Annotated in this window: 221 protein-coding genes, 1 tRNA gene, 3 pseudogenes and 1 riboswitch (2 of these 226 running past the window's edge); of the genes and pseudogenes, 119 read left to right on the top strand and 106 right to left on the bottom strand. The window is 63.0% G+C overall.

Annotation, left to right across the window (positions count from 1 at the left end; all coding sequences use genetic code 11):
• The 15 genes from QNA11_RS12370 to QNA11_RS12300 all read left to right on the top strand — a co-directional run.
• On the top strand, positions 1 to 1,956 hold the 3' portion of the coding sequence (locus QNA11_RS12370; RefSeq protein WP_283483272.1) for a chemotaxis protein CheA. It extends 222 nt beyond the left edge of the window; only the last 1,956 of its 2,178 coding nucleotides appear in the window; its start codon lies beyond the left edge, outside the window; it ends in the stop codon at positions 1,954 to 1,956.
• Positions 1,957 to 2,004: 48 nt separating this feature from the next.
• The gene (locus tag QNA11_RS12365) at positions 2,005 to 2,886 is read left to right on the top strand and encodes a CheR family methyltransferase (RefSeq protein ID WP_283483271.1); all 882 of its coding nucleotides are present in this window, start codon (positions 2,005 to 2,007) and stop codon (positions 2,884 to 2,886) included.
• Entirely contained in the window at positions 2,883 to 3,932 is a 1,050-nt protein-coding gene (locus QNA11_RS12360; protein ID WP_281930325.1) for a protein-glutamate methylesterase/protein-glutamine glutaminase, read from the top strand. Before QNA11_RS12365 ends, QNA11_RS12360 begins: the two co-directional genes overlap by 4 nt.
• A complete protein-coding gene (locus QNA11_RS12355; protein WP_202074070.1) occupies positions 3,923 to 4,309 on the top strand; it encodes a response regulator in 387 nt (128 codons plus the stop codon). The genes QNA11_RS12360 and QNA11_RS12355 overlap by 10 nt, the downstream gene beginning before the upstream one ends.
• A complete protein-coding gene (locus QNA11_RS12350; protein ID WP_283483270.1) occupies positions 4,309 to 4,854 on the top strand; it encodes a chemotaxis protein CheD in 546 nt (181 codons plus the stop codon). Before QNA11_RS12355 ends, QNA11_RS12350 begins: the two co-directional genes overlap by 1 nt.
• 76 nt (positions 4,855 to 4,930) lie before the next feature.
• Positions 4,931 to 5,290: a DUF8776 family protein gene (locus QNA11_RS12345; protein WP_283483269.1), complete on the top strand. Its 360-nt coding sequence runs from the start codon at positions 4,931 to 4,933 to the stop codon at positions 5,288 to 5,290.
• A gap of 20 nt (positions 5,291 to 5,310) precedes the next feature.
• Complete coding sequence (locus QNA11_RS12340) at positions 5,311 to 5,769, top strand: hypothetical protein (protein ID WP_202074064.1); 459 nt, start codon at positions 5,311 to 5,313, stop codon at positions 5,767 to 5,769.
• Between the two features lie 275 nt (positions 5,770 to 6,044).
• Positions 6,045 to 6,392 carry a hypothetical protein gene (locus QNA11_RS12335; protein ID WP_202074063.1) on the top strand — a complete coding sequence of 116 codons (348 nt, stop codon included), beginning with the start codon at positions 6,045 to 6,047 and terminating at the stop codon, positions 6,390 to 6,392.
• A 73-nt stretch (positions 6,393 to 6,465) separates the two neighbouring features.
• Positions 6,466 to 6,891, top strand: a complete 426-nt coding sequence (locus QNA11_RS12330; RefSeq protein ID WP_283483268.1) for a hypothetical protein — start codon at positions 6,466 to 6,468, stop codon at positions 6,889 to 6,891.
• Between the two features lie 327 nt (positions 6,892 to 7,218).
• Positions 7,219 to 7,533, top strand: a complete 315-nt coding sequence (locus QNA11_RS12325; protein WP_283483267.1) for a hypothetical protein — start codon at positions 7,219 to 7,221, stop codon at positions 7,531 to 7,533.
• A gap of 85 nt (positions 7,534 to 7,618) precedes the next feature.
• Positions 7,619 to 8,488, top strand: coding sequence for a flagellar motor stator protein MotA (gene motA / locus QNA11_RS12320; protein WP_202074060.1), 870 nt, complete (start codon positions 7,619 to 7,621; stop codon positions 8,486 to 8,488).
• Positions 8,488 to 9,420: a FliM/FliN family flagellar motor switch protein gene (locus tag QNA11_RS12315; protein ID WP_283483266.1), complete on the top strand. Its 933-nt coding sequence runs from the start codon at positions 8,488 to 8,490 to the stop codon at positions 9,418 to 9,420. The genes motA and QNA11_RS12315 overlap by 1 nt, the downstream gene beginning before the upstream one ends.
• A 154-nt stretch (positions 9,421 to 9,574) precedes the next feature.
• Positions 9,575 to 9,853: a flagellar motor switch protein FliN gene (fliN, locus tag QNA11_RS12310; RefSeq protein WP_246744982.1), complete on the top strand. Its 279-nt coding sequence runs from the start codon at positions 9,575 to 9,577 to the stop codon at positions 9,851 to 9,853.
• An 18-nt stretch (positions 9,854 to 9,871) separates the two neighbouring features.
• Positions 9,872 to 10,882 (top strand): flagellar motor switch protein FliG, encoded by a 1,011-nt coding sequence (locus tag QNA11_RS12305; protein WP_202074057.1) that lies wholly within the window; start codon positions 9,872 to 9,874, stop codon positions 10,880 to 10,882.
• Between the two features lie 17 nt (positions 10,883 to 10,899).
• A complete protein-coding gene (locus tag QNA11_RS12300; RefSeq protein ID WP_283483265.1) occupies positions 10,900 to 11,997 on the top strand; it encodes an EscU/YscU/HrcU family type III secretion system export apparatus switch protein in 1,098 nt (365 codons plus the stop codon).
• Positions 11,998 to 12,102: 105 nt separating this feature from the next.
• Here QNA11_RS12300 and QNA11_RS12295 read toward each other — a convergent pair whose 3' ends face one another.
• Together QNA11_RS12295 and QNA11_RS12290 are read right to left on the bottom strand one after the other, a co-directional pair.
• On the bottom strand, positions 12,103 to 12,411 hold the full coding sequence (locus QNA11_RS12295) for a hypothetical protein (protein ID WP_202074055.1): 309 nt from the start codon (positions 12,409 to 12,411) through the stop codon (positions 12,103 to 12,105).
• A 387-nt stretch (positions 12,412 to 12,798) separates the two neighbouring features.
• A tRNA-Thr gene (locus QNA11_RS12290) sits at positions 12,799 to 12,873 on the bottom strand.
• A gap of 397 nt (positions 12,874 to 13,270) precedes the next feature.
• On the opposite strand from QNA11_RS12290, the pseudogene QNA11_RS20750 reads away from it, so the two are divergent.
• Positions 13,271 to 13,406, top strand: a pseudogene (locus QNA11_RS20750) (transposase); the annotation flags it as partial.
• Positions 13,407 to 13,700: 294 nt separating this feature from the next.
• On the opposite strand, the gene QNA11_RS12280 reads toward QNA11_RS20750, so the two are convergent.
• The 3 genes from QNA11_RS12280 to QNA11_RS12270 all read right to left on the bottom strand — a co-directional run bounded on the left by QNA11_RS12280 (position 13,701) and on the right by QNA11_RS12270 (position 17,132).
• The gene (locus tag QNA11_RS12280) at positions 13,701 to 14,537 is read right to left on the bottom strand and encodes a transglutaminase family protein (RefSeq protein WP_283483263.1); all 837 of its coding nucleotides are present in this window, start codon (positions 14,535 to 14,537) and stop codon (positions 13,701 to 13,703) included.
• A 94-nt stretch (positions 14,538 to 14,631) separates the two neighbouring features.
• Complete coding sequence (locus QNA11_RS12275; protein WP_202074136.1) at positions 14,632 to 15,579, bottom strand: alpha-E domain-containing protein; 948 nt, start codon at positions 15,577 to 15,579, stop codon at positions 14,632 to 14,634.
• 137 nt (positions 15,580 to 15,716) lie between these two features.
• On the bottom strand, positions 15,717 to 17,132 hold the full coding sequence (locus QNA11_RS12270; RefSeq protein WP_210340721.1) for a circularly permuted type 2 ATP-grasp protein: 1,416 nt from the start codon (positions 17,130 to 17,132) through the stop codon (positions 15,717 to 15,719).
• Between the two features lie 245 nt (positions 17,133 to 17,377).
• Here QNA11_RS12270 and QNA11_RS12265 point away from each other — a divergent pair, with 245 nt between their 5' ends.
• Entirely contained in the window at positions 17,378 to 19,507 is a 2,130-nt protein-coding gene (locus tag QNA11_RS12265; protein WP_283483262.1) for a carbohydrate porin, read from the top strand.
• A gap of 43 nt (positions 19,508 to 19,550) precedes the next feature.
• Here QNA11_RS12265 and QNA11_RS12260 read toward each other — a convergent pair whose 3' ends face one another.
• From QNA11_RS12260 to QNA11_RS12250, 3 genes are read right to left on the bottom strand one after another with little or no spacing between them, the layout of a single operon-like run.
• Positions 19,551 to 19,838, bottom strand: coding sequence for a hypothetical protein (locus QNA11_RS12260; RefSeq protein WP_283483261.1), 288 nt, complete (start codon positions 19,836 to 19,838; stop codon positions 19,551 to 19,553).
• Positions 19,835 to 20,311: a glutathione peroxidase gene (locus QNA11_RS12255; protein ID WP_283483260.1), complete on the bottom strand. Its 477-nt coding sequence runs from the start codon at positions 20,309 to 20,311 to the stop codon at positions 19,835 to 19,837. The genes QNA11_RS12260 and QNA11_RS12255 overlap by 4 nt, the downstream gene beginning before the upstream one ends.
• A gap of 42 nt (positions 20,312 to 20,353) precedes the next feature.
• Entirely contained in the window at positions 20,354 to 21,850 is a 1,497-nt protein-coding gene (locus QNA11_RS12250) for a sigma-54-dependent transcriptional regulator (RefSeq protein ID WP_283483259.1), read from the bottom strand.
• A 175-nt stretch (positions 21,851 to 22,025) separates the two neighbouring features.
• On the opposite strand from QNA11_RS12250, the gene QNA11_RS12245 reads away from it, so the two are divergent.
• Positions 22,026 to 22,598, top strand: coding sequence for a CC0125/CC1285 family lipoprotein (locus tag QNA11_RS12245; protein WP_283483258.1), 573 nt, complete (start codon positions 22,026 to 22,028; stop codon positions 22,596 to 22,598).
• A 247-nt stretch (positions 22,599 to 22,845) separates the two neighbouring features.
• The gene (locus tag QNA11_RS12240; protein WP_283483257.1) at positions 22,846 to 24,015 is read left to right on the top strand and encodes an alpha/beta fold hydrolase; all 1,170 of its coding nucleotides are present in this window, start codon (positions 22,846 to 22,848) and stop codon (positions 24,013 to 24,015) included.
• Between the two features lie 110 nt (positions 24,016 to 24,125).
• Here the strand turns inward: QNA11_RS12240 and QNA11_RS12235 are convergent, their stop codons facing one another.
• The 4 genes from QNA11_RS12235 to QNA11_RS12220 all read right to left on the bottom strand — a co-directional run bounded on the left by QNA11_RS12235 (position 24,126) and on the right by QNA11_RS12220 (position 27,564).
• Complete coding sequence (locus QNA11_RS12235; RefSeq protein WP_502867565.1) at positions 24,126 to 25,451, bottom strand: L,D-transpeptidase family protein; 1,326 nt, start codon at positions 25,449 to 25,451, stop codon at positions 24,126 to 24,128.
• A 147-nt stretch (positions 25,452 to 25,598) separates the two neighbouring features.
• Entirely contained in the window at positions 25,599 to 26,150 is a 552-nt protein-coding gene (locus QNA11_RS12230; RefSeq protein WP_283483256.1) for a LemA family protein, read from the bottom strand.
• Between the two features lie 123 nt (positions 26,151 to 26,273).
• Positions 26,274 to 27,011 carry an arginyltransferase gene (locus tag QNA11_RS12225; RefSeq protein ID WP_202074038.1) on the bottom strand — a complete coding sequence of 246 codons (738 nt, stop codon included), beginning with the start codon at positions 27,009 to 27,011 and terminating at the stop codon, positions 26,274 to 26,276.
• Positions 27,012 to 27,078: 67 nt separating this feature from the next.
• Positions 27,079 to 27,564 carry an RDD family protein gene (locus QNA11_RS12220; protein ID WP_283483255.1) on the bottom strand — a complete coding sequence of 162 codons (486 nt, stop codon included), beginning with the start codon at positions 27,562 to 27,564 and terminating at the stop codon, positions 27,079 to 27,081.
• A 202-nt stretch (positions 27,565 to 27,766) separates the two neighbouring features.
• Between QNA11_RS12220 and QNA11_RS12215 the strand changes: the two genes are divergently transcribed.
• From QNA11_RS12215 to QNA11_RS12205, 3 genes are all read left to right on the top strand, one after another.
• Positions 27,767 to 28,021: a DUF2312 domain-containing protein gene (locus QNA11_RS12215; protein WP_202074036.1), complete on the top strand. Its 255-nt coding sequence runs from the start codon at positions 27,767 to 27,769 to the stop codon at positions 28,019 to 28,021.
• A gap of 126 nt (positions 28,022 to 28,147) precedes the next feature.
• Complete coding sequence (locus tag QNA11_RS12210) at positions 28,148 to 29,815, top strand: outer membrane beta-barrel protein (protein ID WP_283483254.1); 1,668 nt, start codon at positions 28,148 to 28,150, stop codon at positions 29,813 to 29,815.
• 37 nt (positions 29,816 to 29,852) lie between these two features.
• Positions 29,853 to 31,298 (top strand): lipopolysaccharide biosynthesis protein, encoded by a 1,446-nt coding sequence (locus tag QNA11_RS12205; RefSeq protein WP_283483253.1) that lies wholly within the window; start codon positions 29,853 to 29,855, stop codon positions 31,296 to 31,298.
• Here QNA11_RS12205 and QNA11_RS12200 read toward each other — a convergent pair.
• The 5 genes from QNA11_RS12200 to QNA11_RS12180 all read right to left on the bottom strand — a co-directional run bounded on the left by QNA11_RS12200 (position 31,293) and on the right by QNA11_RS12180 (position 36,403).
• On the bottom strand, positions 31,293 to 32,162 hold the full coding sequence (locus QNA11_RS12200; RefSeq protein WP_283483252.1) for a glycosyltransferase family 2 protein: 870 nt from the start codon (positions 32,160 to 32,162) through the stop codon (positions 31,293 to 31,295). The two genes, QNA11_RS12205 and QNA11_RS12200, sit on opposite strands and share 6 nt — an antisense overlap.
• A 5-nt stretch (positions 32,163 to 32,167) precedes the next feature.
• Complete coding sequence (locus tag QNA11_RS12195; RefSeq protein ID WP_283483251.1) at positions 32,168 to 33,400, bottom strand: glycosyltransferase family 4 protein; 1,233 nt, start codon at positions 33,398 to 33,400, stop codon at positions 32,168 to 32,170.
• Complete coding sequence (locus QNA11_RS12190; RefSeq protein ID WP_283483250.1) at positions 33,397 to 34,164, bottom strand: class I SAM-dependent methyltransferase; 768 nt, start codon at positions 34,162 to 34,164, stop codon at positions 33,397 to 33,399. The genes QNA11_RS12195 and QNA11_RS12190 overlap by 4 nt, the downstream gene beginning before the upstream one ends.
• 82 nt (positions 34,165 to 34,246) lie before the next feature.
• Positions 34,247 to 35,674 (bottom strand): TIGR03808 family TAT-translocated repetitive protein, encoded by a 1,428-nt coding sequence (locus tag QNA11_RS12185; RefSeq protein ID WP_283483249.1) that lies wholly within the window; start codon positions 35,672 to 35,674, stop codon positions 34,247 to 34,249.
• An 18-nt stretch (positions 35,675 to 35,692) separates the two neighbouring features.
• A complete protein-coding gene (locus QNA11_RS12180) occupies positions 35,693 to 36,403 on the bottom strand; it encodes a right-handed parallel beta-helix repeat-containing protein (RefSeq protein ID WP_283483248.1) in 711 nt (236 codons plus the stop codon).
• A gap of 164 nt (positions 36,404 to 36,567) precedes the next feature.
• Here QNA11_RS12180 and mgtA point away from each other — a divergent pair, with 164 nt between their 5' ends.
• From mgtA to QNA11_RS12165, 3 genes are all read left to right on the top strand, one after another.
• Positions 36,568 to 39,168 carry a magnesium-translocating P-type ATPase gene (gene mgtA, locus QNA11_RS12175; RefSeq protein ID WP_283483247.1) on the top strand — a complete coding sequence of 867 codons (2,601 nt, stop codon included), beginning with the start codon at positions 36,568 to 36,570 and terminating at the stop codon, positions 39,166 to 39,168.
• A 152-nt stretch (positions 39,169 to 39,320) separates the two neighbouring features.
• A complete protein-coding gene (locus QNA11_RS12170) occupies positions 39,321 to 40,535 on the top strand; it encodes a PQQ-dependent sugar dehydrogenase (protein WP_283483246.1) in 1,215 nt (404 codons plus the stop codon).
• Between the two features lie 105 nt (positions 40,536 to 40,640).
• Positions 40,641 to 41,309 carry a pirin family protein gene (locus tag QNA11_RS12165; RefSeq protein WP_283483245.1) on the top strand — a complete coding sequence of 223 codons (669 nt, stop codon included), beginning with the start codon at positions 40,641 to 40,643 and terminating at the stop codon, positions 41,307 to 41,309.
• 4 nt (positions 41,310 to 41,313) lie between these two features.
• On the opposite strand, the gene QNA11_RS12160 is transcribed toward QNA11_RS12165, so the two are convergent.
• Entirely contained in the window at positions 41,314 to 42,126 is an 813-nt protein-coding gene (locus tag QNA11_RS12160) for a protein-disulfide reductase DsbD domain-containing protein (protein ID WP_283483244.1), read from the bottom strand.
• Positions 42,127 to 42,204: 78 nt separating this feature from the next.
• Between QNA11_RS12160 and QNA11_RS12155 the strand changes: the two genes are divergently transcribed.
• Positions 42,205 to 42,849 carry a YqgE/AlgH family protein gene (locus tag QNA11_RS12155; protein ID WP_202074023.1) on the top strand — a complete coding sequence of 215 codons (645 nt, stop codon included), beginning with the start codon at positions 42,205 to 42,207 and terminating at the stop codon, positions 42,847 to 42,849.
• Between the two features lie 385 nt (positions 42,850 to 43,234).
• Here QNA11_RS12155 and QNA11_RS12150 read toward each other — a convergent pair whose 3' ends face one another.
• The 3 genes from QNA11_RS12150 to QNA11_RS12140 are packed head-to-tail and all read right to left on the bottom strand — an operon-like array spanning position 43,235 to position 45,785.
• Positions 43,235 to 44,284: an NADP(H)-dependent aldo-keto reductase gene (locus tag QNA11_RS12150; protein ID WP_283483243.1), complete on the bottom strand. Its 1,050-nt coding sequence runs from the start codon at positions 44,282 to 44,284 to the stop codon at positions 43,235 to 43,237.
• Between the two features lie 8 nt (positions 44,285 to 44,292).
• Positions 44,293 to 45,006 carry a hypothetical protein gene (locus QNA11_RS12145; RefSeq protein ID WP_281930368.1) on the bottom strand — a complete coding sequence of 238 codons (714 nt, stop codon included), beginning with the start codon at positions 45,004 to 45,006 and terminating at the stop codon, positions 44,293 to 44,295.
• Between the two features lie 35 nt (positions 45,007 to 45,041).
• Complete coding sequence (locus tag QNA11_RS12140; protein ID WP_202074133.1) at positions 45,042 to 45,785, bottom strand: hypothetical protein; 744 nt, start codon at positions 45,783 to 45,785, stop codon at positions 45,042 to 45,044.
• 372 nt (positions 45,786 to 46,157) lie between these two features.
• Here QNA11_RS12140 and QNA11_RS12135 point away from each other — a divergent pair, with 372 nt between their 5' ends.
• The 9 genes from QNA11_RS12135 to QNA11_RS12095 all read left to right on the top strand — a co-directional run bounded on the left by QNA11_RS12135 (position 46,158) and on the right by QNA11_RS12095 (position 54,875).
• The gene (locus QNA11_RS12135; protein WP_202074020.1) at positions 46,158 to 46,529 is read left to right on the top strand and encodes a 2Fe-2S iron-sulfur cluster-binding protein; all 372 of its coding nucleotides are present in this window, start codon (positions 46,158 to 46,160) and stop codon (positions 46,527 to 46,529) included.
• On the top strand, positions 46,529 to 46,843 hold the full coding sequence (locus tag QNA11_RS12130) for a DUF2849 domain-containing protein (RefSeq protein WP_202074019.1): 315 nt from the start codon (positions 46,529 to 46,531) through the stop codon (positions 46,841 to 46,843). The genes QNA11_RS12135 and QNA11_RS12130 overlap by 1 nt, the downstream gene beginning before the upstream one ends.
• A 1-nt stretch (position 46,844) precedes the next feature.
• On the top strand, positions 46,845 to 48,566 hold the full coding sequence (locus tag QNA11_RS12125) for a nitrite/sulfite reductase (protein ID WP_283483242.1): 1,722 nt from the start codon (positions 46,845 to 46,847) through the stop codon (positions 48,564 to 48,566).
• Complete coding sequence (locus QNA11_RS12120; protein ID WP_283483241.1) at positions 48,550 to 49,056, top strand: DUF934 domain-containing protein; 507 nt, start codon at positions 48,550 to 48,552, stop codon at positions 49,054 to 49,056. Before QNA11_RS12125 ends, QNA11_RS12120 begins: the two co-directional genes overlap by 17 nt.
• Positions 49,057 to 49,144: 88 nt before the next feature.
• Positions 49,145 to 49,909, top strand: coding sequence for a phosphoadenylyl-sulfate reductase (locus QNA11_RS12115; RefSeq protein ID WP_283483240.1), 765 nt, complete (start codon positions 49,145 to 49,147; stop codon positions 49,907 to 49,909).
• Entirely contained in the window at positions 49,906 to 50,823 is a 918-nt protein-coding gene (gene cysD / locus QNA11_RS12110) for a sulfate adenylyltransferase subunit CysD (protein ID WP_283483239.1), read from the top strand. Before QNA11_RS12115 ends, cysD begins: the two co-directional genes overlap by 4 nt.
• A gap of 1 nt (position 50,824) precedes the next feature.
• Positions 50,825 to 52,456, top strand: coding sequence for a sulfate adenylyltransferase subunit CysN (gene cysN / locus QNA11_RS12105; RefSeq protein WP_283483238.1), 1,632 nt, complete (start codon positions 50,825 to 50,827; stop codon positions 52,454 to 52,456).
• 214 nt (positions 52,457 to 52,670) lie between these two features.
• Complete coding sequence (locus tag QNA11_RS12100; RefSeq protein WP_283483237.1) at positions 52,671 to 53,519, top strand: NADPH-dependent oxidoreductase; 849 nt, start codon at positions 52,671 to 52,673, stop codon at positions 53,517 to 53,519.
• A gap of 57 nt (positions 53,520 to 53,576) precedes the next feature.
• A complete protein-coding gene (locus QNA11_RS12095) occupies positions 53,577 to 54,875 on the top strand; it encodes an MFS transporter (RefSeq protein WP_283483236.1) in 1,299 nt (432 codons plus the stop codon).
• A gap of 111 nt (positions 54,876 to 54,986) precedes the next feature.
• On the opposite strand, the gene QNA11_RS12090 is transcribed toward QNA11_RS12095, so the two are convergent.
• Together QNA11_RS12090 and QNA11_RS12085 are read right to left on the bottom strand one after the other, a co-directional pair.
• Positions 54,987 to 56,801 carry an ABC-F family ATP-binding cassette domain-containing protein gene (locus tag QNA11_RS12090; RefSeq protein ID WP_283483235.1) on the bottom strand — a complete coding sequence of 605 codons (1,815 nt, stop codon included), beginning with the start codon at positions 56,799 to 56,801 and terminating at the stop codon, positions 54,987 to 54,989.
• 307 nt (positions 56,802 to 57,108) lie between these two features.
• Complete coding sequence (locus tag QNA11_RS12085) at positions 57,109 to 58,701, bottom strand: L,D-transpeptidase family protein (protein WP_283483234.1); 1,593 nt, start codon at positions 58,699 to 58,701, stop codon at positions 57,109 to 57,111.
• A 740-nt stretch (positions 58,702 to 59,441) separates the two neighbouring features.
• Between QNA11_RS12085 and QNA11_RS12080 the strand changes: the two genes are divergently transcribed.
• Positions 59,442 to 60,191 carry a hypothetical protein gene (locus QNA11_RS12080; protein WP_283483233.1) on the top strand — a complete coding sequence of 250 codons (750 nt, stop codon included), beginning with the start codon at positions 59,442 to 59,444 and terminating at the stop codon, positions 60,189 to 60,191.
• Positions 60,192 to 60,195: 4 nt separating this feature from the next.
• Here QNA11_RS12080 and QNA11_RS12075 read toward each other — a convergent pair whose 3' ends face one another.
• The 3 genes from QNA11_RS12075 to QNA11_RS12065 all read right to left on the bottom strand — a co-directional run bounded on the left by QNA11_RS12075 (position 60,196) and on the right by QNA11_RS12065 (position 64,967).
• Entirely contained in the window at positions 60,196 to 61,419 is a 1,224-nt protein-coding gene (locus QNA11_RS12075) for a carbohydrate porin (RefSeq protein ID WP_283483232.1), read from the bottom strand.
• 232 nt (positions 61,420 to 61,651) lie between these two features.
• Positions 61,652 to 62,620 (bottom strand): DUF4062 domain-containing protein, encoded by a 969-nt coding sequence (locus QNA11_RS12070; protein WP_283483231.1) that lies wholly within the window; start codon positions 62,618 to 62,620, stop codon positions 61,652 to 61,654.
• A 13-nt stretch (positions 62,621 to 62,633) separates the two neighbouring features.
• Entirely contained in the window at positions 62,634 to 64,967 is a 2,334-nt protein-coding gene (locus tag QNA11_RS12065) for an ATP-dependent helicase (protein WP_283483230.1), read from the bottom strand.
• A gap of 452 nt (positions 64,968 to 65,419) precedes the next feature.
• Here QNA11_RS12065 and secE point away from each other — a divergent pair, with 452 nt between their 5' ends.
• Together secE and nusG are read left to right on the top strand one after the other, a co-directional pair.
• A complete protein-coding gene (gene secE / locus QNA11_RS12060) occupies positions 65,420 to 65,611 on the top strand; it encodes a preprotein translocase subunit SecE (RefSeq protein ID WP_202074007.1) in 192 nt (63 codons plus the stop codon).
• Positions 65,612 to 65,638: 27 nt separating this feature from the next.
• Positions 65,639 to 66,169, top strand: coding sequence for a transcription termination/antitermination protein NusG (gene nusG, locus QNA11_RS12055; protein WP_165052571.1), 531 nt, complete (start codon positions 65,639 to 65,641; stop codon positions 66,167 to 66,169).
• A 26-nt stretch (positions 66,170 to 66,195) separates the two neighbouring features.
• Here the strand turns inward: nusG and QNA11_RS12050 are convergent, their stop codons facing one another.
• Positions 66,196 to 66,612, bottom strand: coding sequence for a hypothetical protein (locus QNA11_RS12050; RefSeq protein WP_283483229.1), 417 nt, complete (start codon positions 66,610 to 66,612; stop codon positions 66,196 to 66,198).
• A gap of 116 nt (positions 66,613 to 66,728) precedes the next feature.
• Between QNA11_RS12050 and QNA11_RS12045 the strand changes: the two genes are divergently transcribed.
• The 3 genes from QNA11_RS12045 (at position 66,729) to rplA (ending at position 69,112) form a co-directional block, all read left to right on the top strand.
• Positions 66,729 to 67,760, top strand: coding sequence for a helix-turn-helix domain-containing protein (locus QNA11_RS12045; protein WP_283483228.1), 1,032 nt, complete (start codon positions 66,729 to 66,731; stop codon positions 67,758 to 67,760).
• Between the two features lie 196 nt (positions 67,761 to 67,956).
• Entirely contained in the window at positions 67,957 to 68,403 is a 447-nt protein-coding gene (gene rplK, locus QNA11_RS12040) for a 50S ribosomal protein L11 (RefSeq protein ID WP_165052563.1), read from the top strand.
• 4 nt (positions 68,404 to 68,407) lie between these two features.
• Complete coding sequence (rplA, locus tag QNA11_RS12035) at positions 68,408 to 69,112, top strand: 50S ribosomal protein L1 (protein ID WP_202074004.1); 705 nt, start codon at positions 68,408 to 68,410, stop codon at positions 69,110 to 69,112.
• 94 nt (positions 69,113 to 69,206) lie between these two features.
• Here rplA and QNA11_RS12030 read toward each other — a convergent pair whose 3' ends face one another.
• The 6 genes from QNA11_RS12030 to QNA11_RS12005 form a co-directional block, all read right to left on the bottom strand.
• The gene (locus QNA11_RS12030) at positions 69,207 to 69,434 is read right to left on the bottom strand and encodes a type II toxin-antitoxin system RelE/ParE family toxin (RefSeq protein WP_283484208.1); all 228 of its coding nucleotides are present in this window, start codon (positions 69,432 to 69,434) and stop codon (positions 69,207 to 69,209) included.
• 55 nt (positions 69,435 to 69,489) lie between these two features.
• Positions 69,490 to 69,762, bottom strand: a complete 273-nt coding sequence (locus tag QNA11_RS12025) for a type II toxin-antitoxin system ParD family antitoxin (RefSeq protein WP_283483227.1) — start codon at positions 69,760 to 69,762, stop codon at positions 69,490 to 69,492.
• 139 nt (positions 69,763 to 69,901) lie between these two features.
• Positions 69,902 to 70,225: a ComEA family DNA-binding protein gene (locus QNA11_RS12020; protein WP_202074001.1), complete on the bottom strand. Its 324-nt coding sequence runs from the start codon at positions 70,223 to 70,225 to the stop codon at positions 69,902 to 69,904.
• Positions 70,226 to 70,345: 120 nt separating this feature from the next.
• Entirely contained in the window at positions 70,346 to 70,594 is a 249-nt protein-coding gene (locus QNA11_RS12015; RefSeq protein ID WP_283483226.1) for a hypothetical protein, read from the bottom strand.
• On the bottom strand, positions 70,591 to 71,196 hold the full coding sequence (pth, locus tag QNA11_RS12010) for an aminoacyl-tRNA hydrolase (protein WP_283483225.1): 606 nt from the start codon (positions 71,194 to 71,196) through the stop codon (positions 70,591 to 70,593). Before pth ends, QNA11_RS12015 begins: the two co-directional genes overlap by 4 nt.
• 144 nt (positions 71,197 to 71,340) lie before the next feature.
• Positions 71,341 to 71,961: a 50S ribosomal protein L25/general stress protein Ctc gene (locus tag QNA11_RS12005; protein WP_202073998.1), complete on the bottom strand. Its 621-nt coding sequence runs from the start codon at positions 71,959 to 71,961 to the stop codon at positions 71,341 to 71,343.
• A 217-nt stretch (positions 71,962 to 72,178) separates the two neighbouring features.
• On the opposite strand from QNA11_RS12005, the gene QNA11_RS12000 reads away from it, so the two are divergent.
• The gene (locus tag QNA11_RS12000) at positions 72,179 to 73,396 is read left to right on the top strand and encodes a beta-ketoacyl-[acyl-carrier-protein] synthase family protein (RefSeq protein ID WP_283483224.1); all 1,218 of its coding nucleotides are present in this window, start codon (positions 72,179 to 72,181) and stop codon (positions 73,394 to 73,396) included.
• Between the two features lie 343 nt (positions 73,397 to 73,739).
• A complete protein-coding gene (gene murA, locus QNA11_RS11995; RefSeq protein WP_283483223.1) occupies positions 73,740 to 75,035 on the top strand; it encodes a UDP-N-acetylglucosamine 1-carboxyvinyltransferase in 1,296 nt (431 codons plus the stop codon).
• A gap of 204 nt (positions 75,036 to 75,239) precedes the next feature.
• Here the strand turns inward: murA and QNA11_RS11990 are convergent, their stop codons facing one another.
• The 3 genes from QNA11_RS11990 to QNA11_RS11980 form a co-directional block, all read right to left on the bottom strand.
• Entirely contained in the window at positions 75,240 to 75,467 is a 228-nt protein-coding gene (locus QNA11_RS11990; protein ID WP_283483222.1) for a type II toxin-antitoxin system HicA family toxin, read from the bottom strand.
• Between the two features lie 5 nt (positions 75,468 to 75,472).
• Positions 75,473 to 75,727 carry a type II toxin-antitoxin system HicB family antitoxin gene (locus QNA11_RS11985; protein ID WP_283483221.1) on the bottom strand — a complete coding sequence of 85 codons (255 nt, stop codon included), beginning with the start codon at positions 75,725 to 75,727 and terminating at the stop codon, positions 75,473 to 75,475.
• A 123-nt stretch (positions 75,728 to 75,850) separates the two neighbouring features.
• Complete coding sequence (locus tag QNA11_RS11980; protein WP_283483220.1) at positions 75,851 to 77,065, bottom strand: LL-diaminopimelate aminotransferase; 1,215 nt, start codon at positions 77,063 to 77,065, stop codon at positions 75,851 to 75,853.
• Positions 77,066 to 77,350: 285 nt separating this feature from the next.
• Here QNA11_RS11980 and ppc point away from each other — a divergent pair, with 285 nt between their 5' ends.
• Entirely contained in the window at positions 77,351 to 80,143 is a 2,793-nt protein-coding gene (ppc, locus tag QNA11_RS11975) for a phosphoenolpyruvate carboxylase (protein ID WP_283483219.1), read from the top strand.
• A 150-nt stretch (positions 80,144 to 80,293) separates the two neighbouring features.
• Here ppc and QNA11_RS11970 read toward each other — a convergent pair whose 3' ends face one another.
• Positions 80,294 to 82,108: a putative bifunctional diguanylate cyclase/phosphodiesterase gene (locus QNA11_RS11970; RefSeq protein ID WP_283483218.1), complete on the bottom strand. Its 1,815-nt coding sequence runs from the start codon at positions 82,106 to 82,108 to the stop codon at positions 80,294 to 80,296.
• 219 nt (positions 82,109 to 82,327) lie between these two features.
• Here QNA11_RS11970 and QNA11_RS11965 point away from each other — a divergent pair, with 219 nt between their 5' ends.
• Positions 82,328 to 82,663 carry a rhodanese-like domain-containing protein gene (locus QNA11_RS11965; protein WP_202073990.1) on the top strand — a complete coding sequence of 112 codons (336 nt, stop codon included), beginning with the start codon at positions 82,328 to 82,330 and terminating at the stop codon, positions 82,661 to 82,663.
• Here the strand turns inward: QNA11_RS11965 and dgcA are convergent, their stop codons facing one another.
• On the bottom strand, positions 82,664 to 83,647 hold the full coding sequence (dgcA, locus tag QNA11_RS11960; protein ID WP_283483217.1) for an N-acetyl-D-Glu racemase DgcA: 984 nt from the start codon (positions 83,645 to 83,647) through the stop codon (positions 82,664 to 82,666).
• Between the two features lie 120 nt (positions 83,648 to 83,767).
• Between dgcA and QNA11_RS11955 the strand changes: the two genes are divergently transcribed.
• The 8 genes from QNA11_RS11955 (at position 83,768) to QNA11_RS11920 (ending at position 91,284) form a co-directional block, all read left to right on the top strand.
• Positions 83,768 to 84,910 carry an ABC transporter permease gene (locus QNA11_RS11955; protein WP_202073988.1) on the top strand — a complete coding sequence of 381 codons (1,143 nt, stop codon included), beginning with the start codon at positions 83,768 to 83,770 and terminating at the stop codon, positions 84,908 to 84,910.
• A 10-nt stretch (positions 84,911 to 84,920) separates the two neighbouring features.
• A complete protein-coding gene (locus QNA11_RS11950; protein ID WP_202073987.1) occupies positions 84,921 to 85,727 on the top strand; it encodes an ABC transporter ATP-binding protein in 807 nt (268 codons plus the stop codon).
• An 8-nt stretch (positions 85,728 to 85,735) separates the two neighbouring features.
• Positions 85,736 to 86,626, top strand: coding sequence for an MlaD family protein (locus QNA11_RS11945; RefSeq protein ID WP_283483216.1), 891 nt, complete (start codon positions 85,736 to 85,738; stop codon positions 86,624 to 86,626).
• A gap of 372 nt (positions 86,627 to 86,998) precedes the next feature.
• Positions 86,999 to 87,547, top strand: a complete 549-nt coding sequence (locus tag QNA11_RS11940; RefSeq protein ID WP_283483215.1) for an ABC-type transport auxiliary lipoprotein family protein — start codon at positions 86,999 to 87,001, stop codon at positions 87,545 to 87,547.
• A gap of 248 nt (positions 87,548 to 87,795) precedes the next feature.
• The gene (locus QNA11_RS11935) at positions 87,796 to 88,185 is read left to right on the top strand and encodes a 2Fe-2S iron-sulfur cluster-binding protein (protein WP_210340712.1); all 390 of its coding nucleotides are present in this window, start codon (positions 87,796 to 87,798) and stop codon (positions 88,183 to 88,185) included.
• A 297-nt stretch (positions 88,186 to 88,482) separates the two neighbouring features.
• Entirely contained in the window at positions 88,483 to 89,532 is a 1,050-nt protein-coding gene (locus tag QNA11_RS11930; protein WP_202073985.1) for an NAD(P)/FAD-dependent oxidoreductase, read from the top strand.
• Positions 89,533 to 90,207 carry a 4'-phosphopantetheinyl transferase family protein gene (locus QNA11_RS11925; protein ID WP_283483214.1) on the top strand — a complete coding sequence of 225 codons (675 nt, stop codon included), beginning with the start codon at positions 89,533 to 89,535 and terminating at the stop codon, positions 90,205 to 90,207.
• A gap of 36 nt (positions 90,208 to 90,243) precedes the next feature.
• On the top strand, positions 90,244 to 91,284 hold the full coding sequence (locus QNA11_RS11920; protein WP_283483213.1) for a linear amide C-N hydrolase: 1,041 nt from the start codon (positions 90,244 to 90,246) through the stop codon (positions 91,282 to 91,284).
• 239 nt (positions 91,285 to 91,523) lie between these two features.
• Here QNA11_RS11920 and QNA11_RS11915 read toward each other — a convergent pair whose 3' ends face one another.
• Positions 91,524 to 92,696, bottom strand: coding sequence for an extracellular catalytic domain type 1 short-chain-length polyhydroxyalkanoate depolymerase (locus tag QNA11_RS11915; RefSeq protein WP_283483212.1), 1,173 nt, complete (start codon positions 92,694 to 92,696; stop codon positions 91,524 to 91,526).
• Positions 92,697 to 92,726: 30 nt separating this feature from the next.
• Positions 92,727 to 93,146, bottom strand: coding sequence for a ribbon-helix-helix domain-containing protein (locus QNA11_RS11910; protein WP_283483211.1), 420 nt, complete (start codon positions 93,144 to 93,146; stop codon positions 92,727 to 92,729).
• A gap of 276 nt (positions 93,147 to 93,422) precedes the next feature.
• On the opposite strand from QNA11_RS11910, the gene rimP reads away from it, so the two are divergent.
• From rimP to truB, 6 genes are all read left to right on the top strand, one after another.
• The gene (gene rimP / locus QNA11_RS11905) at positions 93,423 to 94,193 is read left to right on the top strand and encodes a ribosome maturation factor RimP (protein ID WP_283483210.1); all 771 of its coding nucleotides are present in this window, start codon (positions 93,423 to 93,425) and stop codon (positions 94,191 to 94,193) included.
• A gap of 2 nt (positions 94,194 to 94,195) precedes the next feature.
• Positions 94,196 to 95,800 (top strand): transcription termination factor NusA, encoded by a 1,605-nt coding sequence (nusA, locus tag QNA11_RS11900; protein WP_283483209.1) that lies wholly within the window; start codon positions 94,196 to 94,198, stop codon positions 95,798 to 95,800.
• A gap of 5 nt (positions 95,801 to 95,805) precedes the next feature.
• Positions 95,806 to 96,555, top strand: a complete 750-nt coding sequence (locus QNA11_RS11895; RefSeq protein WP_283483208.1) for an RNA-binding protein — start codon at positions 95,806 to 95,808, stop codon at positions 96,553 to 96,555.
• The gene (infB, locus tag QNA11_RS11890; RefSeq protein ID WP_283483207.1) at positions 96,548 to 99,208 is read left to right on the top strand and encodes a translation initiation factor IF-2; all 2,661 of its coding nucleotides are present in this window, start codon (positions 96,548 to 96,550) and stop codon (positions 99,206 to 99,208) included. The genes QNA11_RS11895 and infB overlap by 8 nt, the downstream gene beginning before the upstream one ends.
• 147 nt (positions 99,209 to 99,355) lie before the next feature.
• On the top strand, positions 99,356 to 99,778 hold the full coding sequence (gene rbfA, locus QNA11_RS11885) for a 30S ribosome-binding factor RbfA (RefSeq protein WP_202073976.1): 423 nt from the start codon (positions 99,356 to 99,358) through the stop codon (positions 99,776 to 99,778).
• An 8-nt stretch (positions 99,779 to 99,786) separates the two neighbouring features.
• A complete protein-coding gene (gene truB, locus QNA11_RS11880) occupies positions 99,787 to 100,689 on the top strand; it encodes a tRNA pseudouridine(55) synthase TruB (RefSeq protein WP_283483206.1) in 903 nt (300 codons plus the stop codon).
• A gap of 2 nt (positions 100,690 to 100,691) precedes the next feature.
• On the opposite strand, the gene QNA11_RS11875 is transcribed toward truB, so the two are convergent.
• Both QNA11_RS11875 and QNA11_RS11870 read right to left on the bottom strand, forming a co-directional pair.
• On the bottom strand, positions 100,692 to 101,105 hold the full coding sequence (locus tag QNA11_RS11875) for a type II toxin-antitoxin system VapC family toxin (protein ID WP_283483205.1): 414 nt from the start codon (positions 101,103 to 101,105) through the stop codon (positions 100,692 to 100,694).
• On the bottom strand, positions 101,102 to 101,350 hold the full coding sequence (locus QNA11_RS11870) for a type II toxin-antitoxin system Phd/YefM family antitoxin (protein ID WP_283483204.1): 249 nt from the start codon (positions 101,348 to 101,350) through the stop codon (positions 101,102 to 101,104). Before QNA11_RS11870 ends, QNA11_RS11875 begins: the two co-directional genes overlap by 4 nt.
• A gap of 130 nt (positions 101,351 to 101,480) precedes the next feature.
• Here QNA11_RS11870 and murI point away from each other — a divergent pair, with 130 nt between their 5' ends.
• A complete protein-coding gene (gene murI, locus QNA11_RS11865; RefSeq protein ID WP_283483203.1) occupies positions 101,481 to 102,281 on the top strand; it encodes a glutamate racemase in 801 nt (266 codons plus the stop codon).
• On the opposite strand, the gene QNA11_RS11860 is transcribed toward murI, so the two are convergent.
• Positions 102,260 to 103,486, bottom strand: coding sequence for a cytochrome-c peroxidase (locus tag QNA11_RS11860; RefSeq protein ID WP_283483202.1), 1,227 nt, complete (start codon positions 103,484 to 103,486; stop codon positions 102,260 to 102,262). The genes murI and QNA11_RS11860 overlap by 22 nt on opposite strands.
• A gap of 155 nt (positions 103,487 to 103,641) precedes the next feature.
• On the opposite strand from QNA11_RS11860, the gene QNA11_RS11855 reads away from it, so the two are divergent.
• Complete coding sequence (locus QNA11_RS11855) at positions 103,642 to 104,022, top strand: hypothetical protein (protein WP_283483201.1); 381 nt, start codon at positions 103,642 to 103,644, stop codon at positions 104,020 to 104,022.
• A 40-nt stretch (positions 104,023 to 104,062) separates the two neighbouring features.
• On the opposite strand, the gene QNA11_RS11850 is transcribed toward QNA11_RS11855, so the two are convergent.
• Positions 104,063 to 104,263 (bottom strand): CsbD family protein, encoded by a 201-nt coding sequence (locus QNA11_RS11850; RefSeq protein ID WP_202074129.1) that lies wholly within the window; start codon positions 104,261 to 104,263, stop codon positions 104,063 to 104,065.
• A gap of 244 nt (positions 104,264 to 104,507) precedes the next feature.
• Here QNA11_RS11850 and QNA11_RS11845 point away from each other — a divergent pair, with 244 nt between their 5' ends.
• From QNA11_RS11845 to QNA11_RS11830, 4 genes are all read left to right on the top strand, one after another.
• Positions 104,508 to 105,656 carry a hypothetical protein gene (locus QNA11_RS11845; RefSeq protein WP_283483200.1) on the top strand — a complete coding sequence of 383 codons (1,149 nt, stop codon included), beginning with the start codon at positions 104,508 to 104,510 and terminating at the stop codon, positions 105,654 to 105,656.
• Between the two features lie 111 nt (positions 105,657 to 105,767).
• Positions 105,768 to 106,340 carry a GTP cyclohydrolase I FolE gene (gene folE, locus QNA11_RS11840; RefSeq protein WP_202073969.1) on the top strand — a complete coding sequence of 191 codons (573 nt, stop codon included), beginning with the start codon at positions 105,768 to 105,770 and terminating at the stop codon, positions 106,338 to 106,340.
• 100 nt (positions 106,341 to 106,440) lie between these two features.
• On the top strand, positions 106,441 to 106,752 hold the full coding sequence (locus QNA11_RS11835; protein WP_202073968.1) for a hypothetical protein: 312 nt from the start codon (positions 106,441 to 106,443) through the stop codon (positions 106,750 to 106,752).
• Between the two features lie 44 nt (positions 106,753 to 106,796).
• Entirely contained in the window at positions 106,797 to 107,297 is a 501-nt protein-coding gene (locus tag QNA11_RS11830) for a hypothetical protein (protein WP_202073967.1), read from the top strand.
• Positions 107,298 to 107,361: 64 nt separating this feature from the next.
• On the opposite strand, the gene ubiB is transcribed toward QNA11_RS11830, so the two are convergent.
• Positions 107,362 to 108,924, bottom strand: a complete 1,563-nt coding sequence (ubiB, locus tag QNA11_RS11825; protein ID WP_283483199.1) for a 2-polyprenylphenol 6-hydroxylase — start codon at positions 108,922 to 108,924, stop codon at positions 107,362 to 107,364.
• A gap of 8 nt (positions 108,925 to 108,932) precedes the next feature.
• On the bottom strand, positions 108,933 to 109,703 hold the full coding sequence (gene ubiE, locus QNA11_RS11820) for a bifunctional demethylmenaquinone methyltransferase/2-methoxy-6-polyprenyl-1,4-benzoquinol methylase UbiE (RefSeq protein WP_283483198.1): 771 nt from the start codon (positions 109,701 to 109,703) through the stop codon (positions 108,933 to 108,935).
• A 248-nt stretch (positions 109,704 to 109,951) separates the two neighbouring features.
• On the opposite strand from ubiE, the gene QNA11_RS11815 reads away from it, so the two are divergent.
• The 8 genes from QNA11_RS11815 to QNA11_RS11780 all read left to right on the top strand — a co-directional run bounded on the left by QNA11_RS11815 (position 109,952) and on the right by QNA11_RS11780 (position 117,193).
• The gene (locus tag QNA11_RS11815; RefSeq protein ID WP_283483197.1) at positions 109,952 to 110,662 is read left to right on the top strand and encodes a L,D-transpeptidase; all 711 of its coding nucleotides are present in this window, start codon (positions 109,952 to 109,954) and stop codon (positions 110,660 to 110,662) included.
• 71 nt (positions 110,663 to 110,733) lie between these two features.
• Positions 110,734 to 111,603, top strand: coding sequence for a bifunctional DNA-formamidopyrimidine glycosylase/DNA-(apurinic or apyrimidinic site) lyase (gene mutM / locus QNA11_RS11810; protein ID WP_283483196.1), 870 nt, complete (start codon positions 110,734 to 110,736; stop codon positions 111,601 to 111,603).
• A 151-nt stretch (positions 111,604 to 111,754) separates the two neighbouring features.
• Positions 111,755 to 112,507, top strand: coding sequence for an ABC transporter ATP-binding protein (locus QNA11_RS11805; RefSeq protein ID WP_283483195.1), 753 nt, complete (start codon positions 111,755 to 111,757; stop codon positions 112,505 to 112,507).
• Positions 112,504 to 113,325 carry an ABC transporter permease gene (locus tag QNA11_RS11800; RefSeq protein ID WP_283483194.1) on the top strand — a complete coding sequence of 274 codons (822 nt, stop codon included), beginning with the start codon at positions 112,504 to 112,506 and terminating at the stop codon, positions 113,323 to 113,325. Before QNA11_RS11805 ends, QNA11_RS11800 begins: the two co-directional genes overlap by 4 nt.
• 113 nt (positions 113,326 to 113,438) lie before the next feature.
• Positions 113,439 to 114,167: a TlyA family RNA methyltransferase gene (locus QNA11_RS11795; RefSeq protein ID WP_283483193.1), complete on the top strand. Its 729-nt coding sequence runs from the start codon at positions 113,439 to 113,441 to the stop codon at positions 114,165 to 114,167.
• Complete coding sequence (locus tag QNA11_RS11790; protein WP_283483192.1) at positions 114,164 to 115,426, top strand: class I SAM-dependent RNA methyltransferase; 1,263 nt, start codon at positions 114,164 to 114,166, stop codon at positions 115,424 to 115,426. The genes QNA11_RS11795 and QNA11_RS11790 overlap by 4 nt, the downstream gene beginning before the upstream one ends.
• A gap of 183 nt (positions 115,427 to 115,609) precedes the next feature.
• A complete protein-coding gene (locus QNA11_RS11785; protein WP_283483191.1) occupies positions 115,610 to 115,738 on the top strand; it encodes a hypothetical protein in 129 nt (42 codons plus the stop codon).
• Between the two features lie 102 nt (positions 115,739 to 115,840).
• Positions 115,841 to 117,193 carry an FAD-binding oxidoreductase gene (locus tag QNA11_RS11780; RefSeq protein ID WP_283484207.1) on the top strand — a complete coding sequence of 451 codons (1,353 nt, stop codon included), beginning with the start codon at positions 115,841 to 115,843 and terminating at the stop codon, positions 117,191 to 117,193.
• A gap of 168 nt (positions 117,194 to 117,361) precedes the next feature.
• Here the strand turns inward: QNA11_RS11780 and QNA11_RS11775 are convergent, their stop codons facing one another.
• Positions 117,362 to 118,066 (bottom strand): SOS response-associated peptidase, encoded by a 705-nt coding sequence (locus QNA11_RS11775; protein WP_283483190.1) that lies wholly within the window; start codon positions 118,064 to 118,066, stop codon positions 117,362 to 117,364.
• Between the two features lie 127 nt (positions 118,067 to 118,193).
• Between QNA11_RS11775 and QNA11_RS11770 the strand changes: the two genes are divergently transcribed.
• Positions 118,194 to 118,679: a hypothetical protein gene (locus QNA11_RS11770; RefSeq protein ID WP_202073958.1), complete on the top strand. Its 486-nt coding sequence runs from the start codon at positions 118,194 to 118,196 to the stop codon at positions 118,677 to 118,679.
• Between the two features lie 6 nt (positions 118,680 to 118,685).
• On the opposite strand, the gene QNA11_RS11765 is transcribed toward QNA11_RS11770, so the two are convergent.
• Positions 118,686 to 119,432: an enoyl-CoA hydratase-related protein gene (locus QNA11_RS11765; RefSeq protein WP_283483189.1), complete on the bottom strand. Its 747-nt coding sequence runs from the start codon at positions 119,430 to 119,432 to the stop codon at positions 118,686 to 118,688.
• A gap of 215 nt (positions 119,433 to 119,647) precedes the next feature.
• On the opposite strand from QNA11_RS11765, the gene QNA11_RS11760 reads away from it, so the two are divergent.
• The 6 genes from QNA11_RS11760 to QNA11_RS11735 all read left to right on the top strand — a co-directional run bounded on the left by QNA11_RS11760 (position 119,648) and on the right by QNA11_RS11735 (position 125,669).
• Entirely contained in the window at positions 119,648 to 120,331 is a 684-nt protein-coding gene (locus QNA11_RS11760) for a CDP-alcohol phosphatidyltransferase family protein (protein WP_283483188.1), read from the top strand.
• 254 nt (positions 120,332 to 120,585) lie between these two features.
• Positions 120,586 to 121,779 (top strand): polysaccharide biosynthesis/export family protein, encoded by a 1,194-nt coding sequence (locus QNA11_RS11755; RefSeq protein WP_434085969.1) that lies wholly within the window; start codon positions 120,586 to 120,588, stop codon positions 121,777 to 121,779.
• A 201-nt stretch (positions 121,780 to 121,980) separates the two neighbouring features.
• Complete coding sequence (locus QNA11_RS11750) at positions 121,981 to 122,727, top strand: CDP-alcohol phosphatidyltransferase family protein (RefSeq protein ID WP_283483187.1); 747 nt, start codon at positions 121,981 to 121,983, stop codon at positions 122,725 to 122,727.
• Between the two features lie 334 nt (positions 122,728 to 123,061).
• On the top strand, positions 123,062 to 124,072 hold the full coding sequence (hpnA, locus tag QNA11_RS11745; RefSeq protein WP_283483186.1) for a hopanoid-associated sugar epimerase: 1,011 nt from the start codon (positions 123,062 to 123,064) through the stop codon (positions 124,070 to 124,072).
• Positions 124,069 to 124,365: a hypothetical protein gene (locus QNA11_RS11740; protein WP_210340710.1), complete on the top strand. Its 297-nt coding sequence runs from the start codon at positions 124,069 to 124,071 to the stop codon at positions 124,363 to 124,365. The genes hpnA and QNA11_RS11740 overlap by 4 nt, the downstream gene beginning before the upstream one ends.
• Positions 124,335 to 125,669, top strand: a complete 1,335-nt coding sequence (locus tag QNA11_RS11735; RefSeq protein WP_283483185.1) for a glycosyltransferase family 4 protein — start codon at positions 124,335 to 124,337, stop codon at positions 125,667 to 125,669. The genes QNA11_RS11740 and QNA11_RS11735 overlap by 31 nt, the downstream gene beginning before the upstream one ends.
• 13 nt (positions 125,670 to 125,682) lie before the next feature.
• Here the strand turns inward: QNA11_RS11735 and QNA11_RS11730 are convergent, their stop codons facing one another.
• From QNA11_RS11730 to QNA11_RS11715, 4 genes are all read right to left on the bottom strand, one after another.
• Positions 125,683 to 126,759: a lipocalin-like domain-containing protein gene (locus tag QNA11_RS11730; protein WP_502867564.1), complete on the bottom strand. Its 1,077-nt coding sequence runs from the start codon at positions 126,757 to 126,759 to the stop codon at positions 125,683 to 125,685.
• 142 nt (positions 126,760 to 126,901) lie between these two features.
• Positions 126,902 to 129,379: an FtsX-like permease family protein gene (locus QNA11_RS11725; protein WP_283483184.1), complete on the bottom strand. Its 2,478-nt coding sequence runs from the start codon at positions 129,377 to 129,379 to the stop codon at positions 126,902 to 126,904.
• Positions 129,376 to 130,092: an ABC transporter ATP-binding protein gene (locus tag QNA11_RS11720; RefSeq protein ID WP_283483183.1), complete on the bottom strand. Its 717-nt coding sequence runs from the start codon at positions 130,090 to 130,092 to the stop codon at positions 129,376 to 129,378. The genes QNA11_RS11725 and QNA11_RS11720 overlap by 4 nt, the downstream gene beginning before the upstream one ends.
• Before the next feature lie 76 nt (positions 130,093 to 130,168).
• On the bottom strand, positions 130,169 to 130,678 hold the full coding sequence (locus QNA11_RS11715; RefSeq protein ID WP_283483182.1) for a tetratricopeptide repeat protein: 510 nt from the start codon (positions 130,676 to 130,678) through the stop codon (positions 130,169 to 130,171).
• Between the two features lie 123 nt (positions 130,679 to 130,801).
• Here QNA11_RS11715 and QNA11_RS11710 point away from each other — a divergent pair, with 123 nt between their 5' ends.
• A complete protein-coding gene (locus QNA11_RS11710; RefSeq protein ID WP_283483181.1) occupies positions 130,802 to 133,117 on the top strand; it encodes a hypothetical protein in 2,316 nt (771 codons plus the stop codon).
• A 4-nt stretch (positions 133,118 to 133,121) separates the two neighbouring features.
• On the opposite strand, the gene QNA11_RS11705 is transcribed toward QNA11_RS11710, so the two are convergent.
• Complete coding sequence (locus QNA11_RS11705) at positions 133,122 to 133,583, bottom strand: MerR family transcriptional regulator (protein ID WP_283483180.1); 462 nt, start codon at positions 133,581 to 133,583, stop codon at positions 133,122 to 133,124.
• A gap of 161 nt (positions 133,584 to 133,744) precedes the next feature.
• On the opposite strand from QNA11_RS11705, the gene QNA11_RS11700 reads away from it, so the two are divergent.
• Positions 133,745 to 134,242, top strand: coding sequence for a cytochrome P460 family protein (locus QNA11_RS11700; protein WP_283483179.1), 498 nt, complete (start codon positions 133,745 to 133,747; stop codon positions 134,240 to 134,242).
• Positions 134,243 to 134,284: 42 nt separating this feature from the next.
• Here QNA11_RS11700 and QNA11_RS11695 read toward each other — a convergent pair whose 3' ends face one another.
• Entirely contained in the window at positions 134,285 to 135,253 is a 969-nt protein-coding gene (locus tag QNA11_RS11695) for a beta-ribofuranosylaminobenzene 5'-phosphate synthase family protein (RefSeq protein WP_283483178.1), read from the bottom strand.
• Between the two features lie 111 nt (positions 135,254 to 135,364).
• On the opposite strand from QNA11_RS11695, the gene QNA11_RS11690 reads away from it, so the two are divergent.
• The 7 genes from QNA11_RS11690 (at position 135,365) to QNA11_RS11660 (ending at position 142,039) form a co-directional block, all read left to right on the top strand.
• Positions 135,365 to 135,739 carry a 4a-hydroxytetrahydrobiopterin dehydratase gene (locus QNA11_RS11690; protein WP_283483177.1) on the top strand — a complete coding sequence of 125 codons (375 nt, stop codon included), beginning with the start codon at positions 135,365 to 135,367 and terminating at the stop codon, positions 135,737 to 135,739.
• A complete protein-coding gene (gene folP, locus QNA11_RS11685) occupies positions 135,732 to 136,592 on the top strand; it encodes a dihydropteroate synthase (protein ID WP_283483176.1) in 861 nt (286 codons plus the stop codon). Before QNA11_RS11690 ends, folP begins: the two co-directional genes overlap by 8 nt.
• Before the next feature lie 3 nt (positions 136,593 to 136,595).
• Positions 136,596 to 137,075 carry a 2-amino-4-hydroxy-6-hydroxymethyldihydropteridine diphosphokinase gene (gene folK, locus QNA11_RS11680; RefSeq protein WP_283483175.1) on the top strand — a complete coding sequence of 160 codons (480 nt, stop codon included), beginning with the start codon at positions 136,596 to 136,598 and terminating at the stop codon, positions 137,073 to 137,075.
• 568 nt (positions 137,076 to 137,643) lie between these two features.
• Positions 137,644 to 138,414 (top strand): bacterial ammonia monooxygenase, subunit AmoC, encoded by a 771-nt coding sequence (gene amoC, locus QNA11_RS11675; protein WP_281927381.1) that lies wholly within the window; start codon positions 137,644 to 137,646, stop codon positions 138,412 to 138,414.
• 317 nt (positions 138,415 to 138,731) lie between these two features.
• Entirely contained in the window at positions 138,732 to 139,490 is a 759-nt protein-coding gene (gene amoA / locus QNA11_RS11670; protein ID WP_202074341.1) for a bacterial ammonia monooxygenase, subunit AmoA, read from the top strand.
• Positions 139,491 to 139,610: 120 nt separating this feature from the next.
• Positions 139,611 to 140,870, top strand: a complete 1,260-nt coding sequence (gene amoB / locus QNA11_RS11665; protein ID WP_202074342.1) for a bacterial ammonia monooxygenase, subunit AmoB — start codon at positions 139,611 to 139,613, stop codon at positions 140,868 to 140,870.
• 236 nt (positions 140,871 to 141,106) lie between these two features.
• Positions 141,107 to 142,039, top strand: a complete 933-nt coding sequence (locus tag QNA11_RS11660) for a nickel/cobalt efflux transporter (protein ID WP_283483174.1) — start codon at positions 141,107 to 141,109, stop codon at positions 142,037 to 142,039.
• On the opposite strand, the gene QNA11_RS11655 is transcribed toward QNA11_RS11660, so the two are convergent.
• The 3 genes from QNA11_RS11655 to QNA11_RS11645 all read right to left on the bottom strand — a co-directional run bounded on the left by QNA11_RS11655 (position 142,040) and on the right by QNA11_RS11645 (position 143,660).
• Positions 142,040 to 142,915: an SDR family oxidoreductase gene (locus tag QNA11_RS11655; RefSeq protein ID WP_283483173.1), complete on the bottom strand. Its 876-nt coding sequence runs from the start codon at positions 142,913 to 142,915 to the stop codon at positions 142,040 to 142,042. It lies immediately after the preceding gene.
• Positions 142,916 to 143,048: 133 nt separating this feature from the next.
• Complete coding sequence (locus tag QNA11_RS11650) at positions 143,049 to 143,342, bottom strand: HdeA/HdeB family chaperone (protein WP_202073092.1); 294 nt, start codon at positions 143,340 to 143,342, stop codon at positions 143,049 to 143,051.
• A 21-nt stretch (positions 143,343 to 143,363) separates the two neighbouring features.
• A complete protein-coding gene (locus QNA11_RS11645) occupies positions 143,364 to 143,660 on the bottom strand; it encodes an HdeA/HdeB family chaperone (protein WP_283483172.1) in 297 nt (98 codons plus the stop codon).
• A gap of 304 nt (positions 143,661 to 143,964) precedes the next feature.
• On the opposite strand from QNA11_RS11645, the gene QNA11_RS11640 reads away from it, so the two are divergent.
• From QNA11_RS11640 to QNA11_RS11630, 3 genes are all read left to right on the top strand, one after another.
• Positions 143,965 to 145,131, top strand: a complete 1,167-nt coding sequence (locus QNA11_RS11640) for an efflux RND transporter periplasmic adaptor subunit (RefSeq protein WP_283483171.1) — start codon at positions 143,965 to 143,967, stop codon at positions 145,129 to 145,131.
• Positions 145,132 to 145,142: 11 nt separating this feature from the next.
• The gene (locus tag QNA11_RS11635) at positions 145,143 to 148,289 is read left to right on the top strand and encodes an efflux RND transporter permease subunit (RefSeq protein ID WP_283483170.1); all 3,147 of its coding nucleotides are present in this window, start codon (positions 145,143 to 145,145) and stop codon (positions 148,287 to 148,289) included.
• A gap of 309 nt (positions 148,290 to 148,598) precedes the next feature.
• Complete coding sequence (locus tag QNA11_RS11630) at positions 148,599 to 148,910, top strand: DUF2513 domain-containing protein (protein WP_281930509.1); 312 nt, start codon at positions 148,599 to 148,601, stop codon at positions 148,908 to 148,910.
• Here QNA11_RS11630 and QNA11_RS11625 read toward each other — a convergent pair.
• Positions 148,886 to 149,878 (bottom strand): alginate O-acetyltransferase AlgX-related protein, encoded by a 993-nt coding sequence (locus QNA11_RS11625; RefSeq protein ID WP_283483169.1) that lies wholly within the window; start codon positions 149,876 to 149,878, stop codon positions 148,886 to 148,888. The genes QNA11_RS11630 and QNA11_RS11625 overlap by 25 nt on opposite strands.
• Complete coding sequence (locus QNA11_RS11620) at positions 149,875 to 151,020, bottom strand: class I SAM-dependent methyltransferase (RefSeq protein ID WP_283483168.1); 1,146 nt, start codon at positions 151,018 to 151,020, stop codon at positions 149,875 to 149,877. The genes QNA11_RS11625 and QNA11_RS11620 overlap by 4 nt, the downstream gene beginning before the upstream one ends.
• A gap of 170 nt (positions 151,021 to 151,190) precedes the next feature.
• Between QNA11_RS11620 and QNA11_RS11615 the strand changes: the two genes are divergently transcribed.
• The 5 genes and pseudogenes from QNA11_RS11615 to aqpZ all read left to right on the top strand — a co-directional run.
• On the top strand, positions 151,191 to 151,421 hold the full coding sequence (locus QNA11_RS11615; protein ID WP_283483167.1) for a hypothetical protein: 231 nt from the start codon (positions 151,191 to 151,193) through the stop codon (positions 151,419 to 151,421).
• 3 nt (positions 151,422 to 151,424) lie between these two features.
• Positions 151,425 to 152,189, top strand: a complete 765-nt coding sequence (locus QNA11_RS11610) for a hypothetical protein (protein ID WP_283483166.1) — start codon at positions 151,425 to 151,427, stop codon at positions 152,187 to 152,189.
• Entirely contained in the window at positions 152,189 to 153,334 is a 1,146-nt protein-coding gene (locus QNA11_RS11605; RefSeq protein WP_283483165.1) for a GSCFA domain-containing protein, read from the top strand. The genes QNA11_RS11610 and QNA11_RS11605 overlap by 1 nt, the downstream gene beginning before the upstream one ends.
• A gap of 93 nt (positions 153,335 to 153,427) precedes the next feature.
• Positions 153,428 to 153,991: pseudogene (locus tag QNA11_RS11600) on the top strand (HdeD family acid-resistance protein); the annotation flags it as partial.
• A gap of 195 nt (positions 153,992 to 154,186) precedes the next feature.
• Positions 154,187 to 154,876, top strand: a pseudogene (gene aqpZ, locus QNA11_RS11595) (aquaporin Z); the annotation flags it as partial.
• A 70-nt stretch (positions 154,877 to 154,946) separates the two neighbouring features.
• On the opposite strand, the gene QNA11_RS11590 reads toward aqpZ, so the two are convergent.
• Both QNA11_RS11590 and QNA11_RS11585 read right to left on the bottom strand, forming a co-directional pair.
• Positions 154,947 to 156,176, bottom strand: a complete 1,230-nt coding sequence (locus QNA11_RS11590; RefSeq protein WP_283483164.1) for a PepSY-associated TM helix domain-containing protein — start codon at positions 156,174 to 156,176, stop codon at positions 154,947 to 154,949.
• 491 nt (positions 156,177 to 156,667) lie between these two features.
• Positions 156,668 to 158,242, bottom strand: coding sequence for a phytoene desaturase family protein (locus QNA11_RS11585; RefSeq protein WP_283483163.1), 1,575 nt, complete (start codon positions 158,240 to 158,242; stop codon positions 156,668 to 156,670).
• Between the two features lie 126 nt (positions 158,243 to 158,368).
• Here QNA11_RS11585 and msrB point away from each other — a divergent pair, with 126 nt between their 5' ends.
• A complete protein-coding gene (msrB, locus tag QNA11_RS11580) occupies positions 158,369 to 158,785 on the top strand; it encodes a peptide-methionine (R)-S-oxide reductase MsrB (protein WP_202073079.1) in 417 nt (138 codons plus the stop codon).
• Positions 158,786 to 158,999: 214 nt separating this feature from the next.
• Here the strand turns inward: msrB and QNA11_RS11575 are convergent, their stop codons facing one another.
• Positions 159,000 to 159,278, bottom strand: a complete 279-nt coding sequence (locus tag QNA11_RS11575) for a hypothetical protein (RefSeq protein ID WP_283483162.1) — start codon at positions 159,276 to 159,278, stop codon at positions 159,000 to 159,002.
• Positions 159,279 to 159,379: 101 nt separating this feature from the next.
• Between QNA11_RS11575 and QNA11_RS11570 the strand changes: the two genes are divergently transcribed.
• From QNA11_RS11570 to QNA11_RS11515, 12 genes are all read left to right on the top strand, one after another.
• Positions 159,380 to 161,116, top strand: a complete 1,737-nt coding sequence (locus QNA11_RS11570) for a formate--tetrahydrofolate ligase (protein WP_283483161.1) — start codon at positions 159,380 to 159,382, stop codon at positions 161,114 to 161,116.
• 91 nt (positions 161,117 to 161,207) lie between these two features.
• On the top strand, positions 161,208 to 162,404 hold the full coding sequence (locus QNA11_RS11565) for an aminotransferase class V-fold PLP-dependent enzyme (RefSeq protein ID WP_283483160.1): 1,197 nt from the start codon (positions 161,208 to 161,210) through the stop codon (positions 162,402 to 162,404).
• 202 nt (positions 162,405 to 162,606) lie between these two features.
• Positions 162,607 to 163,548 (top strand): D-2-hydroxyacid dehydrogenase, encoded by a 942-nt coding sequence (locus QNA11_RS11560; protein WP_283483159.1) that lies wholly within the window; start codon positions 162,607 to 162,609, stop codon positions 163,546 to 163,548.
• A gap of 187 nt (positions 163,549 to 163,735) precedes the next feature.
• The gene (locus tag QNA11_RS11555) at positions 163,736 to 164,596 is read left to right on the top strand and encodes an NAD(P)-dependent methylenetetrahydromethanopterin dehydrogenase (RefSeq protein WP_283483158.1); all 861 of its coding nucleotides are present in this window, start codon (positions 163,736 to 163,738) and stop codon (positions 164,594 to 164,596) included.
• Between the two features lies 1 nt (position 164,597).
• On the top strand, positions 164,598 to 165,227 hold the full coding sequence (gene fchA / locus QNA11_RS11550) for a methenyltetrahydrofolate cyclohydrolase (protein WP_283483157.1): 630 nt from the start codon (positions 164,598 to 164,600) through the stop codon (positions 165,225 to 165,227).
• 75 nt (positions 165,228 to 165,302) lie between these two features.
• Positions 165,303 to 166,475, top strand: coding sequence for a malate--CoA ligase subunit beta (locus QNA11_RS11545; RefSeq protein ID WP_283483156.1), 1,173 nt, complete (start codon positions 165,303 to 165,305; stop codon positions 166,473 to 166,475).
• A 17-nt stretch (positions 166,476 to 166,492) separates the two neighbouring features.
• Positions 166,493 to 167,380: a succinate--CoA ligase subunit alpha gene (gene sucD, locus QNA11_RS11540; RefSeq protein ID WP_202073072.1), complete on the top strand. Its 888-nt coding sequence runs from the start codon at positions 166,493 to 166,495 to the stop codon at positions 167,378 to 167,380.
• 124 nt (positions 167,381 to 167,504) lie between these two features.
• A complete protein-coding gene (locus tag QNA11_RS11535; RefSeq protein ID WP_283483155.1) occupies positions 167,505 to 170,252 on the top strand; it encodes a phosphoenolpyruvate carboxylase in 2,748 nt (915 codons plus the stop codon).
• A gap of 62 nt (positions 170,253 to 170,314) precedes the next feature.
• Entirely contained in the window at positions 170,315 to 171,286 is a 972-nt protein-coding gene (locus QNA11_RS11530; RefSeq protein WP_281930531.1) for an HpcH/HpaI aldolase/citrate lyase family protein, read from the top strand.
• 329 nt (positions 171,287 to 171,615) lie between these two features.
• A complete protein-coding gene (locus tag QNA11_RS11525; protein ID WP_283483154.1) occupies positions 171,616 to 172,893 on the top strand; it encodes a glycerate kinase type-2 family protein in 1,278 nt (425 codons plus the stop codon).
• A gap of 405 nt (positions 172,894 to 173,298) precedes the next feature.
• Positions 173,299 to 173,490, top strand: a riboswitch (cobalamin riboswitch).
• Between the two features lie 107 nt (positions 173,491 to 173,597).
• Positions 173,598 to 176,000: a TonB-dependent receptor gene (locus QNA11_RS11520; RefSeq protein ID WP_283483153.1), complete on the top strand. Its 2,403-nt coding sequence runs from the start codon at positions 173,598 to 173,600 to the stop codon at positions 175,998 to 176,000.
• Positions 176,001 to 176,580: 580 nt separating this feature from the next.
• Positions 176,581 to 177,747 carry a tetratricopeptide repeat protein gene (locus QNA11_RS11515; protein ID WP_283483152.1) on the top strand — a complete coding sequence of 389 codons (1,167 nt, stop codon included), beginning with the start codon at positions 176,581 to 176,583 and terminating at the stop codon, positions 177,745 to 177,747.
• Between the two features lie 499 nt (positions 177,748 to 178,246).
• On the opposite strand, the gene QNA11_RS11510 is transcribed toward QNA11_RS11515, so the two are convergent.
• Positions 178,247 to 178,666: a very short patch repair endonuclease gene (locus QNA11_RS11510; protein ID WP_283483151.1), complete on the bottom strand. Its 420-nt coding sequence runs from the start codon at positions 178,664 to 178,666 to the stop codon at positions 178,247 to 178,249.
• A 12-nt stretch (positions 178,667 to 178,678) separates the two neighbouring features.
• Positions 178,679 to 179,698 (bottom strand): hypothetical protein, encoded by a 1,020-nt coding sequence (locus tag QNA11_RS11505; RefSeq protein WP_283483150.1) that lies wholly within the window; start codon positions 179,696 to 179,698, stop codon positions 178,679 to 178,681.
• A gap of 645 nt (positions 179,699 to 180,343) precedes the next feature.
• Here QNA11_RS11505 and QNA11_RS11500 point away from each other — a divergent pair.
• The 4 genes from QNA11_RS11500 to QNA11_RS11485 are packed head-to-tail and all read left to right on the top strand — an operon-like array spanning position 180,344 to position 185,585.
• Positions 180,344 to 182,641: a sensor histidine kinase gene (locus QNA11_RS11500; protein ID WP_283483149.1), complete on the top strand. Its 2,298-nt coding sequence runs from the start codon at positions 180,344 to 180,346 to the stop codon at positions 182,639 to 182,641.
• A 13-nt stretch (positions 182,642 to 182,654) separates the two neighbouring features.
• The gene (locus QNA11_RS11495; RefSeq protein ID WP_283483148.1) at positions 182,655 to 183,776 is read left to right on the top strand and encodes a hypothetical protein; all 1,122 of its coding nucleotides are present in this window, start codon (positions 182,655 to 182,657) and stop codon (positions 183,774 to 183,776) included.
• On the top strand, positions 183,773 to 184,486 hold the full coding sequence (locus QNA11_RS11490) for a hypothetical protein (protein WP_283483147.1): 714 nt from the start codon (positions 183,773 to 183,775) through the stop codon (positions 184,484 to 184,486). Before QNA11_RS11495 ends, QNA11_RS11490 begins: the two co-directional genes overlap by 4 nt.
• Complete coding sequence (locus QNA11_RS11485) at positions 184,473 to 185,585, top strand: DNA cytosine methyltransferase (RefSeq protein WP_283483146.1); 1,113 nt, start codon at positions 184,473 to 184,475, stop codon at positions 185,583 to 185,585. Before QNA11_RS11490 ends, QNA11_RS11485 begins: the two co-directional genes overlap by 14 nt.
• A 74-nt stretch (positions 185,586 to 185,659) precedes the next feature.
• Here the strand turns inward: QNA11_RS11485 and QNA11_RS11480 are convergent, their stop codons facing one another.
• The 30 genes from QNA11_RS11480 to QNA11_RS11335 all read right to left on the bottom strand — a co-directional run bounded on the left by QNA11_RS11480 (position 185,660) and on the right by QNA11_RS11335 (position 209,847).
• The gene (locus QNA11_RS11480; protein ID WP_283483145.1) at positions 185,660 to 185,797 is read right to left on the bottom strand and encodes a hypothetical protein; all 138 of its coding nucleotides are present in this window, start codon (positions 185,795 to 185,797) and stop codon (positions 185,660 to 185,662) included.
• 113 nt (positions 185,798 to 185,910) lie between these two features.
• Positions 185,911 to 186,618: a RadC family protein gene (gene radC / locus QNA11_RS11475; RefSeq protein ID WP_283483144.1), complete on the bottom strand. Its 708-nt coding sequence runs from the start codon at positions 186,616 to 186,618 to the stop codon at positions 185,911 to 185,913.
• Positions 186,619 to 186,737: 119 nt separating this feature from the next.
• Positions 186,738 to 186,998: a hypothetical protein gene (locus QNA11_RS11470; RefSeq protein ID WP_283483143.1), complete on the bottom strand. Its 261-nt coding sequence runs from the start codon at positions 186,996 to 186,998 to the stop codon at positions 186,738 to 186,740.
• 20 nt (positions 186,999 to 187,018) lie between these two features.
• Positions 187,019 to 187,891, bottom strand: coding sequence for a lysozyme (locus tag QNA11_RS11465; RefSeq protein ID WP_283483142.1), 873 nt, complete (start codon positions 187,889 to 187,891; stop codon positions 187,019 to 187,021).
• Positions 187,892 to 187,982: 91 nt separating this feature from the next.
• Entirely contained in the window at positions 187,983 to 188,705 is a 723-nt protein-coding gene (locus QNA11_RS11460) for a DUF2793 domain-containing protein (RefSeq protein WP_283483141.1), read from the bottom strand.
• Between the two features lie 9 nt (positions 188,706 to 188,714).
• Positions 188,715 to 192,818, bottom strand: a complete 4,104-nt coding sequence (locus tag QNA11_RS11455; protein WP_283483140.1) for a baseplate multidomain protein megatron — start codon at positions 192,816 to 192,818, stop codon at positions 188,715 to 188,717.
• On the bottom strand, positions 192,818 to 193,234 hold the full coding sequence (locus QNA11_RS11450; RefSeq protein WP_283484205.1) for an NlpC/P60 family protein: 417 nt from the start codon (positions 193,232 to 193,234) through the stop codon (positions 192,818 to 192,820). The genes QNA11_RS11455 and QNA11_RS11450 overlap by 1 nt, the downstream gene beginning before the upstream one ends.
• A 19-nt stretch (positions 193,235 to 193,253) precedes the next feature.
• Complete coding sequence (locus QNA11_RS11445; RefSeq protein ID WP_283483139.1) at positions 193,254 to 194,135, bottom strand: phage/gene transfer agent baseplate hub protein; 882 nt, start codon at positions 194,133 to 194,135, stop codon at positions 193,254 to 193,256.
• A gap of 215 nt (positions 194,136 to 194,350) precedes the next feature.
• Positions 194,351 to 195,013 carry a hypothetical protein gene (locus tag QNA11_RS11440; protein WP_283483138.1) on the bottom strand — a complete coding sequence of 221 codons (663 nt, stop codon included), beginning with the start codon at positions 195,011 to 195,013 and terminating at the stop codon, positions 194,351 to 194,353.
• Positions 195,014 to 195,308: 295 nt separating this feature from the next.
• Entirely contained in the window at positions 195,309 to 195,938 is a 630-nt protein-coding gene (locus QNA11_RS11435) for a phage distal tail protein, Rcc01695 family (protein WP_283483137.1), read from the bottom strand.
• A 3-nt stretch (positions 195,939 to 195,941) separates the two neighbouring features.
• Complete coding sequence (locus QNA11_RS11430; protein WP_283483136.1) at positions 195,942 to 197,990, bottom strand: phage tail length tape measure family protein; 2,049 nt, start codon at positions 197,988 to 197,990, stop codon at positions 195,942 to 195,944.
• The gene (locus QNA11_RS11425; RefSeq protein WP_283483135.1) at positions 197,983 to 198,186 is read right to left on the bottom strand and encodes a phage tail assembly chaperone; all 204 of its coding nucleotides are present in this window, start codon (positions 198,184 to 198,186) and stop codon (positions 197,983 to 197,985) included. Before QNA11_RS11425 ends, QNA11_RS11430 begins: the two co-directional genes overlap by 8 nt.
• The gene (locus QNA11_RS11420; protein WP_283483134.1) at positions 198,183 to 198,560 is read right to left on the bottom strand and encodes a GTA-gp10 family protein; all 378 of its coding nucleotides are present in this window, start codon (positions 198,558 to 198,560) and stop codon (positions 198,183 to 198,185) included. Before QNA11_RS11420 ends, QNA11_RS11425 begins: the two co-directional genes overlap by 4 nt.
• A 10-nt stretch (positions 198,561 to 198,570) precedes the next feature.
• The gene (locus tag QNA11_RS11415; protein WP_283483133.1) at positions 198,571 to 198,939 is read right to left on the bottom strand and encodes a hypothetical protein; all 369 of its coding nucleotides are present in this window, start codon (positions 198,937 to 198,939) and stop codon (positions 198,571 to 198,573) included.
• A 23-nt stretch (positions 198,940 to 198,962) separates the two neighbouring features.
• Positions 198,963 to 199,367, bottom strand: coding sequence for a phage major tail protein, TP901-1 family (locus QNA11_RS11410; RefSeq protein WP_283483132.1), 405 nt, complete (start codon positions 199,365 to 199,367; stop codon positions 198,963 to 198,965).
• A 52-nt stretch (positions 199,368 to 199,419) separates the two neighbouring features.
• The gene (locus QNA11_RS11405) at positions 199,420 to 199,857 is read right to left on the bottom strand and encodes a DUF3168 domain-containing protein (protein ID WP_283483131.1); all 438 of its coding nucleotides are present in this window, start codon (positions 199,855 to 199,857) and stop codon (positions 199,420 to 199,422) included.
• Positions 199,858 to 200,027: 170 nt separating this feature from the next.
• Positions 200,028 to 200,453, bottom strand: a complete 426-nt coding sequence (locus QNA11_RS11400; RefSeq protein WP_283483130.1) for an HK97-gp10 family putative phage morphogenesis protein — start codon at positions 200,451 to 200,453, stop codon at positions 200,028 to 200,030.
• On the bottom strand, positions 200,450 to 200,779 hold the full coding sequence (locus tag QNA11_RS11395) for a phage head closure protein (protein ID WP_283483129.1): 330 nt from the start codon (positions 200,777 to 200,779) through the stop codon (positions 200,450 to 200,452). The genes QNA11_RS11400 and QNA11_RS11395 overlap by 4 nt, the downstream gene beginning before the upstream one ends.
• Complete coding sequence (locus tag QNA11_RS11390) at positions 200,776 to 201,444, bottom strand: head-tail connector protein (RefSeq protein WP_283483128.1); 669 nt, start codon at positions 201,442 to 201,444, stop codon at positions 200,776 to 200,778. Before QNA11_RS11390 ends, QNA11_RS11395 begins: the two co-directional genes overlap by 4 nt.
• Entirely contained in the window at positions 201,441 to 201,710 is a 270-nt protein-coding gene (locus QNA11_RS11385; RefSeq protein WP_283483127.1) for a hypothetical protein, read from the bottom strand. Before QNA11_RS11385 ends, QNA11_RS11390 begins: the two co-directional genes overlap by 4 nt.
• A 29-nt stretch (positions 201,711 to 201,739) precedes the next feature.
• Positions 201,740 to 202,057, bottom strand: a complete 318-nt coding sequence (locus QNA11_RS11380) for a hypothetical protein (RefSeq protein ID WP_283483126.1) — start codon at positions 202,055 to 202,057, stop codon at positions 201,740 to 201,742.
• 64 nt (positions 202,058 to 202,121) lie between these two features.
• The gene (locus QNA11_RS11375; protein WP_283483125.1) at positions 202,122 to 202,607 is read right to left on the bottom strand and encodes a hypothetical protein; all 486 of its coding nucleotides are present in this window, start codon (positions 202,605 to 202,607) and stop codon (positions 202,122 to 202,124) included.
• 66 nt (positions 202,608 to 202,673) lie between these two features.
• A complete protein-coding gene (locus tag QNA11_RS11370; RefSeq protein ID WP_283483124.1) occupies positions 202,674 to 204,011 on the bottom strand; it encodes a phage major capsid protein in 1,338 nt (445 codons plus the stop codon).
• A gap of 18 nt (positions 204,012 to 204,029) precedes the next feature.
• Positions 204,030 to 204,692 carry an HK97 family phage prohead protease gene (locus QNA11_RS11365; protein ID WP_283483123.1) on the bottom strand — a complete coding sequence of 221 codons (663 nt, stop codon included), beginning with the start codon at positions 204,690 to 204,692 and terminating at the stop codon, positions 204,030 to 204,032.
• 2 nt (positions 204,693 to 204,694) lie between these two features.
• Positions 204,695 to 205,486 carry a phage minor head protein gene (locus QNA11_RS11360; protein WP_283483122.1) on the bottom strand — a complete coding sequence of 264 codons (792 nt, stop codon included), beginning with the start codon at positions 205,484 to 205,486 and terminating at the stop codon, positions 204,695 to 204,697.
• A complete protein-coding gene (locus QNA11_RS11355; protein WP_283483121.1) occupies positions 205,464 to 206,801 on the bottom strand; it encodes a phage portal protein in 1,338 nt (445 codons plus the stop codon). The genes QNA11_RS11360 and QNA11_RS11355 overlap by 23 nt, the downstream gene beginning before the upstream one ends.
• Entirely contained in the window at positions 206,801 to 207,940 is a 1,140-nt protein-coding gene (locus QNA11_RS11350; protein WP_283483120.1) for a DNA-packaging protein, read from the bottom strand. Before QNA11_RS11350 ends, QNA11_RS11355 begins: the two co-directional genes overlap by 1 nt.
• 91 nt (positions 207,941 to 208,031) lie before the next feature.
• Positions 208,032 to 208,382, bottom strand: coding sequence for a hypothetical protein (locus QNA11_RS11345; RefSeq protein WP_283483119.1), 351 nt, complete (start codon positions 208,380 to 208,382; stop codon positions 208,032 to 208,034).
• Positions 208,383 to 208,571: 189 nt separating this feature from the next.
• The gene (locus QNA11_RS11340) at positions 208,572 to 209,231 is read right to left on the bottom strand and encodes a Mom family adenine methylcarbamoylation protein (RefSeq protein ID WP_502867562.1); all 660 of its coding nucleotides are present in this window, start codon (positions 209,229 to 209,231) and stop codon (positions 208,572 to 208,574) included.
• Entirely contained in the window at positions 209,218 to 209,847 is a 630-nt protein-coding gene (locus QNA11_RS11335; RefSeq protein ID WP_283483116.1) for a ParB N-terminal domain-containing protein, read from the bottom strand. The genes QNA11_RS11340 and QNA11_RS11335 overlap by 14 nt, the downstream gene beginning before the upstream one ends.
• Positions 209,848 to 210,301: 454 nt before the next feature.
• Between QNA11_RS11335 and QNA11_RS11330 the strand changes: the two genes are divergently transcribed.
• The gene (locus tag QNA11_RS11330; RefSeq protein WP_283483115.1) at positions 210,302 to 211,459 is read left to right on the top strand and encodes a hypothetical protein; all 1,158 of its coding nucleotides are present in this window, start codon (positions 210,302 to 210,304) and stop codon (positions 211,457 to 211,459) included.
• 60 nt (positions 211,460 to 211,519) lie between these two features.
• On the opposite strand, the gene QNA11_RS11325 is transcribed toward QNA11_RS11330, so the two are convergent.
• From QNA11_RS11325 to QNA11_RS11270, 12 genes are all read right to left on the bottom strand, one after another.
• Complete coding sequence (locus QNA11_RS11325) at positions 211,520 to 212,107, bottom strand: hypothetical protein (RefSeq protein ID WP_283483114.1); 588 nt, start codon at positions 212,105 to 212,107, stop codon at positions 211,520 to 211,522.
• Complete coding sequence (locus QNA11_RS11320) at positions 212,104 to 212,244, bottom strand: hypothetical protein (RefSeq protein WP_283483113.1); 141 nt, start codon at positions 212,242 to 212,244, stop codon at positions 212,104 to 212,106. The genes QNA11_RS11325 and QNA11_RS11320 overlap by 4 nt, the downstream gene beginning before the upstream one ends.
• Positions 212,241 to 213,266: a DUF1376 domain-containing protein gene (locus QNA11_RS11315; protein WP_283483112.1), complete on the bottom strand. Its 1,026-nt coding sequence runs from the start codon at positions 213,264 to 213,266 to the stop codon at positions 212,241 to 212,243. The genes QNA11_RS11320 and QNA11_RS11315 overlap by 4 nt, the downstream gene beginning before the upstream one ends.
• Entirely contained in the window at positions 213,260 to 214,702 is a 1,443-nt protein-coding gene (locus tag QNA11_RS11310) for a replicative DNA helicase (RefSeq protein WP_283483111.1), read from the bottom strand. The genes QNA11_RS11315 and QNA11_RS11310 overlap by 7 nt, the downstream gene beginning before the upstream one ends.
• Positions 214,699 to 215,307, bottom strand: a complete 609-nt coding sequence (locus QNA11_RS11305; RefSeq protein WP_283483110.1) for a hypothetical protein — start codon at positions 215,305 to 215,307, stop codon at positions 214,699 to 214,701. Before QNA11_RS11305 ends, QNA11_RS11310 begins: the two co-directional genes overlap by 4 nt.
• Positions 215,304 to 215,504, bottom strand: coding sequence for a hypothetical protein (locus QNA11_RS11300; protein ID WP_283483109.1), 201 nt, complete (start codon positions 215,502 to 215,504; stop codon positions 215,304 to 215,306). The genes QNA11_RS11305 and QNA11_RS11300 overlap by 4 nt, the downstream gene beginning before the upstream one ends.
• Positions 215,501 to 216,025, bottom strand: a complete 525-nt coding sequence (locus QNA11_RS11295; RefSeq protein ID WP_283483108.1) for a hypothetical protein — start codon at positions 216,023 to 216,025, stop codon at positions 215,501 to 215,503. The genes QNA11_RS11300 and QNA11_RS11295 overlap by 4 nt, the downstream gene beginning before the upstream one ends.
• A gap of 11 nt (positions 216,026 to 216,036) precedes the next feature.
• Positions 216,037 to 216,519, bottom strand: coding sequence for a hypothetical protein (locus QNA11_RS11290; RefSeq protein ID WP_283483107.1), 483 nt, complete (start codon positions 216,517 to 216,519; stop codon positions 216,037 to 216,039).
• The gene (locus tag QNA11_RS11285; protein WP_283483106.1) at positions 216,512 to 216,694 is read right to left on the bottom strand and encodes a hypothetical protein; all 183 of its coding nucleotides are present in this window, start codon (positions 216,692 to 216,694) and stop codon (positions 216,512 to 216,514) included. The genes QNA11_RS11290 and QNA11_RS11285 overlap by 8 nt, the downstream gene beginning before the upstream one ends.
• On the bottom strand, positions 216,691 to 217,155 hold the full coding sequence (locus tag QNA11_RS11280) for a phage regulatory CII family protein (protein WP_283483105.1): 465 nt from the start codon (positions 217,153 to 217,155) through the stop codon (positions 216,691 to 216,693). Before QNA11_RS11280 ends, QNA11_RS11285 begins: the two co-directional genes overlap by 4 nt.
• A 290-nt stretch (positions 217,156 to 217,445) precedes the next feature.
• The gene (locus QNA11_RS11275; protein ID WP_283483104.1) at positions 217,446 to 217,685 is read right to left on the bottom strand and encodes a hypothetical protein; all 240 of its coding nucleotides are present in this window, start codon (positions 217,683 to 217,685) and stop codon (positions 217,446 to 217,448) included.
• The gene (locus tag QNA11_RS11270; RefSeq protein ID WP_283483103.1) at positions 217,682 to 217,948 is read right to left on the bottom strand and encodes a transcriptional regulator; all 267 of its coding nucleotides are present in this window, start codon (positions 217,946 to 217,948) and stop codon (positions 217,682 to 217,684) included. Before QNA11_RS11270 ends, QNA11_RS11275 begins: the two co-directional genes overlap by 4 nt.
• A 51-nt stretch (positions 217,949 to 217,999) precedes the next feature.
• Between QNA11_RS11270 and QNA11_RS11265 the strand changes: the two genes are divergently transcribed.
• The 4 genes from QNA11_RS11265 to bet all read left to right on the top strand — a co-directional run.
• Positions 218,000 to 218,734 carry a S24 family peptidase gene (locus QNA11_RS11265; RefSeq protein ID WP_283483102.1) on the top strand — a complete coding sequence of 245 codons (735 nt, stop codon included), beginning with the start codon at positions 218,000 to 218,002 and terminating at the stop codon, positions 218,732 to 218,734.
• A 309-nt stretch (positions 218,735 to 219,043) separates the two neighbouring features.
• Complete coding sequence (locus QNA11_RS11260) at positions 219,044 to 219,421, top strand: hypothetical protein (RefSeq protein ID WP_283483100.1); 378 nt, start codon at positions 219,044 to 219,046, stop codon at positions 219,419 to 219,421.
• Between the two features lie 497 nt (positions 219,422 to 219,918).
• Positions 219,919 to 220,926 carry a YqaJ viral recombinase family protein gene (locus QNA11_RS11255; RefSeq protein WP_283483099.1) on the top strand — a complete coding sequence of 336 codons (1,008 nt, stop codon included), beginning with the start codon at positions 219,919 to 219,921 and terminating at the stop codon, positions 220,924 to 220,926.
• 11 nt (positions 220,927 to 220,937) lie between these two features.
• A protein-coding gene (bet, locus tag QNA11_RS11250) for a phage recombination protein Bet (RefSeq protein WP_283483098.1) crosses the window boundary here: on the top strand, positions 220,938 to 221,275 show its start. The gene runs 700 nt beyond the window's last position; the window shows 338 of its 1,038 coding nt (coding positions 1–338); its start codon is at positions 220,938 to 220,940; the stop codon falls past the right edge of the window.

The raw sequence follows: 221,275 nt of genomic DNA, 5'->3' as shown, positions 1-221,275 counted from the left end.
CTGCGATCGAACCGGATCGAGGCGACCCAGCAAGTCGCGGCTTGCTTTCTAAGATCATCCGACGTCCTTGCGGATCTGGTCGGTGGCGCGCGTGAGGGGTCCGCCGTGAACCCCGATAAAGTCGCCGAGGCCAAAGGCGAGCTTCAGTCGCTCTGCGAAGCAGCCGGCGGAGAAAGCGATGCTGCTTCAGACGCAGATTTCGCCGATCTGGACTTCGAGCCGGTCGCTATTTCCCTCGACACTATTTTCGGGGACTTCGACGACAGTGAGCCGGAGCCGCACCGCTACGTCGTGAGCTTCAGACCCCGGCCGGCGCTTTACGCCAAAGGGAATGAGGCCTTTTTGCTGTTGCGCGCGCTTGGAGAGTTGGGCTCATTCCGTGTGGCGTGCAACACCGCCGACACGCCCTTTCTCGATGAGCTCGATCCGGAAGGCGCCTATTTCTCTTGGACGGTTCATCTCGAGACCAAGGACGACGCGCGGGCGGATATTCAGGCTGTCTTCGAATTCGTAGAGTTCGATTGCGACCTTTCGATCGAAGATGAGAATGACGCGCGGCAAGACAGCGTGATCGAGGACGTCGAGGAGCCGGCGGTTTTTGTCGAGGAGCCTAAACTCACAGTCACGACTCATGACGCGCAAGCAGCGGCCATAGTTCGGGAAGCCGCGCCGCAGCAGCCTCAGCCACAAGCGCAGCCGTCGGCGGAGCCTCGGAAGAGCGAGGCGTCGTCGTCGTCGTCGCCGGCGCCGCAGCCGACGATCCGCGTCGACTTAGAGCGAGTCGACCGCTTGATCAATCTGGTCGGCGAGCTGGTGATAAATCAGGCGGTTTTATCGCAGCGCGTCTCGGAGGCGGGCCTGTCGCGTGCGTCTTCGGTGATGATAGCGTTGGACGAGCTCGAGCAATTGACGCGCGACATCCAGGACAGCGTGATGGCGATTCGCGCGCAGCCTGTGAAGCCGATCTTCCAGCGGATGTCCCGCGTCGTTCGTGAAGTGGCGGCAATTACGAAAAAATCCGTGCGACTCGTCACGGAGGGGGAGTCGACTGAAGTCGACAAAACTGTGGTCGAGAGGCTCACCGATCCTCTGACGCATATGATTCGCAACGCTGTCGATCACGGGATCGAATCGGCGGAGCAACGACTCTCGGTCGGCAAGCCCGAAGAGGGAACGCTCAAATTGTCGGCGATGCACCGATCTGGCCGGGTTGTCATCGAAGTGTCGGACGACGGCGCGGGCATCAATCGGCAAAGGGTCCGGCAGATCGCAGTGTCGAAAAATCTGATCGCACCGGACGCCCTGTTGAGCGACGAAGAAATCGATAATCTGATTTTCGCGCCGGGATTTTCCACGACCGAGACCGCCTCGGCGATTTCGGGCCGCGGAGTCGGGATGGACGTGGTGAAGCGGGCCGTTCAAGCCCTTGGCGGTCGCATCTCTATTGCGTCGCGCCCGGGACTGGGATCGACTTTTTCCCTGAGCCTGCCGCTTACCCTGGCCGTTCTCGACGGGATGGTCGTAACGATCGGCGAGCAGACCTTTGTGGTTCCTTTGACGGCGATTGTCGAAACGATGCAGCCGAAGAAGGAAAGCGTGCACCTCATCGGGTCCGGCACGCGCCTGATTCGCAGCAGAGACGCCTTTATTCCGTTGGTCGATGTTGGCGCGGTGCTCCACAACCGCCCGAGCCTCGTCGATCCGACCACGCAGGTGGCCTTGTTGGCCGAGTCGGAGTCGGGCGGCAGATGCGCGCTGCTGGTGGACGAGATTCAAGGCCAACGCCAGGTGGTCATCAAAAGTCTGGAAGCGAATTATGGGCGTGTCTTCGGCATTGCGGCGGGAACGATCCTCGGAGACGGCAGGGTCGCGCTCATCATCGACGTCGACGGGATCATCAATAGTTTGCGCGCGGACAGCGATGCGGCGGAAGGCCTCAATCTCGCAGCGGAATGATGACAGTCGTTTTGCATCTCGGGCGATCGACACGGTAAGGGCGAATAGATGAGCGTTTCGATGCCTGGAAGACAGATTCAGATCTCCGGCTCCGGTTCCTTTCCCTTTACGGATCGCGACTTCCGCGAGATCTGTTCGATGTTGCACGAGGATGCGGGAATCTTCCTCAGCGACGCCAAAGCGCCGCTGGTGTATTCGCGTCTCGCGAAACGCTTGCGGGCGCTCGGTCTGGAAAGTTTCCGCGACTATTGTGAATTGGTGAAAAGCCGGGAAGGCGTCGACGAGCGCCAGAAAATGCTCGCCGCCTTGACGACGAACGTCACCAAGTTTTTTCGCGAGCCGCATCACTTCGAGAGTCTGAAGAAGCTCGTCGCCGAGCGCGCGGGAGCGGTGCGCAAAGGCGCACGCTTGCGTCTTTGGTCGGCGGCCTGTTCCAACGGGCAGGAACCGTTTTCGATGGCGATGACGGTCCTGTCCGTCATGCCCGACGCGGCCGATTACGACGTCCGTATTCTCGCGACGGATATTGATCCGAACATGATCGCCGCCGGCAAGGCGGGCGTTTACGACGCGGAGGCGATGAGCGCGGTGCCGTCGTCGATGCGGTCCCGGTGGTTCGCGCCTCTGGAGGAAGGACAGAAAGGCCCGTGGGTTGCTTCGGAAGAGCTTTCCTCGTTGATCGCCTTTCGAGAACTGAATCTGGTTGGCTCCTGGCCCTTCAAAGGCCCGTTCGACGCCATTTTCTGTCGGAACGTCGTCATTTATTTCGAGGAGGCCACTCAGATGAAAATATGGCAGAGATTCATTCCGATGATGGCGCGCCACGCGCGCCTCTATATCGGACATTCCGAGCGCGTGAACGGGTCGGCGTCCACCGAACTCGTCATCGATGGGGTCACGACGTACAAGCTGCGCGGAGGCGAGGCATGAGCTGCCGCGTGCTTGTCGTCGACGATTCCAGAAGCATGCGGGCGTTGATTGCGGAAACGCTTCGTCGCGATCCTCGGATCGAAGTGGTGGGCGAAGCGGCCGATCCGCTTGCTGCGAGAGACGCCATCAAGGAACTCAATCCGGACGTCGTCACGCTCGATATCGAAATGCCCAAGATGAACGGGCTGGAGTTTCTCGAACGTCTTATGAGGCTGCGGCCGACGCGCGTCGTGGTCATTTCGAGCCTGACCGAGCGCGGCGCCGCGACAACCATTCGGGCGATGGAAATCGGCGCGATGGAATGCATCGCCAAGCCGTCGCCGAAAGACCGGACCTCGTTCGACGATCTTGCGCAAAAGGTCGTGCAAATCGGCGCGGCGCCGAAGCCGATGGGTCCTCCGGTTCGCTCTCGAACCGACGATAATGGCGCAGGCGATAGAGCATATTCTCCCGACGGGCGGATTGTCGCCATCGGGTCTTCGATGGGTGGGGTGGACGCGCTTTTCACAGTGCTGTCCGCGCTGCCAGCCAATTGCCCGCCGACAGTCGTCGTGCAGCACATGCCTGCCCTGTTCACACAAAGTTTCGCCGCGCGCTTGGATCGGGCGTGTAAGGCGTCGGTCGCGGAAGCGAAGGACGGGGATCCGCTAGAGGTCGGTCGCGTGCTGATCGCCCCGGGCGGATCGGCCCATCTCGAGCTCGTGAAGCGCAGTCGAACCATTTGCAGGCTGGTCGAGGGGGACACGGTGAGCGGGCATCGCCCTTCCGTCGATGTTCTCTTCAGGTCGGCCGCCAGGGTAAGCGGGGCCAATACGGTCGGCGCGATTTTAACGGGTATGGGACGAGACGGCGCCGAAGGATTGCTCGAGCTGAGGAACGCCGGCGCGAGCACCATCGGCCAGGATGAGGCGACGTGTATCGTGTACGGAATGCCGAGAGCGGCATATGAAATAGGCGCAGTTGAGACGCAGCTGCCGCTTCACAAAATTGGTCCGCGGATTATCGCGGCGACAAATGCGGCAAAAGCGAGGGTGTCATGTCCATAGCCAACCAGATCAAGATACTCGTCGTGGACGATACGAACACGAGTAGGATGCTGATTCGTGACGGGCTCGAAGAATTGGGCATCCGCAACATTTTGCTGGCGAAAGATGGAGAGCAGGCGCTTCAGATGATGATGTCGACGCCGGCGCATCTGATCATCTCGGACGTCAATATGCCGAAGCTCGACGGGCTGGGGTTGCTTAAAGCGATTCGGGAGTATGGGCCGACGAAGAAGGTTCCGGTCATCATGCTGACCGGCCGCTCCGAGCGCGCGGTTCTCGAGAGCGCAATCAAATTGGGCGTGAATAACTACCTCACAAAGCCCTTCACCGTCGCGACGCTGAAAAAGGCGCTCGAAGCCATCATCGGTAAATTTTAATGCGTCACGCCACTCAGCGCTCCGGTAAGCGAATTCACATCATTCAGGGCGAGTATCAAGTCGTGGATGATCCCGAGGTCGTGTTGACGACCGTTCTCGGGTCATGCGTCGCGGCTTGCCTGCGCGATCCCGAGGCGCGCGTCGGCGGCATGAATCACTTTCTGCTCCCGGGCGATATGGAGTCCTTCCGAAACGGCGACGCCGAAAGAGCCGGCGTTCACCTGATGGAGTTGCTGGTCAATGGGCTTTTGAAGCGGGGCGCGCGGCGTGAAAGATTGGAGGGAAAGCTCTTCGGCGGCGCTCGGATGATGGAGGGATTGTCCGACATCGGCGCGAAAAACGCCGCTTTTGCGCAAAGGTTCTTGACGAACGAGGGGATCAAGATCGTTGCGCAAGCGCTGGGCGGCACGCGTGGCCGGCGCATCGAATATTTCCCGGTTTCCGGACAGGCCCGGCAAATCTTCCTTTCGGGAGGCGACGACGCGAGGGTCATGAGCGAACGCGTCATCAAGCCGTCTTCCGCGGGCTCGGTCGAGCTGTTTTGAAGCGAGTGCGATGTCGCTAAGCCATGGCCAAGGCGCAGCATAGAAGTCGACTTTTGCGTATCAGGGGGGAACGATCATGCCTAGCCGCACGCCGCAGCCTATTACTGAAATTTTGTCGCGGATTTCGGCTGAGTTGATAGACCTCGCCCAATCCGTCGACCGGTTGCATTCACTCGTCCAGAGCGTCGATGGCCCGGGAAAGAAGGAAAAGGACGCCTTCTTGCAAGAGGCCCAATCGATCGACCTTATCGAACAGCGGCTCTCGAGCTTGTCGCATTTTCTTGTCGAGCTCGTCGAGATCATCCCCCCGGAGTGGGAGGTCATCGGAAAGGCCGCCGCCCAGAAGTTGAAATTATCCGCTCTGGCGCATCGTTTGTCGGCGCCTGAAGGGCACGTGCACCCGAGCCATGCGAGCGGAGAGCTGGAAATTTTCTAGTGTGCTGGTGGGCGTAATTGATGGTCGAGTTCGCGCATATTCTGGGAGAAGTGGAGCGCTTGTCCGAAGGCGCAGCGGAACTTGCAAGCCACGACGAAGCTTACTTGCGGCTACTGGAAATCGAGCGCTTTGACTGCGCGCGCACACGCGAGCCGCCGGCCGGCGCCCGGTCGCGACGGGCCAATGAGCTCTACGCCGCGTCCGAATCGGACGGCTCGGCTCGGAATCACAAGCCGGCCGTCGTCCAAGGAAAATTCGAGCTCACCCCATCGGAGTTGCGTCGTCTGATCCTGCAGCTCAATAATCCAGCCTTGTCCTTGCTGGAGTTGCACGCGTTGCGGCGAGAACTTGCCTGGCGCTTTCATCCAGACCGTCTCACGCTGGCGGATAGACCGAAAGCTGACGACGCGATGGCGCAGCTCAACGCGCGTATCGACGCGCTCATTCAAGAAAAAAAGTCGAGCGGCCCGACGAAATAGCCTCGAGGCCAAGATAGAGACGTTTGCATTCGGTAGCTTCCATGTCTCGCGACAATTTTCTTCGCTGACGGACAGATTCTTGTAAGTTCCACACAAGCGAGATGCTTCAAATTGGCAGCCTGCGAGGACGCGGGCAAAGGCAATCTCGAGGCTTGGCTCGCTCCTCCGTCGGGCCAAGCGGCATGTATTCGCTGACTGACCCCAGAATACGCGCGTCGATAAAAATGGCGTCGCTCTGAGCGCAGGCGCGCGACGTTCTTTTCGCTGGAGGAAAAATGCAGCGTTTTCAGTGTCTGGTGATTGCTTCAGCGACGCTGTGCTTGGCCGGTTGCTCGCTGCCGGTGTCAGAAATTGGGCCAATCTTTGTTTATCCGCCGCCAGATTTCGGGCGCACATGTGAAGAACTTGCGATAGTACGGTCTCGCTTGACCCAGCGGTTAATCTTCACTAACCTTTACCAGGATAATCTTTATCGAGCTGATCAAACAACGACCCTCGGCATACCGACCCCGTTAGGCACTCCGTTCGAGGACAGCCACGCATTTCAGCTCGGCGTTCTGAAAGGCGAACTCATTCAGATCGACGGTAGAATCCGCGAGAGCCGTTGCGATCTTTCCAGGTAACGAGGTTCTGTTGCGCACAGTATTTCCGAATAAGAAGTTTTTATCGCGTCTCCAGCCGCGGTGGGAGCCCAGAATGACAAAATCCACTTTGCAGATTGGACGCGTTCAAGCCGGAAAGGACGCCAGGGGCGAGGTCGTTTTGCCGTCTCTTTCCGAATGCAGACAGTTGGCGCAGGGGTTAAGAGACCAGCTCGACTCTCTCGAGCAGAAAATTCAGATGGCGCATGACAGGCTCATCGCCGACGCTCATCTGAATGGTGAAAACGAAAGGCTCGTTTACAGCGCGTCGGCGACCGTGATTTTGTCGATCGCCGCGTCCATGATGGAGTTCACATCTTACCGGATGGGGCGGCCTTTCGATGAGTCGGCTTTTCTTGCTGCGGCGCGCGTCGCGGTCCAAAGCGGCGGCGAGCGTTCCGGCGGGAAATGCGAGCCGCTCGGCCCGAGCGTTGTCGCTTCCATTCTGACGACCGACGAGAGAGACGCTCAATCGGACTGAAACCGGTCGGAATTCCGTAAGCAATTCGGCCTAACATCCAACCACCGCAGATTGGATCGAGGATCCGAAAGCGTCACCCCGGTCTGTTGGCGCCGGTTTGCAGCCTGGATGTCCCGGTGAGACGCAGTCGAGATTTTGACAGCTCTGTAAACGCGCTGGCGGTTCGGCGGCGTTCACGTGCGCAGATAAGCGCAAAGATTTAGAAAGTTGGAGCGCATTTTTTTTCGCAAAAGTCTATCAACTTTTCGGAAATGCGCTCCGTCCCCAAACGCCAGAATATCCGTTGGCGCTCGCAGCTCAAATTCGATGTGTTTCAGAGGCGCGCGAATGAGTATCATCGAAAAAGCGGCCGCCACTGACCGTCACTCGCGATGGCTGGCGATGCTGGCCGCCTTTCTTGCCGGCGGCGTCGCTTTCGGCTTGTGGCAAAGGAACGCCGCTGAACAAAGACGTTCCACATTCATAAGGGCCTGTCCCAATCTCTCGACGAGCAATCCGGTTGCGTTGCGCACGCCCGAGGGGCGTATTGTGATTGTGAGTCTGGTCGATATTCCAGAGCAATATATGTCGGCCTTCTGCCCCGGCCCCGGCGAGCTTAGCCAGGCTCTGGGCATTTCGCCCGGAAACCCGGCGGGCAAGTGAGCGCTCCAGCTTGAGGCTGTCAGTTCCGGGCAAGCCAAAATCCTTAATGTGAACGCACGAAAGCACACATGAAGGGCGCTGCGTAATGGGCTTTTTGCTCGGTCTCGTTGTGACGATGGGTTGCATGTTAGGCGGCTTCGCAGCTCTCGGCGGCCATTTGATCGTGCTCTGGCAGCCCTGGGAATTCGTCATCATTCTCGGCTCGGCGCTAGGGACTTTCATCGTCGCCAATCCAACGAAGGTCATTCTGGACACCGGCAAGTCCATTGCTCAGGCTGTGCTGGATAGGGTCCCAAAGCGGCGCGACTATCTCGACGTCCTCGGATTGCTGCACGCATTGTTGCGCGAGATCCGCAGCAAGGCGCGCAATGAAGTCGAGCTCCACATCGACGCTCCCTCCGAATCCGCGATTTTCAACGCCTTCCCGGGGGTTTTGAAGAACCAGGAAATGACGGCTTTTATATGCGATTACTGCCGTCTTTATATTATCGGCAATGTTCGCACTTTCGAGATCGAAAATCTCATGGACGAGGAAATCTCCTCGATCAAATATGACCGCCTGAAGCCTTATCATGCGCTGTCGGCGGTCGGCGACGGCCTGCCGGCGCTCGGCATCGTCGCGGCCGTTCTCGGCGTGATCAAGGCGATGGGCGCCCTCGATCAGTCGCCGGAGCTGCTCGGCGGTCTCATCGGCGCGGCCATGGTCGGGACATTCGCGGGCATTTTCGTTTCGTACGGCATCGTCACGCCCCTCGCCTTCAAGGTGAAAGTGGCGCGGACAAAAGAATGTCATGTCTATCTGATCGTAAAGCAGACGCTGCTTGCCTTCATGAATGGGGCGCTTCCGCAAGTGGCGATCGAGCACGGCCGCAAATCCATTCCCTCTCATGACCGCCCCTCGATCGACGAGGTGGAGAGCGAGGCGATGAACGGCGCAGCCAAGGGGGCCGCTTGATGTCGGTCGATCTCTCGAGGCCGTCTGCGGGGCGCGCGCCGCTGGTTGCAAATGGCGTTGCGACGGTTGGCCGTCTCCCGGTCCTTCGCGCCATCCTCGACGACGCCGCGACGCGGTTCGAGAAAGCTTTATTCGAGACCACCGGCGCCGACGTCGACTTCCAAGTGAAAGACGTGCTCGCCGTTCGCGTGGGCGACGCCAAAGACATCAGCGCCGCGGTCGCGAGCGTCTTTCAGGCGTCCGAGCTTCGATGCAAGGTGGCGGTGGGCATCAATGCGGACGTCGCGCTGATGCTTATCGATCTGCTTTTTGGTGCGAGCGTCTCAATTCCCTTCACCCAACATGATCGCGGGCTCACCAAGGTCGAGTCGCGGGCCGTCGAATATGCGATAACCTCCTTGATAGACTCGTTCCAGGCCGCTTTCTCGAAGGTCGTCGAGGTGTCGTTCAAATTGGAATCCACGGAGCAAACGCTCGATTGGCTTACGCTCGCCGGCAAAGGCGCAGCGATTGTGGTGTGCAAATTTATTCTCCAGGCGCAGGGTCGTCAGGGAGAAGCTGTTCTGGCGATCCCGCGCATCGCACTGGATCCGTATAACGACGTTCTCGCACGCGCGCCGAACGCCAACGGCAATATAGAGGACGCAGCCTGGGCGCAAAATCTCCGGGATCAGGTCGTCCGCGCGACCGTGAAGGTCTCCGCGGTCATGGAGAAGCGTGGGATGACCTTGGGCGACGTCGCATGTTTCCACGTTGGCCAGCTTATTGCTCTCCCATTCTCTCCGACGAGCTTGATCCCGCTGAAAAACGGTTCACGATCGCTCTTCAATTGCGAACTCGGGCAAAAAGAGGGTTTCTACACGGTTCGCATCGAGGAAAAGATCGACGGCGAGCAGGAGTTCATCAACAGGATCATCGGCAATCAACCGTGACGTTCGGTAAAATGGGACCGTTTCACGGAGAGGCGATGTCTGCTAAAGTGAGAAACCGATAATGGATCCGCAGGACATGGAACAATTCGAGCAATTGGGCATGGAGGACGCGGCCGAGCCGGCGCCTGCGGCCCCCAAAGCTCGTGAGCCGGACATGCGCCCGGGCGCTCCAAAGATCGACGCCATCTTGCAGATTCCCGTGGTGCTGCAGGTCGTGGTAGGTTCGACGACGATTCCGGTGGCCGATCTTCTCAACCTCGGACGCGGGGCGGTCATACCGCTGGACAGCCGAGTCGGGGATCCCGTCGAAATCATGATCAACGGCCGGGAAATCGCGCGTGGCGAGGTGGTCGTCATCGAGGACGACAATACGAGGTTCGGCGTGTCCCTGACCGAAATTCGCGATCCTACTCTCAGCGCTCTGCAACAATAGAACTGGTGATCGCATTTCATGGATAGCTCTCTTGCGAGCCTTCCCTCGAGACCGCTGGCGGGCGCGGAAAAAGTCGCGGCGATCTTGCTGTCGCTCGATCGCGACGTTGCGCAGCGTCTGCTCAAGCATTTCGACCAGGTCGAGCTGAGGCGCATCGCCAAAGTCGCGGCGAGTCTCGGCACCGTGCCCGCGGCCGTCATGGAGCAGCTTATCGAGGATTTGATTGGCCAGCTTTCCATGGATGGGACGGATCTGATGGGCACGCTCGGGCAGGCCGAGGCTTTGCTGATGGGCGTCGTGCCGGAGGAGCAGGTGGCCGAGATCATGTCGGAGGTGCTCGGCAAGTCGAACGAGCATTTCTGGCGGCGGCTCTCCACAATCCCCGAGACGACGCTGGCCGAGTATTTTTCCAAAGAACATCCGCAGACCATCGCCGCCGTCGCATCGAAGGTCGATCCGGCCGTCTCAGCGCGGTTCCTGGCGCTTTTGCCGAGCTCGATGCGCAATGAGGTGATGCGCCGAATGCTCACCTCTGGACCGATCTCGGATTCTGCTCTCCGCTTGCTCGAAGCGGCGCTGCAAGACGATTTGATGGGGGCGGGCGCGTCGAGCTCCTCGGCTGGCGCAAGCCGAAAGGTCGCGGCCATCGTCAATCAGATGGACAGCAATCAAATCGAGGAGATTTTGCAGTCCGTCGCGGAAACCGAGCCGGCAATCGCCGAAGATCTGAAGGGAATGCTATTCACCTTCGAGGATATTCCGTCGCTCAGCCCGCGCGCGCGCGCCATTTTGTTGGATCAAGTCCCAACCGATCGTCTCATCGTGGCGCTACGCGGGGCGAACGAAAGCTTGCGCAGCGCGATACTTCCGTCCTTGTCCGCGCGCATGCGGCGCATGGTCGAGGCAGAGCTTACCGCCGGCGATCCGCCGCCAAGACGAGAGATTATCAAAGCGCAGCGCGCCATCGCGGAAACGGTGCTGAAACTGTCGGAAGCCGGGCTCGTCGACTTGCGTGAAAGCGCCGCGTAAAGCGGAAGCGGTCGTCGATGTCCGAGAGCGAAGACGCAGACTCCAAAACAGAAGAGCCGACAGAAAAGAAAATTGGCGACGCTCTCGAGCGGGGTCAGACGGCGGTTTCGAAGGAGGTTTCGACCTTCGCGGGCTTCCTCGGCCTATTTCTTTGCCTCTCTTTCATCTACCGGGCATCCACGGGGCGTCTCAGCGGCACGCTGGCGCTTTTGCTGGAAAACGCGGGCACGGTCCGAATCTCGACCGGCGAGGACCTCGCAAGGTTTTTCGCCTATGTCGGCGGCGAGGCGCTCAGCTTTCTTGGACCCTTTCTGGGGCTTATCGCGGGTTTGGGGATCGCGGCGTCCTTCGTTCAGGGCGCGCCGCGCGTCGCCTTCGACAGGATCACGCCCGACCTGGGCCGCATCTCTCCAATTAAGGGCTGGAAGCGGCTTTTCGGCGTGGGCGGGCTGGTCGAGCTTGGCAAATCGACCGCCAAGATCGCGATTCTTACCGGTAGCCTCGCCTTTTCCTTGATTGTCGACCGCGAGACGCTCGTCAATGCGATGCGCACCGATCCGAGATTGGCGCCCGAGCTGATCCTCACGATCCTGTTGCATCTTACCAGCGTCGTTTGCATCGTCGCCGGATTGCTCGCGGGCGCGGACTGGGCCTGGACGCGCTTCAAATGGCGGCGTGATCTGCGCATGAGCCGTCATGAGCTGAAGGAAGAAATCAAGCAGGCTGAAGGCGGCGGATTGGTGAAGGCGCGCATGCGCTCATTGGCCCAGAGCCGCGCGAGAAAGCGGATGATGAACGCCGTGCCGCGCGCCACGCTCGTGATCGCCAACCCGACGCATTACGCCATCGCATTGAGATATGTCAGGGAAGAGGGCGGGGCGCCGCTCGTTCTGGCGAAAGGCAAGGACCTTATCGCGCTGAAAATCCGTCAGGTGGCGGAGGAGAACCAGATTCCAGTCTTCGAAAAGAAAGAGCTGGTTCGGGCGATGTACGAGTTTGTCGAGGTCGATCGCATGATCCCCCCCGAATTCTTCCGTCCGATCGCGGAGCTCATCCACTTCCTGTCGAGCCGCGGCGGCGCGCAAGGGCGAAACGGCAATATGCGCATGCCCTGAGGCGGCGGCCCCGATATAAATGCGCGCGCTCCGCGAGCTCGAGAGAAGCATCGTCCGGCGCTCTCTGGCGCCGGGTAAGCAGGGCTTGCCGCTGGAGGGGCTCCGCTAACCTTCTCCCGCAACATTGTAGCGGAGCCGGCGCGTCTTCGCCCAACCGATCGCATCCTGCGCCCCGAGGACAAAGGACTGCTCGGTAATCTGGGTGTCGTCGCACTCCGCCGCTCTTTGGAAGATGCGCGCTGCGATGGAAAGGAGCACGGTGACAGAGGCGTTCATGAACACGATATCGTCTTTGCCATTCGCCTCTATATCGTTCAAACCGCGAGCGATGGCGTTCCGAACGTCATAATCAAGTAATTCGAGCTGCCCACGAAGTGGATCTCGCAGTCGCTGACATTCTTCGATCGTCGGCATAGCAGGAGCATTCGGTGCTGCGCCGATCTGGTTCGCTCTACCCATCGTTAGACTGGCCTCGTTACCATCGAATATGCGGATTATGTCCGTGGTTGGTGAAGAATAACTTAAACCTATTCCTCTTTTGCATTGAAAAACAGGTAGTAGTGCATATGGCGATTCGCAGGTGGCCGCCTCTCGATGCCGGGGGTGAGCTTACACTCGGCGGATTGTCCGACGCAATGCGCCTAGCCGCTGTAATATCCCGCGTATCTGGCGCCAGGCTGTGCGCGCTTGGAAGCTCGCAGTTCGATGGCGGTCGCGCGCCGCGCAGTCCTCGGCCGGCGCTCGAGCGGTTGACTCAATGCGCGCGAGGCCAAAGGGGATTTGCTACGGAAGAGGGGAAAGTGGTGCTGCAAGAGAGGATTGAACTCTCGACCTCTCCCTTACCAAGGGAGTGCTCTACCACTGAGCTACTGCAGCGCTGAATTCCTGAAACCGCCCGCGGCGGCCGGAACGAGGGCCTTTTGCCATAGTGCGGCCCGAGTGGCAAGGGCGAGGAGAATGAACTCCAAAGCAATCGCGTAAAGAGTCGCCCGGCCCTTTGAAACGTCTGCCGCGGCGCGTCCCCGAAAAGGGAGAGACGCGAGGCTTTTTTCCGATCCCAGGCAAACTGTCAGGTTGATCAGAAATACAACCTAAGGTAGTATTCGTGTCGCTGTAACTCGGCCGGCGCCGTTTGGGCTCTGCATATTCGATAGGTCGGAGCCCTTTGCGGCGTGGCTTGGACCAGGGCTGGTCCCTCATTTTTATAATGCGATAGGAGGCTGGGGTGGCTGAAAGAGTATTATCGGACGAGGCTTGGGAGGCTGTCGCAAATATTCTACCCGGAAAAGAGGGCGATCCCGGGTGCCATGGCCGCAACAACCGTCTCTTTCTGGAGGCCGTTTTCTGGGTTGCCCGAACAGGCGCGCCTTGGCGCGACCTCCCGCCCGAATTCGGCAAGTGGTATACAACTTATACGCGGTATCACCGCTGGGCCAAGAAAAGAGTTTGGCCGCGCGTCTTCGAGGCCTTGCAGAGAACGGGCGCGGTTGAATTGCTTCTTTACGCCGACCGGCTTCGCTGGGCCGAGCAGGCGCCGGTAGCCGCCGCCGAGAATGCGCCGCCGCAGCAATTCGCAGCCTGAAGCGCATTCCGAAAAAGTTGGATCGGCTTTTGCGAAGAATGCGCTCCAACTTCTGAATCGGCGCGCTTTCCGGGCACATGATTCCACGCGCGCGGAAAGCGCGCTAGCGTGATGTCCGTCGCTACTGCGCCTGAGACTGAGACTGAGACTGAGTCTGTGTCCGCGTGGCCCGGACCCTGACATCCACGCTTTCGCCGGCGCCGCCGGCATGCGCGCCGCGAATCGGGGCGGCGCCGAGCTTGTCCAGCGCAATCGCCAAGCGAATGTGCCGCTCTCCGGGAGACACGCAATTGGCCGGGTCAAATCCAACCCAGCCGAGATTTTCGACATAGGCCTCCGCCCAGGCGTGGCCGGTCACCCCATAATCATTGTCGTCGCGGAGGTAATAGCCGCTGACATAGCGCGCGGGCGCGCCGATCGCGCGCGCGCTGGCGATGAAAAGATGCGCAAGGTCCTGACACTCGCCCTTCCCGCTTTCGAAGGCGGCGGCGGCGGTCGTCGCGGGGGCGCTCGCATCGGTCTCCAACGCAATTTTCTCGTGGATGGCCGAAAGCAACGCATGGAGCGAGGCGAGCGTCCCGTTCTCCCTGGCCGTTGTCGCGCGGGCGAAGTCGGCGATGGCCGGTGTAGGGGCGGTGAGTGGGGTCTGACGCAGATAGAGCGTCGGCGGAAAACGCTCTGGGGCGCCCGAGGCGACGCCGGCCGTGTCAAAGGTCGTCACCTCACCCTCGACCGTGGTCGTGATCGAGTCGAAAGGACCGTCGGCCGTGAAGCGATGCACCACATTGCCAAAGGCGTCCTCCGACGCGATCAGCCGGCAGTCACGATCGACGTCGATGCGCCAGCTTTTGACATGCTGGCCATCGGAATTGCGCGGCGTCAGCCGCAAATTCTGGATCGCCGCTTTTACGGGCTCGAGATAGCGGCAGGTTGTTTCGTGGCGGATGCGGATACGCATGGGACGCTCGTCGAAGAGGCGCGGCTTTCGTGTCGTTTCTACCCGCCGCGCCGGTTTCCATCTCGCCAATTTAGCCAGCCGAAAGCGCCTGAAGCTAGAAGAGATATTGCTCGGAGATCAGCGAACCGAGGCGGTTGTTCTCGCTGATGAAGCTTTGGATGAACTCGTGCAGCCCGCCCTGGAAGACGTGCTCCATGGTCATCGTTTCGAGCTTGCCGTACATGTTGCGCGCCTGACGTTGCGCTGCGCCCTGCCGGCCGTGAGCGCGGGCGAGACTATCGAGATTGCGCACGATGCTCTCGTAGCAGGAGATGAGCGAGCGCGGCATCTCCGGGCGCAGGATGAGCAAATCGGCGACGAGCCAGGGCTTCATGCTCGTGCGATAGACCCAGTGATAGGCGGTGTGCGCCGAGACCGCGCGCAAAATCGCCGCCCATTGGAAATAGTCGAGCGAGCCGCCGATGACTTCCTTATCCGGCAGCAGCACGTGGTATTTTACGTCCAGAAGCCGGGCCGTGTTGTCCGCGCGCTCCACGAATAATCCGACGCGCGAGAACCAATAGGCGTCGTTGCGCAGCATGGTGCGATAGGCGCCGCCGTCATAGATGAGCGAGGTTTGCTTGACGAAATCGAGGAAGCGCCCGAGCTCGTCGGCCGAATAGGCGCCGCGACGCGCCTCCATCGCTTTCAATTCGAGATAGGCGCCGTTGATCGCCTCCCACATTTCCACCGTCAGGGCGGTGCGCACCGCGCGGGCGTTGGTGCGAGCAAATTCGATGCAATTGCGGATCGAGCCCGGGTTGTCGCGCGAGAAAGTCAGGAACTCGATGATATTGCTTTCGGTAATCGGCTTGCCCGTCTGCTCGAAGGCCTGCGCGGCGCCAGAGGAGAGAAGCACGCTTTCCCATTCGGTCTCGGCGCCGCCATAGGCTTTCGGCAATGTCGCGAGGCGCCGGGACGCCTCGATGGCGCGCGCGAGGAAATCGGCGCGCTCCATATAGCGCGCGAGCCAATAAAGATTGTCGGCGGTGCTTGAAAGCATAGGGCGTTCCGTTTGCGCGCGCTCGCGGCTGATGTCCTGTCTGATCGTCTCGAGCGGGGCAGGGAGATGGGCTGCGGTCTCGGCAGATTCCTGGCTGCGCCGCTCGATTTCGTCGATGGAGGGGCGGGCGTCGAGCATCATGCCTGCCCCAAGATCGCGTCGTCGATCACCCAGGTGTCTTTCGTCCCGCCGCCCTGGCTGGAATTCACGACGAGCGATCTTTCGGTCATCGCCACGCGGGTGAGGCCTCCCGGCACGACGCGCACGCCATGCGCGCCCTGCAGCACGAAGGGCCTCAGATCGACATGCCGGGGCGCGATGCCCTCGGCGACAGAGATCGGACAGGTCGACAGCGCGAGCGTCGGCTGGGCGATGAAATTATCGGGTTGGGCATTCAGCTTTGCGCGGAATTCTTCCACTTGCGCCTTGGAGGCGTGCGGGCCGACGAGCATGCCATAGCCGCCGGAGCCGTTGACCTCTTTGACCACCAGCTCGTCGAGATGGTCGAGCACATAGGAAAGCGCTTCCGGCTCCCGGCAACGCCAGGTGGGGACATTCTGCAGCAGCGGCTCCTGCCCGAGATAGAAGCGGATGATGTCGGGCATGTAGGTGTACATCGCCTTGTCGTCCGCGACGCCGGTGCCAACTGCATTCGCGAGCGTCACATTGCCTGCGTGGTAGGCGCCGATCAGCCCCGGAACGCCCAGGGCCGAATCCGGGCGGAAGGTGAGCGGATCGAGGAAATCGTCGTCGATGCGGCGGTAAATAACGTCGACGCGACGCGGCCCTTCGGTCGTGCGCATATAGACCACGTCGTCTTTCACGAAGAGGTCGCGCCCTTCGACAAGCTCCACGCCGAGCTTGTCCGCCAGGAAGGAGTGCTCGTAATAGGCGGAGTTATATTGTCCCGGCGTCATCAGCGCGATGGTCGGCTCGTGCGACGCGCGGGGCGGCGCGACCGAGCGCAGCGTCGCGAGTAGCTCGTCGGGGTAATCCTCGATGGGCGCGACACGATGCATGGAGAAGAGATCGGGGAAAAGCCGCATCATCACTTCGCGGTTTTCGAGCATATAGGAGACGCCCGACGGGGTCCGGGCGTTGTCTTCCAGCACATAGAACCCGTGGTCGTCGGTGCGCACGATGTCCACGCCGGCGATTTGCACATAGACGTCGTGCGGCACGCGGCGGCCCGCCATCTCCGGGCAATAGCCGGGATTGTGATAGACGAGCTCGCTCGGAATCTTGCCGGCCTTGAGGATTTCGCCCTTGCCATAAATGTCTTTGAGGAAAAGATTGAGCGCCGTTATGCGCTGCACGAGCCCCTTCTCGAGCGCGGCCCATTCGCTTCTGGCGATGATCCGCGGGAGAATATCGAAAGGGATGAGGCGCTCCGTGGCGTCCTGCGCGCCATAGACGGCGAAGGTGATGCCGATGCGGCGGAAGAGGAGCTCCGCTTGTTCGCGGCGGGAGGCGAGAAGTTCCGGAGGGGAGGCGGCGAGCCATTGCGAGAGTTTTTGATAAGGAGCGCGGGTCAGACCGTCGAGGCCACCCATTTCATCGAATTGCGTCACGCGCTGATCCACTTGTCGACGCTCCTCTCTTTGCCCCGGCGCCTTCTTGCTCGGGGCCCCTACAGGCTTCCGATCAGGCTTGCGAAGGGCAGAGGCAAGAAGCGCGCCAGACTGCGAGAGGCTCGACCGTTGCCGTGGCATCACACAAACCCGATTTTTTCGTCATCTCAGCATGTGCGTTCTTTTGCGTCTTCGGCGCGTCATTTGACCGGCGTTAGAAGCGGTTCATGAAGTTCCTGCGACAATCGGGCTCCGCCCTTCTCCTTGGAAGCGCGCTTCTCGCTTCTTTCACCGCGCGCGCCACCGAGCCGGCCACTGCCGATTTCGCGCCGGCGTCTGATTTTACCTGGGCGGGCATGTATATCGGCGCGAGCCTCGGCGCGGGCTTCCCGCTGCATGGCGGCGAGAGACTCCAGGCGGGGAGCGGATTTACCTCGACGGTCTTCGACCTTTATCCAGCTTCCGTCACGCGGACAGGCGTCACCGTCGGCGCACAGGCCGGCTATAATTGGCAAAGAGGGCCTTGGGTCTGGGGCATCGAGACTGATTTCGGCCTTCTCGACGGGCGGCGGGGGCCGACGGGGATCTATGCCGCTTCGCCCGCCTATGGCGGGCTCCCCTTCTTCACGCAGACATCCCATTCGAGCGCAAATTATTACGCGACCATACGCGGTCGCGCCGGCGTCGCCTTCAATCGCGCGCTCCTGTATGTCACCGGCGGCGTCGCGGCGGGCGGCTCGCGTGGGCCCGCGACTCTATCGATCGCAGGCGCCGAATTTTCGGCCCCCTGGTCGCAATCGTCCCGGATGAAATATGTCCTTGGCGCGGGTTTCGAATACGCCTTCGCCAAAGATTGGTCCGCTCGCGCCGAGTATCTCTTTCTCAATCAATCGCTCAACACGCATCTCTTCGATGGCGGAGCGGGTTTCGCCTACGCCTCACGCGTGCGCAACGAGAATCATATCCTTCGATTCGGCCTGAACTATCACTTCGGAGATGAAAACCGGATTCCCGGCTCGATCGATTACGGCAAGCGTCAGAACGGCGGCAACGAAGGCGACAAGGGGGGCAATGGCGACGCCCCCGAGCGATATAGCGTCCATGCGCAGACGACCCTCGTTGCGCAGGGCTATCCGAGATTTCGGGCGCAGTACGATGGGGCAAATAGTTTCCCGTCGGGCGGCAAGGCCAATGTTGGCTCGACGACGAATGCCTTTCTCGGCCTGCGGCTGTGGGAAGGCGGCGCCGTCTATCTCAATCCCGAAATCGATCAGGGCTATGGCTTGGCGAACTCGGTGGGTTCGGCCGCCTATGTGGACAGCGCCGTTGCGAAGGTCGGCCGCGCTGCGCCGTATATGCGATTCCAGCGCTACTTTCTGCGCCAGATCATTGGGCTCAGCGACGGCGAACGCAGCAGGGACCCTGATGAAGGTTCGCACAGCGAGGTGCTGGAGTCGACGCAGAACCAAATCTCCGGCCTCGTCGATAAGGATCGCATCATCATAACGCTCGGCAAATTTGCCGTGGGCGACGTCTTCGACGACAATATCTACGCACATGATCCCACGACAGGCTTTTTGAATTTCGCCTTCAACACGATGGGCGCCTTCGACTACGCCGCCGACTCCTGGGGCTATACCCATGGCCTCGCGGTCGAGTGGAAACAGGATTGGTGGACCGCTCGCGGCGGGGTCTTTCAGCTCTCGAAAATTCCCAACGGCCTCGACATCGAGCCGCAACTCTTTCGCCAGTTCATGGGCGTCGGGGAGATCGAAGCGCGTTACGCGCTATTCAACCAGCCGGGCGCGATCAAATTCCTGCTTTATGGCGACAATGGCTATCTGAGCAAAGTCAACGACCTCATAGATTACGCCTTGATGACCGGCCAGCTTCCTCCCCAGGTCGGCCCGGCGCGTCGCCGCGCGGTGAAAATGGGCGGCGGGATCAACATCAAGCAGCAACTGATGCCGAATCTCGGGTTCTTCCTGCGCGCGAGCATGACGGACGGCCGATACGAAACCGTCGATTACACCGATGTCGACAGGCAGCTCTCGATGGGCCTCGTCGCCGCGGGCGCTTTATGGGGGCGCGAGGACGACGAAATCGGCGTCGCGGGGGCGCTGAGCGGTCTGCATGGCGATCGCGTGCGTTATTTCGGATTGGGCGGCACGAGCGTTTACATCGGCGATGGCGCACTCTCCTACGCCGGCGAGAAAAACATAGAAGCCTATTACAAGCTCGGCTTCGGCAAGAACATGGACGCAACATTCGATTATCAGCTTATTGTCGATCCCGCGCACAACGCCGCGCGCGGGCCGATCAACGTCTTCGCCCTGAGGCTGCGCGCCGCATTTTGATCGCCGCGCCCGCCCGTCCTGCGATCCAGGAAAAAATCCGCCGCTATTTGGCGAGATAAGCGCCAATCTCGTTCTCGAACTGCGGAAAATAACGCGAGATCACGCTGACGTCGAAGCCTGGGAGGATCGACTCCTTCGGCTCGCGGTCGAGCAGAAAGCGGAAGGCGGCTGCTATCGTTTCTTCGGCCGCGGCGCCGCGACCGAGGCGCGCGGCGTCGGCCGCCGACAGCGTCACGCGATGGCGCGTTTCGCTGTCTCCCTCTCGCACGCAAACATCGAAGCGCAGCGGATCGCCGCCTTCGCGGCGCGCAACTGTGATTGCTGCGCTCACAGCGTCGCCTCTATGTCCTTTTCGAGTGACTGCGGGGTATCGGTGGGCGCGTAGCGTTTCACGACCTTGCCGGTCTTATCGACGAGAAACTTGGTGAAGTTCCATTTTATCGCCTCGGAACCGAGAATCCCCGGCGCCTCATGCTTCAAAAATTTATACAGCGGGTGCGCGTTCTCGCCATTCACCTCGATCTTGGCGAACATGGGAAAACTCACGCCATAGGTCGCCGAGCAGAAGGAGGCGATGTCGCTTTCCGAGCCCGGCTCCTGCGCGCCGAACTGGTTGCAGGGAAAGCCGAGGATGACAAGGCCCTTGTCGGCGTATGTCTTGTAAAGCGCTTCCAGCCCGGCATATTGCGGCGTGAATCCGCATTTGCTCGCCACATTGACGATGAGCAGCGCCTTGCCCTCATAATCGCGCAAGGACTTCGTGGCGCCGTCGATCGTTTTGGCCTCGATATCGTAGAGTGTCATGCGCTGACTCCTTTGGAACGGAGGCTCGCATAAAATCGTCCCTCACGCCACCAGGCTGTCGGCGGGGGATTCCGCTCCCTCTTCTTCGAGGCCATATTCCTTCATCTTGCGATAAAGCGTCGAACGGCCGATCCCGAGACGTCGCGCAATCTCCGACATTTGTCCGCGGTAATGGGCGAGCGCGAAGCGGATCGTCTCTTTCTCCAAATCATTGAGCTTGCGCATCTCGCCATTGGGCGCGAGAAGCGGCAGCACATTGGGGTCGCGGATTTCGACGCGCACGATCTCGCGCTCGCGCGGCGCGTCGACGGGCGGCGCAAATACAGGCGCCGGCGGAACGCGCACGTCATAGCCTTCGACATGCGCCGCAATCTGCGGAAACTCGGCGACGGTCAGCTCGTCGCCCTCGGAGAGCACGACGGCGCGGAACACCGTGTTCTCGAGCTGCCGCACATTGCCGGGCCAGTCGTAGCTCGTGAGCAGCGACAGGACCTCCGCCGTCATGCCACGGATGTTGCGTCCTTCCTCCGCCGCGAAACGCGCCGCGAAGCGCCGCGCCAGATCGGCGATGTCTTCACGTCGCGAGCGCAGCGACGGAATGCCGATCGGGAAGACATTCAGGCGGTAGAACAGATCTTCGCGGAATTCGCCACGCTTGACCTGTTCGATGAGGTTGCGGTTCGTCGCGGAGATCAAGCGGATGTCGACGCGCTGGGAACGCTTGGCGCCAATGGGGTCGATCTCACCTTCCTGCAACGCGCGTAAGAGCTTCACCTGAATATCGAGCGGCAATTCGCCGATTTCGTCGAGGAAAAGCGTCCCGCCATTGGCCTCCATAAATTTGCCGGTATGTTTCTCGGTCGCGCCGGTAAAGGCGCCTTTCTCATGGCCGAAGAGGATCGATTCGACGAGGTTGGCGGGCAGGGCCCCGCAGTTGACGGTGACGAAGGGCTTGCCCTTGCGGTCCGAGCCGCCCTGGATCGCGCGCGCCACGAGCTCCTTGCCGACGCCCGATTCGCCCTCGATGAGCACTGGAATATTGGAATGCGCGGCGCGCTCGCCGAGCCGGATCACGCGCTGCATCTCCGCGCTGCGCGACACCAGATCCTTGAAGGTCAAAGCCCCTTGCGCGCGGCGGTTGATGCGGCGAACCTCGCCCGCGAGCGCGTCGGCCGAAAGCGCGTTCTTGATCGAGATTTGAAGCCGCTCCGCGCCGACCGGCTTCACCACGAAGTCATGCGCGCCGGCGCGCATGGCGGAGATCACCGCCTCGATCGATCCATGGGCGGTCTGCACGATCACCGGCGTCGCGATCTTTGCGTCGCGCAGGCGCGTCAGCACGCCCATGCCGTCGAGATCGGGCATGACGAGGTCGAGGATCAAGAGCGCGACAGGCTCCGCGCCGCCCCGCGTCAGCCGCGCCAGCGCCTCCTCGCCCCCCTCGACCGTCTCCGCTGCATAGCCAAAGCGCTTGACCATGGCCTCGAGCAGGCGGCGCTGTACCGGATCGTCGTCGGCGATGAGAATTGTGGAGGTCATTATTGTTCCTGCCGCCCGGCTGTGCGTTTCGTCGCCGTGGCGATTTGTGCCCGGGGCGCATCGTTGCGAAACAGGGTAAAGTTCCGGTTAATCCAAGCCTTGGATTGCGTCATCATGGGACGCGAAAGGGGCGGCGGGGCCCGTTTCTTGGAGCGCTCGCCCCTCGCGACCGCGCTTGCCCGCAGTCATTGCTTTTGGTATCGCCCTGGCGACCACGGCCAAGCTTCGCCGTCCATTTTCTGTGCAAAATTCGGGGTTCTACCTAATGCGCGCTCGGCCCTTTCTCTGCTTTGCTTTTGCGCTCTGGTCTTCTGGCTGCGCGACCGAATATAGCCGCGATGGCATAGGGCTGGCCGGTGGGGCCGAGGCCCAAATGATCACCAATGACACTGCAAGAATATCGGCGCGCGGCAACGGTTTTACGGAGAAGGCGAGAGTCCAGGATTTTATCCTGCTGAAAGCTGCGGAGACCGCCTCCGCGCGCGGGTTCACGCACTTCGCTATTATCAGCTCGGAAGACGCCTCGACCGAATCCACATACACGACGCCGAGCACAGCGCAGACAAGGGTTTCCGGCAACACTGCCTACACCACCTATCGGCCAGGGACGCGCAATACCGTAGTCGAGCCGGGCGAGGATGCGATGGTGAAGTTCTGTAAGCAGAGCAAGGCCGACCCCTGCTCGGGCATGCTGCCTGCGAATGAAATCATTCAGAACCTCGGGGCGAAATACTTCGCTAAAAATTAAACCTGGGGCCCGGCGCTGCGTTGCGTCGCCGTAACTATTTATGCCCGGGGCGTAAAGTTCTGTGTAATCAAAGCCTTGCGTTGCGTCATATTGGGACGCAACGCACAGATTGCCACAATTCCGCACCCCGCAATCCCATGATTTGGCGCTCATGAGCGCAAATGCGGTCGCATTCCTTTTCACGTGCAAAGTTTGAAACCCCCGCGGATCGAGGGCGTTAAGTGCCTTCGAGCGCGGGAGAGCAATCATGAGCTTCACGAAATCGATCCAAAAAGACTTGGCCAAGTCCGGCGCCAAGTCCGGCGCCGCCGTCGGAACCGGCGTGTCGCAGTGGCTCGACGGGCGCGGCCCTGTCGAAAAAGCCGCCACGCGCGCCGAGTCCGCGCTCACCAAGGCAGCCAGACCGGGCCGGAGCGTTTCGGCTATCGTGGGTTCGGCAGCGGTTGGGCTCGCGGCTGCGATGGGGGCGCTCGCCTATTACAACATCCGCAAGACGCGCCAGGACGAAAGCGAGCATCCCCCGATCGGTCGGTTCATCGACGTCGACGGCGTGCGCCTGCACTACATCGACAAGGGGAAGGGCGATGTCGTCACGCTCATCCACGGCAATCTGACGCTTGCCGAGGATTTCCTGCTGAGCGGCATCGTCGACAAGCTTGCGGAGCGCTACAGGGTCATCGTCTTCGATCGCCCCGGCTTCGGATATAGCGACAGACCCCATCGCATATGGACGCCTGGCGCCTACGCCGAGTTGTTGCAGAAGGCGTTTTCGCAGCTCGGCGTCGAGCGCGTGACGGTCGTCACCCATTCCTTCGCTTCGCTGATCGCCTTGGACCTCGCGCTCCAGTATCCGGCGCTGGTCGAAGGGCTGGTGCTGATTGCAGGCTATTTCTATCCGACAGCGCGCGCGGACGTGTTTTTCATGTCCTTCACCGCGATCCCCGGCCTCGGCGATGTTATGCGCTACACGATCTCGCCGCCTCTCACGCGACTTTTCCTGCCTGGCGTTCTGCGGTGGCTATTCTCGCCTGCCCCGGTCACGGAGAGATTCGAGAAGGGTTTCCCGAATTCCTTTGCGGCGCGGCCCATCCAGATCGGCGCAGAAGCGGAGGATAGCGTGCTGATGGTGGCCTCGGCGATGCAACTGCAAGCGCGCTATGCCGAACTAAAGCTTCCGATCGTCATATTGGCGGGCGACGGCGACAAGATGGTCGATTTGGATCGCCAATCGAGGCGCTTTCACGACGAGGCGCCGCAAAGCGAGCTGATCGTGATCCCTGGCGCCGGCCACATGGCCCACCACACCGCGCCAGACCAGATCGTGGCGGCGGTCGATCGTGTCGCAAGGCCCGAGACGAAGCCAGGTCAGACCAAGCGGATGCAGGAGACGGCTTCTTCCTGGTCAAACAGAAGCTAGATAAAGGGCGCGCCGCGCCTTCCCCGCGCCCGGCGTTGGGAAAAGGTTCTGCCCACAGGAATCTCGTAAAAAGCGGCGGTCGTTATGACCGCCGCCTGAAAGCGCAAGTCTTACTGCTCATCCCGCGGCAGTAGCGGCTCGCCGCGCGACCGTGGGCCCGTCGCCTGCGGCGCAGCGGCCTGCTGCGTCACGGGGGTCTGCGAATAATCTGGCGCGTCGACTACGCGCGCGTTCAACCCGTCACGCTGATAAATGTCCTCGCGGAACTGGGTGACGCCGTCCGGCGTGCCCCAGGCGGTGATGTAAACCCAGTAGACCGGAACGGCGGGGTTGATTTTTACGTCGATGCGCTCGCCCGAGGCGATAGCGCGGTCGATGGCGTCGCGGTCCCAGCCCGGGGTCTCGCGCAGCAGGAAGGCGACATAGTCGCGCACATTCTGCAGGCGGATGCAGCCCGAGGAGACGAAGCGGAAATCGTCGCCGAAGACGCCCTTGGCCGGCGTGTCGTGCATATAGACGCCGTAAGGATTGGCGATGTCGATGCGCACCACGCCGAGCGAGTTGAAATCGCCGCCGATGTCCTGCCGGAACTTGTAGTTCATCGCGTCGAGCGAGCGCCAGTTGATCTGCTCTGGTTGCAGCTCCTGGCCTTCCTTGTTGTAGACGCGGATATGGTTGTCGTGCAAGTAGTTCGGGTCCGCCTGCATCTTGGGAATCAAATCCTTGCGGATGACCGAGGCGGGCACCGTCCAGAACGGATTGAAATTGATCTGATAGGCCTTGGTCTGCATCACCGGCGACTGGCGGTCGATCTTGCCGACGCCCGCGATATGATGCGAAACGACCTGGCCCGCCTCCACCGTCTCGACCTGAGCCGCCGGAATATTGGCGGTGACGTAGCGATTGCCGAGGTCATGGGAAAAGCTGCGCAGGCGCACGAGATTGGTCTCGAGCTGGCGGAGACGCGTTTCGGCGGGGATATTCAACGCGGTGAGCGTCTGCTGGTTGACGACGCCGGTTTCGATAATGCCGTGGCGCGCCTGGAAGCGGCGCACGGCGGCCTCGACATAGGAATCGAAAACCGGGCTCGTGCCGGTTTCGGCGCCGATGTCGCCCGAGACGATGAGGCGCCGGCGCAACGCCGACACCGCCGGGCCGTTGGAGCCGAGCCGCAATTGCTGGCTCGGCACCGCCGCCCAGCCGCCATTGGCGACGATTTCGCGATAGCGCTCGATGGCGGCTTCCGTCGCGGCGACAGTCGCTTCGGACAGGATAGGGGTGGTCGAGCGCGACACGGTCAGCCGCGCGTCGGCGTCGTAGCGCTGCGCCCATTCGGCCTGCCCGGTCTCCGCGCGCGCGGCAAAGGCCGCGCCGAGCGCGAGGCAGAGTGAAAGGGGAAGGATCGCCGATTTATGCACTGTTCGCTCCAGTCGCAGTCTGTTCCGCGGCCGCGGAGGGAAATGGAAAAGATCGGCGCCGCCCAAGCTACGCCGGCTGAGGTCCATATGATCTGCGGCTTCTGAGTTAACAAGGCCCGAATAGGCGGCGATTTTGTGACCCGCCCGGGCCGTGGCGCGCAGCGCTCAGACCAGCGTTTCCCCCGCGCGACTGTCGTCGACAGCGATATCATAGTAGTCGCGGGGCGTTAGACGCAGGCGCCCGGCAAACAGGCATTCAGGAAAGCGCCTGAGGGCGCGGTTGTAATCGGCGGTCGCCGTGGCGAGCCGCCGGCGCGCGGCGGCGAGACCGCCTTCCGCCTCTTCGAGCGCCGCGCGCAACTGGCGAAAATCATCGAGCCTCTGGATTTCCGGCGTCGCCTGCGCGCGCGCGAGGAGACCGTGAACGCCATCGCCGAGCCGGGCCTCCGCCAGAAGCCGCGCCTGAGGAGAGCCCGCCCGCCGCCCCGAGGCGTGAAGCCGCGCGACCACATCGACGGCTCCACGCTCCTTCGGCGCAAAGGCGCGCATCACGCCGGCCAGCGCTGGAAGCATCGCGTGCCAATTGGCGAGCTCGGCGTCGACCTGCTCGGCGGCGGCCTTGCATTGCGCATCCAAAGACTGGAGGCGCAGAAAGCGGCTCGCCAACACGGCCGCAGCAATGCAAAGGCAAATAAAAGCGATCAGAAACGGCGCCATAGCGAGCCCTCCGCGCGCAGCTTCATCCGCCGGGCTTTGAGGGACCGTTACCGCGTGTGTACCTTTGGGAATATGCTTATTCTGGCGTAAATGCGGCAGGGGAGATGTCGAACGCCTGCTTGTTCAGTCCACCCGCACCCATCCATCCGTCCCCAGCCGCTCCTGCGGCAGGAAGCGCGCCTTATAGGCCATTTTATGCGAGCCCTCGACCCAATAGCCGAGGTAAAGATTTCGCAGTCCGGCGACGCGGGCCCGCCTCATATGGTCGAGGATCATGAAGGTGCCGAGCGAGCGCTCCTCGAATTGAGGCTCATAGAACGAATAGACCATCGACAGGCCATCGGCGAGCCGATCGGTGAGGCAGCAGGCGATCAGGCGGTCGGCGTCGGCCCCCTGCGCGTCGGGCGACAGGCGATATTCGATCAGCCGCGTGTCGACATGGCTGTCTTCGATCATCATCTGATAATCGACCATGCTCATATCGGCCATCCCGCCATCCGAGTGGCGGGCGGTGACGTAACGGCGGAACAGCGCATATTGCTCCGCCGTCGCGCGCGCCGGGCGCGCCTCTCCCGCAATGTCGGCGTTGTGGCGCATCCCGCGCCGCTGCGTGCGCGAGGGAACGAACTCCTCGATCTTGACCCGCACCGAGACGCAAGCCCGGCAATGCTCGCAGGCCGGACGATAGGCGATGGTCTGCGAGCGGCGGAAGCCGGATTGAGTCAGCGTGTCATTGAGCGCCGGCGCGCGCAGGCCGATCAGATGCGTGAACACCTTGCGCTCCGCCCGCCCCGGCAGATAGGGGCACGGCGCCGGCGAGGTGAGATAGAACTGTGGCGCGTCGCGAGGTTCTCTGGTCACGCTCGTCTCGTTTCGTGGATGACGATCGCAAGAATAGGGCTAGAAACCGCTGCGCGCCATGGCGACCTCACGCCGATCGCCGCAGCAAGATTACATCCGCCAGAATGTCGTGCAGACAGCGTTTGTCGCTGGTGATGAAGGACACCAGGAACAGCGGCGGAAACATCCAGGTCACGTAGAAGAGAACGGCATGGACGGCCGCCTGCAGGAAGGGCACGGGCTCGCCCTGCATCGTGCGCATTTCAAGGTCCATGAAGGCCATGCCGGGCGTCGCCATGCGCCAGCCGGAGACCGTCAAGCCATTGTAGAAGAAAGCGACGATCGGGAAGATCGGCGGCAGCAGCAGCGCCGACATGCCGAAGCTCAATATGAAAAGCCCGAAAAAGAGCGCCACCGATAGGCCCGAGACGAGGATGAGATCGAGCCCCACCGCCATGATCCGCCGGGTGCGCACGCTTTCGAGCGCCGCGGCCGGAATATAGGGGCCTTGCGCCCGCTGGTAGGGCGGCGGCGCGCCCTTCGAGTAACTGCCAAAATCGCCGTCGCCGGCCATGTCTCTCTCCAACAGCGCTCACCGCGCCCCAAGGCAATGTCGGACGCCGCAGACCCGCTTTCAAGGCGCCCTGGGTCTGCGACAGAGATAATGGGGGATTAGCGGCGCCTCCGCCTTGACGAGGTCACGAAGCTGTCGCAAGCCTCGCCGGAAATCGCCGGCAGGCCAAACCCGAGCCGGCCAACTCTTGCGGGAAAGCACCATGGACACCAATGCGGTGGACTCCGCCGTCGACGGCGGTCATTTGCGCGCCTTTATCGAGCGAATCGAAAAGCTCGAAGAGGAAAAGCGCGCGATTGCCGACGACATCAAGGACGTCTACGCCGAAGCCAAGGGAACCGGCTTCGATCCGAAAATCATTCGCAAGATCGTCTCCCTGCGCCGCCAGGACAAGCATAAGCGCGAGGAGGAAGAAGAGATCATGGAGCTCTACCTTTCCGCGCTCGGCATGGAATAGGCCGATAAGCTCGCGTTAACCATAAAGCCCTAACCCTTGCCATGCGCCGCCCGCGCCGTCTCGCGGGCCTTTCAGGCGCAGGCGAGGGATCAGGTGCCGCCGGGAAGCTCGAAGAGCCGCGTTGCGTTGGCTGCGCTTTGCGCCGCATTGGCTGCGGCTGCGCCGGCGCAAGGGCAGGCCTTGCCGCAACCTAAGCCGAGCGCGCCGCTCTCGACGCTTGCGGGACAGGATAAGCCGCCGCTACGCCGGCTGGATTCCCCTGGCTCCGCCGTCGCTCCCCAAGCAGGGAGCCTCGGCCTCGGCCAGACTTCCGGCACCGGGGCCAATTATGGCGCGCCGGTGAAACGGCAAAAGTTGCCCAAACCATACCCGCCCCGGCGCGCGCCCTATCCGCCGCCCTTCTCGCCGAAAACGCCCCTCCCGGCGCTGGAGCCTTACAAATCCTCCTATGTCGCCAAGCAGCGGGCTTTGCGGCTGCGGTCGACCTATGCGCCGCCTGGTCAGCATCTTCTCGCGCCTGCGCCTCCGCCCGTGACGGTCGCCGCCGAGCCGACGATCAAGGCGAAGGGCAAGCCGAAGGTCGAGATGAACCCCTATGATCCGCTCGGCGTCGCGGTCGGCTCGACGCTGCTGTTCCCCTTCGTCCAGACGTCCGGCGGTTATGACGATAACCCCAACCGTCTGTCTGCGAGCTACAACCCGCGCGGTTCGACGCTTTTTCGCGGCGAAGGCGGGTTGCGGGTCAAATCCAACTGGTCGCGCCACAGCCTCGAAGGCGAGTTGCGCGGCGGATACTCGGAATATTTCGACTATCCAACCGCGAGCCGCGCCGACGCCCAGGGCGCCATGACCGCGCGCTACGATCTGACGACCGACACCGCGCTCGATCTGCGCGGACGCTTGCAGCTCGATACGCAGCGGCCCGGCGCGCCGGCGATCTCCGCCGATCAGTCGAGCGTCTATGTTGTCAACCGGCCGATCATACTCGGGGTCGGAACGCAGGGCGGCGTCACGCAGAAATTCTCGCGGATCGAGGTGTCGCTGCGCGGCACCTATGATCGCGTCTGGTATCAGGACGCGCAATATTCGAACGGCACGACGCTCAATCTGGCGTCGACGAGCTACAACGACTTCGGCGCCCTTCTGCGCACCTCCTACGAGGTCACGCCGGATCTGAAGCCTTTCGTGGAAGGAACCCTCGACAAGCGCATTCACGACTCGCCGGTCGACCCTTATGGCTTCTATCGCGACAGCACGGGCTACACCATCCGCGGCGGCGCCACCTTCAACGTCACGGAGATGGTGAAAGGCGAGATTTCCGGCGGCTATGGCCAAAGAAACTACGCCGACTTCCGTCTGGCGGAGCTGCGCGGCCCGGTGATCGACGCCGCGCTCATTTATACGCCCTCCGCGCTGACGACGTTGACGCTGCGCGGCTCGACAACAATGAACGAAACGACGCTCGCCTACGCGAGCGGCGTGCTGACGCGGTCGATCACCGCGACGCTCTCGCACGATCTGATGCGCAATCTCAACATCACCTTCACCGGCAACTATTTCACCAACGACTACCAGAGTTCGGACTCCCCCATTGTCGTCGCTGCTGCGGTGGCTTCCGGCGCAAGTTTGAACGTCCGTGAACGCGGCGGCAGCGCGGCCGTCCGGCTGGAATACAAATTGACGCGGTCGATCACGCTGCGCGGCAGCTTCACGCATGAGCAGCTCAGCAGCTCGTTCCGCAACGCCGGCTACTCGGCGAATGTTTATCTCTTGGGCCTGAGGTTCCAGCTTTGAGCGAGCGCCCGCAGAGCATCGAGGAGAGCGCGGCGCAATGTGGATGATGGTTCCCTTCATCCTCAACAGCCTGCTGAATTTCGTCGTCGGTCTGCTCGTCGCGAAATTTCTGGGCCCTGCCGAATATGGGCGTTTCGTGCTGGCGCTTTCCGTCGCCGTCGTCCTGCAGACTTTCGTTTTCGATTGGCTCCGGCTCACGGCGACGCGCTATTATTCGGAGCAGGACCGCAAAGAGCATCCGGAAGTCCGCTCGACGCTCGATTTGGCCTTTGCCGCGCTTGCCGCGCTCGCGCTGCTCGCCGCGCTCCTTGTCTATTGGCTGGGGCTCGATCTCCCGCTGAGCCATGATCTCGCCGCGCTCGCAATCGGCGTCTCGCTCTCCAATGCGCTCTTCGACACGGCGACCGCCCTCGTGCGCGCGCGCTTCCACGACAAGGCCTATGGCGCTCTTGTCATCGCCAAGAACGCGCTCGCCTTCGCTCTGACGGTCGGCGGCGCTTTCGTGTTCGGCTCCGCCAATGTGGCGCTCGTTGGCATGATCATTTCGGTTGCAGGCTGCCTCATTGTGGCGAGGGGCGAGCTTGCCGATCCGAATACGCGCTTTCGTCTGGCGGAGCGCCGGCTGGCGACGCGCTTTCTGGCCTATGGCGCGCCGATTGTCCTTGCCAGCGTTCTTTATCAGATCGTGCCGCTCATCAACCGCACGCTGCTGGCGCGGGACCATGGTTTCGCGGAAGTTGGGCAAATCTCGCTCGCCTTCGAGACGGGCGTAAGAATCGTCGGCGCGATCGGCTCCGCCATCGACGTGATTCTTTTCCAGCTCGCCGTGCATACGGAACGCACGTCAGGAGCCATTGCCGCGCGGGCGCAAATATCCCGTAATCTCGGCGTTGTTTTTGCGATCGTCTCGCCCGCCGTCGCGGGCTCCTGGCTCATTCTCCCGAGCTTCGAGGCGCTGTTCGCGCCGGAGAATTTCCGCGGTCCATTCGCGCTATATTTTGCGCAGATGACGCCCGCGCTCTTCGCTTTCGCGATGACCAATTACGGCGTGAACACCGCCTTCCAGCTCGCGCATCGATTGACGCCGCTAATCATTGCCGCGCTGATCGCCTTGCTTGCTGATCTTGTGGCGGTCGCGCTGTTGCCCGCGACCGCTGACGCCACGCGCTTCGCTTATGCGCAATCGATTTCGTCGGTCGCCGGCTTTGCGGCGCTTGTCGCCATGCTCTTTCTTTTGGAGCCGATGTGGCCACGCGCCCGCGACGTGATCGGGGCCGTCGTCGCGACATCCGCCATGCTTCTCCTGGGGGCGCCGATGCGGGCCCTGGCGCCGGGCGTCGTTACCCTCGCGATGCAAATTCTCGCAGGCGCCGCTGTCTATGGCGCCGTCGCTTATGCGTTCGACATCGCCGATCTGCGCAGCGTCATCTGGCCGAGCGTCCTGAGGCGGCTGCGGGGAAGAAACGCCGAGGCGCGCTCATAGCTCCAGCACGCGGCGCGGGTCGCAACGATTGCGCGCTAGATCCAGAAGCGCGAGCAGATTGCCGCGCAATCGGCCAAAGCGGTCGATCCCGGGCTCGGGGACGAGCGATTTGGCAAGATTGGCCAGAAAATTCCTGCTCGCGAGCTTCATAACGAAGCGAGCCGAAACGGTTCCCTTGCGTAAAAGGTAGAGTGGGTTGGCGATCTGCGAATAGCCTAGCCGCACGCCCGAGGTGCGGCCGGAACGAACGCCAAGATGCACCCCCGCGAAGGCATTGGTGCGGACAACGCGGCCGACGCGCGCATACAACGCCGAGAAGTCGGTGTCCTCGAGCCATCCGTAGAGCGGCAGATTTTCATCGAAGCGCGCTTGCGGGGCGGCGGCGAGGCGAAAAGCCATATTGCAGCCATATGTGCCCGTCTCGTCGCTCATTCGGACATCGCCGGGGCAGGGGGCCGAATAGGCGGCGACGAGGGCGTCCGCTTGATCGAAATCGAGCGGTTCGCGGTGGTGAATGCCGTCCGCGATCAAATGGCCTGAGGCCGCCACGATGTCGGCATGCTCGGCGAATAAGCGCCTGACGCCGTCAACGAAATCCTCGCTCGGAACGTAGTCGTCATCGACGAAGACGAGAATATCCGCGTCTGTCCCGACAAGGTCCAAAGCGTGATTGCGCTGGATTGTCAGGCCGCGTGCGCGCGCGACATGAAATTCCGCTTCGCCCGCCGGAATCGGCGCATCTTCGGGAGACGCGCCGATCACCAGCAAGCGATGCAGCTCGTGGGAGAACTTCGCGAAACGCAGCACGCATTGCCCGACGACATGCGGACGCCCGGTCGTGGCGATGGCGATGACGATCTTCATGCTCGTTATGCCGCGCGCCAATGTGATTGAACCTTCTCATAGACGGCCGCGACGGAATCGAGGTGGCGATCGAGCGTCAGCGGGGCCGCCCAATAGCGCGCATAGGCCGCCGCGGCCATCCGACGCGCAACTCCATCGTCCTTGAGACGCGTAATGGCCTCGGCAAGCGATTGCGCGTTGGCGGATTTGAACCAGACGCCGGTTTCGCCGTCGACGACCGCCTCGCGCCCGGCGCAGAGATCACTGACGATCACGGGCGTGCCGAGGGCGAGCGACTCATAGACGGTGAGCGGCTGGCCCTCGTACCAAACGGACGGGAAGACAAGCGTCCGCGCCGCGCGCAACGCCGCACGCACCTCCGGCGGGCTCCGCCAGCCGAGAAACTTTGCCTCAGGGAATTCTTTTCCAAGCGCCTCGCGCTCAGGGCCATCGCCGACGAAGACGGGCGCGACGCCCGCAAGGCGCGCGGCTTCGGCGAAGTAACGCGGGCCCTTTTCCGCCGAGAGGCGCCCCACGAAGACGAAATCGCCCGGCGCTTGGTCGCCCTTCGGCCCCAGGTCCGTGACGTCGATTGGATTGCCGACCTCGTAGAAAACAGCGTCTCTCGGCATATATGGCGCGATCACCTCGCGCTGCAGCTTCGAGATGGATATGAGATGGCGCGCCGTTTCATAAAGGCCGCTCCCATAGAGCATCAGCGCATGGCGGCCAACGCGCATCAGCTTGCGATGATAGCCGCGCGAGTCGCAGTTGTGCGCAATGCAGCCGAGCGACATGGCTTTGTAGTCGCAGTTGCGCGCCGCGCCGTAATCGTAAAACCCGCCATTGGGGCAGGCGAGGTAAAACTCGTGCAGCGTGTGAACCACCGGCAGGCCCGAGCGCCCCAGCGCCCGGCCGATGGAGGGCGAGAGCGCCTTGGCCCAGCCATGCACATGGACGATCGTCTCGGCGGGATCGCAAGTCGCGAGAAGGCGGGCCAGCCCATGCTCCGCCGCAGCGTTCCAGAGCCATTGCGCGCCGAAGCGCGCGAGAGAAGAGGCTGACGTCACATCGGCTTGATCGAGCAGCGTCACCGTGACGCCCGCCTCAGTGAGGCCTGGCTCCACCGGGCCGACGGCGGAGAAATAATCGACGCGATAGCCGCGCCGCGCAAAGCCCTTGGCGCTGTCGATGGCGACCTTGGCGAGGCCGCCGTTGATATGCGCGTGATCGGTGACGACAATGATGCGTGGAGTCATTTTGTTGCGATCACATAGGCAAAGCTCGAAAAGACGCGCCATTGGCGCTTGCGCGCGATATTCGTAAAAGCCGCGTCGAGCTGCTTGATGCCGGGAAACTTCCAAAAATAGCTGTACCCCCAGAAGGGAAGGACAACTACTTCAGAGAAACCGGCGCGCTTCAGTATCGGGAGTATCTTCGACTCTTCACTAAAGCAATGGTCGTAATAGGCCGGAAATTTCGGATTGTCTCCGTCGTCCTTGCGGTCGGGGAATACTGTCTCCAGCATCCAGCGGGAAATTTTTTCCGGGATAAGGCGGTTGAGGACATAGGGCGGCGCATAAAGCGTGGGAAAGAAGCTGAAAGCGACGCCACCCGGCGCGAGCGTATAAGCAATGTTTTCCCACATGCTCGCAACATCGGGGACATGCTCCATCACCATGCGGCTATAAGCGATGTCGTATCGCTCGGGCCCGAGGATGGCTTTGGCGTCCTTGCCGGCGATGTCGCAAACGACCGTCGAATAGCCTGCCGGCGCGAGCGACAATTCACGTGCGGAAATATCGTTGAGCGTGACGTCGAAGCCCAGGGTGACGATTTCGTCCGGCAGGAAGAGCGGATCGCGCCCGCCGCCGATTTCGAGATGGCGCCTCAAACCCTTCTGGCGTGCGATTTCGATGATCGTGCGCTTGTAATTCTCCCAAGCCCAGTTGAAGTCGGGATCATAGCCAAGGCTCGCCACGATCGCACTTATGTCATTTGCGGGTTCCCTGCTTAAAGCCATCCGCTGATTTCCAAATAGTTTCGAAGGCCGCAGCCTAAGTTCGCCCGGTTGCGCAACTGTTAATGAGACTGCGCTGGCCCGATCACACGGTCGCGCTGACGATCTTGTTCCGATTGAATGACCAGCGGGTGCTGACGGCGTTGGAAACGCTCCCCATTTCGGGCGCGCCGGCGACCGGCGCGGGCGGGCCATAGTAATTGCCCTCGGGCGCAGGCGAGGGCAGACTCGTCACCGCCATTTTGACGATCTGAAAGGCGCCGGCGCCGACAATGATATTGCCTGATATTTCGGCAAAGGTGCGTGGGTCATTATCGGAATAACCGACTCCAACGTAGCAATACTTTAGAATGTTGTTCGAGATGAGCGCAGTAACCGTATTTTGGTCGGGGGCGCCTTGGCCGTTCCATGTTCCAGAAAAGATCGCCGCTATGCCCGCCGCTTCCGCGTATTCGATCGTATTGCCATCGGCAATGCAATCCGCAGCAAGCCAAATCCCAACGCCATGTGTTATGCGGCTATAGCCGCCACTGACGCCGTCTGTATATTCGGTGAAAGTGTTTTTCTTGACATAATATATGGCGTTTCCAGTTATTGTCGCACGACGGCTGCCGGCGTTATTATTGACACAGACTATTCCGCCGCCGACATTATTCAATGTGTTCCCAGAGATGACGACATTTGTCCAACCGCCTGCATAATCGGCAGGGTTCTCTACAAAGATGGCCACCTCGCGCGCGGCGTCGACCTGATTGGAGGAAATAGTAACGTCTTTGCAATAATTTACTCTGATAGCAGAGTAATTGGCATTTGATATGAAATTATCGGCTATGCGTAGGAAGCGCAAGCCATTGCAAGCAATGGCGTTGCCCCATTGCCCGCTTCCGCCAGAATTATTGAGGACGGTATACACTCGATTTCGTTGAATGATTGTTCCATCAAAATAAGTTTGCGATACGGCCCAGGGCGACCGATAGCATTCGATGCCGGTGTTGAGGCTGTTGGTAAGATAGTTATTCTCTATCGTCAGCCCGGCCCCGTTTACGCTGCTCAGGGAGGCGCTGCAATTATCGCAGCGGTTGCCGCTGACGCGGCCTTCAGCGCCATAGAGATACAGACCAGACGAAGTGGAGCGCCAGAAAAAACAATCCTCCACCACCATGCGATCGGCATTGAAAAACTGCAGCAGGCCATTTTGTCCGCCTAGTGGCTTGTTCTCGCCGTCGAAATTCAATCCCCTGATGACAACCCCCGGGATGCGGGAGGATGTTGTTCCCGATCCAATCTGCATAACGAAAGCATTGCTCGTCGACGATCTCAGTTGCACGCTATCTTTTCGTGCGTAAATCGTCACTGTTCCACCGATAATGACGGATGCTTCCGTATAAATGCCAGGCGCGATAAATAGCGGCAGCCCCGTCGATTGCGCGAGATTGATGGCGCCTTGCAGCGTGCCCGTCCCCGCTGCAGTCGAGTAAACGATATTTGTTGGCGAGGATGTAATCGAAGGCATATTTTACTCCCAAAAGTCCTAGGCGAAATGTGCGAGATATACGCCGAACTCAATGGACTCGGCGCAGTCGTTGCCAAAAAAGACATTGTCGCGCCCTGCATGGGAATACATCGCCACGCGGCTGAGACTGATCCTGTTATTCGAAATCCTTGCCCCCTGGCACTCCCATAGGGCGACAGCGGCCTGCGGCGCCCCTTCGAAGACACAATCCGAGACGGAAAAACCATCGACGCGCCAAGCTGTAAGCAAGCCGTTGAAGCGTTCTGGCGCATAAGGAAGGGTGTCGATCGGGCGCTCGAGAGGATTGACGCCCATGGCGTGCGGCAAGGAGCCTCCCGAGAACGTCAGGCCGCTCAAGGAGACGCCAGAAAGACGTTCACGCCCGGCTTGTGGACGCACGTCAATCGTAAAGCTTTCCTGCCCCATCGGTTTGATGATCGTCCTGCCGGGCGTTCCGCGCACCGATAGAGGCGCGTCGATTACAAATCCGCGGGTACGAAAAACCCCTTCGCCGAATTCCAATGCGAGGCCGCGCCGAGACGTGAGATGAATTGCTTCTTGCAGTGTTGCTCGACTGAGCGATTTATCGCTGACCCGGTCGGCGGCAACGAAAAGGCGGTCGCCGAACTTCTCAACGAGAAAGATAGGGAGGCCGTCAGCGGCCCAGGATGGCGCCGACGCCGCGCCGATCGACAAAGGAAGAAGCTTTACGAAACTGCGACGATTCATGTATAAAATCCTGGAACTACTTTTCTTGAGCCAATAGCTGAAGCCTATGTTTGAAATCTTAGCGCGTCAAGGTGGTGGAGGCCGGGCTTTCATAACAATGAAGGTGCTGTATCCTGAGGCAGCCGGTGGCAGACCGTGAATTGGCCTCGATAACAGACCCGTCCATGAACTTCAGCGCCAAAGAGAGCCAGGCCGTTCACTCGATGCTCGAAAGGGCGGCCTCGAACGACGTGGATGCGCTCACGCGTGATCTTGAAGCCTCTCCACAGGGGCTTTCCGAGGCGGAAGCGGCGCGCCGCCTCAGGCGGCATGGGCCCAACCGCGTCGCCAGCGAAACGGGCGGCGGCGTCTTTCGCGAGTTGGCGCGCAATGTCTTCAATCCGCTGAACGGTCTTCTGCTCACGCTCGCGGTCGCTTCCTGGGCGTTGAGCGATCGACGGGCGGCGATCGTCATCTCCGCAATGGTGATCCTCAGCGTCCTTCTTGCGTTCGTGCAGGAGCATCGCTCCAACGCCGCCGCCGCGAAGCTGCGCGCGATGGTGCGCACCCATGCCTCGGTGCGCCGTCCCGAGCGCGTCGACAGCGACGATCCTTTCGTCGAAATCTCCCTAGAAGAGCTGGTTCCCGGAGATATTGTGCGGCTCGCCGCGGGCGATATGATCCCGGCGGACCTTCGCATGCTGACGACGAAAGATCTCTTCGTCAATCAATCGGCCTTGACCGGCGAGTCGATGCCGGTCGAGAAATTTGCGCATCGCGTTGCGGCGCCCGTCGATCTCTCGGAGGCCGACAATCTCGCCTTCATGGGCTCGAATGTCGTGAGCGGCTATGGCGAAGCGATTGTCGTTGTGACGGGGAGGGACACTTACTTCGGCGCCATTGCCGATAAGATCGTCGAAGCCGATAGCTCTACGGCCTTCGATGAGAGCGTTCGAAAATTCACCTGGCTGATGATCAGCTTCATGGCGGTCATGGCGCCGCTCGTGTTTTTTGTGAATGGCTACCTGAAAGGGGACTGGCTGGGCGCCTTTCTTTTTGCAGTCTCCGTCGCGGTCGGCCTGACCCCGGAAATGCTGCCGATGATCGTTACGGTCAATCTCGCCAAAGGCGCCATGGCGATCTCACGAGAAAAGGTGATCGTGAAGCGCCTCAACGCCATGCAAAACTTCGGCGCGATGGATGTGCTGTGCACCGATAAGACGGGCACGCTGACGCAGGACCGTATCATCCTCAAGCGTCACCTCGACATCTTTGGCGAAGACTCTGACCGCGTCCTGGAGTTTGCCTATCTCAATAGCCATTTCCAGTCGGGATTGCGCAATCTCCTCGACGTCGCCGTGCTTCAACACGCAGAGATAGAAGAGCGGCTCTCGCCCCAGCACAGTTTCAAGAAGATCGACGAGATACCCTTCGATTTCGAGCGCCGCCGCCTATCGGTCGTGGTGGAGCGCGACGACGGCGAGCGGCTTCTGATCTGCAAGGGCGCGGTCGAAGAGCTTTTCGCCGTGGCGACCCGTTTCGAAGCCGTCGAGACTGAGGGCGCGCTCGATCCTTCGCATCTCGAAACCGCCAAGCGTGAAACGGCTATGCTCAACGCCGACGGCTTCCGGGTTATCGCCGTCGCCTATAAATCCGCGCGGCGCGAGCAGAGCATTTTCACGCCCGCGGATGAGAAGGAGCTGACGCTCGTCGGCTATATCGCTTTTCTCGATCCGCCAAAGGACAGCGCCGCCCAGGCCATCGCCGATCTGCACAACGCCGGCGTCGCCGTGAAGATATTGACAGGCGATAACGACATAGTAACGCGCAAGATCTGCCGCGATGTCGGGCTGGACATCGAACGCCTCGCGCTCGGCGCCGAGATCGAGGCGATGGACGACGCGACGCTTGGCGGTTGCGTCTCCGACATCACCGTCTTCGCCAAATTGTCGCCGCCGCAGAAAGCGCGCGTCGTGGCCGCTCTGCGCGCCAACGGCCATGTCGTCGGCTATCTCGGCGACGGCATCAATGACGGGCCAGCGTTGAAAGCTGGCGACGTCGGCATTTCGGTGGATTCGGCGGTCGATATTGCGCGCGAATCCGCGGATATTATTCTGCTCGAAAAGAGCCTCTCCGTGCTCAATGACGGGGTCGTCGAGGGCCGGAAAGTCTTCGCCAATATTCTGAAATATGTGCGCATGGGCGCGAGCTCCAATTTCGGGAACATGTTCAGCGTGCTCGGCGCAAGCGTTTTCCTTCCCTTCCTGCCGATGACGCCCATTCAAATACTCACCAACAATCTTCTTTACGATTTTTCGCAAACCGCGATCCCGACCGACGAGGTCGACGAGGAGTTTATCGCGCAGCCGCGCAAATGGGACATTGGCGGCATCGCGAAATTCATGCTCTATCTGGGCCCCGCCAGCTCCGTCTTCGATTACGCCACCTTCATCCTGATGGTTACGGCCTTTGACGGCTGGAACAATCCAGCGCTCTTCCAGACAGGCTGGTTCGTGGAATCCCTCTTCACCCAGACGCTCATCATCCACGTCATCCGCACGAAGAAAATCCCCTTCATCGAAAGCCGGGCGAGCACGGCTCTGCTGCTGACGACTGTTCTGGTCTGCCTCATCGGCGCGGCGCTGCCCTATTCGCCCTTTGCGTCCGCCTTCGGCTTTGTGCCGCTGCCGGCGTCCTATTGGCCGGCGATTGCCGTCTTCCTCATCGGCTACGCTATTCTCGCCCATATCGCCAAGACGGCCTTCTTCAAACGCTTCGGAGATTGATCCCTCCAAGCGCAGCAGGAGACAAAGACGCGCCCGCCCGCTTGGCCGGGAACAAAGCCATGATCGAAGGGATTTAAGGGCTTCTAGCGCGCGTCCGCTCGCATGGATCAGCGGAATGCGCTCTAGGACGTCTTTCCCTTCGGAGGACGCCGATGCGGCGCATGCTCCTTGCCACTCTTGTTTTCGCCTGCGCGCTTGTCCTTGCGGGTGCGCTCGCGCTCACGCAGCGCCCGCGCGAGTCGCAACGCGCAAGAAGCGCGGCGGAGATCGACGCGATCCTCGAAGGTCTGCGTTTGCCGGAAGACTTTTCCATCTCCCTCTATGCGCGCGCCCCTGGCGCCCGCACACTCGCGGTGGGGCCGAGTGGCAAAGTGATTTTCATCGGCACAGGCGCCGATAATACCGTCTATGTGCTGGCGCCCGGCGGCGGTCACGGGGTTCGTGTGGAGCGCCTGGAGCTGGCCTTCGAGTTCGATCTGCCGCACGGCCTGTGCTTTTCGCCGGAGGGAACGCTTTTCATTGTCGAACGCAACCGCGTGCTCAGCATCCCGAACGCCGAAGAAGAATGGCGCCGGCCGCACGCGCGCATTGTCGTTGCGAAGGGCGACCTCATCCCGCGTCAGGAGGAAAGCGACGGCCATACGCTGCGCGTCTGCCGCGTGGGGCCGGATGGCAAGCTTTATATTTCGCTCGGCCAACCCTATGACGTCGCACCGAAGGAGAAGCTCGCCTTCTACGAGCGCACCGGCGTCGGCGGGATCATCCGCATGAATCCCGACGGCTCTAAGCGCGACGTTTTCGCGCGGGGCGTGCGTAACTCGGTGGGCATGGATTTCAACCCTGCCGATGGGTCGCTCTGGTTCACCGACAATCAGACGAATGAGCTGGGAGACGATAAACCGCCCGGCGAATTGAACCGCGCGCCGATCCCCTGGCTGCACTTCGGCTTTCCCTGGTACGGCGGCGGGCATGTGCGCACGGCGGAATATGCGTCGGACGAGCCGCCGCCGGGCGTCATCTTTCCGGAGGTGGAGGAAGAAGCCCACGCCGCTGACCTCGGCATGGTTTTTTACACGGGCGACACTTTCCCGAAAAAATATCGGGGCGGCATTTTCTCGGCCCAGCACGGCTCGGGCGCCCGGACGCAGCCGGTCGGCGCGCGGCTGATGTTTACGCGCCCCGGGCCGGATGGAACGGGCGGCGTCAGCGAACCTTTCGTCGAAGGTTGGAACAAGGGCTCGATGCCCTATCTCGGCACCCCGGTCGACGTGGCGCAGACGCCCCATGGCGATCTTCTTGTCACGGACGACGAGAATGGCGCGATTTATCGGATCAGCTACGGGCGCTCGATTATCGCCGGCGAGTGACGGCGCGGCATTGCCGTTTGGCAGGCGCGGGGCCATTTGCTTGGAAAGCAAGCGAGTTGGAGCGGGATGATGCAAGTTGCGATCAGAAAGGCCGCCGAGCGGGGAATGGCTGACTTCGGCTGGCTCGACAGCCGCCACAGCTTTTCCTTCGGCCAATATTTCGACCCCGACCATATGGGCTTCGGGCCGCTGCGGGTCATCAATGAGGACCGCGTCGCGCCGGGGGGCGGCTTTCCGACCCATCCGCACAAGGACATGGAGATCATCTCCTATGTGCTCGACGGCGCGCTCGCGCATAAGGACAGCACCGGCGTCGGCTCGATCGTCCGCGCCGGCGACGTGCAGCGCATGAGCGCCGGGACCGGCGTGCGCCACAGCGAATATAACGCCTCGGATCGCGCCCCCGCCCATTTCCTGCAAATCTGGATCGTGCCGGAACGCGAGGGCCTCGCGCCGGGCTATGAGCAGAAGCGTTTCGGGCCGCAGGAAAAGCGCGGTCGCCTGCGCCTCATTGCGTCACACGACGGACGCGACGGCTCCCTCACCATCCATCAAGACGTCGATCTTTACGCAACTCTGCTGGCTTCCGGCGAAAGCGTATCCCATCAGGTCGCGCCGGGCCGGGCCGCCTGGGTGCAGGTCGCGCGCGGGCATGTCATGGTGAATGGCGAACGTCTGGAGGCCGGCGACGGGATCGCGGTGAGCGAGGCGGACGCCATTCGTCTCGAAGGGCGCGACGACGCCGAGGCGCTGGTCTTCGATATGGCGGTCTGAGCCCTCACTCCAAATGCGCCGGCGCCTCGAAAGCTTCCCTTTCAGTGATGATGGTTAGCGTGGCGTTGGCGCTTTTGGGTTTGGGGCCAGTCGAGAATAACGTCAGCGCGAAATTTGCGCCTTCGCGCTTGCTCTCGATAAAGAGCGGATCCGCGACTTCGGCGAAAACATCCTGAACCATGCCGGGCCCGGTGACGCTCAACCGCCAGGAGTCGCCGTCCTTCTTCAACGACAATCGTTTGGCCGCTTCCGCGCCGCTGATCTTCACCGGAACGCGCTTCTCGGCGGCGTTGATCGCGCTCGCAAAGGGCGAGGCGCCGGACTGTGGCAGCACCAGGGAAAGCTCGGCTTTTGCGGGCAGGCAGATCTTGCCGCAGGCCGCGTAGTCGAGGTCGAGGGCGAGCGTCACCGGCGCCTTTGGGTCCTTTGGCGTAACCTTGAGCGGGAAGATCACGGTCTCGTCGTAACCCGCGACGATCGTGCCCGCTTCGTCCAGATGCTTGGGAGCCGGAAAGGCGGTTTCGACCTTGGCGACATTGATCGATTTCGAGAAATCGAACACCGGCGGCGAGCCCGCTTCGCCCGGTTGGCGCCAGTAGGTGGCGGTCTTGGGCGCGAGGCTGATTTCGACGCCCGCGCGATAAGCGCCGCCTTCCAGCGGGCCGGCGGAGAGCAGCCTGACGGCGGAAACCGTTCCCTTGGCCGGCGCTGTCGCAAAAGCCGGCTCGGCGGCCCGCGCCGGCGCGATGGCCAGCGCCGCGGCGAGCGTGACTGTGCAGGCGAAAAAGACGCGCATCTTCGGCTTTGGCGTAGTCATCGGGTCTGGTTTCCGGTCGGCTGGCGCGATTTATCCACGCCGCTTGTTAAGGGGGCGTTGCAGGCGTAGCATGAAGCTATGAGTAGGTTGCGCCCCAAGCAAGTTTCCGAAGAGTCTTCCGCTGGCGACGCTCGGACTCCCGGCCGACGATATCTGGACGGGCAGCTGCTGGTGGCGATGCCCGGCATGACGGACGAGCGTTTTGCGCGCTCGGTGATCTATCTGTGTGCGCATTCGGAAGAAGGCGCGATGGGCATCGTCGTCAACCAACCTGCTCGGGTGAAGAACTTCCCCGATCTTCTCGTGCAACTGCAAGTGATCGCGCCCGAAGAGCGCATCAGGCTGCCGAGCGGCGCCGAGGAGATTCAGGTGCTTTCCGGCGGCCCGGTGCAGACCGACCGCGGCTTCGTGCTGCATTCGCCGGATTTCTTCCTCGACAACTCGACCTTGCCAATCGACGACGGCGTGTCGCTCACGGCGACAATCGACATTCTGCGCGCCATCGCCGCGGGCGAGGGGCCGCACCATGCGCTGCTCGCGCTCGGCTATGCGGGCTGGGACGCCGGACAGCTCGAGGACGAAATCCAAAAGAACGGTTGGTTGCATTGCCCGGCCGATCCGGCGCTGCTGTTCGATCGGGACCTTGGTAGCAAATATGTGCGCGCCCTGCGCTCCATGGGGGTCGATTTGGAGCGGCTGTCGTCCATCTCGGGGCACGCGTAGCGTTTGGATGCGTGGCTGAGACCGTTTCCGTTTGAATAGCTCGCACTGGGGCATGTCATTCCCGGCGGGCTGAAAGCCCGACCGGAAATCCAGAGCCGCAAGAGCGCTGGTTCTGCTCTGGATTCCCGATCGCGCTACGCGCGTCGGGAATGACCGATCAAGCGGTTTGAGTATGATACGCGCATCCTCAAATCGCTGATAAAGTGGCGATGACGCCCCTCGTGCTTCGAGACGCCTGCTGCGCAGGCTCCTCAGCATGAGGAGCTTCTGCAATTTCGTCAAACACTTAGGCCTCATCCTGAGGAGCGAGCGACGCTCGCGTCTCGAAGGACGAGGCCGCCTCGGAGGTTTGTCAACGATGCGCGCCTGAGCCGCGCATCTTTGTTTACGGCGCTGGATTGCTGTGAAGCTGGTGGATCTCGTCGATCCGCGCTTCGATCTCGGGCGTGATCTCGATGCTCTCTGAATCCAGGTCGGTTCGAAGCTGCGCCATCGTCGTGGCGCCGATGATGTTCGAGGTCACGAAGGGGCGCGACGTGACATAAGCCAGGGCAAGCTGCGCCGGGTCGACGCCGATCTCTCTGGCGAGCGCGAGATAGGCGCCGATCGCCGACTCGACCCCGGGCGTTTCATAGCGCTGGCCGCGTTCGAAGAGCGTCGTGCGCGCGCCGGGCGGTCTTGCGCCGCCCTGATATTTGCCGGTGAGATAGCCCTGCGCGAGGGGCGAATAGGCAAGGAGGCCGACGGCCTCGCGCTCGGCAAATTCGGCGAGGCCCATCTCGAACGTGCGGTTGATCAGATTATAGGCGTTCTGAATCGAGACGACCCTCGGGCCGTGGCCGAGCTCCGCCGCACGCAGGAAGCGCGCGACGCCCCAAGGCGTCTCATTGGATAGGCCGATGTGGCGGACCTTGCCGGCCTTCACCAGCTCGTTCAGCGCGTCCAGCGTCTCTTCGATCGAAACTTCAGGGCGCTTGGAGGGCGGCCGATAGGTCGTCCCGCCGGCGCCCCAGAGCGGCAAAGAGCGGTCGGGCCAGTGCAACTGGTAGAGATCGACATAATCGGTCTGCAGGCGCTTCAGCGAGCCCTCGATCGCAAAATGGATATTCTTACGGTCGAGGACCGTGCCCCCGCCCCCGTCGCGCAGCCAATGCGCCTCGCCGCGCCCGGCGACCTTGGTGGCGATGATCACCTTGTCGCGGTTTTTGCGCGAGGCCAGCCACGAGCCGATGATGCGCTCGGTCGAGCCTTGCGTCTCCGGGCGCGGGGGGATCGAATAGATTTCCGCCGTGTCGATGAAGTTGACGCCGCGCGATAGCGCATAGTCGAGCTGCGCGTGGCCTTCCGCCTCGGTGTTCTGCTGGCCCCAGGTCATGGAGCCAAGACAAATGGCCGAGACGGAGAGGTCGGTGGCTCCAAGTTTTCGGTATTCCATATCGCGCCCTAACGGAGAAATTCGCTCGATTGCAGATTCATGCGCAATTCGAAGCTCTGAAATTGCGTGAAGATCGGGAGAAGCCAGGCTTTCAGCGCCGCGCGCACGACGATGGATATATGGGGTGGCGGCGCGTGCAAGAAGGTCGACAGCGAGAGTTCGGCGTCGTCGAGGGCCGCGGCGATGGCGCTTTCGAGCTTCGGGATCACCAATTTCCCGCGCGCGGGGTAGCGGGCGAGGATGTCGTGCGCCTCGGCGCGCAGCGGCGCAGCCCCCTCATTGTGGATGACCGTCAGCCACAAATTCGGCCAGGTGGTGTTGAGCAGCCGGGCGTTGCTCGCAGCCGTCTGCGAACTGTCGGCCTGGAAGAGAATGATCGGTTCGACGCCGGCGCGGCGCGCCTCCTCCAGAAAGCCGATTTCGGCGATCGTGGCGAAGAGCTGGTCGTAGGAGCGGCTCCAGACGTCGACGATCTTGGGGGCGTCGTCGGCGACCAGCAGGCGGTCGAACAGGGAAATCTGTCCCTTGACGTCGCCAATATCGACAACGCGCGCGACCTTCGGAAAAAGCAAGGCGTAGTTAGGCTCGCGCGAATCCGTGTCGAAACCTTCGACAGGGACCCCGCGCGAGAGATAATAATCGGTCAGCAGGCGCGCCGCCGTTGTCACGCCAGTGCGTGAATGCGGCGAGCAGACGAAGAAGACGAGGGTGCGGCGACTCATTTCATCCTCTTGACGAGGGCGACGCCGCCTTCGTCTCAACGTGCCTTGGCCACACCCGATGTGACGAGATCGAGAAGTCCGACCCGCTCGAATTCATCCGCGACTCTCGCGAGCCATGTGCGCACGTAACCGCGCAGGACGAAAGAGTGATCCGCCGGTTCGCCTTCCGCCGTCTGATTGGCGATGAAGGTCGAATAGGGCGTCCCTGCGAGCTCGACCTGTTCATATGCCAATTCGCCGAGCTTCGGGATGGTGATCTCGCCTGTGGTGTTCACGTCCTCGAAATATTTCGAGTGGGTCTGCGGGTCCCATTCGAAGAAGGTCGTGTCGTTCACATGGTTCTTCACCATGAAGTAATTGGCGTCGGACATATAGGGCGCTATCTCGGCGATCTCGTCGAGCGAGGCGATCGAGGGGCCGATGACGTGGAGCAGGATGAAGCGGAACTCGCCCGCCTTCACCGCGTCGAAGAAGCCGATCTCGTCGAGCGCTTCGAGCGCGGGGCTCAAGCCGCCGGCGCGCACGTCGATCACGCTGACCTTCGCTTGCGACGAATTCAGCGTGTCGATGATCTTCATCTGATCGGCGGTCGACGTCAGATCGACGATCATCGTCTCTTCCGGATGGAAGCGATACAGCGTCCCGCGCGGCGTCTCGGTGTCGAAGGCGCGGGCGTCGAGATTGTTGAGGGAAAGGAAGTCGAGGACCGCGCGCGCGATCGTCGTCTTCCCGACGCCGCCCTTGTCGGCGCCGACGACTATGACCGTTGGTTTCATAATCGCTCCCGAGGATTGCTGAGGCGGCGTGATTTCTCTCACGTCGCGGCGCGGCTCCGGCTCCTTTTTCGGAGGCGGCGTTTCTTTCGCGGTCTTTATTGGCCTTTTTACCATGAGGTCTCCTCTGGCGATGAGCGCAGCCCTTTCGCCCACCGCTCCGATTGGTCACCTGATTCTTAACAAACATGGATTCTGGCCGCTTGTCATGTCCCAGCTATGAAATTTGGCGGCGCCATATTTAACGGCAAACAGATGTGATTTTAGTCCATATGGCATATTTTAGAAGTGAATTGACTTACGTGCGATTTAGAGTATCTAACCGTTCGAAATACAGAACGCCACTGCTGTGGCGATTTCCGCCTCAACGAAAAGCCCATGAGCATTGCCTTGGAAACTGCCGTCGACCCATCCCCCGTTCCCCTGGAGCCCGAGGCGCCGTTCTTGCGCGTCGAGGACCGGAACGGCGTCATCCACGAGCTGGCGGCCGTAGAGGGCTGGCGGCTGATGGAGATATTGCGCGATTACGGCATTGGCATGGAAAACACCTGCGGGGGCGCGCTGGCCTGCGCCGAATGTCACGTGGTGCTCGACGCCGGTTCGGCCGCCCGCGTGCCGCCGCCGCAGGAGGACGAGCTCGAAAAACTCGACGAGCTGCCGATGCTCTACGAAAATTCGCGCCTTGCCTGTCAGATCATCTGGTCCGACGAGATGAGCGGCCTCTCCCTCAAGCTGGCGCAGGAGACGTGATGACCGCGCTCAAACATCCGCAGATACTCTTGGCCTCCGACCTTGCCGACGGCGAGGTCGTGTTTCTGGGCGCCGAAAGCTGGGAGCGCGACCATCGGCGCGCCCGCGTCGCGCGCGACAAGGAAGAGGCCGCCGCGCTGGAGGGCTTCGGCAAGGCGGAGATCGCCAAAAATCGCGTCGTCGACGTTTATCTCGCCGATGTGGACGTCGGCGCGGACGGCGTTCCGACGCCCTTGCACTACCGCGAGAAGATGCGCCTCAAGGGGCCGAGCGTGCGCCCCGATCTCGGCAAACAGGCGAAAGGAGGCGCTTGAGATGACCGCTCACGATCCCAGTCTGGCGCGGCCGAACACGCCGGTCACGACCTATCGCTACGATGAATTCGACGCCGCCTTCGTGCGCGAGCGCGTCGCGGAGTTCCGCGAGCAGGTGCGCCGGCGTCTCGAAGGCTCTCTGACGGAGGAGGAGTTCCGCCCCTTCCGTCTGATGAACGGGCTTTATCTGCAACTCCACGCCTATATGCTGCGTGTCGCCATTCCCTATGGCACGCTGACAGCGCGGCAAATGCGCCGCCTTGCCGACATCGCCGATAAATATGATCGCGGCTACGGCCATTTCACGACGCGGCAGAACCTCCAATACAACTGGCCGAAGTTGATCGACACGCCGGACATTTTGGAGGCGCTCGCGGAAGTCGAGATGCACGCCATCCAGACCTCCGGCAATTGCATCCGCAACGTGACCGCCGACCATTTCTCGGGCGTCGCGCCGGACGAGATCGAGGATCCCCGCGCCACGGCCGAATTCCTGCGCCAATGGTCGAGCGCCCATCCCGAGTTCTCCTTCCTGCCACGCAAATTCAAGATCGCGGTGACAGGCGCCGAGCACGATCGAGCGGCGATCATGGTTCACGACATCGGTCTGCGGATCGTGAAGAATGCGGCGGGCGAAGTCGGCTATCAGGTTGTGATCGGCGGCGGACTCGGGCGCACGCCTTTCGTGGGCAAGGTTCTCCGCGACTATGTGCCGCGGGCCGATCTCCTCGCTTATCTCGAGGCGGTCATGCGGGTCTATAACCGCTTCGGCCGTCGCGACAATAAATACAAAGCGCGCATCAAGATCCTCGTTCACGAGAAGGGGATCGAGGAAGTGCGCGCCGCCGTCGAGGCGGAATTCGCCGCGATGGATCGCTCCGCGTTTTCCTATGACCCTGCCGAATTCGAGCGCATCGCCGGTTTCTTCACGCCGCCGCCTTACGAGGCGCTGCCGGCGGAGTCGGCGAAACTGCGGGCCGAACGCGTCGCGCATCCGGCCTTCGGCAATTTCGCCGAGGTCAACGCCGCGCCGCACCGGGTTCCGGGCTACGCCATCGTTACCGTGTCGCTGAAGCCGATCGGCGGCATTCCCGGCGACGCCACCTCGCAGCAGATGCGCGCTCTGGCGGAGGCGAGCGAACGCTTCGGCTTCGGCGAGCTGCGGATTTCCCATGAGCAGAACGTCATTCTGCCGCATGTGAAGCAGGACGATCTATTCGATCTGTGGAAGCTGCTCGACGGCGCGGGGCTGGCGACGGCGAACGCCGGTCTCGTCTCGGACATCATCTCCTGCCCCGGGCTCGATTACTGCGCGCTGGCGACGGCGCGCTCGATCCCGATTGCGCAGGCGATCTCCAAGCGCTTCTCCGATCTCTCGCGCCAGCGCCGGATCGGCAAATTGGGCATCAAGATTTCCGGCTGCATCAACGCCTGCGGCCACCACCATGTCGGCGCGATCGGCATTCTCGGGCTCGAAAAGAAGGGTCAGGAATCCTACCAGATCACGCTTGGGGGCGATCCGACCTTCTCGGCGTCGATCGGCGAAATTCTCGGCCCCGGCGTCACGGCGGAGCAAGTGCCGGACGTGATCGAACACATTGTCGATTTCTATCTGGCCGAGCGCCAGGAGGGCGAGACATTCATCGAAACATGGCGGCGCATCGGTCATGCCCGCTTCAAGGACGTGCTGCGGCGGGAGGGTGAAGATGGCGCTGATATCTGAAGGCCGCTTTATCGAAGACGCCTGGCGCCGCCTCGCCGACGAAGAGGCGCTGCCCAAGAGCGGCAAGATAATCGTGTCGCTGTCGCGTCTCGAACATGCTGTCGCGCATCTCGAGGCGGGCGTCGCGCTCGGCGTCCTCGCGCCGAACACCACAGAGCCCGAGGCGCTCGCGGCTGCGCTGCCGCGCCTCTCGCTCATCTCCATCGTCTTCCCCGCCTTCGCCGATGGACGCGGTTTTTCGCTGGCGCGGCTGATCCGCAGGGCTGGCTTTACGGGCGAGCTGCGCGCGAGCGGGCGGCTGCTTGCCGATCAGTATCGCCATGCGCTCGGCTGTGGCTTCGACACGATCGAAATTCCCGACGATCTCGCCGAGCGGCAGGATGAATCGCAGTGGCAGGCGGAGCGCGCGGCGCATGCGCGCACTTATCAGCGCGGTTATGTCGCGCCGGGCTCCATCCTCGACGCGCGGCGCAAGGCGGCGGCGAAATGAAGGCTTGGTTGCTTCGCCAGGGCTCCCGTTGGGTGCTCGATTCCCGGTTGGGCCTTCGGTCCGCCGACACTTTGGGCGCGCTCAGATCATGAATCCTTCCATCCCGGAAATACTCGGCCCGCGTCTCGCGCCGCTTGATCTCGATCTCCGGCTCAAGCTCGTCCGCGAGTTCATCCCCGGCCGTATCGTCTTCACGACGAGCTTCGGCGTCGAAGATCAGCTCGTCACCCATTCGATCTTCACGCAGGGCCTCGATATCGACGTCGTGACGATCGACACCGGACGCCTGTTTCCCGAAACCTATGCGCTCTGGGAAGAGACCGAAGCCCGCTACGCCCGGCGCATTCGCGCCGCCTATCCGCAGGCGGCGGCGCTGGAGGCGCTGGTCGAAGAGCAGGGCGTCAACGGCTTTTATAAATCCGCCGAGGCGCGCAAGGCCTGCTGCCATGTGCGCAAGGTCGAGCCGCTTTCTCGCCTGCTGGCCGGCGTCTCCGGCTGGATCACGGGCCTGCGCGCCGATCAATCCGCCGCGCGCGCCGAGGTTCCGCTCGTCGCCTTTGACGCCAATTACCGGGTGATCAAGATCAATCCGGTCCTCGACTACAAGCGCGAAGACATCGTCGCCGCGACCCAGGAGTTTTCAATCCCCGTGAATGAACTCCACGCCAAGGGTTTCCTCTCCATCGGCTGCGCGCCCTGCACGCGGGCCATTGAGCCCGGCGAAGACGAACGCGCCGGCCGCTGGTGGTGGGAGCAGGACGACAAGAAAGAGTGCGGCCTGCATGTCGGCGAGGATGGCGTTCTGCGTCGCGGTCCGGCGCCTGATTCCGCCTCGCCGGAGGTTTTCGAATGAGCGCGCTTCCGACCCGTTCGCTCGGCCATCTGGACCGCCTGGAAGCCGAAAGCATTCACATCATGCGCGAGGCGGTCGCCGAGTGCGAGCGGCCCGTGATGCTGTTTTCGATCGGCAAAGACTCGATGGCGATGCTGCATGTCGCCAGAAAAGCCTTCTATCCGTCGAAGCTCCCGTTCCAATTGCTCCATGTCAACACGATGTGGAAGTTCCGGGAGATGATCGAGTTTCGCGACAAGATCGTCAAGGAATGGGGCCTGGAGCTCGTCGAATATATCAATCCCAAAGGGATTGAGATGAACATCAGCCCCTTCGTCCATGGCTCGAAGCTCCATACCGAGATCATGAAGACCGAGGCGCTGAAGCAGGCGCTCGACAAATATAAATTCGACGCGGCCTTCGGCGGCGCGCGCCGCGACGAGGAGAAGTCGCGCGCCAAGGAGCGCGTGCTGTCCTTCCGGACAGCGCAGCATCGTTGGGACCCGAAGAACCAGCGGCCCGAATTCTGGCGCCTCTACAACACCCGCAAGGCGCCGGGCGAGAGTCTGCGCATTTTCCCCATGTCCAATTGGACCGAAGCAGACATCTGGGACTATGTCGCCCGCGAGAACATCCCCGTGGTGCCGCTCTATTTCGCGAAGGAGCGGCCGGTGGTGCGCCGCAGCGGCACGCTGATCATGGTCGACGACGCGCGCATGGCGCTCGAACCCGGCGAGACGATCGAGCGCAAGATGGTGCGTTTCCGCACGCTCGGTTGCTATCCGCTGACCGGCGCCATCGAGAGCGAGGCGGCCACGCTCGACGAGATCATCACGGAGATGCGCGAAAGCCGCACCTCCGAACGGCAGGGCCGCCTGATCGACCAGGACGGCTCCAGCTCCATGGAGCAGAAGAAGCAGGAAGGATATTTCTGAGATGCAGGGCGTCGAGGTCATGGAAGCCCCCGCGCCGGCGGTTGCGCGCATCGCCGCGGACAAGCCGCTCCTGCGTTTCATCACCTGCGGCTCGGTCGACGACGGCAAGTCGACGCTGATCGGCCGCCTGCTTTACGACGCCAATCTGGCGCCGGACGATCTCATCGCCGCGCTCGAAACCGACTCCAAGAAGCACGGCACGCAGGGCGATGATCTCGATTTCGCGCTGCTCGTCGACGGGCTCGCGGCGGAGCGCGAGCAGGGCATCACCATCGACGTCGCCTATCGCTATTTCGCGACCGACAAGCGCAAGTTCATCGTCGCCGACACGCCCGGCCACGAGCAATATACACGCAACATGGCGGTCGGCTCCTCGACCGCCGATCTCGCCATTCTGCTCGTCGACGCTCGCAAGGGCATTCTGCCGCAGACGCGCCGCCATAGCGTCATCAATTCCATGTTCGGCGTGCGCCATGTGGTCGTCGCCGTCAACAAGATGGACCTCGTCGGCTACAGCGAGGACGTGTTCCGCAAGATTGTGGCGGACTTCCACGAGTTCGCGAAGAATCTCCACTTCGCCTCGATCTATGTTGTGCCGCTCGTCGCCAAGGACGGCGACAATCTCGTCCATGCAAGCCAGCATATGCCCTGGCACGACGGACCGTCGCTCCTCGCTTATCTGGAAGGCGTCGCGGTCGAAGACGTCATGCGCATCGCGCCTTTCCGCATGCCGGTGCAATGGGTCAATCGCCCGAATCTCGATTTCCGCGGATTCTCGGGCTTCATCAGCGGCGGCAATATCCGCCCCGGCGACATTGTGCGCATCCTTCCCTCCGGGCGCGACACGCGCGTCTCGCGCGTCGTCACCTATGACGGCGATCTGGAGAGCGGCGTATCGGGCCAGTCGGTGACGATCACGCTCGCCGAGGAAATCGACTGCTCGCGCGGCGATCTGTTGAGCTCGCCGGTCTCACCGGCGCAGGTCGGCGACAGGCTGGAGGCGAAGCTCCTCTGGCTTGTGCGCGAGCCGCTGACGGCCGGCAAGAGCTATCTGCTCAAGATCGGGACGAAGACGACGCCCGCGGTCGTCAACCTCGTGCAGTCGCGCATCGACATCGAGACCGGGCTCGCGACGCCGCTTGGCGCGGACGAGACGCTCGCCTTCAACGAGATCGGCGAAGCGCAGCTCTCGCTCGAAACCGTGGTCGCTTGCGATCCCTACGTCGAGAACCGCGAGACCGGCGGCTTCATCCTCATCGACCGCATCACCAATGAGACTGTCGCGGTCGGCATGGTGAAGGAGGTTTCGGCCTCCAGCCGCCGTGTGGCGGCGCCTTTGACCGACGTCAGCTATGCCTCGATGGAGGGCGTCGCGCTCGATCAAGGGAGCGTGCTGTCGACGCCCAAGCGCAGCCTGCTGAAGGCGGCCTCCTGGCTGGTCCCGGCGACCCTGATCAATTTCGTCATCGTGAACGCCTTGTTGAGTGACGCCGTTGTGTCGTTCGAGATCGCGATCGCCCAGACGATCGCGATCTCCGCGCTGCGTCATTTCCATGAGCGCTTCTGGACGCGCTCGGCCTTCGGTCTGGAGAGCAAAGAGGGGCCGACGGCGGCGAACGATCCGGGGATTTGAGCCGGACGAGGGGCTTTCTGGCGAAAAGACGGACTTTCTTGCCGGGCTCTGCCGCGTCGTCCGATCGAGAAGGCGGCCGCATGATCCCGCTTCGGCGCCGCTCGGAATGGGGTATAAGACCGGCGCATCTTTCCGAGATCTCTCCGTCCCCCGACGTCGAGGCGGCATTCGCGCAGTCGATCGCGCCGAGCCGAGGGACAGCGCAGGAGCCATTATGAACAAGCCCGTAAGCCCGGATCATTTCGACGCGCCCGCCGCGGCCATGTTCGAGCGCTATCGCCGCGCCGATTCGCCGAAGCCCGCGATCTGGAACGACACGCTCGACCTGCTTCTCGCGCACCGGTCGCACCGCAATTATCTCGACCAGCCGCTGCCGCCCGGCGCGCTCGAAATCATCACCGCCGCGGCGCAGTCCGCGTCGACCTCCTCCAACCTTCAGGTTTGGAGCGTCGTCGCCGTCGAGGACGAGGACCGCAAGAATCGCCTCGCCGATCTCGCGGGCGGCCAGCAGCATATTCGCGACTGCAAGCTCCTGCTGATCTGGCTTTGCGACCTCGCGCGGCTCGAAAACCTTGGCAAAGAGAGGGGCCGCGACGCGGCGGCGCTCCCCTATCTCGAAATCTTCATGACCGGCGTGGTGGACGCCGCGCTCGCCGCGCAGAACGCCGTCGTCGCGCTCGAATCCATCGGGCTCGGCTGCTGCTATATCGGCGCCATGCGCAACAAGCCGGAGGAAGTGGCGAAAGAGCTGAACCTGCCGCCCAATGTCTTCGCCGTCTTCGGCATGACCATCGGCGTCCCCGACCCGGGCGCCAACGCCGGCGTCAAGCCGCGCCTGGGCCAGGCGGCGGTGCTGCATCGCGAGCAATATCAGTGGGGCGACGCGCAACGCGAGGCGGTCGAGACGCTCGATACGGTCTTCAAGGATTTCCAGAAGGAGCAGCGACTGCCCGAGCAGGGCTGGATTCGCCAGGTGCTGTCGCGCGTGCGCGGGACAGATGCGATGAGCGGCCGCGATCGCCTGCGCGACGCTTTGAAGGCGCTCGGCTTCGAGTTGCGTTAAACCCACCACAACATTGGCGAGGGCGGCTTCTCGCTTTCTCCAGCGACAGGCGCTCTCGTGACCCTTACCCTCGACAGACCCGCGGCAATTCCAGTCGATGGCGACCGCGTGGTCGCCAAGGTTGCCTGGCGGCTGGTGCCGCTTCTCGCCGCGGGTTTCTTCGTCTCCTATCTCGACCGTGTGAACGTCGGCTTCGCCGCGCTCACCATGAACAAGGAATTGGGCTTCACGCCCGAGTTCTACGGCTGGGCGGCGGGCGTCTTCTTCATCGGCTATTGCCTCCTGGAGGCGCCGAGCAATTACGTCATGCACCGCGTCGGCGCGCGGCTGTGGCTCGCGCGCATCATGGTGAGCTGGGGCGTCATCGCCGCCGCGACCGCTTTCATCTGGAGCGAGAACAGCTTCGTTGTCCTGCGCGTGCTGTTGGGCGCGGCGGAGGCGGGCTTTCCGCCAGGCGTCATTCTTTATCTCACGTACTGGGTTCCCGCCGCGCAGCGCGCGCGCATTCTGGCGGGGTTCCTGATCGCCGTGCCGCTCGGCAGCGCGATCGGTTCGCCGATCTCGGGCATGATCCTGTCGACCATGGATGGCGTCTCAGGCGTCGCCGGTTGGCGCTGGCTTTATTTTCTGGAGGCGTTGCCGTCGATCGCGCTTGGCCTCGTCTGTTTCTTTTATCTTCCCGACCGCCTCGCCGACGCCAAATGGCTCGCCCCCAACGAGCGCCGATGGTTAGAGGCCGCGCTGGCGCGTGAAGCGCCGGCGCATGAAGAGAATTACTGGCGTGCGCTGGCCGATCCTCGCATTCTTACGATTGGGGCCGCCTATTTCGGGCTGGTTCTCGCGCTTTACGGGCTCAGTTTCTGGCTGCCGCAGATCATCAAGGGCTTTGGCGCGAGCATCCTCGCCGCGGGCTTTCTCACCGCCATTCCCCATGGCTGTGGCGCTGTGGCGATGTGGCTTTGGAGCCGCAGCTCGGATCGGCGCGGCGAGACGGTCGCTCACACGGCAAGCGCCGCGATCGTCGCGAGCGTCGGCCTTGCATGCGCCGCCTATGCGCCGACGCCTGTATTGGCGATGGTCGCGCTGACTGTCGCGGCTTTAGGGTCCGCCGCGGCGCTGCCGACCTTCTGGAGTTTCTGCACATCGACGATCGGCGCGACCGATGCGGTTGTGGGAGTCGCGCTGATCAACTCGATCGGCAATCTCTCGGGGCTGGCGGGGCCTTATTTCATCGGCGTCGTCAAAGGCGCCACGGGCGAATTCTCCGACGCCCTGCTAGTCCTTGCCGCCGGCCCGCTGCTGGGGGCGGCGATGATCTGGCGGATCGGGCGCGCTTCGCGCGATGCACGCAAATGATACGAATTCCGCTTGAATAGCTCGCATTGGCGCTTGTCATTCCCGACGGGCCAAAGGCCCGATCGGGAATCCAGACACCGAACCAATCAAGCGGATTTCGTATGACGCTGACTACCCCTCGATCTCCTCGCGCTTGATTTCCAGCTCCAGCCATTGCTCCTCGGCGGCGGAGAGTTCGTTCTCCACCGCAGCGAACATCTTGCTCGCCTTCGCAAATCTCCCTGGGTCCTTGGAATAAAGTTCGGGATCATCGAGCAGCGCCTGCAACTTTGTGCGCTTGACCTTCAGCTCCTCCATTTTGGCGGGCAAGGTCGTCAGAGCATGCTGTTCCTTGAAGGAGAGCTTGACCCTTGCCGGTTGCCGTTCGGCGGGCTTTTCTTTCGGCCCCTTCTCCTTCGGCGTCTCGCGCATCGCGGCGCCGCGGGCCTCGACGCCCTTGCCGCGCTGCGCGACCATATCGCTGTAGCCGCCGGCATATTCGACCCAGCGGCCGGCGCCGTCGCTCATCAACACGCTCGTCGCAATGCGGTCGAGAAAGTCGCGGTCATGCGAGACGACGATCAGCGTGCCGGGATAATCGGCGAGCATCTCTTCCAGAAGATCGAGCGTCTCCAGGTCGAGATCATTGGTCGGCTCGTCGAGAACGAGGAGATTCGAGGGTTTGGCCAGGGCGCGCGCGAGCATCAGACGGCCGCGCTCGCCGCCGGAGAGTTTGCCGATGGGCGTGCGCGCCTGCTCCGGCTTGAAGAGGAAGTCCTTCATATAGCCGACGACATGGCGCCGCTCGCCATTGATCTCGACCATATCCGAGCCGCCGCCGGTGAGGGCGTCCTGCAGGGTGGTCTCCGGCCTCAGGCTGGCGCGGCTCTGGTCGAGGGTCGCCATTTCCAAAGCGGCGCCAAGCCGCACCTTGCCGCTGTCGGGCGGCAGTACTCCGGTCAGCAGTTTGATGAGCGTCGTCTTGCCCGCGCCATTGGCGCCGACGATGCCGAGCCGGTCGCCGCGCAGGATGCGGGTCGTAAAATTCTCGACGATAGTTCGCTCGCCGTAGCTCTTGCTGACCTTGATCGCCTCGATGACGAGCTTGCCGGAGAGATTGGCCTCGCTCGCCTCCAGCTTCACCTCGCCCGTCGGCATAACGCGGTTCCGGTGCTCGGCGCGCAGCGCATGCAAGCCCGCGAGACGCTTCATGTTGCGCTTGCGGCGGCCAGAGACGCCATGGCGCAGCCAATGTTCCTCATTGGCGATCTTGCGCTCCTGCTTGTGCGCCTGCTTCTCTTCCTCCTCCAGCTCGCGGTCGCGCCAGGGTTCGAATTCCTTGAAGCCGCGCGCGAGATGCCGCGCCCGGCCGCGGTCGATCCACACGGTCTCGCGCGTCAGATCCTGCAGAAAGCGGCGGTCGTGGCTGATGATGACCATGGCCGAGCGTAGGGAGGCGAGCTTTTCTTCGAGCCAGAGGATCGTCGGCAGGTCGAGATGGTTCGTCGGCTCGTCGAGCAGCAGAATGTCGGGCTCAGGCGCGAGCGCGCGGGCGAGGGCGGCGCGGCGGGCTTCGCCGCCGGAGAGGTTCGACGGGTCTTCCTCGCCCGTGAGGCCCAGCTCGAGAAGAAGCGTCGTTGCGACATGCGGATCATCGAGCGGCCCGAGCCCCGCCTCGACATAGGCGGCGGTGGTTTTGAACCCCGAGAAGTCCGGCTCCTGCGGCAGATAGCGCAGCGAGGCGCCCGGCTGCAGAAAGCGCGTTCCCGCGTCCGATTCCAATTCGCCGGCGGCGATCCTCAAAAGCGTCGATTTGCCCGAGCCGTTGCGGCCGACGAGACAGATGCGCGCGCCCGGCGCGACCGACAATTCGACCCCTTCCAGAAGCGGCTTGCCGCCGAGGGTAAGCATGACGCCCTGAAGGGCGAGAAGGGGAGGGGGAGCCATTGCGCGAACCGGATGTTGCCTAGAGGAGAGGCTTTTTCCACCGGCGCGCGGCGTTTGTCACGACTTTACTCGGGGATGCGCATGTCAGCGCATGATCCTGAATTCGGAGCCCCCGTCATGGCCGCGCTTGTCGCGGCCATCCACGCCGCGCCGAGACGGAAAACTGAGAACATGAGCGGAACAACGCCGCTTCTTCTACCCGCGTGGCGTAATCCCGGCGTGGATGCCCGCGACAAGCGCGGGCATGACGCGGCTGCGTAGGGGTTTGTTAACCTGGTTCGGGCGCCTCCCGGCTCTGGCGCGGGGGTTAGCCCCCCAGGCCCAGGGCTTTGCGCACCCGCGCTGAATAGCCGTAGAGATCAGGCCGCTGCACCAACCGTCCCATATCGTCCACATAGGCGGTGAAATAGACGATATGCACCGGCAAGGGCTTGGAGAGATTGATGTAGCGCTCGCTGGGGCCGACGAGTTTCTTCACTCGCTCCTCCGACCAGCCCGGTCCGAGCACGGCCTCCGCCAGAGCGAAGGGCTGATCGACGCGCATGCAGCCGTGGCTGAAGGCGCGGTGGGACGCCGCGAAAAGCCCGCGCGACGGCGTGTCGTGCATGTAAACGGCGAAATCATTGGGGAAGACGAATTTGATGCGGCCGAGCGCGTTCTTCTCGCCCGGCGGCTGGCGCACCACCATCTGCCCGTTGCGATAGGAAACCTGATAGCCGTCGCCGACCCCGCCGTGCCACTCCTTCTGGATGATCGACTGCGGCACATACCAGGACGGGTTGACGATGATCTCCACCATCTCGTCGGAGAAGATGGGCGTCGGCGTTTGCTCCTTGCCGACGATCACGCGCGTGCGGTGGGTCACCGCGCCATTGCGGATGACCGCCAGCTCGAAATCGGGGATGTTTACCTCGATGCGATCGTCGCCCATGTCGCGTGGCAACCAGCGCCAGCGCTCCATATTGGCGATGATCTCATTCTCCAGCGCCGAGGTGGAGGGGCCGCCGAGCGTCTCCATGCGGCGGCGTTTCGATTTGACGGGCGGCAGAGCGTCGGTCTGAGCGACGCCCTCCTCGGCGGCGGCAAAGAGCGAATCGAGCGGCGGCGCATTGGCGCCGCGCGTCTTGAGCTCGACCAGTTTCTCACGCAGTTGCTGATAGCCGTAATGGGGCGGGTTAAAGCCCTGCAGCGTCTCGCCCGCGCGATAGCCGGCGGCGGCGACGTCGGCCACGGCCTGCGCCGGATCGGGAAGCGCCGTTTTGGCGCCGATGAGACGGGAGAGCCGCTCGGGCTGCAGCCGTCCGCCGCGCGCCTGGAAGGCGTAGGTTGCGACAGCTTCGGAGAGCGCAAGCTCGTCGGCGGCGCTGGACGCGCCTTTGTCGGCTTCCGGGATCGTTACGCCGCGAAGGTCCAGCCCGTCTTCATTTGCGGCGCGCAGGCGCGAGACCGCGGAAGCCGCGCCCTCGCGCCAGCCATTGGCGTCGGTCCAGAAGGGCTCGAATTTGCGCGCCACATAGGCGGCCGCGATCTTGGCGCGCATCGCCCGCCGCGCCGGGTTGCGGGCGGCTTCAGGACCCGAGGTCCAGTCCTGAAGCGCGAGCGCGAGCCCGCGCTGGTGGTCGGGCAGCAGGCTCCAGGCGAGGTCGAGGCTGTCCGGCTCCGCGGGCTCGGCTTGCAGCTTTGCAGCCGTGACGGCCACGACCGGCGGCGCCTCCGGGGCTTCGAGCGGATCGAGCGGCGCCGCCGTGGGGAGCCTGGCGAGACCTGTCAGCGCGACGGAGGCCGGCGGCGCGAAAATATCGACGCGGCGCGGCGCGGCCCCGGCTGGCGCAACGGCGAAAACCGCGGCGAAAGCGGCGGCGGAAAGGAAGAAACGGGCAATAGATATGCGAGCCTGCATGGGCTGCCCCTTAGAAACCGGGTGCGCGGCGCTGGTTTCATAAACCTGAATTATTAAGGATGTGGACGCGTCGCCGCCGGAGCGCCGCGTCAGGCTCCGTCACAGTATCTAGCGCGAGGGGGGCAGGCTGTTAACCAGCGCACATGGCGGCAGACAATTCGTGTGTCGCAAAAAGAGACACTGTGGCGGGAGGGCAACATGAGGGATGGGGACGAGATCGACCGGCGACGGGGCGGCGTCCGCAGGGGGCCGACGTTTCTGCGCCGCCATAGCTTGGGGCAATTCGTCATTTGACCCGCGGCGCGCCGTCGCCTTACTCATAAGTTATGGAAGGATACGGAGCCTTCGAGAATTTTTCCCTGTTCGGCGGTCCGCTTCACCGTTTGGCGGGGCGCTTGGGTCTCGCCCACAAGGGGAGGAGCGCCTTTGCGCTGGGACTGGCGCTGGGCTTGCTATCCTGGTCGATTCTATTCGCCTTGGCGCTGATCGAGGGCGTCAGTCACAAGTTTTTTTCGCTCTCGGTGATTGCGGCGCATGTTCGCCTGCTCGTCGTCATCCCGTTGCTGTTCCTTTGCGAATCCCTGCTCGACGTTCGGTTGAGGGCGTTCGTCAGCCTGATCGTGCGTTCGGGCGTCGTTCCCAAGAATGCGCTGCCGGAGCTAGAGACCGAGATCGCGCGGACCAATCGCTGGCGAGATCATTGGCTTCCGGAAGCAATTTGCCTTCTGGCGACTGTGCTGTTGACGGTGATCGCGGCGCAGATGCGCCTCTCTGGAAGGACAACGGGATCGGAGCTCGGCGCCGCCGTCAGCGAATTTCGGCTGGCCGGCCTGTGGTATTGGATGGTTTGCCTGCCCCTCTTTCGTTTCCTGGCGTTTCGGTGGCTCTGGCGGATCGCGCTCTGGTGGTGCTTCCTCTGGCGGTTGGCGAAACTGAAACTCCACCTTGCGCCAGCTCATCCAGATGGCGCCGGCGGGCTCGGATATCTGGAAGTCGCGCAGACCTATTTTTTCCCATTGGTCCTCGCGATCTCGGCGCTTATGTCCGCGTCGTTTGCGGAAGAGATTTCCTCTGGAATATCCGTTTTTGAGGCCATCTACCCCGCGCTTGCGATCACTCTGATCCTGGACCTCGTGCTGGTGTTGTTTCCCCCGTGTTTTTTCGCCTTCAAACTCAGGGCTTGCCAAGAGAGGGGCTTGAGCGACTATTCGGTGTTGGCGGCGCGTTACGTCAATGACTTCGACAGGAAATGGCTGAGCGCGCCCGGCGCCCAGGCCGAGCCCTTGCTCGGCACAGCCGATTTGCAGTCGCTGGCTGATTTGTCGAACAGCGTTGCAATCTTGCGCAATATGCGCCTCGTTCCGGTAAGCGCGCGTCTATTGATAACCGTCATGGTCGCCGCGCTGCTGCCAATGGTCCCGCTATTTCTGTTCAAATACCCGGTGGCGGAGTTGGTCCAAAAGATTGTCAGCAAATTAGCTGGCCTATGAGACGCTATAGCTTAGTTTGCAAACGCAACGCCATGTAAGTCTCTCGTTGTTTGGTCGGGTTCCAGGGATCGATCAATTGCAGATCGGCGGACAAGCGGAGCCAAGGCGTGATCGCAAAATTGTAGAAAGCTTCCACACCCCCCTCGCTGCGTCTCCTGACATCGAGCGCCTCCAACGCACTCAGCAACGGCTTGGTCAGCCCATAGTGAAAGAAGCCGACGCCCCAACGGTCGTTCTCGCGCCCCTCGATCAGATTATTCCCGGCAAGGCCCACAAGAACGCTCCATTTGACCGGGTTGGGGTTTCCGTCAGAAAGGGTCCCGAGCGTAAACAGCCCCCAACCGACCGCCGGTTTATCTTTATTTTGAAAGAAGTTTTGCTGGAACGCGTAAGAACTGAACCAATAGCCTTTCTTGGTGATCACGGGACCGCCCGTCGCCGCCAATAGACGCTCCTGCGGGACGTCGTTCAGATCTATGCCGCGCGCGTTGCTATAGGCGGCGCGAAGTGTATGAAACCCGCGAAGACCGAGAATCTCTGTTGGAATGGTAACTGAGCCGCCGACCGCAACGCCTTTTTCAAAGGGATGTTCGATCACTTGCGGATTCTGCGCGCTACGCGGATCGACAACCACCAGCGTCAAGGTTGCCGGCGCAGTCTTGAACGTCACCGCGCCGCCGATGAGGTAAGGCGCGGAGACGACGACCCTGTCGGCCGCTCCGCCTCGGACGGCGGTGTAGGCCACCCCGGTCGATGGCAAAGCGAAAGCCCTGTTCATGAAAGTGTCGATGCCGCCGCCGCCGAGGAGCGGCGTCTGGGATGCGATCGTCATCATGTTGAACTTGCCGGCGCTGACGGAGACGTGCTCGCCAAAATCTTGCGTAACGCTGACGGAAAGCGCCGAGTGGTAGCCTTGCTTGTTCACATAGGCTTGAGCGGTGTTGACGGGAAGGAGCGCATTGTCCCTGCGGTTTATGTCATCGCCAAAATAATGCTCGTATTGCGCGCTGACGTGGAAGCCCGGCCACAGGCCGAGTTTCTCCGCATCGACCTTTAGGAAGGCGTCGACTTTGCCGCCATAGAACCATGTTTGGCTCGCGTCGCCGGCAATCTGGCCCTGATAGAACTGCGTCACCCAAACATCGGGCGCGACGCCAAAGCGGCGCAATTGCGCCTTGGGGCCATCGGGCGTGTCGGTCAGGGAAGATTGCGTGGCCAAGGACGACAAGGCGTCTTCTGCGCGCGCGTGGAATGTCGATGCCGCCAAAAGCGCTGGTATCGCAAGCGCGGCCCTTGGAAGAGATCTTCTGATCACCGGGCTCTCCCGAATTGCGCCGCTCCGAGAACCCTACTCCATAAATCAAATTAGTCCTTCTGATGGCCAGCTTGCTTGTATTTTCGGGATCGGCGTTAAGATGAAGAGCGGGCCAAGAAGCTCGCGGGTAAGCTGCCAACTGTCCTTAGCCATCGACCGGCTCCTTGTTAAGCCACCCTTTCGATTTAATGTACATATTCGCGGGTAAGAAATTCTTCCCTCGGCAAACCCGAACACGCGCTCTGCTATCATCGATCCGCGCAATCTCTAGGCGGGCAAGTAACACGATAGCCCTATCAAGCTGCCATTCAGCGAGAGAAATGTCTTCAAAGTCGGAGCCCGTCTTGCGGGAAATCGCTCCTTTGACAGCCTCTTCAAGCGTATTACTATCGAACTGCTCCATTATTGAAAGCTGGTTTAAAATTTCCGCGACCGTGATGCGGACCTTTCTCTCATCGAGAGCTTTACTGTAAAAATATAACTCTGTCCAAGAGGAAAGTGTCTTTGGATCGAAATCCGTTTCATTGGCAAGAAGTTTGCTGTGCTTGGCTTTGAGGTCGTCGAATTCTGCTTGTAGCTTGATATATCTGTCCTTTAGTTCTTCGCTAGCTGTTGTGCTCCCTCGTACCCAGCCGGGTCTTGGGCTCGAGGCCATGGCCGTCTGAAGGGCTTGAATGACGGCTAGGCTTAGTTCTGTCCCGCTCGACCAGAACTTGACCACCCTTTTCTCGCAGGCCCTTTCGCGGAATACGGCTAGTTTTCGAGATTTGTCTGAATCTTCGTCAGTCTTACTCGATGCAACGGATCTAGGATCTTTGATTGGAAAAACCAGGATAGGTATGTTTTGTTCAAGCGCAAACTCGAACTCTTTTTCGGTAAAGCTTTGCCCCTCATCCGTGATGCTTCCATATCGTCCCGCTATGATAAGCACGTAAAAATCAGACGAGGATATTTGCTTCTTTATAAACGATAACTGCTCTTCGTTTGCCGCGGGGAAAACTTCCATCCCGGCGACTATATAGTCGAATGAAATTAGATTCTGCCATAATTCCTGTCTCTCTTTTTCTAGATCGGAGAAGGTCGAGCTAATAAAAACCTGATAGCGTTTGTTCATGTTCCATTTCCAGCTAATCTCGTTGCAGAAAACTCTCCAACACCATCTTCCGCCCGGCCTTATCAAAATCCACCGTGCACTTGTTCCCGTCGACTGCCGCGACCGTGCCCGGCCCAAACTTCAAATGAAACACCCGCGACCCCGCGCCGTATCGCGCATTGGTCGATGAGCGGGCGACGACCTCGCCCTCGATCGTCATCGGCTGCTTCGCGCGCGGGCGCGACTCGCGCATCGGCTCGGCGCGCGGCGTTGCGGCGCCTGCCTTGGCGCGCTTCCAGCCTGGCGTCGAATAATCGGAGCCATAGACATCGAGATTGGCGAAGCGCGAGACCGCATAGCCGCCATATTGCGAGGCGCTCGGCGCCTCGACCACTTCGACGTGGTCCGAGGGCAGATTATCGACGAAGCGCGACGGCACGGTGGGCTGCCACAATCCGCGAATGCGGCGGTTGCTCGCGAAAAATATGCGCGCCCGGCGTTTCGCGCGCGTGACGCCAACATAGGCGAGGCGGCGCTCTTCTTCGAGCCCCGCGCGGCCCTGCTCGTCGAGCGAACGCTGATGCGGAAAGAGCCCTTCCTCCCAGCCGGGGAGATAGACCGTCTCGAATTCGAGGCCCTTCGCGGCGTGCAGCGTCATCACAGAGACGCGCGCCTGCTCCTTGCTTTCCTCGGTTTCCATGACGAGCGAGACATGCTCCAGAAAGGCGGCGAGGTCGGGAAATTCCTCCATCGCGCGCACGAGCTCTTTTAGGTTTTCAAGCCTGCCGGCGGCTTCCGGCGTCTTGTCATCGCGCCACATTTGCGTGTAGCCCGATTCATCCAGCACCATTTCCGCAAGCTCGTGCTGGGGCTTCGAATCGATCAGACTGCGCCAGCGCTCGAAATCGGCCACGAGGCTTTTCAGCACGCCGCGCGGCTTGGGCTTCAGCTCCTCCGTCTCGACGAGAAAACGCGCCGCCTGCATCAGCGGAATGCGCTCGCGCCGTCCATATTCATGCAGCAGTTGCACCGTTGCGTCGCCGAGGCCGCGCTTGGGCGTATTGATGATGCGCTCGAAAGCGAGATCGTCGGAAGGCTGTGCAACGCAGCGCAGATAAGCGAGCGCGTCGCGGATTTCGGCGCGCTCATAGAAGCGCGGGCCGCCGATGATGCGATAGGGCAGGCCGATCTCGACGAAGCGCTCTTCGAATTCGCGCATCTGGAAGGAGGCGCGCACGAGAATGGCGATCTCTTCGAGCGAATGGCCCTTGCGCTGCAATTGCTCGATATCCTCGCCAATGACGCGCGCTTCCTCCTGGCTGTCCCAGACGCCGGTGAGCGTCGGCTTCTCGCCCTCTTCGCCATCGGTGAACAGCGTCTTGCCGAGGCGGCCTTCATTGTGCGCGATCAGATGTGAGGCGGCGGCGAGGATGTGCCCGGTCGAGCGGTAATTGCGTTCGAGCCGCACGATCTTGGCGCCGGGGAAGTCCTGCTCGAAGCGCAGGATGTTTTCGACTTCCGCGCCGCGCCAGCCATAGACGCTCTGATCGTCGTCGCCGACGCAACAGACATTGCGGCGCCCCTGCGAGATGAGCCGCAGCCAGAGATATTGCGCGACATTGGTGTCCTGATATTCGTCGACGAGAATATATTTGAAGCGCTTCTGGTAATCCGCGAGCACGTCGGGGTTCTCGCGAAAGAGCCGCAGCGTCTCGAGCAGCAGATCGCCGAAATCGACGGCGTTGAGGATTTTGAGGCGCTCCTGATAGAGCGCGTAAAGCGCGCCGCCTTTGCCATTGGCGAAACTCTCGGCCTCGCCCGCCGGAACTTGCGCCGGCAGAAGGCCGCGATTCTTCCAGCCGTCGATGCGCATGGCGAGCGCGCGGGCGGGCCAGCGCTTGTCGTCGATGTTTTCGGCCTGCAGCACCTGCTTGAGCAGGCGGATCTGGTCGTCCGTGTTGAGAATGGTGAAATTGGGCTTGAGCCCCACAAGCTCGGCATGGCGGCGCAGAATTTTGGCGCTGATGGCGTGGAAGGTGCCGAGCCATTGCATGGCCTGCGCGCCGTCGCCGACGAGCATTTCGACGCGCTCGCGCATCTCGCGCGCCGCCTTGTTGGTGAAGGTGACGGCGAGGATCTCATAGGCGCGCGCCTGACCAAGCGCCATAATATGGGCGATGCGCGTGGTGAGCGCGCGGGTCTTGCCGGTGCCGGCGCCGGCAAGGACGAGCACGGGGCCGTCGAGCGTTTCGACCGCGGCGCGCTGCTCGGGGTTGAGACCGTCGAGATAGCGCGGCCGTTGCGCCGCCGCGGCCGCGCGGGCGGCGAGCCCGCCGGCTTGCGGCGCGTAATCGTCGAAATCGGTCAACCCTTTGCTCCTTCTGATTCCTCAGACGAGCATATAGGAGAACGGAAGGCGAATCACGAACAAGGGAATCTCCTTCTCCCGCAGGCGGGAGAAGGTGGCCCTCGCGTCAGCGAGGGTCGGATGAGGGCGGGACTTGCGTTATGAGAAGATCGGAAGGTGGGGGCAACTCTGAGGCAACGGCTTGGCGAAGCTGGCGGACAGCCTAATCGGGCTCACCCCGCGCCGTCTCGCGTCTGGTTCGCCCTCATCCGACCCGGCTTCGCCGGGCCACCTTCTCCCGCAGGCGGGAGAAGGAGTCACGCTGCCAAGCTTAGGATTCATTTCCCTCTTGGCGATCAGCCCCCGACCCGCTATAAGGCCCTCTAACGTGGCGCGTGGCCGGAAGGTCCCGCGCCGCGACTGTTTTACGGCGCGCGTTCTTTTGCGGCGCCACAGGCAAGTCAGGCAAGCGAATGGTCAACCCGTTTACGTTCCTGCAGGAAGTGCGCACCGAGGCGAACAAGGTCACTTGGCCGACCCGCCGCGAGACGATGATCACGACCGGGCTCGTGATCCTCATGGTGCTGTTCGCGAGCCTTTTCTTCGTCGTGGTCGATTCCGCCCTGCGCTTCGGCGTCGGCGTGCTGCTGCAGGCCGGCCAATAATTCTTTTATAGGAGCTGAGCGCCCCCCATGGCCATGCGCTGGTATATCGTCCACGCCTATTCGAACTTCGAGAAGAAGGTCGCTGAGTCGATCCGCGAAGGCGCGGCGCAGCGGGGCCTGGCCGAGGCTTTCGAGGAAATCCTCGTGCCGACCGAGCAGGTCGTCGAGGTGCGCCGCGGGCGTAAGGTGTCGACCGAGCGCAAGTTCTTCCCCGGCTATGTGCTGGTGAAGTGCAATCTGACGGACCCGGTGTTCTCGCTCATCAAGAACACGCCGAAGGTCACTGGCTTTCTCGGCGCCGACAACAAGCCCATGCCCATCTCCGAAGACGAGGCGATGCGGATCAAGGGCCAGGTCGCCGAGGGCGTCGAACGTCCCAAGGCGACGATCAGCTTCGAGGTCGGCGAGACGGTGCGCGTCGCGGACGGTCCCTTTGCCTCCTTCAACGGCCTGGTCGAGGAAGTCGACGAGGCCCGTTCGCGCCTCAAGGTGGCGGTCTCGATCTTCGGCCGCCCGACGCCTGTCGAGCTGGAATTCGGGCAGGTCGAGAAAGTCTGACGCTGCCGGCCCCGCGCGGAGCTGCGTCAGATCGTGGCCAAGGCCGCCGCCGCAATCATCCATCCTGCGGATGCGAAGCCGACTGTGGTCGCGACGCAGCTCAGCAACATCCAGGCGAGGAACGCGCCGGGCGGCGACGCGACATAGCTGGGCCGGAGCGCGCAGACGAGAAAGCCCGCTGGGTTGAAAAAGGCCCCGAAACAGGCGCTCGCGACGACCCATCCCGGGGGGACGATCGCAAGCAGGCGGAACAGTCCGAAAAAGGCAAATAAGAATAGCGCCATCATTAGATAGTCGATGTGCGATTTCAGCAGGTCTTTGATATTTGGAATCCAGCGGGACGCCGCGCCGCTTCCTTTCGCCGTAATGAGGAGCAGCCATGCTTCGATGAGCGCGACGAAGAGACAGGCTGAGGCGCTGAGGGCAAAAACGGCAAGCGGCATGTAAGTTCCTTTCCGAACTGGGTGGCTGAGCTAGGTCTGCAGTATGGCCCCTTTCGCAGCGGCCAGCTTGCATGGACGCGCGGAAAGACTTGACCGGAGGCGCGAAGCGACGGTTCATGTCGCAGCCCTCGAACTCCTGCGGTGTATCGATGGAAGCGAGCGATCTACGCTTCGATTTGCCTGGCCTTTCGCTGGAGCAGCGGTTGCGGCGGTGGCGGGACGCCGTCGGCGATCATCTCGTCGATGTCGACATGCGCGCTCCAACCGACGCGCCGGTCCGCGAGGCCTTCACGGGCTCGATGACGGTTCATCCATTTCAGGACGGGTCGCTCACCCTTGTCGACGCGGCGTTCCAACGCCTGGATCGCACGGCGGAACGTATTCGCCGCGCGTCGACGGAGACGGCCTTGCTTACCCTCATTCTCTCGGGGGAATGCCGCATCTCTCAGCGCGACCGCGTCGCGCGCCTTGGGCCCGGCGATCTCTGCCTTTATGAAAGCGTGAGCCCCTATCGGTTAGAGGTCGCGGCGCGCACCCGCGCTATTGTCGTGACCGCCGACCGTGCGAGCGTCGAAGCGGCGCTCGGCGATCTTCGTCCTTTCGTCGCGGCGCCTTTGTCGTCCGCATCCGCTCCCGGCGGGTTGGCGGCGAATTACTGGAAGGACCTCGTCCCGCGGCTGCCGGCGCTCGACCCGATGAGCGCGCGCCGGCTCGTCGCGGCGGGTCTCGAAATCGTTTCCGCGGGCCTTGCCGTCACATATGGCCATGCGCAGCCGGCTGGCGCGGCGCTGACCTTGCGCCGGGCCAAGGCCTTTATTGCCGGGAATCTTCATCGTGACCCTTTGAGCGGGAGAATGGTCGCCACGGCCGTCGGATTATCCGAGCGCAGGCTTCAGGAGCTGTTTCAGCAGGACGGCGCGACGCTCTCCGGCCATATTCGGCGGGCGCGCCTGGAGGCGGCGCGCCAACAGCTTGCCGATCCCGCTTTCACGCATGTTTCCATCGCCCGGATCTCGGACAATTTTGGTTTTCGCGACGCGGCGCATTTCAGCCGCGCGTTTCGGGCGAGATTTGGCGAAAGCCCACGAGAAACGCGAGCGGCGTCGCTCCCGAGCGCGGAGGGGAGCGTTGCGCCGCGCGCGAAATGATTTGCCTTCCCGCGCCAGTTCGCTATAAGACCGCCAGCCCTCCCTCCGAGGGCTTTTTTCGTTCCTCTGACAGGGGACGAAAACCGACGTGGCGGGTCCGCCCTGACGCCATCGGGGAGAACGGATCGGACCACGGACTGCAACCGATGGCCCGCGTGCGTCAGCGCGCGGCGTCGTCATTCGTTGGAGAAAGCAAATGGCGAAGAAAATTGCCGGCTACATAAAGCTGCAAGTGCCGGCCGGCGCGGCGAACCCCTCGCCGCCGATTGGTCCCGCGCTCGGTCAGCGCGGTCTGAACATCATGGAGTTCTGCAAGGCGTTCAACGCCAAGACGGCGCAGATGGAGAAGGGGACGCCGATCCCCGTCATCATCACCGCCTATCAGGACCGCTCCTTCACCTTCGAGATGAAGCAGCCGCCGGTCTCCTTCTTTCTGAAGAAGGCCGTTGGCCTCAAGATCGGCAAGAAGCCGGCCTCGGGCTCGAAGACTCCTGGCCGTAACGTCGTCGGCAAGGTGACGCAGGCGCAGATTCGCGAGATCGCAGAGAAGAAGATCGTCGATCTCAACTGCGCGTCGATCGAATCCGCAATGTCGATGATCGCCGGCTCCGCCCGCGCGATGGGCCTCGAGGTGGTGGAGTAAGATCATGGCGCATATCGGAAAACGCATCGCCAAGGCCCGCGAGGGCATCGAGCGCACCAAGCTCTACGGGGTCGACGACGCTGTAAAGCTCGTGCGCAGCCGCGCCACGGCCAAGTTCGACGAATCGGTCGAGATCGCCATGAACCTCGGCGTCGACCCCAAGCACGCCGACCAGATGGTTCGCGGCGTGGTCAATCTGCCGAATGGCACGGGCCGCGTTCTGCGCGTCGCCGTCTTCGCGCGCGGCGCCAAGGCGGATGAGGCCAAGGCCGCCGGCGCCGATGTGGTAGGCGCCGAGGATCTGGTGACCACGGTGCAGGGCGGTCAGATCGATTTCGATCGCTGCATCGCCACCCCGGACATGATGCCGCTCGTCGGCCGTCTCGGTAAGGTGCTCGGCCCGCGCGGCATGATGCCGAACCCGAAGGTCGGCACGGTGACCATGGACGTCGCCGGGGCGGTGAAGGCCTCCAAGGGCGGCGCGGTCGAGTTCCGCGTGGAGAAGGCCGGCATCGTGCAGGGCACGGTGGGCAAGGCCTCTTTCGACGAGGGCAAGCTCGTCGAGAACATCAAGGCCTTTGTGGACGCGGTCGCCAAGGCCAAGCCGCAGGGCGCCAAGGGCACCTATATCCAGCGCGTCGCCATCAGCTCGACCCAGGGTCCGGGCGTGAAGGTGGACGTCGCAACGCTCGGCGCCACCGGGGCGTAAGGGCTCATTACCCGATTAGAGAAAAGCCGGCAGGGATACCTGCCGGCTTTTCGTTTTTCTGTTGTGGCGCAGATCAGGAGCTTGGAGGCCTCGGCTATAGGAGCTCCTGCCATTTCCCCGCGCCGTGGAGAACGCGCATAATCTCCACGCCGTCATCAACTTCACGATAAGCCAGGGGATAGTTGCCGGAGGCGAAGACACGCAGGTCAGGCCGGATTTCAAGGCGGGCGACGCCCATCTTCGGCATTTCAGCAAGACGCTGGCAGGTGTGATGAACACCCTCAAACCATCGAAGCGCCGCCGAGGGACTGTCCTCGGCAATGTATGAAACGGGATTTCTTCGATATCGCGCTCGGCCTGAGGCCGAAGCTTGAAACTCATTTCTGAGAGAACTTAGGCGAGAGGTCCGCCCTCAGCCGGGCGAAAGCCTCCTCGCCTTCGTTCGGAGGACCGCTTTCTATCCCTTCATCCCATAGCCGCCGTAATTCGCCAATCGCCTGCTCGCGCTGCTGGCGGCGCAGCTTCCAGTCCCGCAGCGCTTCGCGCATCAGCTCACTGGCCGAGGCGTATTCGCCCGTTTCGACAGCCTCTCTCATCATTGCCGCCATTTCCGCCGTCACGGCCACGCTGATCCTTTCGACCCTGCCCATCGCACAGTTCTCTCCTTGCTGTGATGGTAGGGAAAATTACCACCGCTTTCGACGTCCCGTGCAGCGCAATCCGGGGTGCTCTCGCGTCCCAAACGAGAAAACGCCCGCCGATCCGGCGGGCGCTTCCTCAGCATCTTTCTCAGCGGACGATCAACTGGTCCTTTACCTGGGTGAGAACCTCGCCGGTGACGATCTTCTTCGCCGCCAGCTCGTCGACCTGCTTGAACGGGCGCGCCTTCACGATGGCTTCGGCGATCGTCTTGTTGAAGCCCTTCACCTCGGAGAGCTGCTGGACGGTCGCGGTATTGAGATCCAGGCGCTGGGCTTCGGCCGCCATTTTGGCGGAGGGCGCCTGAGTCATGGTCGCGACCGGGGCGGGCGTCGTGGGCTTGGCGACCGGCGCTTCGGCGAGGGCCGGGGCGGCGGCGAGGAGGGCGGCGGCGAGAAGAAGATTGCGGATCATCGCTTGAAACTCCTGGTGATCGAGATCGTGTCTCGATGGATTGGAGTTTCGTTCAAACCGGCTGAACAGCCGCTGAGGGCGCCGTTCAGCCGCCGTTTAACAAAGTGGTCTCGATGGCCGTTACTTGGTTTTGCGGCAGGCGGGGTCTTTCGGCACGCAGGCGATGCCGGGCAGCGAGCAACCCTCGCGCGTGCAGACAATGCAGCCGTCGCTCCATTCCCCGCACTCGGGGTGATCGTCGCCGAATACGGGCACGGGTTTTTGCGTGGCATGGGACGGCGTGGCCGTGTCGGGCGCAGCGGGCGGCGTCTGCGCGACGGCGGCGGGGACGATGAAAACCGTCAGCAGCGCGACCAGCCGAAGGCTCATTTTTCGCCGACCCGCTTTACCGCGTCGAAGCCCTTGGCCTCCAGGGCGAGATGCAGCTTGCTTTGCAGTCCGTTGTCGTCGCCTTTGACGAGCAGCGGCGCATTGTCGGCGATGGCGTCGCAGAGCGCCTCGACCCAGGGCTCCTCGCTTTTGCCGAAGTCGTTCAGCACATAGCCATGCACCAGCGCCTTATCGCCGGGATGGCCGATGCCCATGCGCACCCGCTTGTAGTCATTGCCGACATGGGCGGTGATGGAGCGCAGCCCATTGTGGCCGGCGACGCCGCCACCGATCTTGATGCGGCATTTGGCCGGCGCGAGGTCCAGCTCGTCGTGGAATACGACAATGTCGCCCACGGGGATCTTGTGGAAGCGCGCGGCCTCGCCCACTGAGCGGCCGCTCTCGTTCATATAGGTCTGGGGCTGGAGCAGCAGCACCTTCTCGCCGCCGATATTGCCTTCGCTCACGAGGCCCTGGAAGCGGGCGCGGGCGGTCGCAAAGCCGTGGCGACGGGCGATGGCTTCGAGCGCCATGAAGCCGATGTTGTGGCGGTTTCTGGCGTATTGGCGGCCGGGGTTGCCGAGGCCGACGAAGAGCAGCATGGGATTGGTCCTAACGCTCTCCCCTTCTCCCGCTTGCGGGAGAAGGCGTCGCGCGGAAGGCGCGTCGGATGAATTACCCTCACCCGACCCTCGCTGATGCGAGGGCCACCCTCTCCCGCGCGCGGGAGAGGGGATTTGTCGTAATTACTTCTTGCCCTTGGCGGGCGCGGCGGCGGCCGGAGCCGCTTCCTCTCCGCCGCCGGCCGGCGGGGCGAGGCTCGCCACGGTGAAGTTCTTGTCCGGATTCGTGGGCTTGCAGCCCTCGGGCAGCGGAATCTGCGACATGCCCAGCGAATCGTTGAAGTCCATGCCGGCGAGATCGGCGACGATCGCCTCCGGGATGTTGTCAGCCGGCACGTACATCTCCACCGCGTGATACACGATGTTGAGCGAGCCGCCGCGCTTCAGACCAGGCGACGTTTCCTGGTTGATGAAGTGGACCGGCACGTTCACCTTGAGGCGCGAGCCGGGCTTCAGGCGCAGGAAATCCACGTGGATCGGGAAGTCGCGCACGACGTCGAGCTGGTAGTCGCGCGGAATCGCCCGCTCCTTCTTGCCGTCGATCTCGAGTTCGAAGATCGTCGTGAGGAAGTGGCCCGCGAAGATCAGCTGGGTCGTGACCTTCTTGTCGAGCGACAGCGGTAGAGGCGCTTCGCCGCCGCCATAGAGCACTGCTGGAATACGGCCCTCACGGCGAACGCTGCGGGCGGCCCCCTTGCCGGTCCCGCTGCGCACCGTGGCCGCGAGCGTTTTCATCTCGGCCATTTTCGGTGTCCTTTAGAAAAAGAAAAAGCGCCGCTGGCCTCCAGGGGTGTCGGAAACGCAGGCGCTGAGCGGGAGCTTATAGGGGAGGGGCGCGGTTGAGGCAAGGCGGATGCGTCAACGCCTCGCTTGCGTCGAATCGCCGACCACCTTTAACAGGATTGATATTGCGTAGTTGAGGGCGGGACCACAACAGGGGGCTACGGGGGGATCAGGCTTCATGACAATAAACCAATCGCGCCGCCGGGTCGTCGTTACCGGCATGGGCGCCGTCTCGGCAGCGGGCGTCGGGGCGTCGGCCTTATGGGCGGCGGCGCGCGGCGGCGTGTCCTGCGTCCGGGCGCTCAAGCTCGCTAGGCCCTATCAGGGGCGCATCAAGATTGCGGCGCAGGTTCCGGACTTCGATCCCTCGTCGCGCATCGAGCCAGAGCTGCTGCCTTATTGCGATCCTTTCACCCAATACGCCATCGTCGCCGCCGATGAGGCGGTCGCCCAGGCGGGCTTTGCGCGCAAGGAGATCGGCGGGCCGCGCACCGCGGTCGTCATCGGCACTGGGATCGGCGGGGCCCATACGATCGACGACACCTCCTACCATGAGTATGCCGAGGGCGTGCGCCCCGAGACGCTCGCCGTGCCGCGCCTCATTCCCAGCGCCGCGCCGACGACGCTCGGCATGCGCTACGGCGCCAAAGGTCCGACCTTCGCGCTTGCCTCCGCCTGCTCTTCGGCGACTCAGGCCATCGGCGAGGCGTTTGAGATGCTGCGGGCCGGCCGCGCCGATCGCGCCGTCGCCGGCGGCGCCGAGGCCTGCGTCATCAACGGCTCCATGCGCGCCTGGGAGGCGCTGCGGGTGCTCACCCCGGATTTCTGCCGGCCCTTCTCGGCCAAGCGCAACGGCATGACGCTGGGGGAAGGGGCCGCCGTGTTCATTCTGGAGACGCTGGAGTCGGCGCAGGCGCGCGGCGCGACGCCGCTGTGCGAGCTTGCCGGCTATGGCGCGACGAGCGACGCTTTCGACCCGCTGCGCGCCGATGTCGAAGGACCGGCGCGCTGCATGCGGCTGGCGTTGGAGAGCGCCGGGCTGGAGCCTTCGGCGGTCGATTATCTCAACGCGCATGGCACGGCGACCTACGCCAATGACATCACCGAGTCGGAAGCCATGCGCGCCGTCTTCGGCGACCGGCCGCCGCCGGTTTCCTCGACCAAGCCGATCCACGGCCATGCGCTGGGCGCCTCGGGCGGTCTGGAGCTTTGCGTGACGATCAGCGCGCTGCGAGACCAGGTTGCGCCGCCGACGATCAACTTCGTGGAAGCGGACCCCAAATGTCCGGTCGACGCCATCCCCAATGAGGCGCGCAAAATGCCGATCCGTGTGGCGCTCTCGAATTCCTTTGCTTTCGGGGGGATCAACGGGACGCTGGCCGTGAGGGCGATGTAAACCGGGCGGCCTGGACCGCGAGCCTTCAGGCTCGCAGGCAAAAGGCGAGCCTGAAGGCTCGCGGTCCAGGCCGCCCTGCTCCCGCGCCGCCGCGCTTGCCACCCCTGCCGCAAAGGCCTAGGAAGGCCCTTGCTTTCTATCATGGTTGACGAGCGATGACGGAACAGGGGAAAGAGCCCGACCGCGCCCCAAAAGAGGCGGATTCCGGCTCGAAAACTGGCAAAGCCGGAACCAAGAAGAACGCCGCCGCGCTTTCCGCGGCGCTCCGCGCCAATTTGGCGCGCCGCAAAGCTCGCGAGCGGGCGCAGAAGGCGGCCGCGCAAAAAAGCGATAGCGAGGATTAATGGATAAGATCAAAATCACCGGCGGCGCGCCCTTGAACGGCGTCATTCCGATTTCCGGCGCTAAGAACGCCGCGCTGCCGCTGATGATCGCCTCGCTCCTCACCAAGGAAACGCTGACGCTCGAAAATATGCCGCAGCTTGCGGACGTCACGCAGCTCGAGCGCATTCTCGGCAATCACGGCGTCGATTTTACCATCTCCGGCAAGCGCGCGACCGACACGGAAAATTCCGGCCGCACGGTGCATTTCACAGCGCGCGACATCGTCGACGTGACCGCGCCCTATGAGCTCGTGTCGCGCATGCGGGCGAGCTTCTGGGTCTTCGCGCCGCTGCTTGCCCGCATGGGCGAATGCCGCGTATCGCTGCCGGGCGGCTGCGCCATTGGCACGCGGCCGGTCGATCTTCTGCTGATGGCGCTGGAAAAGCTCGGCGCCAATATCGAGATCGAAAACGGCTATGTGGTCGGCAAGGCCAAGGACGGGCTTGTCGGCGCAGAGATCGACTTTTCGAAGGTCACGGTCGGCGGCACCCATACGGCGTTGATGGCGGCCTCGCTCGCGCGCGGAACAACCGTGCTGCGCAACGCCGCGCGTGAGCCGGAGATCGTTGATCTCGCAGAATGCCTTATCAAAATGGGCGCGCGCATCAGTGGCGCAGGAACCTCGACGATCGAGATCGAGGGCGTGACGTCCCTTGGCGGCGCGCGCCACGCCGTGATGCCGGATCGGATCGAGACCGGCACTTACGCCATGGCTGTGGCGATGACCGGCGGTGACGTGCTGCTCGCGGGCGCGCGCGCCGACAGCCTGCAGGCGGCGCTCGATGCGCTCAGCGAATCAGGCGCAACGATCACCGAGACGAATGAGGGCTTGCGCGTCTATCGCAACGGGGCGGGCATTTCCCCGGTCGACGTGGAGACGGCGCCTTTCCCGGCCTTCCCGACGGATTTGCAGGCGCAGTTCATGGCGCTGATGACCCGCGCCCAGGGAACGTCGCGCATCCGCGAGACGATCTTCGAGAACCGCTTCATGCATGTGCAGGAGCTTGCGCGTCTCGGCGCGCGCATCAAGCTCGAAGGGGATACGGCGATCGTGACGGGCGCCGACCATCTCGAGGGCGCGCCCGTGATGGCGACCGACCTTCGCGCCTCTGTGTCGCTCGTCATCGCGGCGCTTGCCGCGCGCGGCGAGACGACGATCAATCGCGTCTATCACCTCGATCGCGGCTTCGAGCGGCTGGAGAAGAAGCTCTCCGGCTGCGGCGCGCAGATCGAGCGCGTCAGCGGGCAGGGGTAGGACGCATCTCCGTCATTGCGAGCGAAGCGCAGTAATCCAGAGCCGTGAGCGCCGCGCTGGATTGCTTCGTCGCTGACGCTCCTCGCAATGACGGTCGCTCGGCCAAGGTAGGGATGTCATTCCCGGCAGGCTGAAAGCCTGACCGGGAATCCAGAGCAAGCGCGACATTCTCGCGGCGGCCTCACCGGATTCTCATCCACCGCCTCAGAGCAATGACCTGAACTCTTCCTCGGTCATTCCTGTTTGTTCGATTATCAACTTCAGCAACGGCCTCTTGATATCGCCGCTATGCATCGGGACGACGGTGGTGCGCTTTGTCTCCGGATGGCGATAGGTGGCGTGGCTGCCTTTCTGGCGCTGGAAGACGAAGCCCGCTCTTTCGAGCGCCCTGTCGACCTCTTTGGCGTCGAGGCTCGGAAGGCGCGGCGTCATTGGCCTCAGGCGGCGATGTCGGCGCGAACCATGACGCCAAGCGTCACCGGCCGGTCGATCTGGCCAGTTTCCGGAATCGGGTCCCCATTGGCCGCAAGCGTCTCTATGTAAACCGCCAGCGCCTCCTCGGCGTTGCGCACAGCGGATTCATAGGTCTCCCCCCACGTCTGGCAGCCAGGAAGCGTTGGGAAAACAGCCAGATAACCGCCTTCGTCGCTACAAGGCTCGATCGAGAGGGGGTATGAGAGCGTTTTGAGCATGTGCTCAATCTAGCAGGTTCGACCGCTAGAAGGGAGTGAAGGCTCGACTCTTCCGGGTCTGCGCGCCTGAAGGTGCGCGGTCCAAGCGGTGGGACCGCGAGCCTTCAGGCGCGCAGCCTTCAATCACCCCCGCGCCGCGAGCGGCACGACATTGTGCAGCTGATCCGCCGAGTCGAAGAACCGGCGCAGGTTGCGCGCCGCCTGGCGAATTCGTTGCTCGTTCTCGACCAGCGCCAGCCGCAGATAGCCTTCGCCATGTTCGCCGAAGCCCTCGCCGGGTGCGACGGCGACGTCTGCCTTCTCAATGAGGAGCTTCGAGAACTCCAGGCTCGACATGGCGCGGAAACGCTCCGGCACCGGCGCCCAGGCGAACATCGACGCGCTCGGCGCAGGGATCGGCCAGCCCGCCTGGGCGAAGCTCTCGACCATCACGTCGCGGCGCTTCTTGTAGATGGCGCGCATCTCCTTGATGCAATCGTCGGGGCCGTTGAGCGCCGCCGTCGCCGCCACCTGAACAGGCGTGAAGGCGCCATAGTCGAGATAGCTCTTCACGCGCGCCAGCGCCGCGCAGAGCCGCTCGTTCCCGACAGCGAAGCCCATGCGCCAGCCGGCCATGGAGAAGGTCTTCGACATGGACGTGAATTCGGCGGTCACGTCGATTGCGCCCGGCGCCTGCAGCACGGAGGGCGGCGGATCGTCGTCGAAATAGACTTCCGCATAAGCGAGGTCGGAGAGAATGAAAATCTCGTGCTTCTTCGCGAAGGCGACAAGATCTTTGTAGAAGTCGAGCGAGGCGACTTCCGCCGTCGGATTCGACGGATAGCAGACGATCACCGCGATGGGCTTGGGGATCGAATGCGCCATGGCGCGCTCCAGCGCCGGAAAATATTCCGGCGTCGGCGCCGAGGGCACGGAGCGGATGACGCCGCCCGCCATCAGAAAGCCGAAGGCGTGGATCGGATAGGAGGGATTCGGCACCAGCACCACATCGCCCGGCGCGGTGATCGCCTGCGCCATATTGGCGAAGCCTTCCTTGGAGCCCAGCGTCGCCACGATCTGCGTCTCGGGGTCGAGCTTCACATTGAAGCGGCGCGCATAATAGGCGGCTTGCGCCCGGCGCAGGCCGGCAATGCCCTTGGAGGCGGAATAACGATCTGTGCGCGCCTTGCCGGCGGTCTCGACGAGCTTGTCGACGACATGCTTGGGGGCGGGCAGGTCGGGATTGCCCATGCCCATGTCGATGATGTCGGCGCCGCCGGCGCGGGCTTTGGCCTTCAGCCGGTTCACTTGCTCGAAGACATAAGGAGGCAGGCGCTTGATGCGATAAAAATCCGACATTCTGTCTTTGTTCCGGGGGAAGGTCGCGAGAGGAAGAGTTTAGCCGATTTGGGCGGCGTGCGGGAGGGGGCGCTTTTTACGCGCCCGAGAGCCCGGGTTCCGGCGGCGGAGAAAGAGCGGCGCGCGAATCGCCTGGAGCCTGGCGGCACAAGTTCTTGTGGAAATCGGCCGTTGCGTTCATCTGTCTGAAAGACTGTCTCTTTCCGTGCACGTCGAAAACTGGCGCAGGGCCTGCTATAGCAGCAGCGATCCCCGGGGTGGGGCGTTTCGTTTCAAGGGTAAATCATGCAGCTCGACGCACAGAGCAAGGAAGCTCCGGCAAAGAACCTGGTCGAGCCGGAGGCGAAGACCGAAAAGCCGCTCGACGAGGATATCCGCCTCCTCGGGCGCCTGCTCGGCGACGCCGTGCGCGAGCACGAGGGCGACGAGGCCTTCGAGCGTATCGAGACCATCCGCCGCCTGTCCGTCGCGGCCAGCCGTAACATGGATCAGGACGCCGCCGCGAAGCTCGACGCTTTGTTGCGTTCGCTCACGGCCAAGGAGGCGACGTCGGTCATTCGCGCCTTCAGCTATTTCTCGCATCTCGCCAATATCGCCGAGGATCTGCACCCGCTCAAAGAACGCGCCCGCGCGCTTGCCGACGGCGGGACGCTCGACGAGCCGAGTCTCGCGCGCTCGTTCTCGCATTTGCGCAAGGCGGCGATCGGCCCCGGCAAAATCGCCTCGGCGCTGTCGCGCGGCTGGATTTCGCCCGTGCTCACCGCCCATCCGACCGAGGTGCGGCGCAAAAGCCTGCTCGACGCGGAGCGCGCCATTTTCACGCTGCTCGCCGCTCACGAGCATCTCAAGGGCAAGGAGCGCGCGCGCAACGAGATGGAGCTGCGCGCCCGCGTCACGCAATTGTGGCAGACCGAGCTTCTGCGCGAGTCGCGCCTGACCGTGCGTGACGAGATCGAGAATTCTCTATCCTATTACCGCTCCACCTTCCTGCGCGAGATTCCGAGGCTCTACGGCAATATCGAATCGAAGCTCGACGGGTTGCGCGTCCCGCCCTTCCTGCGCATGGGCGCCTGGGTCGGCGGCGATCGCGACGGCAATCCCAACGTCACGGCAGATTCGCTCTCGACGGCGCTGCGCATGCAATGCGAGACCGCCTTGCGCTTCTATCTTGCCGAGGTGCATGCGCTCGGCGCCGAGCTGTCGATCTCGCGGCGCTATGGCGGCGCGACCAAGGCGCTCGAGGATCTTGCGGCGCGTTCGGGCGACGATAATCCGCACCGCGACAACGAGCCCTATCGCCGTGCGCTGATCGGCGTCTATTCGCGTCTCGCCGGCACGCTGGAGAAGCTCACGGGCCAGCAGGCCATGCGTCATGCGCTGGCGCCGGGCGAGCCCTACGCCAATAGCTGGGCTCTCCTCGCCGATCTCGTGACGATCGACGAATCCTTGCGCGTCCATCACAGCGAAGTGATCGCCTCGCAGCGCCTGGAGCCGTTGATCCGCGCCGTGGAAGTCTTCGGCTTCCATCTCGCGACGCTGGACCTTCGCCAAAGCTCGGACCGTCACGAAGAGACGCTCTCGGAGCTTCTCGCCGCGGCGCGCGTCGCGGAAGATTACGCCGCGCTGCCCGAGGCCGAGAAGCAGCAGCTTCTCATGCGGCTCCTCTCCGACCCGCGTCCGGTGCGTTTGCCGGATCGGGTCTACAGCGACCGCACGATGAGCGAGCTCGAGATTTTCGAGCGCGCGGTCGAGATGCGCCGCCTTTATGGCGACGAAGCGATCCGCCATTACATCGTCTCCCACACGGAAACCGTGAGCGACCTTCTGGAAGTGCTGCTTCTGCAGAAGGAATGCGGGCTGATGCGCGGCACGCTCGATCCGCGCGACGCGGAGGCGGTGGCGGCCGATCTCATCATCACGCCGCTGTTCGAGACCATCGGCGATCTGCGCAATGCCGCGCCGATCATGCGCGAATTCTACGCGCTGCCGGGCATCCACCGGCTCGTCGTCAATTCCGGCGCGCAGCAGGACATCATGCTGGGCTATTCGGACTCCAATAAAGACGGCGGCATTCTCACGAGCATTTGGGAGCTCTATCGCGCCTCGACCGCGCTCGCTGACGTTTTCGCCTCCATTCCCAATGTCGCCATGCGGCTCTTCCATGGGCGCGGCGGAACGGTTGGGCGCGGCGGCGGCCCGAGCTACGACGCCATTCTGGCGCAGCCGCCGGGCACGGTGAACGGCCAGATCCGCCTCACCGAACAGGGCGAGGTGATCGCGGCGAAATACGCCAATCCGCAGATCGGCCATGTCAATCTGGAGCTGCTCGTCGCCGCGACTTTGGAGGCGACGTTGCTCTCGCAGCACAAGGCGCCCGCTCCGGAGTTTCTGGAGATCGCGGAAGAATTGTCGCGATCCGGCATGGCCGCCTATCGCGGCCTCGTCTATGAGACCGACGGCTTCGTGGAGTATTTCTTCGCCTCGACGCCGATCACCGAAATCGCTTCCCTCAACATCGGCTCGCGCCCGGCGTCGCGAAAGCCGTCGCGCAAGATCGAGGATTTGCGCGCGATCCCCTGGAGCTTCTCCTGGGCGCAGGCGCGCGTGGCCTTGCCGGGCTGGTATGGTTTCGGCTCGGCGATCGCGACTTATCTGGAGCAGGATCACAAGGCGCGTCTCGAGCTGTTGCAGCGCATGGCGGCGGAATGGCCCTTCTTCCGCTCGCTGCTCTCCAATATCGACATGATCCTGTCGAAGACCGATCTCCAGATCGCGCGGCATTACGCCGAGCTTGTCGAGGATCGCGCTCTGGCGCAGCGCATTTTCGCGATGATCGAGGCCGAGCATGCGCGGTCGATCGACGCGCTGACGCAGATATTGGGCACGACGGAGCGGCTTGCCGACAACCCGGCGCTGGCGCGCTCCATCCGCCAACGCTTCCCCTATATCGCCCCGCTCAATTACATTCAGGTCGAGCTGATCCGCCGCCACCGCGCCGGCATGATCGACGACGAGATTCGCGAGGGCATTCTGATGTCGATCAACGGCATCTCGGCCGGCCTGCGCAACACGGGCTGACGCCTCCGCGGGCTATCGCTTGAAATCCTATCCGCCCGCCGTCGTTGCGAGGAGCGAAGCGACGAAGCCATCCAGGGCAGCTATAGCGGCCCTGGATTGCTTCGCTTCGCTCGCAATGACGGGCGGCTCGTCATTCAAACGGAAATCGTACTATTTGGCCACGGTCCGCTTGTCGTCGAGCGCGGGATGCTCTGCCGCCCGGCCATAAAGCGCGCCCTGAAAATATTCGACGCCCCAGTCGCGCAGGATGCGCGCGGTCGACTCGTCCTCCACCCATTCCGCCACAACCTCGAGAGAGAGATGGCGCGCGAGGTCGATCAGCGTGCGGACGAAGAAACGGTCGTCCTGCGAGTTGGTGATATTCTGGATGAAGGCGCCGTCGATCTTGACGATGTCGAAGTCGAGGTCCCGCAGATTGCGGAAGGAGGTGTGCCCCGCGCCGAAATCGTCCATAGCGACTTTGACGTTCAGTTCCTTGCAAACGGCGATGAGGTTCCGCGTCGTCTCGAAATCCTCGATCAGACTCGTTTCGGTGATTTCGACGATCAGCCTGTCCGAGACGGACGGGTTCATCGCGATCGCCGCTTTGAGACGCTCCGGCCATTCCGGATCGAGCACGGTGAGCACGGAGCAGTTCACCGAGACGCGCAGTTGAGGGTCGGCGGCGAGCCGCTCCAGGGCAAGCTCCATGACGCGCTGATCGAGCAGACGCACAAGCCCGGCCTTTTCCGCGACAGGCAGCAGCGCCGCGGGGGACGCCACGGTCCCATCCGGCAGGCGTATCCGCAGCAACGCCTCGTGGAAGGCGACTTCGCCCGTCGCGGCGTGGACGATCGGCTGGAATGCGAGGTCGACGCGGCGCTCGTTGAGCGCGGAGACAATACTGTCGGCGACCTGCAGCGAGCGTAACCGCGCGTCCTCGCGCGCGAGCGACGCCGTATAGGCGACGAAGCGCTTGCCATTGTTCTGGCGCGCCACGTCGAGCGCCTCCTCGGCGCGCTGCAAGAGCACATGGGGGACTCGCCCCTCGCGCGGCCCGATGACGCCGCCGATCCGGATCGAGGCGGGAATCGGCCCCGCGGATGTCTCGAAGGGCGCGCTTTTGACGAGATCGAGCAAGCGCTGGGCGGCGAAAAGCGTTTCGTCGGCGTCGCAGTTGTCGAGCACGAGAGCGAATTTATTGCCGGCGTGGCGGGCCACCACGTCGCAGGCGCGCACATTCTCGCGCAGGCGCCGCGCGAGGCTCGCGATGACCTCGTCCCCGGCGTCATATCCATAGGTGCGGTTCAGAGCGAAGAGATTTTCCAACGCGACCAGCAGCACGGCGAACGGCTTGCGCGAGCGTTCCGCCTGCTGGAGGAAGCGGGCGATATGCTCGCCGAGCTGGGCGCGGTTCAAAACGCCCGTCAACGGGTCGATCTGCGCGCCCAGCGCGAGCTTGCGCTCCATCTCGTGACGTTCGGTGACGACCCGCACGACGCCGTAAGCGCGCGCCGGCTTGCCCGTCGGGCCGGCGAACCAGCGGCCGGTGTCCTCCACCCAAACGAGCGGCCCTTGGCCGAGCTCACGCGGTTGGGCGAGGGCGTAGACCACCTGATAGGGAACGCCTTCTCCTGTGTCCGTTTTGCCCGACTGGATGATCGCGTCGTAGCGGGAGGCGCCGCTTTCACGCGCGACGCGCTCGCCATAGCCTAATCCGGTGTCGAGGGCTTCGCTGGCGATGGGCCCGAGGGTTTCGCCGAGATTCGGGCCCCAGGTTAGGCGATCCGTGCCGATCTCCCAGTCATAGACGACTTCGCCGATCGACGACAAAATCTCCCTCGGGTCGGGACCGGCGACAGGCGCGGCGGCGACCGGGGGGGCGGGAAGCTCCCGCGTCACGAGCGGCGTTTTGAGAATGGATGAATGAAGGGCGTTCGCAGCAGGCGCCTCCAGGCCGCGGTTTGCGATATGGCGCAATTGCATTTTTGGCGGACCTTCGGCGCTGTTTTCGGGTCCTCCACTGTGGCCTCGAAACGTAAATGCCACGTTGCGGCTTGTGCTGAATTTTGAGGCGGATTCCCTCAGCCGGCTCTCATAGCCCGGTTTGTGCTTAAGAAATCCAGCCGCCCAGCCTCTCTGGACGGAAGGGCCGCCCGCATGCGATTGGTCCCGTAGATCTGAAATTCTCTGGAGTCGAAGCTCATGAACGCCTCTCCCTTCAACGACATCGGCCTCGACGCGCTCAAGGCGGGTCTCGCCGACGGCTCGATCCTTCTCGTCGACGTCCGGGAGGCCGACGAATATACCGCCGGCCATATCAAGGGGGCGCTGTTCAACCCGCTCTCGCGCTTCGACCCGACGAAGCTCCCTGTCGCGGGCGCGGGTCAGAAGGTCGTCATTTACTGCCGTTCTGGCCGGCGTTCGGTTTCGGCCATGGAGCAGGCCCGGCTCGTCGGCCGGCGGGACTGCAACACCCATTTCGGCGGCGGCATCCTCGCCTGGCTCAACGCCGGCCAGCCGGTCGAGCAGGGAATGTAATCATCCCCACAGCGCGGCGGGCGGCGGCGTCATGGTCGAGCCCTCGTAGACGAGGCCCGGCTGCCGGTCTCTGGCCAGAAGCAATGGCCCATCGAGATCGACGAAAGCCGCCATCTGGCCGATCAGCATCGCCGGGGCCATGGCGAGCGACGTCCCCACCATGCAGCCCGCCATGATCTCGAAACCCATTCGGCGGGCCGCTTGCGCCATGGCCAGGGCCTCGGTGAGGCCGCCGGTCTTGTCGAGCTTGATATTGACCGCGTCGTAGCGGCCCCGGAGCGCCTCGAGGGAGGCCGTCTCATGGGCGCTTTCATCCGCGCAGATGGGAATCGGCCGGGGGATTTCCGCCAACATGCCGTCCTGTCCGGCCGGCAAGGGCTGTTCGATCAGCGCGACGCCATGGCGCGCGCAGGCGTCGAGCTGCGCGACCAGCGTCTCCTCGCGCCACGCCTCATTCGCGTCGACGATCAACTGCGCATGCGGCGCCCCCTCGCGGACGGCGGCGAGCCGCGCGTCGTCCCCCTCGCCGTCGAGCTTCACCTTCAGAAGCGGCCGGTCGGCGGCTTTGAGCGCGGCGATGCGCATCTCCTGTGGCGTTCCGACCGATAGCGTAAAGGCGGTGACGAGCGGCGAGAGGCGCTCGAAGCCCGCGATGGCGGAGGCAGGCCGGCCAGATTGCTTGGCCTCCAGATCCCACATGGCGCAATCGACGGCGTTGCGCGCCGCGCCCGCTGGCAGCAGAAGCTGCAAGGCGGCGCGGTCGGCGCCTGCTTCGATCTCGCCGCGCACGCGTTCGATCGCGGCGACGACGCTCTCGACGCTCTCGCCATAGCGGGCGTAGGGGACGCATTCGCCGCGCCCGATGGCGTCGCCGGCGCGCAGCGTCGCCGTGACCACCTGCGCCTGCGTCTTGGCGCCGCGCGAGATGACGAAGCGTCCGGCGATGGGATAGGCTTCGACGGCGAGAGTCATCTCGATGCGCAAAGGCGTCTCCGGGGGCTCGTAGGTCGGCTCATGCTGTGCGCTTGCGCGCTTGTCGACCGCATGTCACGAAGTTAAGACCATTTGCAAGCTCAGGCTGAATCGCCTTCCGAACGAGGCCACATGGCAGTCGACGCCGCCCAGATTCCACCGGACGTCTCGCCCCGCGAGGGCGGCGCGCGGCTGGCGCTCGCGGGCGATTGGACCCTCGCAGCCTCCCGGCGGCTCGAGAACAAAGCGCAGGAGGTCGTCGATTTCGGCCGCCGCAGCGACTTCGTGACGATCGACCTTTCCGGCGTCTCTCGGCTCGACACCGCCGGCGCCTGGCTGATCAATCGCGCCCGTCGCACGCTCGCAACATCGAATGTCGGCGTCGCGCTCGAACATGTGCGCCCCGAGCACGGCATATTGCTCGAGGAAGCCGCCTACCGCGATTTCGAAGCGCCGGGGCGCAAGCCTTGCCCGCTCGCGCTGGAGCTTCTGTCGGATGTCGGCCGCGCCATCGTCTACAGCCTGAAGGAGTTCTACCGGGGCGTCGCCTTCCTGGGCGAGTTCGTCGCGGTGCTGGGTTATCTCGCGACGCATCTGCGCCGTTTCCGTGGGACGTCGCTCGTCGCGCATATGGAGCTGATCGGTCTGCGTAGCGCGCCGATCGTTATCCTCATCAATCTTCTCGTGGGCGCCATTGTCGCGCAGCAGGGCATTTACCAGCTCATCCGGTTTGGCGCGACAACCTACGCCGTCGACCTGATCGGCATATTGGTGCTGCGCGAGCTCGGCGTCCTGCTCACCTCCATCATGATCGCGGGCCGCTCGGGCTCGGCCATCACCGCCGAGATCGGCTCCATGAAAATGCGCGAGGAGATCGACGCGCTGCGGGTCATGGGCCTCTCGGTCATCGAAGTGCTTGTCGCGCCGCGGGTGCTGGCGCTCATCCTGTCGCTGCCGATCCTGACCTTCATCGCCGATATGTCGGCGCTCTTTGGCGGCATGCTGGTTTCCTGGGGCTATGGCGGCATCAGCCCCGCAGCTTTTGCCTCACTGCTCAAGGAAGCGATCGGGTTCAACACCTTCATGGTCGGAATCATCAAAGCGCCGTTCATGGCGCTGGTCATCGGGCTGATCGCGATGATCGACGGGCTGGCGACGCAGGGCTCCGCCGAATCGCTTGGCCGGCAGGTGACCTCCTCCGTGGTGAAATCGATTTTCATGGTCATCGTGCTCGATGGCCTCTTCGCTATCTTTTTCGCCTCGATTCATTATTAGCCGGGCCTCTATGAGCTTTTTCGACAACAATGGCCCGGGCGGAGCGACAGCCGACGTCATCATCAGCGTGCGCGACCTCATCGTCGGCTTCGGCGACAAGGTGGTGATGAAGGGGCTCGATCTCGACGTCTATCGCGGCGAGGTGCTCGGCTTCGTCGGCGGTTCGGGGCAGGGCAAATCCGTGCTGACCCGCGCGATTTTGGGCCTCGTTCCGACTCGTGGCGGCTCCATCCGCATTTTCGGCAGGGATCGCGACGCGCTGGCGCCGGCTGAAAGGCGGGCGCTCGAGCAGCGCTGGGGCGTTCTGTTCCAGAACGGCGCGCTGTTTTCCGGCCTCACCGTGAAGCAGAACATCCAGATGCCGATGCGCGAGACCCGCGATCTCTCGCCCCGGCTGATGGATGAGCTCGCCATGCTCAAGCTCGACCTTGTGGGGCTGAAACCCGACGCGGCCGACAAATTTCCGTCGGAATTATCGGGCGGCATGGTCAAGCGCGCGGCGCTGGCCCGCGCATTGGCGCTCGACCCCGAACTCGTTTTCCTCGATGAGCCGACATCCGGCCTCGATCCGATCGGCGCGGCGGAATTTGACGAACTAATTGGGACGCTGCAGAAAACGCTCGGGCTGACGGTGTTCATGGTCACCCATGATCTCGACAGTCTTTACGCGATTTGCGACCGGGTCGCGGCGCTCGCCGATGGCAAAGTGATTGCGGCGGGGCCGCTCGACACCCTGCTGGAATCGGATCATCCCTGGCTCAGGGCTTATTTTCACGGGGCGCGCGGCGGTCGATTCGCGGCGAAGGGTCCCGACTGAAGAGGACGATGATGGAAACCCGCGCCAATTACGCCCTGATCGGCGCCTTCACGCTGGCGACGATTTTTGCGGCCTTCTGTTTCGTCTTCTGGTTTTCCGGGCCGAGCCAGGTCGGAAAGCAGGACGCCTATCAGATCGTCTTCGAGGGGTCCGTTTCCGGCCTCTCGCGCGGGTCTTCCGTGCTGTTCAACGGCGTGAAGGTCGGCGAGGTCACCCACATCGCCATTTCCGACAATGATCCCAGCAAGGTCGACGTTCTGGTGAAGATCGACGAGCACACGCCGGTGAAAGCCAATACGCGCGCCCGGCTGGAGACGCGCGGCTTCACAGGCGTCGCCGACGTGCTGCTGGTCGGCGGCACGCCCGGCGCGCCCGATCTCGTCGCGGAGGAGGGGCGTCGCTACCCCCAGATTCAGGCCGAGCGCTCCGAAAACGTGCAGTCGCTATCGACCAAGGCCGCCGCGCTGATCGTGAAGCTCGACGCGCTTCTCGACGACAACAAGGACACGATCCGGGGCACGCTGAAAAACGCGGAAGCTTTCACCAAGACCCTCTCGGACAACTCCGACCAAATCTCGGCCTTCATCAAGGACGCCGCCGACGCCGCTCATTCGTTGAAGCCCGTCGCGGCGCGGCTCGACCGCTTCCTGGCGGCGGGCGAGCAGACGCTGAAGGCGCTCGACCCCAAGCAGCTCAAGGCGATTACGGGCAACGTCGCCAGCGCTTCGACCAATATCAAAAATTTCTCGACGAATGGCCTCAAGCAATATGAGCAGCTCGCGGTCGACGCCCGTAAAGCGATCGACACGCTCGACCAGGCGATCAAGTCCATCGAACGCGACCCCTCGCAATTCATCTGGGGTCCGTCGCAGGCGACGCCTGACTATCGCGCGCGCTGAAGCTGAATCGGTTTCGCCCAGAGCCCGTCATTGCGAGCAACGCGAAGCAATCCATGGCAGCGATGTGGTCCTGGATCGCTTCGTCGGCTCCGCCTCCTCGCAATGACGGCGGTAATTTCCGAACCGCGCGAGCGTCGGGGATGGGGCTGAACCAATCGAGCGGATCTCGTTGACCGAGCCCCCATGCAGGCTGTTCAAACGGAACGCTTCTTTCCGCAAAACTCTACCAACTTTCGCGGAACGCACTCCAAGCGCGGCTTTGTCTTCTTCGCTCGGCGGCGCTAGATAAGCCAAAGCCGCGCGGGCTCGGGCGGGTAGGCGAAGGGGCGGCGTCCAGGCATGGGGCGAGAGAGCATTTTCACGAGGCCGAGATTGCGCGGGTCTATCGCCGGCCTTGCCTTTCTTGTCGCCGGCTGCGTCCAGGCCCCGCGCGAAACATTCGATCTCGCCGTGGCGCCGCCCCCCGTGTCGGTCGCGACCGCCGGCCCTGTTCTCGCGGTCCGAGAGCCGACCGCGACGCCGCCGACGAGCTCCCCGCGCGTGGTCGTGCGCGCTCCCGATGGCAGCGTCGCTCTGCTGCCCGACGCGCAATGGTCGGAGCCTCTGCCGCGTCTCCTGCGCGCGCGCATGATCGAGGCCCTGCAGCGCCGCGGCGTCGCCGCTTCGTGGATCGGCTACGGAAGCAACCGGGCGCTCGCGACCGATATTCGGCGATTCGAGATCGACGCGGCGCGCAACGTCGCTGTCGTGGAGATCGCCGCCTATATCGTCGACGAAAGCAGCGGCGCAACGCGCGCGGGGCGCAGCTTCGCCGCCGAAGCGCCGACGCCGGAAACGATCGGGCCGGACGCCGTTCGCGCGCTTGCCCAGGCGGCGGCGCAGGTCTTCGCCCAGACGGCCGATTGGGCGCGCGGGCGCTAGCGCGCTTTGCGGAATGCGCTCTCGGGAGAGGCTGCGGCGGGAGTCGGACTCTCTTGGCCAAAAGGCGCGCGGCGGGGCGCCTGGGAAATGCGCGGAAGTCTTGTTGGGGGCTAGCGCGACAAACGGGCCGATGCTAATCGAACGCAGCAAAAATCGAGCGTTCGGCGCGGCCGAACGGCGGAATGCGTTCGGGGGCGCGGTGTTTGGCGAAACCTCGGCGTTGACTGCGCACAGGGAAGACGGGCGTCATGGTGAAGATGAGCTTCGACGACACAGCGACACGCTACGGCGCCGAACCGGGCGGCGGCGCGCCGACCAAGGTCAAGATCACCTTCGTCGACTCCAACGGCCAGCCCCGCACGGTCGAGGGCGAGGTCGGCTCCACCGTGATGGAGACGGCCCGCCGCAACGACATCCCGGAGATCGCAGCAGAATGCGGCGGCGCCTGCGCCTGCGCCACCTGCCATGTCTATGTCGACGAGAAATGGGTCGAAAAGGCCGGCAAGCCCTCGCAGATGGAAGAGGACATGCTCGACTTCGCCTTCGACGTAAAGCCGAATTCCCGCCTGTGCTGCCAGATCACCGTGCGCCCGGAACTCGACGGGCTCGTGGTGACGACCCCCGCCCAGCAGGGCTGATAAAAAAGGACCGCCGGAATGGACCGCGAGCCTTCAGGCTCGCTTAAAAATGCGCGCCTGAGGGCGCGCGGTCCATTGCGGCGCCCCCCGCGCCGCGGTTTAGCGTTGCATCTTGCGGCGAATGCTATAGACGAACGCGAGCGGCGGCGGATGGCTCATCCGCCGGTCGGCTGGCCGCGTTCGAAAATCCTCCCCGGTTTCTTCGCCAGGCCGTTTCCGACCCGAGAGCGGGTATTCGCCCATCCGCCGTCCCAGCGTGCGGCGATGCGCGCCGCCATTGATGTGAGGATTTGACACATGAACCAGGTCAACGAAGCCGCGATCGAAACCGATGTCGTTATCGTCGGCGCCGGCCCGGCCGGGCTTTTCGCGGTGTTCGAACTGGGCCTCCTGGACATCAAATGCCATGTCATCGACATTCTGCCGCGCGCCGGCGGCCAGTGCTCGGAGCTTTATCCCGAGAAGCCGATCTATGACATTCCGGGCCTGCCGGAGATCACCGGCCAGGGCCTGACGGATAATCTGCTCAAGCAGATCGAGCCCTTCCATCCGACCTTCCATTTCAACGAGATGGTCGAGACGCTCACCTCGCTCGGCACGCCTGAGAAGCCGGCCTTCCGCCTCACCACCGACGCCGGCAAGGTTTTCCTCGCCAAGGTCGTCATCGTTGCGGCCGGCGGCGGCTCGTTCCAGCCCAAGAAGCCGCCGATCCCCACGATCGAGCAATATGAGGGCAAGTCGGTCTTCTATGCCGTCCGCCGCATGGAGGACTTCCGCGACAAGGACGTCGTCATCGTCGGCGGCGGCGATTCGGCGCTGGACTGGACGCTGAACCTGCAGCCGATCGCCAAGAGCCTGACGCTGGTGCATCGCCGCGACGCCTTCCGCGCCGCGCCGCATTCGGTCTCGGCCATGCAGGAGCTGGTCGCGGCCGGCAAGATTTCCTTCAAGCTCGGGCAGATCACGACGGTCGAGGGCGCTGACGGCGAGCTGTCTACCGCGCTTTTGAAGGGCAATGACGGAAGCGAATTGAAGCTCCCCTGCCAGCGTCTCATGCCCTTCTTCGGCCTGACGATGAAGCTCGGCCCGGTCGCCGAATGGGGCCTGCAGCTCAACGAGAATCTCATCCCGGTCGACACCGAGAAATTCGAGACGAGCCACCCCGGCATCTTCGCCGTCGGCGACATCAATTACTATCCGGGCAAGTTGAAGCTCATTCTCTCGGGCTTCCACGAGGGCGCGCTCGCGGCTCAGAAGGCGCATCGCTACATCTATCCCGAGAAGAAGCTGCTGTTCCAATACACGACGTCGTCGACCAATCTGCAGAAGAAGCTCGGCGTCTCCTAAGTGGACGTCACGGTCCGGGCGCTGGACATTTCGGGCGTTGCGCCCGAGCAATGGCCAGCGCTCACCGCACTGCTCGATGACGCAGAGCGCGCGCGCGCCGCGCGCTTTGCCTTTGAAGAAGACCGGCAGTCCTATATCGCCGCCCATGCGCTGTTGCGGGCGGAACTCTCCAGGCGCGCCGATCGCGCGCCGTCCGATTGGCGCTTTGCGGCGACGGCGCTCGGCAAGCCTTTCCTTCTCGATCCGCCCCGCGACTTGCGTTTCAGCCTCACCCACACGCGCGGCATGGTGGCGGTCGCCGTCACCGAAGGCCTCGAGATCGGCGTCGACGTCGAATCCGAGGATCGGCGCGCGGAAAGCATGAAGCTCGCGGAGCGTTTCTTCGCGCCGCAGGAAGTCGCGCTGCTGCGCGCTGTCGAGGGCGACGCGCGGCGCGAGATGTTTTTTGCCGTATGGACGCTGAAAGAGGCGGTGGTGAAGGCCACGGGCCAGGGGCTCTCCCGCGCGCTCGACAGTTTCGCCGTCGCGCCCGATCCGCCGCGCGTGACAATGCGCGACGAAGTATGGAGCGCCGACCATTGGCGGCTTGGCTCGTTTCATTTCGCGCTTGCGGCGCAAGGCGCCATTACCGCCGATTTTAGCATGGTGGATGTTGGCTTAACCTTCTCGCCATAGGCTCGCGCGCGTGCCTGCCTCATGGAGGATCACGCGATGAAGAAAGCCCTTTTCAGCCTGTGCCTCATCTCAGCCTTCGCTTTTTCCGGCCTCTCCGCCAAGGCCTGCACGCGCATCCTTTACGAGACCGGGACCAAATCCTACCAGATCGGCCGCTCCATGGATTGGATGGTCGACCCCGGAACCGATCTCTGGTCCTTCCCCAAGGGCATGGCGCGCGACGGCGGCGTGGGGCAGGGGTCGATCAAATGGACCGCCAAGCACGGCTCGGTCATCAGCTCCTTCTATAATCTCGCGACAGTCGACGGCATGAACGACGCGGGCCTCGTCGCCAATGTGCTCTATCTCGTCGAGGCCGATTATGGCGACGCCGCCAAGTCGAAGAAGCCGAAGCTCTCCATCGGCGCCTGGGGGCAATATGCGCTCGACAATTTCGGCTCGGTCGTGGAGGCCGTGGCGGCGCTGCAAAAGGAGCCCTTCGTCCTCGTCGCGCCGGACCTGCCGGACGGCAATAAGGCGGGCGCCCATCTCTCCCTCGCCGACGCCTCGGGCGACAGCGCGATCTTTGAGTATCTCGGCGGCAAGCTCGTCATCCACCACGGCGCGCAATATCGCGTGATGACCAATTCGCCGAGTTTCGACCAGCAGCTCGCGATCGAGTCTTATTGGAAGGACGTCGACGGCGAGAAATTCCTGCCCGGCACGGCCCGCTCCGCCGACCGTTTCGCGCGCGTGAGCTGGAATCTGAACGCCGCCGCCAAGGAGAAGGACCCGCGGCTCGCCACCGCCACAACCTTCTCGCTGATCCGCGCGATCTCCGTGCCGCTGAGTATTTCAGACAAGGAGCATCCGAACATCGCCTCGACCATCTGGCGCACGGTCTCCGACACGGCGGCCAAGCGTTATTATTTCGAAAGCGCCTACAGCCCCTCGATCTTTTGGGTGGACGTCGACAAGCTGAAATTGGAGCCGGGCGCAAAGCCCATGAAGCTCGATTTGAGCGGCAAGCCGATTTTGTCGGGGGAGGTTTCGGTGAAGTTTGCGGAGGCGGAGGCGTTCAAGTTTTTGGCGAAGTGAGGGGCGCTGTCATTCCCGGCGGGCCGAAGGCCCGACCGGGAATCCAGAGCCGCAATAGCGCTGGTTTTTGTTCAGAGCCCGTCATTGCGAGCAAAGCGAAGCAATCCAGGGCAGCGATGCGGCCCTGGATTGCTTCGTCGGCTCCGCCTCCTCGCAATGACGGGTGCAAGCGTCGGGAGTGACGCGGACCAATCGAGTGGATAACCTGTCGAGCGCCTCATCGGTTTCGAGAGCGCTGCTCACCGCTCCAGAAAGAACCGAACCATCTCGCGCGACGCATTAGGCCCGCGTTGCTCAGTATGCGAGCCTTCGGGCGCGCCCCCTGACCACGCATGGCCCAACCCCTCGATGGCCCAATACTCAAGCTGCGGAAGGCCGTTCACGTCGGCGACAACCGTGTGATTATATTCAAGCCCGTTCGCCACCCCCCGCCGTAATGTTTCCTGATGACCACGGGAGACGCCGGCCTGCGCTTCCGCGAGAATGCGTTCTGCATTCGTCGGATGGACCTTACGGTCAGAAGCGCCGTGGAAAATGATGGTGCGCGCGCGGTCCCTGGCTTGCCGCCCGCCGTGCTGGGCGAATTTGCCGCTCATCGCGACGAAGGCGGAGGCTTGATCGCTCGCAACGCCATAGGCCAGCCCGGAGTGGATGCCTGCCCCGGCATAGAGGTCGGGATAGGTCACGCTCATGACCTCGGCCATCGCGCCGCCGGCGGAGAGGCCCGCAACGAAGACGCGTTCGTGGTCGACGCCCATTTCTAAGATCAAGGCGCGGGTGAGGCCGGCGATAATGCTCGGCTCCCCCGAACCACGGATCTGATGTTGCTGGTTGAACCAGTTCCAGCAGCCGAGCTGATTGGCGGTCATGGGCTGCTCGGGATAGGCGACGACAAAACCATGCTCTTCGGCGAGACTGTTCATACGGGTTCCAACCGCGAAATCGTCCGAGTTCTGCGTGCACCCATGCAGCATCACGACCAATGGCGCTCCGCCGCGCATCTTGCTCGGGACGTAGACCTTGTAAGGCCGGGTTCCCGCCTGACAGGCGAATGTGCGCGACAGATAGGACGCGCCGTCCGGCACATGCACACGCGGCCGTTTGCCGAGCTTCGCGAGGGCCTCCGCCCCGAGGCCGAGGTTTGGAAGGTCGCCGCTGCGCAGGCGCTCCAAAGTCTCCCCGAGCGGCATGCGCAAGCCCCGCGCGAAAGTCGCGCCGCCTGGCGCGGCGTCGACCGGCGGTTCGATCCTCGGCGCGGATCGAGGGGCCGGCTCTTGCCGCGCAGGCTGAGTGGCGGGGAGCGGGGGCTCCCCCGTGAGGCCGTGCAACAGCATGCGAGTCGCTTCCGCGGGCGACTGGTCACGGACCAACCGCATAGCCTTTTTCATCGTGTCGCCGAGGAACGATCCCATTGAGAGTCTCCTGCAGGGAAGGGGTAGCGGTCAGCCGATCCGGTCTGAAAGCGCCTCTTTTACCGGTGGGCTTGCTTGAAGCGCCCCGAGAACGGTGATCGATTCGATCGTGTCGCGCGCCAATTCGGGCGTGACGTCATCGGCGATCGTGGCGAGTCCCAGGACTTGTATGCGAAGCATGCGGCCGGCGGCCTTCACGGCCTCCAGCTCCGTGCGACTGAAATGCCGCAGGCCGAGCTCCAGCATGTTGCGGACGATCGACTGCTTTATCGCGTCCGAATGGGTGGCGAGCTGATTGCGGATTGCCGTGCGGATGAAGTCGGTGCGGTTCGAATAGAAACCTTCGCGCACCAGAAGGTCGATATGGCCGAGATCGACATATCCGACGTTCACGGTGATTTTTTCGGTGTCGCTGGCTCTGTCGCGCAGTCTGTGAATTTCCGCCATCATCCACCCTCCGCCATCCTGATGGATGGTATGTGGATGGCGTCCAGTCTCTTTCAAGCGCCGCAGTTGGCTAAACCGCGCCCCTTCGGCCGAGCCGCAAGTCAACGAAAGACATTATCCATCCGCTCTTTTCCTTGCCTCCCCCCACCCCTTCGGTATATAAGCTCCCCACTTCCTTCTCATAACGATCATCCTCGAATGGTCGCCGTTGAGAGTGGGCCCTCCGCCGGGACCCGCTCTTTTCGCATTGGCGGACTCAACAGACAGGACCAGACACGCTTGACGCAAAACGCCGCTCCCATCGACGCTCCGCTCGACGAGCCCCGTCTCGTCTCTGAGACCGGCGTCGCCGCGCGCGTGGCGCATGTCGCCGAGCCGGTGCTGGCGCAGCTCGGCTTCCGGCTCGTGCGCGTCAAGCTGATGCAGCAGAACGGCCAGACGCTGCAGATCATGGCCGAGCGGCCCGACGGCCTCATGACCATCGACGATTGCGAGGCGGCGAGCCAGGCGCTTTCGCCCGAGCTCGACGTCGCCGACGTCATCGCCAATGAATATCGGCTCGAAGTTTCCTCGCCCGGCGTCGACCGGCCGCTGGTGCGCATCTCCGATTTTCTCCGCGCCATCGGCTATGAGGCGCGCGTCGAACTGACGCATCCGGTGGAATCCGGGCGCAAGCGCTTTCGCGGGATCATCAAGGGTGTTGAGGGCGAGGGTCGCGGCGTCAAACTGGCGATCGAGCGCACCGACGCGCGTTCCGACGAGGAGAAGCTCGTCACCGTGCCGCTCGCCGATCTCGACGAGGGCAAGCTGATGCTCACCGAGGCGCTGATCCGCGAATCGTTGCGCGCCGGCAAGCTTCAGCAGGCGGGCGAGGAAGAAGACGGCGCGCCGCAAGAGCCGGAGGACGAGCGCCCGCGCCGCGGGCCGGGCCGTTTCCGCAGCCCGCAGAAGAACAAGCCCAAGCCGCTGGTTCCGGCCGGCGTGCAAACGCAATTCAAGAAAGGTCCGGGGCCCGCAAAGCCTCGCGCCGCCCGCTCCGAGGGAGATTGATAATGGCCGTCAGCGCCAACCGACTCGAGATTTTGCAGATTGCCGACGCCGTCGCGCGCGAGAAGTCGATCGATCGCACGATCGTCATCGCCTCGATGGAGGATGCGCTGCAAAAGGCGGCGCGTTCGCGCTATGGCCAGGAGACCGAGGTGCGCGCGGAGATCAATCCGCGCACTGGCGAAGTGCGCTTCTCGCGCCTGCTGCTCGTCGTCGACAAGGTCGAGAACGACGCCACGCAGATTTCGATCGAGGACGCTCGGAAGCGCAATCCGGCGGCGCAGACCGGAGACTGGATTTCCGAGACGCTGCCGCCCTTCGACTTCGGCCGCATCGCCGCGCAATCGGCGAAGCAGATCATCGTGCAGAAGGTGCGCGAGGCCGAGCGCGATCGCCAATATGAGGAATATAAGGACCGCATCGGCGAGATCGTGAGCGGCGTCGTCAAGCGCGTCGAATATGGCAATGTGATCATCGATCTCGGCCGCGGCGAAGGCATCATCCGCCGCGACGAGATGATCCCGCGCGAAATGTTCCGCCCCGGCGACCGCGTGCGCGCCTATGTCTACGACGTGCGGCGCGAGCAGCGCGGCCCGCAGATTTTCCTGTCGCGCACCCATCCGCAATTCATGGCGAAGCTCTTCAAGCAGGAAGTGCCGGAGATCTACGACGGCGTGATCGAGGTGAAGTCGGTCGCCCGCGATCCGGGCTCGCGCGCCAAGATCGCCGTGGTGTCGCGCGATTCGTCGATCGATCCGGTCGGCGCCTGCGTCGGCATGCGCGGCTCGCGCGTGCAGGCGGTGGTGCAGGAGCTGCAGGGCGAGCGCATCGACATTATCCCTTGGTCGGCGGACGCCGCCACTTTCATCGTCAATGCGCTGCAGCCGGCGGAAGTGGTGAAGGTGGTTCTCGACGAAGATTCGTCGCGCATCGAAGTCGTCGTGCCGGATGACCAATTGTCTCTGGCCATCGGCCGCCGCGGCCAGAATGTGCGTCTCGCCTCGCAGCTCACCGGCTGGGACATCGACATCATGACCGAGGCCGAAGAATCCGAGCGTCGCCAGCGAGAATTCGAGGAGCGCACGCGGGTCTTCATGTCGGCGATCGACGTCGACGAGGTTGTCGGCCGGCTGCTGGCGTCGGAAGGCTTCCGCTCGGTCGAGGAGCTGGCTTTCGTCGAGCTTCCCGAACTCGCCTCGATCGAGGGTTTCGACGAGGAGACGGCGGGCGAAATTCAGATGCGCGCGCGCAATTATCTCGAGCGCGTGGAGCAGGAAAACGAGAACCGCCGCAAGGAAATGGGCGTCTCCGACGAATTGCGCGAGATCGACGGCATGACCACCGCGATGCTGGTCAGGCTCGGCGAGAACGACGTGAAGACGATGGAAGATTTCGCGGGTTGCGTGCCCGACGATCTTGTCGGCTGGACCGAGAAGAAGGACGGCGAGACCAAGAAGCACGACGGCTTCTTCACGGGCATCGATCTGTCGCGCGAAGAGGCGGAGGCGATGATCATGACCGCGCGCGTGCGCGCCGGCTGGATCGAGCAGCCCCAGGAAGCTGTCGACGCCGGCGAGGCGACCGAGGCGGCTGAGGCGGAGGGCGAATAAGCACGGTGACGGCCTTGGCGAAAGAAGAGCGCGAGTCCGAGCGGACCTGCATCGTCACGCGGCGGCGCGAGCCGCCGGAGGCGATGATCCGCTTCGTGCGCGGGCCCGATGGGGTCATTGCGCCGGACATTCGCGCGCGCCTGCCGGGCCGGGGGGTGTGGGTCGGCGCGTGCGCCGCGCTCGTCGCCGAGGCGGCGAAGAAGCGCATGTTCGCGCGCAGCCTCAAGGAGCAGGTGGAAACCCCGCCGCAACTCGCGGAGGACGTCGATCGCCTGCTCGAAGCTGATTGCCTGCAGATGCTGGCGCTCGCCAACAAGGCGGGCGCGGTGACGGCGGGTTTCAACAAGGTCGCGGATTTGCTCGAGAAGGGCGTCGTCGGCGCGCTCCTCGAGGCGCGCGACGGCGGCGCCGACGGCAAGCGCAAGCTGCGTCAAAGCGCGCGCCGGGGCGAGGTCGCGACGAATCGGGAAAACGATGGCGTTCCACCGATCATAGGCTTATTTACGTCGAGCCAATTGGATTTGGCTTTAGGTCGCACAAATGTGATACATGCAGCGGTCGCCTCTGGCGGACCGGGCACGAGTTTTCTTTCGCGGTGCCGTCGGCTGGCGGCTTATAGGGGCATGACGCTGGACGGCGCGCCCCTCGCGGCGCAGATGATGCGGGATGAACAACCGGACGCTGGCGAGCGGCCGGACGAGACTGTGGAAAAAAGCGGGTCGGAAGCGGCCGAGGATCGGAAGCTGGATGAGTGAGAGCGAGAATAGCGACAAGACCCTGACTGTCGCGCCGTCGAAGACGTTGCACCTGAAGCAGCGGCCGGCCGGGGACCAGGGCATGGTGCGCCAGAGCTTCTCCCATGGCCGCTCGAAAGTGGTCGTGGTCGAGAAGGTGAAGCGCCGCGCGCCGGGCCATCCCGAGCCGCAAAAGCCGGCGGCGGCTGCGCCTGCCGCGCCGCCCCCGCCTGCCGCCCCGAAACCCTCCGCTCCGCCGCCGCGGCAGGAGCGTCCGTCGCCGCCGCGTGGCGGCGCCGCCGGCATGGTGCTGCGTGCGCTGACCGATGAGGAGCGCGAGGCTCGCGCCCGCGCGCTGGTCGACGCCCGCTCGCGCGAAGAGGAGGAGCGCCGCCGCGCCGAGGTCGAAGCCAAGGCGCGCGCCGAGCGCGAGGAGCGCGAACGCGCCGAACGCACCGCCGCCGAAGCGCGCAAGCGTGAAGAGGAAGAGCGCCTCGCTCGTGAGGCGGAAGCCAAGCGCAAGGCCGAGGACGAGGCCCGCCGTCGCCTGCCGCAGGACCAGCAGCACGCCGTGACCGCGCCCGCCGCCGCGCCCTCGAGGCCGGCCGCGCCCGCGCCGAGAGCCGCCGCGCCGGCCGGAAGGCCTGCGGCGCCTGCCGCCCGACCGGGTCAGCCGGGCCAGGTCGAGACGACGACGATCCGCCGTCCGCCCGCCCGCACCGTTGGCGGTTTCACGCCGCCGACGCCGCCCCGTCCCGCGCCCTCGCGCGGCGGCGCGATGAAGGATCGCGGCCGTCTGACCGTCTCGACCGCCACCGCGGGAACGGATGAGGAGCGCACGCGTTCCGTCGCCTCGTTCAAACGGCGTCAGCAGCGTCTGTTCCGCGGCCAGGTCGAGCAGAAGGAAAAGGTGCTGCGCGAGGTGATCCTCCCCGAGACGATCACCATCCAGGAACTCGCCAACCGTATGTCGGAGCGCGCCGTCGACGTCATCCGCCTGCTGATGAAGCAGGGCGAGATGCACAAGATCACCGATGTGATCGACGCCGACACCGCGCAGCTCGTCGCCGAGGAGATGGGTCACACCGTCAAGCGCGTCGCCGAGTCGGACGTCGAGGAGGGCCTGTTCGACACGCCCGACGCCGAGGCCGACCTCGAGTCGCGCCCGCCGGTCGTCACCATCATGGGCCACGTCGACCACGGCAAGACCTCGCTGCTCGACGCGATCCGTCAGGCCAATGTGGTTGCGGGCGAAGCCGGCGGCATCACGCAGCATATCGGCGCCTATCAGGTGACCTCGCCCGGCGGCCAGCCGATCACCTTCATCGACACGCCCGGCCACGCCGCCTTCACCGCCATGCGCGCCCGCGGCGCCAAGGTGACGGACATTGTCGTGCTCGTCGTCGCGGCCGATGACGGCGTCATGCCGCAGACGATCGAAGCCATCAATCACGCCCGCGCCGCGGGCGTTCCGCTGATCGTCGCGATCAACAAGGTCGACAAGCCGGACGCCAAGCCCGAGCGCGTGCGCACCGAGCTTCTGCAGTATGAGGTGCAGGTCGAAAGCATGGGCGGCGAGACGCTCGAAATCGAAGTCTCCGCCAAGCAGAAGACCAATCTCGACAAGCTGCTCGAGGCCATTGCGCTACAGGCGGAGGTGCTCGACCTTAAGGCCAACGCCGATCGCGCGGCCGAGGGCACGGTGATCGAGGCGCGTCTCGACAAGGGCCGCGGCCCGGTCGCGACCATGCTGGTCCAGCGCGGCACGCTGCATGTGGGCGACATCATCGTCGCCGGCACGCAATGGGGCCGCGTCCGCGCCCTGCTCGACGACAAGGGCGCCACGCGCCAGGAAGCTGGCCCGTCCTTCCCGGTGGAGATTCTCGGCTTCAACGGCACGCCCGAGGCTGGCGACCGCGTCGCGGTTGTCGAGTCGGAAGCGCGCGCCCGCGAGATCACCGAGTATCGCGAGCGCATGAAGCGCGACAAGCTCGCCGCCCGCGGCGGCACGGCGCGCGGCTCGCTCTCCGATATGATGAACCAGCTCAAGACGGCGGGCCGCAAGGAATTCCCCCTCGTCATCAAGGGCGACGTTCAGGGCTCGGTGGAAGCCATCGCCGCCGCGCTGGAGAAGCTCGGCACGGATGAGGTCGGCGCGCGCCTTGTGCATGTGGGCGTCGGCGGCATCTCCGAATCGGATATTGCGCTCGCCGAGGCGTCGAACGCCGCGGTCATCGGCTTCAACGTGCGCGCCCACAAGGAAGCGCGCGAAGCGGCCGAACGCGCCGGCATCGAGATCCGCTATTACAACATCATCTACAACCTCGTGGATGACGTGAAGGCGGCGATGTCGGGCCTGCTCTCGCCGACGTTGCGCGAGACGATGCTGGGCAATGCGCAGATCCTCGAAGTGTTCGACATTTCGAAGGTCGGCAAGGTCGCGGGCTGCCGCGTCACCGACGGCAGGGTCGAGCGCGGCGCCAGCGTGCGCCTCATCCGCGACAATGTCGTGGTGCACGAGGGCAAGCTGTCGACGCTCAAGCGCTTCAAGGACGAGGTCAAGGAGGTCGACGCCGGCCAGGAGTGCGGCATGGCCTTCGAGAACTACCAGGACATGCGCGCCGGCGACGTCATCGAGTGCTACCGCGTCGAGGAAATCAAGCGGACGCTGTAACAGGGCCGCTCCGAGAACGCCCGCGCCTTCGCGTTATTGCGGGGAGCAAAGCGACGAAGCAATCCAGAGCCAATGGCGCTTTTCTGGATTGCTTCGCTTCGCTCGTAACGGCGTTCGCCAAGCGACATTGAGATCAGAAACATAGCTATGTCCCGATCCCATCATTCAGCCGGCTCCGCGCCGTCGCAGCGCATGCTGCGCGTGGGAGAGCTCGTGCGCCATTCCATGGCGCGGATGCTCGCGCGCGGCGATATCAACGATCCTGTGCTCGAAAAGCACGTGGTCACGGTCGCGCGCGTGAAGATGAGCCCCGACCTCAAGCTCGCGACGATCTTCGTCATGCCGCTCGGCGGCAAGGACGAGCCGGAGGTCATCGCCGCGCTCGACCGCCACAAGAAATTCCTGCGCGGCGAGATCGCGCATGAGCTGAACCTGAAATTTGCGCCGGACATCCGTTTCCGCATCGACGACAGCTTCGACACTGTGTCGCGCATCGACGCGATCCTCAATTCCGAGCGCGTCAAGCGCGACCTCGAAGCGTCGGACGACGACGCTCAGGACAACGCCTGAAGAAGATTATGAGTCAGAAAAGATCCAATCGCGCCGTCGTCGACGGCTGGGTGGTGCTCGACAAGCCCGTGGGCCTCACCTCCACGCAGGCGGTCTCGCGCCTGAAGCGCATTTACAACGCCCAGAAGGCCGGCCACGCCGGCACGCTCGATCCGCTGGCGTCGGGCATCCTCCCCGTCGCCTTCGGCGAAGCGACCAAGACCGTTCCTTTCGTGCAGGACGGCGAGAAAGCCTATCGCTTTACCGTGCGCTGGGGCGCCGAGAGCAACACCGACGATTCCGACGGCGAGATCACGCGCACCAGCGAGAAGCGGCCTGAGCGCGCCGAGATCGAGGGGCTCATGCCGCAGTTTTTGGGCGACATTCTCCAGACGCCGCCACAGTTTTCGGCGATCAAGATCGCCGGCGCCCGCGCCTATGATCTCGCGCGCGAGGGGGCGGAGGTGGACCTCAAGGCCCGCGCCGTCACCATCCATTCGCTGACGATCGAGGCCTTCTCCCCGGAGGAGACCGTCTTCTTCATGGAATGCGGCAAGGGCGCCTATGTGCGCGCCATCGCCCGCGACCTCGGGCGGCTTATGGGCTGCTACGGCCATGTCACGGCGCTGCGTCGCACGCGCGTCGGGCCCTTCATCGAAGAGGATTCCTACACGCTAGACGAGATCGAAGCGCAAGGCATGGCGGCGGATGCGATGCTTTCCGTCGAGGCGGGCCTTTCGGAGCTTCCCTGCGTTGTCGTCGATCGCGACACGGCGGCGCGGCTGCGGCGCGGCGGCTCGGTGATCTTGCGCGGCCGCGACGCGCCGGCGGAAGGCGTTGTCTATGCGGCCTGCGGCGGCGTGCCGGTGGCATTCGGCGAGGTTATCGAGGGCGCCTTGGAGCCCGCGCGCGTGTTCAACCTGCCGTTTTGAATTCAGGCTTCCGCGCCCACGATTTCGACGCCCTCGGCGCGCGCTGCGCGTTCGAGGTCCGAGTCGAGTGTGGCGAGCGGCAAGCCTTCCCTTATCGCAAGTTCGAGATAGGCGGCGTCATAGGCCGTGAGCCTGTGCTTGCGGGCGAGCAACAGGAGCCGCGTCTCGTCGCAAGCCCCGTCTATATCGATCGGGAGGCGCCGAACGATCTGTAGAAAAGCGGCGCTATCTTCTTCGCTTAGCCTTTTGCGACGCTCGTTGACGAGCAGGACGTTGCGGATTTCAAAGAAGAGTAGGCTCGGGGCCAATGCGGCCGTCTTGCGAAGGCGCTCAATAGCATGATCGGCGCGCGGATGCCGTTCATCCGCGAGGCCAGCCGCGGCAAGGATCGAGGCGTCGATAACGAAACGGGTCAATATTTATGACCCGCGTGTCGTGCTCCGAGCAATTCCGTAAGGGGCGCTTTCTTTGAGAGGCGGGCGCGGAAGCTTAAGAGGTCGTCCACCGCGCGCTCGATTTCGCCGCTGCGAACGTCCGCCTCCGGCACAAGCCGCGCAATGCTTCGCCCATGCCGTGTGATCAGGATTGTTTCGCCGCGCTCGACGGCTGTAAGAAGTTCCCCTAGCCGCGCTTTGGCCTCGGAGGCTTGGATTTCACGCATCGCAGGCTTTCAACCGGTCAATCTGGTTGGTCAAAATATCGATCTTTTCGCAGAAGGGCGCAATAGCCGCGAATGCATTGGTAAACTAAGGATCAGATCGCGCCTTTCCTTATCCGCTCGAAGCCCGCTCATGACCCGACGTCCAAAAATCCTCGTCTTCGACTCCGGCCTCGGCGGCCTCACCGTCTTCTCCGAGATCATCAAGCTGCGGCCCGGCGCGGATTACGTCTATTGTGCTGACGATGCGGGCTTCCCCTATGGCGGTTGGAAAGAGCCCGACCTCGTAAAGCGCGTCGCGCAGGTGATGCAGGAGCTCATCTCCAAATACGCGCCGGATATGGTCGTCATCGCCTGCAATACGGCCTCGACCATCGTGCTGCCGGCTCTGCGGGACCACTGGCCGGACATCCCCTTCGTCGGCACGGTCCCGGCCATCAAGCCGGCGGCGGAGCGCTCGCGCTCGCATCTGATTTCAGTGCTCGGCACGCCCGGCACGGTGGCGCGGGATTACACGCAGAACCTCATCGCGCAATTTGCCGCGCATTGCTGCGTGACGCTCATCGGCTCGGCCATGCTGGCGCGGCTTGCCGAAGCAAGGATGCAGGGGCAGGGCGTTTGCGACGAGGATATCGGCGCCGAAATCGCCTCCTGCTTCAAGGAGGAGGGCGGTGCGCGCACCGACGCCGTCGTGCTCGCCTGCACCCATTATCCGCTGCTCATCGAGGATTTTCGCCGCCTCGCGCCCTGGCCTGTCGACTGGATCGACCCTGCGCCGGCGATTGCGCGGCGGGTGGATCAATTGCTGCGGGACGCGGGCTATGAAGAGACCTTCGCCGCGACCGGGCAGGCAAGCGCGGTGTTCACCAGCGGGGCGAAGCCCGACGCGCAATTGCGCGCCGCGCTCGCGCGTTACGGCTTGGTCGCCGCCTGAGGCTTGTCGGTCAGCGTTTCAAGGAAAGCGACGATCGCGTCGATATCTTTCTCGGAGAGACGCGGCTTCTGCCCTTCCTTACGGTCGTAAGGCGCTTCCTTCGTATTCACATTGGCGCGATATTTGGCCGGCAGATCGTTGAACTTCTCCGCCTTGGGGTACCAGCGCGCCGGATCGGTGTCGCGCGTCGCATAGAAGGCGACGACGTCGCGCAGCTTCGTGAATGCGCCATTGTGCAAATAGGGCCCGGTCACGGCGACGTTTCGCAGGGTCGGCACTTTGAAGGCGCCGCAGACGCTGTCGACATCGAAGCCCGCAGGCGCCAGCTTCTCGAGGCCGGGGCGCTTGCACAGGCCGAGATCGGGCGCATTCGCCGTGGCCGCAATCGCCGGGTTCTTCGGCGCGCCCAGCGCGTCGTAAGTGAAGTCGGTGAAAAGCCAATCTTTCGGGTCGCGCGAGTCTTCCTTGCCGACGTGGCAGGCGAGGCAATTGCCTTTCTTGGGGTCTTTGAAAAGCGCGAAGCCTTTCTTCTCGATCGCCGTCAGTTCCGCCTTGCCGCGCAGATAGTCGTCGAACTTCGAGGCGAAGGGATGGAAGCGCGCGCTCGACTCATAGGCGACGACGGCCTGCGCCAGTTTCTCGAATGCGGCGTCGGGATTGTCGAAGATCTTCTCGCCGTAGACTTCCCTCACGAGCGATGCGTAAGCGCCGTCACGGATCGCCTCCACGGCGAAACGCTTGGAGGGCGCGTTCATCTCCAGCGGATCGAGCAGGGGGCCTTCGAACTGCGCCAGCAGGTCGTTGGCGCGCCCGTCGAGGAATTGGCCTCCCGCAGGGACTTTCTCGATTTTGCCGGTCTCGTCGTCCTTGTCGTCGATGAAGCCGAAGGGCGGCGTGAGAGAGGCGTAGAGGATCGTCGGGGTGTTGCGTTTGCCCAGCGAATTGGGCTGCGAGCCGCGCGCGACGGCTGGGACCGGCGAGCCGTTCGAGCCCTGGAAGGCCGTCGCCGCATCATGGCAGGAGGCGCAGGAGACGCCCGCGGGGCGGGAGAGGGTCTTATCCTCGAAAACGCGTTTTCCCAAGCGCTCGACAGGCGTCAGGCCCGCCTCGTCGGAATCGAGCGCCATGGCGCCGCTAGGGGCGAGCCAAGCGAGCGCGGCAAGCGCAAAAATCAGGGCCCGGCCTTTGGAATAATGGGGAAGCATCGCCGCTCGCGTCGTAAACTGCCTAGCTCGATAGTAGGAAGAGCGCGTCGGGCGCGTCAATTTGGATAGCTTACATTCGTTCCAGATAGGACTGCGCTTTGTCGTCGCGCCTCGCGCCCTGGGTCAGACGCGAACAGCCAATTAGGAAGACTTGAATGCGCAAAACGAACCTCATGTCGATTTGTCTTCTGGCGGCGTTCTGGGCCCTCCCTGCCGTCGCGGATGACTGTTCCGATCTCGAGGCGCAGGAGGCCAAGGTCGCCGCAGCGAAGAATTGCGGTGAGGCTCACAAGCTTTTTGAGGCCTGTCTTTGGGGATCGACCGCCGACATTCAGCGGGGCGCAATGGTGACGGAGACGTGCGAAAAAGCCTTTCTGTCGAGCCTGAAACCCGCCCAGCAGAAAAGCTACAGCCGGAAAAAAGACGCCTGCGCAAAAAAATATCGCAACCAGTCCGGCACAATGTATCGCTCGTTGGAAGCGGTTTGCGCGGCCGATACGGCGCATGATTATTGGAAAAAATACGGAACGAAATAAGGAAGAAGAAAGGCGGCCGGTTGTTCGGCCGCCTTTTGCTTTAGTGCAAGGTCTTCAGCCAATCGTCGACGTTGCGCTTCGCCTGATCCTTGCCAATGCCATATTTTTCCTGGATCTTACCTTCGAACACTTCGCGGCTGCCTTCCATCTTGTCGATCTCGTCGTCGGTGAGCTGCCCCCATTGTTCCTTGATCTTGCCTTTGAATTGCTTCCAGTTGCCTTCAATGCGGTTCCAATCCATGTCGGGTCTCCTGATCGCTTGGCGGGCTCTTGGGACGCCGCCGATGCGCCCAAAACGCATGCGCCGCGGCGACGTTCCGGCGGCAGCTCGGCTTAACAGGCGAATAACCGCCACAATTTATGGTTTCGATTCGGAAAACGAATGAGCCGGATTGGCCCGCGCCAGGATTTGGTCAGCGCCGAGATCGGCTTTTGGAATCGCGCCGCGAACGGGGCGGCGCGCGACGTCAGCTAAGTGAGTAGCCATGACCCAACAGGCCGACGACAAGGAACTCATGGCGGCCTTCGCCGAGTTCAAGCAACTCTTGCAGCGCGAGAGCGAGCCGGTCGGCGCTTCCGCGGCGCCTGCCGTCAGCCTTGCGCCCGAAGCAAACGCCGCGACGCCGGAGGGCGCCGCATTGGAGGCGCCGCGCCTTTTTGCCGCCGACGCTCCGATCGCGCGCCCGCTCGCCAATCATTTTGCGCCGCCGCCGATCGCGCCTGCGCTCAGCGGGTCAGAGGGCTGGTCCGTTGCGTCCTCTGGAGAAGGCGAGGCGACGGTCGCAGAACATGCGGGGAGCGGCGGCCGCCGAAAGCTTGTCTATGTTTCCTTGGCGGTTATCGCGATCGGCGTGGCGAGCCTCGGCTGGACGCTGACCAAGTGGCGCCCGGCGGAAGACCCGGTCGCCGATCTGAGCTTGCCGGCTGAACCCGAGGCCCTGGCGCCCGGCGCCAGTGAGGCGGCGCTCGAGCCGCCTGCCGCCGAACCGGCGAAGGACCTCACTCCCGTCATCGAAACTCCAACGACCGACAAGGCGGAATTGACGCCGCCGCAGGCGGCAGAGGCGCCGGCTCACGGACAGCTCCAGCCTGCAACGGCCCCTGCGCCCGAAGCGGCCGCTACGGCGCTTCCTGAGCCCGCGGCTCCGGCGCCGGCGCCCGCCCCGAGGCGGGTAGAGGCGGTTTCGGCGCCGCCGGCGGCGCCCGAGGCTGTCGCGCCCGTCGCCGCCGCTGCGGCAGGGGCTGCGCTTTCGTCGACTGGCGCCGGCGCCGCGAGATTGACGCCGCCTTCCGCGCCCAGAACAGCCGCGCTGCCGCCCGCAAATCGGTTCACCCCGCCGGAGCCGGCGGCGCCAGCGGCTCAACCGGCGCCCAAGCCGCCCGCGCCCGCCAAGATCGCAAAGCCGAAGGCCGCTCCGGCCGCCGCCGCAGCCAAGCACGCAAAGCCCCGCCCGGCGCCGGCCGAGCGCGCGCCCGTGGCGTCGGCCGCGCCGGTCGCCGCCGCTGCGCCGGAACCCGCTCCGCCGCCGCCGGCGCCGCCTCAGAGCGAGGGCGGCCCCCTGGGCTTCATGAAGCGCACGCTCAACTCCGTGGGCTCCACGATCAGCGGCGTCACGCGCAGCGTGATTCCATAAGTAACCCGTATCCGGTTGCTAAATCAGCCGCTCCGTCGCAAGGTGAAGGCGACGGGGCGGTTTTTCTTTGGGAAAGCGCGCCCCCGGCAAGCGGTCCGGAGAGTTGAACCAATGGCCAAGCCGACCCAGGCGGATGCAGAAGCGGCCGTGCGCGTTCTCATCGAATGGGCGGGCGACGATCCCGATCGCGAGGGGCTGATCGAGACGCCGGCGCGGGTCGCGCGCTCCTACAAGGAGCTGTTCTCCGGCTATGACATCGACCCGCGCGACTATCTGCAGCGCACCTTCGAGGAGGTCGGCGGCTACGACGAGCTCGTGGTTCTCAAAAATATACGCGTCGTGAGCTTCTGTGAGCATCATATGCTGCCGGTTCTGGGCCGAGCGCATGTCGGTTATCTGCCGACGAACCGCGTAGTCGGCATTTCGAAGCTCGCGCGCGTTGTGCACGGCTTCGCGCGCCGCCTGCAAATCCAGGAAAAGCTCACGGCCGAGATCGCATCCGCCATCCAGGACATTCTCAAACCCGCAGGCGTCGGCGTCGTGATCGAGGCCGAACATAATTGCATGACGCTGCGCGGCGTGAACACGCCGGGCTCTCAGCTCACGACGAGCAAGCTGCTCGGCGTCATCCGCGACGATCCGCGCACGCGCGAGGAGTTTTTGGCGCTGGTTCGGGGCGCCTGAAGCCGCTGCGGTCAAAGGCGCTACCGCGCCTGCCGCTGTCCGGAACATCTCTCGCGGGCTCGCGTTATCTCGCCACTTGCTCGAACCGTCGGAGGCGGCAATGGCCGAGGAACGCAATGTGCAACAGCGCCAACACAATGGGCACGGCGAAATGACAGGCGCAATCGCCGAACAGGCGTCGACCGCCGCCGAGCAGATGGGGCGCGCCGTTCAGCAGGGCATGGGCCGAGCCAATGCGGCGCTCAACGCCGTCACCGAGCGCAGCGGACAGGCGGCGCAGCGCACGGGCGAGGTGCTCGGCAATTTCCGCTCGGCGATCGAGACGTCTGCGCGTTCGCAGCCGACGACGACCGTGATGCTCGCCGCCTTCGCCGGCTTCATCTTCGGCGCCTTCTGGAGATTGGGCAAATAAGCCGGCCCGGCGCGTAATCTTTCATCCAATCGCGGTGACGTGTCATGTTCGAGCCGATGATAAAAAGGGCCGAGAACGCCGTCGGCGCCACGATCACGCGCCTCTCCGGAAATGCGATGGCGGCGGTTCCGCTGCTCATCGCTTTCGGCTTCGCCCTGGCGGCCGTCGCCTATTGGGCGAATGAGGCGCTTGGGCCGCTTTTCGGCAATCTTGCAATTGCAGGCGCGTTTTTGGTGATCGCCCTCGTCGTCTACGGTTACGCGCGGCGGCGGGAGGCGGTTCAGCAGGCGCGCGCGAGCGCGGAGCTCGCGGCGCTTACCGAAGCCTCGCCGATCACCGCAATCCAGCGCGCCCTGCAGTCATCCAATGTCTCGCAGGCGCTCTATGATATGGCGCGAAACGTGGCGCCGACTGCGGCCAAGACGGCGGCCGTCTCGGCTTTGCGCGCGGCGCCACGAAACCTGCCGCTGCTTGTCGGCGCCGGTCTCGGGCTGATGGTGGCGTCGCGGCTCGTCGACGCCTGGACCAACGGACGGCGGCATTAGGCGCAATGGACCGCGAGCCTTCAGGCTCGCTTGAAAAATGCGAGCCTGAAGGCTCGCGGTCCATCTAGCCGAACAGCCAGGCGGCCAGCAGCGTCAGCGCCGTGAGGCCGAGGAGCAGCCGGTTGCTCGCGTGCCTTCGGGTCTCCGCCATCGCTTCTATGGAATGCGGCGAGAGGTCGACGCCCTGGTCAGCCATGCGCGAAATGCGCTCGATCGCCATCTCGGCGTCGGCGAGCGTCTTGGGGAGATGGGTCGCAAGGCGCGCCAGTTCCGCGATGCTCTTGCCGGCGTCTTCGATCTTCGCTTTCGGCCCGAGATTTTCCTCGATCCAGCCGCGCACGACCGGGTCGCAGGTCTTCCATATGTCGAGCTTGGGATCGAGCGTGCGCGCGACGCCTTCCGCGACAACCATGGTCTTTTGCAAGAGCACCAGCTCGGTTCGCGTGCGCATGTCGAAGAGCGCCGTGACCTCGAAGAGCAGGGTCAAGAGCCGCGCCATGGAAATATCCGAGGCGTTGACTGTGTGCAGCGGCTCGCCGATGGCGCGCAGCGCCTGCGAGAACTCCTCGATCGAATGTTTCGCCGGCACATAGCCAGCCTCGAAATGCACCTCGGCGACGCGCCGATAGTCGCGCGTGATGAAGCCGTAGAGAATTTCCGCGAGGAAGCGCCGCTCCTTCTCGCCGAGCCGGCCCATGATGCCGAAATCGATGGCGACGAGGCGGCCCTGCTTGTCGACGAAGAGATTGCCCTGATGCATGTCGGCGTGGAAGAAGCCGTCGCGCATGGCGTGGCGCAGGAAGGACTGCAGCACATGGGCGCCGAGCGCCTTGAGGTCGTGGCCTTCGGCGGCGACGCGCTCGAGATCGGAGAGCGGCGCGCCGTCGATCCATTCGAGCGTCAGCACTTCGCGCGCCGTGCGATCCCAATCAACATGCGGCACTTTGATGTCGGGATCATTCGCGACATTTTCGGCGAATTCGGAAGCGGCGGCGGCCTCCAGCCGGAAGTCCGTTTCCAGCTTCACCGTGCGCGCGAGCGTATCGACGACTTCGATCATGCGCAGCCGGCGGCCTTCCGACGACCAGCGTTCGGCGACGCGCGCGACCATATACATGTCGCGCAGGTCGCGGGCGAACTGGCCCTCGACGCCCGGACGCAGCACTTTGACGGCGACCTTGCGCGGCTTTCCGTCGTAGAGCGCGGTGGCCATATGTACCTGCGCCACGGAAGCCGCGGCGACCGGCTCGCCGAAGCTTAGAAAAATTTCGTCGACCTTCCTGCCGAGCGATCTTTCGACGATGTCGATCGCCTTCGCGCGGCCGAAGGGCGCCATGCGATCCTGCAGCGCCGTGAGCGCGTCGGCGATCTCCCCGCCGACGACATCCGGGCGGGTCGCGAGGAATTGGCCGAGCTTCACATAGGACGGGCCGATCTGGGAGAGCGCGCGCACCAGCGCGGCGCCGGCGTTCTCGCCCTTGCCAACGGCAAAGAGATTGGCGATGCGCACGAGCGGCGCGGCGGCGGGCGGCAGAAGATTGAGGTCGAGCGACGTGAAGACCCCTTCGCGCGCCAGAATATAGCCGGCGCGCGCCAGTCGCAGAAAATTGCCTGTTTGAAGGAGCATCCGCCGCCTTAATACTTCCAGCCGGAATGGATCGCGACCACGCCGCCGGTCAGCCGCTCATAGCCCGTGCGCCGGAAACCCGCCTTGCGGATCATGCGCTCGAATTCGTCGGCGGCGGGGAACTGACGGATCGACTCGACGAGGTAGCGATAGGGTTCGCTCTCGCCGGCGACGAGCTTGCCCACCATAGGGATGACGTTGAACGAATAGGCCTCGTAGATTTTGTCGAGCCCCGGCACATTCACCTGCGAGAATTCCAGGCACAGGAAGCGGCCGCCGGGCTTGAGCACGCGATAGGCCTCTTCCAGCGCGACCTGGATGCGCGGCACGTTGCGGATGCCGAAGGCGATCGTATAGGCGTCGAAATGCGCGTCCGGGAAGGGGAGGGATTCGGCGTTGGCCTGGACGAATTCCAGGTTTGCGTCGATGCCCTTCTCGCGGGCGCGGTCGCGGCCGACTTCCAGCATGTCGCCATTGATGTCGAGCACGGTGATCTCGGCGTCGGGAGCCGCCTGGCGGGCGATGCGGAAGGCGATGTCGCCAGTGCCGCCGGCGACGTCCAGATGCTTGAAGCCCCTGCGGTTGCGCGCATTGATCTTGCCGGCGAAGGTATCCTTCCAGAGCCGGTGCAGGCCGCCGGACATCAGGTCGTTCATCACGTCGTAGCGGCGGGCGACCTTATGAAAGACGTCGTCCACGAGGCCCTGCTTCTCGGACAGCGGCACCTCGGAATAGCCGAAATGGGTCGAACCGTCTCGGTCGGAATGGGAATCGGTCATTTAACGCTCGCCTGACATTGGAAGATCGGGGGTGGGTATAGCCGCTCGCGGGCGGGATGGCTATGGGCGGCGGCTGGACCGGACCGCGCGCCTTCCGGCGCGCATCTTCTGGAAGCGAGCCTGAAGGCTCGCGGTCCTCCCCTCGCGGTCCCTCTCCCGCTGCAACCCATTTTATTTACCAGCTTCGTTTATGGTGAATCGCGATCGGGCCCTCGGTAACCAAGCGCCCGCGCGTCGAGGCTGTCGTAATGCGTCCCATGTTCTCCCGGCGTATTTTTTCTTTCTCGATTCTATCGCTCGGCGCCTCCGGCCTCGCCGGCTGCTTTGCGCCGCGCCCCTTTGCCGAGGGCGGCGCCTCCGCCCCCGGCCGGGAGCTGACCCGCACCCTCTCGCGGCCCAATTACGCCGCAACCTATGGGCCTTACCCTGGCGAGCGCTTCGCGGTGCCGGCCGTGAACTACCAGAACATCGACCCGCGGTTCCTGCGCCAGACGGTCGACTATCCCTGGGAGGAGCCGGTCGGCTCGGTCGTGGTCGATCCCGGCGCCTATCACCTCTATTTCGTGGAGGCCCCCGGCCGCGCCACCCGCTATGGCGTCGGCGTCGGCCGCGAGGGCTTCGGCTGGTCCGGCCCGGCGCGGATCAACATGAAGCGGGATTGGCCGGATTGGGTGCCGCCGCGCGAGATGATCGCGCGCGACCCCGAGATCAGGGCGCGTCTGGAGCCCACCTCGCGCGGCCTCGGCGTGCGCGGCGGGCCGCTCAGCCCCTTGGGCGCCCGCGCCATGTATCTCTTCGGCGAGGGACGCGATCTCGGTTATCGCATCCATGGCACGCTGGAGCCGGAGACCGTCGGCTCGAATGTTTCTTCCGGCTGTATCCGCATGGTCAACCAGGACATTGTGCATCTTTATACGCGCGCGGCGATCGGAACGCCGGTGACGGTGCTGTCGACTTAGGCTGGCGGGTGTGGCGGGCAATTTGCTATTGCGTTTCCAAGGGCGCCGCCCGAAGCGCGATTGTAGATAGAATGCCCGAACTGCCCGAAGTCGAAACTGTCCGGCGCGGACTTTGGCCCGCGCTCGCCGGCGCGCGTATTTCGCGCGTCGAGCAGCGGCGCAAGGATTTGCGCTTTCCTTTTCCCCCCGATTTCGCCGCGCGCCTCTCGGGCAGGCGCATTCTCGATCTACGCCGCCGCGCCAAATATCTCCTTGCCGATCTCGAAGGCGGCGAGACGCTCGTCATGCATCTCGGCATGAGCGGCTCCTTCCGCGTCGACGGGGATCTTCCGGGGTTCTTCCACCATCCGCGCGACAAGAGCGCCGCGCATGACCATGTCGTCTTCCACATGGAGACCGGCGCGCGCGTGACCTACAACGATCCGCGCCGCTTCGGTTTAATGTTGCTGGTTCCAACGCCCGAGCTCGACTCCCATAAGCTCTTCAAGGACCTCGGCGTCGAGCCGCTGGGCGAAGCGCTCGACGCGGCCTTTCTGGCGCGCGCTTTTCGGGGCCGCGCGGCGCCGGCCAAGGCCTTGTTGCTGGATCAGAGGCTCATCGCCGGGCTCGGCAATATCTATGTCTGCGAGGCGCTGCACGGGGCCGGAATTTCGCCCTTGCGCGAAGGGGGCAAGCTCGTGACGGCCGCCGGCAAGCCGACCGCCGCGCTCGCGCGCCTGCCGCAGACCATCAAAAACGTGCTCGAAGCGGCGCTGGCGGCGGGCGGCTCGTCGCTGCGCGATCATCGGCAGGCGGACGGGTCGCTCGGCTATTTCCAGCATTCCTTCCGTGTGTACGACCGCGAAGGCGCCGCCTGTCCGACGCAGGGTTGCAAGGGGACGATCGCTCGGGCCGTGCAGTCGGGGCGGTCGAGCTTCTACTGCCCTGTCTGCCAGAAGTGACGCGCCGTCATTGCGAGCGAAGCGAAGCAATCCAGAGCCGCAATGGCTGCCCTGGGTTGCTTTGTCGCTACGCTCCTCGCAATGACGCCGGCCTCCAAGCGGCGCCCCGGCGGCCTTGCCCGGGCCGCGCTGGCGGGCCATAACCTCTCCCATGTCCCCCTCATCGCTCGAGCCGGCGCTTTCGGTTCACGGCCTCTGCAAGACCTATGGCAAGCGTAGCGTCGTCGGGCCGCTCGAATTTTCGCTGCCGCCGGGCTCGGTCACGGCGCTGCTTGGCGGCAATGGCGCCGGCAAGACGACGACGATCGGCATGGTCATGGGGCTGATCGAGCCCACGGCCGGCGCGATCCGCATCTTCGGCCATGATCTGTTGCGCGAGCGCTACCAAGTGCTCGGCCGCATGAATTTCGAAAGCCCTTACGTCGATCTGCCGCATCGTCTCACCGTGCGGCAGAACTTGCGCGTCTTCGGTCTGCTTTATGACGTGGCCGATGTCGACGCCAAGATCGAGGAGCTTGCCGAGGCCCTGGCGCTCGGCGAATTCCTCGACCGCCAGACGGGGCGCCTCTCGGCCGGCCAGAAGACCCGCGTCGCCATCGCCAAGGCGCTGATCAACGATCCGCAATTGCTGCTGCTCGACGAGCCCACGGCCTCGCTCGACCCCGACACGGCCGATTGGGTGCGCGCGCGGCTCGAGGCGCATCGCGCCACGCATAATTGCGCCATCCTGCTCGCCTCGCACAATATGAGCGAGGTCGAGCGGCTCTGCGATCGCGTGCTGATGCTGAAGGAGGGCGTCATTTTCGATGACGGCTCTCCTGCAGATCTTTTGGCGCGCTATGGCCGCGACAATCTCGAAGACGTGTTTCTCGACGTCGCGCGCGGGCGCGCGGGGGCGGCATGATGCGCGACGCCTTCTCGATCAAGCGCGTCGGCGCCATGCTCCTGCGCTACAGCTATCTGCTGCGCGCCTCCTATACGCGCATTCTCGACATCATTTATTGGCCGCTGGTGCAGATGCTCACCTGGGGCTTTCTGCAAACCTATCTCGTGAAGGCGGGCGCGCTTCAGGCGCCGGGCGGGGCGGCGCAGGCTGCGGGCACGCTCATCGGCGCGATACTGCTGTGGGACATTCTGCTGCGCGGCCAGCAGGGCTTCTCCTTTTCCTTCATCGAGGAAATGTGGTCGCGCAATCTCCCCAATATTCTCATGAGCCCGCTGCGGCCGCCGGAATTCATCGTCTCGCTCATCTTGATGAGCATTCTGCGTCTCTTCGTCGGCGTCGTGCCGGTGACGCTGATGGCGATCCTGTTCTTTGGCTTCAATCTTTGGGCGCTCGGCGTCGCTTTCGGCGCCTTCTTCGTCGTGCTGATGTTCTTCGCCTGGAGCATCGGGCTTCTGGTGTCGGGAATTTTGCTGCGCTACGGATTGGGCGCAGAAAATCTCGTGTGGTCGCTGATGTTTTTCGTGCAGCCGCTCGGGGCGGTCTATTACCCGGTCTCGACCTTGCCCTTCTGGCTGCAGCCGATCTCATGGATGCTGCCGCCGACCTATGTCTTCGAAGGACTGCGCGCCGTGCTGATCGAGTATGTTATTCGCTGGGATTTGCTGGCGCAGGGCTTTGCGATCGACGTTGCGATGTTCTCGCTCGCTGCTTTCGCCTTCGGCCGCTTGCTGAAAAGTGCGCGCCGCGCCGGCACGCTGTTGCAGACCGGGGAGTGAGCCACTTGCCGTCATTGCGAGGAGCGCAGCGAGGAAGCAATCCAGGGCAGCTACAGCGACTCTGGATTGCTTCGCTCCGCTCGCAATGACGAAGCAACTACGGATTTCCTAAAATGGCGACGAAACGCGCCGATGCGGCGCTTCATGAATGGGGCTATTTCGAAAGCCGCGCCAAGGCGCGTGAGGCGATCGAAGCGGGGCTCGTGACGGTCGATGGGCGCGTCGTCGCCAAGCCCTCGGCGCCGATTGCGGAAGGCGCAAAGATCAGCGCCGCCGCGCCTTACCCTTGGGTGTCGCGCGGCGGCGTGAAGCTCGCGCATGCGCTCGACGCTTTCGGCGTCGATCCACAAGGCCGCTACTGCCTCGATGTCGGCGCCTCGACGGGCGGCTTTACCGACGTGCTGCTGGCGCGTGGCGCGCGGCATGTCGCGGCGGTCGATGTCGGGCATGGCCAACTGCATGAGAAGCTGCGGAGTGATGCGCGCGTCACTTCGATGGAAGGGCAGGACGCGCGCACATTGACGCTGTCGCAGCTTCACGAAGCGCCATCCTTGATCGTCATGGACGCGAGCTTCATTTCGCTATCAGCGCTGCTGCCCAATGTGCTCACTCTCGCCGCACGCCCATGCGATCTCGTTGCGCTCATCAAGCCGCAATTCGAAGCCGGCCGCGCCGCCGTGAAGAAAGGCGTGGTGCGCGACGAGAAGATTCACGCCGATGTCTGCGACAAGGCGAGGCGCGAGATCGAGACGCTCGGCTGGCGTGTCCTCGGCGTCGTCGCTTCGCCCATCGAAGGCGGCGATGGCAATCGCGAATTCCTCATCCACGCGGCCAAACCATGAAAAAGCTTTACATCGAACGTCTCGGCCTTCGCGGCGAGGGCGTCGCCCTCGACAGCGACGCGCGCGTCTTCGTGCCTTATGCGCTGCCGGGCGAGACAGTAGTCGCTGAGGTCGAGGGCGATCACGCGCGGCTCGTCGAAATCATCGAGCCCTCACCCGATCGCATCGCGCCCTTCTGCCCGCATTACGCCCATTGCGGCGGCTGCGCGGTGCAGGCCTTGGCGCCCGCCGCCTATGCGGAGTGGAAGCGCGGCCTTGTCGTGACGGCGCTGCGTAACGCGGGCCTCTCTTGCGAGGTTGCGCCGCTGGTCGATGCGCATGGCGCGGGACGCCGGCGCGTCACTTTTCACGCGCGCATGGAGAAGGGCCATGCCCGCGTCGGCTTCATGGCGGCGCGTTCGCATGAGATCGTCGAGATCGAAAGCTGCCCGCTGCTCGTTCCCGAGCTTGCGGGCGCGTTGCCGGCGGCGCGGGCGATTGCGCAAATCCTCGCCGCGCGCGGCAAGCCGCTCGATCTCTCTTTCACCGCGACGCTCGATGGCATGGATGTCGATCTGCGCGGGCCCGGCCCGCTGGAGGAACATGAGACAGGTGCGCTCATCAAAGCAGCCGAGGCGCATGATCTCGCGCGGCTTTCCAACCACGGCAGGCTGGTGGCGCTGCGCCGTTCGCCTGTCGCGCTAATCGGCTCTGCGCGCGTTTCCATTCCGCCGGGATGCTTTCTTCAAGCGACGGCAGCGGGCGAAGAAGCAATCGCTACACGTGTGTTAGCAGCGGCCAAGGGCGGCAAACGCATCGCCGATCTCTTCTGCGGCGTCGGCGCCTTTGCGTTGCGCCTGGCGCAACATGCGCGTGTCTCCGCCTTTGATTCCGCCGCTGATGCGGTCGAGGCCATGTTCGCGAGCGCCCGCAACTCGGAAGGGCTCAAGCCGCTCGACGGCGCGGCGCGGGATCTCTTCGAGCGCCCGCTTTCCGTGCAGGAGCTCGCGCCCTTCGATGTCGTGGTTTTCGATCCGCCGCGCGCGGGCGCGCAGGCGCAGGCGCGGGAGATCGCCAAATCGGCGGTGAAAACCGTGGTCGCCGTCTCCTGCGGCGCCCAAAGTTTCGCGCGGGACGCCGCAATTTTGCTCAACGGCGGGTACTCACTGTCCCTCGTCACGCCCATTGATCAGTTCCGCCACGCCCCCCATGTCGAAATTGTCGCGGTTTTCTCGCGGCGGGACGGGCAAAAGCGGTTAAAACGGGCTCTTCTAGGGTGAAAGCCTTAATTTTTAGGTAACATTCCTGTGACGAGAATGTCTCGAAGGACGGGAAAAACGACTCATCGGATAGGATCAGAAGCGGAGCCGGTTGCCGAGGAAAAGAATCAGGCATAGGATTTGCTGGTGTTCCTGGGTGTAGGCGGAAATCGAGTGATTTCCGGGAACTGGAAGGAGATAATCATGATGAATGCGCTGATCGCCGCAGCATTATGCAGTGTCGTCCTCGCGAGTGCGCCCGCTGCGGCGCGCGCTTACGTCTACGCCCGCAAGAAAGACGCCATGGCCCGCCGGCGCCGCCATTATTACTGAGGTCCGGCTCAACCCGAGGGCGCTTCTCTGTCTCAGAGTGATTCGTTCGACGCGCCCGATCTCTGCGATCGCCTGAAGGCGATCGTCGGAGCTTCCGCCGTGATAACCGATGCGGCGGATATGGACGCCTATCTGTCCGAGCCGCGTGACCTTTATCACGGCCGCGCCCTTTGCGTCGTCAGACCGAAAGATGCCGGCGAAGTCGCCCGTGTGCTGGCGCTCTGCAACGAGCATGGCGTGGGGATTGTTCCGCAAGGCGGCAATACGGGCCTTGTGGGCGGCCAGACGCCGGACATGAGCGGCCGGCAGATCGTCCTTTCCTTGCAAAGATTGGATCGCGTGCGCGAGGTCGATCCATCCTCCGACGCCATGACGCTCGAAGCCGGCGTGACGCTCGCGCGGGCGCAGGAAATCGCTCAGTCCGTCGACCGTTATTTCCCCTTGTCGCTGGCGTCCGAGGGAAGCTGCACGATCGGGGGCAATCTTGCGACAAACGCCGGCGGCGTGCATGTGCTCGCTTATGGCGCGGCGCGGGACCTCGTGTTCGGGCTGGAAGTCGCGCTCGCCGACGGGCGGATTCTCTCGACGCTCGGCAAGCTGCGCAAGGATAACACCGGCTATAATCTCACCCAGCTTTTCGTAGGCTCCGAGGGCACGCTTGGCGTCATTACCGCCGCGACGCTGAAGCTCTTCCCACGCCCGCGCTCGCGCGCCGTCGCATTCCTCGGCCTCGACGATCCGGCCAAAGCGCTGGCGCTGCTCAACTTCATGAAGGGCCATGCCGGGCCGGGCCTGCATGCCTTCGAGCTGATTCCCCGTGTGGGGCTCGAGCTTGTCTTGCGGCAAATTCCCGGCGCGCGCGATCCGCTTCTATCGCCCCATCCCTGGTATGCGCTTCTCGAAATTGCCGGCTTTGCCGAGGGCGAGGCCGAACGGACAGCGGCGCTGTCGCTTGCGCAGGCGCTGGAGGCGGGCCTCGCCCACGACGCCACCATCGCGCAGTCGCTCGACCAGGCTGACGGCCTCTGGCGGCTGCGGGAGAGCCTTTCCGAAGCGCAAAAGCGCGAGGGCGGTTCGATCAAGCACGACATCTCCGTGCCCATCGAGCGCATCCCTGCCTTCATCGCTGAAGCCGGCGCGCGAATCGCCGCCGCTTTCCCGCAGGCGCGACCGGTTCCCTTCGGCCATATGGGGGATGGCAATCTTCACTATAATGTCTCGCAGCCGCTCGGCGCCGACAAGGCGGCTTTTGTCGCGTGCTGGGACGACATGAATGACATCGTCCATGGGCTCGTGCACGAATATGGCGGGTCCATTTCCGCCGAGCACGGAATCGGCCGATTGAAGCGCGACCTTCTCCCCCGCGTGAAAGACCCTGTCGCGCTCGACCTGATGCGCGCCTTGAAGAAGACGCTCGATCCGAAGGGCGTGCTCAATCCGGGCAAGCTGATCTGATACCTTTTTCGTTTGGATAGCGCGCATGGGGACGTGTCATTCCCGGCGGGCTGAAAGCCCGACCGGGAATCCAGAGCCATAAAAGCGCTGGTTTTGCTCTGGATTCCCGATCGCTCGCGTTGCGAGCGTCGGGAATGACAACGAACCAATCGAGCAGATCGCGTATGGTCAGCCAAAAAGCGTGCGGCTGAGCGGCTCCTGCAAATGTGGCCCGTCTTCCGTCGCCTTATTGATCGCGGGGGCGATCTCGAAAAATTCGAGCGCGCTATCCGCCGCCGGCCTCAGCAGCGCAGCGGCCCTTTCGTCGCTGACGTCGTCGCAATCCAGCCAGGCGGCGAAGTCCTTCGGCTCGAGAACCGCGGGCATCCGCTCATGCACGGCGATTGTCGCCGCATTGGCCGCTGTGGTGAGAATACAGGCCGTGTCGATCTCGGAGCCGTCCGCGCCGGCATAGGTCTCCCACAAGCCGGCCATGCCCATTGGAGCCCCGTCGGCGCGGCGGAAGAGGTAGGGCTTGCGCATGATTTTTCGCCCGGCGCCTAGCTTCAGCCATTCATAATAAGCGTCGGCGGGGACAAGACAGCGCCGCCGCTTCATGGCGGCGCGAAAACTCGCTTTTTCAAGAACCGTCTCGGATCTCGCGTTGAAAATTAACGGAAAATCACGGGGGTCTTTGACAAACCCCGGCAGGAAGCCCCAGCGCGCCAGCATGAAGCGCGGCGCCGGACGCCCATCCTGGCGCGTGCTCGCGACGATCGCGATCGGCTGGGTCGGCGCGATGTTGTAACGTGGCGGGAAATTAGGCGTTTCGGGATAGCCGAACAGCTTCCTGATCGCCTCGGGCGCGGAGGTGAGCGCATAGCGTCCGCACATCTTCCTTCTACTCACTTCTTCTGCCGCGGGACTGCGGAGAGGCCTTGGCCACAAATGGGCAGGACCGGGCAAGGAATTTTTATCATATTCAGTTCAAGCTCATAGCGAGTGCATTGGCGAGAACCAGATGAACTTGGACGTGCAACTTATCGAGCCGAGCGAAGCGCGCCCGAGGGCGGTCGAGCAGTTGCAGTCGAAGACGCTGGTCAACCCCATCTCCGGGCTCGCCAACGACTACCTCAACCTGTTCAACGAACTCGTCATGATTCTCGAGCAGATTCCGATCATGCCGGAATTATTCGAGGATCTCTGCGCCTGGCGTCCGGTCAGCTATCAGGAATATTTCCGCCGCTCGCCGCTTCCCGGCCGGCATTCGGCGCTGGCGGCCTATGAGGAGCTGAGCCCGAATTTTCGGCGTCGTTTCGAGACCTTTGTGGCTGAGCTCGACGTCATCGCGCTGGCGAGTGTCGCCGCTGTCCGGCGGCAGCTCCGCGACGGAGGGCCGCAAGATATGGAGCGCCTCCAGACGACCTGCGCGCGCGGCGGCGAAAAGATGCGTGTCATCCTTCTGCGCGCCTCCCGCCTGGTCAATTACGCCAATATCGAAAGCTGAAGGACGCTATCTGCCGCGCGCAAAGAAGGCCGAGAGTCTCTCGCGCGTCGTGGGGGAGGCGAGCGCCTGCGCGAAAAGGGCGGCTTCTTCGTCGATTCGGGCCAAAATTTCCGCCGGATCGCCGCGCATCAGCCGCCGCGCCGCGAGGAGGGCCGCGGGCGGCTTTTGCGCAAGCTTCTTCGCCGCGGCCATCGCCGTTTCGAGCACCGCCTCCGGTTCGGCCAAGGCGTTGACCAAGCCGAGCCGGAAGGCGTCCTCGCCTGAGAAATCCTCTCCAGCCAAGAGATATTGAGACGCCCGCGCCATGCCGAATCGTCGGGGAACGAGGAGGCTCGCCCCGGCCTCCGGCACGAGGCCGAGATCGATGAAAGGCATGCGAAGCCGCGCCTGCGGGGTCGCATAGACCAGGTCGCAATGGAAAAGCATGGTCGCGCCGACGCCGATGGCGTCGCCGGTGACCGCCGCGACCATGGGCTTTTCAAAGGCCGCCAGCGTTCGCACGAATGCAAGCGCCGGGAAATCTTCCGGTTTTTCCATAAAGTCGCGGAAGTCCCCGAGATCGTTCCCGGCAGTGAAGTCCGCCCCTATCCCTGAGAAAACGACCGCGCGGACGGCCGCGTCGCGGCGCGCCTCGTCGAGCGCTCGGATGAGCGCCAAGTAGCTTTCGCGGTCGAGCGCATTCTTTTTTTCCGGCCTGTTGAAGGCGAGCCAAAGGGCGCCCTCGCTGCGCGCATTCAAAACCTTCTCGGACATTTCGGAACCCGTTTTGTCCAATTTCAGAGGGGCTTGTCAGAATTCGACCATCGGGCGCAGCCCCTCGTCGCTCGCGCCGGTGATCCGCCGCGACGGCCTCGTAGAGACGCCCAACGCCGCGAACCGCCTCCCGCCAAGATTGTGGCTCGTTGCCAATTCGAAAAGTATAATTTATGGGGGATAATGGCGCAAAGGTGCGGCCCAGGCGGTGGGGAATGGGCGACTTCTTCACATCGATTTTTGGAAATCCCGCGCAGCGCACGCAAAGCTTCCTTCGAGGCGCGGAGCTCCGCCTGATCGACAATATCGTCGAATCATTGCCGGCGCGTGTCGAAGCAATTCAGCTTTCGGGCGTGGGCGCGTGCGGCGCCCTGGTCGCGTCGATCGCCCTGATTGCGTGCAATCATTTCCCGCACGCCATATGGATGGTCCCCATTGCTATGGCGATCAATTGGTTCGGCCTCTCTGTCGATCTGCCGCTCGCGCGCAAACGCCAGCAGGAAGCTGCCGCGGAGGGCATGGCGCATCATCTCGGCGAGATATTTTCCCATCTCTCGGTTTTGATCGCTTATGGCTTTTCGCCTTTTTTCACTGTGCGCGCGGCGACCGTCGTGGTGATCTGCTACCTGCTCTTCGCGGCCTATGCCTATATTCGCGCGGCGACCCGCCATGTCGAGCAAATGGCCTATATCGGGATCGGCGTGACGGAATTTCGGATTTTACTGGCTTTTTGGCCCTTCGCCGCCGTCCTCCTGGGCGTGCCGCAGAGCCTTGGGGATAAGCAGCCCGCCATCGACGTCGCGGTCTTGTCGCTTGCCGGATTTGCAATTATCGGCTTGCTCGCGAAGCTTTTCTTCGATGGCCGGAAAATCACGGCGGCATCCGGGCGCGACGACTAATGTTTCGCCACAAAGTCCTCGCATGTTCGGCCAAAGAATAGGCGCGGCTGGACAGCATTAAGGTTGCCGCAACCTTACCAGACGATCCTTGGCGTGGTGTCAGTAAACCTTAATAATTAGCTGTGACATAAGCGCCACATCACAAGGGAATCGCGATGGGCGGAGTTTAATAAACCTGTCCGGTTCTTGGTTCGGTGGTACGCTTTCTGTTAGTTTTGGGCTCCCCTCCTTTGGAGAGCCTCGACGCGGTTGGAGTGGCTTTGACAACTTTTCGTCTCGATCTACTCAAGCACATTTCTCTTCTCGCCATGTGCGGCGCGCTCGCCGCATGCGGAATCACGCCGGCGAGCGGGCCGTCGCGCGACGAGATGGTGAAGGGCGTTTCGGCGATGGCGCAGGATGGCGAAGCGCCTTTTGCCTGGGTGGAAGTCGACCGGCACACGCTGGATATTCTCGCGCGTCGGGCGCCGCCCACTCTGCGCGGCTTCTTCGGCGATTATCGCCCCTCCGCGTCGCAGGTGATCGGCATGGGCGACGCTCTGCAGATTACCGTATGGGAGGCGGCTTCCGGCGGGCTGTTCTCGGCCGGCGAGTCGGCCGGCGGCGTCAGCCCGGGCTCCCGCTCCTCCATCATTCCCGAGCAGATCGTTGGGCATGATGGCTCCGTGACAGTGCCTTATGCGGGACGCATCCAGGTCGCCGGGCGCACGCAGCAGCAGGTCGAGACCGCCATTGTCGAGCGTCTGCGCGGAAAGGCGATCGAGCCCCAGGCGCTCGTGAATGTTACGCGGAACGTCACCAACACGGTGACTGTGACGGGAGAAGTGGCGAATGGCGCCCGCGTCCCGCTCAATCTGCGCGGCGATCGAATTCTCGACGTTGTCGCCCAGGCCGGCGGTTACCGGTCGCCTGTCCACGAAACCTTCATCAGCGTCACGCGCGGCAGCCGGACCGCGCGCGCGCCGCTCCAGGCGCTTTTGGCGAACCCGAGCGAGAATATCTATGTGCGCCCAGGAGATATACTGACAGTTGAAAGCCGGCCGCAGACATTTACTGTCGCGGGCGCCGCAGGCGCGAACGCCGTGATCCCCTTCGACGCGCGCGGCATCACGCTGGAGGAGGCGATCGGCAAGTCGGGCGGCTTGAACGACAACCGCGCGGATCCCGACGGCCTGTTTGTTCTGCGCTACGAGCCGACGACGCTCGTCCGCGAGTTCCCGAATGTTTCTCCGCAGCTTTTGCAGCAGCCGCAAATCCCGGTCGCCTATCATTTGAACATGAAGGATCCGACCGCGCTCTTCGCGGCGCGCCGATTCGCGGTCCGCGACAAGGACATCATCTACATCTCCAACGCGCCTTTGGCCGAGATCGGCAAAGTGGTGCAGCTCGTCCAGATGGTCGCGCAACCAGCAGTCCAGGGGATGGCGGTCAGCCGTATCGGCCATTGATAAGCTAGAGGTTTTGTAGGATAAGGGTCGGGATGGGGCGAATCTATTCTTGACCTTGAACAGTTGTGAGGGCCAATATCATGGGCGACGCCTTATATGACGCTCCTTGGCGGCGTCTCACATTTCGGATCGTACAACTTTTCAATGAGCGACACGGACGTAACGGCGGCTCATTGCGACACGTTGTTCCAGGAGGGAGCCGTGGCCAACGTTAGGATAAATGATAGTTTGCTGGCTCGGGCCGAACGCGCGGCGCTTGCGGCGCTGGTTCGTCGCTTGCCCGGCTGGACGACGCCGGACCATTTGACGTCGCTGGGATTGGTAGGGGCGGTTTTGACCTCGGCGGGCTTTATCGCTTGCTGGTGGACGAAATGGTTTCTCCTCGCCGTGGTTGCGGGGCTGGCGCTCAACTGGTTCGGTGATTCGCTCGATGGGACGCTTGCCCGCTATCGGCAGATCGAGCGCCATCATTACGGGTATTTTATCGATCATTCCGCCGATCTCATCGCGCAGACGCTGATCGTCGTCGGCCTCGGCTTCTCTCCCTTCTTCACGATTCCCTCCGCGCTTCTGGTCCTGTCGCTCTATCTTCTGATGAGCTCCTACACCTATCTGCGCGTGGTTACCGAGAGCGTCCACCGCTTGTCCTATGGCGGGATGGGCGCGACGGAATTCCGTATTCTTGTCGCCGCATGGGCGCTCATCGCCGCCTGGGTCGGACCTGTTGTTTCCACCGGCCGGATCTATTCCTTCGTCGGCCTAGACGTCGTCATCGGCTTTCTCTCGGCCTGCACTTTCTGCGGCTTCGTCTGGATCGTGCGCAGCGACTTGAATCGCCTGCAGAAGGAGGAGCGCGCTGCTCAGAAAGCGTCATCCCCCGCCGCTGTTCGGCAGGAGCCCTTGTTCGATATTCCCGAAGTCGATTTGGCGGAACAGACAGCCCAGTAACGCCAATTCCGTTCGAGCAGAGCATTGGGCCTCTCATTTCTGGCGGGCAAAGAAAATCCTGAGCCACAAATGCGCTGGTTTTGCCCGACCGCTCGATGCGCGAGCATGGGGAACGACGCCGAACCGGTCGGGCCTCGAATAATTGGGAATTCGAGATCGAGCAGCGGCGGTCATTGACCTTTCGATCAATGCTCTGCTTTTTAGCAAATCCTCTTTTTTTCACTGCAACGCTCGAAAACCACACGCCCTATTTATAGAATGCCGAAGCGCAGAGACTTTGGTGGTGTTTTAATAGCGCCATTGGGCTGCGATAATGCTTTGGCGCTGGGGAAACATGTCTAATAATAGTCTTGTGCTGGTCACGGGCGCGAGCGGCTTCATTGGGGGCGCGGTCGTCCGGCTCTTGATTTCAAAGGGCCTTCCGGTGAGAGCCCTGGCTCGGACCTCGAGCATTCGCGAAAACATCCCCGACGCATGTGAGGTTTTCGAGGGCGACGTCACCGACGAGGAGAGCGTCCGCGCGGCGATGCGCGGCGTCGGACGCGTTTTCCACCTGGCGGCTGATTATCGCATATGGGCCCCGGATCCGACGTCCGTGTTCCGGGTCAATGTCCAGGGCGCCGAGATCGTGATGCGCGAAGCGATGCGCGCGGGCGTCGAGCGCGTCGTCCATACGAGCAGTGTCGCAACGCTCGCCGCGGCCAATGGCTGCGTCTGCACAGAGAACGACCGGCTCTCCCCGGAAAAAGCGATAGGCGCTTATAAACAAAGTAAAATTCTCTCGGAACATCTCGTCGAACGGATGGTCGAGAAAGAGGGGCTGCCGGCCGTTATCGTCTGCCCCTCGGCGCCTCTGGGGCCGGGCGACGTCAAGCCCACGCCGACCGGCCGAATTGTATCCGAGGCCATGCGCGGGGCGATGCCCGCCTATGTCGAGACCGGGCTCAATATCGCGCATGTGGATGACGTCGCCGCCGGCCACCTCGCCGCCATGGAGCGAGGCGAAATCGGCGAGCGTTATATCCTGGGCGGTGAAAACTTGACTTTGTGCGACTTGTTGACTGAAATTTCCCGTGTCACGGGCCGGCGTGGCCCACAGTTCAAACTGCCGGCGACCCCTCTGATGCCGCTGGCCTATGCCAATGAATGGGGCGCGCGCCTCTTGGGGTACGAGCCTTTTCTCCATTGCGATAGCCTGAAGATGTCCCGAACGCGCATGTTTTTCGACGATCAAAAAGCCCGCCGTGAGCTCGGTTATACGACCCGGCCGGTGCAATGCGCCGTGGAGGACGCCGTCGCCTGGTTTCGCGCCGCCCCGCGCCGTTCCGGTCGCAAGAGCGCATGAGGCGGTCGCTCGCGACCGCCGCGCAGATTTTCCTCATTTTTCTTGTCCTTACGGGCGCTTGCGTCGCAGGGGAGAAGCCTAGCGGCTTCGATTTTTGCGCGCCGCCTTCGCGGCCCCTCTGCATCGACGCGCCTGTCGCCGAGGACGCCTGCGACGCGCAGGTGCAGGCCTTCATCAAGACGGTCTTCCGCTATCGCGAATGTCTGGACAAAGAGACGCAGCGAGCGGTTCGCGAAGCCAACGACGTGCTGGAAGCTTGGAAATGCCGCACGGGCGCTCTGACGTGCCGCTGACCGACGCGGCGGCGGCGCCAGTCGTCTACGATGTGACCCGGCTCGTGACGCGCGCGCTCAATCCGTCGCCCAATGGGATAGATCGCGTCGACTTCGCGCTTGCCCGCCATTTTCTCGGAAAGGGCGCGACGCCGCTGATTTGCACGGCCTTGGGGCCGCGCCTTTCCGACACGCAAAAAGCGCTCGACACCATCTCGGCGATCGAAGCCTATTGGCGCGAGGCGGCCGACGCCAACGAGGACGCTGTCTACCATTCCGTTGTCGCCGTTTTGGCGGGAGAGGGGCGTACAGAGGCGATTCAGATTCGCCACGACCGCAAGCCGGGCTTCGAGCGGGTGTCACGCAACTGGCGCGCCTTGCGCGACTGGGCGTTTCATCTTGGCCGCCCGATCAGCGAGGCGCCCGACGGCGCCGTCTATTTCAACGCAACGCAGTTTTTGCTGGACCGTCAGTGGTATGTGCGATGGCTGGAGGCGCGCCCGGATGTGAAGCCGGTGGCCTTCATCCATGATTTACTTCCAGTCGATCACCCGGAGTTTTTCCGTCCCATCGAGGCTACGCTGCATCCGCGCCGCAACCGCAACATCGCGCGATTGGCGGCCGGCGTGGTTTCGGCCTCGCGCGCCGTAGCCGACCGATTCGCGGCTTTCGCAGCCGAGAATGGCCGCGCCGATATTCCGGCCTGCGTGGCTCCCTTGCCGGTCTCACCCGTTTTCGAGGCGCCCTCGGCGCCGCCCGAGGCGCTATGCGGGCGGGATTATTTTATTGTCTGCGGCACCATCGAGCCGCGCAAGAATCACCTCTTGTTGCTCAATGTCTGGCGCGAGCTCGCGAAAAGCGGCCCGGCGCCCAAGCTCATCATTGTCGGCAAGCGCGGCTGGCTCAATGAGAATGTCGTCGACATGATGACCCGCTGCCCATCGTTGCGCGCGAGCGTCATCGAAGCAGGGGGGCTCTCGACGCCGGGGCTGCGTCGTCTCATGGCGGGCGCCCGCGCGCTGCTCATGCCCTCCTTCGGCGAAGGCTTCGGCCTTCCGGTGGCGGAGGCGCTGGCCGCGGGCGTTCCGGTCATCGCTTCCGATCTCGACGTCTTTCGAGAGCTGGGGGGCGATGCGCCCGATTTTCTCGATCCGCTCGACGGCCTTGGGTGGCTTCAAGCGGTGCGCGATTATAGGGGCCCGGAGTCTCCTCGCCGCGCAGCGACTCTGGCGCGGATGAAAGCCTCCGAGATCAAAAACGATCCGTCGAATTTCTTCGAAACAATCGATCGGTTCGTCGCGACGATTTCGTCGAGAGCGAATTGACGAACAGCAAGGCTCAGTAACCCGTCATCTCCAGATAGCCCTCGCCCGCCTGTGAGCCTTGGAATGATATGGGCCCTTCCCAGTAAGCCCAATTCCCTCCCATCCAGCTTTTGGGGTCGAGCGGCGTTGTTTCTATGTCGAGGCCGCGACTCTTTATTTGCAGGCGCCAGCGCGTCGGCAGGCTGTGCGCGTCGATCGCCGTCTGCGCCAGCGGCGTGAGCGAAATTTCGTCGGCTACAAGCAGCTTCGTGGCGCCGTCTGCCGAAATCCAATTGCCAGAGACATAGTCGCGCGGGCCGCGGAAGCGGAAGAGCATGAGCGCGTCACCATTGGCGAGATGCAAAGAGAACCAATCCCAACCTTTTTGATCGGGCGCGAGCGTCTGGCTGCTCCACTCGCGGTCCATCCAGGCGCGCCCCGTGACTGCGATGTCGCGCCCATGCAGTTTCAGCGTTCCGCCGACAGAGAAGAAAGGCTGGCTGTAATAATGCGAGGCTTGGCCCGTTTCGGCTTTTTGGCTGAAACCGGCGTCGCCTTGCAATACGAAAGGCCCGCCGCGTGTGAGATCGAGCGAATAGGAAAACTCGGGCGCGTGCGCAACAACGCGCGCCTTGCCGAAGTCGGCGTCTTGCGCCTCGAAAGACCAATCGTCGATATAGGCCTTGAATGGATCGGCCTCGACGCCCGCCGTTCCAACGCCGCCGCGCGATCTGGTCTCTGCGAAGAGATGCTCGCTTGCGCTGGTGACGGCGGCATGGGCCATCCAGACATTGCGGTCGTCCCAGCCTTCGTTCTGTGGGCGCGGCGGTTCGAGGCCGAAGCGAAAGAGCGTCCATTGCATGCCATAGGCGGCCCCGTCGGCGCCATGCAGATTGGCGGTGAGATACCACCACTCGGTGCGAAAGCGCGGATGCGCGCCATGGTCTTTGGGGAAAACAATCGGCGTTCCGCGCTTGGGCATGTCGAAGCCCGGCGCCGCGTCGCCGAGCCCGCCATAGCTTTGCGCCATCGCGGAGGCGGGCAAGAAAGCGAGGAGGAGGGCGAGAATCTTACGCGTCGCGGTCGAGCAGCCTAAACCGGGGGGCGTCATTCCCGACGGGCCGGAGGCCCGATCGGGAATCCAGAGCCACATTGGCGGCTTTGCTCTGGATTCCCGATCGCTCGCTTGCGCGAGCGTCGGGAATGACACCGTGGCTTGCAACCAACCGTCGCCATTGTTGGTCGATGAAGTCCTACCGTTCATTGGCGAACACCTTCAACAGATCGACCGGCGCGCTGCGCGACAGACGCAGGGCGGGGATCGTCGCCGCAAAAAGCGCGGTGAGAAGCGCGACGACGAAGACCGCGCCCCACTGCAACGGAAAGACATGCATCGGCAGGCGCCAGCCGAAGGCGGCGACATTGACGATGGCGACGAGGCTCCAGGTCATGAAGAGGCCGAGCGGAATCGCGATCAGCGCCGCGCCCGACGCAAACAGCATCATGCGCAACAGCTCGAGCCCGGCGAGCCGCCGGCGCGTGACGCCAATCGCCCACACCGGCGCAATATGCCCGAGCCGTAGATTGCTCAGCGTCAGCAGGCTTGCAAAGAGCGCAATCGCCGCGACGATGAGGGTGAGCGTGTTAAGCGCCGTGGTGACGGTGAAGGTGCGCTCGAAAATATTGGTCGAGATTTTCTTGATCCCGGCATTGTCGACGAGGCGTGCGAGCTTTGATCCGAAGCGGGTTTGCATCTTCTCCATCAAGGGCGCGACATCCGCCGGCGCCACGCGCAACGAATAATGCACGCCGGAGGCGTCGGAGAAATGCTGGGCAAGCCTCGCATGGTCGATGCGCAATTGCCCTTTTGGATTGCCGTAATCTGGGAAGACGCCAACGACCTTCGCGCGCCAAACGCCCTGCGGCGTGTCTTGCGGCGTTGGAATGTCGAGCATGGCGCCGAGGCCGATTTTCAGGCGCCGCGCGAGCTGTTCGCTGATGAGCGCGGCGTCTTCTTCGTGCAAGGCGCGCCAGGCGTCCGCGCCGCCTTCGAGCAGGGTGAAATGCGCGGAATAGGTTTCATGCGGCGCCAAGCCGATGATTTCGACGGGCCAGTCGGAAATGCGCGTCTTCGTGCGCCAGACAGGTAGAATGGCGGCGATCTCCGGCTGCTCCTTCGCCCAGGCTTCGATCTCGCGCGCGTCGGCGGGCGTTGCGGCTTCGAAATAAACTTCCGCGATGAGGCGCTGATCGAGCCAGCCCGTGAAAGTCTGGCGGAATCCTTCGACCATGCCGCCGACGCCGATATTGGTCGCGAGTGCAAGAAGCAGCGCCGTCAAAGCGAGCGAGAGGCCGGCGATCTCCTGCCGGCCATCCGCAAAGAACCAGCGCGCGAGCGGGCGCTGGGCAAGGCTTTCGCCGATCCATAGGATCGCCGCGAGCGCCACGGGCAGGAAGAGGGCTGCGGCGAGCAGCGCGAGCGCGATAACGGCGAAGCCCATCGCCAGCCCTTCGGCAAAAGAATAGGCGAGCGCCGCGCCGACGAGCGCGAGCGCCGCAAGCGCAGCCTGCCGGCGCAGATAGCGCTGGTGCGCATCGCGCCAGGCCATCGGCCGCGCCACCGAAAGCACGGGCAGCCGAAGAGTCTTCGATAGGCCGCTGCCGGCCGCAAGCAGCGCGCCGGCGCCGGCCATGCCGAGACCCGACAGCCACCAGCGCGCATCGAGCGCCAGTTGTCCCGGAAGCTGCGCGCCATAAAGCCCTTCGAGGCTCGCGGCGACATCCGGCAGCAGCGCGGCCGCAATGAAATAGCCGCCGACGACGCCGAGTCCGCCCGCGAGAAAGGTGAAGGCCGCAAGCTCGCAAACCAATGCGAAGACGAGCGCGCGGATCGAGACGCCGAGCGCGCGCAGGGTGCGCAGCATCGGCAGGCGCTGCTCGAACGCCAGCCCGAAAGAGGCGTTGACGATGAAGAAGCCGACGAGAAAGGCCAGTAGGCCAAAGGCGGTGAGATTGAGATGGAAACTATCGGTGAGGCGCGAGAGATCGCTCTCCTCGTCCGGCTCGACGAGCCGCAGAGAGTCGCCCGCAATCTCCGTCAGCCGCGTGGGATCAAGCCGGGTTTGGGGCGGCAGGATCAATCGCGAGAGGCGGGACGGCTTGTCGAGCGCCTTTTGCGCGACGCCGATGTCCACGATGACGGCGCCGGGCGGGGCGGCGCCGATGGCGTAGACGGGCGGCAGCGTAAAGCCGCGCTCCGTCACGAGCCGCGCGCCCTCCGAGATGTGAAGGTCGCGCAGGGTTTGCGGGGCGGCGAAACTGCGGCCCTCGCCGGTGAGAATATTCGTCGCCTCCTTGCTCTCGCGCAGCGGCGCGAGCGTCGTTGCGGCGGGAAGCGTGACGGGCTCTATGCCGATCAGCCGAATAGTCCGCGCGCCGATCCGCGTTGTTCCTTCGAGCGCCGGTGAAACCTTCACCCCGGCGCGCCGCAGCGTCACGAAGAGCGACTGCGAAAACAGCCCCCCACGCGCGGAAACGATATTCTGCGCGCCGCCGCCGGTGAACACGGCCGCCGCGTCGTCATAGCTCTTGCGCGCCTGGGCGTTGAGCGCCTGCACGCCGCTCCACAGCGCGGTGGCGATGGCGAGACCGAGCACGAGCATGGCGAGATTGGCGGGGTGGCGACGCCAATGGCTGAGCAACGCCGCCAGCGCGAAAAGCGTCTGCCTCATGATGTCGCGAGCGCTCCGGCGACGAGCCGCTCCCGGCGCGACAAAAGCGCGGCGAGACGAGCGCTATGGGTGACCATGAGAAAAGCGCAGCCCGTCTCGGCGACGAGCTCCAGCGTCAACGCCAAGACAGCGTCGCCCGCCGCTTCGTCGAGATTGCCGGTCGGCTCGTCGGCCAGCAGAAGCTGCGGCCGCGCCGCCAGCGCCCGGCCGACGGCGACGCGCTGCTGCTGTCCGCCCGAAAGCTGCTCGGGATAGCGCGAGACGAGATCGTCGAGGCCGAGGCGATGCGTCAGTCGCGCCTGCCATTGCGGATCGAGCCGTCCTGCGAGCCGGGCCTGAAAGGCGAGATTTTCGGCGACCGTGAGGCTCGCGATAAGATTGAACTGCTGGAAGACGACGCCGATCGTCTCGCGGCGCAGCGCGGCGCGCGCCTGTTCCGGCAACCCCGTGATGTTGACGCCATCGAAGATGATTTGCCCGCCATCGGCGTCGTCCAGCGCGCCGATCAGATGCAGCAACGTGCTTTTTCCGCTACCCGACTCCCCCATGAGCGCGAGCGTCTCGCCCGCTGCGAGCGAGAGGTCGACGCCCCGCAGCACGGGCAGCGCGCCTTGCGGCGTCGCGTAGGATTTGCGCAGATTGACGACGCGCAGCAGCGGGGCTGAAAGCGTGTCCAGCGAGGCCGCCTCAGTGCGGATCGACGGAGCGTGCAAGCGAAAGGCCTCTATATGATGGTTGTGGGAGCCCAACCATCATATAGGCGAAAGCGTCTCGCTGCGCCCGTCGCATTTACGACAATCGCGGAGAATGCATCCCGCTCGCGCCAGCCGCTCCTTCCGCGAGCGCGGCGATGACCGGCCAGCCGACGCTTCCCGCCGGATCGACAATCGACAGAATCCTGAGCTGCGCGTCGGCCTTGCTGCGGTCGCCGCGTTTCAGCTCGATGAAGGTCAAGGCCTTCAGCGTGAAGAGCGCGAATCGCGCCGGGCCGTCGGTATGGGATTGGCCCGCCGGCCAGAGCTTGGGATCGTCCGGCCAGCCGGCCTGGCGCGCCGCCTCCCGCATGCCGTCCAGCGCGGCGGCTTTGGCGGTTTCGAGATTGCCCATGTATGTGTGGATTTTATACAGGCAGAAATAGGCGGCGAGCGCTTCTGGCGCGAGATCCAGCGCTTGTCGAAACAAGCGATCCGCGCGCGCTTTGTCGCTGCGATAAGCGACGACGCCCTGCTGCAGCAATGTGTCTACCGGCCCCGGCAGGGTCCCGAAATCGACGCCCTCCACCTCGCGAAAAATATCCATATCGGCGGCCATCCATCCGTAATTTCCCCCATCGCGCCGTCGCAAACATGGCGCCAGCAATAGGGAGCCGCAGAGCGGCTGCGGTATTTTGCGTCGTGGCGCTTAAGCGTTAAGAAGCCGAGCATGAGCACGATTGCGCCGCACAAGAAAATCGAACAGGCCGAGACCCGCGAGCCTTATGGCCTCGCCGCGCTTCTCTTTCTCGCCACTGCGTTGGCGCTCGCCTTCCCCTGGCTTTCCGGCCGCGTCACCATCCCCTGGGACGCGAAGGCGCATTTCCAGCCGCAATTCGTCTTCCTGGCGCATGCGCTGCATTCGGGCCAGTCGCCGTTCTGGACGCCCAATGTCTTCGCCGGCATGCCGCAGATCGCCGATCCTCAGTCGCTGACCTTCGCGCCGTTTTTCCTTCTCGCCGCCGCGCTCGTCCCGGAGCCCTCCTTCGTGCTGGAAGACGCGATCGTCTTCGGCATGCTGGCGATGGGCGGCCTCGCGCTGGTGGCCTATTTCCGCGATCGCGGCTGGAGTGCGGCGGGCGCTTTGATCGCGGCGCTCGCTTTCGCTTTCGGCGGCTCGGCGGCCTGGCGCATCCAGCACACGGGCCAGATCATGAGCTTCTCATGGCTGCCGGTGACATTATGGCTGTTCGCGCGCGCGCTCGATCGCCGCTCGGCGGCCTATGGCGCGGCGGCCGGCGCGGTCGCGGCCTTCATGGTGCTCGGGCGCGATCAGGTTGCCTATCTCAGCGTGTTGATGCTTGCGGCCTATGCGCTTTACCGGGTTGCAACCGACGACGCCCCCGTCGCTTCCGCCATTGCGCCGCTTCTCGCCGGCGCCGTCATGGGCGCAGCGATCATCGCCGTGCCGCTTGCCTTCACGCTGGAGCTCGCCGCCAATTCCAACCGGCCGGAAATCGATCTCGACGGCGCCTATAAGGGGTCGCTGCCGCCCGCGTCTTTTTTCACGCTTCTGTCCGCCAATCTGTTCGGGACCGACGGACCGCTTGCCGCCTTCTGGGGACCGCCGGTCGGCGAGCCGGACCTATTTCTCGCCCGAAATATGACCGACGTCTATGCGGGGGCGATTCCCCTCGTCGCCGCGCTCGCAGCGCTGGGCCGCGGCTTCTTTGCGGAAAGGGAAGCACGCTTCTTCGCCGCCGCTCTCGTTTTCTTCGCGCTCTATGCGCTCGGCCGCTACACGCCCGCTTTCGCCTTTTTCTACCATATCCCCGGGGTCGATCTCTGGCGCCGGCCGGCCGACGCCACTTTCCTCTTCGGCTTCGCGTTCGCGCTCCTCGCCGGCTATGCCTTCACGCTCATCGAGCGTCGTGTGGCGTCGCCGCACCCGCCTTTGCTCATCGGCGCCCTCGTAGGGCTTTTCGCGCTCGCCATCGCTTATGCCGCGAAAAGGGAGCATCTCGCGCAAGCCCTTGCGCCGCTTGCTATCAGCGCCGCTTTCGTGGCGGGCGCGACGGCGTTGGTCATCGCGGTGGGCGCCGGGCGGCTGCGGGGCTTCGCGCTGCTGGCCGCCGTCGCAGCGCTCGCGACCGCCGATCTCGCGGTCAGCAACGGCCCCAATGAGTCGACGGCTCTGCCCCCGGAACAATTCGACGTGCTACGCACAGATTCGAAAGACCCGGTGATCGCTTTCCTAAAAGAGAAGCTGAAAGAGAACGCCGCGCCCGACCGCCGCGACCGCGTCGAGCTTGCGGCGATCGACTTCCACTGGCCCAACGCCTCGCTCGTCCATGGGCTCGACCACGATCTCGGCTACAATCCGATCCGTCTAAAGATCTTCGAGGACGCGACCGGCGCCGGCGACCATGTGGCGCTGCCGGAGCAGCGCGAGTTCTCCAAGCTCTCTCCCGCCTATCGCTCGCCGCTCTCGGACATGCTGGGCCTGCGTTATGTCGCGACAGGCGTGCCGATCGAGGAGATCGACAAGCATTACAAGCCGGGCGATCTGCAAGAGCTGACGCAGATCGGCAAGGTCCACATCTACGAGAACAAAAGCGCCTATCCGCGCGTGATGGTCGCGACCTGCGCCATGCATGTCGATTTCGCGCGCATGCTCGCGACGGGCGAATGGCCGGAAGCCGACTATCGCGAAACGGTGCTGCTGGAAGAGCCGCCGCTCTGCCATACGCGTAAGGGTCTGCCGCCCGACGCCGCGCGGGCGCGGCTAGTTTCTTACGGCAATACGGAGATCGTGGTCGAGACCAACGCCCCGCCCGGCGGCGGCTGGCTCATTCTCAACGACGTCTGGCATCCCTGGTGGTTCGCGACGCTCGACGGCGAGGCGGCGGAGATTCTGCGCGCCAATGTGCTATTCCGCGCGGTGCCGATTCCGGAAGGGCGGCACGAGGTGCGCTTTACCTTCCAGCCGGTTCCGGGGCTCTTGCGCGAGATTTCGCGCAGGCGAGGGCAAAGGCCGGGCGTTTAGGCTTTTATGGGCAGTCCGGGTCCCAGATAAGTCGGCCGAGATCGGTCGACTCGACATTGCGGTCCATGGGGCAATCGGGACAGGCGCTTCGGTTAGGTTTGTTCCGGCATCTGGAACATTGCCGAATGAGAGCGTTCGCCGTTTCAAGATCGAGCTTCAAAGCGTTCAGGTCATTCAAGGTCTCATCTATCCACTCCTTTAGCTCGCCGAGCAGAGTGGAAACGCTGGCTGCGGCGTCCGCGCCGCTCGCGCAGCCCTCGCGAACTCGGGCAAGCCGCTCTATGTCGCCGAGCTCTGTTCCCAGCCGCGCCAGGCGCAGCGCGACCCCGAGGCGCTTCGCATCCTTCTCGCGGTACAATCGGGTGCCGCCGGGCGTGCGCTCCGGCGCAATGACCCCGAGCTCCTCGTAAAGCCGGATCGTTCTGGGCGTCGTGTCGAGCCGTTCGGCCAGCTCGCCGATTTTCATGACATCCCTCCGGTCGCGAGGGGGGAGGCGTATAGCCATATTGCCAACTTTCTTACGTTAGCGTTAGATTGTGTCGTTGAGATAGATAATCGCGAAGCCAAGGCCGAAAGTGCCTGGCTTCATATTTTTCTGCCCCGGATTCCGATCGAGGAGCCAACCCTATGAGAAAATGGCTTTTGCCGCTCATCCCGATTTTTGCGCTCGCTTTGCCATCGCGTGGCGAGGAGACAAATGCGCCAGCCGGCGAGCGCATCGCCCTGCCTCCAGCTTATAAAAATTTCCGCGTGATTGGCCTTTCCCAGCGCTCGGATGATCAAAGCCTGCGCGCGATTCTGGGCAATGACATCGCTGTCGAAGCGGCGCGCGTCGGAAAGACAAACCCCTGGCCAAACGGCGCCATTCTCGCCAAGCTCGTCTGGAAACAGAAGCAAAGCGGGCAGTTTCCCGCGGCGACAGTCCCCGACGCTTTCAGCAGCGCCGCCTTTATGGTCAAGGATGACACTAGATACGCAGCCACCGCCGGCTGGGGCTGGGGCGAATGGGTTGGTTTGCAGCAAAAGCCTTATGATAAGGCCGGTTTCGCCCAAGAATGCGTGGCCTGCCACTCGACCGTGAAAGATCAGGACTGGGTGTTTACTCAGCCCGGGGAGCTTCCCTGAATTACCTGATCGCGGGCTGGCCGGCGGTAGGCGGCCGCTCCGTCAGGCGATCTGTGCATAAACCGCGTCGATCTTCGCCCCGCTGTTGAGCCCCTTGTGGATCGAGATCGCGAGCCCTTCGGCGCGCGCCTGCGCCTCGATTCGCGCGACAATTGCCTGTGCCGTCGCCTCGCTCTCGACAAAGGCGAAGCCCGTCGGGCCCCATGAGGTCTGGCCGCCGCCGGTCGCGCCTTCGCGCGTCAGCCGCCCGACCGCCGCTTCGACCTTGGCGCTGGTGAAGCGCCGGCCGCCCTGCTTGGGCGCGAAGTAATCGCCGACGATCTCCTGTATCCGCGCCACGGCGGCGCCAAAGGCCGCCAAATCCCGCTCGGCGAGCGCCGGCAGCGCCTGCATCAGCACGAGGCGGCACAGCTCGCCGCTCTCCGCCGCGCTGGACGGCGGCAGCGCCACAAAGGCCTCGCGCTCGTCCGCGCCATGCAAGCCCACGCAAGTCGGGTCGCAAATGAGCAGCACGCGCCACGCTTCGGGAAACGCGCTTCTGGCGATGACCGGCGGCGTCAACGTCCCCGGCCCACGCCCGCCGTCGACCACGACGCCGCCGGTGACGAAAAGGCCCGCGCCCAGCCCCGAGCGCGCGCCGCGCGACATGAGCGCGGCGTCGGCCGCCGAATCATGCGGCAAATCCTCCAGACGGCGCAAGGCGGCCGCAATCGCAAGCGCGAGCTGGGTGCCCGAGCCGAAGCCGGAATGGGCGGGAATGGCCTCGTGGATCGTCAGCGCATGGGCGGCGCCCGGCGCAAGCGCCGCCTGCGCCCGCGCCAGCAACTGCGCGCCGCGCGCGCTCTCCGGCCCTTCGACGCTGTTCTCTTCGGCGCGGGCGAGGGTCAGCCGCGTGGCGGGCGCGTCGAGGGAGAGGCCGAGCCCCCCGAATTTGCGCCCGAGCCCGCCGTTCATGTCGAGAAAACCGAGATGTAGCCGGGCGGTGGCCGCGACGCTCACTGTGGCCGCCATGTCGTTCCTTGTGTCGATCGAGCAAGACTTCACGCTCGTTTAGGCTATATCTGGCTCAGGCGAAAGAAGTTGCGCCGCCGCAAAAACGCGATGGCCGCAAGGGGAGGCAGCATGAGCGAGGAAGAACGGGCGCTGCCCGAGAGCGAGATCGTCGAGCGTCTTGGCAAGGAACTGCCGCACTGGCGCTACGAAAACGGCTGGATTCGCCGCAAATACAAGACTCATAGCTGGAAGGGCACGCTGATGGTGATCAATACGATCGGCCATCTCGCCGAGGCCGCCTGGCACCACCCCGACATCGCCGCCTCCTACGCCTGGGTCGAGGTCAAGCTCATGACCCATACAGCGAAGGGCGTGACCGACAAGGATTTCGCGCTGGCAAAAAAGATCGAGGAGGTCGTCGGCTGGCGCCCCGGCCAGGAGGGCGGGCCCCTCGAAGGCACGCCCGAGACGGACCAGCGCTTCGCCTATATCAAATATGACTGAGGCCCTTTCGTTCGACCGGGAGGCGATCGCCGCCGCCCGGGACCGCTTTTTCGCGCCCATTGGCCGGCGCCCGGTCATCATGGGGATCGTCAATGTGACGCCCGATTCCTTTTCCGATGGCGGGCTATTCGCCTCGCGGGACGCAGCCCTCGCCCAGGCGAGAAGGCTCGCGGCCGAGGGCGCGGACATCGTCGACGTCGGCGCCGAATCGACGCGTCCGGGCCACACGCCTGTGGCCGCCGAAGATGAATGGGCCCGGCTGGAGCCGCTGCTCGCCGCCTTGGTGCAGGAGGCGGGGGTTCCGGTCTCGATCGACACCTATAAGGCCGCGACCGCCCGCCGGGCGCTGTCGGTCGGCGTCGCCATCGTCAACGACATTTGGGGATTGCAACGCGATCCCGACATGGCGCCGGCGATCGCTGAGGCTGGGGCTGGGGCGGTGGTCATGCATAACCGCGACGCGACCGAGCCCGAGATCGACATCGTCTCGGATATGCTGCGCTTCTTCGAGCGTTCGCTCGAGATCGCGCGGCGCGCGGGCGTCTCCGAGCGGCATATCGCGCTCGATCCCGGCATCGGCTTCGGCAAGAGCCGACAGCAGAACTATGCAGCCCTGCGGGCCGTCCCCGAGCTTCTCGCGCTCGGATTTCCCTTGCTGATCGGCGTCTCGCGCAAATCCATCTTCAAGAACTTGCCGGACGGCGCGGTCGAGGGGCGCCTGGTCGGCACGATTGCCGCCAATTTGATGGGGGCGGTCGGCGGCGCGCAGATTTTCAGAGTCCACGACGTGGCAGAGCACCGCGCGGCCTTCGAGGTTTTTTCGACATTGCGCGGCGCTGCGGCGAAGGGGTGACGCATGAGGGTGGGGTTTGGGCTCGGCAGCAATATCGGCGACAAGCCGGCCAATATTCGCAAAGCGTTGGATCTTCTGGAAGCGCGCGGGATTGCGCGATTGACGGCGGCATCGCGGATCTACCGCACGCCGCCATGGGGCGTCACCGACCAGGGCGATTTCGCCAACGCCTGCGCGATCGGCGAGACAGATTTGTCGCCTTACGAGCTTCTCGCCGCCGTCAAGACGATCGAGGCCGACATGGGGCGCGAGCCGAGCCGCCGTTGGGGGCCGCGGCTGATCGACGTCGACATCCTGTTTTTGGGCGACCACACGCTCGACGATCCAGAACTGACGTTGCCGCACAAGGAGTTATTCGGCCGCGGCTTCGTTTTGACGCCCCTTGTCGAGATCGCGCCCGATCTCGTGCTCGATGGAGCGCCGATCGCGGAAGCGTTGCAAAAGGTCAATTGCGACGGAGTCAGGCCCTGGAGCGAAGGCTGAACGGCCTACCCTCGATGGTCGGTATTGCCGCATTGCAGCATCCCGACCCCGAAAGACGCCCGAAAAGCGATGCTGATGTCTCATAATACTCTGGTTTTAGTTAGATATTGCACCGTCTCAGAAAAATCCGCCATGCGCCCGAATCCGGACAGTAGGGTAGTCATTTCCCCATCCACTGGGGTTGTTTGGACTATTCGATAGACAGTCGAATGCTATCCTGATGGGTATTGTCATTATGTTGGTGAGAGGGAATGGTTGGGCCACGCTAAACGGGGTCTGTTGGCTTGGCTCGGGAGGGCCAGTTTGGGTCTCTGTTTAGGCGGCGACGTCGGTGTTCGTCCGATAACAACAAGGCGGCCCTATTGGATGTTCGAGCTTCTCGGGAGAATTTCTCTCTTGGGTTCGGGGTCCGAGAGCTGCGGCAAGAAAGGGCGGGACGGTCCTGGGCTCCGTTAACAGCGGGTCCGGCCTCACGTTAATCAAACGAGGACGAAGCGGCTCCGTTCCGGGAGGCGGAGCTTTTTTACCGGTCACGCGCATCCCTGGGAGCACATAGGAGGAGTTAAATATGAGCTCGACGACTAGCACGGCTGCCGGCGCAGCCGCTGAAGTAGAGTCCGTAGTCGATCTGCGCGGCATGTGGATCGGCCTTGCGGTTCTGAATGTTTTCTATCTGATCGTCCGCATTTACGAGCAGGTCTTCGGCTGGCGCGCCGGCCTCGACTCGTTCGCTCCGGAATTCCAGACCTACTGGATGTCGATCCTTTGGACCGAAATCCCGCTGGAGCTCGTCTCCGGTCTGGCGCTCGCCGGCTTCCTGTGGAAGACCCGCGACCGTAACGTCGACGCCGTGGCCCCGCGCGAAGAGATGCGCCGCCTGGTGGTCCTCGTTCAGTGGCTGGTCGTTTACGGCATCGCCATCTACTGGGGCGCCTCGTTCTTCACCGAGCAGGACGGCACCTGGCACATGACGGTTATCCGTGACACGGACTTCACGCCGTCGCACATCATCGAGTTCTACATGAGCTACCCGATCTATTCGGTGATCGCGGTCGGCGCGTTCTTCTATGCGAAGACCCGCATTCCGTATTTTGCTCATGGCTACTCGCTGGCGTTCCTGATCGTCGCCATCGGCCCGTTCATGATCATCCCGAACGTCGGCCTGAACGAGTGGGGCCACACCTTCTGGTTCATGGAAGAGCTGTTCGTTGCGCCGCTGCACTGGGGCTTCGTGTTCTTCGGCTGGATGGCGCTCGGCGTGTTCGGCGTCGTGCTGCAGATCCTCGGCCGCATCCATGCGCTGATCGGCAAGGAAGGCGTCGCCCTCCTCACCGAGTAAAATGTGACGACCCGCTCGCGCCCTTTAAGGGCGCGGGCGGAAGGTTCGGGGTGGGGCTTTTCTTTAGACAAGAGACTGAGCGTTTTCTGGCCGCCATTGGCGACTGGGGTGGTTCTTCTCGCGTCGCGGTCAGGGGTTTTCCTGGCTGAAAAGGCAAGACTTCGCTCAGGCGGCGCGCAAGCGCGGCCCAAAGGAAATGCCGGGCGGGGCCCTAGAGGCGATCGTCCGGGCGCGGTCCGGAGGCGCGACGCTTCCGGTCAGCGGCAAAAAGAAACTCGGGGCCTCAAGGCGCTCGAGAAACACCAAGGAGAAGAGTGATGTCACAATCGAAAAGCGGGGGGGCGGTCGGTCCGTTCAACTCCGTCGCCGAGGCGGCGGGTTGCGTCGCGACGACGGACTGGATGCTTCTGGTTCTGCTGTTCTTTGCGGTCCTGGGCGGCTATCACGTCCACTTCATGCTGACGGCCGGCGACTGGGACTTCTGGGTCGACTGGAAGGATCGTCGTATGTGGCCGACGGTTATTCCGATCCTCGGCGTGACCTTCTGCGCGGCGTCGCAGGCTTTCTGGTGGGTTAACTTCCGTCTTCCGTTCGGCGCCGTTTTCGCGGTTCTGGGCCTGATGATCGGCGAGTGGATCAACCGCTACGTCAACTTCTGGGGCTGGACCTACTTCCCGATCAGCCTCGTGTTCCCGTCTGCTCTGATCGTTCCGGCGATCTGGCTCGACGTGATCCTGCTCCTGTCGGGTTCCTATGTGATCACCGCGGTTGTCGGCTCGCTCGGCTGGGGTCTGCTGTTCTATCCGAACAACTGGCCGGCGATCGCCGCCTTCCACCAGGCGACCGAGCAGCATGGTCAGTTGATGACGCTGGCCGATCTGATCGGTCTGCACTTCGTCCGCACCTCGATGCCGGAATACATCCGCATGGTCGAGCGCGGCACGCTGCGCACCTTCGGTAAGGACGTTGTGCCGGTTGCGGCGTTCTTCTCGGGCTTCGTCTCGATGATGGTGTACTTCCTGTGGTGGTTCATGGGTCGCTGGTATTCCACGACCAAGCGGATCGAGCAGATCTAATCACCCAAAAAGACGCGGCGGAAATTGGTTGGATCATCGGTTTGGCCTGATCTGTCGCGGACGAATAAATCGGCTGGCGCGCGAGGCGCCGGCCGGAAGAAGAACCTGGGAGGTTTGTTCATGAAAAAGCTAGTCAAGCTCGCCGCCTTCGGCGCGGCGGCTGCTGTGGCGGCGACGCTCGGAGCGGTCGCTCCGGCCTCGGCGCACGGCGAGAAGTCCCAGCAGGCGTTCCTTCGCATGCGCACGCTGAACTGGTATGACGTTCAGTGGTCGAAGACGACGGTCAACGTCAACGAGGACATGGTCCTGTCCGGCAAGGTTCACGTCTTCTCGGCGTGGCCGCAGGCGGTCGCCAATCCGAAGGTGTCGTTCCTGAACGCCGGCGAGCCGGGTCCGGTTCTGGTCCGCACGGCTCAGTTCATCGGCGAGCAGTTCGCTCCTCGTTCGGTGTCTCTGGAGATCGGCAAAGACTACGCCTTCTCGATCAACCTGCGCGGTCGTCGCGCCGGCCGTTGGCACGTTCACGCTCAGATCAACGTCGAAGGCGGCGGCCCGATCATCGGACCCGGCCAGTGGATCGAGATCAAGGGCGACATGAAGGACTTCACCGATCCGGTGACGCTCCTCGACGGCTCGACGGTCGACCTCGAGAACTACGGCATCAGCCGCGTTTACGCGTGGCATCTGCCGTGGCTGGCGGTTGGCGCCGCGTGGATCCTGTTCTGGTTCATCCGGAAGGGCATCATCGCCTCTTACCTGCGTGTTGCTGAAGGCCGTCCTGACGACGTCATCGGCGATGACGACCGCCGCATCGGCGCGATCGTTCTCGCTCTGACGATCCTCGCGACGATCGTCGGCTACGCCGTGACGAACTCGACCTTCCCGCGCACGATCCCGCTTCAGGCCGGCTTGCAGAAGCCGCTGACGCCGATCGAGACGGAAGGCACCGTGGGCGTGGGCAAGGAGCAGGTGTCGACCGAGCTGAACGGCGGCGTCTACAAGGTTCCGGGCCGCGAGCTGACGATCAACGTGAAGGTCAAGAACGGCACGTCGCAGCCGGTTCGCCTCGGCGAATATACGGCGGCTGGCCTGCGCTTCCTGAACCCGACCGTGTTCACGCAGAAGCCTGACTTCCCGGATTACCTGCTTGCTGACCGCGGTCTGTCGAACGACGACGTGATTGCGCCGGGCGAGTCGAAGGAAATCGTGGTGAAGATCCAGGACGCGCGTTGGGACATCGAGCGTCTGTCGGACCTCGCCTACGACACGGACAGCCAGGTCGGCGGTCTGCTGTTCTTCTTCACGCCGGACGGCAAGCGCTTTGCGGCTGAAATCGGCGGCCCGGTCATTCCGAAGTTCGTCGCCGGCGACATGCCCTAAGCGAAACTCGGTAGCCTGACTAAATGCGCCGGCCGGACGAAAGTCCGGCCGGTCGCTTTTTGGGGGGCCGCTCAGCTCTAAGCGGGCGACCGCCCGGCGCGGACCGCCGCTTGTTTGGGCAATGAGCAACCTTTAGATAAGGCCAACAGGCGCATTCGCGGCGGCCACATGGCCGCGCGGAACGGCGAGCCTTCCTGGCCGCCGATCGACCGCGCCACGCGAGGAGCCGCGCGGACGTGTCCAATCTTTCCTCTTTCTTCGACGCCAGCGCAGGCAACGCCTGGATCTTCATCCCGACCGCTATTGTGCTCGGGGCCTTGCACGGGCTGGAGCCCGGTCATTCGAAGACGATGATGGCGGCCTTTATCGTCGCCGTGCGCGGCACAGTGGGACAAGCGGCGCTTCTCGGCCTCGCCGCGACCATTTCCCATTCCGCGATCGTCTGGCTCGTCGCTTTGATCGGCATGTCCCTCGGGGCTCAGATAAACGTCGAGGCCAACGAGCCGTATCTGCAGATCGTCTCGGGCTTGATGATCCTGACCGTCGCCGTCTGGATGACGTGGCGCATGTGGCGAAACACGACCGCTTCGCCGGCGCCCGCCCATGCCGATGTCGATCACATCCATGCCCATCACGGACATGAACACGATCACGACTGCCACGGGCACGATCATCACAGCCACGAGCATGGTGATCATCATCACCACCCGCATGGCGCGGGGGCAGCGCTCGCCACGAGCGTCGAAGAACAGGAGTTCGAAAACGAGCTTCTATCCGTCGATTCGACCGTTTACGCCGACGCACATGAGCGGGAGCATGCGCTCGAGATCGAGCGGCGTTTCGCCAATCGTCAGGCGACCACGGGACAGATCATCCTTTTCGGGCTCACTGGCGGACTCATCCCCTGTCCCGCCTCGATCACCGTCCTTCTGCTCTGTCTGCAGGCCGGCCGCTTTACTCTTGGCGCGGCGCTCGTGCTGGCGTTCAGCATCGGCCTGGCGCTCACGCTCGTTCTGGTGGGCGTTGCGGCGGCGCTTGGGGTCCGCCATGCGGTCTCGCGCTTTCCGGCGCTCGAAGGGCTCGCGGCGCGCGCGCCCTATCTCTCGAGCGGCCTCGTGGCGCTCGTCGGCCTTTATACGATCGTGATCGGCGCGCGGGGGCTCGCCTGACTATTTCCCGCCATGGAAGGCCGATTTCTGGACACGGGGGCTGATGGGCGCGTCCAGAAAAAAGTCGAGCACCGCCTCATAGGCGGGATCGACCGCATAGGACGAGAAATCCATCACGCCCTCCTCGGCGAGCACCCGAACGTCGATAAAAAAGTTCCCCGTGCATGCGCGCGACGGGCGCGTCAGCACGGCATGCGCTGCATCCGCGACGATCTCGGGTTTGCGCGAGCGCCGGATGATCTCCTCGCCCCCCAAAAGATTGCCGACGGCCGCGGTGGCGATCGCCGTCTCGGGCCAAAGCGAATTCACCGCGACCCCGTCCCGCGCGAGCTCCTTGGCGAGGCCGAGGGTGACAAGGCTCATGCCATATTTCGCCATCGTATAGGCGAGGTTGGGGGCGAACCATTTCGGGTTCAAATCGAGCGGCGGCGAGAGCGTCAATATGTGCGGATTCTCGGCCTTGCGCAGATGCGGCAGCGCCAATTTGGCGCAAAGATACGCGCCGCGCGCATTGATCTGGTGCATCAGATCGAAGCGTTTCATGTCGAGGAGGTCGATGCCGCGCAGGTCGATGGCGCTGGCGTTGTTGATGAGAATATCGAGACTGCCGAAGGTCTCGACCGTTTTGGAGACGGCGGCCGCCACCTGATCGTCGAAACGTATGTCGCAGGGCAGGGGCAGAGCCTTGCCCCCCTCCGCCTCGATTTCAGCGGCGGCCGTGTAGATCGTGCCGGGAATTTTCGGATTTTCGGCCACGCTTTTTGCAGCGATCGCGATATTGGCGCCGTCGCGGGCGGCCTTTTTGGCGATCGCGAGACCGATGCCGCGGCTGGCGCCCGTGATGAAAAGCGTTTTGCCCCGAAGCGATGCCGTCATCCAGATAAATCCCGGAAAACCCAGAGGAGCTAACAAATAGCCGAAAGCCGATGAACGGCAAGCGGCGGCCAAGGCGCGGGAGTCGCCCTCGGCCGCGGCGAAAGGGCCCAGCCATCGGCCGGGCCGTAGGGGTTTAACGGGCGTTCTTCAGAACGGCGTCCATCAGCGAAGATTTCGGGAGCTTCTTGCAGTAGCGCGAAATCTTGGCGGTGTTCCGCTTGACGTAGCGCGAGTCGATGACGGTAATATTGTTCTTCGCGCTGAAGTAACCGCGCATCCAGTTTCCAATGAAGTCTTGCGTGCCGGCGTCATAGCCACGGAAATCCTTGCAAGTGATTTCCGACATATCGATCGTAACCTGAGCAGAGGCCGGGGCGACGAAAGCGAAGGCGCTCGCGGCGCCAGCAAGAATGAGCTTGCGGATCATTTGTGTAGCCATCCCTTGTCGTTATTTCTTGTCGAAAGCGCGCTGCAGGCCCGCCATGACGGACTCGGACTTGTTGGAGGCGCACCAGTCGGTCACGCTCGCGGCGTTCTTTAGAAAAAGACTGACATCGATAAAGGTGCGGCCGCTCTTTTGCGCGAACCACCCGCTCATAAAGGCTGCGAAGTCGCTTTGGTCCTCCGCCGGCATCGCCAGCAATTCGCCGCAGGTAATCTTGGTCATATCCAACTTGACTTGCGCCTGCACAGCCGCAGGCGCCAACATCGCCGCCATGGCGAACCCGAAAATCAGCTTATTCATGCGTTTCCTCCAAAAAATACGCGCGCCAGCGTCGTTCGCACAATCGACGAATCGAAGTGAAAAACGCTTCTCCATTCGGCGCAAGCGCGGACATCACATACAGACCAAAAACAAACTTTGGCTTAAACCTGAGCAGACAGACTGCTCGTAAGTCGCAGCACGTTTGCGAAAATATTCTAATTCCACGCTAATTCTGAGTTTCGCGGTCTTCGAGGGCCTTGCCGCCCGGCCGGTGGACGCGGGCCGCCGTCTGATTTACTTTCGGCGCCGCAGCATCAAGCGCTTTTTTTGACAGAGACATGACATGGATTGGATGCGCCCGCGCGCTTATCGCCGCCTCGCTGGGGTGTCGCTGGGCCTTATTGCCGTGATCGCCGTCGTGGCGCTGAGGTTTGGCGCCGGCGCGCAGGACGGGGCGCCAGCGGCGCCGCCCGCGCCGCCCGTTACGGTTGCGCATCCGCTCGCCGAGACCGTGCCGCGTTTCGATGAATATACCGGCCGTTTTGTCCCGGTTCAGCGCGTGGAGGTGCGCCCGCGCGTCTCCGGGGCCGTCGAAAAAATCCATTTCACAGACGGCCAGATCGTGAAGGCGGGGGATCTGCTTTTCACCATCGACCCGCGCCCCTATCAGATCGCCGTCGACAGCGCCCGCGCCGATGTTGTCCGCATGCAGGCGCAAACCTCTATGCTCTCCAAGGACGCCGCGCGCGGCGAGAGCCTCGTCGGCGGCGGGACGATCACGAAACGCGATATGGACCAGCGCCGCGGCGGGTCGGACTCAGCGCGCGCGCAGTTGGCGGGCGCCGAAGCGTCTTTGCGCAATGCGGAGCTCAATCTGGAATGGACCCAGGTGCGCGCGCCCATCGCCGGCCGCGTCTCCGACCGCCGCATAGACGTGGGCAATCTCGTGCAGGCCGGGGCGACGCTCTTGACGACGCTTGTCGCCCTCGATCCCATCCATTTCGAGTTCGATGTGTCGGAGTCGGATTATCTGCACTACGCCCGAGCCGGGACGGGCCGAGAGAAAACGGGAAAGATTCCCGCTTTCGTGCGCCTTGCCGACGAGGTCGATTGGAAGCGCTCCGGCGCGATCGACTTCATGGACAACCAGCTCAATGTGCATTCCGGCACGATCCGCGCCCGCGCTGTTCTCGACAATAAGGACTTGTTCCTGACCCCCGGCGCTTTTGGCCGCGTGCGCGTCAATGGCGGGGATTTCGCGGGGTTGCTCGTCCCCGACGCCGCCATCGCCTCGGATCAGACGAACAAGATCGTGCTGGTCGTCACGCCGGATCGCAAGGTGGCGGCGAAGCCCGTAACGCTCGGGCCCCTCCATAAGGGATTGCGCGTCGTGTTGTCCGGCCTCGATCCCAGTGATCTCGTCATCACCGCCGGCCTCGCCAATCCCATGGTGCGGCCCGGCGCGACCGTCGCGCCAACCGAAGGCGCGATCGCGCCCTCAGCGAAATAGGCAAGAGGCGCATGCGTTTTCCGCATTTCTTCATCGAACGGCCGATTTTCGCCGCCGTCATCTCGGTGCTGCTCACCATCGCGGGCCTTATCGCCCAGCGCGCGCTGCCGGTGTCGGAATATCCTGATATTGCGCCGCCGACAGTGATGATCACCGCGACTTATCCCGGCGCCTCGGCGGAAGTCATCGCGCAGACGGTCGCCTCGCCCATCGAGCAAGAGGTCAATGGCGTCGACGATATGCTTTATATCGTCTCGCAATCGACAGGCGACGGCCTGCTCACGATCAATGTCGTCTTCAAGACGGGCGTGAATATCGATCTCGCTCAGGTGCTGGTGCAGAACCGCGTCGCCATCGCCACGCCGCGCCTGCCGGAGGAAGTGCAGCGCTTCGGCGTCGTCGTGAAGAAGGCGTCGCCCGATCTGATGATGGTCGTGCATCTGCGCTCGCCCGACGGTTCGCGCAGCCAGCAATATATTTCCAATTACGCGACGCTTTATGTGCGCGACGAGCTGGCGCGCCTCGAAGGCGTCGGCGACGTGCGCGTCTTTGGCGCGCGCGACTATTCGATGCGCGTCTGGCTCGATCCGGACAAGGTTGCCGCGCGCGGCATGACGGCGGGCGAGGTTGTCGCCGCCTTACGCGCCGCCAATCTCCAGGTGGCGGCAGGCGCAATCAACCAGCCGCCGGCGGCGTCTCCCGGCGCCTTCCAGCTTTCCGTGCGCACGCTCGGCCGGCTTTCCGATCCGGCGCAATTCGCCGATGTCGTGCTGCGCGCCGACGCCGACGGCCAGGTGCGGCTGCGCGACGTGGCGCGGGTGGAAATCGGCGCGCAGGATTACACCGTCAACGCCTATCTGGATCGCGACGCGGCGACCGCCATCGCCATCTTCCAGAAGCCGGGGTCGAATGCGCTCGCCACCTCCGCCGCCGTGGAGGAGGCCATGGTGCAGGCGAAGAAGCAGTTCCCCGCCGGCCTCGATTATTCCATCGTCTATAATCCGACCGAATTCATTCAGCAGTCGGTGGACGAAGTCGTTCGCACACTCGGCGAAGCGATCATTCTTGTTGTCCTGGTCGTCATCCTTTTTCTACAGACATGGCGCGCGGCGATCATTCCTGTTGTGGCGATTCCGATCTCGCTCGTCGGCAGTTTCGCGGTGATGAAGCTGGTGGGGCTCACCTTCAATACGCTGTCGCTCTTCGGCCTTGTGCTGGCGATCGGCATTGTGGTCGACGACGCCATCGTCGTCGTCGAGAATGTCGAGCGTTATCTGGCGCAGGGGATGACGCCGAAAGAGGCTGCGCATAAGACCATGGATGAGGTGGGCGGCGCCCTCATCGCCATCGCGCTGGTGCTTTGCGCCGTCTTCATCCCGGTCGCCTATATTACCGGGCTGCAGGGCGCCTTCTACAAGCAATTCGCCATCACCATCGCTTCCGCGACGCTGATTTCGGCCTTTGTGTCGCTGACGCTCTCCCCGGCGCTCGCGGCCATTCTTCTCAAACCGCATGGCGAAGAGCACACGGCGCACGCTGGGCGCTTCGAGTTTCTGCGCCATCCGCTCAACGCTTTTTTTGCGCGCTTCAATCGCCTTTTCGACGCCATGTCGGCGCGCTATGGCGCATTGACGGCGCGGCTGGTGCGGGTCGGGCTCGCCTCGCTTTTGGTCTATGGTCTGCTGATCGCCATTGCGGCAGGGCTGTTGTGGCGCACGCCGACGGGCCTCGTGCCGACGCTCGATCGCGGCTATCTCATCGCCGCATTCCAATTGCCGCCGGGCGCCGCGCTCGACCGCACCGACTCCGTGATGCGGCAGGCGACGGACATTATCCTGTCGCGGCCGGGCGTGGCATCGAGCGTCGTCTTCACCGGCTTCGACGGCGCGACCTTCACCAATGCGCCGAATTCCGGTGTTATTTTCGTCACGCTGAAATCCTTCGAGGAGCGCCACAGGGCTGGCCTCACGGCGTCCGGCATTCGCGATGACATCCGCGCCGCGCTCGCGCCGATCAAGGACGCCTTTGTTTTCGTGCTGGAGCCGCCCGCGGTGCCGGGCATTGGCACGGGCGGCGGCATCAAGGGCTATGTGCAGGATCGCGGCGGCATGGGGCTTCCGGCTCTGGAAGGCGCCGCTTGGTCGCTTGCCGGACCGGCGATGCACACGCCGGGCGTCGCTCAGGCCTTCACGCTGTTCAATACGCGCACGCCGCAGATTTTTGCCGACGTCGACCGCACCAAGGCGGAGATGATCGGCGTGCCGATCACGCGCGTGTTCGAGACCATGTCGATCTATCTCGGCTCGGTCTTCGTCAACGACTTCAATATTTTAGGCCGCACCTACCGCGTCATGGCGCAGGCCGACAATCCGCACCGCTTGACGCTGCGCGATCTCTCGGAACTCAAAACGCGCAGCGCCACCGGGGAGATGACGCCGCTCGGCGCCCTGGCGAGCTTCAACGATACGACCGGCCCTTTCCGCGTGCCGCGCTACAATCTTTACCCGGCCGCCGAGGTGCAGGTGAATCTCCAGCATGGCGTTTCGTCAGGGCAGGGCATCGCCATGATCGAGGGGCTGGCGAGCAAATCGCTGCCGCAGGGTTTCGGCTTCCAATGGACCGAAATCGCCCTGCAGGAGAAGCTTGCCGGCAATACCGCGATCCTCGCCTTCGGGCTCGCCGTCGTCTTCGTCTTCCTGCTGCTCGCCGCGCTTTACGAGAGCGTCGTGCTGCCGCTCGCGGTCATTCTCATCGTGCCGATGTGTATTCTGGCCGCCATGAGCGGCGTCGCGGCGCGCGGGCTCGACCGCAATATCCTGGTCGAGATCGGCCTCGTGGTGCTGATCGGCCTTGCGGCGAAGAACGCCATCCTCATCGTGGAATTCGCTCGGCAGGGCGAAAATGAGGGCAAGGATCGCTTTACGGCGGCGATCGAGGCGGCCCGCACGCGCCTGCGTCCGATCCTGATGACGTCGCTGGCCTTCATTTTGGGCGTGCTGCCGCTCGCCGTGTCGCATGGCGCCGGCGCCGAAATGCGCCAGTCGCTCGGCGTCGCGGTGTTCAGCGGCATGCTTGGCGTGACGATCTTCGGTCTTCTCTTCACCCCGATCTTCTATGTGCTGTCACGCGGGCTCGGGATACGATCCTGGCGCTCGTAGCGGCGACAGGGCGTCGGAATCCATTAACAAACCCTCTACGCAGCCGCGTCGTGCCCGCGCTTGTCGCGGGCATCCACGCCGGGACATTACGACATGCGGGGAGAAGAAGCGGCGTTGCTCCCGCTCATGTTCTTAAGCCTTTCAGCGTCGGCGCGGCGTGGATGGCCGCGACAAGCGCGGCCATGACGCTGGAACACGTCCGCTCATCAACCCCCAATTCGAAGCCCTTAGCGGGGCGACGAAAGGCTTGCGCTCGCGTTCGATTCCGTTTTTCATTGGCGACGCCAAACGAAAGAGAAAGACGGAGGAATGGCGCGCGACGTCGATTTGATGCGGTTGCTGCTGCTCGATCTCGAAGGAAGACAGCTTTCGCCGCCAGAAGCTTTTCTGTTGCCGCTGGAGGAGATCGCGCGCCGCTTGGATCGCACCCGAGGAGAGGTGGTCGACGCGCTCGAAATGCTTCGCGAGGCGGAATTCATCGACGCGCCTGGCGCCTTTCGTGACGACGCCTGGATTTTCCGCAAGCTCACCCGTCGCGGCGTCGAGCTGGCCAATCTGGTCGCGGATGCGCGTCAGTGGGACAAGGTCAAAAACGCCTATGTCGATTTGCTCGAAGGTTGACGCCGCTTTTCGCGCCAGTCCCTGAGCCAAGCTTCGAAGCGCCTGCGGCGGCCAAGTAGAACCTGACGTATTTCAGTCCTGCGCAAGTTGAAGCGGTCGTTTGCCGGGATCGCCATATAGCGTTCGGCAATCTCAGTGACGACGAAATCGGGCTTTGACCGCTTGACGAGCGCCCAATCGACATTCGCCGACCAGACGAATTCCAGCTCGGCGACGGTCTCCGCGAGGGCGGCGGTTAGAAAATAAGGGCTGACGCCTGCAAAAGAGTCGCCGAAGAGTAAGAGTTTGCACTTGTTCCTGGCGTGCGGGTTCTTGAAGACCGCATGGCACCCGACATGGATTTCGCCGCCATATTCATGGGCCTCCAGAAGGCCCACCACGGCATTGTCATAGACGCGCGTCGCATCTTGCCGCCATGTGGCTTCGCGGATGGTCTCATAGACCGGAGGTTCGAGCTTGGAGCCCAAATCGAGCAGCCTGACATCCTCGACGAAAGGGCGCGCGACCAGATCGTGATTGCGCTCCAATCCAAGCGCGTCGCACAGAATTTCATAGCCGAGAAGACAGCCGAGCGGCGTCCAATGCGTGTCCGTGCGCCAATAGAGATCCACATCGTCGCGATGCGTGCGCATGAGCGGGACCAAGTCGACGTAACCATAAGCGGCGGGGTCTCGCTCGAAGAGCTGAGCCAGCCTGAGCGAGGGCGCGAGGTCGGCGTCGACCAGCGGCTCGGCTGTTTTGTGGGAATAGATCGTCAGCTTCTCGGGCACGACGAGATGGGCGAATTTGGCGCCGAGGGCGTCGCACCGCCTTTTTCGCTCGACGATGAGATCCCGCCAGCGCGCCAACGCCCGATCGGGCAAATGCCCCGAGTCTCGCTCGTAAAGTGTCGAGACGAAATTTGAGCCGCCGACGAGGAAAAGCCATCCATCGACTCCCTGATGGACGAAAAGGCTTGCATGGCTCATTGCGGCTCTTGTGTAATCGACATGGGCGCCTGCGGCTTGCGCGCGAGGAGAATCGTGGCGGCGGCGAGCTCGAACTGCTTTTCCACCGGCAGCTCTTTGGCCCAGGCTTGCTCCAGCATGGGGCCCGGGTAGGCGATGAGATCGCCCACGCGCTGGCGCAGGAAGGATTTGCGGGCTTTTGGCGGCAGGCCCTCCGCCCAGGATCGAAGCTGCCATGCGATCGCCCAGATGGGATGCGTGGCGGGATTTACTTCCTGCCGCTCGATAGTGAGATAAGGCTCGAACAATGTGCGCAGGCCTTCATGCGTCATATTGAAATAATGATGCGGAAAGCCGTGCAGCGGCTGCAAAAAGGGCACGCAGCATTTCAGCCATCCGCCGGGCTTCAAGACCCGCGCGATTTCACGCGCACAACGAAACGGGTCTTTGACATGCTCGAGGACAGCGATCGAGATCACGCCGTCGAATGAATCGTCCTTGAACGGGAGGCTGTCAGCGGCGCCAATGACGTCGGTTGTCGGATAGTCTGCGATCTCTAGATTGACGACATTGCTGTAATAGGTCGGCCGGAAGCCGGCGCCGACATCGAGAACCAGCCCGTCGCGGCAGCTTTCGATCAGCTCAACCGTCTCCTGATCGTAGCTATTTTCGCTGATCGGAATCTCATCGTCGAGGCTATCGCGCGCGCGCGTCGCTTCGTCCAGGAAGCAATATTTGCCGCTTTTTTCGAGCGGCTTTTCAGGGTCGAGGAGAAGCGGGCGCAAGGCGTTGAGCTTTCTTGCGCGGATCGCGGGCACCTGGCTCACGCGCCGCTGGCGCCGTTTTTCCCGAACGCCGAATTGCTCGAAATGCGCCCTGGCGGAGGGGAACTCGCCCCGCTCGACCGCTCGCGCGACGTCCGGATTGCTGTCGAGATAACGCGTCTCGTCGAAATTCTCGCAGGTGGCGATCTCATCCTGCTTGGCGAACTGCCGCCGGCCCTCCACCGCGCCGAACTTCTTGAAATGCGCCCTGCCAGACGCGAGCCGCCCTGCCGCGACCGCCTCGGCGACATCCCGATTGGCCGCGAGGTAGCAGCGCTCGTCGAAGGTAGACGGCGTCGGAATCTCCTGAAGCAGCGCGATCTCGAAGGGATTGGTCATGAGGAAGGGCGCCAAGTGAAAAGATCGGCTCGTTTAGCACAGCCGGCAAAACAAGAAAAACCCGGCCCGGGCGCCGCGTCTGAGGCTCTCTTGGTCTTTGGCCTGAAGGCGAATATGTTGCCGCGCGGGAGAGACGCCCCCGCGGGGGCGTCAATTTGATTGAGGATATTATGGCGCAAGACGAGCCGATCGAGGTCGAAGCCTTTTATCGCTATGGCTATCGAGGGCGGGACATGATCGCCATCCGCGCCCCCTTTGCGATGTCGGCCGATGCCGAGATCATCGGTCGGCGGGTCCGGGTCGGGAATGAGGCGCATCGCGTCCGAGGGGTCTTTCGGCAAATTTCCGGCCCGATTCAAAAGGGCGAGCCGATCGGCGTCGAGATCGACGCGCGGGTTTGACGCATGAAGATACTCGGGCTGGGGCATAGCCATATCGTGGCGATCGCAGAGGGTTTTTACGAGCTTCAGCATCAGGGAGCGACGATCGGCGGCGCGCCGTTGTCGTCCCGCTTTGTTTATCTTCTCGACCCCGCGATCACGCCGACGCTCATCGACGCCGAGGATGGGCAGACGCTGAACCCGCGGCTCTCGGAGATCATCGCCCAGGAAGGCGCCGATTTCGGCTTATTGTCGATCCAAGGCAATGAGCACATCGCGCTTTCGATCACGCAACCTTTCGAGCGCATCGATTTCATCCTCGGAGAAGAAAGCGCGCTGCCGCTCGCCGAGGGCGCCACTTTGTTGACGGAAGCCGCGGTCCGCGAAACCTTGCGCGACAGAATGGCCGAAACGATCGCGATCCTCGCGGCGCTACGGCGCGCGACGCGCCTGCCGCTTTATTGTCTAGCGCCGCCGCCGCCTTTGCCGGATTGTCAGATCAAGGCCTATCCCAAGGAATTCTTCCGAAAGGCGGTCGACGCCGATCGCCTGTCGCCCGAGATCTTCCGTTACAAAGTGTGGCGCCTCGCGTGTCAGCTCTATCGTGAGAGCTGCGCCGCTCAAAACATTGTCTTCGTCGAAGTTCCCCCCGCCTTCATTGCGCCGCCCGGCCTGCTTATTCGCGAAGCGTGGGGCGCCGATGCGACTCACGCCAATCCGTCCTTTGGAAAGGCGATGGTCGAAAAAGTGATCGGCATGGTGGAAGCGTCGCGAGCCTTGGTCGCCTGATGACGTCGCATCCCTATTCGAAACTGCCGCCCTATGCCTATTGGCGCCACGCCGTGGCCGGCGTCCCCGCGGCCGACGTCGATCCTGTCGTCGAGCCGCCATTCCGCTTCGGCGCGCGAGAGAAGATCGCGGCGGCCGGCAGTTGCTTCGCTCAACATATCGGGCGCTATCTCGTCGCCGGCGGCTGCAACTATCTGGTGACGGAGCAGCCGCATCCTTTTCTGAGCGAGAAAGCGGCGCAGGCGCTGAATTACGGCCTCTATTCCGCGCGCTACGGCAATGTCTATACGAGCCGGCAGCTTCTCCAGCTTTTCGAGCGCGCTTATGGCCGCTTCACGCCGAAAGAGAATTACTGGCGCGAGGGCGCGGGCGTTGTGGTCGACCCCTTTCGGCCGCAGATACAGCCCGGCGGATTCAGTTGCGCGCGTGAGCTTGATGTCGACCGCGAACGCCATTTCGCCGCCGTGCGCGAGGCGTTCGAGACGCTCGACGTTTTCGTCTTCACGCTCGGCCTGACGGAAGCCTGGCGGTCGCGCGAAGACGGCGCGGTGTTTCCGCTTTGCCCGGGCGTCGCCGGCGGCGAATTTTCGTCCGCCGCGCATGAATTCATCAACCTCGGCGTCGACGACGTCGTCGCGGACATGAGCGTCTTTCTGGAGCGTTTGCGCAGCGTAAACCCGCGCGCCAGAGTCATTTTAACCGTTTCGCCCGTGCCGCTCGTCGCGACTGCCGAACGCCGGCATGTGATGGTTTCGACGCTTTGCTCCAAAGCCATTTTGCGCGCCGCCTGCGATACGATCGAACGCAGATGCGCACAGATCGCCTATTTTCCTTCCTATGAAATTGTCGCGGGCGGCTTCACCGGCGTCGACTATTTCGAGGCCGACCGCCGCAGCGTCACGCGCGAAGGCGTCGCGCATGTCATGGGCATCTTCGAGCGGCATTTCATCCGCCGCAATCTCATGGAGACGGCCCTGCGCAAAACGAGGCAGGCGCTCACCGCCCCTTCGACGCCGACGGACGCGATCTCGGACGCCATGCGACTCATGTGTGACGAAGAAGCGCTCGAGCGGGGCGCAATCCCGGCCATAACGGAAAGCGCCGACGGCGGCGAACGCGATCCGTCGACGGAGGACGCTACATAGAGCGTGAACGCAAATCGCAGATCGCACGCGCCGACGCTTACCGAAAATTGAATTATTTTGACGAAGCTGAATTGCCGTCGAGCAAGGCGCGGCATGACGCTCGCCTTGCGTCGCAAGATAAGGTTGCATTGGCGTAACGGCCGTTTGCGGCCGTTCGTTGATTTTTGTCACGCCGGATATTCTGGCGCTTTTCAGAGAGGACGCGGCATGTCTAGTTTCTCCTCGTCGGATATTATTCGTATGAGAGCGGCCGAGGCCGCCCCGCTGCAGAAAAATTGGGGCTGGATGGTCGCCTTCGGCGCGCTGCTGGCGATTGCCGGCTTCGTCGCGCTCGGCAGCGTCGTGTTGTCGACCATCGCCACCGTGCTGATCGTCGGCGTCGCGATGATCGCGAGCGGTCTCGTCGAGATCGCCTATGCTTTCGCGATGCGAAGCTGGAAGAAATTTTTCCTCTGGATCGTCATCGGCCTTCTCTATGTCGTCGGCGGCGGCGCGGTGGTGCAGAACCCGCTGCTCGCAGCGGGTTTCCTCACGCTGCTGCTCGGCGCCGGCCTCTTCGCTTCGGGGCTCGTGCGCATTTTTCTTGCCTTTCAGCTTCCAAAAAACGCGCCATGGGCTTTGGTCGCGCTCTCCGGGGCCGTTACTTTCCTGCTCGGCGGCGTCATTCTGGCGCAATGGCCGGTGTCGAGCCTTTGGGTGCTCGGCGTCTTCCTCGGCGTCGATCTCATCTTCGCGGGCGCGAGCTGGATGGGCTTCGGCCTTTCGCTTCGGCGCGCAGAGGGCGGGGAGGTTAGCGGCTTTCTCGCCAATGAAAGCGGGAGCGCGACCGGATTCGGTTTCGGCGAAGGGTTCCAACGCAAGCTTTTTGCCGAGTTTCTCGGCACCTTTTGGCTTGTTTTCGGCGGCTGCGGCAGCGCGCTGATCTCGGCGGGCTTTCCGCAGCTCGGCATCGGCTTTACCGGCGTATCGCTGGCTTTCGGCCTAACCGTGCTCACGGGCGCCTATGCCTTTGGCCCGGTGTCGGGGGGCCATTTCAATCCGGCTGTGTCGCTGGGTCTCGCCACGGCGGGGCGCTTCTCCTGGAAGGAGCTCGGACCCTATTGGCTCGTCCAGCTTATCGGCGCGACCGCCGCTGCTTTCGTTCTGCTGAAGATCTGCCAGGGCAATATCGACTTCTCGCTGGCCAACGGCTTCGCCGCCAATGGCTATGAGGAGCACTCGCCCAACGGCTATACGCTGCAAGCGGCCTTTCTGGTCGAAACGGTGCTGACGGCCTTCTTCCTGCTCGTCATTCTCGGGGTGACGGAAGCCCGCGCGTCGGTCGGCTTCGCAGCGCTCGCCATCGGCCTTGCGCTGACCTTGATCCATCTGGTCGATATTCCGATCACCAATGCTTCGGTGAATCCGGCGCGTTCGACGAGCCAGGCGCTTTTCGTCGGCGGCTGGGCGCTGGAGCAGTTGTGGTTGTTCTGGGTCGCCCCGCTGCTCGGCGGCCTGATCGGCGGACTTATCCACCGCTTCGCGCTCGCCGATAAGGCGTAAGCGCGGTTCTCATCGGTTCACGGAGCCGCCGCGTTTCGATCCGTGTCGATCGCGGCGGCTCGCTCGTTTTTTAGAATGATCCCGACGGGCTTTGGATGTTCACGCGCCGCCCTTTCGCGCCGCTCTGAGCTCGGCGCTTTTGCAGCCAGCGAATGACCCCGGTCACGAACAACAGCGGCCAGCTCAGCCCGAACAGAAAGACCGCGATGCGCCCCGGCCAGCCATAGACATAGCCGGAATGCAGCGGCCACTGCCATTGAATGAAGCCATCGCCGTCGCCCGAGAGCGGATCGTTGGCTTGCAGAATGTCGCCGCGGAACTGATCGATATAGATCGTCCGGCGGCCGTCGAGCCCCCAGCCGATCGGAAACAACTGATTGACGATATAGGCCCCGTCACGAGGCTTGGGCATCGTCACGGCATAGATGCGTCCGTCCGGAAAGGACCGGGTTGCGGTGGCGACGGCTTCGTCGAGCGTGACGTGGGCCGAGTCGCTCGCCGCCGACTGATAGCGCTCCGGCTCCGTGAGAGCGGAAAACAACGCGACGACGGCTTTGAACTGCTGCGGCAAGTTGAAATGAACGCCGGAGAGCAGCACGGCCAAGGCGACCGGCGCCAGGAACAAGCCGGCCAGGCGATGGATGTCGTAATTCAACCGCTCTGATCTCGCGGGCCATTTCACCGTGAAGGCGTTGCGCCATTTTCCGTTTCTCGGCCACCAGAGAACGACCCCGGTCACCGTGGAAACGAAAGCCAGAATCGCGATGATCCCGACCGTGATATCGCCGATGCCGGAAACAAGCATCGCGTAATGCAGCTTGAACAGGAATGCCACGAAGGCGTCGTCGAACAGGTTCGTGCTGGAATGCCAGACACGTGTCCCCGTCACCTTCAACGTATAGGGATCGACGAAGACCTGACGCGTATCGGGTTTCCCGGACTGCGGATTATCGACGCGGTAGTAGAATAGAAACGCCTGATCGTCCTTCTGTGGCCAGTAGCACCAGCCGAGATAAGAGTCGGCCGGAATAGCGCGACGCGCCGTATCGGCGATCGCCTCCAGCGGGCGCCACGCCGCCCGGCCTTCGGGGGGAGCCGCGACGATCCGCAGTTGCGGATTGAGCGCCTGGTCGATCTCCTGAAAGAACACCAGCGCCGAACCGGTAAGCCCGATCACCGACAAGAACAGCCCGAGCGCGAGCCCCAGCCAAAGATGGGTTTTCAGCCAGATTTTGCGCCAGCTCCAGAGCGCGACCTGCCGCCGCGCGGTGCCGACCCGAGGCAAACCGATAGAAGTCATGATTTCCTCCGCCAGAAAATCAACTTTGATCGAGCCGATCGCGGAAAACGGCGCGCCGGCGAATCGCCGTTGCGCGCATCAACTCTCATTCCGGATCGGGGGATTCGAAATATCTCATATTCGTGATGTGTCGAAATCGAATTGCGCAGTCGCTTTCGTCGGCCCGACGATAGGCTGCGACCGCGTCGAAACGCAAGTAACCCGGCTCCGAATCCAGATTAACAAACCCTGCGCAGCCCCGTCATGCCCGCGCTTGTCGCGGGCATCCACGCCGGGACATTGCGACACGCAGGGAGAAGAAGCGGCGTTGCTCCCGCTCATGTTCTTAAGCTTTTCTGCGTCGGCGCGGCGTGGATGGCCGCGACAAGCGCGACCATGACGGCGGAACACGTCTGCTTGTTAACCTGAATTCGGAGCCCGGGCCGCCGAGAAGCGATCTTCTTCAGCGAAGGAGCGTTACGTCGCAGTCGAACGCACGCGCGCTGTCGCGGCTATTCCGTCCCATTCGTTTCGAGGCGCCGCGTCGCAAGCCGCGCGGCTTCGGCGCCCGACAGCATCGCCCCGTTGAACCCATGCTCGCCGCCGAAGGCGGAGGCGAGATAGAGCCCGCCGATCGGCGTCTCCGGCGTGCGTGGGAAGCCCATCAATATCGGCGCTTCGGGCGGCAGCGGCGCGAAGCCGTAGACCGCGCCTTCCGGTGTGTTGAGATAGCTCGACATGGAATAGGCGTTGAGCAGCAGGCGCGACGTCACGAGCTTGGAAAAGCCTGGATAATCCTGCTCCAGCCGCCCCTGAATGGCGTCGAGCCAGGCCTCGCGACGGGCGACGCCTTCTTCCTTCGAGGCGCTTTTCCAATTGTCGAGCCGGTCGAGGCCGAGCACGGTGAGAAGCACCGGCGGCTCGTCCCAAAGCCCCGAATCGACGGCAGTGAAATTGGCGATCGTATGCAGCGGCAATTCGCCCTTGGGCATGTCGGCCATGGCCGTGGCGCCGTCGCCATATTGGTCGAATCGCTGCATGGTCGAGGGCATGACGATGGTCGAGAAATCCGTCATGCCGACAACGGACGGCTTTGCGGAAAGGCCGAAATTCGCCGAGAAAAGAGAAGTCGAGAGCGGCCGGCCGCCGAAGGTCTCCTCCATTCTGGCGCGCGCCGGCGCCTCCATCAACGCGGCGGCGACGGCGGGCGCGCAATTGGCCATCACCACGCGCGCCTCGACGCGCTCGTCGGCGTCGTTGGTGCGGCGCGCGACATGGCGCACGGCGATGGCGTTTCCATCGGCGTCCGTCTCGATCTGCGTGACGAGCCGGCCCATGCGTACGACGCCGCCCGCCTTGGTGATGCATTTGGCGAGCTTGAGGCTCAACTGGCGCGAGCCGCCTTTGATGTAAGCGCCGCCCGAGGCGATATAGCCGCCCTGCGCAAGCGCATAGAAAATCCACCAGAGCTTGCGCGGATCGTCGCCATAATAGGCGAGATTGGCCCCGAGCGCGCATTTCAGACCTTCGGCGCCGGCGAAATCGCGGGTGAAGATTTCATCGAGCGAATTCATCCAGCCGGCGGCGGCGGGCTCGACCTCCCACATGCCGCGGGTGAATTTGGCGAGCGACCCTTCCTCGCGCGCCTGCTTGAGCGTCCACATGGCGTCGTGGATTTGTTCGATTTCGCCCAAGAAGCGTTTGATGGCGGCGCTTTTGTCAGGAAAGCGCGCGGCGAGCGCGTCATGGGCCGCCTCGAAACCGACCGGCAGCTCGAAAGGTTCGCCGATGGGGCCGCCTTTGACCTTGTAGAGCGGACCGGTCGGCAGCCATTCGATCTCGTCGAGGATGCCGAGCTTGCTCAGAATATGGTGCTTCACGTCGCGCGGATTGCGCGCGTCCGACGTCTGGTGGAGCGAAGCCTCCACCCAGAGATCGCCGACCTTGTAGACCGAGGCGGCGCCCCCTAAGCTGAAGTTGCGTTCGAGCAGGCAGACGCTGTAGCCCGCATTGGCGAGCAGGGCGCCGGCTGTGAGGCCGCCAAGTCCGGAGCCGATCACCACAGCGTCGTATTTCTTGTCGCTCATCGGGACGTCGTCGCCTCTTTGTGTCAAAGCCCGCCTATATGGCGGGCGCGATATGGCCAAAGCCTGAGTCGGCGCCAACATAACATGGCGCGCCGCCGGGTCGCGGCTCCCTTCAGAGGAACGTCAATGACCGATGAAAGCTATCCAGTCACGCGCACCGACGCGGAATGGCGCGCGCGGCTGACGCGGGAACAATATGACGTCATGCGCCGCCACGGAACCGAGCGGCCGGGTAGCTGCGCGCTCAATCACGAGAAGCGCCGCGGCGTCTTCCAATGCGCCGGCTGCGACCAGCCGCTGTTCCGCTCTGGCGAGAAGTTCGAAAGCGGCACCGGCTGGCCGAGCTTCTTCGATCCGCTGCCGGGCGCGTTGGGAACGACGACCGACAACAGCTACGGCATGGAGCGCACGGAAGTGCACTGCAGCCACTGCGGTTCGCATCTCGGCCATGTCTTCCCGGATGGGCCGAAGCCGACCGGGCTTCGATATTGCATCAATGGCGTCGCTTTGAATTTCGTTCCTGAAAAAGAGGCCGTTCGATAAGCTCTCGCAATCGCCCCATAGGATTCGACGCAGCGATGGTCGGGTGCGACAAAAAATTTTTTCACCTGCCTGTTTCCTGCGCGATCGGTTTCACCCATACCCCCATCCAGGATGGGTTCGGGCGGGGCGGACCTGACCGCGCGAGCGCGCCTGGTCCGTTCAGCTCCCCATCATGTCGGTCTGACGGCGATTCCGATAGTGTAAGAAATATAAGTTATTTATGATTCTTTGTGTTCAAGTCAGGCGCTGATCGATCGGGTAGGTCGAGGATAGTCGTCTTGCCCCGCTTGTCGTATATGGAGCCAAGCCATTCGGGGCCGTCGCGCGAACGGGAAAGCCGATTTTGCTGCGGCGCCGCATCGGCGCCGCGCGCGCGCTTGCCTGCTTGACGGCTCATTTTTATTGCCGTCATACGAAACGGCAAAATCAGGTCGTTCGATGGGCTCATTGCGCGCGGGGGCGGCGTCGGTTTAAGCCCGGCGCGCGCGAGCATGGCTCAGGACCGTTGAATGGCGCCGGCAAGCCGTCGCTCATCGCGCCGCGGCCGATAAATTTCCGGAGCCCGCAAACGGGCTCGAGAGGGAGTGGAGCTATATGTCGTCACCTACGTCAGCCGCCGCGCCGGGCGCGAGCGGAAAAGACAATCAGCACCTTTCGCCCAAGTCAGATATCGAGATTTCTCAGGCTGCCAAGATGCGGCCGATTATCGAGGTCGCCAAAGACAAGCTCGGCATTCCGGCCGAGCATGTGCAGCCCTATGGCCATTACAAGGGCAAGATCGCCCTCGACTACATCGCTTCGCTCGAAGGTAAGCCGGACGGCAAGCTGATCCTCGTCACGGCGATCACCCCGACGCCCGCCGGCGAAGGCAAGACCACGACGACGGTCGGCCTCACCGACGGCCTCAACTACATCGGCAAAAAGGCGCTGTGCTGCCTGCGCGAGCCCTCTCTCGGCCCGTGCTTCGGCGTGAAGGGTGGCGCGGCTGGCGGCGGCTACGCCCAGGTCGTGCCGATGGAAGACATCAACCTCCACTTCACTGGCGACTTCCACGCCATCGGCGCGGCCAATAATCTGCTCGCGGCGCTGATCGACAACCACATCTATTGGGGCAATCAGCCGGCGATCGACTCGCGCCGCGTGAGCTGGCGCCGCGTCGTCGACATGAACGACCGCGCGCTGCGCTCGGTCGTCTCGTCGCTCGGCGGCGTGGCGAACGGCTTCGCCCGCGAGGACGGTTTCGACATCACGGTCGCGTCGGAAGTGATGGCGATCTTCTGCCTCGCCTCGAACTTCGCCGATCTGCAGCAGCGTCTCGGCAACATCATCGTGGGCCAGACCCGCGACAAGAAGAACGTGCGCGCCAGCGAAGTGCACGCGGCCGGCTCCATGGCCGCGCTGCTCAAGGACGCCATTGCGCCGAACCTCGTGCAGACGCTCGAGAACAATCCGGCGATCATCCATGGCGGTCCCTTCGCCAATATCGCGCACGGCTGCAACTCGGTCATCGCCACCAAGGCGGGCCTGAAGCTGGCCGATTATGTGGTGACGGAAGCCGGCTTCGGCGCCGACCTCGGCGCGGAGAAGTTCTTCGACATCAAGTGCCGCAAGGCGGGCCTGACGCCCTCGGTGACGGTCATCGTCGCGACGATCCGCGCGCTCAAGATGCATGGCGGCGTCGCCAAGGACGACCTCAAGGCCGAAAACGTCGCGGCGGTCGAGAAGGGCTTCGAGAATCTGAAGCGCCATATCGGCAACGTCCGCAAGTTCGGCGTGCCGGTGCTGGTCTCGATCAACAAGTTCTCGTCGGACACGGCGGCCGAGATGGCGGCCCTCGACAAGCTCTGCAAGGCGGAAGGCGTCGATTGCGTCGTCGCCGACAACTGGGGTTCTGGCGGCGCCGGCGCGGCGGATCTCGCCCGCGCCGTGGTGCAGACGATCGAGACGCAGCCTTCGAACTTCAAGCCGCTCTATCCCGACGAGCTGCCGCTCGCCGAGAAGGTGCGCACCATCGCCAAGGAGCTCTACGGCGCCGCCGACATCTCCTACGACGCGAGCATCAAGGCGCGCTTCGCGGAGCTGGAGAAGGAAGGCTTCGGCAACTTCCCGGTCTGCATCGCCAAGACGCAATACAGCTTCTCCACCGACGCCAACGCCAAGGGCGCGCCTTCGGGACACATCATCCCGATCCGCGAGCTGCGTCTGTCGGCGGGCGCGGAGTTCATCGTCGCGGTCTGCGGCGACATCATGACCATGCCGGGCCTGCCGAAGGTGCCGGCCGCCAACAATATCGCGGTGGATGCGAACGGCCGCATCGCGGGCCTGTTCTAAGCATCTCGATAAAAGAATTCCGCGGCGTTCAGTAGGGCGCCGCGGTTCCTTCCAATCCTGCAAACGCTTCGCTCGAAAGGAGCAAATAGAAATGGCGCAGAATTCCAGAGTCCCGGGCAGAAACTTCCTCTTCGTGCCGGGCCCGACCAATCTTCCCGACCGCATCGTGCGCGCCATGGCGGTCGCCTCGGAAGACCATCGCTCGCCGACCTTCCCCGACCTCGTGAAGCCGCTGTTCCCGGGCCTCAAGAAGGTTTTCAACACCGACAAGGGCGTGCCCTTCATTTTCCCGGCGTCCGGCACCGGCGGCTGGGAAGCGGCGATCACCAACACGCTGTCGCCCGGCGACAAGGTTCTCGCGCAGCGTTTCGGCCAGTTCTCGCACCTCTGGATCGACCTCTGCCAGCGCCTCGGCCTCGAGGTGATCAAGCAGGAGCGTCCGTGGGGCACCGGCAATGATCCGGAGCTGATCGAAGAGGCCCTCAAGGCCGACAAGAACCACGAGATCAAGGCCGTTCTCGCCACGCACAACGAGACCGCCACGGGCGTGACCTCGGACATCGCCGCCGTCCGCAAGGCGATCGACAACGCCAAGCATCCGGCGCTGCTCTTCGTCGACGGCGTGTCCTCCGTCGGCTCGCTCGAGTTCAAGATGGACGAATGGGGCGTGGACGTGATCGTCTCCGGCTCGCAGAAGGGCTTCATGCTGCCGGCCGGCCTCGCGCTGATGGCCGCGAGCCCGAAGGCGATCGAGGCGGGCAAGAACGCGAAGATGCGCCGCGCCTATTTCGAGTTCCAGGACATGATCGCGCAGAACGCGAACGGCTACTTCCCCTATACGCCGTCCGTCCCGCTGCTTTACGGCCTCAAGGAAGCGCTCGCGATCCTGTTCGAAGAGGGCCTCGATCAGGTCTACAAGCGCCACCATCACCTCGCCTCCGGCGTCCGCGCCGCTGTCGCGGCCTGGGGCCTCAAGACCTGCGCGCAGGACCCGAAGTGGGATTCGGACACCGTCACCGCGATCCTGGTTCCGGAAGGCTACAACGCCGCCAAGGTCATCGAGACCGCCTACAAGCGCTATAACCTCGCGCTCGGCGCCGGTCTGTCGGAAGTCGCCGGCAAGGTGTTCCGCATCGGCCATCTCGGCGACCTCAACGAGCTGATGCTGCTTGGCGCCATCGCGGGCGCGGAAATGGCGATGCTCGACAACGGCATCAAGATCGAGGCCGGCTCCGGCGTCGCCGCTGCTCAGGCGGTGTATCGCGCCAATCCGCTGCTGAAGGTCTAACGCCGCTATTCCTTCTCCCGCTTAGGGCGTCGAGAGACGCCCGTCTTCGACGGGCTATGCGGGAGAAGGTGTCGCGCGAATGCGCGACGGATGAGGGCTTCCGTCGCGGGTGCAATTCGCCCTCACCCGACCCCCGCTCACGCGGGGGCCACCCTCTCCCGCAAGCGGGAGAGGGCTAATCAAGGGAAATCAGGGGAGCTTCATGTCGCACAAAATCGTCTTTCTGGATCGCGAAACGCTCGACGCCAATGTGCGCAAACCGAATTTCCCGCACGAATATACGGAATATGCGCAGACCGCGCCGGACCAGATCGTCGAGCGCGCCAAGGGCTGCGACATCATCATCACCAACAAAGTGCCGCTGCGCGAAGCGACCTTGAAGCAGCTTCCCGACGTGAAGCTCATCGCCGTCGCCGCGACCGGCACCGACGTGATCGACAAGGCCTACACCACGGCCAATGGCATCACTGTCTCGAACATTCGCAATTACGCCTACAACACGCTGCCCGAGCATGTCTTCGCGCTGCTCTTCGCGCTGCGTCGCAATCTGGTGAACTATGTCGACAGCGTGCGCCACGGCCGCTGGGGCTACGCCAACCAGTTCTGCTACTTCGATTACCCAATCTATGACATCGCCGGCTCCACGCTCGGCATCATCGGCTACGGCGCGCTCGGCAAGCAGGTCGAAAGCCGCGCCAAGGCGCTCGGCATGAATGTGCTGATCAACGACGTCGCGGACGTTCCGGGCAAAGTGGATGTCGCGACCGTCCTGCGCGAGTCGGACGTCGTCACGCTGAACATCCCGCTGACGCCGCAAACCAAGAACATGATCGGCGCGAAGGAGCTCGCGTCGATGAAGAAGACCGCCAGCATCATCAACACGGCGCGCGGCGGCATCATCGACGAGCAGGCGCTCGCGGACGCGCTGCGCAACGGCGTCATCGCCGGCGCGGCGTTGGACGTGCTCACCGTCGAGCCGCCGAAGAACGGCAACATCCTGCTCGATCCCACGATCCCGAACCTCATCATCACGCCTCACGTCGCCTGGGCCTCGAAGGAAGCCATGCAGGTGCTGGCGGATCAGCTCATCGACAATATCGACGCCTTCGTTGCGGGCGACCCGCGCAATGTGGTGACGGCGTAAAGAAGTGAAGGAAATGGCCCCGATTGTCTCCCCCGCCGTCATGCCCGCGCTTGTCGCGGGCATCCACGCCGCGCAGCGGGCGGAGCAGCGGGGGGCCTCGTCGCAGACGATTTCATCGCGTCCCGGCGTGGATGGCCGGGACAAGCCCGGCCATGACGCGTGGCGGGTTCGCTCCTGAGGAACGCTAATGACTAAAAAGCTTCTTTTCCTTTTCGACACCGATCCCGTCGCCAGCGTCTTCGACACGGTCGTCGGTTACGACGGCGGCGCCGATCACATCATCGGTTATGGCGGCGTGACGCCGGAGAGCGTCGGCGCGCTCGTCGACGGCTGCATCTACACGCGCGGCCCCAAAGAGAAGCAATTTACGGCGATCTTCGTCGGCGGTGGTTCGATGACCGCGGGCGAGGCCGTGTTCAAGGCGGTGAAGAAGCGCTTCTTCTCCAACTTCCGCGTCTCGGCCATGCTCGACTCCAACGGCTCGAACACGACCGCCGCCGCCGGCGTCGCGCTGCTCGCCAAGGCCGGCAATCTCAAGGGCAAGAAGGCCGTCGTCCTCGCCGGCACCGGCCCGGTCGGCATGCGCGCCGCCGCCATGCTGAACATCGAGGGCGCCGAAGTCGCCATCACCTCGCGCGACAAGGCGCGCGCGGAAGAGGCCGCTAAAGCCATTCAGGAGCGCTTCGGCTTCACGCCCGTCGCGATCGAGGCCAAGGACAACGCCGCCCGCGCCGCCGCCGTCAAGGGCGCGCAGGTCGTGTTCGCGGCGGGCGCCATCGGCGTGCCGCTGCTCGACGAAGCCGATTGGCAGAATGACCCGACGATCGAGCTTCTCGCCGATTGCAACGCGCAGCCGCCGCTCGGCATCGGCGGCGTTGAGGCGATCGATAAGGCAAAGGAGCGCCACGGCAAGATCGTCATCGGCGCGCTGGGCCTCGGCGGCCTCAAGCTGAAACTGCATCGCGAATGCGTCGGCAAGCTGTTCGAAAGCTCCGAGCAGTTGTTCGATTGCGAAAACATTTACGCCCAAGCGAAGGTGCTGGCCTGATATGAGCGCGAAGACGGAAACGATCGGCAAATTTCTCGACGAACTCGCGAGCAACGCGCCGACTCCTGGCGGCGGCGGCGCGGCGGCGCTCTCGGGCGCCATGGGCGCGGCGCTGGTCTCGATGGTCTGCAATTTGACCATCGGCAAGAAGAACTATGAGGCCGTCTCCGAGGATCTCAAAAAGACCCTCGCCCGCGCCGAGGCGCTGCGCGAAGAGCTTACCAAGGGCATCGACGAGGATGTCGTCGCCTTCAACACGCTGATGGGCGCCTATGGCCTGCCGAAGGCGACGGACGAAGAGAAGGCTGCGCGCACGGCGGCGATCCAGGAAGCGCTGAAAGCCGCGACGCTCGCGCCTCTCGCCACCTGCAAGGTCTGCTACGAGGTGATCGCGCTGTCGAAGGAAGCCGCCGACAAGGGCAATCTCGGCGTCATCAGCGACGCGGGCGTCGCCGTGCTCGCGGCCAACGCCGGCCTGCGTAGCTGCGCGTTGAACGTCTTCATCAACGCCAAGTCGATCAAGGACCGCGACTTCGCCGAGACGCAGCTCGCCGAGGTCAATGCGCTGCTCGCGAAGGCGGCGGCCGAGACCGAAGCGGTCTATGAGGTCGTGCGCGGAAAGATTGGCTAACGCCAAGACAGGCGGCTGACGCGCTCGCGCGTCGGCCGCCCAATAAGCGCGAATGAACCGCGAGGGGAGGAACCGATGGACGTCCACGAGTATCAAGCCAAGGAAATTCTGGCCGCGCATGGCGTCGCCATTCCGCCCGGCACCGTGGCCTTCAGCCCGGACCAGGCCGTCTATGCGGCGACCGAGCTCGGCGGTTCCCACTGGGTTGTAAAAGCGCAAATCCACGCCGGCGCGCGCGGCAAGGCGGGCGGCGTGAAGCTCTGCCGCACCTATCATGAAGTGCAGCAGGCGGCTCGCGACCTTCTCGGCAAGCGTCTCGTGACGGGCCAGACGGGGCCGGAAGGCAAGCCCGTGCAGCGCGTTTACGTTGAAGTCGCCGATCCCTTCGAGCGCGAGATTTATCTGGGCTACGTCCTCGACCGCAAGCTCGAGCGCGTGCGCGTCATCGCCTCCAAGCATGGCGGCATGGAGATCGAAGAGATCGCCCGCACCATGCCCGACGAAATCCTGCAGGTGATCGTCGAGCCGGCGGTTGGCCTGCAACAGTTCCAGGCCCGTGAGCTGGCCTTCCAACTCGGCCTCAATATCAAGCAAGTCTCGCGCGCGGTGCAGACCATCATGGGCGCCTATCGCGCTTTCCGCGACAATGACGCGACCATGCTCGAGATCAATCCGCTCGTCGTCACCAAGGACGACAAGGTGCTGGCGCTCGACGCTAAGATGTCCTTCGACGACAATGCGCTGTTCCGCCGCCGTCATATCGTCGAATTGAATGATCCTTCGCAGAGTGACCCGCGCGAGGCGCAGGCGCATGAGCACGCCCTGAACTACATCGGGCTCGACGGCGAGATCGGCTGCATCGTTAATGGCGCCGGCCTCGCCATGGCGACGATGGACATGATCAAGCACGCTGGCGGCAATCCTGCGAACTTCCTCGACGTCGGCGGCGGCGCCTCGCCCGAGCGCGTCGCGACCGCCTTTCGTCTCGTGCTCTCCGACCGCCGCGTGAAGGTGGTGCTGGTCAACATCTTCGCCGGCATCAACCGCTGCGACTGGGTTGCACAGGGCGTCGTCGACGCCGTGCGTCAGGAGAAGATCGAGGGCGTGCCGCTCGTCGTGCGCCTCGCCGGCACGAATGTCGAAGCCGGCAAGAAAATCATCGACGAGAGCGGCATTCCGATCATCCAGGCCGATACGCTCGCCGACGCCGCCCAAAAGGCCGTCGCAGCCTGGCAGAGCGTCAAGTAAGCGCTGGGGAGGACATCATGAGCATTCTCATCGACGAAAAAACGCCGATCCTCATCCAGGGCATCACCGGCGACAAAGGCAGCTTCCACGCCAAGGAAATGATCGACTACGGCAGCAATGTCGTGGCCGGCGTCACGCCCGGCAAGGGCGGCAAGACTCATCACGGCGTGCCGGTGTTCAACACGGCGAAGGAAGCCGTGAAGGCGACGGGCGCGCAGGCCTCGATCACCTTCGTCGCGCCGGCCTTCTGCGCCGATGCGATCATGGAAGCCGCCGACGCCGGCATTCGCCTCATCTGCTCCATCACCGACGGCATCCCGGCGCAGGACATGATGAAGGTGAAGCGCTACTTCCTGCGCTTCCCGAAGGATCGCCGCCCCATGCTCGTCGGCCCGAATTGCGCCGGCATCATCTCGCCCGGCAAGGCCATGCTCGGCATCATGCCCGGCCATATCTACAAGCAGGGCCCGGTCGGCCTCATCTCGCGCTCGGGCACGCTCGGCTATGAGGCCGCCTCGCAGCTAAAAGAACTGGGGCTCGGCATCTCGACGTCGGTCGGCATCGGCGGCGATCCGATCAACGGCTCGTCCTTCCTCGATCACCTCGTCCTCTTCGACAAGGACCCGGAGACGGAAGCGGTGCTGATCATCGGCGAGATCGGCGGCCCGCAGGAGGCCGAGGCTTCCGCCTGGATCAAGGAAAACTTCTCCAAGCCGGTCGTCGGCTTCGTCGCGGGTCTCACGGCCCCCAAGGGAAGGCGCATGGGCCATGCCGGCGCCATCATCTCGGCGACGGGCGACAGCGCGGCCGAGAAGACCGAGATCATGAAGTCCTACGGCCTCACCGTGGCGCCCAATCCGGCCGAGTTCGGCTCGACCGTCGCCAAAGTGCTCAAGCGGGCCTGACGGCGCCATCATCGAGCTTTCGCGTTCTCGACATAGATCGCGAAAGACCGGTCGCCGTCTTCTTGTGAAGGATGCGCCGGCGTGACCGCCGGCCTGGCGTTTCGTACGCTTTTAGGGAGCTTCTATGACCGCCGAGAACCAGAACACGACAAGCGCGATCAGCCTGCCCTCGGCTTTCGCGACGCGTTCTGTCACGGAGGCTTCCGCCTTCCTGCGCGAGCAATTGCTCGCCGTCATCCGCCGCCATATGCCTGAGATCGAAGCTGTGGTGCGCGACTCGAAGGCGGGCGCGGGCCTTGCGCCGAAACAGATGGCGCGCGCGCTGCAGGCGCAGGGGATTATCTTCCAGCTCGTCTCCATCGCCGAACAGGCCTACGCCATGCGCCGGCGCCGGCGCATCGAGCGCGAAAGAGGCCATGACAAGCTGCTCGGCACGTTCGATTACGTGCTGTCCAGCGCCGCCAATGCGGGCGTCGGCGCGGCGGAAGTGCGCGCGCAATTGCAGACGCTGCGCATCCGCCCGGTCATCACGGCGCATCCGACCGAAGCCAAGCGCGTTTCGATCCTCGAAAAGTACCGCCGCATCTATCTGCTGATGCGTGAGCTGGAATCCACACGCTGGACCGACCGCGAGCGCGAAGCCCTGGTGAAGTCGATCTACGATCTAATCGAGCTTTTGTGGCTCACCGGCGAATTGCATCTGGAAAAGCCCACCGTCGAGCATGAAGTGCACTGGGGCCAGCACTTCTTCCAGGAAAGCATCTTCGATCTCGCGCCGGAGCTTCTCTCCTCCTTCGAGCGCGCGCTGAAGCGCCATTATCCGCAGGAGAAATTCGAGGTCACGCCCTTCTTCCAGTTCGGCTCCTGGATCGGCGGCGACCGCGACGGCAATCCCTTCGTCACCAATGAGGTGACGCGCCAGACGATGCGGCTGAACGCGACGGCGAGCCTCAATTATTATCGCAACCGCGTGGTCGATCTCGTGCGCATGCTGTCGATCAGCGAGCGCGCCGCCGTGATTCCGCCGGCGTTCAAGGAAGAGCTGTCGCGCCGCCTCAAGGAGCTGCCGGACGGCGCCGGCATCGCGCAGCGCAACTTCAACGAGCCCTATCGCCAGTTCGTCACGACGATCCTGCGCAAGATCGACAATACGCTTGCTGCGACAAACGACGAGCCGACGACCGGCCCGCGCTACACGAGCGCCGACAAGCTCATCGGCGATCTGCTGCTGCTCGAATCGGTGCTGATCGACGCCAAGAGCGAGGCGCTCGCGACCGACCTCGTACGCCCGCTGCGCCGCGCTGTGGAAATCTTCCGCTTCAGCACGGTGCGTCTCGACATTCGCCAGAACACCACGCGCACCACTTCGGCGCTGCAGGAATTGTGGCGCATCAAGACCGAGGGCGAGACGGCCCCTGATGTGACGTCCGACGAATGGCGCGCGTGGGTCATGAAGGAGCTCGACGCGCCGCGCGCGGCCCCCATTCCGCGTGACACGCTCACCGCTGATACGCGCGACATCATCGAGATGTTCGAGGTTGTCGCCGATATGCGCGCGCGGCTCGATCGCGAGGCCTTCGGCAGCTTCATCCTGTCGATGACCTCCTCCGCCAATGACGTCCTGGGCATCTATCTGCTGGCGAAAGAGGCGGGTCTCTTCGCCGACGCCGCGGGCGTCGATCATCTGACTTTGCCGATCGTGCCGCTCTTCGAGACGATCACTGATCTGCAGGACGCGCCGGCGATCATGCGCGATCTGCTGCAGATTCCGCTCATCCGCCGCAGCACCCGCGCGCAGGGCGATCTGCAGGAAGTGATGATCGGCTATTCCGACTCCAATAAGGATGGCGGCTTCCTGTCGTCGAACTGGGAGCTGTTCAAGGCGCAGGCGCGCCTCACGGAAGTGGGGCAGGAGATGGACATCGCCATCGCCTTCTTCCATGGCCGCGGCGGCTCCGTCTCGCGCGGCGGCGCGCCAACCGGCCACGCCATCGCGGCGCAACCGGCGGGCTCGATCCGCGGCCGCTTCCGCGTCACCGAGCAGGGCGAAGTCGTCTCCTTCAAATACGCCAATCGCGGCACGGCAGCCTATCAGATGGAGCTGCTCGCCTCCTCCGTCTTCCAGCATGCGCTGAAATCCGAGCGCGAGGACGCGCTGGTGCCGCGCAAGGATTTCGACGAGGCGCTCGAGGAAATCTCCTTCGCGTCCTTCGCTGTCTATGAGCGGCTCGTCTCCGACCCGGATATGGTCGCCTATTTCCAGGCCGCGAGCCCGCTCGAAGAGATTTCCCTGCTCAACATCGGCTCGCGCCCGGCGCGCCGCTTCGGCGCCAAGAGCCTTGCCGATTTGCGCGCGATCCCGTGGGTCTTCGCCTGGGCGCAGAACCGCCATTCGATCACCGGCTGGTATGGCGTGGGCTCCGGCCTCAAGGCCTATCTCGATACGCATGGCGATCGCGGCCTCGAATTGCTGCGCTGGATGTTCGAGGACTCCCGCCTCTTCCGCCTCATCCTCGATGAGGTCGAGAAGACGCTGGCGCTTGTCGATCTCTCGATCGCCAGGGCCTACGCCAGCCTCGTCGCCGACGAAGCCGTGCGAGAGAAGATTTTCAAGATGATCGAGGACGAATATGCGCTCACCCGCGAGATGGTGCTGCGCGTGACGGGCGATCGCGACCTCACCGACCGCTTCAAGGAATATGCCGCGCGGCTGGAGCACCGGCTGCCGGTGATCAACGAAGTCAATCGCGAACAGGTTGAATTGCTGCGCCGCTTCCGTGAGGCGCAAGACGAGGACGAGAAGGAGGCTGTGAAAGCGCCTCTGCTCATCTCCATCAGTTGCATCGCCGCCGGCCTCGGGGCCACTGGCTAAATGCATCCTGACGCGCTTCCAGCAGGCGCATCTTTGGGACCAATGAAGAAAGGAAAATCGTTATGAGCTTTACCCTGATCGAGCAGGCCACGCCGCGCCTGCACCGTTCCGAACTCGCCGTGCCGGGCTCCGCGCCGGGCATGTTCGAGAAGGCCGCCCAGTCGAAGGCCGACCAGATCTTCCTCGACCTCGAAGACGCTGTCGCCCCCGATGACAAGGAGCAGGCGCGCAAGAACATCATCCAGGGCCTCAACGACATCGATTGGGGCAAGAAGGTGATGACGCTGCGCATCAACGGCCTCGACACGCAATATTGCTACCGCGACGTCGTCGACGTTCTCGAGAACTGCCCGCGTCTCGACGTCGTGCTGATTCCGAAGGTCGGCGTGCCGGCCGACGTCTACGCGATCGACATGATGATCACGCAGATCGAGCAGTACAAGAAGCGCACCAAGCGCATCGGCATCGAAATCCTGATCGAGACCGCGCTCGGCATGGCCAATGTCGAAGCCATCGCCCAGTCCTCCAAGCGCCTTGAGGCGATGTCCTTCGGCGTCGCCGACTACGCCGCCTCGACCCGCGCCCGCACCACCGTCATCGGCGGCGTGAACCCGGACTACGGCGTTCTCACCGACAAGGACGAGAAGGGCAACCGCGACTACTACTGGATGGATCAGTGGCACGCCGCCCAGACCCGCATGATGGTCGCCTGCCGCGCCTATGGCCTGCGCCCGATCGACGGCCCGTTCGGCGACTTCAACGATCCGGAAGGCTATAAGGCCGCCGCCAAGCGCGCCGCGGTTCTCGGCTACGAAGGCAAGTGGGCGATCCACCCCTCGCAGATCGAGCTGGCGAACGAGGTCTTCACGCCGTCCGAAGCGGAAGTGAACAAGGCCCGCCGCATCCTCGACGCGATGGCCCAGGCCGCCAAGGAAGGCAAGGGCGCCGTGTCGCTCGACGGCCGCCTGATCGACATCGCTTCGATCCGCATGGCCGAGGCGCTCATCGAGAAGGCCAACGCCATCGGGGCGTAACGAATTCTCCCCCTCCCCGCTTTTGCGGGGAGGGGGACTCTCCCTTCTCCCGCTCGCGGGAGAAGGTGGCCCCGCGAAGCGGGGTCGGATGAGGGCCGTTGAGACTCCCGTGCTTTCAGTTATGTGCGACTCTTTTTGAGACCACGACGATGCTCAAACGCTGGGCTGATCGAAGCGAATAACGCCGACGTTTCCCTCTCATACGAAAGCCATTAGGACAGGCCCAGGCAACGCCGAAGACCCTCATCCGACCCCGCTCCGCGGGGCCACCTTCTCCCGCTCGCGGGAGAAGGAGAAACCCCAAGATTTGTGAATAGGGCCAGCAACCCATGTCCGACGACCACCGCCAGCTTCTCCGCGCCATGTTCGACGCCGCCGTCGGCGCCGCGCATCCGTCCCTTTGCCTGCCCAAGCATCTCGAAAAGATCGCGCCGCCCAAGGGGCGCACGATCGTCATCGGCGCCGGCAAGGCGGCCGCTTCCATGGCGGCGGCGGTCGAGGCGCATTGGAAGGGCGGGCCGCTCGAAGGCTTGGTCGTCACCCGCTACGAGCACGGCGCGCAAACCAAGCAGATCGAGGTGATCGAAGCCTCGCACCCCGTGCCCGACGCCGCCGGCCGCGAGGCCGCCAAGCGTATCCTGCAAAAGGTGCAGGGCCTCACCGAGGACGATCTCGTGCTGGCGCTCATCTCCGGCGGCGGCTCGGCGCTGATGGCGCTGCCGGCCGAGGGCGTGACGCTCGAAGAAAAGCAGGCGGTCAACAAGGCCCTTCTCAAGAGCGGCGCCAATATCTCCGAGATGAATTGCGTGCGTAAGCACCTCTCGGCGATCAAGGGGGGCCGTCTTGCCCGCGCCGCCGCGCCCGCGCACGTTGTGGCGCTGATGATCTCCGACGTGCCGAACGATGATCTTTCCGTCATCGCCTCCGGCCCCACCGTGCCCGATCCCACGACGCGCGCGGACGCGCTCGCGGTGATCGCCAAATATAAAATTGACGCGCCGGCCGCCGTGCTGAATCACCTCGCGAGCCCGGATTGCGAAACGCCCAAGCCCGGCGACGCCATCTTCGGCCGCGTCGAGAACATCCTCATCGCGACGCCGCAAGGCTCACTCGACGCCGCCGCCGCCGTCGCCAAGGCAGCGGGCTTTACCCCCTGCATCCTCGGCGATCTCGAAGGCGAGTCGCGCGACGTCGCGCTGGTTCACGCGGGCGTCGCCAAGCAGATCGCCCTCCATAACCAACCTTTCCAGCCGCCGGTCGCGATCATCTCCGGCGGCGAGACGACGGTCACCGTGCGCGGCAATGGCAAGGGCGGCCGCGACGCGGAGTTCCTGCTGGGCCTGACGCTGGCGCTCGAAGGCTTCGGCGGCATTTCTGCAATCGCCTGCGACACCGACGGCATTGATGGCGTCGAGACCAACGCCGGCGCCATCATGACGCCCGACAGTTTCGCCCGCGCGCAGGCCAAGGGCGTGGATCTCAAGGCGCTCTTCGCCAACAATGACGCCTTCACGGCCTTCGAGGCGCTCGGCGATCTCGTGGTGACGGGGCCGACGCGCACCAACGTCAACGACTTCCGCGTGATCCTTGTGCCCAAGCAGGGCTGACGCCGATACGCGCGGCGCGAGCCCCTTTGGGACGCTGCGCCGCGCACAATAAAAGACATACCAAGCATCACCTTCGTTTCGCCCCTTTTTCCGTCGACAAGGGCTGCTTGTAAGGCGGCTGCGCGTCGGCTTGCGCCGCCAAGCGCATCAGGGCTCCGAATCGAGATTAACGAACTCTACTCAGCCGCGTCATGCCCGCGCTTGTCGCGGGCATCCACGCCAGGACATAACGACAAGCGGGGAAAAGAAGCGGCATTGCTCCCGCTCATGCTCTCAGCTTTTCCGCATCTGCGCGGCGTGGATGGCCGCGACAAGCGCGGCCATGACGTTGGAACACATCTGCTCGTCAACCCGAATTCGGCGCCCTGCGTCCCACGTCAACCGGCTTGACACAGCCTCATCAGGCTGTTCATTAAAGACAACGGTTCCTTTCGGATGAAAAGGGAATGCGGTGCGGGCTTCGGCCCAATGCCGTAGCTGCCCCCGCAACTGTAAGCGGTGAGCGTGAAGCCAGACAGCCACTGGGCGCAAGCTCGGGAAGGCGGCCTCACGTGACGACCCGCGAGCCAGGAGACCTGCCGTTGTTCGTGGTCACGCGCGAAAGCGCCGGGCGGGGTGCACCGGGGCGGTCATCGGCTCTTGTCGTCGTGCGACGAGGTTGTGACCATTCGCAGTGACGGTCCACGTCCGCTGCGAGTCAGCCCATGTTTTCGCGCCGCCGTTTTGGCCTGCTTCTCTCTGTCACCGTTGTTCTCTCGAACGCCGCTTCCGCCCAGCAGGCGTTGCCAACCATCAGCATTGGCGCGCGCCCATCCACGCGAGCCGTAACGCCCGCTCACACACGACAGCCTTTGCCCTCATCGCCGGCCTTCGCCGCCGCAGCGCCGCCTGCGCCTGCAGCAAACGCGCCTCCGCCGCCGCCTATCACCGCATCGAGCGAGAAGTTCTTCACCGGCAAGGAAGTCAATTCCATCCCCTTCGCGCGCCCCGGCGAGGCGCTGGAGATCGTGCCCGGCCTCGTCGTCACGCAACACTCGGGGGACGGCAAGGCGAACCAATATTTCCTACGCGGTTTCAACCTCGACCACGGTTCCGATCTTGCCCTTTATCTCGACGGCATGCCGCTCAACATGCGCACGCATGGGCACGCCCAGGGCTATGCGGATTCGAATTTTCTCATCCCGGAGCTGCTCGGTTACGTGCTTGCCCGCAAGGGGCCATATGACGCGCAGGACGGCGACTTCGCCTCCGCCGGCTCGGTCTATCTCCAATATGAGGACAAGATCGATACGGGCTTTTATCAGCTCACCGGGGGCAATTTCGGTTACGGGCGCGCGCTCGCCGTCGCGCCTTACAAGGATCTTGCCGGCGGCTCCGCCTATGGCGCCGTCGAGTCGCAATATTACAACGGGCCCTGGGAGCGCGGCGACAATCTGCGCAAGATCAACAGCGTGTTCCGCTGGTCGCGCGGCGAGCAGGAGGACGGCGCGTCCGTCACCTTCATGGGCTACGCCAATAAGTGGTATGCGACCAACCAGCTTCCGCAACGCGCGGTCGTCGGCGGTCTTATCCCGCTATGGGGAACGCTGAACCCGACGGATGGCGGCGACACCACACGCCTCTCGCTTTCCGCGCGCTGGAGCCAGACGGAAGGCAATCACGCGAGCCGCGTTGAAGCCTATGTCGTCCGCTCGACGCTCGATATCTACAACGACTTCACCTATTTTCTCGCGAACCCGAATCTCGGCGATCAATTCCGCCAGTTCGATCGGCGCTGGATCGCAGGCGTCGATGCCCAGCACAAGATCAAATGGGAGAGTTTCGGCCTGCCGGTCGAGACGCGCATCGGCTTGCAGGGCCGCTATGACGATATTCGCCTCGGCTTGCAGAACTCGTTCCGCCGCACGCCCTATGAGACGGTCCGCAACGACGCTGTTGGCGAGGGCAGCATCAGCTTCTGGACCGATACGAGCGTGCGTTGGACTCCTTGGTTGAAGACCATCGCGGGCGGGCGGTTCGATTATTACAACGCCAACGTCACTTCGCTGCAATCGCTCTGGGGCGCGCCGGTCGTGGCGACGAGCACGGGCGCGCCCGCCTTCTTATGGACAGGCCCGTGGAACAGCGGCTCGAAGGACGCTGCGCTTTTCAGCCCCAAAGCGTCAATCATTCTCGGCCCCTGGGCGAAGACAGAATTCTTCGCCAATTACGGCGAGGGCTTCCACTCGACCGATGCGCGCGGCGCGGCGCAGAGGTTCGACACTTCGGCTTTGTCGGATGAAGACACCTTCCTGCGCGTCGCGCCCATTCCGCTCCTGGTGAAATCGCGCGGCGCCGAGATTGGCGCGCGCACGAAATTCATCGAGGGGCTCGATTCGAGCGTTAGCTTCTTCTGGCTCAATCTCGACTCGGAAAATCAGTTCGAGGGCGACAGCGGCACGACGATCTACGGCCGCCCGAGCCGCCGCTACGGCGTCGAGATCGCCAATCACTATCGGCCTGTCTCCTGGATCAATTTCGACGGCGACGTCGCGCTGGCGCATGCGCGCTATCGTGGCTTCGACACGGCGCAGGCGCTCGCCTACGCCGATCTGCTGACGCCGGCGGCTTTCCCTTATGGAACCTTCCTCGGCAACGCGCCCGGGAATTTCCTGCAAAACGCCGTCGCCGTGACGGCCATGGGCGGGCTGGAGCTGGGCGAGGCGACGGGCTGGTTCGGGGCGATCAAATATCGCTATATCGGCTCCCGCCCGTTGACCGAGGACGGTTATCTGAAATCCCCCGCGACAGGCACGGTTAATGCAAGGCTCGGCTATCGTTGGTCCGATGGCTGGCGGTTGCAGTTAGACGCCTTCAACATCTTCAACTCACGCTCCGACCAGATCACCTATGGCTATGGCTCACTGTTGCCGAGCGATCCGCTCTACGGCCAGTGCCGCGCGGGCGTCGCGCCGGGCGCAGTCTGCGCCATCGGCGTGATGGACCGCCACTTCAAGCCCGTGGAGCCGCCCGCTGTGCGCGTGACCTTCTCGGGGCCATTGAACTTCGATACGTCGGTGACAAAGCTGCCGGATGTAGCGGAGCCTCTTCGAGCGTTTTCGAACTAACGCCGGGGCCATCGACAGCTTCGCCCCCGCGCAGGCGAAGGGCGTCGGTCTCAAGGCGCTCTTCGCCAACAACGACGCCTTCGCGGCCTTCGAGGGGCTGGGCGTGTTGTGGTGACGGGAGCGACGCGCGCCAACGTCAACGACTTCCGCGTGATCCTGGCGCCGAAGCAGGGCCGGCGCTGAGCCAAGGCTCGGAATCTAGGTTAACAAACCCTACACAGCCGCGTCATGCCCGCGCTCGTCGCGGGCATCCACGCCGGGACATCACGACTCGCGGGGTGAAGAAGCGGCGTTGCTCCCGCTCATGTTCTCAGCTTTTCCGCGTCGGCGCGGCGTGGATGGCCGCGACAAGCGCGGCCATGACGCCGGAACACGTCCGCTCGTTAACCTGAATTCGGAGCCCTGGGCGCCACCCGCGCGCCGTAGACCGTCAAACGATTTTTTGCTATCGTTTGATATGTGCCTCTGATGGGCCAACGGTCCGCGTAAAGGGCTCAGCCCAATCAATATGCCAAGTGCATAGAACCTGACTTCCTGCCCGATCGACGCGGACACCGGGCAATGATGGAAGGAAGGTTTCATGGCTCCTCAAATCACTGCGCGCGCCTTACGGGCCTTGCCAGAACGTCCCAATCTCGAGCACCTGCGAAAGGAAGCGAAGCAGCGGCTGAAGCTACTTCGCCACGCCGATCCGTCGGCCACCCTTGCCGTAGCGCAACGGGAGGTTGCTCGCGATTATGGTTTATCCAGTTGGCGACGCTTGGTGGCGCTATTCCGTCCGACCGCCGGGATTGTTCCAGATGTTCCTGACTGGCGGGATCATTGGGCGCGGGTAACCCAGATGCTGGAAGCCCGCGATCGCGGCGACTGGCGCGCGATGGAGAAGACCTACCGAGAGCTGATCGCTCATACCCGGCCAACCCGTCGCGATTCACTGGAGGCGGATTTCGCCTTTTCCCTAGTGCAATATTCTAAGAAGCCGGAAGAGGCGCGTCGCATCTTTGATCGACTGATGCGCAAGCCGACGCCGGAGATCATGGCTTATTATGCGCGGTTCGCCCACATGATCGGCGAAACCGACATTGATCAATGGGAAGCCATGCTCCGCCGCGCCGTAGCGCTTGGCGACGATGCCGTGGCGTTCAATCATTACGCCAATTTTCTTTGGAGGGAACGCAACAATCGCGCTGAGGCGGAGCGCTGGTTTCGCAAGGCAGCCGAAATGGACACAGGATCTCCCGATTCAGACGCTGCAATGCGCGGAATCTACGCCACGTTCCTCTGGGAAGGGGGCGACCCCGTCACAGCCGAAACATGGTTTCACCTGGCATTCCTCAAATCACGGATGGATTTGCAAGCGATATCGTCTTTCGCTGCAATGCTGACAGCCACCGGCCGCGTCGACGCGGGACTGGCTTTGGTGACAGAGCTTTTGAGCCATCCGCGTTTGCAGGAGTTGCCAAAGCGAATTGCTTGCGGGTTCGAACTGCTTGGCTGGTTCTTGCGCTACGCCCACGGCGATGAGGGCATGCGCAGACACGCTCTGACCGAAATTCGCGCGCGCCTCGCCGGCTGCCAACCATTAGGACGCTTTCTGGACCTTGGTCGCAACGCTAGAGCCGCTGCAGCCGCAGGGCACCCAGCGGCCGATCTCGTTGCGGCTTCAGCAAAAATGTTGCAGTCCGATGCGGGTAGAGCCGCAGAGGCGCTTGCTGAAGTTGAGCGCTGCCCGGCATGGCGAGACTAAGATAGGCAGCGCATCGGTTCGACGTCGCTACGTAAAAGCCCGTCCCTGGGCGGGCTTTTTCCAAGGCGCAACTATTCCTAAGATGTTGCCGCATGAGGCCCCTTATGAAACCCGCGGTCAAAAGGCCGCTTGGGGCGATGCCGCCTCTAAACAAATTTGTCGCCAACTCGGCAACGAGCCATGGGCGGCGTTTCAAAACCAAGTGCTTGAGATAATGGCGAGAGAGACGGGGCTCGAACCCGCGACCTCCGGCGTGACAGGCCGAATATTTGATTGAGCTTTCAAAGCGATAGGTTTCGGAACCGACCAAAAATAGACCTTTAAAATCAACAATGGCCAAGGGCGGACTTGGAATGAAAAATTCCCTGTCCGGCGGTCGCCTGCGCCAGTTGAGGGCAGGGCGCTCTTGAGCGAGATAACGACGCCTGAGAGTATCAGGCCCGAACAGCGCGGGCTGGAAACCTCCCCGAGACGTCCCTTGCGGCTTGGGAAGAGCGGGTCACTCGGCGAGGAAATTCGAAAGCCGTGATCTTAGGAACTCGTCGTCGTTTGTTTCGCACTCCCAAATAATGAGGACACGCCATCCGAGTGCCTGTAGATCTAGTACGCTACGCTTGTCCCGCGTTACATTCTCACGAAATTTGTTCTGCCAGTAAACGGCTCTCGCCTTGGGTGTCGTCGATTTAGGACAACCTTCGTGACGGTGCCAGAAGCAGCCGTGCACGAAAACAACCTTACGAAGGCGCGGGAAAACTAGATCGGGGCTGCCCGGAAGGTTTCTGCGATGCAGGCGAAAACGATATCCCATGGCGTGTGCTACACGCCTGACTCTAAGCTCCGGTTTGGTGTCTTTCCCACGTACTCGGGCCATCAGTTGCCGTCGTTCGGGAGTGACGGTCTCGAATAGTTTTGTCGTCATGGCCGACGTATTTTACGCGGGAGGTCGACCCGGAGGGAAGCGGAAAAGCCGTTCGAACGTCTCGTCAAATGAACGACGATCCTCGGATGCCAAGCCTTCCTGATCGATTCTGCTTAAAGAGTGCCATTTCGGAAGCGGAGTGCGGACTAGAAAACGCTTATAGAATCGGAACCAGCCTTCTGTCAGGTAAGGGGACTCGGCGGCAGCGGTTAACCGAAGCAAGCCTGCATTGAGTACTCGCTGAAGAGGGCGTAGAGGCCATTCCCCTGGCCAGATCGCGTAAACGGAATGGGATGGCACACCTCCACTTTCGTCGGCGAAAGCAATTGGATCGCGACACAATTCAGGCAGCAGGAGCTTAGGGCTCTCGCGCCAGTGTGGGCCGATTGCGTCGATGGTGCTCCACCATTTGGCCCCCGCACGAACTTGGCTCCTATCTTTGAGCTTCCGCTCGTGATTTCGGATCCACGCTGAAAATCGGGGATATTCGTCCAGATCGATTAGTTGACCGGATTTGTCGTAAGGAGCAGCCAGGAGAAGCTCCGATGGGCGCGCCTTTTCGCCCACAAGGCCTTTCCTCTCAATATATGGCCAGAGAAGGTCCTCCTCGATGTCGTTCGCGTTTTCTTTCGTTAAGAGAAATGTACCACCGCATCCTAAAGCTGGCCCCACGCGCACGCGGCAACCCGCGTCAGCCAGCGTGCCAAATTGCTCGACCATCTTACCATGGAAAGTCCGTGCCTTCCCTCTATCCGAAGTCGTCTCTTCTTTCGAAGAGCAACCCATCGATGAAAAACGTACTATTGCGGAATAAGCTCCGACGCGTTTCGTGAATGGATTGCTGGGTCGGTCATCAATAACTTCGAGATTCCAGCCGTCCGCACGGCATTCGGCGAGGAAATCTGCTCCATATTGGGCAAACATCCATCGATCACTTACGAGCGCCGATACCAGGCCATCGTCGCCAGCCCACTCGAGCATACGATCTAGGAACGCCAGCGCGATGTCACCGCGGCTAACGAGCGGGCGCAATGCCCTTCGATATCGTTCCGCCAAGGGGGGGGCAGCTTACTCCACCGTAAATAAGGGGGATTGGCGGCGATGTGCGTGACGTGCCGCGGATTTTCAAGGAGAAAATCACGGGTCTGTACCCAAGCGTCAGCTAGATTCTTGGCAGCTTGACGGTCGAAGCCTAGGTCTTCAAGCGTGCGTTTTAGGCGCCTCCGCGCGTTTGTGGCAGTGGCGCCATGGAATTCGAAGCCTTTAATTCGTGGTGCCAACCGCTTCTGAGATAAAGGTAAACCCACCGCTCGGAAGCTCGCGACGAGGCGTCGCGCCCCCTCCAAAAGAATAGCTCCCTCGCCCACGCAGGGCTCAAGAAGCACGCTGGATGTTAGGTCGGAATCCTCAGCCCAGCCAATCAGATCGAGTAGCCGCGAGGCAGTCGGCGGCGAGGTGTAAATAGCGCATCGCTCATGAAGAGCCTTGATCGCGTCGGCCGTGCTCACTCAGACAAATCCGCTCCGCTTTTTCCCATGGCGCCCTTATAGTACCTTTAACAGGTAGAGAGCTAGACGTTCTCAAACGAGCCAGGTGGCAGGGCGGATTGACAAGATTGATTTCATGGCAAATGAGCTTCGACCTGCACTCTCCGCGCCATGACGAGGAAGTGTCTAGGTGACGGGATTCCGGGTCGATACCAAGCTTTTTCAAGAACTTGGCGAGCTGCTGGTCGCCAAGGAAAGCACTGCGCTCGTCGAACTGATAAAAAATGCCTACGACGCGGACGCAACAATTGTGACCGTGACCGGCACGAATTTGGGGGATGCTGAACTCGGAAGCATCGTCGTATCGGACGACGGCACAGGTATGAACGCGGACGAATTTCGGCGGGGCTTCCTCACGATCGCGGGACGAACCAAGAACACTGGCGACCGACGATCACTGGTCTTCGGGCGGCGGTATACGGGCGAAAAGGGCGTGGGTCGGCTCGCCTCCCACAAGTTGGGAACAGCCCTAGAGGTAGTTTCACGAAAGGCAGGCCAAACCAAGCGTGGCACGTCGGCCTTCTCAGGCCCGAAAACCGAGTTGCGCGCGCGTATCGATTGGGCAGCAATTGAGCGTCTAGAGACTTTGGATGAAATAGAGACTTCTGGCGCCGTGCGAGTTCAAGAACGTCCTCTTGAACCGGTGCGTGCACGGACGGGGGGAAGCGGTACAACCCTTACTATTGCCCCACTACGGAAACCTTGGAGCAAGCGTACTCGCGACCGCTTTTTTGAGGAGGCCGCAACGTTGGCGCCGCACGCCGCCACTTGGGAGTCGCTACCTCCGGGCCTTCCCACAAGCCCTCTTTTATTCGACCGCATTCCCGTCCGCGATCAGCAAAACAGCGATCCGGGTTTTCAAATTCTCTTCGGTGGAGAATTAAGCATTGCAGATCAAGTACTCTCCGACTTGCCGCATAGCGCGACCTGGGTCGCAGAGCTAGAGTTCGAAAAAAGCACAGGAAGGTTGAGAGTTGCTGTCGCGCCGACTGCTCGAACCACGCGAGAAAATCCTAAGGCAGAGAGCTTCCGATTTGAGAAGAAGCTTCAGATCAATGCCGGCCCCTCGTTCCGTGGCAGGATTTTCCAAAAATCCGGATCGCGCTGGCCGAGTCAAGTACAAGGAATCCGTGTATTTATGGAGGGATTTCGAGTTCCACCTTACGGGAATTCGGCTGATGACTGGCTTGGTCTTTATCAAACTTATAAGCAGCGGGCTGCAAGGCATTTAATAAGCCTGAGCTCTCTGGATGACCTTAATTTGCCGCGTGGCCTCGAAAACGAGGAGCTGCAGTTGCAGCCCAATGAAGCTTATATGGGGGCGATCTTCCTCCACCGTTCTACGAGCGCGGGGCTAGAGATGCTCATCAATCGGGAGGGTTTCCTGCCGGGTCACGAACTTAGTTTTATCAAGGAATGGACACGAGTAGCTACAGACCTGATTGTCCGACTTGGCTCCTTATCCAGAAGAGGCACAAAACTGGAGCGCAAAGACGACTCGCCACGTCAGCGGGAAGTTGCTTCGCGTGCGGATGTCAATGAAACTCCTTCCGCCCTTTTGGTTCGCGAAAATGCAATTCGTGCGGAGCGCGGATTTAATACAATCAAACAAGCGGTCGAGAGGAAAGACTTCGTAACCGCGGCAAAAGAAGCAGCCGCACTACAGCCTACCCTAACCGAGGTTCGAGAGCTAGCTGACCAATTTGGGAGCGAAGCAGTTCAATGGCGTGTTCTCGCTTCCCTCGGTGCCGAGCTCGCTGCGTTCGTGCACGAGATTAACTCCGTTGGATTACAAATTGGAAATCTTGCTCGCGACTTGGAAGCGGCTTCGGAAATATCGAACGTCACAAAGATGCGGGCGGCAATTCGGAAGTCGCGCCAACACGCGCTCGACCTCGCGGATCGAATTCGGCGGAATGCCGCGTATCTCATCGACACGACTAGTTTTGAAGGTAGGCGGCGGCGCACGAGGCAGCCTTTAAAAGAGCGTTTCGAAGCGGTTAGGCTATTTTTTGAATCGCGAGCCAATCAGAAGAAAATCTCGATTCGAAACGAGATAGAGCCCGCCCTGAAGACGCCGCCGATGTTCCCTTCCGAGGTCTCCGGAATTTTCACAAACCTCCTTTCAAATGCAGTTAAGTTCACCAACGTCGGAGGCCGAATTCGCGTAACCGCACGGGAATCCGGTGGATTCTTACATGTCCAGTTGGATAACACGGGAACGTCCGTTGACCTTCCGACTGCCGAAAAGCTTTTCGAAGCCTTTCGGTCGACAACCGAACGTCCTGATGCAGTCCTTGGTCAAGGAATGGGGATGGGCCTGACGATCACGCGCGCTTTCATCCAGGAGTATGGGGGCGAAATCCACTTCCAGAAACCTCCAGCAGGATTCGCGACCTCGATCCTGTTTTCGATCCCAACGAGGTAATCGAGGAAACGCCATGCCCGATATCGTTTACGTTGACGATGAGCCTGATCTGGCGATCTCAGCACAACAAGCACCGCATTTTGCTGTCTTCCGGTTTGAAGATCTGTCTGATGACGAGGCGTTTCGAGCGGCGAAGGAGGCGAGCCTTTGGCTATTTGATTTCTTTTTGGTAGGACATCCGGGCGCGGAAGGACGCGACGAGAACGGGCTCAGCCTCTTTAGCAAGTGGCGAGGCGCGCTTAGCCGCAATTACCCGCCAGTAGCTGTGGTAAGTAACGACTTGGAAAAAGTCTTGGGTTCGCCTCTTGGCCCACGTGCTAGGCTTCATGTTCAGGCTCAAGCGTTGGGCGTAGAGTGGCTTGGCGACAAGCGATGCGAACATGTCGTCGACAAATTAATAGAACTTGCGGAAGCATCGCGAACGCTTGCGTCTTCCATAAATAGTTCTGTGGCTAGCGAAGACGCAGAAGCTGCGATGACAATCGGCATTCAGCGACTCTGCTTTGAGTTGCTAAAAGCACCTAGCAATGCTCGATGGTGCAGAAGCGTAGAGCGACAGGTTGATCGCGCGCGACCGCCTCGTATAACGCCGCCGATCGATGGTGTGGGAGCTGCGAGGTTGATAATTGCTTGGCTTCTTCATCAAGTGTTGCCTTATCCTTCCTTCCTACTAAATGACACGCATGCTGCCGTTCGGCTAGGGCTAGATCTGGAAAGCTTCCGCCGTGTCATGGCTTGTGAGTGTGAGCTTTCTAAGCTAATTGGGAGCTGTATTTACGAAGGGCCGCTAAAGACCTTCGATAACAGGAGATGGTGGGGGGGCGGCATTGACTTTGTGGCTTGGGAGCTGTCCCAGGAACAGAGCGACTACGAAAGCGCTATTCTCCGAAAAGCTGAGGGACTTCGGGTTGATTTCTTGCGAATGGAGCAGCCCGTGATCGTTTCCGACTCAGATCTCGTCGAAACGAATGAAGTTGGGGAAGCGAGAGACTGTGTACGCGCTGCCGACGAAAGCTTTCCTCAGGGAGTGGAACCGGCATGGGTCAAATTGAGCGATGCTCTCGAAGACCGTAAACTAGCGGCGAAAGTAATATATGAAGATCAAGAGCTGATGGACGACGGAAATTCTCTATGATCATAGATCTACGCGAATATAGTAAGGAAGTCGTGGGTTACACGCGGACGGCGAAAAGCTTGGTTGAACGTGCGAGCCAGAGTGCGCTGGAAAAGGTGGCTCTGGACCTTGAGACCGGTCAGGACACACAAGATCATTTTTATTGGAATACCCCGAAGGCTATCCGAACTATAGAAACTCGCGATTATGATCGCGCCGGCCAATCGGCTCCGCCTGTTTATGTGGAATGGGGTTTCAGAGCTGAATTCACTCGCCAACCGGCTCCGAGGAGAAATGCAAAGTGGCGAATTGACGAATTAACCACACAGTTCAAGGTTTGGGCAGCCAGAGATACAACGCGTCCCGCCTTGGTCTTTCACATCGACAGGAAAAGTCCGGGCCAATTTGGGCCAGATTTCCATATGCAAGTGTCGGAAGACTACACTGCTTCGGCAGGGCCATTGCACCTCGCTGTTCCTCGCTTCCCCACGCATTGCCTCCTTCCAACGGATTGCCTCGACCTTGTATTGTCGGAGTTTTTTCAACAAAAGTGGTTAAAAGAGCAATCCGAAGGGCCGATTAATCTTATGCGCAGTGCGCAGCTCACGCGAGCAAAACTTTACTCTGAGGCTATAGCCGGAATGTGGCAGGCGAAACCTCGCAGCACTCCGATATCAGCGCTCCAGAATTTCCCTTTGCCGAGCCTGAACTTGTCGCATGAGAGTCGCTAGTCTTTTCAGTGGGATAGGCGGGTTCGAACTCGGGCTCGAGGCGCAAGACGACTTGGCGCTGATCAATGATATCGATGCAGCAGCCCAAGCCGTACTGGCGAAACGATTCCCCAACGTGCCTTTCATAGAGGACGTTGCAAACGTCTCCGTGACAGATTTACGCGACGCTGATCTGCTAGTCGCAGGATTTCCGTGCCAAGATGTCTCAATTGTTGGCGGTCAGAAAGGTTTGAATGGCGAAAGGACACCGCTAGTCAAACATGTTTTTCGGCTCGCACAGCAAGCCCGTCCGGATAGACTTCTACTTGAGAATGTTCAATCCATCCGCTTCGTACATGGAGGGCGAGTTTTGGCTCATCTAATGGACGAAGCCGAGCGCTTAGGATACGCGTGGGCCTATAGGACGTTAGACTCCCACGCGTTTGGACTGCCGCAGCGCCGAAGGCGTTTTTACTTCCTTGCATCGCGGGTTGACGATCCAGGAGAAGTATTACTCTCGGATCCAGGTAAGCCGGTGCCGAAGACGCGCTTGGATTTGGGGAAACCTATCGGCTTCTATTGGACCGAGGGTCGTGCCGGCCACGGCCTGACCGAGGATGCACTTCCTCCCGTGAAATCGGGTTCGGCGATTGGTATTGCTTCCCCACCGGCGGTATTGATGCCGGACGGCGCTGTCGTAGTGCCTACGATTGAGACTGCCGAACGGTTGCAGGGCTTTCCTGCCGGTTGGACCGACGCGGCGCCATTGCGTTCACGTTGGAGATTGGTTGGTAACTCAGTCTCTCCTCCAGTGGTGAGGTGGCTCGGAGAGCGGATAAAAGACCCGCGGCCATGGCAAAGGGTCCCTAGCGGGATTATGTCGAAAGACGTGGGCTTGCCGACCGCAGCGTGGGGCGATGGTAAAGGCAACCGGCGTCAAGTGATGGTGTTTGAGGGGCCGAGTGTCGTGGAGATCGGTAAGCTCTCCCAGCAGAAATTTGACTGGAGCCCTATTTCTTCACGAGCGCTCAAAGGATTCGTGACTCGAGCGAAATCAAGTCGGTTACGGTATCCGTCGGGGTTTCTTGAAAAACTTGAACTAGCGCTGGAGCGTCTTTGACCATGAGTGATGCTTGCAGCGATCGGCTGCAAACGCCCATGGGCGGAGCCGTCGCCGCGCCCCGTAGGAAAAAGTCAGGAGGAGATGCCTTTCGACCTGATCTCCTTCCAGATTTGCACGCAATACAGGAAGCCCTTGAGCGCGACGACGACGGCCGCGAGGATCGGGCCGGCCAGCGCCGCGAGTTCAGAAATTTCTCTGAGGCGATCCATCCAGAGCGGCGCGGCGGCGGCGGCGCCGGCCGCCGCCAGGCCAGGCCGTCCGAGACCTTTTGGGCCATCCGCCGGAGTTCGCCTAAAGATGGCGGCGCGCGGCGTAGCGCCCTCTACATCAATTGGAGCGCTCTCAAGCTCGTGTGTCCGTATCGGCCGATGACAAAATGGTCGTGCACCGATATTTGCAGGGGCGCGGCGGCGGCGGCGATTTCCTTGGTCATTTTTATGTCGGCCTCAGATGGCGTCGGATCGCCCGAGGGGTGGTTATGCACGAGGATCAGCCCGCTCGCACTGAGGTCCAGGGCTCGGCGAATCACTTCCCGAGGATAGACGGGCACCTGGTCGATCGTGCCAACCCCCAGCACCTCATCTGCGATGAGGGCGTTTTTCTTGTCGAGGAATAAGACGCGGAGCTGCTCGCGATCCTCATGCGCCATCGCTATGTTGCAGTATTCTATTACTGCTGAACAAGAGCAAAACCTGTCTTGCTTTAGCATGGATGCTTTTGATAGGTACTTTGCGCCTTTTTCAAACCGCTTCAATGTAGATATAACCCTATCATCTATGCCATCCACTTCGCGAAGTCGATCCGGGCTTGCGCAAATGACATCTCCAAAAGTTCCAAAGCGACTCAACAGCTTCTCGGCGACCTCTCGTCGCCTTCGCTTGGATCTCGTGGACCTATCCAGGATGGCCTCAAGCATCTCATGATCGCTTGCCGGCGTGTTGGAGTTATAACTATCTGATAATAAAAACATTAGTGCCCCCGGGCAATAAAAATGCAGCAAATGATACTGCCAAGCGTTGCCATTCGTCACTTCCAAAAATCGGGAAATTTTGACAAAATAAAAGACGCCCCTCGGCTGAGCCGAGGGGCGTCTAATTTAGAATAACTGCAACTACGCTGCATGTCATAATAGTTATACTATTCCTATACTTAGCTTCCTTGCGAGGGTTCGGGGCGGTGGTTGTGCGCCGCCTTCCAAATTTGGACCCATGTCAGAATGATTTTTGAAATGACGAAGACGCCGGCAAGGATTGGCCCCGCGAGGGCTGCAAGCTCGGAAATCTCCCGAGCCTGCTCTTTCCATAGCGGCGCCGACCCGGCGACGCCCGCGATCGCAAAAGCCACGCGATCGCTTGTCGTGCTCAGCATGCCGCCGAGCAGGTTTTGCAGGTGATATTGCGGCGTTGGCATGCCGGCGCTCCCTTCCTTCGTTAGGCGGCCGCGGGCGCGAGCACCGCATCCTCGACGCGGGCGCGCTGGACGCGATGCGCCTCGCGCCAGGCGAGATAGGCCAGACAGGCGATGACGAGGCTCAGCGCCAGGCCGACCGCGAGCGGCCAATAGCTCTTGGTCAGCTCGATTGCATCAGCGCCATGGGCGAAGCCCGCATAGGCGTCGCGGAGCTGATCGAGCGCGTCTTTGGCGCGCGTCGCGCCGTCCACGACGTCAGCGCCGAGAACCGTCGTCGCTGCCTGCTTGACGAAATCCGTCGCCGAAAGCGTGCGTGAGCCGGAGGCGCGCAGGTAATCGGCGGAGACCATCTCCTCTTCGTGCAATTCATCGGCGGTGAGAAAGCGCACGGGCGCGCCCAGCGCATCGGGCGTCGCGGCGAGGAATTGCGCACGCTCCGCCTTGCGTCGGCCTTTGAGTTCGGGCTCCTTGGCCCAGAGCAGAATGGCGTCGGCGGCGCCACGGTAATTCATCACATTGAGCCGTTTGACGACGGTCGACTCTCGGAAGCCTTTGCAACCGATGTTGAAGCACAGCGACACAAGGGCGTCGAACTGGCCCTGCGTCAATTGCACGGTCACCGCATGGGCGACCGCAAATTCATATTGGCGAAGGTCGCGCGTGAGGATGGCGTCGGCCTGCGCGCGCGTGATGACGAGGCCCGGCGTCACTTCCGGCAGGCCGGCCTGCGAGGTATGGCCGACACCGATCGTCAAGACGCCGACAGTGTCCCTGTAAGCGCGGGTTCTGACGCCTTCACGCTGCATCAGCAGCGAGCGGCCTTTGCCGCTCATTCTCGACGGCGGGAGGATCGTCGACGCCGCGGGAGCGCGGACAGCTTCCAAAAGTTGCATGCTAGATCCTTTCAATAGCCAAGCGTCATCGCCGCGCGCTTTCTCGGCGCGCGTCGCTCACCACGTTTGCGGTTTGGGGAGTGCGGAGAGGTTAGGCGTCCGCCCAGGTCGGCATGAGATAGTGGATCGTCATGCGCAGCTGGCCGCCGGTGAAATTGCCGCCCGCCGCCGTGTAGAGGACGGGCGTGTCAGAGTAGAAAGGATTGGGTCCGATTAGTCCGCGATTGGTCGCGCCGGCGCCAACGCCGAGCGACGAACCGAACCAACTGGCGTTGCCGGCGACGCCGCAACTGTAAGAGGCCGCCCCGGCGATCGGCGTCACCACGCGGTTGGAAACCGCGAACAGCAAGGCGCCGTTGGGAATCAGAACAGAAGAATTCGTCGTGGCGCCCGCGAGCGTTATCAGCTCTTCGGCGCAATAGGCTTCGATTTTCCCGCCATGCGCGGCCTTGGCGAGCAGCGTGGGCGAGCCGACGTCGATGAGCGGCGCCCATGCGGCTCCCTTCCAAACAAAGACGGCGGAGAGGCTCGCGACCCAGGCAAGCCAGCCGGCCTTCGGCGCATAGAACATCCAGGCGCCGCTCTGCCATGCCGCGATATAGTTGGCCTTGCCCGCCCAGGCCCCCGAGGGCGCGGTGGCGACAATATAGCGGTTGCCATCCGCGGGCGATGCCGGCGGCGCGGCGAGCGCATTGTCGATAACGGAAAGCTGCACGACCGCATCGAGCGCAGTCAGCGCCTCATTGTGCGTGACATGCTTTTGGCTTTGGTTCTGGTCGATATAGGGAAGGATGAGATTGGGCGTCGTCGCCATATCGAAGCCTTACAAATTGACGTTGGCCTTGGCCGACTGGCCGCGGCCGATCTGTCCGGAATTCTGATAGACGCGGATGGGATAGACGTTCTGAGGTCCGCCCCAATCCGTCGTTTGATCGGCGAGCGCATAGGTCCATGCGGGTGACGCGAGCCCGGAGACCGTGCGCAGCACATTGCCGGCCCAGTCGAGGACTTCGAGATCGTAGCTCTCGCTTTGCTCGTTGAGCGGAACGTCGGGCGGGTCCCATGCGTCGCCGCCGTAGCGCGTGCGGCGCGACCAGGTGATCACCGCATCGCCAAAGCCGAGCGGCCGGCGGCCCTTGATCTGTGAGACGCTGAAGGGCCTCAGGCCGACGCCCTTCGGCGTTACGGAATAATCGAAGTAACTCGATGCGCCCGGATCGTCTTTCGCGGGGCCCGCGCGCAGCGTGAGCGCCTGGCCGAGCTGGTCGACGGTGATGCCGAGCGTCGCCAGCGTCGCCGGCGTGAGCACAATGACGCGCGAGCCAATCGGGGCGGGGTTGGCCATGCCGGCTTCCGTGCCTTGCTGCGCGCGCAGAAGCTTCGATAGCTTGAATTTATTGGTCGCGAGCAACTCCGCTTGCGCGAATTGCACGATCTCCCAATCGCCCGAGGGCGCTTTGACCGCGATAACATTGGCGCCGTCGAAAACCTGTTGCTCGGTTTGCGAGAGAAGCTGCGCGTCGCCGTAGAACTGGACATAGAGGCTGTTTCCGTAATCCCAGACGGAGCGCGGGCCGGAATAGAATGCCCCGTCGACGATCTCGCCCATCATGGTCGGCGCGGTGACGGTAGCAATCAACGTGTTCGAACCATTGACCGTGCGATAGACGGCGACGGGCGTCCAGGGCGAGGCGAAGGCGGCCACGCGCGGCGCCCAGGGCTGGGGCTCGGTCCCGGTCGCGAGCGGCAGGTCGAGGAATTCGACGATCGGCGGGCCGAAGGCGCGCTTGGCCGGTTTGGAGAGCGCATCCGCGCCGGCCGAGGCGGAGCCGAATCGCGCCGAGGCGGGATCGAAGCCTCTCAGCTCGAGCGAGAGGAAGTCGCCGCGATCGATGCGATCGACGCGGAACTTGAGCGGACTCGCCTCGCCGATATCGAAGGCGATGCAATCGCCCGGCTCGATGGCGGAGAAGGAGGGAGGGACCTTCAGCGTCCCTGTGTCGCGCGCGAGCCAATGCTGCTGCAGCAAAGCGCGGGTGAGCGCCTTGGCGTAATCGGGATCGAGGACGAGCGGCGCATTGACCGAGGCGAGGTTCTGCGAAGAGCCGACATTCTTCAGCTCGCGCACCGAGCCGGCGTCATAATCCTTGTAGAGATCGACGAAGGTGAGCGTGAGGCCGTAGGGAAGATCGGTTTCCTGGGCGCGGGTGAGCGAATAGCCCACATCGTCGGCGCTTTCCATAACGAGATCGTCGAGCGAAACGGCGATGGTCTTGGCTTGCGCGCGCGAGGCGAAGACGACGCAGCCGCTGCTCTCGAAAGCGTCGATCTGCAGCGGGTCGGAAATTTGCTCCAGAAGATCGCGCGGCGAGGTCGGGCCGTCGGCGACGACGCCGATCGCGAGCGACGACGGCCCGATGATGCGCGATGCGTCATAGCAGGCGGTCCCGGCCGCCGCGCAAATGTCGCCCAAGATCCATGCAAGCGGCGGTTCGTCGAGGCGGCCGTTGAGCCAGTGGCCGAGATGATAGTTCGGCGCGTCGCGCCACGTGCCGCCCTGGGCTGGGAAGTCGGGAAAGGGCCGCGCATCCCAGGCCCAGGCGAACATATTGCGCGTGTCGAGCATCTTCACGCCGGCAGCCGACACGGGCGCGTTGTCGCGCCAATAGGCGAGCATGGTTTCGAGAAAGGCGCGCTGGATTGCGTCGTCGCGATTGCCGTTGGAAAAGTAGGGATAGGCGCTTTCGCTCGACTTCGAATCGACGAAGACATTGGGCTGGTTCGCGCCCTTGTCGACCGCAGGGCAACCGAATTCCGTGAACCAGATGGGCTTCGATCCGGGCGCGAAAGTCGTCGCCGCGGCGTTGCGCAGGCCGCCAGGCCGCGAATGATGCGCTTTGAGCCACCAATTGCGCAGGTCCTTTTGGCGAAACGCCCAATGCTCGCCATAGGCCGTGTCGGCGATCGGCGTGCGCGTCTGGGCGGTTCGATCGGCGGCGCTCGCGTAATGCCAGTGGTAATACTCGCCGCCCTCGACATTCCGCGCGAGATAGGACTTGTCATAGATGGAGGCGGCGGCATTTGCGCCCGTCGCGTCGGCGTTCGGTCCGGAGTCGCGCCAGTCGGCGAGCGGCATGTAATTATCGATGCCAATGAAGTCGACGTTCGGGTCGGACCACAGCGGGTCCATGTTGAAGATCACATCATGCGTGCCGTCGCTCGGGCGATGCGAGTGATACTCGCTCCAATCCGCCGCGTAGCCGATCTTGCAATCGGGCCCGACGATCGTGCGCACGCTCGCCGCGAGGGTCTTCAGCGCGTCGACAGCGGGATAGGTTCCATCGCCGGGCGACGAGCGCACTTGCGTGAGCCCGACAAGCTCCGAGCCGATGATAAAGGCGTCGACGCCGCCGGCTGTGACGCAGAGGCTCGCGTAATGCGTCACCATGGCGCTGTATTGCGCAAAGAAGGCGGCGATCTGCGTTGCGGCGGCGGCAGTCTTGTCGACCGTGCCGGGCTGGCCAGGCGCGGGGTGGCAGGTAATGCGCCCGCGCCAGGGGAAGGCTGCTTGCTGCGCGCCGCCCCACGGGTCGGGCTTGCCATTGCCGGGCGGAATATCCATGGCGATGAAGGGATAGAAAACGCAACGCAACCCGCGCCTTTTGATCTCCTTGATCGCCTCGACCACCGTTCCATCCGAGGGCGTGCCGCCGTAGGCTGGCACAGTCGCGCCCGTGAAAGCGACGGAGCCTCCGGCGCCGTTCGGATTAATGAGATCGGGAGAGACCTGCGAGACGACGCTCGCCGCGACGCCCCAGGGCAAAGGGAAAGCGTTCGGCGCGGCGTAATGCGCGGGCATGACCACGCCGTTGATCGCGACGAACCAGGCGTAGCCGGCGCGCGTATAGCCCGCGACCTCCCAATCGGCGGGATCGGTGTTTTTCTGCGCGACTTCGACTTTCGGCCGGATCGTGCAATTGCCCGCGCGCAGATCGTCGCCGAACCAGGCGACGACGAGCGAGACGGCGTCGGCGGCGTCCAGCGCGCCTTTCGCCGAGCGCCAATTGCCGCCCGTCGCGCTCACCCCCGCAGGGAGCGTCGCCGCTGCATTTATGCCGACGAGCGCGTCGAGCGATACGGTGAAATCGGAGATCGCGTCTTCGGCGTTCGAGTTGACCGTGCTCCAACTGCCCGCAGTGGCGCTGGCCTTGTAGACGGTCGTCGCATAGCCGAATTCGGTCGTCGCCGGGATCATGCAGACAGAGCGCAGGTTGCGCGCGAGATCGTCGGGCCCAGCGCTTTCCGGTCGGCGGACAATTTCGGCGGTGATCTGCGGAATGCGGTTGCCGAATTTGTCGAGAAGCATGTTCTCGAAGACGAGATAGCAAATGCCGCGATAGGCCGGCGCGGCGCCCTCCGTTGCGACGATGAGCGGGTCGGGGGCTTGTGTCTGCGAGCCGTTGTAGAAGCGCCAAGTGTATTTCGTGAGATCGAGCAGCTTGCCATCCGCCCAGACGCGGCCGAGCGAGGTTCCGCCATCACCCTCGCAAAAGGCAACCGCGAAGGAAATCTGCGCATGCCAGACCTCGGTCCAATCGAGCTGTTGCGATTGGGCGGGCGCGCCTTTGCCAGAGGCGGCGGATTGGGTGAAGCTCGGCACCCATTGGGCATATTCCGAGAAATTGGTGGCCCAGATGACCTGGCCGCCCATGCGGGCGCGGCCCCAAAGGCGGCGGATCGGCGCGCCTTCCTGCGCGCCGGTGACATGGACTTCATAGACATGCTGGCCGAAGGTGACCTTCGGCGCGCTGCTCTTCTTACGGCCGAGCAGGCCGGCCGCGTAATTGAGGCCGACGCCGGTGGCCGTCCCAAGCACGCTGCTGACCAGCGAGGACCCGCCGACCGCGCTGAAGAGCATCGTCGCCATTAATTTTCGATCCCAGGAAAGGCGAAGCCGGCGACGGCGCGGCGTATCCAGCCGGCGTCGAGCGGCACGCGGCGCACGCCGTCTCGCGCGACAGCGTGGATTATCGTGCGGTCATAGGCGACGATCGCCATGTGCTTGGCGATGCGGCCTTCGACCATGCGGAAGACGAGCACGTCTCCGGGACGCGCCGCGTCGGGGAACAGCTCCCGCATGTTGCGGCGCGCCGCGTCGAGAATGTGCTCTGCCTTGCCGGCCTCGCCCCAATCGGGCGAATAGGGCGGCGGCGCCTCGGGCTCGGCGCCATAGACCTCGCGCCAGACGCCGCGCACGAGCCCTAAGCAATCGCAGCCCGCGCCGCGCACGGCGGCTTGATGGTGGTAGGGCGTGCCGATCCAGCGCAGGGCGGCGGCGACAATGTCAGCGCGTGTTGGAATATCAGTTCCCCAGCAGCGAGCCGCCGTTGTTGCGGGGATCGCCGCGATTGGCGATCGTCCCGATCGTGTCGGTCGGCGGGATATGCGGGAAGCCGCGGAAGTTGGCGGCGTTCGCGAATTTGTTTTTGCAGGTTGGAAAATTCTTGGCGCAGCCGGCTTTCACGGTGACGGCGTCGCCCGCCGCCATGAAGGCGGCCAGTTCAGTCCAGAATTCGAGCATCACAGAGCCATCCGGCTCGATAATGTGCGCCTTGATCTCGTAAGCATCGCCGCTCTTTTGCAGCACGCCGCCGGTGAACCAGTCGCGCTTGAACGACGAAAGCCCGGATAGGAAGAGATACGGCCCTTCCACCGACACGATCGTCGCGGCGGTCGAGTAGGCGGGCAGGGCGAGATTAACGCCGCAACGCGCGTCGCCGAGCTGCGCGCTGCACGAGCGTTCGAAAGATTGCCCGATGCGCTGATTTAGCCGCGCGGCAAGCGAGCGGAACTCCGCCGTGAACGCCGCGCCCTTGCGATCGAGGTTTCCAAGATTACCGCGCGCCTCGACGTAGAATTGTGTCGGGTCCGCCCAATTGACATGGAGCAGCTCCATGGTCGCGTCGTCATAGCGGCCGGCAAGAATGTCTTTCTCGGTGAGCCGCGTCGAGGACAGCGCGCCGTCGGCAGTAAAATTATCTACCGCGAGGCCGAGCGAGGATTGGATTTGCGATGCCGTGAAGCCGGCCGCCGCTTCGAAGAGCGTGCCGTCGACCGTGAGATCGCGATCGTGATCGGTAAAGCCCAGCACAACGCCGTTTCGGCGCGTCACGCGCCAGCATCGGCATATGGTCGTTGTGCCGCTGGCGAGGTGGGCGGCGAGGGCAGGGGAGAAGGTTTTCATCGCTTAAAGGCGGGCGGCTCGGGAGGGCTTGAAACCAGCGCCCGCTGTCCGCTCCTAGTGGATTGCCGGTGCGAGTAATCTGAGTTTTCGCATCCGATTGTAACCAGACGCTCGGGGTATGGCGCTGGCCGTTTGTTCGTGAGCGGCAACCGGCCAATGTGCATGCACAACGGCCGGCTGATTAGAGGAAATAGTTTGGCTTTGCGTCTACTGATTCAGGGAAGAACGTCCCTAAAATTCCGAGCTACGTTCGATTGCAGCAACTCTATTGCCTCGCTGAACGCGTCGTGGAGCTCTCCGGCCTTTTGCAGGCCCGTTCTGGATGTCTCCACATCTTCTCGCTCCGACACCCAGTCGAACTCAAACTTCAGATCCACCGCGATGGAGGCGGCGCGATTTAGTTTTTCCGAAACCTCTCTAGGCAAGCAAGCCTCTACCTCACCAAGAAACTCCTCAAGCCAGTCCAAAATCTCTTTCCAGTGGCGAGCAATATGTTCTGCGGCTTGATCCCAATCAGCGTCAGGTGTGGTGGGTAGTGGAAGCATGCCTCGAGCATATTTTCGCAGTCGTGTAAGAGCTTTGACACGCTCTGAAAATATAAATTCTGAATTTTTTAAGGTGTACTTTGTTTCCTCAAGCTTTGTAACAAGCTCGGACTTTTGCACCTCAAGTCTAGTGTTTAGATCTGCCTTTAGGCGTTCGAGTTCGTCGGCGTAGATCCTTTTCACACTCTCATCGATTTTCACCTTCACATAAGTCTTCCAAATAAGCGCAAGTGCGCCCCCTAGAACAGTGACATTAATGAGGTTATCAAAAATCCATCTCAGGATAGCGGGTTTAGAGCTGTTGAACCAAGCAATTAGTTCGGCCTCAGTCATGCGAATTCCCTGTGGATACGAGTCGGTTCGAATCGGGTTGCAAGATACAAAACCTCTAAGGAGCTTGCCTCGCAAATTCTCAGTTTGAGATTGCGGGGGTGGTAGCCTCGCCCATGGCGCGCCACCCAAACTGAGGTCTACGTGGCAATTTTGGCGCGCGGTTCCCAGCAGAGCCAGCTTCAGCGTACTCATGAAAAGCCGATCTACTTGTCGCAGCCACCGGTAGTACGACGCGCGAATTTCCGAGATGTTCAATGGCGGCCAACTGCCATAATTAGATAGGCGATCTCGGGCCCTATCCCTGCAGCTCGACGACGGGGATGTTCTGGACAACGCCCGCCTGGAACGCCGAGTAATCAGCCTCCAGGTAGTCCGTATCGAAGCGCACAGGCACGTCGAATTCATAGCCCGCGGAGATCGCTAGGCCTGCGCTCGGCGCGGTCGTAAAGGTGACGAGTCCTGTTGTCGTGTCGGCAGCCCAGCTTGTCGATTGCTCAGCGCCTCCGATCGCGACTCGCACAGTTCCTGCTACCGGCTTCCTTATGACTCGCGTCCACGGAGCGAAGGATCCGCCATAAGTCTTGATGAGCTGAAAGCTCTTGGTAGCGCCGTCGCCTATACCGATCTTTTGATCAGTTGGCGACGGAACGCCGCCAGGAGAACACGATTTGAAGTCCAGCTGATCCTTCCAGCGGAACCCGTAAAGCCGCCCGCGCCGCTCCTCCCAGAACTGGACGATGGCGGCGAGCTGATCGAAGGTTTTCACGCCGCTGGCAGCGTTCCATTTGTGCCGAGAGTTGGCCCAAAGCGCGTTGCGCTCTTCGAAGCCCGAGCGCATTTGCACGACGTCGGTGCGTCGCTCCGGCCCGCCTCGGGCCCCAATGGACACATCCGTGCGAAACCTGACCTCGTGAAAGGCGGTCATGCGTTAGAGGTTCCTTTGCCCGCCCGCTACCGCCCGCGCCACCATCGCAGAGAGCTGTCCCTGCGAACGCCTGAACGATTGGACGTCCGTCCCGGGCGGAAAGTGGAAGTTGAAGACATGCGACGGCGCCGTCGCACTGTTCTCAAGCGACGTCGGCGGCAATTGCTTCAGGGGCGTGACGTTCGCGGGGCCGCTGATTAGCTCCGGCCCTTTTTCGCCGACGATGCCCCAGCGCCCGGCGGGGAGGTTGCCGCCGTTGGCGAAGAGGCCGCCGAAGCTCTTCGTGACGCCGCTCAGCATGCTGCTGAAGATGCCTCCGAGTCCGCCGGTCTGCCCGTTACCGCCGCCAAACAATCCGCCGAACATGCCGTCGCCGGTCAGCGCCCCGCGTAAGAGATTCGAGCCGAGCAGCTTCACGAGGTCCGCTAGAACCTCGCGCGCCGAACGAGCGCGAGTCGCCAAGTCCTCAAGCGCGCGCGCGGCGAAGTCGCCAAACTCGCGCATTACGTCGTTGAGCTGCTCCTGCTTCTTAAGCAATTCATCGACGTTATCCTTGTAGGATGCAGTCGCGGCCGCTGTCGCCTCGATCTCCTTGCGCTCGGCCTCGGTGAGCGTCTTCCCTTCGCGCTTTGCTATGTTCTCGGCTCGAGCGATCGCCAGCGCCTTTTCGCGCTCGACATTGCCTTTGTCCCATGCGCCGGCTTCGGCTTCCGCTAACTTCTGCGCTTCGTGCAAGGTCTTGATGTAATCTGCGATTGCGTCCTTGGCCTCCTTGGTCGCATTTCCGGGGCTGCCATGGGAGCGCGCGGCCTTTGCAGCGTCTTCGCGCGCCTGATAGCGGGCGCGAGATTCGCCGGCGGTTTCGGTCCCCGGAATTCCTGACTCCGCCACTGGGATCAGGCGCCCGAAATGCTGACCGCCGCGCATCCGATCGAACACGCTGCTTGCAGCCTCTCCGCCCATCTGGTGGGGCTGCGCGAGGATCTTCTGCGCTTCGACAACGCGATCCACGGCGGTTGATGCCGCTTTGAAGTCCTTCTGGATCGCCGTTGCGACGTCAGCCACAAGGGCCTTCAGCTGTTGCCATTTCAGAACCAGCAGCGACACCGGATCGGAAAGCCGGCCGAAGGCTACTAGCAGTTTGGTGTCGGAGACGCGCGCCGCCTCTGCGATCTCGTTTTGCATCTTCCTGGACGCTTCGGCGACCTGATCGACGTTCTTTGCGCCGTCTCCTGCCGTCTCCGCGAGCTTCCGCATCGAAAACTCGCCATTGCGGATGACGTCGAAGAAGCGTTGCGCCGCCTCCGTCCCGAACAGCTTCTCACCGAGCTGCATGCCCTCGGTGCGAGGGAGTTCCTGAATTTTCCTCGCGATGATGTCGATGAACTCGCCAGCGTTGCGCGCCTTGTCCGCGACGCCCAGAAAGCTTGCGTCGATCTTATCCAGCGTGTCTTTGACGCCGCCTTCATTGCGCTTGAACGCCTCGAATTCCTTGCCCGCGTTCGCCAGCGCCGCGCGCACCTTGTCTATATCGAGGCCGACTCTCGCGCCGAGGATTTGCGCGCCAAGAAATGTTTGAACGGAGAGGCCGGCGAGGCGCGCCTTATCCGCGACGTCGGCGAGTTCCTGCGAAGCCTGGTGAGCGCCGCCCCCGAGCGTCGTAGCGGCGGATGCGGCTGCGAGAATTGCGATGCGCGCGGGCGTGAAGATCGACGCTAGAGTCGAGGCAAAACCGCGAAGGCCGGTCCCGTTGGCGTCGAAGATATCTTTGATCTGGGCGCCCTGCTGGATCAGCACCAGGAAAGGGGACTGGCCCGAGGCCAGGGAAACGGCAACATCCGCGATCTGCCGATTGAGGTTGAGCATCTCATAGCGCGTGAGCGCGACGGCGCGCGTCGACTCTTCCATCCCACGCCGCATCTCGGAGGAAGCGGCGCGCGCTTGGTCGGCCATGGAACGCAGCTGCGCCTGCGTCTGCTCCATGCCGCGGCGAAGGTCATTTGTGTCGGCGCGGAACCGATAGGTCAGCGAGCCAACGACAGCGTCAGCCATGTCTTAGTCGCCCCTGTTCATCCAGCTGCTCGAACAGCGCCGCGACCTCTTCCCGCGTCGGCGGGCCGATATCGGCACCCGGTTTGCGCGCGCCCTTGCTTTCAAGGTAGCCGTCGCAGGCGGCGAAAAATTCCGGGAGCGTCATGCGCCAGAAGGCGTTCGGGCTCATCCTGAGATGGCCCAGGCCGATTCTCATCCACGCTCGCCAGCGCTCGCGGCCTCGAAAGGGGCGGCTGCGCCCTCCTTCTGGGCCGCTGGCGTGGCGTCAGCCTGCTTGAGCCCCGAGGCCTCCATCAGGGCGACCATGATCGTCATGAACTGGCCCGGCGTCATGCGCGCAAGGGCCTTGGTGCGCTCTGGGGTCAGCTCGATTTCGTTGCCCTTGAGGAGCGCCGCCAAGAATGCGCGCAACTTCTTCGCGCTGACCCGCTCGCCGAAGTTCAACGCGTCCTCGAAAGAATCGACCCCGAACGTATCTTCGATCTCGGCGAGGGCGCCAAGGCCCAATGACAGCTCGAGCGTCTCGTCGCCGATCTGAGCGGCTACGACGCCGCGCGCGCTATTAGCCATGCGTGCCTCCTTAGATAGACGCCGCCGGGAGGCGGAGGGCGGCGACGGTGACCGAGGTCACGGCGGAATAGGCGACGTTTACTTTGCCCGCCGCATCGACATAAGCGGCCGGAATGGGGCCGATCATCTTCTCGCTGCCGGCGCCGACAGAGACCGAGATCACCGGCACGGCGACGTGCCCGACTCCGGGAGCCTTGATGCTCGTCGGCGAGACGGGATTGATCGTCACTGTCATGGACGCCACGTCGCCATTCTTGACGTGCAAAAAAGTTCGCTCGTCGCCCGAGGGCGCGGCAATGGTATCGCCGCCGGCCGACGCTGCGACATAGGCGGGCGCCAAGCCGGACACGAGGATGGGTTGAAGGGTGAGAGCGGCCATGGCGGACTATCCTTTCAAAGAATTCACGAATAGGTGAAGGTCGGCTGTCCGCTCGACAGCAATTTCGCGGTAAAAGTCGTGGCGTCGTTGTAGGGACCCGACTCCTCGTAGCTGTCGACCAGGAAATCGCCGTCGATCTGAGTGCCGGGCGTGACCAGGCGCATGGTGTGGATCGTAGACGTTGTCGCTGCCTGAAAGAGCAATTTCGCGCTGGCGTCCTGCTGAAAGATCCCCGAAGCGTCGATTTCGAGAGACTGGATGCCTGCGCCCCCGAGCAGCTCCCGCCAGCGGCCCGGCGAGTCGGCGGTCGTCACGTCGATGTTGGTGTTGTCCGCCTTGAAGCTGCGCGTGCGCAGGCCGGCGACAGGGACATAGTTGCCGTTATCCAGAATTGAGAGCGCCCAAAGGCGCCCGGCTTGTGCGGACATGTTCGATAGCTCCTATGAGGGCTTGCCGCGCATGGCCCGGCGGGCGCGGGACTCAGGTGTGGTCGACGAGTGCGCGCAGCGAAACGACGCCATGCAGGGTCGCGCCGTCCGGATCGCGATAGGGGCCGATTTCGTTTTCGACGCGGATCTGCACGCAGTGGTACGGCGCCTCGATCGAGAGCGGCGCGGTGTGGAGCGCCTGCCGGCAGAGCGCCATAATCGTGCGGATCGCGCCGGTCTCGGGCGTCTGCGAAGCGGGCTGATGCCAAACATTGAGGTCTAGCGCGATTTCTTGCCCGTCCTCGGTCGCAGTGGACCAGTCGCTCGAACGATCTGTGATCGAAATGTAAGGCGTCGCATGGCTGGATGGCGCCTGGTTCAGCACCTTGTGACCGGCGAGCAGGCCGGAAAGCGCGCTATCGGCGAGAAGCGCCGCCCGGACTGCGGCCATCAGCGCGCGGGATGCGTCGAGCGGGGGTGACGCTGCCATCGGCGTGGATTATCCGCAAACCGCCGTCGCGCATGGCGCGCTCGAATGAAAGCTCAGAGGGCGTAGCGCGGGTCTCGCCCCACCAACCGATGACCACGATCTGTCGCGCGGCTTCGTCGATCCATGAGTCTTTGATGCCGCCGGCGCCGATGCGGATGGAAAGCGCGCCGTCATCTGAGGGCTTCCCTGACATAGGCATCGATCACCTCCGGCGCCTTCTTGCCGGCGTCTTCCGCCGCCGGCCGCAGGAACGGGCGAGCGGCCATTTTCATCGTGCCGTATTCGAGGTGGATGGCGTAAGGGGCAAGCGCATGTAAATCGACCTGCAGTTTCTGGGTCACCTCGATCTTGATAGATCCTGCGAGAAAGCCGGTGTCGTTGGCCGGCGCCTCCCCGGGCGCGGACGCTTGGTGGAAGCCTGCGCCTCGTTGATAGATGCGCCCCGTCTTCGGGCCTTTGAGCACGCGGCGCTGCGCGTCCGTTTGCGCCATCAGCGCCAGCGCGCGCAGACCGTTCAGCGTGCCCGCCTCGATGCGGCCGACGAGGTCCGACTCGATAGAGCGCGAGGCTTCCTCGAGCACTTCCACTTTGATCAAGCGTTGATCTCCCGAAGTCGCGCAGTGAGAAATTGGCGCTGCTCGGTGTTGTCGACAACGCTTTGCACGTCAAAACGGCGCTCCCGCCAGATAATCTGAGAGTTGGTCGAGACGTCCGTCCTAAAGCGGATGGTCATGTCATATTCGCGAACCGCGTCGTCACGGCCCGCGAGGGCCACCTGCACGGCCTTGACCGGCTTGATCCGGGCCCAGCATGTCCCGACGTCTGACCACAGCGTGGCGATTTCGCCCGCGTCGTTGATCGTCTGCGTCTGCGCCTGGATCGTAACGCGCTCGCGCATCGAACCGACGTCGGACGCCTTCATTTCAGGCGCCTCGGGCGCCAATAGGCCAGTATGTCGTCGACATGGCGCGGCGCCTTCGCGAGCCTGCCGTCCGACGCCGGCTCCCGGTTGTCGTACCAATGCTTGATGAGAATCTTGACTGCGGTCAGCAGATCGTCCGGGACGCCCGAATAAGGCGCAGCGTCAAAGCCAGCACTGAAGCTGATCTGGATGGCCCCGCGGGGGGAGAGCACGATCACGGGCCAAATCTGCCCCAGCTTGCGCACGATGGCGCCGCGCATATCCGAGACTTCCGCGAAATAGATTCCCGGATCGACGGTGTTGAGCGTCCCGTAGGCGTCGAGCAGTTCGATCTTCGCCACCGTCTGGAAAGGGCGCTTGGGAATTTCGATGAGGCCCGTTGGAATGAGCGCCGAAAGCGGCCCCTCCCGCACGCCATCCCACCATTGCGTCGAGGCGCCTTGAGGCGCCGTATCTGGCCAGCGGTCATAGACAGCCTGCCAGCTTTGCGTGAGCAGCGCGAGCCCCGTCTCCTTTTCGACATGCCGCCGCGCCGCCTTGATCAGCGAAGTGATGAGCGTGTCATCTTCTGCGAGATCGACGCGGCAATAGGCTTTGGCGTCGGCGAGCGTGACAGGCTCGCTCGCGGCATCGGTTACGAGCCGGAGACGGGGCGTCGGGTTCATTGGATCGGCGCGGCCTGCGTCGGGTCGGTTGCGACGTCGATAGCCGCGATCTGCTGCGCCGACTGTTCGAGATAATCCGACGTGCTGCTCAGCAGGTTGTCATAATCGCTTTGCAGCTGGTCGAGCCGTGTCTTTTCCTGCGCGAGCTGGTTGGTGAGCGCTGCGATCTGCGCCGCGGGGCCGACGCTTTTGTATTTGTCGAGCAGCGCTTGCAGGGCGTCGCGATGCGCCTGCGTTGCGGCGTTGAAGCGTTCCTTTGGGGTCATGGAGCTTTTCCTTTTGACTTCCAAGAAAATTAGGCCCGCGGGGCCTTCGGAGCCTGGGCGCCCTTGGCGGCGTCCAGCGCGGCTTTCTCGGCTGCGCCCTTGAGAGCGACGGCGGCGGCGGCTTCGTCCGCGCGGCGGCTCATTTCGTCGAGCGCATCTTTCTCCGACTCGGCGTCCGCTTTCCTGTCGCCAGTCACTTCGATCGCCGCGAGGGTCTGTTCGTGGGTGAGATCGTCAGCCACGTCGTCGCGGACGTTCTCTTTGACCTCGCCTTTGCGCCACATTTCCACGTCGTGTCCGTTCGGCGAGACGCGAGTATCCTTGAGCATCTTGATCGTCTTTGACATCGATCTGCCTTTTCGAAAGGGGGGGGGGGATGATTACGGGTGGGGATTGCCCCGCGCTTTGGCGTTACGCGGCGGGCAGCAGCCGAGGGAATCCGAGCGCCCCAACAAGGCCAACGAGTGTGCCCGTGCCATGCGCGCCGCCGAAGACGATCGTGGATTTCAGGTATCGCTTGGTGCCGACATAGGCGACCTTGAAGGGGTCGACATCGGCGCCGGCCTTGGCGGCGTTGATCAAGCGCACGAAGCCGTTCGCATCCGGGACCTGAGCGAAATTGCTTCCTGCAGGATTGCCTGCGCCCAGCACGATAGAAGACGCCGCGGTGACAGCAGCCCAACTCGCGTTGTCGTCGCAGTCTTCCAGCTTCAGGCCGATGTAGTTCGCGGCGTCGAAGACGATGCCGCCCGCGCCAACATAGAAGCCAAGCGCAATGCCCTCATAGAGATTGTTGTTGATGTTGCCGCGGTCGATGACCACGGCGGCCGGGGAGGCTGTGAGCGTCGCTTCGCCGATGAGCCGCTTGAGGGTGAGATAGGAGGCCAGGTCGCGCATGTGCGCAGTCCTTTCGAATGAGGGGGGAGTGAATGCGCGGGCGTGGCCCGCGCCCCGTCTCGTGGGTTAGGAGACGCTGAACTTGAGCAGCTTTGCCGCTTCGAAATTTTGGATGCCGCCGCCGACGCGCTTGGTCATGTAGAACAGGACGTAGGGTTTGAGCGTATAGGGGTCGCGCAGAGTGCGAACCCCGACGCGGTCGACGATCCGATAGAACTGCCGGAAATCGCCGAATGCGACGGCGTAGGAAGACGCTGCGATGGCGGGCATGTCTTCCGCCTCGGTCAACGGGTATCCCAGAAGCGAATCCGGCTGGCCCGCCTTGATGCTGGGCTCCCAGAGATATTCCGCATAGAGCGACTTCAGCTTGCGGATTTCGGCGACCGTGTAGCGGTTCATCACGAAGGACGCATTCGGCCGAAACGGGTATTTCAGGGTGGCGATGAGGTCGAAGAGCTTGTCGCCGGCGCCGACAATCGGCGGGCCGGCGGCGGGCCCGGTAAAGCCGCCGGACGTGCCCGTGGCGACATAGCCGACCGAGCCCCAGGCCCAGGACGAGTCCGCCACGATCGGATAGGCAAGAAACCCCTTCGGCTTCTTGACGCCATCGCCCGAGATGAACGCCTGACCTTCGACCTGCGAGAATTTCAGCGCCGCCTCATTGGCGATCCATTGCTCGACGTTGATGTAGCTGTCGTCGAGCATCTGCTGCGTCGCCGCCGGCATGGCGTAGAGCTCGCCCGGTACGAACTCGATTTCCGCGAGCTGGGAGGTGTTGGTCTGCGCCCGCGGGTCGGTTTCGCCAACCCAGCCGGCGGTGGTGCCGCGCTTGTTCACCGGCACCTTGAGGGAGCCTGTTCCGATGCTGGTTACCGACGCAATGGAGCGGATGGGCGAGACGAGCAGGGAGAGTTCCACCATGGCCCGCTCGATCTCGGGAAGCACGGTGAATCCACCGTCCGCTTCCGAGTTCGTGGCGAGCGCCTTTGCCTCGAACGCCTTGGCGTAGGCATCTTTCAACTCGTCTTCCGTGCGCTCGCCGCCCTTGCGTAGATACTTGTCGAAGGCTTTTTCCAGGGCGACTATTTCCGGCGCCTTGGCCTTCGTCTCGCTGCCGCCGCTGAAGACCGCCTGGCGCTTCACGGCCAGAATTTCGTCGGTCATCTTCTTCTGGACGTCGTCGATCGCGGCGTTGATCCGGTCGACATGCTCCTTGAGCACGACGTCGCCGGCGTTGAGCTTCTTCTGCAGATCGGCGATGGACTCGTCGTTCTTCTGGCGGAACGCCGTGACCGTCTGCATCAGCTCGTCGGCGAGCTTCTTGAATTCCGGCGTCGAAGCGCCGGCGTCATCCTTGCGCTCCGGCGGGTTGTAGGGTCCGCGGAGGCGTCCGTGATAGGTCATCTCGATATCCTGTGAGGTTCAGCGCATCGCTTCGATAAGCTTGCGCACCGCAGCCATTTCGGCCCCTTGCGTCGCCGCCTCCGCCTCACGCGGATCGATTTCGACATTCTCGCCGGCTTCACGCAGGCGATCGCGGAAATAAGCAACAGCCTTCACGGCGTCGCCGCGCGATAGACCGGCGTCACGCAGGCCTCTTTCCAGTTCGCGCGGGTTAAACTCTTTGACGCGGGTCACCGTCGCCCGATCGTTCATCGGGAAGGTGACCAGGCTGATTTCGTGCAGATCGAGCTGCTTGAGCTTGCGCACGCCCGTCTTCGGCTCGTAGTCCGCTTCCTTGGTTCGGAATCCGATGGACAGACCATCGACCGCGCCCATTTTCATGAGCGAGATTGCCTCGCGGCCCCGCTGGACGTCCGGATTTATCGTCCCGTACGCCTTTAGGCCGTGACCGTCTTCGACAAGCGATGTCCAAACGCCAATTGGTTCGTCTGGCCTGTGCTGCCAAAGCATTTTCACGCGCCCGGCTGGGCGATCCTGCAGCGACTTCGTGAAAGCCCCCGGCAAAACGATGTCGTTCCCTTGGTCGACATTGTTGAATACCGATGCGTAGCCCTCGAACGAGCCGTCATCTTTCACAGCCTTCGCGTCGAAAACGATCGGAAGATGCTTCAGGTCATTCATGGCTATCTCGGAATCTTGGGCTTCCACAGCACGACGCAGCGGCAGTTGATGACGTTATGGGCCGAGCCCTTCGGGTCGCCGGGGAAGCGCAGTCGCTCGCCTCCGACGATGAAATCCGCGTCCTTCTCGACCGTCTGGCCGTCCGCCTTGGCATGCGCCTGGCGCGTGCGCTGATCTTCGGTGGCGCCCCATTCCTTGACGAGCTGCAGGCCTGTGGCGTTCGCCGCGGCCTCCGATCCGACATTCGCGGCGGTATGAGTCTCGGTCTTTGCTATCGTCTCCGCTCTCGCGCGCCCGATCTCCCCGGCGGCGTCGTCTCGAATACGTCGCGCGAGCACGCGGGGCGGTTCGTTCAGCTCGTTCCCGCGCCGGAGCGAGCCGCGGATGGTGCGGCGGATGCTCTCGGTCACCCGGCGCACCATCGCGGCGCCGTTGTGCGCCAGCCAATCGGCGATGGCCTGCTTCGCCACGTCGAACAGCGAGAGGAACTTCAGCTCTAGCCCATCAGGCGCCGCCTTCTCGCCGGTCAGCTCCTCGACGACGAGTTGTGCGCTCGCCTCTGCGGCCGCCTGCAATCTGGCCCGAATGGCTTGAGCGATTGCGCCTGCGTATGCGGATGCTGCATTGTCGATGAATTGAGCATCGCCCTGAGCGACATGAGCCGCAGCGTCACGCCCGGCGCGGGTGAAAATCTTGCGCAGATCATGCGCAAGGCCGCGCTCGTAAGCCATCGCAAGGCGGACGTGCCGGGCGATGCGACGCGCACGGCGATTAGGCCTCCGCGCTGTCTTCATCTTCTGGGGCGCCGCCAACGTCCGACTCGCCATCTTCCGGCATGGAGCCCGCCGCTTCCAGCGGGATCAAGGTCGACGAAACCAGGATGACGTCGCCGCCCGGCGCCGGCTTGAGGCCCTGCTTCTCGCGCTTCTCGTTGATCGTCATCGTCGTGGACTTCTCGATGCGGTCCCACTCGGCGGCGCGCTCGTCGGCGAAAACCTCGAGATCGTCCGTGTCGGGGACGATGCGGATATCCTTGCCGAACGACGGTCCGAGCCACCACGACACTGCCCGGCACCATTGGCCGAGCAGGGGGAGCACACTCTGGCGGTAAAAGACCTTGTTGGCTTCCTGGTAGTTGGCGAAGGTGTTGTCGCCGGGGATTCCGAGGATGAGCGGCGGCACGCCAAAGGCGAGGGCTATCAGCCGCGCTGCTTCGTGCAGGCCTTCCGAGAAACCCATGTCCTTGGGGCTCAAGCCCATCTCGCGCCAGTCGAGACCGCCGTCGAGTAGGAGCGGCTTCCCGGCGTTCTTGGCGCCGGCGAAGGCTTCATCCAGCTCCGCTTTCAGGCGCTCCCACTGATCGTCCGAGAGCTTGTCGCTTCCTTCCTTCGGCGCATAGACGAGCGCGCCGGAAGGTTGGGCGCCATTGTTCAGCAGCGCATTGTTCCACCGCAGGCCGTTCGTATGCATGTCGATAGCGAAAGCCGCCGGGTCGATGTTCGGCATGCCGCGCCAGTCATCGAGCGGATTGTATTCCCGCACATGCAGCACGGGCATCTCGCCCTTGGGGATGTCGACCTGAACTGTTCGCTCGCCGCCGCCCGAAGCCTTGAAGGTGTATCCCTTCGGGAAGCCGTCATCGCCCGGATTGACGCTCGTGCGGCCGGGGCTCCAGCGATAAAGTTCCTTTGGTTTCCCGCTGACGTCGACGCGTTCAGAGAAAAACTCGCCGGCAAGCAGCAGGTCGGAGATGGTGGCGATCCGGAACGCCTCGCCATCCTGCATTGGATTCGGGCGGTTGAGCAGGGCCGCGAGGTCGGGGATGTCGGCTTCCTTCTCGCCCTGGTAGATTTCCAGCGGGACAGCCGCCGCCGCGCGGGCCGTCATGTAGACGCAGGCGTTGACGATCGGGTTTTGCTGGTAGCCTTCGCGCGCCGATTTATCGAAGTCGCGCTTGGCCCATTGCGGCATTTTCAGCACGCGCGCGGAGATCAGCGCACCAACGGCGGATGCCTTGCGCTCGACATGGGGCGTCGCGCGTCCGATGAACGGTGGCGACTCCTGCTTGGCGCCCGGTTCGCTTTTCCGGCGCGTGAACGGCCACACCATCAAACGCGGCGAATCCTGGGCTCGGACTTGTGCCCGGTCATTAGTTCGGTGAGCGCCCAGACGAGCGCGTCGAGACGGTCGGGTGAATACCCCGCTTTGTCCGCATCGAAATCAGGCGTCATCGAGCACATCTGATCCTCAAGCTTGGGGAAGCTGCCGATGTGATGCACGCGGCGCTGTTCGTAGAGCGCCGAGATCGGTTCGGCCCGGGTGAACTTCCCGCGCGTGGCGCGAACCTGTCTGACGGGCACGACGGTGTCGATTTGGCGAATGATCTCGCCGATCATCTCGCCACCGTTGTTCACTTCGGCGACGATGCAATCGGCCTCGAACATCTGGTATGCGGTGACCGCGCGGCGCGCCCACTCGCTCGGCTTGTCGCCTTGAGACGAGCGGTCGGCGATCACATAGCCGTCGCCCAGGTCGTCAACGCCGGCGACGATGATGCCGCACTCGTCGGCCTGTTCGCCCGAGGTCACCGGCGGGTCGATGGCAACGGCAACGCGCCGCAATGGAGGGTAGTCCCGGAGCCGCGTCTCGTCGATAACCGAGCGGCTCCAGAGCGCCCCGGGCACGTCTTCGAGGATCTCCGCCTCGAGCTCTTGGCGGCCCAGCCGCGAGCCCTCGTAGCGGGCGATGATGTTCCGGAAAAAGCCCTCGGCAAGATTTGCCCGGTTGGCGTAGGTGCTGCCCCGTGTCGTCACGGTAGCGGGGTTGGCCAGCAAATCCTTGAGCGTCTTGATCGGCTTCGGCGTTGTCGTCACGCAGCATTGCGGATTGCGGCCAAGACGCAAGCCGAACTGCAGCATATCCCAGGTCTCGACGCAGTATTGCCAAGCGCACAGCTCATCCGCCCAGGCGGCGGAGAACTGCGGGCCGCGCAGCGATTCGGGGTCTTCGGCAGAGAATAGCGTCGCGATGGCGCCGTTCTTCCATGTCACGCGGCGCTTCGAGGGCTCATATTTCGGGCGGTCCCAAGGCGGCGCGCAGGCGAGAATGCCGGACTCGCCGTCGACCATGACGTCGCGGGCGTCGGCGGCGGTTGGCGCGACGAGAGCGATTCTCCCGCAGGTTTCTTTCTTTCGCCGCGTCCACTCGGCGCCGGTACGCGTCTTGCCGAACCCGCGGCCGGCGAGCACGAGCCAGAACGACCAATCGCCGATGGGCGCCAGCTGCTCCTTTCGCGCCCAGCCTTCCCAGTCGAAGAGGAGCGCGTTGGCTTCCCGTTGGCTAAGGCTTGCCAGAACCCTCGCGCGCTGTGCCGGCGCCAGCGAGACGAGCGAGGCGATCAGCGAGCTTGGATCGGGCGTCGTCGATTTCGATCGGGCCGCCGTTCTCGCCCGTGAGTTCATGCACGTCTCGTTCCTTCCAGCCCATGCGCGCCTTCGCCCAGAAGATGCCGCAGGACGGGACGCGGGGCTGCTCCGCGCGAATTTGGTTGCCTCTTTCATCGAACTGCGCCGGCGCGCCGACCGCCTGTATGAAAAGCGACTCCCCGACTTTCGCGTTCGATTTCACCATGCCCGTGTTGAGTTCAACGCGAAAATGCTTGTGCAGCGTCTTCAGCGATATACCGAGCACAAGACACATTTCCTCTTGCTGGATGCCGTATGCAGCAAACGCTTCGACCATTTTGCGCTGCTCAGCGGTTGGATCGAACGGTTTTCGTCCCGCCATATCAGTCTTTCAAGCCTGGAGCGTGCGGGTCCGCGCTGCCCGGCCGCTGTGCCGAAGGGTATTCGGCCATCGCCTGCTTCGCACGCATGTCGTCTAGAGCGCCCGCCCGCGATACATACGCGCACCGCGGGCCTCGATTTCTGAGTAATTCAACTCCGGGACCGCGAGCCGCGCCGGCGCCAGCGGGTTCAAGAACGCGATATAGCGCAGCATGAAACCCGGCAGCATCGTCGAGCCATCCGGTAAGCGCGCGCGGCCGTCCGGGTTCATATCGCTCCGCTGAGATACAGTGACCTTTGCGACGATCCGGCCATCGGGCAACCGAGCAATCGTCTTGTTCGGCGTGATCCCCGTGAGCACGAATCCCGACGCCCGATAGATCGCGCCGTCGCCGCACTGCGCTGCATCCGCGAAGGAAACCACCCATTCGACGTGGGGATATTGCGCGCGGATCAGGCGTAGCGCGATTCCGAGCGCTCTGCTTTCCGAATTGCGGGGCAGGGCGTCCGAGAACGCCATGCGGTTCAGTTCGAGAAACCCGTTCCAGGCGGTGCCCGAAACCAAGCCGATGATCTTCCGCTTATCGAGCGACGGCCCGAATTGCATGGCGCCGAGCAGCCGCCCTTCCAAGAAGACTCCAAGGTGCAGCTGGCTGTTCAATACGACGCTGCCTGAGTAGTGCCAGGCCTTCACCAGCGCATTCGCGCGGTCGCGGTCGATCGGCGCGATTCGGATCGCCTTAGCCGCGCCCATGGGCCACCAGATAGGCGCCGCAGATGGCGGCAAGGGCATTGCCGTTCGAGTTTCGGTTTGGCCCCTCAACCGGGGCCGGCTCCTTCTTCGCCAGTTCGAGCGCCGCTTTGACGTTCGCCGCTTGCTCGTCATGCAGCGTGAAAGTCATTTGCTGGAATGGCGGACGGTCGCCGGAGGGCAGCTCGGGCCATTCGGTCGTCTGCGGTTCGAGCGTCGGCAACTCGATTGGATCGAACCCCGTTAGCGCGAGGTTGAAGCCAACGGCGCCGAGTTCGCGCAACTCGAGATCGAGCGCCCCCGGGTTCCAGCGGCTCTCCTCGCCCGTGCGGTTGTCCGCGAGGCGATAAGCGCGCGCCTGTTCGGGCGTCAGGTCCGCCGCGACATGCACGGGCACGGTTTCGAGCCCTAGCCGCTTGGCCGCCAGCAGGCGCGCATGGCCGACGACAAGCACGCCGTTCTTGTCGACGACGAGCGGCTGTCGCCAGCCGAACTCATTGATTGCAGCTGCAACTTTCGAGATTGCGGCCTCGGTGATGATTCGCGGGTTGCCCTCGTAGGGGTGCACGTTTTCAATCGGCCAAGCCTCGACGGCCAGGTCGGTAACGGATTTTTGCATGACGATGAGCCAGGAAGGTCCCGCCGTCGCGCACGGTGGCGGGGTGACCGGATGTCCGGCCGGCTTACGGTCATGCGAGATCACGACTCGCGGCTTGGGGCGTTGGCGCGCCCCGGCTCCCGCCTGTTTTTTAGGGCTGGAGATTTCGGATTTTCAGAGATTTCAGTAGGCAGAAACGCTAGCGCCCGGCCGCCTATGTAGGCTCCGGGCGCAACTTTTAGAATTAGCTTTTTGTCTCCAATTCAGTCCTCGCTGTCAAGGTAGATTTTGGGCATGCACGTTCAATTTCCCGCCCCCGCTAGGCCTTGTCTGAAGCATCCGCTTGGAGGAAGCTTCCTCGTGGACAAGGAACCACCTTTTCAATTCCAAGCTAGGAACGATAACTGCGAGCGGGACGTAGCTCGTTCGTCAGGTCTAGGCGATCTTAAGTCGACCAAACAGGCCAGAGGGAACCATGATTAAAGCACTAGTGATAGCTGTATTTCTCGCTTTTCTGGGCAGTGCGGCTTTCGGTCAGCAAGCTCAACTTTCGCCTGATGGGGCGGCGAAAGCTGAAGCCGATGCCGCCGCAAATCGCCTCATAAAGAAATGCGCAGGCGGTATGTCTGAGGTGGTTGAAGTCGGCGTCAAGGGTGAGCTCACGAAGTTCTTTCGCCAGGCTATGGTCGCCGGCAAAGTTGAGATTAGAGATACGGGAGCAATAATTGACAAGATAAAGCCCGACGAGGTTGGAGCTAAATTTTATGAGATCTACACTAGGTGCATCAAGGATATCGAGATAGAACTAAAGAAGCTTGATATACAGATATTGGATAAACTTGGAAACCTCGAAGATTTTTCAAGTACGTTGCCGCTAAATTTCCCTAAAAGTCCTTTCGAGGCCAACATGTTTGTAAGGAAAATCAAAGTCGGGAGGTCTTATGATACAGTTGTCAAATTGCGCGATGCGACGTGCAATGTTAACGTTTGGGCCGCGATGTGGGCATTTCCCCCTGACAGAGCAGAAGAGCCAAGCCTCTTGATAGCGATGACAAATAGCGGTCATGCCGTTACGAGCTACCCTTTTGAGTTTCATTTTGACCGCGACAGCAACGCCGTATCAGATGCAGAGTACGCAACACACGATGAATATAAGGGTGCTGTTGACGAGGCTGAATTTAATAGATATGTCGCTTCCAACCCGGATGAAATCTACATATACATTGTATTTAGAGCCATGGGGACCGCGAATTTTGGGGGTTGTAGCGGAGTTTATTCTATCGCGTATGTGCCAAAAGGCACGCGTCAATTAATGTCACCAAAAAAGGAGCCAACAAAGCTCGCTGGTGAGTTGTATGGAAAGCTTATTTCCGCGTTGGACGAACTCAAAAGCCAATTCGGTCCGGATCCATTCGATGGGAGCGTCAATAACATAGCAGAAAAATGGGAGTATTGTATAAATAAGAATGGATTTCCTCGGACGAAAAAAGATAGAGAAGATACGATAAATGAACTATATAAAATAGGATTGAAAAGAAGTTCTGCATTTATCATTGAATATATGCCCGCTAGTAGCGATAAAATAAAATACCTGCTCGATGATTTGAAGCTTATTTCCTTGGTTTCGCCTTAGGCGAATTTGGCCGATCGCATCCGCTACTCAAGGAACCCGCCTTCGGATTTAAATCCGACCTTACCTTCCCCTTTGGCGCCAATCGGTAGCAAGGGCTTGCAGCGCCTCCCGAAATCTTGTCGCGATGCGCGCCATGGCCCTTTTCCCGTGCCGTCCTTCCAATCGAGCGATTTCGCCAAAGGTCAATCCGTCACCGAGGACCGCGCGCAGGAGCTGTTCGTCAGTCTCGCCGATAGCCGATCTAACCTCTTCCTGGATCGCTACAGCCCGTTCGGCGATCTCCATGCGGCGGATGATTAGCAATTCTTGGGAACCCCTCCCCCCCGACAGCTCGAACGTTGTGGGATGCCTTAGCCGGCCGCAACTGCTTTCGATGGTTTCGCGGTAGATCACGCCTACTTGATATGCAGGCGTCGAAATCCGCCCGTAAGCATATTCCCGCTCCAGCGTGTCACCCGCGATGTTCACCGCCACGCGCTGGCGCCGCAGTTTCTCACTTCCAACCGGATTGGGGTCTTCGACCGCCGCTGTGACAATCTCAATTTTGCCTTTCATGCGCTTCGGCGCGTGGGGCAGCGCAGGCCCGGGATGCACAGCCTCCTCGACCCGGTCATACCGCCCGTAGCTTTTCCGTTGCACCGCCATCATGCCGCCCTCGCCAAGATTTCAGCCCAAGTGTCCTTCGTTTCGCGCCGCTTGCGGATCACCACCACAAGCCGGTGGCGTATCGCCCTGCGTTCAATCGTCCAGAGGCGCGAGGGGTAGAGATTGATTTTCCAATTCATGCCGCGGCCTCCGCGCTGTCGAAATTGATCCCCTGCTCTGCCGCGAATTTCCGAATTGCGGGGCTCTCGTCAGGCGGCGGGCCCCACACGTTTCGCATCCACGAGGCCGGGTTATTCCGCCACCGCGCGATCGCCGCGAGAAGGTTTTCCTCGGGCATTGCGACCCCGGCGTAGCCGAGTTCGATCTTGCGCTCAGGGGGCTCGCCGTTATGCGGCACGGGCGGTCGTTGCTCGGCGCTAGCGAGCGCTTCGTCGACGATCATCGCCCACAAGCGCCATGATTTGACGGGCTTTTTCCGCGTTCGTCGCGCCTCGGACCCCAGGGTTTCAATTACCCGCTGTTCCCCGAATTTCCTGAACATTTCGGCCATCGGGCCGATGACGAGATCAGCCGGCGCAGACTCGCCGAGCGCGGCGCTGCAGGCGGCCTGGACGCGGTCGAGATCGTTGGGGGGAGGTTCGGGCGGCGCGCCGCGCGCGGCAGTGGGTAGCTGTGCTGGGAGATGATCTATATCTCCCTGTCCCTTGTACTGTCCCTGTCCCTTGGAGCTTGTTACTGTCTCTGTAACAGAACCTGTAACTGTCGTTGTCGCATCCTCTGTCGTCGTCGGCTTCGCGCTCTGCGACAATCGCGCGGCGCGCGCTGCCGCAGTTCTGTCACGTTGCTTCTTCTTCGACTCCCACGCATCGCGCGCCTTCTCTGCGACAACCGGGTGATAGAGTCGGCCGTCCGCACAAAGGACCCATCCCCGAAGCGCGCCCTTCTTGACCTTCAGCCATTCCTTCACGACGCGGCCGAAGCCCGCGAGCGCCGACAGGATGGCGTCGTCATTGGGGAGGCTTGCCGCTGGGATCTGGTGCCAGGACGCGCACCACAACAGCACGGCGGCGCGGAACTCCTCGCCGTTGGCGCTGGCTGAGAGGTCGCTGTCGCGCAGGCGCACGACATCCAACGGCATGAACGCGAAGTCTCGCAAATCGACATCGGGCGGCACGAGTGGCGCCGGGGCAGCGTTCACCATCGCTTTCCTCCATTGTCGAGAAACGAGCGCGCCACGTCGCAGTAGAGATTGACCGTCGTCGTGGGCCCAAGCCGGTTCTTCATGAGGATCACCTCAAGGTCGTTCGCGCGCGCCGCGGCCCGGTCGCATGCCTCTGTGTCGCCGTTGAGCACCTTGGGGTCGCGCTGGTCGTAGTAGGAGGGGCGATGCAGGCCGATAACGACGTCGGCGTCCTGTTCGATGGAACCCGAGTCGCGCAGGTCGAACAGCTGCGGCCGCTTGTCGTCGCGCTTCTGGTTTTCGCGGCTGAGCTGCGAGAGCAAGACGACGCAGACGTCGAGGCGCTTCGCCATGGCCTTGGCCGCCTTCGTCACCTCGCCGATTTCGTCGACCTTGCGGCCCTTGTAGCGGTCGCCGAACCCCATGATCTGCAGGTAATCTATGAACACCACGTCGAGCGTCTTTGCCGCGCGCTCCAGGCGCTGCTTGGTGCGCTTCGCACGCGACTCGATCTGCTCGATGGTCAGGCCCGGCGTGGCGTCGATCGTGAGGGCGAATTCGGAGAACCGGCGTTCAATCTCGCGAAGCCTATGGATGCCAGTCGCATCGAGCCGGCCGGCGAGAATCTCACTGTAGGCAAGCGGCGCCGGGCTGGACGCCATTGCATTGGCCGCCATGCGAGCGGCAACCTCGCGCCGATCGATTTCGAGCGAGTAGACATCTACGCCGAACTGCGGCCGATCTTCGCGCAGTCGGGCGACGCGGCGCGCGCTTGCGACGAGGAACACGGTTTTGCCCGCGCCGGGATTGCCTGCAACGACGAAGAGCCGGCCAGGGCGATAGCCGCCGCCCACCACGCGGTCCAGGTCGACGAAGCCGGTCGAAGGGATCGCGCGGGCGTTCCCGGCCATCTCCTGTTCGGCGTCGCGGATGACCTCGGAGAGCCCGGCGCCGAGGCTGGAGCGTTCCGCCTCTCCGCTCCCGCCGATGTTTCGAAGGGCGATGATTTGGCCGTCGAGCTCGTCGAGCATCGCCGGCAGGCGGCCGAAGCCAGGAAGCCGCGCCGAATCCGCCGCCGCTCCTGCAATTGCGATCAACTCCCTGCGCGCCCAAGCCTCAACGATCATTTCGGCATAATCCCGGGCGTTGATGACCGTCGTCGCCTCTGCGGCGAGGCGTGCGAGATAGGCACGCATCGGCGGAGCGCCGGCAGGCATTTCCAGATCGGCGAGTTCGGCGCCAACCGAGATGAGCGTCGCCTTGCGGGCGCCGGCGACCAAGTCGACAACGGCTTGATAGATGCGCGCGTGCAAAGCCTCGGAGAAATGGCGCGCCTGGAGGAGGCCTCCTACGTGGGTGAGCGCGTCCTCGTTGATCAGCAGGGCGCCGAGGAGGGCCTGTTCCGCTTCAATGCTGACCGGGAGCGCGTCGGTCAGTTGGGAGGCGTGAGCGGTCATGTGGCCTCCTTCCGCAGCCATCCGAGCTGCGGGAACGCGGGCCGAGGCGCCGTCTGATCCCAGACGAGCCAACACCAATCCGACGATCCGTTACCCGCTTTGTTGCCGGCAGCGAGGTAGCTCCCCGGAGGGCAAGAGACGCGCGGCGTGACGATCCAGATGCGATGCGGCGGGTGGTCCGCGAATAGGCCATTTGCGCGTTCGGCTCCGGCGATGAACCGTACGTCGAGGAACATCGCGACCTTCCCCGTCGCGAGAGTCAGCGCCTTGCGAATGAACGCTTCGGCGCCCTTGGCTCGAAAGAACGGCGGATTGCAGACGATGTTTGGCGCTTTGGTGTGCGTGGCCGAGTAAAAGTCGAGTTCGCCCTTCCACCATGGCTTGCCGTCTATTCGGCGCACGATGTCTGTGCCGCGCACGATAAACCCGCGGGCGTCGAAGGTATTGCAGATATTGCCGCCGCCGCAGGCCGGATCCCAGACCGCGTCAACGAAGCGCTCGACGCGCAAGAGCGCCTCTGTGGCCTCCGTAGGCTCGACATACCAGTCGAGTTCATCGCGCTCCCAAATCTGAGCTTTCTTTTCGCGCACAGGCAGGCTGCTCATCGCGCCACTCCCTTGTGTGCCTGCGAGGCAATGCGCTCGCGCTTCAACGCGTCATGGCGCTTGATACGCGCCTTGACGAACTCGAGTTGCGCAGCGAGGAGTTCGCGCTCAACGGCCCGCGGCCGCTCGTTGAAGCGGATGCACCGGATCGCCGCGTCGATCGCCGCCATTTGGGATTGATCGGAAAAGCCCGTCATGCAGTCTCCCCGAACATGATCAGCTCAGGCGGGCGCGCCCGGGCGTAGGTTGCTGCCGCGAAGTCGAAGAGGGCGCAGGCGTCGGCGCGGTTATCGTCCCTGCAATCGCGCGGGATGTAGCCGAGAAGGCGCGCGCGCTGGATCACGGCGTCCTTTGTCGCCTTGCGCTCGCCCATGTTCGCCGCGCCGATGAAATGCTTGCGAATCGTCGCTGCTTTGGGCGTCTCGCGGCGGATGTTGCGCGCCATGGCCTCAGAGACGGCGACTCCGAAACAGAAAAGCTGGAGGATCACCGCGTCGCCGCTCTTTTGCGCGGTCGGGTGGAGGTAATGCTCGATGCAGATGAGGTCTGGCCTCTCGAGCATCAGCCTGTCGCGCAGAAAGCAGCGCATATTGAACGCCGCGACTTCGGCCGGTTCGTTTGGCTTCTTGAGGCGCACGGTCCCGGACGTGGGGATTTCTCCCGCGCGCCCGAGCGCGAAGCCGGTATAGGTCGCAATGTCCAGGGCCAGGATGAGCACGCGATCTGGCCTCAATTGTAGGTATAGGTGCCTGGGGCCTCGTCGTCCGGCTTGTCGTCCTTCTTCTGCCGGCGCCGGGACGGCTTGTCGCGCGCTTCCTCTGGCAGCGGCTGGATGCCAGTTTCGAGCCGATGCACGTTATCGGCGACTTGAGCCTCCTCTGCCTCCTCCCGCTCCGCCTCTTCGGCAGCCGCCTTTCGGGCGAGATCGTCGATGTCGCCGGCGTGTTCTTCGAAGAGGTTCAGTTCGCTTGCAAGGTCCCGATAAGCATCGAAATTGCGCAGGAACGCATCCCGCTTTTCGGGATCCATGCGATAGAGCTTGAGGATCATCTTGAAGGCGGCGGGGTGGAGGTTCGCATTGTCGGCCGCGTTTTTGATGCGCTCGCCGATTTCCCCGTTTATCGACGAGACTTTCGTCTTCGCCTGGTCGGCGGCTTTGATGAGGGCCCCGAACTGCTTCTTATTGACGAGTTTTTCCGTTCCTTCAGTCATCGTTCTGCTGCTCCTGCTGCTTGCGTTTTTCTCTCGCCTCTTCCCGGCGAACCATCTTGTCGAGCGTGTCCATGGACTGCTGAGTCTCGACCGTCATGATGCCGCCCTTGTTCATGTCGATTTGAAAGAAGCGCACCACGCGCCGCGCGGCGGTGAGTAGGGTTTCCTCGCTCATTTCCCCTCCGCGATTGCCGCAAACCGCGCCCGCATAGCGACCAGCACGCGAATGTTTGCGTCGGCTTCGACGAGAAGCTTGCGGGCCTCGTCTTGTGAAACGTGATTGTCGGCCATGGCGATGAAGAGCGAAGAGACCATGCGGCCGTGTTCGTGCGCCTTTGCCGCCGCGAGGCTTTCGAGCGTCTCGGCATTGGGCGGCGCAATCGGCATGAAGACGCCGCCCGCGAGCGCCGCGAAATCTTCGGCGAGCGCCGTTGATCCCGTGGAGACCGTTAGGCGCCGCGCCATGTCGAGGCTTATCTGCGCATCGACGTCCGGGTCGGCGTAGGCGTAAACCTGGGATGAGGCGCGCTCGACGATGAAAGCCGCCTGCTTGACACCGCCGGCTTCGTCGATCAGGCGCGCGACAAGCGCCTTGGTCGATCCATATTCACGGGGCTTGGTTGGAGCGTAGGCCATAAACGTCCCTGAAATTTCTGCTTGAGAGCGCGCAAATCAGTTCCGATGATCGGGGCGATGCAGACGCAAAACCTTTCATCCATCGCCCCGATTTGTTGCCGAGGGCAGTTCGCGACCGCCCCCGGCGTTCTTGCGAGCGTAATCCTCGGAAGCGGCTCCTCACTTCCTGCTACCGAGTTCCCCGACGCGATTTACGTGGCGCGCCGAAGCCATGAATTTCTGGCGTTGGAAGGTCGGGCCGCAGCCACGACGAGCTCCAAGGTGAGGCTGCGGCCGTGAGCGTTGTTTGCTCATTGGCAGCCGCTCCCTTGAAAGAGTCTTGGAAATTGCGCGCGGAAGGCGCCGAGTGCGGAGACCACGAGGAGGTGGACATCGACGCGCATCGCGGTTTCGTTCGGGGCCGGCGGCTCGCCTACGATGAACTCAAGGGGGCGTTCGATCAGGCGCGCCGCCTCTTCCGGGCTAAAGCCGGCGGAGAGCAGCTCGTAGGCCCAGCGGCGATCGCGTTCGTCGAGTTGCTGCTGGCTCATTCCGCGGCCTCCAACGATAGCGCAGGCGGCGGGTAGATATCCGGGCGGATTTTGTGGCGCGGGACTCCTGTCTCGCGCTCAATTGGTAAAACGAATTCGGCTGAAACACCGTTTTTCGATTTTTTGAGCCAATAGGACACAAGCTGTTGAGTGGCGCCGATGCTTTCAGCAAGGGCGGCCTGCGACCCCTTGATCTCGATGGCTTTGGCAAGTGCGCTTGTGGTCATGTTGGACAAATAACAAATATGATTGTTACTAGTCAACAAGCAAGATTGTCGAGCGCGCCGACAAGAGGCTTTGTATCTTGCGGGCGCATGGACACGCTTGCAGATCGCCTAAAGCACCGACGGAAGCAGCTCCGCCTTAGCCAGGCGGCGGTGGCGCGCGCTGTCTCGAAGCTGAGGGGGCGGACGTTTTCCCAGCAGGCATACGCCGCTCTAGAATCGGGAGATTCTCAGACCAGCTCGGAAATTGCCGCCATTGCGGAAGTTCTGCAGGCTCCCTTAGCTTGGCTGCGCGATGGCAAAGGCGCCCCTCCACAAACGCCAGCTGCCGAGTCGGCGGTGGACGCGGATATCGGTCGGGAACAAGACCAAAGCGCGATTTGGGAGGTCGATGTCCGCGCTGGAGCTGGTGGCGGCGGAGTTCCGGCCATGGCTTTAGTGGTCGCGGACGGCAATGGTAACACCTATGCCGCGGAGGGCATTCGAGACCAGTGGATTATCCCGGCCTCGATTGTCCGCGAGATGCTCCATGCTGCGCCGAAGCACATCCGGGTTTTCGAGGTGATCGGCGATTCTATGGAGCCCCGGCTACACGAGGGTGACCGGGTTTTTATCGATGTTCGCTATCGCGTCCCCAGCCCAGAAGGGATTTTCGCCCTTTGGGATGGCCTAGGAGTAGTCATCAAGCGCGTTCAGGTGGTTCGGGGAAGCGAACCGCTAAAACTCCGGATCATTTCAGCGAACGAGCAGTACGAGCCCTATGAGGCGACGGTCGAGGAAGTGAACATTATCGGAAGGTATGCTGGGCGCTTTACGGTGAACTGATGGGCTTTTGGCTTGCAGGACGGCGAGAGAATCGGGCGCTTGTCGAACGCGACGCTGTCGAATTAATCGAACGCTTTGGCGAGGGCGCGTATCACGAAGCGCGTCAGCGAGCCTACCATCAGTCTGAGGTAATTGACGCAAATAGGCCTTCGGGCCATTGGGGGCGCGTTCAGGTCGAAATCGCCAAAATCACTGGAAAAACCATCGGCTTGTCAGGGTGGGATCGGGAAACCAAGTAATCTAACAAGTATGCTTGTTGACTGGTTACAAATATAATTGTATGAATGGCGTCGCCAATTGAGGTGAGCCATGAAACAGTTTCAGTTGACCTACGAATTTGAAGACCTCCCACTCGGCTTCGACACGCTCTGCGGGATCGAATGGACGTTCGAGGCCCGCGCCTGGGGCCGCGCCATCGTCGAATACGACGGCGCCGGGGAGTGGTCCGTTGGCGATATCGAGATCGCGACCACCCGCGAGATTGCGGGCGCCGGAAGCAGGCGCTCATGGGTTGATGGCTTCGCGTGGCTCGATCGCAAGAGCCCGCTCTACACACTCGTCGCCGCCGCGTTGCTGAAACACGAGAGCGAGGGCATCGAAGAAAAGATCGTCTCCATCGCTGAGCCGCCGCGCTTTGACGCGCAGCGCGAATGGGGGACCCTCAACCGCGCGATGCAGGGGGTGTGACGTGTTTATCGGAGCCCCTTCAATTCACCTTGCCGGTCGGCCGCACTTCGAGTTGCAGGAAAGCAACGGCACTGTCTGGCTTTCCCTCCGCGACACTGTCGACGACTCTCCAATAGCGGGCGTCTACATGTTTTTCGATCCTGTGGACGCCGGCCTCATCAAAGAAGCTGCGGATGCGTTCAACGCAATCATTCGGGGCGCCAACCCAGCGCCAGCCGACCTTCGAAAGGTCGCCTGATGATCCCGCTGAACACGCCTCCGGGCACCGAAATAGTCTGCATAGATGACGCCAACTGGTCGACCCGTTGCCCGTTTCGGCCGCGAATGGGTTGCATCTACACGGTGCGTGGTTGGACCAGTGAGTTGCTCACTAACAACCCACTTGTTGATCTCGAAGAGGTCTACCACGAGGAATGGGCGCCCGAGCCGTGGCGTTTCCGTCTCATAGATATCGGCCGGCTAGACATGCTGCTCGACGCGAGGGAGCGAGAGCCGGCATGACCATCTCGACCTTTCCCCAAACCTCTCTTGGCGGCGCCGCTGCAGCGGTCGTTTCCCAGCTCGAGCCGCCGGGAGTTCAGCGCATCCCTTGCCCGGATGATCCAACATGGCGCGCGCTGCGTTCGAGCGACATCACGGCGAGCGTCGCGGCGGCGCTCATCGGCGAGCACGAATGGGAGACTGCCTATTCTCTCTATCAGGCGAAGGCGGGCACGCTCGAAAGCGACGTCGAGGACTCGGGCCCCGTTAGGCGCGGGCGCTTGCTCGAGCCGGTCGCGGTGCAAGTGCTGCGCGAGGAACATCCCGATTGGATCATTCGGCACAACAGCGGCGAGGCGCGGGCCTATTATCGTGACGCAACCGCGCGCATGGGCGCGACTCCGGACGTCGAGGCGCGCGATCCATCCCGCGGGCCCGGCGTCGTGCAGATCAAGAGCGTCGAGGCGAGCGTCTTTCGCCAGAAATGGCGAAACGAGGGCGGGGAAATAGAACCGCCGCTTTGGATCGCTGTGCAGGCGATCGTGGAAGCCGCGCTTACGGGCGCAGAGTGGGCGGCTGTAGCGCCGATCGTCGTGGGGCACGGCGTCGACGTGCCGCTGATCGATATCCCGCTCAACAGCGCGCCGGCGATCATGGCGAGGTTGCGTAAGGAAGTCAGCGAATTCTGGCGGCGCATTGAAGAGGACGACCCGCCACCGCCGGACTATGCCCGCGACGGCGCCGTGATCGGGCAGCTCTATGCAGAGGATGACGGCGCCGAGGTCGATCTTTTCGGCGACAGAGTTTGGGAGCTGCTCGAGCAACGCGACAAGCTGAAAAACGCCGAGCGCGCGGGCGCAGCAGCCTCAAAAGAGCGCGCGATCATCGACGCGGAAATCATCCACATGCTGGGCAACGCCCAACGCGGGCGGCTGTCTGACGGGCGGATCGTCGAAGCGAAGACGATCAACCGGAAACCCTATGCCGTGGCCGCGAGCAGCTATCGCGCCGTCAAGGTGAAGTGAAGGAACAAGCAATGAGCATGGTGGAAACGACCGAGAAGCGCGCCGCTGTCCCCGCGATCACTCCCGCACGGCTCCCTTATCACCCGGCCCTTCAAGAACGCTTTGGGGTCGGGCAAGCCGAGTGGCGCGCGCTCGTCGACGCGGTTTTCCCACTCGCGAAAGAGGCGTCGAGCGTCATCCTTGCGCTCTCCTACTGCAAGGCGCGCAATCTCGACCCGTTCAAGAAGCCTGTTCACATCGTCCCGATGTGGAATGGCCAGCTCAAGCGCATGGTCGAGACGGTCTGGCCCGGTATCGGCGAGCTGCGCACGACCGCATTTCGCACCGGCCAATATGCCGGGCGCGATGA

The organism is Methylocystis sp. JR02 (genome assembly GCF_030063565.1).
GTDB lineage: Bacteria > Pseudomonadota > Alphaproteobacteria > Rhizobiales > Beijerinckiaceae > Methylocystis > Methylocystis iwaonis.
The sequence above is the reverse complement of the archived record's forward strand: the minus strand, read 5'-3'. Positions and strand labels throughout refer to the sequence as shown.

What these genes read in the sequence shown, in the direction of transcription:
- QNA11_RS12365 (WP_283483271.1), top strand. Translation starts at nt 2,005, where the DNA reads ATGAGCGTTTCGATGCCTGGAAGACAGATTCAGATCTCCGGCTCCGGT.
- QNA11_RS12360 (WP_281930325.1), top strand. Translation starts at nt 2,883, where the DNA reads ATGAGCTGCCGCGTGCTTGTCGTCGACGATTCCAGAAGCATGCGGGCG.
- QNA11_RS12355 (WP_202074070.1), top strand. Translation starts at nt 3,923, where the DNA reads ATGTCCATAGCCAACCAGATCAAGATACTCGTCGTGGACGATACGAAC.
- QNA11_RS12350 (WP_283483270.1), top strand. Translation starts at nt 4,309, where the DNA reads ATGCGTCACGCCACTCAGCGCTCCGGTAAGCGAATTCACATCATTCAG.
- QNA11_RS12345 (WP_283483269.1), top strand. Translation starts at nt 4,931, where the DNA reads ATGCCTAGCCGCACGCCGCAGCCTATTACTGAAATTTTGTCGCGGATT.
- QNA11_RS12340 (WP_202074064.1), top strand. Translation starts at nt 5,311, where the DNA reads ATGGTCGAGTTCGCGCATATTCTGGGAGAAGTGGAGCGCTTGTCCGAA.
- QNA11_RS12335 (WP_202074063.1), top strand. Translation starts at nt 6,045, where the DNA reads ATGCAGCGTTTTCAGTGTCTGGTGATTGCTTCAGCGACGCTGTGCTTG.
- QNA11_RS12330 (WP_283483268.1), top strand. Translation starts at nt 6,466, where the DNA reads ATGACAAAATCCACTTTGCAGATTGGACGCGTTCAAGCCGGAAAGGAC.
- QNA11_RS12325 (WP_283483267.1), top strand. Translation starts at nt 7,219, where the DNA reads ATGAGTATCATCGAAAAAGCGGCCGCCACTGACCGTCACTCGCGATGG.
- motA (WP_202074060.1), top strand. Translation starts at nt 7,619, where the DNA reads ATGGGCTTTTTGCTCGGTCTCGTTGTGACGATGGGTTGCATGTTAGGC.
- QNA11_RS12315 (WP_283483266.1), top strand. Translation starts at nt 8,488, where the DNA reads ATGTCGGTCGATCTCTCGAGGCCGTCTGCGGGGCGCGCGCCGCTGGTT.
- fliN (WP_246744982.1), top strand. Translation starts at nt 9,575, where the DNA reads ATGCGCCCGGGCGCTCCAAAGATCGACGCCATCTTGCAGATTCCCGTG.
- QNA11_RS12305 (WP_202074057.1), top strand. Translation starts at nt 9,872, where the DNA reads ATGGATAGCTCTCTTGCGAGCCTTCCCTCGAGACCGCTGGCGGGCGCG.
- QNA11_RS12300 (WP_283483265.1), top strand. Translation starts at nt 10,900, where the DNA reads ATGTCCGAGAGCGAAGACGCAGACTCCAAAACAGAAGAGCCGACAGAA.
- QNA11_RS12295 (WP_202074055.1), bottom strand. Translation starts at nt 12,411, where the DNA reads ATGCCGACGATCGAAGAATGTCAGCGACTGCGAGATCCACTTCGTGGG.
- QNA11_RS12280 (WP_283483263.1), bottom strand. Translation starts at nt 14,537, where the DNA reads ATGCGTATCCGCATCCGCCACGAAACAACCTGCCGCTATCTCGAGCCC.
- QNA11_RS12275 (WP_202074136.1), bottom strand. Translation starts at nt 15,579, where the DNA reads ATGCTTTCAAGCACCGCCGACAATCTTTATTGGCTCGCGCGCTATATG.
- QNA11_RS12270 (WP_210340721.1), bottom strand. Translation starts at nt 17,132, where the DNA reads ATGGGTGGCCTCGACGGTCTGACCCGCGCTCCTTATCAAAAACTCTCG.
- QNA11_RS12265 (WP_283483262.1), top strand. Translation starts at nt 17,378, where the DNA reads ATGAAGTTCCTGCGACAATCGGGCTCCGCCCTTCTCCTTGGAAGCGCG.
- QNA11_RS12255 (WP_283483260.1), bottom strand. Translation starts at nt 20,311, where the DNA reads ATGACACTCTACGATATCGAGGCCAAAACGATCGACGGCGCCACGAAG.
- QNA11_RS12250 (WP_283483259.1), bottom strand. Translation starts at nt 21,850, where the DNA reads ATGACCTCCACAATTCTCATCGCCGACGACGATCCGGTACAGCGCCGC.
- QNA11_RS12240 (WP_283483257.1), top strand. Translation starts at nt 22,846, where the DNA reads ATGAGCTTCACGAAATCGATCCAAAAAGACTTGGCCAAGTCCGGCGCC.
- QNA11_RS12230 (WP_283483256.1), bottom strand. Translation starts at nt 26,150, where the DNA reads ATGGCGCCGTTTCTGATCGCTTTTATTTGCCTTTGCATTGCTGCGGCC.
- QNA11_RS12220 (WP_283483255.1), bottom strand. Translation starts at nt 27,564, where the DNA reads ATGGCCGGCGACGGCGATTTTGGCAGTTACTCGAAGGGCGCGCCGCCG.
- QNA11_RS12215 (WP_202074036.1), top strand. Translation starts at nt 27,767, where the DNA reads ATGGACACCAATGCGGTGGACTCCGCCGTCGACGGCGGTCATTTGCGC.
- QNA11_RS12205 (WP_283483253.1), top strand. Translation starts at nt 29,853, where the DNA reads ATGTGGATGATGGTTCCCTTCATCCTCAACAGCCTGCTGAATTTCGTC.
- QNA11_RS12200 (WP_283483252.1), bottom strand. Translation starts at nt 32,162, where the DNA reads ATGAAGATCGTCATCGCCATCGCCACGACCGGGCGTCCGCATGTCGTC.
- QNA11_RS12195 (WP_283483251.1), bottom strand. Translation starts at nt 33,400, where the DNA reads ATGACTCCACGCATCATTGTCGTCACCGATCACGCGCATATCAACGGC.
- QNA11_RS12190 (WP_283483250.1), bottom strand. Translation starts at nt 34,164, where the DNA reads ATGGCTTTAAGCAGGGAACCCGCAAATGACATAAGTGCGATCGTGGCG.
- QNA11_RS12185 (WP_283483249.1), bottom strand. Translation starts at nt 35,674, where the DNA reads ATGCCTTCGATTACATCCTCGCCAACAAATATCGTTTACTCGACTGCA.
- QNA11_RS12180 (WP_283483248.1), bottom strand. Translation starts at nt 36,403, where the DNA reads ATGAATCGTCGCAGTTTCGTAAAGCTTCTTCCTTTGTCGATCGGCGCG.
- mgtA (WP_283483247.1), top strand. Translation starts at nt 36,568, where the DNA reads ATGAACTTCAGCGCCAAAGAGAGCCAGGCCGTTCACTCGATGCTCGAA.
- QNA11_RS12170 (WP_283483246.1), top strand. Translation starts at nt 39,321, where the DNA reads ATGCGGCGCATGCTCCTTGCCACTCTTGTTTTCGCCTGCGCGCTTGTC.
- QNA11_RS12165 (WP_283483245.1), top strand. Translation starts at nt 40,641, where the DNA reads ATGGCTGACTTCGGCTGGCTCGACAGCCGCCACAGCTTTTCCTTCGGC.
- QNA11_RS12160 (WP_283483244.1), bottom strand. Translation starts at nt 42,126, where the DNA reads ATGACTACGCCAAAGCCGAAGATGCGCGTCTTTTTCGCCTGCACAGTC.
- QNA11_RS12155 (WP_202074023.1), top strand. Translation starts at nt 42,205, where the DNA reads ATGAGTAGGTTGCGCCCCAAGCAAGTTTCCGAAGAGTCTTCCGCTGGC.
- QNA11_RS12150 (WP_283483243.1), bottom strand. Translation starts at nt 44,284, where the DNA reads ATGGAATACCGAAAACTTGGAGCCACCGACCTCTCCGTCTCGGCCATT.
- QNA11_RS12145 (WP_281930368.1), bottom strand. Translation starts at nt 45,006, where the DNA reads ATGAGTCGCCGCACCCTCGTCTTCTTCGTCTGCTCGCCGCATTCACGC.
- QNA11_RS12135 (WP_202074020.1), top strand. Translation starts at nt 46,158, where the DNA reads ATGAGCATTGCCTTGGAAACTGCCGTCGACCCATCCCCCGTTCCCCTG.
- QNA11_RS12130 (WP_202074019.1), top strand. Translation starts at nt 46,529, where the DNA reads ATGACCGCGCTCAAACATCCGCAGATACTCTTGGCCTCCGACCTTGCC.
- QNA11_RS12125 (WP_283483242.1), top strand. Translation starts at nt 46,845, where the DNA reads ATGACCGCTCACGATCCCAGTCTGGCGCGGCCGAACACGCCGGTCACG.
- QNA11_RS12120 (WP_283483241.1), top strand. Translation starts at nt 48,550, where the DNA reads ATGGCGCTGATATCTGAAGGCCGCTTTATCGAAGACGCCTGGCGCCGC.
- QNA11_RS12115 (WP_283483240.1), top strand. Translation starts at nt 49,145, where the DNA reads ATGAATCCTTCCATCCCGGAAATACTCGGCCCGCGTCTCGCGCCGCTT.
- cysD (WP_283483239.1), top strand. Translation starts at nt 49,906, where the DNA reads ATGAGCGCGCTTCCGACCCGTTCGCTCGGCCATCTGGACCGCCTGGAA.
- cysN (WP_283483238.1), top strand. Translation starts at nt 50,825, where the DNA reads ATGCAGGGCGTCGAGGTCATGGAAGCCCCCGCGCCGGCGGTTGCGCGC.
- QNA11_RS12100 (WP_283483237.1), top strand. Translation starts at nt 52,671, where the DNA reads ATGAACAAGCCCGTAAGCCCGGATCATTTCGACGCGCCCGCCGCGGCC.
- QNA11_RS12090 (WP_283483235.1), bottom strand. Translation starts at nt 56,801, where the DNA reads ATGGCTCCCCCTCCCCTTCTCGCCCTTCAGGGCGTCATGCTTACCCTC.
- QNA11_RS12085 (WP_283483234.1), bottom strand. Translation starts at nt 58,701, where the DNA reads ATGCAGGCTCGCATATCTATTGCCCGTTTCTTCCTTTCCGCCGCCGCT.
- QNA11_RS12070 (WP_283483231.1), bottom strand. Translation starts at nt 62,620, where the DNA reads ATGAACAAACGCTATCAGGTTTTTATTAGCTCGACCTTCTCCGATCTA.
- secE (WP_202074007.1), top strand. Translation starts at nt 65,420, where the DNA reads ATGGTCAACCCGTTTACGTTCCTGCAGGAAGTGCGCACCGAGGCGAAC.
- nusG (WP_165052571.1), top strand. Translation starts at nt 65,639, where the DNA reads ATGGCCATGCGCTGGTATATCGTCCACGCCTATTCGAACTTCGAGAAG.
- QNA11_RS12050 (WP_283483229.1), bottom strand. Translation starts at nt 66,612, where the DNA reads ATGCCGCTTGCCGTTTTTGCCCTCAGCGCCTCAGCCTGTCTCTTCGTC.
- QNA11_RS12045 (WP_283483228.1), top strand. Translation starts at nt 66,729, where the DNA reads ATGTCGCAGCCCTCGAACTCCTGCGGTGTATCGATGGAAGCGAGCGAT.
- rplK (WP_165052563.1), top strand. Translation starts at nt 67,957, where the DNA reads ATGGCGAAGAAAATTGCCGGCTACATAAAGCTGCAAGTGCCGGCCGGC.
- rplA (WP_202074004.1), top strand. Translation starts at nt 68,408, where the DNA reads ATGGCGCATATCGGAAAACGCATCGCCAAGGCCCGCGAGGGCATCGAG.
- QNA11_RS12025 (WP_283483227.1), bottom strand. Translation starts at nt 69,762, where the DNA reads ATGGGCAGGGTCGAAAGGATCAGCGTGGCCGTGACGGCGGAAATGGCG.
- QNA11_RS12020 (WP_202074001.1), bottom strand. Translation starts at nt 70,225, where the DNA reads ATGATCCGCAATCTTCTTCTCGCCGCCGCCCTCCTCGCCGCCGCCCCG.
- QNA11_RS12015 (WP_283483226.1), bottom strand. Translation starts at nt 70,594, where the DNA reads ATGAGCCTTCGGCTGGTCGCGCTGCTGACGGTTTTCATCGTCCCCGCC.
- pth (WP_283483225.1), bottom strand. Translation starts at nt 71,196, where the DNA reads ATGCTGCTCTTCGTCGGCCTCGGCAACCCCGGCCGCCAATACGCCAGA.
- QNA11_RS12005 (WP_202073998.1), bottom strand. Translation starts at nt 71,961, where the DNA reads ATGGCCGAGATGAAAACGCTCGCGGCCACGGTGCGCAGCGGGACCGGC.
- QNA11_RS12000 (WP_283483224.1), top strand. Translation starts at nt 72,179, where the DNA reads ATGACAATAAACCAATCGCGCCGCCGGGTCGTCGTTACCGGCATGGGC.
- murA (WP_283483223.1), top strand. Translation starts at nt 73,740, where the DNA reads ATGGATAAGATCAAAATCACCGGCGGCGCGCCCTTGAACGGCGTCATT.
- QNA11_RS11990 (WP_283483222.1), bottom strand. Translation starts at nt 75,467, where the DNA reads ATGACGCCGCGCCTTCCGAGCCTCGACGCCAAAGAGGTCGACAGGGCG.
- QNA11_RS11985 (WP_283483221.1), bottom strand. Translation starts at nt 75,727, where the DNA reads ATGCTCAAAACGCTCTCATACCCCCTCTCGATCGAGCCTTGTAGCGAC.
- QNA11_RS11980 (WP_283483220.1), bottom strand. Translation starts at nt 77,065, where the DNA reads ATGTCGGATTTTTATCGCATCAAGCGCCTGCCTCCTTATGTCTTCGAG.
- ppc (WP_283483219.1), top strand. Translation starts at nt 77,351, where the DNA reads ATGCAGCTCGACGCACAGAGCAAGGAAGCTCCGGCAAAGAACCTGGTC.
- QNA11_RS11970 (WP_283483218.1), bottom strand. Translation starts at nt 82,108, where the DNA reads ATGCAATTGCGCCATATCGCAAACCGCGGCCTGGAGGCGCCTGCTGCG.
- QNA11_RS11965 (WP_202073990.1), top strand. Translation starts at nt 82,328, where the DNA reads ATGAACGCCTCTCCCTTCAACGACATCGGCCTCGACGCGCTCAAGGCG.
- QNA11_RS11955 (WP_202073988.1), top strand. Translation starts at nt 83,768, where the DNA reads ATGGCAGTCGACGCCGCCCAGATTCCACCGGACGTCTCGCCCCGCGAG.
- QNA11_RS11950 (WP_202073987.1), top strand. Translation starts at nt 84,921, where the DNA reads ATGAGCTTTTTCGACAACAATGGCCCGGGCGGAGCGACAGCCGACGTC.
- QNA11_RS11945 (WP_283483216.1), top strand. Translation starts at nt 85,736, where the DNA reads ATGATGGAAACCCGCGCCAATTACGCCCTGATCGGCGCCTTCACGCTG.
- QNA11_RS11935 (WP_210340712.1), top strand. Translation starts at nt 87,796, where the DNA reads ATGGTGAAGATGAGCTTCGACGACACAGCGACACGCTACGGCGCCGAA.
- QNA11_RS11930 (WP_202073985.1), top strand. Translation starts at nt 88,483, where the DNA reads ATGAACCAGGTCAACGAAGCCGCGATCGAAACCGATGTCGTTATCGTC.
- QNA11_RS11920 (WP_283483213.1), top strand. Translation starts at nt 90,244, where the DNA reads ATGAAGAAAGCCCTTTTCAGCCTGTGCCTCATCTCAGCCTTCGCTTTT.
- QNA11_RS11915 (WP_283483212.1), bottom strand. Translation starts at nt 92,696, where the DNA reads ATGGGATCGTTCCTCGGCGACACGATGAAAAAGGCTATGCGGTTGGTC.
- QNA11_RS11910 (WP_283483211.1), bottom strand. Translation starts at nt 93,146, where the DNA reads ATGATGGCGGAAATTCACAGACTGCGCGACAGAGCCAGCGACACCGAA.
- nusA (WP_283483209.1), top strand. Translation starts at nt 94,196, where the DNA reads ATGGCCGTCAGCGCCAACCGACTCGAGATTTTGCAGATTGCCGACGCC.
- infB (WP_283483207.1), top strand. Translation starts at nt 96,548, where the DNA reads ATGAGTGAGAGCGAGAATAGCGACAAGACCCTGACTGTCGCGCCGTCG.
- rbfA (WP_202073976.1), top strand. Translation starts at nt 99,356, where the DNA reads ATGTCCCGATCCCATCATTCAGCCGGCTCCGCGCCGTCGCAGCGCATG.
- truB (WP_283483206.1), top strand. Translation starts at nt 99,787, where the DNA reads ATGAGTCAGAAAAGATCCAATCGCGCCGTCGTCGACGGCTGGGTGGTG.
- QNA11_RS11870 (WP_283483204.1), bottom strand. Translation starts at nt 101,350, where the DNA reads ATGCGTGAAATCCAAGCCTCCGAGGCCAAAGCGCGGCTAGGGGAACTT.
- murI (WP_283483203.1), top strand. Translation starts at nt 101,481, where the DNA reads ATGACCCGACGTCCAAAAATCCTCGTCTTCGACTCCGGCCTCGGCGGC.
- QNA11_RS11860 (WP_283483202.1), bottom strand. Translation starts at nt 103,486, where the DNA reads ATGCTTCCCCATTATTCCAAAGGCCGGGCCCTGATTTTTGCGCTTGCC.
- QNA11_RS11855 (WP_283483201.1), top strand. Translation starts at nt 103,642, where the DNA reads ATGCGCAAAACGAACCTCATGTCGATTTGTCTTCTGGCGGCGTTCTGG.
- QNA11_RS11850 (WP_202074129.1), bottom strand. Translation starts at nt 104,263, where the DNA reads ATGGATTGGAACCGCATTGAAGGCAACTGGAAGCAATTCAAAGGCAAG.
- QNA11_RS11845 (WP_283483200.1), top strand. Translation starts at nt 104,508, where the DNA reads ATGACCCAACAGGCCGACGACAAGGAACTCATGGCGGCCTTCGCCGAG.
- folE (WP_202073969.1), top strand. Translation starts at nt 105,768, where the DNA reads ATGGCCAAGCCGACCCAGGCGGATGCAGAAGCGGCCGTGCGCGTTCTC.
- QNA11_RS11835 (WP_202073968.1), top strand. Translation starts at nt 106,441, where the DNA reads ATGGCCGAGGAACGCAATGTGCAACAGCGCCAACACAATGGGCACGGC.
- QNA11_RS11830 (WP_202073967.1), top strand. Translation starts at nt 106,797, where the DNA reads ATGTTCGAGCCGATGATAAAAAGGGCCGAGAACGCCGTCGGCGCCACG.
- ubiB (WP_283483199.1), bottom strand. Translation starts at nt 108,924, where the DNA reads ATGCTCCTTCAAACAGGCAATTTTCTGCGACTGGCGCGCGCCGGCTAT.
- ubiE (WP_283483198.1), bottom strand. Translation starts at nt 109,703, where the DNA reads ATGACCGATTCCCATTCCGACCGAGACGGTTCGACCCATTTCGGCTAT.
- QNA11_RS11815 (WP_283483197.1), top strand. Translation starts at nt 109,952, where the DNA reads ATGCGTCCCATGTTCTCCCGGCGTATTTTTTCTTTCTCGATTCTATCG.
- mutM (WP_283483196.1), top strand. Translation starts at nt 110,734, where the DNA reads ATGCCCGAACTGCCCGAAGTCGAAACTGTCCGGCGCGGACTTTGGCCC.
- QNA11_RS11805 (WP_283483195.1), top strand. Translation starts at nt 111,755, where the DNA reads ATGTCCCCCTCATCGCTCGAGCCGGCGCTTTCGGTTCACGGCCTCTGC.
- QNA11_RS11800 (WP_283483194.1), top strand. Translation starts at nt 112,504, where the DNA reads ATGATGCGCGACGCCTTCTCGATCAAGCGCGTCGGCGCCATGCTCCTG.
- QNA11_RS11795 (WP_283483193.1), top strand. Translation starts at nt 113,439, where the DNA reads ATGGCGACGAAACGCGCCGATGCGGCGCTTCATGAATGGGGCTATTTC.
- QNA11_RS11790 (WP_283483192.1), top strand. Translation starts at nt 114,164, where the DNA reads ATGAAAAAGCTTTACATCGAACGTCTCGGCCTTCGCGGCGAGGGCGTC.
- QNA11_RS11785 (WP_283483191.1), top strand. Translation starts at nt 115,610, where the DNA reads ATGATGAATGCGCTGATCGCCGCAGCATTATGCAGTGTCGTCCTCGCG.
- QNA11_RS11775 (WP_283483190.1), bottom strand. Translation starts at nt 118,066, where the DNA reads ATGTGCGGACGCTATGCGCTCACCTCCGCGCCCGAGGCGATCAGGAAG.
- QNA11_RS11770 (WP_202073958.1), top strand. Translation starts at nt 118,194, where the DNA reads ATGAACTTGGACGTGCAACTTATCGAGCCGAGCGAAGCGCGCCCGAGG.
- QNA11_RS11765 (WP_283483189.1), bottom strand. Translation starts at nt 119,432, where the DNA reads ATGTCCGAGAAGGTTTTGAATGCGCGCAGCGAGGGCGCCCTTTGGCTC.
- QNA11_RS11760 (WP_283483188.1), top strand. Translation starts at nt 119,648, where the DNA reads ATGGGCGACTTCTTCACATCGATTTTTGGAAATCCCGCGCAGCGCACG.
- hpnA (WP_283483186.1), top strand. Translation starts at nt 123,062, where the DNA reads ATGTCTAATAATAGTCTTGTGCTGGTCACGGGCGCGAGCGGCTTCATT.
- QNA11_RS11740 (WP_210340710.1), top strand. Translation starts at nt 124,069, where the DNA reads ATGAGGCGGTCGCTCGCGACCGCCGCGCAGATTTTCCTCATTTTTCTT.
- QNA11_RS11735 (WP_283483185.1), top strand. Translation starts at nt 124,335, where the DNA reads ATGCCGCACGGGCGCTCTGACGTGCCGCTGACCGACGCGGCGGCGGCG.
- QNA11_RS11730 (WP_502867564.1), bottom strand. Translation starts at nt 126,759, where the DNA reads ATGACGCCCCCCGGTTTAGGCTGCTCGACCGCGACGCGTAAGATTCTC.
- QNA11_RS11725 (WP_283483184.1), bottom strand. Translation starts at nt 129,379, where the DNA reads ATGAGGCAGACGCTTTTCGCGCTGGCGGCGTTGCTCAGCCATTGGCGT.
- QNA11_RS11715 (WP_283483182.1), bottom strand. Translation starts at nt 130,678, where the DNA reads ATGGATATTTTTCGCGAGGTGGAGGGCGTCGATTTCGGGACCCTGCCG.
- QNA11_RS11710 (WP_283483181.1), top strand. Translation starts at nt 130,802, where the DNA reads ATGAGCACGATTGCGCCGCACAAGAAAATCGAACAGGCCGAGACCCGC.
- QNA11_RS11705 (WP_283483180.1), bottom strand. Translation starts at nt 133,583, where the DNA reads ATGAAAATCGGCGAGCTGGCCGAACGGCTCGACACGACGCCCAGAACG.
- QNA11_RS11700 (WP_283483179.1), top strand. Translation starts at nt 133,745, where the DNA reads ATGAGAAAATGGCTTTTGCCGCTCATCCCGATTTTTGCGCTCGCTTTG.
- QNA11_RS11695 (WP_283483178.1), bottom strand. Translation starts at nt 135,253, where the DNA reads ATGGCGGCCACAGTGAGCGTCGCGGCCACCGCCCGGCTACATCTCGGT.
- QNA11_RS11690 (WP_283483177.1), top strand. Translation starts at nt 135,365, where the DNA reads ATGAGCGAGGAAGAACGGGCGCTGCCCGAGAGCGAGATCGTCGAGCGT.
- folP (WP_283483176.1), top strand. Translation starts at nt 135,732, where the DNA reads ATGACTGAGGCCCTTTCGTTCGACCGGGAGGCGATCGCCGCCGCCCGG.
- folK (WP_283483175.1), top strand. Translation starts at nt 136,596, where the DNA reads ATGAGGGTGGGGTTTGGGCTCGGCAGCAATATCGGCGACAAGCCGGCC.
- amoC (WP_281927381.1), top strand. Translation starts at nt 137,644, where the DNA reads ATGAGCTCGACGACTAGCACGGCTGCCGGCGCAGCCGCTGAAGTAGAG.
- amoA (WP_202074341.1), top strand. Translation starts at nt 138,732, where the DNA reads ATGTCACAATCGAAAAGCGGGGGGGCGGTCGGTCCGTTCAACTCCGTC.
- amoB (WP_202074342.1), top strand. Translation starts at nt 139,611, where the DNA reads ATGAAAAAGCTAGTCAAGCTCGCCGCCTTCGGCGCGGCGGCTGCTGTG.
- QNA11_RS11655 (WP_283483173.1), bottom strand. Translation starts at nt 142,915, where the DNA reads ATGACGGCATCGCTTCGGGGCAAAACGCTTTTCATCACGGGCGCCAGC.
- QNA11_RS11650 (WP_202073092.1), bottom strand. Translation starts at nt 143,342, where the DNA reads ATGATCCGCAAGCTCATTCTTGCTGGCGCCGCGAGCGCCTTCGCTTTC.
- QNA11_RS11645 (WP_283483172.1), bottom strand. Translation starts at nt 143,660, where the DNA reads ATGAATAAGCTGATTTTCGGGTTCGCCATGGCGGCGATGTTGGCGCCT.
- QNA11_RS11640 (WP_283483171.1), top strand. Translation starts at nt 143,965, where the DNA reads ATGGATTGGATGCGCCCGCGCGCTTATCGCCGCCTCGCTGGGGTGTCG.
- QNA11_RS11635 (WP_283483170.1), top strand. Translation starts at nt 145,143, where the DNA reads ATGCGTTTTCCGCATTTCTTCATCGAACGGCCGATTTTCGCCGCCGTC.
- QNA11_RS11630 (WP_281930509.1), top strand. Translation starts at nt 148,599, where the DNA reads ATGGCGCGCGACGTCGATTTGATGCGGTTGCTGCTGCTCGATCTCGAA.
- QNA11_RS11625 (WP_283483169.1), bottom strand. Translation starts at nt 149,878, where the DNA reads ATGAGCCATGCAAGCCTTTTCGTCCATCAGGGAGTCGATGGATGGCTT.
- QNA11_RS11620 (WP_283483168.1), bottom strand. Translation starts at nt 151,020, where the DNA reads ATGACCAATCCCTTCGAGATCGCGCTGCTTCAGGAGATTCCGACGCCG.
- QNA11_RS11615 (WP_283483167.1), top strand. Translation starts at nt 151,191, where the DNA reads ATGGCGCAAGACGAGCCGATCGAGGTCGAAGCCTTTTATCGCTATGGC.
- QNA11_RS11610 (WP_283483166.1), top strand. Translation starts at nt 151,425, where the DNA reads ATGAAGATACTCGGGCTGGGGCATAGCCATATCGTGGCGATCGCAGAG.
- QNA11_RS11605 (WP_283483165.1), top strand. Translation starts at nt 152,189, where the DNA reads ATGACGTCGCATCCCTATTCGAAACTGCCGCCCTATGCCTATTGGCGC.
- QNA11_RS11590 (WP_283483164.1), bottom strand. Translation starts at nt 156,176, where the DNA reads ATGACTTCTATCGGTTTGCCTCGGGTCGGCACCGCGCGGCGGCAGGTC.
- QNA11_RS11585 (WP_283483163.1), bottom strand. Translation starts at nt 158,242, where the DNA reads ATGAGCGACAAGAAATACGACGCTGTGGTGATCGGCTCCGGACTTGGC.
- msrB (WP_202073079.1), top strand. Translation starts at nt 158,369, where the DNA reads ATGACCGATGAAAGCTATCCAGTCACGCGCACCGACGCGGAATGGCGC.
- QNA11_RS11575 (WP_283483162.1), bottom strand. Translation starts at nt 159,278, where the DNA reads ATGCTCGCGCGCGCCGGGCTTAAACCGACGCCGCCCCCGCGCGCAATG.
- QNA11_RS11570 (WP_283483161.1), top strand. Translation starts at nt 159,380, where the DNA reads ATGTCGTCACCTACGTCAGCCGCCGCGCCGGGCGCGAGCGGAAAAGAC.
- QNA11_RS11565 (WP_283483160.1), top strand. Translation starts at nt 161,208, where the DNA reads ATGGCGCAGAATTCCAGAGTCCCGGGCAGAAACTTCCTCTTCGTGCCG.
- QNA11_RS11560 (WP_283483159.1), top strand. Translation starts at nt 162,607, where the DNA reads ATGTCGCACAAAATCGTCTTTCTGGATCGCGAAACGCTCGACGCCAAT.
- QNA11_RS11555 (WP_283483158.1), top strand. Translation starts at nt 163,736, where the DNA reads ATGACTAAAAAGCTTCTTTTCCTTTTCGACACCGATCCCGTCGCCAGC.
- fchA (WP_283483157.1), top strand. Translation starts at nt 164,598, where the DNA reads ATGAGCGCGAAGACGGAAACGATCGGCAAATTTCTCGACGAACTCGCG.
- QNA11_RS11545 (WP_283483156.1), top strand. Translation starts at nt 165,303, where the DNA reads ATGGACGTCCACGAGTATCAAGCCAAGGAAATTCTGGCCGCGCATGGC.
- sucD (WP_202073072.1), top strand. Translation starts at nt 166,493, where the DNA reads ATGAGCATTCTCATCGACGAAAAAACGCCGATCCTCATCCAGGGCATC.
- QNA11_RS11535 (WP_283483155.1), top strand. Translation starts at nt 167,505, where the DNA reads ATGACCGCCGAGAACCAGAACACGACAAGCGCGATCAGCCTGCCCTCG.
- QNA11_RS11530 (WP_281930531.1), top strand. Translation starts at nt 170,315, where the DNA reads ATGAGCTTTACCCTGATCGAGCAGGCCACGCCGCGCCTGCACCGTTCC.
- QNA11_RS11525 (WP_283483154.1), top strand. Translation starts at nt 171,616, where the DNA reads ATGTCCGACGACCACCGCCAGCTTCTCCGCGCCATGTTCGACGCCGCC.
- QNA11_RS11520 (WP_283483153.1), top strand. Translation starts at nt 173,598, where the DNA reads ATGTTTTCGCGCCGCCGTTTTGGCCTGCTTCTCTCTGTCACCGTTGTT.
- QNA11_RS11515 (WP_283483152.1), top strand. Translation starts at nt 176,581, where the DNA reads ATGGCTCCTCAAATCACTGCGCGCGCCTTACGGGCCTTGCCAGAACGT.
- QNA11_RS11510 (WP_283483151.1), bottom strand. Translation starts at nt 178,666, where the DNA reads ATGACGACAAAACTATTCGAGACCGTCACTCCCGAACGACGGCAACTG.
- QNA11_RS11495 (WP_283483148.1), top strand. Translation starts at nt 182,655, where the DNA reads ATGCCCGATATCGTTTACGTTGACGATGAGCCTGATCTGGCGATCTCA.
- QNA11_RS11490 (WP_283483147.1), top strand. Translation starts at nt 183,773, where the DNA reads ATGATCATAGATCTACGCGAATATAGTAAGGAAGTCGTGGGTTACACG.
- QNA11_RS11485 (WP_283483146.1), top strand. Translation starts at nt 184,473, where the DNA reads ATGAGAGTCGCTAGTCTTTTCAGTGGGATAGGCGGGTTCGAACTCGGG.
- QNA11_RS11480 (WP_283483145.1), bottom strand. Translation starts at nt 185,797, where the DNA reads ATGGATCGCCTCAGAGAAATTTCTGAACTCGCGGCGCTGGCCGGCCCG.
- QNA11_RS11470 (WP_283483143.1), bottom strand. Translation starts at nt 186,998, where the DNA reads ATGCCAACGCCGCAATATCACCTGCAAAACCTGCTCGGCGGCATGCTG.
- QNA11_RS11465 (WP_283483142.1), bottom strand. Translation starts at nt 187,891, where the DNA reads ATGCAACTTTTGGAAGCTGTCCGCGCTCCCGCGGCGTCGACGATCCTC.
- QNA11_RS11460 (WP_283483141.1), bottom strand. Translation starts at nt 188,705, where the DNA reads ATGGCGACGACGCCCAATCTCATCCTTCCCTATATCGACCAGAACCAA.
- QNA11_RS11455 (WP_283483140.1), bottom strand. Translation starts at nt 192,818, where the DNA reads ATGGCGACGATGCTCTTCAGCGCGGTCGGCGGGTCCTCGCTGGTCAGC.
- QNA11_RS11445 (WP_283483139.1), bottom strand. Translation starts at nt 194,135, where the DNA reads ATGAAAACCTTCTCCCCTGCCCTCGCCGCCCACCTCGCCAGCGGCACA.
- QNA11_RS11440 (WP_283483138.1), bottom strand. Translation starts at nt 195,013, where the DNA reads ATGACTGAGGCCGAACTAATTGCTTGGTTCAACAGCTCTAAACCCGCT.
- QNA11_RS11435 (WP_283483137.1), bottom strand. Translation starts at nt 195,938, where the DNA reads ATGACCGCCTTTCACGAGGTCAGGTTTCGCACGGATGTGTCCATTGGG.
- QNA11_RS11430 (WP_283483136.1), bottom strand. Translation starts at nt 197,990, where the DNA reads ATGGCTGACGCTGTCGTTGGCTCGCTGACCTATCGGTTCCGCGCCGAC.
- QNA11_RS11425 (WP_283483135.1), bottom strand. Translation starts at nt 198,186, where the DNA reads ATGAGAATCGGCCTGGGCCATCTCAGGATGAGCCCGAACGCCTTCTGG.
- QNA11_RS11420 (WP_283483134.1), bottom strand. Translation starts at nt 198,560, where the DNA reads ATGGCTAATAGCGCGCGCGGCGTCGTAGCCGCTCAGATCGGCGACGAG.
- QNA11_RS11415 (WP_283483133.1), bottom strand. Translation starts at nt 198,939, where the DNA reads ATGGCCGCTCTCACCCTTCAACCCATCCTCGTGTCCGGCTTGGCGCCC.
- QNA11_RS11410 (WP_283483132.1), bottom strand. Translation starts at nt 199,367, where the DNA reads ATGTCCGCACAAGCCGGGCGCCTTTGGGCGCTCTCAATTCTGGATAAC.
- QNA11_RS11405 (WP_283483131.1), bottom strand. Translation starts at nt 199,857, where the DNA reads ATGGCAGCGTCACCCCCGCTCGACGCATCCCGCGCGCTGATGGCCGCA.
- QNA11_RS11395 (WP_283483129.1), bottom strand. Translation starts at nt 200,779, where the DNA reads ATGAAGGCGTCCGACGTCGGTTCGATGCGCGAGCGCGTTACGATCCAG.
- QNA11_RS11390 (WP_283483128.1), bottom strand. Translation starts at nt 201,444, where the DNA reads ATGAACCCGACGCCCCGTCTCCGGCTCGTAACCGATGCCGCGAGCGAG.
- QNA11_RS11385 (WP_283483127.1), bottom strand. Translation starts at nt 201,710, where the DNA reads ATGACCCCAAAGGAACGCTTCAACGCCGCAACGCAGGCGCATCGCGAC.
- QNA11_RS11380 (WP_283483126.1), bottom strand. Translation starts at nt 202,057, where the DNA reads ATGTCAAAGACGATCAAGATGCTCAAGGATACTCGCGTCTCGCCGAAC.
- QNA11_RS11375 (WP_283483125.1), bottom strand. Translation starts at nt 202,607, where the DNA reads ATGCGCGACCTGGCCTCCTATCTCACCCTCAAGCGGCTCATCGGCGAA.
- QNA11_RS11370 (WP_283483124.1), bottom strand. Translation starts at nt 204,011, where the DNA reads ATGACCTATCACGGACGCCTCCGCGGACCCTACAACCCGCCGGAGCGC.
- QNA11_RS11365 (WP_283483123.1), bottom strand. Translation starts at nt 204,692, where the DNA reads ATGAATGACCTGAAGCATCTTCCGATCGTTTTCGACGCGAAGGCTGTG.
- QNA11_RS11360 (WP_283483122.1), bottom strand. Translation starts at nt 205,486, where the DNA reads ATGAAGACAGCGCGGAGGCCTAATCGCCGTGCGCGTCGCATCGCCCGG.
- QNA11_RS11355 (WP_283483121.1), bottom strand. Translation starts at nt 206,801, where the DNA reads ATGGTGTGGCCGTTCACGCGCCGGAAAAGCGAACCGGGCGCCAAGCAG.
- QNA11_RS11340 (WP_502867562.1), bottom strand. Translation starts at nt 209,231, where the DNA reads ATGGGCGCGGCTAAGGCGATCCGAATCGCGCCGATCGACCGCGACCGC.
- QNA11_RS11335 (WP_283483116.1), bottom strand. Translation starts at nt 209,847, where the DNA reads ATGCAAAAATCCGTTACCGACCTGGCCGTCGAGGCTTGGCCGATTGAA.
- QNA11_RS11330 (WP_283483115.1), top strand. Translation starts at nt 210,302, where the DNA reads ATGATTAAAGCACTAGTGATAGCTGTATTTCTCGCTTTTCTGGGCAGT.
- QNA11_RS11325 (WP_283483114.1), bottom strand. Translation starts at nt 212,107, where the DNA reads ATGATGGCGGTGCAACGGAAAAGCTACGGGCGGTATGACCGGGTCGAG.
- QNA11_RS11320 (WP_283483113.1), bottom strand. Translation starts at nt 212,244, where the DNA reads ATGAATTGGAAAATCAATCTCTACCCCTCGCGCCTCTGGACGATTGAA.
- QNA11_RS11315 (WP_283483112.1), bottom strand. Translation starts at nt 213,266, where the DNA reads ATGGTGAACGCTGCCCCGGCGCCACTCGTGCCGCCCGATGTCGATTTG.
- QNA11_RS11310 (WP_283483111.1), bottom strand. Translation starts at nt 214,702, where the DNA reads ATGACCGCTCACGCCTCCCAACTGACCGACGCGCTCCCGGTCAGCATT.
- QNA11_RS11305 (WP_283483110.1), bottom strand. Translation starts at nt 215,307, where the DNA reads ATGAGCAGCCTGCCTGTGCGCGAAAAGAAAGCTCAGATTTGGGAGCGC.
- QNA11_RS11300 (WP_283483109.1), bottom strand. Translation starts at nt 215,504, where the DNA reads ATGACGGGCTTTTCCGATCAATCCCAAATGGCGGCGATCGACGCGGCG.
- QNA11_RS11290 (WP_283483107.1), bottom strand. Translation starts at nt 216,519, where the DNA reads ATGACTGAAGGAACGGAAAAACTCGTCAATAAGAAGCAGTTCGGGGCC.
- QNA11_RS11285 (WP_283483106.1), bottom strand. Translation starts at nt 216,694, where the DNA reads ATGAGCGAGGAAACCCTACTCACCGCCGCGCGGCGCGTGGTGCGCTTC.
- QNA11_RS11280 (WP_283483105.1), bottom strand. Translation starts at nt 217,155, where the DNA reads ATGGCCTACGCTCCAACCAAGCCCCGTGAATATGGATCGACCAAGGCG.
- QNA11_RS11275 (WP_283483104.1), bottom strand. Translation starts at nt 217,685, where the DNA reads ATGAGCCAGCAGCAACTCGACGAACGCGATCGCCGCTGGGCCTACGAG.
- QNA11_RS11265 (WP_283483102.1), top strand. Translation starts at nt 218,000, where the DNA reads ATGGACACGCTTGCAGATCGCCTAAAGCACCGACGGAAGCAGCTCCGC.
- QNA11_RS11260 (WP_283483100.1), top strand. Translation starts at nt 219,044, where the DNA reads ATGAAACAGTTTCAGTTGACCTACGAATTTGAAGACCTCCCACTCGGC.
- QNA11_RS11255 (WP_283483099.1), top strand. Translation starts at nt 219,919, where the DNA reads ATGACCATCTCGACCTTTCCCCAAACCTCTCTTGGCGGCGCCGCTGCA.